This window comes from Kitasatospora sp. NPDC086009 (genome assembly GCF_044540385.1).
GTDB lineage: Bacteria > Actinomycetota > Actinomycetes > Streptomycetales > Streptomycetaceae > Kitasatospora.
In genome coordinates, this window is the sequence record NZ_JBITSA010000007.1 from 110,362 (window position 1) to 336,795 (window position 226,434).

The following is a 226,434-nucleotide window of genomic DNA, read 5'->3' on the forward strand; positions in this document are numbered from 1 at the left end:
GCGCAAAGCGCGCGCTTCCGGCGCCGGTCTCGTCCGTGTGCCAGTCCACGGGCCGAACGCGTGTACCCGGCCGGAGCTCCGAGTCGGCGCGGAAAGCGGCGCCGGTGTGCGGCTCGTGTGAAGATTCGGTGGGCGAGGTCGGCCCCGCGCGGGGCTCTGGGTACCGTCGGTGGCACGCCGGACCCGTCATGGTTGCCATGTTCAACTCGGGCCGCGGCAGGGGGATTTGGGATCGACCGGGGAGCGGGGGAGCTCCGGCCGGCGGGTCCCGTTCCCGGACCGGGCCCGCCCGGTCCGCGCGCAGCCGACCGAGGCACCGCCCCCTGACCGCACCCGCTCCGCCCCGACACCCATCGCCGCCGCCCGCCACGGCCGCCCGGCCCGCCCGGACGGCCGCCCGTACCGACGCCGCCCGCGCCGTACGCGCCGTGGAGGCCGCCGGGTGCCCCGCCGAGGTCGCGCCCGGTACGCCGACGCGGTGTGCGTCCACCGGCGCGCGACCCGTTCGCCCGCCAGGTCCGCCAGGTCCGCCACTTCCGCCAGGTCCGTCAGGTCCGTCCTCGCCGTCCGCCCGCCAGGTCCGCCCGCTCCGGCGTCCGACCGCCCGCCCGGCCCACCCGCCCCGGCGTCCGCCCGTCCGGACGCACCCAGCAGCGCGTCCGCCCGTCGGCGGGTGCGCGGAAGGAACGTACCCGTGCTCCGACCCGACTGCTGTCCCCTCGTCCGCCCCGGCACCGCCGCGGCGGTGACCCGATGAGCGCCTCGTCCGGCCGGTCCGGGAGTCCGCCGGGCCGTTCCGGCGAGGGCGCCCCGCCGGGCCGGGCCCGTCGCGGTCCCGTCCGTGCCGTGCGCGCCGTGCCCTGGCGCTTCGACCTGCCGGCCTCCCTGGTGGTCTTCCTGGTCGCCCTGCCGCTCTGCGTCGGCGTGGCCGTCGCCTCCGGGGTGCCCGCCGAGCTCGGCCTGGTCACCGGGATCGTCGGCGGCCTGGTGGTCGGTGCGCTGCCGGGCAGCAGCCTCCAGGTCAGCGGCCCGGCCGCCGGGCTCACCGTCCTGGTCTACGAGGCCGTGCAGGAGTACGGCGCCGGCGCGCTGGGCCTCCTGGTGCTCGCCACCGGCCTGCTCCAACTGGCCATGGGCGCCCTGCGGCTGGGCCGCTGGTTCCGTGCGATGTCCGCGTCCGTGGTCCACGGCATGCTGGCGGGCATCGGCCTGACCCTGCTGTTCGGCCAGCTCTACGCGCTCGCCGACCGCAGGGCGCCCTCGACCGGGCCCGAGAAGATCGCCGGCCTGCCGGCACTGCTGCGCGACGCCGTCACCGGTGTGGCGACGCCGACCGCGGTCGCCCTCGGCGTCGCCACCCTGCTGGTGCTGGCCTTCTGGAAGTACCTGCCCGCCCGGGTGGCCCGGACGGTGCCCGCACCGCTCGCCGCCGTCGGCCTCGCGGCCGCCGTCACGGCCTCCGCCGACCTGCCGGTCGCCCGGATCCGGGTCTCCGGCCTGCTGGACGTGGTCCGGCTGCCGGAGCGCGACGCGTTGGGCGGGCTGGCGAGCATGGCGGGCGTCGGTACCGTCCTCGCCTTCACCCTGATCGCCTCGGCCGAGACGCTGTTCAGTGCCGCCGCGGTGGACCGGATGCACCACGGCCCGCGGACCGACTACGACCGTGAGCTGACCGCGCAGGGCGTCGGCAACACGCTCTGCGGCCTGCTCGGGGCGCTCCCGATGACGGCGGTGATCGTCCGCAGCGCGACGAACGTCCAGGCCGGCGCCCGCACCAAGGCCTCCCGCGTCCTGCACGGGCTCTGGCTGCTGCTGTTCACCGCGCTGCTGCCGGGGGTACTCGGCCTGGTCCCGCTCACCGCGCTGGCCGCCGTGCTGGTTCACGCGGGCGCCAAGCTCGTCCCGGTCCGGCGGATCGTCGGGCTCTGCCGCGAACACCGCGGCGAGGCGGTGGTGCTCGCGGTGACGGCGGTCTCGATCATCACCACCGACCTGTTCGAGGGCGTGCTGATCGGGATCGGCCTGGCCGTGGTCAAGTCGGCCTGGCAGACCTCGCACCTGCAGATCGCGGTGGAGGAACTGCCGCCCCCGGAGGCCCCGGAGCCCGTTGCCGCCGCCGGCGGGGCCGTCGGCCCGGCGCTCACCTGGGCACCGCTGCGGGTCCGCCTGAGCGGCAACGCGACCTTCCTGCGGCTGCCCCGGCTGCTGGACGCCCTGGAGCGGCTGCCGGCGGACCGCCCGGTCGAGCTGGACTGGTCGGGGCTGCGCCACCTGGACCACGCCTGCACGGTGGCGCTCACCACCTGGGCCGAGCAGCACCGGGCCCGCAGCTCCGCGCCGCTGGCGGTCGAACCGCCGCTGCCGACGGTGGCCTGACGGGGCGTCCGGCCTGACGGGACGTCCGACCTGCCGGGCAGACCGGCTCGGCAGGGTGCCGGGTGGTCGGCCGGTCCGGCCGGGCCGGGCGGCTAGCCTGGTCGCGGCGCCGGGGCGCCCGACGGACCGGGCTCCGGGACAGCGCCGAGCCGGAGGAGGAGCAGAGCCGTGATCGCAGCGTTTTCGGTCACCCCGCTGGGGGTCGGCGAGGAGGTGGGGGAGGCGGTCGCCGCCGCCGTCCGGGTGGTCCGCGCGAGCGGGCTGCCGAACCGCACGGACGCGATGTTCACCAGCGTCGAGGGGGAGTGGGACGAGGTGATGCCGGTGATCCGGGCGGCGATCGAGGCCGTGAAGGCCTACAGCGGTCGGGTCAGCACCGTCATCAAGATCGACGACCGGGCCGGGGTCACGGACGGGCTCACCGCCAAGGTGGCCTCGGTGGAACGCCACCTCGCCGAGGGGTGAGCCCCGGCCGGCCCTGCGGTGAGGCCCGGCCCGCCGACCCGAGCGGGCCGGCGGGCCGGGCTTCGGTCAGCGTGCCGCGGTGGGCTGGGTGCTCTGCTCCGCCGGCGCGGAGCCGTAGGCCCGGTCGGCCGTCCACCGGGGGAGCAGCCGGTCCACCGCGAACGGTCCGGAGCCGAGCGCGGCTATCGCGAGGAACGCCCAGCAGAACAGCACCGAGGCCTCGCCGCCGTTCTGCAGCGGCAGCAGGGCGTGCTCCTGGTGGACGGTGAAGTACGCGTAGGCCATCGAGCCGGAGCAGAGCAGGGCGGCGGTCCGGGTGCCGAGTCCGGCCAGGACCAGGACACCGCCGACGAGCTGGATCAGTGCGGCCCACCAGCCGGGCCACTGGCCGACCGGGACGGAGCCGCCGCCCTTGGCGCCGCCGAAGACGCCGAAGAGCGAGGCGGCGCCGTGGCAGGCGAAGAGCAGCCCGACGACGACGCGAAAGACCGTCAGGACGAGGGGGCGGACGGTGTCGACCGCTTGCTGGGGAGTAGCCGGCATGGACGTCTCCTGGGGGGAGGGGGTGGGGGACGGGCGGCGGTAAGGGTAGCCTTATCTGGAATCGCCTGACAACACTCTGTCAAGTCCACCGTGTTCGAATTTGTTCACCGTCCGTCGTTCGCATGTCAACCGTCCGCTGTCGGCCCGCCCTTTGGCCCGGTGCGCCCGGTATCCGGTACTCGCCGTGGCGGTCGCTCTCTTCTTTCTTGACCGATCGGTCTGAATATGACTAGGGTTCAGACATGGCACGGACCAAGGAATTCGACCCCGACGCGGCGCTCCAGGCGGCCCTGGAGCTGTTCTGGCGGCGCGGCTACGAGGCCACCTCGATGGCGGAGCTGGTCGAGGAGCTCGGGATCGCCCGTGCCAGCATCTACGCCACCTTCGGCAGTAAGCACGAGCTCTACCTGCGGGCGCTGGAGCGCTACGGCGAGCAGCACAATCCGGTGCTGCTGGCCGAGCTCTCGCAGCCCGGCCCGGTGCTGCCGGCCGTCCGCGGCCTGGTCCGGCGCTTCGCGCGGGAGGCCGGCGAGGACGGCGCGGGTGGCCCCAGGCGCGGCTGTTTCGTCACCAACACCGCCGTCGAGCTCGCTCCGCACGACCCGGACGCGGCCCGGCGGGTGTCCGCCAGCCTCGACCACCTGGAGACGGTGCTCACGGCCGCGCTGGTCCGGGCCGAGGCGCAGCGGGAACTGCCCGAGGGGCGCGACCCCGTGGCGCTGGCGCGGATGCTGCTGGTGCTGATGCAGGGCATGCGGGTGATCGGCAAGGCCGGTGACGGCGAGGCCCGTCTGCGGGCCGCCGCCGAGCAGGCGCTCGGCCTGCTGGACTGAGCGCGCCGCCCGGGCCGGCGCCACGGCCCGGCCCGGGGGCTTCCGACGGCCTCGCGACCGGCGCACTGTGCTGTCCAAATTCTGGACCGAACGGTCATTATCAACTAGGGGGATTCGATGGCACAGGGGGTTTCGACACCCGCACGGGTGGACTCGCCGGTTTCTCGGCCCGCGCCCGCCCGCACCACCGCGCGGGCGCCTTCGCGGCCGGCTCCGTCGGCCCCGTCGCCGGCGTCACCGCGGTCGGGGTTCGCCCTGCTCGGTGCCGTGCAGGCGACGCTGATCTTCACGATCATGATCCTCTCCGTCCCGCTGCCCCTGGTGGGCCGGGAGTTCGGCCTCGGCCCGTCCGGCATCCTGCTGCTCAGCGCCGCGTACGGACTCTCCTTCAGCTCCCTGCTGCTGCTCGGCGGCAGGCTCGCCGACCGGCACGGCGGCCGCCGGATGCTGCGGGTCAGCCTCGTCCTGCTGGCCGTCGCCTCGGTGGCCGGCGCGCTCGCCCCCACCTTCGCCGTCCTGCTGGTGACGCGCTTCGCCCAGGGCGTCGGCGCCGCGCTCGCCGCTCCGGCGGCGGTCGCGGTGGTGCGGTCGCTCTTCCCCCGGTCCGCCGACTACGGCCGGGCGATGGCCACCTGGGGCGGCCTCTCGGCGCTCGGTGCCACCGGTGGCAGCCTGCTCTCCGGGGTGGTCACCGCCTGGGTCTCCTGGCGCTGGATGTTCGCCGTGCCGGTCCTGGTGGCGCTGGCCGGGCTCGCCCTCTCCGGTCGCCTGCTCCCTGCTGTCGAGCCGGCCCCCGGCGCACCCCCGGCGCTCGACCTGCGGGGTGCGGCGCTCGCCACCGCCGGTGTCTCCGCGGTCAGTTACGGCCTGGTCGGGTCCGGGGAGCACACCTGGGGCGAACCCGTGGTGCTCCTTCCGCTGGTGCTCGGCGCCGCCCTGCTGCTCGCCTTCGCCGCCGCCGAACGGCGCACCGCCGACCCGCTGCTGCCGCCCGGCTTCCTCGCCGACCGCCGCCGGGCCGCCGCCCTGGTCGCCGTCATGGCGACCGCCGCGGGCACCGCGCTGGTCTTCCTGATCCTCCCGTTCTACCTCCAACAGGTCCGCGGCTGGGGCGTGCTGGCCACCTCGGCGGCCTTCCTCCCGTACGCGGCGGTCCTGCTGGCCGCCGGCCGGCTGGCCGGACCGCTGATCGCCCGCCACGGACCGGCCGCCGTCACCGCCGGGGGCCTGGCGGTGGCCGCCGGAGGCCTGGCGCTGCTGGCCGGCGTCGGCCCCGCCACTCCCTTCGCCACCGGACTGCTGCCCGGCCTGCTCCTGCTGCCCGCCGGGGCCGGACCCGCCTTCGCCGGCTCGGCCGTCCTCGCCACCGGGGGCGTCCGGCCCGGGCGCGCCGGTCTCGCCGCGGGCGTCCTGAACACCGCGATGGAGCTGGGCCCCACCGCCGGCGTCGCCGCCCTGATGGCGCTCGCCGCCACCCGTCCCACCGCCGTCGGCGGCTACGCCGCCGCCTTCGCGGCGGCCGCCGCGGGCCTCGCGCTGACCGCCGCGGCGGTCACCCTGCTGGCCCGCTCCCGACCCGCACGACCCCCGTTCACCCACACCGAGGAGTACTCAGCATGACCACGCGCTTCGCCGACAAGTCCGTCCTGGTCACCGGCGGTGGCACCGGCATCGGCCGGGGCATCGCCCTCGCGTTCGCCCGGGAGGGGGCCCGCGTCGCGGTCGCCGGCCGCACCGAGGGCCCGCTGGCCGAGACCGTCCGGCTGATCGAGGAGGAGGGCGGCAAGGCCGTCGCCCTCGTCGGCGACGTCGCGGACGCCGCCGACGCCGCCCGGCTCGTCCGGGAGACCGTCGCCCGGCTCGGCGCCCTGGACATCGCCGTCAACAACGCCGGCATCCTGGGCGCGGTGGCACCGATCGCGGACCTCGCCGAGGAGGACTGGCAGCGGGTCGTCGACACCAATCTGACCGGCACCTGGCTCGCCATGAAGCACGAGATCGCCCACATGCGGACCCAGGGCGGCGGGGCCATCGTCAACATCGCCTCCAACCTCGGCGTCCACATGCGGCTCCCGGGCCTCGGCGCCTACGCGGTCACCAAGGCCGCCGTCAGCGCCCTGACCCGCAGCGCGGCCCGCGACCACATAGCCGAGGGCGTGCGGATCAACTCGGTCAGCCCCGGGCCGGTGGAGACCCCGATGTCCAGCCGCCCGGGCGAGAGCGCCGCCGACAAGGCGGACCGGATGAAGTCGGACGTCCCGGTCGGCCGGGCCGGCGCCGTCGAGGAGATCGCCGCCGCCGTCCTCCACCTCGCCTCGCCCGAGTCCGCCTACACCGTCGGCGCCGACCTCGTCCTCGACGGCGGCATCACGGCCTGACACCCGCCCCGCCTGACACCCGCCCCGCCTGACACCCGCCCCGCCTGACACCCGCCCCGCCTGACGCTCGCCCCCCGTGAACGGCCGACCGGTTACCGGTCGGCCGTTCACGTCCGTCCGGCCCCGCCCGGTGTGCCGTCCTAGGCGGACAGGGCTTCGCCGTCGTGCGGGAGGGCGCAGGCGGCGGCCAGGTCGTCGAGGGAGAGGTCGAGCGCGTAGGCCAGTGCCACGACCGTGAAGAAGGCCGGCGTGGGGGCACGGCCGGTCTCGATCTTGCGGAGGGTCTCCGAGGAGATCCCCGCCACCGCCGCGATCTCGACCATGCTGCGCGTGCCGCGGGCCGCGCGCAGCAGGGCGCCGAAGCGCTCGCCGCGTTCGCGTTCCCAGGGGGTCAGCGGAGTCCTCACCATGCGCTGATCCTAGACCCGACTGGACCGTGATAGATATACCGGTATAAGAATTGGGTAGAGATGCGGGAGGGCACGGCCATGGTGGAACTCAAGAACGACACGGCGCTGGCGGCGATGCGGGAGGCCGGGCGGGTGGTCGGCGAGGCGCTGGCCGCCGTCGAGCGGGCGGCCGCGGTGGGGGTGAGCCTGCTGGAGCTGGACGAGGTGGCCCGCGGGGTGCTGAGCGGGGCGGGCGCGGTGTCGCCGTTCCTCGGGTACCGGCCGTCCTTCGCGCCGGTGCCGTTCCCGGCGGTGATCTGCGCCTCCGTCAACGACGCCGTGGTGCACGGCATCCCGAACGGCTACCGGCTGCGCGACGGGGACCTGGTCAGCATCGACTGCGGGGCGGTGCTGAACGGCTGGGCGGGCGACGCCGCCGTCAGCTTCGTCGTCGGGACGCCCCGCGCGGAGGACGCCGCGCTGATCGACGCCACCCGGCGGGCGCTCGAAGCCGGGATCGCCGCTGCCGTGGTCGGCAACCGGACCGGTGACATCGGGCACGCGATCGCCGCGGTCGCGCGGCGGGCCCGCCGGGGGGTGCCGGAGGGGTTCGGCGGGCACGGCATCGGGCGCCGGATGCACGAGGAGCCGTCGGTGCCCAACGAGGGCCGCCCGGGCCGGGGTTACCCGCTCAAGCCGGGGCTGGTGCTCGCCATCGAACCGATGCTGACCGGCGGCGGCCGGTCCGACTACCTGACCGACGAGGACGGCTGGACCCTGCGGACCACCGACGGCAGCCGGGCCGCGCACTTCGAGCACACCGTGGCGATCACCGAGGAGGGACCGCGCATCCTGACCCTGCCGTAGCGCCCTCCCGGGGCCGTCGTCGCCACGCCCCGCTCAGCCGAGCAGCCGCAGGCGGGTCGCGGCCACACCGAGCCGGATGCTCTGCCCCCAGGTCAGCTCCAGCGCGTCCGTCTCGATGCCGTCGCCGAAGGCGACCAGCCGGTCCGACTCGACGGTCAGCACCAGCTGCCGGCCGCCGTCGAGCACCCCGTGCACCCGGCTGGTGCCGGTGGCGGGGGAGGGCCAGGCCTCCCGGACGAACCAGGCCAGCGCGGGCGCGGCGGCCTCCGGCAGGATCAGCGGGCCGCCGCGCTCCAGCCAGGCGGAGCGGCACCAGCCGGTGGCGCCCGTACCGGTGCCGACCAGCACGCCCGAGGAGGCCTGCGGCTCGGGCGGGGCGGACCGCGGGCGGTCGGCCGTGCTCGACGGGACGGACCGGTTCGAACTCCGGCCGGTCGTATCCCGGCCCCCGCCCCCGTCCGGCCCGCCCTCGCCCGGCTCGCCCTCGACCGCCAGCCGGTACCGCGCCGTCTGGTGCCCGGGCTGTCCGACGTACACCTCGTTGAGGGCCAGCAGCCGCTGGGTGTCGTCCGCGACCGCCTCGACCATGGTGCGCTCCTCCAGGTGCCGGGCGCCCGAGCGGGCGACGGCGGCCGGCAGCAGGGCGGGCAGCGCGTCGGCGCGGTGGCGGACCAGGACGCCGGGGTTGCGGCCGGGGTCGGCGTCCACGCCGATCACCGGCTGGCCGTCCAGGTACTTGGCGACGTTGGCGACCAGCCCGTCCTGGCCGACCACGACCACCACGTCCTCGGGCTCGAACAGGAAGCGCGGCAGGTCCGCCCGCTCGACCCGGCTGCGCCGCCACTCCAGCGGCACCGCGGCCGCCGCCCGGGCGAGCGCGTCGGCCTGCCGGCGGTGGCGCTCCTCGGTCTCGGCCATCGACCGGCCGCGGGCGGCCAGGAAGAACGAGGCCTGGCCGGGTGTGCCGTGGTGGGCCAGGAGCTCCTCGTACTCGGTGCGGCGGTGCACCAGGACGGCCCGGGGGGCGAGGGTCACTGGTCGCTCGCGCTCTGGGAGAGCCGGCTGAGCAGCCCGGTGAGCAGGTCCGGTGTGACGGTCATGTTCTCGATCCGGGGCAGGTGCTCGGCCAGCCGCATCAGGGCGAGTGCCCGCAGCACGGCCGGGTCGGCCTGCTGGTGGGCGGTGAGCCAGGCGGCCTCGGCGGCGGCCCGGGCCTCGCCCAGCGCCCGGGCGGCGTCCGCCTCGGCGGTGGCGAGCCTGGTCCGGCGCTCCGCCTCGGCCTCGGCGCGGACCCGGTCGGCGACCGCCTCGTCCTCGGCCTGGAGGCGCCGGTTCGCGCCCTGCTGGGTCAGCAACTGCTTCTCCCGCCGGGCCAGTTCGATTCGGTTGGCCAGCTCGTTCTCGGCGATGCCGCGCTCGTGCTCGACGGCGACCGCGCGCCGTTCGAAGGTGGCCCGGTCGGCCTCCTGCTGGACGAGTTCACGGGCGGGGGTGCGCAGCGCGCGCTCCACCTCGGGCTCGGGGCGCAGCGCGACCACCCGGACGGCGATCACGGCGAGCCCGGTCTCGGTGATCCGCGGTTCGGCGGCGAGCCCCTCGGCCATCCGGTCGCGGACGGCGCTGACGCCGTCGGCCAGCGCGGCCGCGAGCGGGGTGCGGGCGAGCAGGCCGAGCGCGTGCTGCTGGGCGGTCTCGGTGAGCAGGGTGGCGAGCTGGTCGAGCGGGGCGGCGCGCCAGGCGCCGCTGTCGGGGTCGAGGCCGAAGTCGACGCGGGCGGCGGCGACGGCGGGTTCGGTGATCCGGTAGGTGAGGGTGGCCTGGACGGTGACGTCCTGGAAGTCGGAGGTCCGGGCGTGGAACAGCATGGCCAGCTCGCGGTCGTCCACCGGCACCTCGGAGAGGGCGGCGGTGAGCGGCCGGAACCAGAACGCCAGGCCCGGGCCGTCGTGGACGACCTTGCCGCGGTTCAGGTGCCGGATGTGGGCGGTGGGGACGGCGCGCAGGTGGCGCAGTCCAAAGCGCTTGGTGATGTCGGCCATGGGAGGTTCCTTTCCCCTTTTCGTCACTCCGACGATATTCGGCGGCGGCTGATCTCGTCAAGATGACGAAAAGAAGGGAAGGCGCCCGGCCCGACTGTCGTGGGAGGATCGCCGGGTGCTGAGGACGCGAACGAAAACGCGGCGGGGTCCGGGCCGGGGGGCGGCCCGCGCCGCGGCGGCGCTGCTCGCGACCGCCCTGGCGACCGCCGCCGCCCTCGGGACCGCCGTGGTCGCCGCACCGCCGGCCCGCGCGGCCGACCGGCCCGGGCAGGCGTTCACCATCTCCGACCCGCGCATCACCGAGTCCAGCGGCCTCGCCGCCAGCCACGCCCACCCCGGCGTCTACTGGACGCACAACGACAGCGACGACGGCCCCTACGTCTACGCGGTGGACTCGCAGGGGCGCACCGTCGCCACCGTCACGCTGCGCGGCATCGAGCCGCGCGACGTGGAGGCGATCTCGATCGGCCCGGACGGCCGGATCTACGTCGGGGACATCGGCGACAACCTCGGCGGCAAGTGGCCCGAGGTCTGGATCTACGCCTTCGCCGAGCCCGCCGAACTGCGCGACCAGACCGTGGAGACGGTCCGCTACCGGGTGCGCTACGAGGACGGCCCGCGCGACGCCGAGGCGCTGATGGTCCATCCGGTCACCGGCCGGGCCTACATCGCCAGCAAGAAGCAGGGCGGCGGCGGCCTCTACCAGGGGCCGGAGAAGCTCTCCACCGCCGGGGTGAACACCTTCCGGAGGATGGTCGACGTCCCCTGGATCACCGACGGGGCGTTCTCCCCGGACGGCACCCGGCTCGTCCTGCGCGGCTACTTCGACGCCACCCTCTACCGCTGGAAGGACGGCGCGCCCGTCAAGCTCGGCCCGCTCTCCACGCCCTTCCAGCGCCAGGGCGAGTCGGTCACCTTCACGGTGGACGGCCGGGCGCTGCTCTACGGCACCGAGGGCAAGGACAGTCCGGTCTGGCGCTCGCCGCTCGACGACGACCAACTCCCGGACACCGTCCAGCCGCTGCCCTCGGCCGCGCCCTCCTCCGGTGCGGCCGCGCCGCCGTCCGGGTCGGCGGCCGCGGGCGGGGCCGACGGGTCGTCGTCCTCGTCGTCCTCGTCGTCCTCGTCCTCCTCGTCGTCCTCGTCCGAGGGGCCGTCGGACCGGACGCTCGGCGTCCTGTTCCTCCTCGCCGTGGTGGGGGCCGTGTTCGGCCTGCGGAAGAAGCGCCGCGGCGACTGAGGGGCGGAGCCGGCGGGTGTGTCCGGGTCCGGTTCCGGGCCCCGGGTGCGGCCGGCGAGACGGAATCACCGTGGACGAATGGTCCTTCGGGCTTCGGGGCGCCGGCGGGGCCGGGTGGCCGACCGGCCCCGCCGGGGTGAATCTGTCGCCGATTTGTGACAAAGCTTGGCCAACACCCGTCCCATGCAGGGTTTTCGTGGACGTAGTGTTCCGCCTATGTCACGGAAGAGTCGCCGTATCTCCTCCCCCGACCCGGGCGACACCTGGGTCCCGCGCACCCGGCGCCGCGAGAGTCCGCTCGCCATGGCGGGTCACGCGGTGAAGTTCCTCGGCTACAGCACGCTGGCCGGCGTCCTGCTGGCGGGCGTGGCCCTGCCGGCGGCCGGCGCGCTCGGGCTGACCGCCAAGAACACCGCGGACAACTTCGACAGCATCCCGGACGACTTCAAGACCCCGCCGCTCAGCCAGGCTTCGCAGATCTTCGACGCGAAGGGCGGCCTGATCGCCAAGGTGTACGAGCGCGACCGCACCGTCATACCCGCCGACCAGATGTCACCGCTGATACGGCAGGCCCAGGTGGACATCGAGGACGCGCGCTTCTACGAGCACGGCGCGGTCGACCTCAAGGGTGTGCTCCGGGCCGCCACCAAGAACGCCGAGAGCGGCACCACCGTCCAGGGCGCCTCGACGCTGACCCAGCAGTACGTGAAGAACGTCAACGTCGAGAAGGCCGGCGACGACCAGGCCGCCGTCCTGGAGGCCCAGCGCAAGACCCTCGGCCGCAAGATCCAGGAACTCAAGTACGCCATCAAGCTGGAGGAGGACCTGACCAAGGACCAGATCCTCACCAACTACCTGAACATCACTTTCTACGGCCACCAGGCGTACGGCATCCAGGCGGCCTCGCAGCGGTACTTCAGCAAGGACGCCAAGGACCTCACCGTCCCCGAGGCCGCGATGCTCGCGGGTCTGGTGCAGAACCCGTCCCAGTACGACCCCAAGCTGCACCCCGTCGCCGCCCAGAAGCGCCGCGACACCGTCATCGACAAGATGGTGGAGAACAAGCACCTCACCGCCGCGCAGGCCCGGGACGCCAAGGCGACCCCGCTGGGGCTGAAGTACAAGGACCCGCAGAACGGCTGCATCACCGCCAACGCCGGGATGGGCTTCTTCTGCGACTACGTCCGGCACGTGGTCAAGCAGGACCCGGTGTTCGGCAAGAGCGCCGCCGAGCGCAAGAAGCTGTGGGACCAGGGCGGCCTGAACATCTTCACCACCCTCGACCCGGACAAGCAGGCCGCCGCCCAGAACGCCGTCACCAAGAAGGTCTACGTGACGGACCCGGTCTCGGCGGCGATCACCATGGTCGAACCGGGCAGCGGCAAGATCCTGGCGATGGCCCAGACCCGCCCCTACGGCCTGGACCCGGACAAGAACCAGACCGTCGTCAACTACAACGCGGACGCGGGGATGGGCGGCGGCAACGGCTTCCAGCCGGGCTCCAACTTCAAGCCGATCGTCGCCGCCGCGGCGCTGGAGGCCGGCCTGCCGGCCACCCAGATCTACCCGGCGCCGAACCGGATGGACTGGCCGACGATGAAGACCTGCGACGGCACCTGGAAGAACCTGGAGAAGGGCAAGAAGGGCGGATCGATCCCCAACGAGTCCGAGAAGGAGTCCGGCCCGTACGACCTGAAGCAGGCGATGGCGCTCTCGGTCAACACCTACTTCGTCCAGATGGAGCAGGAGATCGGCCTCTGCGCGGTCAAGCAGATGGCCAACAAGCTGGGCGTGGCGACCAAGGCCAGCGGCGATCCGCTCCAGGAACTGCCCGCGCTGGGGCTCGGCACCCAGGAGGTGAGCCCGCTGGTGATGGCCAACGTCTACGCGACCTTCGCCGCCGAGGGCACCTACTGCGCGCCGCTCGCGATCAACCGGATCACCACGGTGGACGGCAAGGACGTCCCGGTCGTCCCCGCCAAGTGCGAGCGGGTGATGTCCGAGGACACCGCCGACGTCATCAACACCGTGCTGCTCGGGGTGACGGAGAAGGGCACCGCGCGCGAGCTCGGGCTGGACGGCGACCGGCAGATCGCGGGCAAGACCGGTACCACCGACGAGAAGAAGTCGGCCTGGTTCAGCGGCTACACCGCCAACCTGGCGGCCTCGGTCTGGCTCGGCGGCCCGGCCAAGGGCGTGCCGATGAAGAACATCCGGATCGGGGGCAAGTACTACCAGGAGATCTTCGGAGCCACCGGCCCGGGCCCGATCTGGCAGCTGGCGATGAACCAGGCGCTGAAGGGCATGCCGCGGGACACCTTCGACACCGTGTACATCCCGGACCCGCCCAAGCGTGATCCGAACCCGAGCGGGAGCCCGAGCGGCTCCGGCACGGCCTCGCCGGGCACCGCCCCGACCGGTGCGGGGGCGCCCGGCGGCCGGACGGCGGACCCGGGGCGGACGGCGGACCCGGGGCGGCCGCGCTCGACCCAGCCGACCCAGCCCGCCGAGCAGCACACCGAGCAGACCGGCCGGGGCGACGGCGACCGGCCGGACGGCTCGCAGAACGACGGCTGACCGGACCGGCCGACGGCGGTGCCCCGGACCGCCCTACGGTCCGGGGCACCGCCGGGTTCGGGGGCGGTCGGTCAGTGGACGCCGTTCGCGGCCCAGAAGTCCTGCCGGGCCAGCACGCTGGTGTCGGTCTGGTCGGTGAAGAAGCCGTCCACGCCCAGCTCGTAGAGGTGGCGCGCCCACCCGATGGCGTCGCCGTAGGCGTTCGGGTCGGTGCCGCGGCGGTAGTCCAGCGGGAGGAAGGCGTTCTCGTTGCGGACGGTGTACGGGTGCAGCAGCAGGTTGGCCGCGTGCGCGTCGCGGACCAGCGTGGTCGGCGGCAGGAGCTTGCCGCTCTCGTCCACCGGTGCGATCAGCTGGGTGGTCGGGCCGATGCCGTGGGCGAAGCCGGCCATCCAGCGCAGCCCCGCCGGGGTCACCAGGTCGGCCACCGTGCGCCGGTCCCCGGACAGCACGAAGTCGTACGGCTGGGTGGCCGCGGCGCCCAGCAGCTGGATCCGCGGGTTGTCGACCAGCTTGGCCAGCCGCTGCAGGCTGCTCGGCTCGAAGGACTGCAGGATCGCCCGCCCGCGCCGGCCGGCCAGGCCCGCGCGGCGCAGCTCGTCGGCGAGCCGCTCCTCCAGGGGCAGACCGATCGAGCGGAAGTAGCTCGGGTGCTTGGTCTCCGGGTAGAGCCAGACCTCGCGGCCGAGCTCGCGTCCGCGCTTCCTGGCGAAGTCCGCCAGCTCGCGGAAGGTGAGCACCGGCCACCGGCCGTCGTACAGGGTGTTGCGCTGGCGCTGCTGCGGGAGGCGCTCCTTGGCGCGCAGGGTGCGCAGCTCGGCGAGCGTGAAGTCCTCGGTGAACCAGCCGGTCTGCGGCAGGCCGTCGATGGTCTTGGTGGTCTTCCGGCCCGCGAACTCGGGGTGGTCGGCGACGTCCGTCGTCTCCACGATGTTGTTCTCGTGCCGGATCACCAGGTGGCCGTCCTTGGTGGGGACGAGGTCCGGCTCGATGACGTCCGCACCGAGCTCCAGGGCGAGCTCGTAGGAGCCGAGGGTCTCCTCGGGGCGGTAGCCGGGCGCGCCGCGGTGGCCGATGACCAGCGGGTGCGGCAGCCGGTCCAGTCCGGTACCGGTGCGGACCGGGGAGCGGGTGCCGGCCGCCGCCCCGGCGTCCGCGCGCCCCTCGGCGGCGTCCGGCTGCTCGTCGGCCGGGGCCGCGAACGCCTCGCCCGCGGTCGCCGCGAACGCGGCCGCACCGAGGCCGGCGGCGCCGGTCGCACGCAGGAACCGGCGGCGCGAGGAGGCCGTGCCGGGTGCGGAGGAATCTGTCGAGCTGCTGCCGTCGAGCGGACGGTTCGTCATGGAGGCTCCTGGCTCGCGCTGGGGGCGGGACGCTGATGGTCGTCGCCCGCAGACTAGGAGCAGCGGCGCCCGGCCGGGTGGCGTTCGGGCGAACTGCGGGCGAAGATCCGCCGTGCACCCGTCAGGAACGCACCCGAGGCGCACCCGGTGCGGGCCGGGTGCGCCTCGGACGGAGCGGGGGCCGGGTCAGCCGTTGACCTGGCAGAGGGCGTAGGACTTCTCCGCGTGCAGCATCGACTCCAGTTCCAGGTAGCCCTGGGTGCGGTAGCTGTAGTACGCGACGGTGTACTCGACATCACACCGGTTGGCGGCGGACAGCTGGCTGTTGGGCTGGTCGGCCACCGTCAGCGGACCGTGGGCCGAGAGGTCGACGCCGGCGGCCTGGGCGGCCCCGGCCCCGCCGGCCAGAACGGCGGCGACGGCGAGCGCGGCGACTGCGAGCGGGCGGGACAGGCGGTTCATCAACTGAGTGTCCTTCCAGAGGAGTCGGTGTGCCCCCGATTCTGCTCCGGAGGGTGATCACGGTCCTATCCCAGAACGGTGGGGGGAGCGCCCGGCTCCCCTCGCCTCCCGCCCCTCAGTCCTTGTTCAGAGCTCGGCGAGCAGCTTCCGGCCGTCCGGCCAGTCACCGAGCCCGGAGTCGGCGTTGAGATGTCCGTGGGCGCCGGGCTCCACGTACCGGGCGCCCCACGCCTCGGCGAAGGCGCGGGCACGCTCCGGCGTGACCCAGGGGTCGTCGGTGCTGGAGACCACCAGCGAGGGGAAGGGCAGGCGCTCCAGGGTCACCGGGCGGAAGCCCGCGAGCGCCGGGACGTCGGCGTTGTCGATGTCGGCGGGTGCGACCAGCAACGCACCCCGGACGGCGGCGGTCCGTCCGGCGGCGGCCGAGGCCGCCCAGCGGGCCACCGCGACGCACCCGAGGCTGTGTGCCACCAGGACCACCGGCCCGTCGGCCGCCGCGGTGGCGATCGCGGCATCGAGGGCGGCCACCCAGGCGTCCGGCTCCGGGAAGTCCCAGTCCTCCTGCTGGACGCGCCGGAAGGCCGCCGGGTCGGCCTCCTCCCACCGGGTCTGCCAGTGGGCGGGCCCGGAACCCTGGTAGCCGGGCAGGACGAGGTAGCTGGTGCGGTCCGACATCGTGCGGACTCCCTTCGGGGGCTGACCTGGGCACCAGGGAGTCTAGGGGCCGCCCGGGAAGGGGCGCGTAGGCCCTGGCGACGGCGCACACGGCTCGCCCATGGCGCGTGCCACGCATCACGCGCCGGGTGTGCGAGCGGTGTGCCCCGTTGCGTCGGCGCGGCCGGGTGCGGGAGGTTGTTCCCGGCCCACCCCGGCCGCCACCGGCGCGGGCCAGCACCATGTCTGACGACTGATCACATGGAGGGATGTCGGCAATGACATCGAAGGTCCTGCTCGTCACCGGTGATGCCGCGGAGTCGCTGGAGGTGTTCTACCCCTACCAGCGGCTGCTGGAGGAGGGCTACGAGGTCGACATCGCGGCGCCGACGAAGAAGCGGCTCCAGTTCGTGGTCCACGACTTCGTCGACGGCTACGACACCTACACGGAGAAGCCCGGCTACACCTGGCCCGCCGACCTCGCCGTCGCGGACGTGGACCCGGCCGAGTACGTCGCCCTGGTCATCCCCGGCGGCCGTGCCCCCGAGTACCTGCGGAACAACGCCGACGTGCAGCGGATCGTCCGGCACTTCTTCGACGCCGACAAGCCGGTGGCGCAGATCTGCCACGGCCCGCTGATCACGGCGGCCGCCGGCGTGCTCTCCGGCCGCCGCAGCGCCGCCTACCCGGCCCTGGAGCCCGACGTGGCCGCCGCGGGCGCCGAGTACGTCGACGGCGAGGCGGTCGTCGACGGCGTGGTCGTCTCGGCCCGCGCCTGGCCCGACCACCCCGCCTGGATCCGCGCCTTCATCGAGGTCCTCCGGGTCAAGGCCCCCCTGGCCTGACCCTGACGGGCCCGGGGGCACCCCTCCGCCCTGGGGTGGAGGGGTGCCCCTCAGTCCGTCGGGGTCCGGTTCCGCCGGTGGGTGGAGCGACACGCCGACGGAAGATCGGACCAGCGGTGGAGAGGCTCGGGACCTGGGTCGGACGTGTACGTCTCCCCGCGCTGTCAGAGTGTCAGTCGACAGGACCGGGGCGGATGTTGTGGAAGGTCCGCCCGTTCGGACACCGGAGGGCGGCGGCATGACGGGAACGACGAGGGATCGGGCGGGCCGGGCGGAGTGGACGGGCCCCGAAGGCGGGCGGGACCGGGGGCGGCGACGGCGGGGGCTGGCCGTACGGGCGATGGCGGTCGCGCTGGCCGGAGCCGGTCTGGTGGGTGCCCTCGCCCCCGTCGCGGGTGCCCAGGGCGCCGCGCCCGGGTCCGGCCGGCCGGTGGCCGACGGCGGCGCCGACCGGGTCGACCGGGCGGCGCTGGACGCGGCCGTGCGCGGGCCGGTGGCCCAGGGCGGCGCCTCCGCCGCACTGGGGCTGGTCGCCGAGCGCGGGCGCACGGTCTGGAAGGGCGCGGCCGGTACGGCCGACTTCGCCACCGGCGCCCCGGCCACCGCCGACGGCCGGTTCCGGATCGGCAGCGTCACCAAGACCTTCGTGGCGACGGTGGTCCTGCAGCTCGTGGCGGAGCACCGGGTCGGCCTGGACGACCCGGTGGAGAGCCGCCTGCCCGGCGTGGTGCCGAACGGCGGGCAGATCACCGTCCGCCAACTGCTGAACCACACCAGCGGCCTGTTCAACTACACCGAGGACCCGTCCTTCTCCTTCGACGAGGACCCCGCCGCCCTGCAGCAGTGGCTCGACGTCGGCCGCTGGCGCCCGTACGCGCCGGGGGAGCTCGTCGGCCTCGCCGCCCAGCACCCCCCGTACTTCGCCCCCGGGCAGGGCTGGCACTACTCCAACACCAACTACGTGGTGATCGGGATGCTGATCGAGCGCCTCACCGGCCGCGGCTGGGCCGACGAGGTCCAGCGCCGGATCATCCGCCCGCTCGGCCTGACCGGTACCTCGATGCCGCTCAACTCGCCCTTCGTCCCCGGCCCGCACGCCCACGGCTACTACAAGCTCGCCTCCGGACCGGCCGACGTCACCCTGCTCGACCCGAGCATGGCCGGTGCGTCGGGGGCCGGGATCTCCACCACCACCGACCTCGCCCGGTTCGTCTCCGCCCTGCTCGGCGGGCGGCTGCTCGCCCCGGCCCAACTCGCCGAGATGAAGCGGACCACCCCGCAGAGCGGTCCCGCCGAGTACGGCCTCGGCCTCCAGCGGACGTCGACGGCCTGCGGCGAGTACTGGGGCCACAGCGGCGGAATCCCGGGCTACACCACCCTGATGTACGGGGCCTCGGACGGCCGGCGACAGTTCACGGCCTCCGTCAACCCGTACGACCTTTCCGACCTCCCGGCGGCCAACGCCACCGTCGAAGCCCTGGTCGCCACCGGCCTCTGCGACACCCACCCGGCCACCCCGCCCACCCCGCCCACGGCGACCGGCACCGTCGCGGCCACCGGCGTGGTCCGGTGACGTCCCCGGCGCGATCACCGGGGTGCTGGGGGCGGTCCACGACCGGGGTGCCATCATGACCGGCACATGACGGTCGATTGTCGCCAGGAGGACGAGACATGGCAGAGCCGCTGATCGCCGCAGTCGGGGGCCGGGTGCCCGACATCGACCCGACCGCCTTCGTCGCACCCAACGCGGTCGTGGTCGGGTCGGTCACGGTCGGCGCCGGGGCGAGCGTCTGGTACGGCGCGGTGATCCGCGGCGACGCCGAGGCGATCACGGTCGGCGCGGGCAGCAACATCCAGGACAACTGCACGCTGCACGCGGACCTGGGCTTCCCGCTGGTGATCGGCGAGCGGATCTCGGTCGGCCACAACGCCGTCCTGCACGGCTGCGTGATCGAGGACGACGTGCTGGTCGGGATGAACTCCACGGTGCTGAACGGCGCCCGGATCGGGGCCGGTTCGCTGGTCGCGGCCGGGGCCGTGGTCCCGCAGGGCATGGAGGTGCCGGCGGGCTCCCTGGTCGCCGGGGTGCCGGCCAGGATCCGGCGCGAGCTGACCGAGGAGGAGCGGGCGGGCGTCACCTTCAACGGCGAGGGCTACCGCCTCCTGGCCGACGCCCACCGGAAGATCGAGCCGGTGGAGCGTCGGACGGCGTAGGCGGTCGAACGGGGCGGGGGCGCCCCGCCCGGCGCGCCCCCGCCCGGCGCGCCCCGCCCGGCCGGTCAGGTGCGGGCGCCTGCCTCGGCGGTGGGCAGGGGGTGACCGAGGGCCGGGACCGGTACCGGGGCGGCCGTCCCGGGGCGACGGCGGTCGGCGGCCCAGGCGATCACCGCGATCACCGCACCCGAGGCGGCGAGGCCCGAGCCGACCAGGGTCGGCGACGTCCAGCCGAGCCCGGCGTCCAGGGCCAGGCCGCCGAAGTACGCGCCCTGGGCGTTGGCCAGGTTGAACGCGCCCTGCACGGTCGCCGAGGCGAGGGTCGGGGCGTTGCGGGCCTTCTGCAGCACCAGGGTCTGCACGGCCGGGACGATCGCGAAGCCGAAGAGCCCGACCAGCACCACCGTCAGGGCGGCCGACCACTCGGTGCGGGCGGTCACCCCGAAGAGCGCCAGGGTGGCGGCGAGCAGCAGGAAGGCGGCGCAGACGGTCGGCCGCAGCGCGCGGTCGGCGGCGATGCCGCCCAGCACGTTGCCGATCGTCATGCCCACCCCGAACAGCGCCAGCACCAGCGTCACCGATCCGGTGGCGTAGCCGGAGACCTCGGTGAGCAGGGGGGTGATGTAGCTGTAGCAGGCGAAGAATCCCCCGCAGCCGAACACCACCGTGCCGAGGGCCAGCCAGAGCTGTCCGCTGCGGAACGCCCCCAGCTCGTGCCGGAGGCCGGACTGCGCGGGCGTGGGCAGCTGGGGCACCAGCCGCGCGATGGCGACGGTGCCGAGCGCGCCGATCGCGACCACCACCAGCATGGTGGCCCGCCAGCCGAGGTGCTGGCCGAGCAGGGTCGCGGCCGGGACCCCGATGATGTTGGCGACGGTCAGGCCCGAGAACATCACGGCGACCGCCCGGGCCCGCCGGTGCGGGGCGACCAGCTCGGCGGCCGCGACCGCCCCGGCGCCGAAGAACGCCCCGTGCGGCAGCCCGGTGATCAACCGGGCCGCCGCCAGCGACCAGAAGTCGGGCGCGATCGCGCAGAGCAGGTTGCCGGTCGCGAAGAGGCCGGCCAGGGCGACCAGCACGGGCTTGCGAGGCCGTCCGGCGGCGAGCGCGGTGAGCAGCGGTGCGCCGATCACCACGCCGATGGCGTAGGCGGAGATCAGCCACCCCGCCTGGGGGATGGAGACGTGGAGGTTCTCGGCGACCTGGGGCAGCAACCCCATGGCGGCGAATTCGGTGGTGCCGATGGCGAACGCGGTGACGGCCAGGGCGACCAGCGCGAGTGGCAAGAGGGACTCCGGGGTGACGCCCGGGCGGGAGCCGGGCAGGGGGTCCGGCACGGTCGTCGGGCCGGTGCAGACAGGTGACCGGGCGGGGCGACCCGGTGGGGGAGCGGGGGGAGCGGGGTGGGGGAGCGGCGCGGGGATGACGGGCAATTCGTCTGGGCGAAATCCTAATCCGATCGGATGACCCCACCAGGTGCCGCCCATGGCCGACCGGTGACACATGGGGGTCGCCAGCGGCGCCCCCGCGCGCGAGACTGGGGTCATGTGCCGCAGTATCAAGACGTTGAGACCGCCCGTGACGCCGGACGCCTCCGATGAGGACTTCCACGCGGCCGCCCTCCAGTACGTGCGGAAGGTGTCGGGGTTCCGCGCCCCGGCGGCGCACAACCAGGAGGCCTTCGACCGCGCCGTGGAAGCCGTCGCCGAGGCCACCGCCCGATTGCTCGACGAGTTGGAGGTCCGCGGCGCTCCCGCCCGGACCACGGGGGCCGCCGCCTGATCCGACGGCGGGAAGCCGCCGGCCAGCCCGGCGCAGACCTGTAGGGGCAGCATGGGCACCAGGGACAGCTGGGACCAGGTGGACCGAGGAGATCGGCGATGAACCCCGCGAACCGTTACGTACTGACTTTCCCGGGCACGCCCGGCACCCAGGCCCCGCAGGACGTCGTCGTGGTCTCCCGCACCAGTACGACCGGTCCCGGCGGCCACCCCGTCTACGAGGACGCCACCGGCATCGTCCGGGCCGAGATCAGCGACTCGGGCGAGGTCCGGATGCTCGCCAGCGGGGGGCACCAGTCCCCGCACTTCCCGGTGCACGCCGAACCACTGCCGTAGCGGGCAGCCCTCCGCCGCCGGCGCGCCCCACCGGACCGCGCCGGCGGCGGGCCGGGTCACGCCCGGCCGGTTGTCCCCTCGCGGCCTCGGGCAGAATCGGCTCATGACTACAGCGAGTTGGCAGGGCACGGTCGTCGCCGAGAGCGACGACACCACCGTGGTCGAGGGCAACCACTACTTCCCGGCCGAATCCGTGCGCGCGGAGTACCTGCGCCCGTCCGACACCACCACCGTCTGCGGCTGGAAGGGCACCGCCGAGTACTACACGCTGGACATCGGCGGCCAGCTCAACCCCGACGCGGCCTGGTACTACCGCGACCCGCTGCCGGACGCCGAGCACGTCCGCGGCAGGGTGGCCTTCTGGCGCGGGGTGGAGATCACCGAATAGCGCGTACCTCCGCGGTTCACCGGGTAACCGCAGAGCATGGCAATCTTCAGGAGACCGGGACGCTCCCGGCAGCCGGAGCCCGCCCCCGAACAGGTCGCCGAGGAACTGGCGGACCTCGTCGAACAACTGGAACGGCCCGCCCCCGGTGTCGAGGGCGGGCCCGCCGGGCAGCTCGCCGAGTACCGCGCGGAGCGCGACAAGCGCCGGGCCACGGCCCTGCTCGGGTCCGTCTCCCGGCGGCTCGGCAGCGGCGGCCTGGCCGCCGCGAAGGGTGCCGCCTACGGCGGCCGGGCCCTCGCCGACCAGCTGATGCAGGCCGCGCCGCGCATCCCGGTCCGGAGCCTGACCACTCTGCGCGCCCAGCACCCGGACGCGGCCGACCCCGAGCGGCTGGCCGACCTGCTGGTCAGCGGCGCCAGCCGCGCCTCCGGCGCGCTCGGCGCGGGCGTCGGGGCCGCGGCGATGCTGCCCGTGCCGCCGGCGATGGCGCTGGAGATCGCCGCCGAGACGCTCGCCGTGGCGGCCGTCGAGATCAAGCTGATCGCCGAACTGCACGAGGTGTACGGCCTCGCGGCCCAGGGCACGGCCACCCAGCGGGCCTCCGCCTACGTGGCGGCCTGGGCCAACCGCCGGGGCATCGACGCGACGCTGCTGGTGAAGCCGGCCGGGTTCGCCGCGATGGCGCTCGGCTCCGAGGTCCGTCAGCAGGTCCGCAAACGGCTCACCCGCAGTACGCTGCGCCGCCTGCCCTCGCTGATCCCCCTGCTGGTGGGGGCAGGCATCGGCGCCACCGTCAACCGGCGTGACACCCGCAAGCTCGCCAAGGAGGTCCGGGAGGACCTCAGGCACCGGCGGAGCACGGCGGACCGCGCGTACTGGGCCGCCGCGGCCCCGCCGCTGAAGGGCGAGCGGGGCGAGCCGCGGCCCTGAGCGACTCGCCTCGGGGAACGCCCCACGGGGGTGGCCCCGCTCCCGGGCACCCGGGAGCGGGGCCACCCCCGTGTGCGCCTCAGACGCCGGGCGCCTGCGGGGCGGAGGCCCCGCGCCCGGTCTTCACGGTGTTGACCATGGCCTGGTGGATCGCCCGCGCCGTGATCTCGTCCGTCGCCGGCACGGGGCTGCCGGCCACGGTGTACCAGTCCAGCGCCCCGGTGTACTGCACGGTCAGTCGGGCCTCGCCGTCCACCCACGTGGTGTGCACGGTGAGGTCGCCGGAGATCGGGCCGACCTCGGCGGTGGTGACTCCGCCCGGTCCGCTGATGATCGACTGAGTGGTCCAGGTGGCCCAGGACGCCCGCGGGTCCCCGGGCCTCCCGGTCGGCCGTTCGCCCTGCGCCGCCGATGCGCTCTGCTGCTGCTCGCTCATGCGCCCATCCTTCCCCGCCGGGCCGCCGCCGAGCGGGCAGCGACACCCGCGGTCGCGGAGGCCGCCCGTCCGGCGGGCGGCCTCGTGGAGATCCTTCGTCCTGGAAGGTCAGCTGTACGCCTCGGGCTCCTCCGGAGGTGCGCCCTCCGCCTGCGAGGTGTCCTGCGCGTGCTGGTTCTGCATCGAGGTGATGCCCTCCTCGGGGTCGGCCGCGCGGATGTCCTCCTCCCGATCGACGCTCACCTCGGACCGTGCGCTCATATCGGTCATCGCGGGCTCCGTCTCCTCGGCCGGCCGGGGTCGCCCGAGAGCACCACAGCCTGCCGTGGTGCGGGCCGGCCGCCGGGCCGGGCTCCTGCTTCGCCCCTCCAGCCTGCCTCGGTGCCCGCGCCGCGGCCAACCGAGCCCGGTAGCCCGTGCGCCGGGGCCGACCGGGCTCCGCGGTCGCGGCCGAGCGGATCGGCCGGACCGGACGGGTGCCCGCGTCACCCCTTCTGCCCGGCCGCGCCCGCGTCATGCCCGTTCCGGGGCGTGGATCCGCTCCGGTGGCGGGGCTCACCAGGCGATCGGCAGCGCCTTCAGGCCGTAGATGAACGCGTCCGAACGGAAGGTGAGCTCGCTCTCCGGCACGGCGAGCCGCAGCCCGGGCAGCCGGTGGAAGAGCGTGGCGAGGGCGATCTGGAGCTCCGCCCGGGCCAGCGGCTGGCCCAGGCACTGGTGCACGCCGAAGCCGAACGCGAGGTGGCGCCGGGCGTCCCGGTCCACGTCCAGCTCGTCGGCGGGGAGGTGGCCGGGGGCGCCGAAGAGCTCCTCGTCCCGGTTGGCGGTGGAGAGCATCGCGACCACCCCGTCGCCGGCCCGGATCCGGACGCCGCCCAGCTCGACGTCCTCCAGCGCCAGTCGGGGCAGCCCCATGTGGATGATGGTGAGGTGGCGCAGCAGCTCCTCGACCGCGCCGGGGACGGCCGCCGGGTCGGTCAGCCGCGCGGCCTGCCCGGGGTGGCGCAGCAGCAGGAGGGTGGAGAGCCCGATCATGTTGGCGGTGGTCTCGTGGCCGGCGACCAGCAGCAGCATGCCGGTGGCGGCGATCTCGCGGAGGCTGAGGTCGTCGCGGGCGGCGAGCCGGCTGAGGATGTCGTCGCCGGGGCGGCGCCGCTTCTGCGCGGCGAGGCCGCCGAGGTAGTCGAGCAGCTCGGTCTGGGCCCGGCGCACCTCGGCCTCCTCCACCGTGGTGCTGACCAGGACGCGGCTGAGCTCCTGGAACATCTGCCGGTCCTCGTACGGGACGCCCAGCAGCAGGCAGATCACCAGGGAGGGCACCGGCAGCGCGAAGTCGCCGACCAGGTCGGCGGGGGCACCGGAAGCGGTCATGCTGTCGAGGGCCTCGTCGACGATCTGCTGGACCTCGGGGCGCATCGCCTCGACCCGCTTGACCAGGAAGTCCCCGGTGACCATGCGGCGCAGCCGGGAGTGCTCGGGGTCGTCGAGGCGCAGGAAGTTGGGGTTGGCGGCGAGGATCGCCCGCCGGCCGGGGGTGAAGGACGGGAACTCCGGACGGCGGACGTCCGCGCTGAAACGGCGGTCGGAGAGCAGCGAGCGGACCTCGTGGTAGCCGGTCACCAGCCAGCAGGAGGAGCCGTCCAGCAGCGCGGCGCGGGTGACGGTGCCCGCGCGGGCGGCCTCGGTGTAGACGGGGGGCGGGCTGAACGGGCAGACGCCGTCGTGCGGGGCGGGCAGCAGCGGAGCGGGGGCGGGGGCGGTGGGCGTGCTCGTCAAGGTGGGGTCTCCTCGCGTGGCGGAGCGATGGGCGGCAGGGGCGGGCGGCAGCGGACGGGCGGCGGGCCCCGGGGGTGGACACGCGGGCCCGTCCGGCGGCCGGGAACCGGATGCCGGGTGACGTGGGGAAGACCGCCGTGGGCGGCGGCCGGTGGGGGCGCCGGACCGGTCGGGCCCGGCGGGTGGTCAAGGAGGACGACGGACGCTCAAGGAGGGCGGACGCTCAAGGAGGACGGACGCTCAAGGACGACGGCGGGCGGCCCGGGGCGGGCGGGAGCACCGGCCCGGCGGCGGGCCCTAACCGGCCGCGGGGCCCGTCTGCTCCCGGTCTCTCTCCGGAGCCTCCTCGGCGACGGTGATCGCGCCGCCCGGGCAGAGCTCGGAGGCCAGCCGCACATCGGCGAACCGCGCCGGCGGCAGAACGGTCAGACGGAGCCTCACCAGGCCGTCGTGGTCGTCCTGTTCGAAGACCTCCGGCGCCGTGACGACGCACTGGCCGGAGCTGCAGCAGCGGTCCTGGTCGATGCTCACCTGCATGTACGGACACCTCTCAGTGGTGTGGCACCGGATCGCCCGGGCCGGCCGCCCCCCGCCGTCCACGCCAACGTAGCCGTCGCTCTGTCGCACACGAAGGGTGCGTCGCCATACTCGTGCAGAATGGCCGATTCCACGCTCAACCCGAACAAAGCTCTGGCAAAGGCGGTTTGACCGACCGTCATCACCTCTCCGAGGCGGGTCCGGCCTCGCTGAGCCCCTCCGCCGCGGCGATCTCCCGGACGGTGGCCACGGTGTCCGCCTCGTCCGCGCTCTTGTCGGGCCGGTAGCGCAGCACCCGGGCGAACCGCAGGGCCAGCCCGGCGGGATAGCGGGGGCTGCGCTGGACGCCGTCGAAGGCGATCTCCACGACGAGTTCCGGCCGTACCCGCACGGTGTACGAGTCCCGTTCGACCTCCCGGGCGAGGAGTTCGGTGGTCTGGCGGGCGAGCGTCTCGTCGGTCAGGCCCTTGAAGGTCTTGCCGAGCATCACCCAGGGCCCGAGGCCGGGCTCGCCGGCGGCCCGGGCGCCGAGGTGCAGGTTGCTGAGGAAGCCGCGCCGCCGGCCGCTGCCCCACTCGGCGGCGAGCACCACGAGGTCCAGGGTGTGCCGGGGCTTGACCTTGATCCACCCGGCTCCGCGCCGGCCGGCCGCGTAGCCGGCCGCGGGGTCCTTGGCCAGTACGCCCTCGTGGCCCAGCGCCAGGGTGTCCCGGAAGAAGGCCAGGGCGGCCTCGCGGTCCGTCGTCCCGGTGCGCGCCACCCGCAGGGCGGCCGGCACCGACTCGTCGAGGGCCGCCCAGCGGTCCAGCCCCGGCCGGTCCACGAAGTCCACGCCGTCGCGGTGCAGCAGGTCGAAGAAGTAGGCGTTGAGCGGCACTTCGGCGCGCAGCCGGTCCGGGTCCTGCCGGGAGGCGGTCCGCGCGGCGGTCTCCTGGAACGGCCGGGGGCGGCCGTCGGGGCCGAGCGCGATCGCCTCGCCGTCCAGCACCGCCGAGCGCACCGGCAGGGCGAGGGCCGCCTCGACCACCTCGGGCACCCGGGCGGTGATGTCGTCCAGGCTCCGGGTGAACACCGCGACGTCCCGGCCGTCCCGGTGCACCTGGATCCGGATGCCGTCCAGCTTCCACTCCAGCGTGGCCGGGCCGATCCGGTCGAGCGCGGCGGCGACGTCCGGTGCCGAGGCGGCCAGCATCGGCCGGACCGGGCGGCCGACCTCCAGCCGGAACGCCTCCAGGGCGGGCACGCCGCCGGTCAGCGCGGCCTCGGCCACCGCGCGGGCCGAACCCCGGAACATCAGCGCCCGCCGCACCGCCGCCGCCGGGACGCCGGCGGCCTGGGCGACGGCGTCGGCCACCACCGCGTCCAGCGCGCCCTGGCGCAGCTCGCCCACCAGCACCGCCCGCAGGAACGCCTGCTCGACCTCGGTGGCCCGCCCGAACAGCTCGGCCAGCAGCCGCTGCCGCTCGGCCCTGGCGCCCGGGCCGTGCACCGCGGCGATGGTCTCCAGGGCCTGCTCGGTCTCCCGGACGCCCCAGGACGGCTCGGCGACGGCGGGCGGCAGGTCGCGCAGGGCCGCCGGTCCGATGCCGGTGCGCAACCGGTGGGCCTCTCCGGAGAGCAGGGCCACCGCCGCCGGGGCCTCGGCCGGGCCGAGCTCGCGCAGGCAGTCCGCCAGCAGCGTGGTCTTGGCCCGGCGGCCGGGCTCGCCCGCCACGGCGCGGGAGGTCAGGGCCAGGTGCCGGAGCAGCATGGGGCTCCTCGATGGGGGCTCGGCGCCAGTCGGACCCGAGAACCGGCCGGACCCGAGTGCCGGCCGGACCCGAGTGCCGGCCGGACCGAGAGCGGGTCGGACGCGGTATCGGGGCCGACCGGGACGCGGGAGGCGCGGATCGGACCGGCGAACGGATCGGGCGGGGAGGCTCCAGCATCCGCGACGCGGCCCGTTCCGGATCGCAGGACACGCCCCGGGCGCGGCCGGAGGGATTGCGCCACCGCGTAATGCGCCGGCCGGGGCTCTTGGCCGTACCGTCCAGTGGAAGGGATCCGACGGCCCGTCATGCTGCGGACGTCCGGGTCGGCGCTGCGGTGGAGGCGCCGCTCGCCCGGCTCAGGGCGATCGCCGCCGGGCGCGGCCGGCACGCCGTCCGCTGGAGCACCGCCGACGACGGCCACCGGGCCCGCGGCACGGACGGCCAGGTCCCCCCCCGGACCATGTTCGTGACCTACGCCATGGCGCCGGACGCCGCCGGCTGACAGGCTCCGGAAGCCTCGGTCTCCCCGGTCTCCTCGGTCTCCCCGGTCCGACCGGTCTCCCCGGTCCGACCGGTCTCCCCGGTCCGACCGGTCTCCCCGGTCCGACCGGTCTCCCCGGTCCGACCGGTCCCCCCGGTCCGACCGGTCCCCCCGGTCCGACCGGTCCGACCGGCCACCGGCCGGAGCATCGGAAATTCGTTCGTACTTTCTGTTATCGGCGCGCCGCCGGGGGGTCTCCCAGGTGTCGGCACCCGTACCGGCCGGCCCGAACAGGAAGTGTGCCCAGGTGAACAGCGAAGACAGGACGACGATCCTCCCCGCCGTCGGGGGCCCGGATGCCTCCGACGGCGGCCGCGCGGCACGGCGCGCGGCCGACCGCCACCGGGGGCGCGGCCGTCGGGGCCGCCGCCGTCGCAGCGTCGGCCCGGTGGTGGCGGTGGTCGCCGCGGTGGCCGGCACCGGGGTGATCGCCGCGCTGGCCGGCGCCGGGTACGGCTACTACCACGGGTCCGCCGACCGGGACGGGCAGTGGACGGTGGCCCTGGACCCGCAGATCGCGGCGGAGGCCGGGGACCACAACGGGATCCAGATCCCCGGGTCCGGTGTCATCGACCCGGCGCTGAAGCCCTCGCCCACCGACAGCACTTCCGCCGCCGACCCGGCCCACGCCGCCACCGCGACCCCGGCACCGTCCGACTCGGCCGCCGCGGGCCAGAGCCCCTCGGCCGGTGCCGCCGCGCCGACCGCGTCCGCCCCGGCCACGGCCTCGGCGACCGCCAAGCCGACCTCCACCGCGAGCGCCGGCACCGCCCCGAAGGCCTCGACGAGCGCGGCCGCGACGCCGCCCCGGACCACCGCGGCCCCCGCGAGCGGCGCCCCCGCGGGTGGTACCGCGGCCCAGTACGCCCAGCAGGTCGTGGACCTGGTCAACGCCCAGCGCGCCCAGAACGGGTGCGGACCGCTCACCGCCGACTCCCGGCTGGCCACCGCCGCCCAGGGCCACAGCGAGGACATGGCGGCCCGCAACTACTTCGACCACGCCAGCCCCGAGGGCCGGCACGCGGACTACCGGATCGAGGCGACCGGCTACCGCTGGAGCAGCTGGGGCGAGAACATCGCCCGCGGTCAGAAGGACCCGGCGGCCGTGATGGACGCCTGGATGAACAGCCCCGGCCACCGCGCCAACATCCTGAACTGCTCCTTCAAGCAGATCGGCGTCGGTGTGAAGACCGGCTCCGGCGGCCCCTGGTGGACCCAGGTCTTCGCCTCCCCGTCCTGATCTCCGGCCCCCGCTCGAACCCCCGTTTCCGAATCCGCGCGAATTGTTGTTATCTGAGCACTTCCCCGAGGTCTCCCAGGAGGCAACGGCGGACGGATGACGGCAAGACGGAGTGCGTACCCATGAACGTTGACGTGCAGAGCAGGACCGGGACGACCCTGGTGCTGGCGGCCCAGTCCGGCGACCGGCAGGCCCAGGAGGCGCTGGTCGCCGCCTGGTTGCCGCTGGTCTACAACGTCGCCGGCCGTGCGTTGAACGGCCACGCCGACGTCGACGATGTGGCCCAGGAGACCATGATCCGGGCGCTGGACGGCCTGGACGGGCTGCGCGACCCCGAGTCCTTCCGCTCCTGGCTGGTCGCGATCACCATGAACCAGGTCCGCCGGCGCTTCACCGGCCAGCAGCAGAGCACCGTCGGCGGCCTCGACGAGGCCTGGGAGCTCGCCGACCCGCGGGCCGACTTCACCGACCTCACCATCCTGCGGCTGGGGCTGTCCGGCCAGCGCCGCGAGGTCGCCGAGGCCACCCGCTGGCTGGACCCGGACGACCGGGAGCTGCTCGCGCTCTGGTGGCTGGAGGCCTGCGGCGAACTCAGCCGGGCCGAACTCGCCGAGGCGCTCGACCTGACGCCGCAGCACACGGCGGTCCGGGTCCAGCGGATGAAGAAGCAGCTGGAGGCGGGCCGGGTGGTGGTCCGCGCGCTCACCGCCTACCCGCGCTGCGCGGAGCTGGTCGAGCTGACGGCGGGCTGGGACGGCACCCCGGACTCGGTGTGGCGCAAGCGCATCGCCCGGCACATCCGGGGCTGCGCCGGCTGCGACGGGCTCGGCCGGGACCTCTTCCCCGCCGAGGGCCTGCTGGCCGGCCTGGCGCTGGTGCCGATCCCGCTGGACTCGCCCACGGGGCTGCAGCTCCAGGCCGCGGCCGCCGCGGCCGGCTCCACCCCGCCGCCGGGCTCCGCCGGCGGGCCGGGGGGCGGTGCCACGGGCTCCGGGGGAGCGTCCGGACCGGGGGGAGCGCAGGGCCGGTTCGGCCCGATCCGGCGTCGGACGGCCGTCGCGGGCGGTACGGCGGCGGTGCTGGCCGTCGCGACCCTCGCCCTGGTCTGGCCGCATCCGCGACCCGAGCACGCCGCGCCCGAACCGACCACCCCGAGCGCCGCGCCCGACACCCTGCCCGACAGCCTGCCGGTGCCCGCGATACCCGTGCAGTCCGTACCGGAACCGCCCGTCACCGAGACCCCGGCGGCCCCGCCGGCGCCGACCTCGACACCCACCGAGCCGCCGGTGGCCGTCACCGCGCCGCCGTCCCCGGTGACCGCGCGCCCGGCCACGCCGCCCAGCCCGGAGCGCCAGCTGGTCGACCTCGTCAACGCCGAGCGTGCCAAGGTCGGCTGCGCCCCGCTGCGGATCGACCCCAAGCTGCACGCGGCGGCGCAGAAGCACTCGGACGACATGGTGGCCCGGAGCTACTTCGACCACGTCAACCCCGACGGCGCCCGCGCGGACGCCCGGCTGTCGGCGGCCGGGTACCGCTGGTCCCAGTGGGGCGAGAACCTCGACCGGGGCCCGACCGCCCCCGCCACCGTGGTCTCCCGTTGGATGGACGGCGGGATCCACCAGTCGAACATGCTGGACTGCGGCTTCAAGGACGTGGGCATCGGCGTGACCACCGGGCCCGGCGGCCTCTACTGGACCCAGGACCTCGGCGCCCCGCTCGGCTGACCACCGAGCGCCGGTACCGCCGGGACGGCCGCTACCGCCCGGACTGGCGTCAGGACGGCAGGCCGATCAGGCCGTCCGCCTGACCGGTCACGTGACCGGTGGCCTCGCCGAGCACCCCGCCGGCGTCGCCGACCTGCCCCGGCAGGGCGGCGGGCGCGGCGTTCAGCGTGCCGCCCTGCTGGAGCGGGCCGGACAGGTCCCCCTGGCCGCCGATCGCGCCCGCGTGCGCGCTGGGAGCGGTGAGGGAGGCCACGACACCCACGGCGAGCGAGGCGACGGCGAGCAAGCTGCGCTTCTTCATGCCCCGCCCAACGACACTGCGCCACCCGGGTTACGGCCGGACCGCCGGCTTCACCCGTCCTCGTCACGCGGGCGGGGGCCGAGCCGGGCGAGCGCGGCGTCGATCGGTACCAGCCGGGGGTGCTCCGGGCCGAGCCGGGCGGCCAGCACCGCCCGTGCCCCGACGAACAGCCCGCGGGCCCGCGCGTCCTGTCCGGCGGCCGCCACCACCCGGCCCAGCCGTCACCGGTTCTCCGCCCACGCGGGGTGGTCGTGGCCGTGCACCCGCCGGTGCAGCTCCGCCGCCTCGGCCAGGGCCCGCCGCGCGCCGCCGTGCCGGCCGCGCGTCGCGAGCAGCATGCCGGACACGTGCAGCGCGGTGGCCGGCCGGTGCGCGCGGCAGCGCTCAGCGGAGGGTCTGGGCCCGCCGTACGACATAACTGCCCGACGATCAGAGGGTTCTGATCGCGTCTCAGCTGAGCGGCGGATCTTCCGTGGGCGGGGGCGGGCCTCCCGATGGGTCCGGTGCGCCCGGTCCCACCGTGGATACGGACACCTTTTCGGTGGCGCCGGGCATAGGAGCGGGTTTGGATGGGGAGGGGTGGAGAGGCAAATCCGGCAAAGCTGGCAAACCATAAGAGAATCTGATTCTGCCGAGCATGTCGAGGCAACCGCGACAAGAAGGGCATCCGATGCACGCAGCCGAGCTCACGCCTGCCGTCCTCGCCGAACTGCGCCGCCCCCGGCGCTACCCGGCCGTCTCCATCCTGCTGCCCACCCACCGAAGCGAGCCCGACAACGCCCAGGACCCGGTGCGCCTGCGCAATCTGATCGCGGAGGCCAAGAACCGGCTGCACGCGGACGAGGCCGTGTCCCGGGCGGACCGGCTGGACGTGGTGGAGCAGTTGGACCGGGCCCTGCGGGAGATCGACCTGGTGCACGCCGAGGACGGTCTGGCGATCTTCGTGGCGCCCGGTGAGCACCAGGTCTGGTCGCTGCCGCGGAGCGTCGCCGCCCGGGTGGTGTTCTCCGAGACCTTCCTGACCCGCAACCTCGTCTCCGCCTTCGCGGCCGGCGCGCCGTACTGGGTGCTGACGGTCGCCGCCGACCGGGTCGCGCTGTTCGGCGGTACGGCGGCGCGGCTGGCCGAGCACACGGCGGGCGCCTTCCCCCTGGACCAGGTCGGCCCGGACTGGGACGTCGAGCGCAAGGAGCGGATCGGCGACGTGCCGAGCACCTTCCGCGACGAGGAGACCAGGCGCTTCCTGCGGGACGCGGACACCGCGCTGGCCGCGGTCCTGGAGGCCGACGCGCGCCCGCTGTACGTGCTCGGCGAGGCCGCCGCGCTCGCCCTGCTGGACGAGGTCGGCACCGCCGTGAAGCGGGCCGCCGCCCAGGTGCCGCGCGGCGGCCTGGGGCACGCCTCGGCCGCCGCCGTCGCCGAGGCCGTCCGCCCCATCGTCGCGAAGCAGGAGCAGCAGGCCGTCGCCGAACTCCACGCGCGGCTCGACTCGGCCCAGAGCGTCAAGGCGCTGGCCGCCGGCATCGACGAGGTCTGGCAGAACGTGAACGAGGGCCGGGCGGCGCTGCTGGCGGTCGAGGAGGACTACTGGGAGCCGGTGCGGGTCACGGACAGCCACCTGGTGCCCACCACCGCCGACGAGCCGGACGTCCGCGACGACATGGTCGACGAGATCGTCGAGCGCGCCCTGGACACTGGCGCCAAGGTGCAGTTCGTCCCCTCCGGCGAGCTCGCCGGCCGCGACCGGATCGCCGCCGTGCTGCGCTACTGACCACCGTCCGCCCCGGGCCCGGTCGGTCACCCCGGCCGGGCCCGGGGCTGTCTGCCGCCCGCGACCCGCGGTCCCGCCGCCGTCGGAGGACGGATCTCCGGCCCGCCGCCGAGGACGTCGAGGGGGCGGCCGTCAGCGGGATCCTTCGCCCGGCGGCGGCGTTCCGGTCACCACCAGGGCCTGCCGGGCCGCCGCGGTGAGCCGCCCCGGTCGGGGGCCGGCCCGGCGGCCCGGCAGGCCCGCCGGGGCCGGTTCGCGGGGTGCCGGCGGCGCCGGGTGCACCGGGGCGGGGGCTCGGCCGCGTCCCGGGCCGCCGGGGGTCCGGGCCGCGGCGGCGCGGACGGGGCGGCCGCCGAGCCCGCGGTGGCGGGCGCGCAGCCCAGCAGGAGCAGCATCAGGCCGACGAGGGTGCGACGGGGCAGGGCCATGGTGGGACCGCCTTCGGGATGCGGGGTGGGCGGAGCGGGGCCGGGCGGGTTCAGTCGACCAGGCTGCCGTCGGCGACCCCCGAGGCGCCGCCGGTGATCCGGACGGAGTCGACGATCTTCTGGACCAGGCCCAGGGTCCGGGTGGACGCGTGGTTCAGGCAGGCGGTCAGCTCGACCACCGCCACCGCGTCGCCCAGGGCGATCGCCCGGTGCCCGGTGAGCTGGCTGGTGCCGCCGCGGAGGCTGCACTCCTTGTCGATCGTGGAGTCCTGCACGGCCATCGTGGTCCCCGTCCCCGCGATCTTCCCGAGGTAGGCCGGGTCCCTGAGCAGGGTCATGCTGACGAGTGCGCCGTCGGTCGCCAGGGCGGTGAGGGGCGTGCAGTAGCCCGGCTCGGGTGCGCACTCGGGCCCGGCCGCCAGCGGTTGGCTGGCCGTGTACCCGGTCGCGCGCAGCGGGTCGGGGGAGCGCACGACCAGGGTGGACCAGCCCGGCGGCACCCGGATGATCACACTGTTGAGTTCCGGGTACCGGACCGCCTGCCAGTCGTCCTCGGCGAGGGGCAGGGAGCTCGGGGAGACGCTCGGCGCCGGGCGCGCGCCCTCCGGTGGCAGGCTCGGCGACGGGGCCCCGTTCCCGGGTGCGTCGGCGGCCGGTCCGCCCGCCGAGGGGCGCAGGGCGGTGTGCGTCGGCGCGGGGGCGATGGCCGGGGCGGCGGCCAGCGCGGCGGCGAGCAGGCCCCCGGTCAGTCCGGCCCCGAGCCCGGCCGCCCGGCGCCGGCGGCGGTTGCGGGCGGCGAGTTCGCGGATCCGGTCCATCCGGTCGGCGGGCGCGGGCAGGTGCGGGGCGGCCCGCTGCAGCAGCACGCGCAGCTCGTCCTCCACCTCGGCGTCCGCCATCGAGAGGCCGTCGGGGGCGCCGAGCACGGGGTCGCCGAACCCGGGGTGTCCGGGCCGGCGGTCGGGGCGGTCGGGGTCAGACCAGGTCACGGCGTCCCCCCTCCAGCAGCAGCTCCCGGGTGGGCATCTTGCCGCGCAGGGCCTGCAGCGCCCGGTGCGTCTGGCTCTTGACCGTGCCCGTGGTACAGCCGAGTGCCTCGGCGGTCTCCTCGACGCTCAGGTCCTCGAAGTACCGCAGCACGACCACCGCGCGCTGCCGCGGTGGGAGCGCCCGGACGGCGGCGGCCACCACCTCGCCGACCACCAGCTCCTCGAACGGGTCCGAGGTCACGGGCTGCTCCGGCAGTTCGCCGTGCGGCAGTTCCCCGTGCCAGCGGCGCCGCCACCAGGAGACGTGCGAGTTCACCAGCACCCGCCGGACGTACGCCTCCGGCCGGTCGATCGCGATCTTCTCCCACCGGGGCCAGACCTTGGCGAGCGCCGTCTGCAGCAGGTCCTCGGCGAGGTACGGATCGCCGGTCAGCAGCCAGGCCATCCGCAGCAGGCGCGGGCTGCGGGCGGCGACGAACTCCTCGAAGTCCGGTGTCGCATCCCTCATCGTGCCGCCCCCGCCATGGTGCTCCCGTCGTTCCCGCCGTCATCGCCGGCCGTGGTGGCCGTGCCGTCGTCGTCCTACTCACGGCTGCTGAACGCGATGGGAGGTCGAACGGGTTGCCTGCCGGAAGGGCACATTTTCCAGCAGTGCGTCGCGGACCGGCGCCGCGGCCCCCGCCGGGCGTCACGGGCGGGGCCTCGGCATCGTCCGGAGCGGGCCGGCGGGGCCGGCCGGCGCGCGGACCTTGGACGGCCCGCGAGCCGGCCGGAACTCGGCCGGGCGGCGGGCGGGCCGTGTGACCACGATGCGCCCGCGGACCCCCGTCGTACAGGGCGCGCGATGGGCGCCCGAGCGCACCGGACCGGCGCGCTCCGGCGTACGGCGGGGCCGTGGCGACGGTGGCCGGCCGGGAGGCGGGGAGGGGCCCGCCGCACCGGGTGGGGCCGGCACCCCGGAGGGGAACCGGCTCAGAGCGTCCCGCTGCCGCGCGGCGCCGGGGCGGACCGGTCGGCCGCGCGGTCGGTCGGCGTGACCGGTGTGACGGTCCAGTCCGGGTGGCCCGGCATGGCCGGGGTCCGGTCGCCGTAGAGCCACTCGGTGAGGAAGGCGGTGAGGTCCTGGCCGGACACCTCCGAGGCGGTCCGGATGTAGTCCGCGGTGGTGGCCGTGCCGTCCCGGTGCCGGCGGAGGAACGTCCGCTCGATCCGGTCGAAGGCGGCCGCCCCGACCCGCTCGCGCAGGGCGAACAGCACCAGGGCCCCGCCGGTGTACCGCTGGCTGTCGAAGAGGTCGGCGGCGGTCGGCGAGGCGACCGGCCCGGAGTCACGGCGCCACTGGTCGCCCTTGGCGTACACGTCGCGCATCCGGTCGGTGAGGGTGGCGAAGCCGCCCGAGTCCGGCCAGCCGCGCTCGTAGCGGTACATCAGGCCGTAGAAGTCGGCGTGGCCCTCGTTCAGCCAGAGGTCCGCCCAGGTGCGCGGCGAGACGCTGTCGCCGAACCACGAGTGCACCAGCTCGTGCATCATGTGCGAGCCGATCAGGGGCTCGGGCTGGCGCAGGAAGTTCGGCTTGTAGAGGGTGAGGGTCTGCGTCTCCAGCCCGGTGAAGCCGAAGGCCGCCGGGTCGTCGGTGTTGGCGGGCAGCAGCCCGTACGTCTCGAACGGGAAGGCCCCGAGGTGCTGCTCGGCCCAGGCCAGCTGGCCCGGGGTGAGCGCGAGGGCGGGCTCCAGATCGGCGGCGCGCGCGGTCGGGACGACGTCCCGCAGCGGCAGCCCGCCCGGGCCGGTGCGCTCGCGCGCCGTGTAGTCGCCGACCGACACCTGCACCAGCTCGGTGGCCATCGGCTCGCGCGAGACGTACCGGCGGGTGGTCTGCCCGCCGTCGCGCCGCTCGGTCGTCGTGAGCCGGCCGTTGGCCACCCCGTACAGGGCGTCCGGCGCGGTGACGGCGACGGTGAAGCGGGCCTTGTCGCTCGGGTGGTCGTTGCACGGGAACACGGTGTGCGCGCCGTCCGGCTGACCGGCCACCGCGAAGCCGTCAGGGGTGGGGACCCAGCCGGTGTGCGGCAGCTTCGCGGCGGGGTCGGCCGAGTAGTCGACCGTCACCCGGAGCGTGGCGTCGCGGCGCACCGGACGGGCCGGGACGACGGTCAGCTTCTCCTCGTGCGCGCGGAACGCGGCCGGCCGGCCGTCGACCCGGACGGCGTGCACGTCCAGGCCGAGCGCGTCCAGCTCCAGGCTGGGCAGGGCGGTGAGCGCCCGCGCCGTCACCACGGCGGTGCCGTCGACCGTGCGGCTGTCGGGGCGGTAGCGGAGGTCGAGGTCGTAGCCCTGCACGTCGTAGCCGGCGTTCCCGAGCTGGGGGAAGACCGGGTCACCGACGCCGGCGGCCGGAGCGTCCGCCGCGGCCGCGCCGGGCGGCACCGCGGCGCCGAGCACCGCCGTCGCGAGTGCCAGGGCGATGACGAGGCTGGAGCGCGGCCTGGCCAGGGTGATCACCGCTTTCGTGTCGTGTCCCGGAGTGCGGCGGCGAGGTCCGCCGGTGCCGCAGGGCGACCTTTCGAGCACGGATCGTAGCGGATCGGTCGGACGGTCCGGGAGGCCGCGCGACACGCGGCATCCCCCGGACGGCCCACCGCGGTAGCCGAGTGGCTGCGGACTGTCATAGCGTTCGAAGTGCTCCGCCCCCTGACGGACGGGGCCACGGCCGTCGGAGTACCTGGCCAGGTCCGGCGGCCGTTCTTCATGCTCTCACCCCCGCCCGCCAGGCGACTCCTGGGCGGGGGCGGGAGCTGGGGACGGGAAACCGCCCCGCCGAGCCCCCTCGCCGCGAGCCGTCGCCCCGCGCGAGCCGCGGGGCGCGACGAATCTCCGGTGTGGATGCGCCGCCCGGGCTGGACTTCGGGGCCGCCGCGCGTGCTGCTCCCTGCAGCCCCCGCCCCGCCGGCCGGTGGGGCGCGACCGGCGTCAACCGCCTTACCCCTGCTGCTCGGTGAGGTCCTTGCCGTACCAGACCTCGGCGTACGCCCCGCTGGTGTACGCCGGGATCTCGTGGTACCCGTGCCGGGTGTAGAGCGCCCGGGCCTCAATGAGGTCGAGCCGGGTGTCGAGCACGACGCGCTCGGCGCCGAGCGCTCGGGCGCCCTCGTCCACGGCGGCGAGCAGGAGCCCGCCGCCGCCGGTGCCGCGGGCCGCGTGCCGGACGAAGACCCTGGTCAGCTCCACCGTGCGGTCGTCGAGCACCCGCAGGCCGGCGCAGGCCTGCGCGGCCCCGCCGAGGCGGCCGAGCAGGAAGAGGCCGGTCGGCTCCGCGAGGTCGTCGCTGGGGGAGTCGGCCAGGCCGGTCTCGATCTCCTCGGGCGTGCCGTCCCGGCCCAGGTGCAGCCGGTAGTACCGGTTGGCGACGTCGATGTAGTACGCGCGCAGCAGTTCCTGCGCCTCCTCGGAGTTCACATCGGCCCGTTCGATGGCCCAGCGGTCGTTCGTGCGGGGGGTGGTGGTGGTCATGCGCCGGATTATCGGCGTCGGACGGTGCCCGGCGCGAACGGTTATCCGGGCTGGACGGCCCGGTGACCTGCGCGGACCGGTGTTGCGCCGGGTGGGTGACGGTGGGATTGGCCGGTGGGCGTGGCGGGGGAGCAGTGCTCCATGGACACACCATCAGATCATCGTATTAATGGAGGGTTGAGGGGGAGTCGCCGAGCCGGAACCGGCCTCGTGGCGGTGGTCTGCCTGGCGGCGGTGATCGCCGGCTGCGCCGCGCCGACCGGACACCAGGCGCCGTCCTCGCGGGCCGGTCTGAGCGCCGCCGCCCCCGCCCCGGCCGACCCGGCCGCCACCTCCACCGCCGAGCGGGGCGGACCCCGGCCGCCGGCCGTGCCGCTGGCGCTGCCCGGCCTGGCCCGGGCGGAGGAGGAGACCAGCAGCGAGGCGGTGGCGCGCCGGGAGACGGCCGTCCGCGAGGCGCTGGAGACCGCGCGGCGCTGGGGGGTGGACCGGCTGCCGCTGCGGGCGCCGCGGCCACCGGTGTCCAAGCCGGAGCTGAAGCCGGTGCAGGGGGTGCGGCTCCAGGACGGGCGGCCGCCGGTGGTGTACCGCGTCCCGACCGACGAGAAGATCGTCTTCCTGACCGTCGACGACGGCGCGGAGAAGGACCCGGAGTTCTCCCGGATGGCGGCGGAGCTCGGAATCCCGCTCAGCACCTTCGTCGCCGACTACCTCGCGCGCGCCGACTACGGCTACTTCCGCGACCTCGCCGCCCAGGGCGACGCGGTGAACAACCACACCATCAACCACCGCAACCTCAAGGTGCTCGGCTACGACGTGCAGCGGGACGAGATCTGCCGCCAGCAGGACCAGCTGGAGGGGCAGATCGGCACCCGGCCCCGGCTGTTCCGGCCCCCGTACGGCGAGTACAACGACGACACCCTGCGGGCCGCCGCCTCCTGCGGCATCGAGGCGGTGCCGCTCTGGAACGAGGAGGCCTTCCCCGACCACATGGAGTACCGCTACGACGACCAGCGGCTGCACGCGGGGGACATCATCCTCACCCACTTCCGGGGCACCGACCTGTGGCCGGGCACCATGCCCGACCTGCTCCGCAAGGTCGTGAACGACGTCACCGCGCAGGGCTTCGCCCTCGCCCGGCTGGACGACTACCTGTAGCCGCCGCCGGGGAGCCGACGGCGGCCCCGGCCCGGCCCGGCCCGGGGGCCGGTCAGTCCACCGAGAGGGCGTCCAGGTACACCCAGGCGCCGTCGTACCGGACGAAGCGGCTGTGCTCGGTCAGGATCCCCTGGTCGCGGCCCTCGGTGTAGTGGGCGCGGAAGGCGACGGTGCCCTCGGCGTGGAAGCGGCCGCCGTCGGTGGTGGAGAGCACCTCCAGCCCGGTCCAGCGCAGCGTGGGATCGACGTCGATCGCGTCCGGCCGGGTGTCGGGGTGCCAGGAGCGGAGCAGGTACGCCTCGTCGTGGGCGGCGAAGGCGCTGAAGCGCGAGCGCATCAGCGCCTCGGCGGTCGGCGCGGCGGCCAGGCCCCGGTGGTAGCGGCCGCAGCAGTCGCCGTACGCGGCGGACAGGCCGCAGGGGCAGGGCGAGGAGGGCAGCAGGCGGGGTGCGGGGGTGGCGGCGCGGGGCGCGGAGCGGCGTCGGGACATGGCGTCCATTCTCACCCCTCGTGGGGCCGCCGCCGTCCCGCCCCTGCACCCGGGCGCCGGGCCGGGTGAAGGGGCGGGTGCCGGGCCGGGTGTCTGGACGGGGCCGGGCCGCCCCGATCCGCCGGAAGCCGGGCGAAGGGGCGGACCCGCTGCGGACATGTGCGTACCGCGTGAAGGCGGGCCGGATCGCGCGGTCGCGCGGCGGTGGTGCGGCCGGCCGCGTACGGCGGGCGCCGCCGAGGGGGTCGTGAGCCTTCGGGGGTGGTCGGCTGACGCTGCTTCAGGCACCGAAATGACGGGTTCAGGTCAAGACATCCGAGGTCGAAGGCCCTTTGCCGCCCCGGAGCTGATGCACCGTCGGCTACTGGGGAGACCGTATCGGCACCGCGCGCGGATGTCACGGGCTTCGGCAACCGGTAGGAATCGTCGACGAACCGTCACGTACTCGTACCGCTCCGTGGTGATGGGCAGGTGATCTTTCCGGCATATCGAACGAGTGATGGAGATGTGCTGGTCATCCGGAGACCGTTACCCCACCATCTCCGAGGGCACACCGCCCATTTCCAGCCGACCACAAGTCGGCGCAGGGCCATCCCTCAGGAGAGTTGATGAGTTCGACGGGACTTCCTCCACTGGCTCCACCGGACCCGACGGCCTCGCTGGCCGATCTGGTCGACGCACAGGTCGGCCGGACACCCGGGGCGACGGCGGTGATCGACGGCGACCGGCGGCTGACCTACCGCGAGCTGGCCGCCGCCGTCGACGCGATGGCCGGCCGCCTGGCCGCCGCAGGAGTACGCGCCGAAACCCTGGTGGCGGTCTGCCTGCCGCGCACGGTGGACCTCGTGATCGCCCTGCTGGCGGTCCTGCGGGCCGGTGGCGCCTACGTGCCGCTCGACCCGGCCTACCCGCGGGACCGGCTGGAGCTGGTGATCGGCGACGCGCAGGCGCCCGTGGTCCTCACCGACCGCGCCCACGAGCACCTGCTGGCCGGCGCCGGCGCGACCCTGCTGTACACCGACGCCGAGAGCCCCCGCGCACCGCTCGCCCCGGGCGGCGGCGCCGACTCCCTCGCCTACGTCCTCTACACCTCCGGCTCCACCGGCCGGCCCAAGGGCGTCGCGGTCACCCAGCGCGGCGTCAACGCGATGCTCCGCTGGGCCGCCCGGACCTACGGGCCGGCCGACGTCGCGGGCGTGCTGTTCGGCACCTCGGTCTGCTTCGACATCTCGGTCTACGAGCTGTTCTTCCCGCTCGCCGTCGGCGGCGCGGTCGTGGTGGCGGAGAACGTCCTCGCCCTGCCCGAGCTGCCGGCCCGCGACGAGGTGACCCTGGTCAACACCGTGCCGAGCGCCATGGCGGCGCTGCTGCGCGGTGGCGCCCTTCCCGGCGGCAGGGGCCTGCCGGGCGGCGTCCGCGTGGTCAACCTGGCGGGCGAGGCGCTGCCGCGCCGGCTGGCCGACCAGGTCTACGGCGAACCGCGGGTCGAGCGGGTCTACAACCTCTACGGGCCCACCGAGGACACCGTCTACTCCACCTGGTCGCTGGTCGACCGGGGCGGCAGTGAGGAGCCGCTGATCGGCCGCCCGCTGCCCGGTACCACCGGCCACGTGCTCGACGAGCGGCGGAGCGCCGTACCGGACGGCGGCATCGGTGAGCTGTACCTCTCCGGCGAGGGCCTCGCCCGCGGCTACCACGGCCGCCCGGACCTCACCGAGGAGCGCTTCGTCACCGTCGACGGCGAGCGCTGCTACCGCACCGGGGACCTGGTGCGCCGCCTGCCGGGCGGGGAGCTGGAGTACCACGGCCGGGTCGACCACCAGGTGAAGGTACGCGGCTTCCGCGTCGAGCTGGGCGAGATCGAGGCGGTGCTCGCGACCCACCCCGCCGTCGAGGCCGCCGCCGCCGTGGTCCAGCGGGACGAGGCCGGCGACTACCTCGCCGCCTTCGTCCAGCCCGGGCCCGGCGTCGCCGACCCCACCGCGGCCGAGCTGCGCGCGCACTGCGCCGCGGCGCTGCCCGGCTACATGGTGCCGCTGGCCGTCGGCGTGCTGGCGCGGCTGCCGCTGACCCCCAACGGCAAGACCGACCGCAGGGCGCTCCCGCCGGTCGCCCGGAGCCGGGGCGACCAGGAGCTGTTCGTCGCGCCCCGCACCCCGGTCGAGACCGGGATCGCCGAGCTCTGGCAGCAACTGCTCGGCGTCCCGCGGGTCGGCGTGCACGACGTCTTCCTCGACCTCGGCGGGCACTCGCTGCTCGCCGCCGGACTGCTCGCCCGGATCGAGCGCGCCTACGGCACCCGCGTCCCGCTGGCCGAGTTCTTCGCCGCGCCGACCGTCGCCGCGCTCGCCGTCGGGGTCGCCAAGGGGGGCGGCGGCCGTCCGTCCGTCGCCCCGCCCGTGCGGGAGGCCGCGCTGCCCGCCCGCCCCACCGGCTTCCAGCGCGAGCTCTGGCTGCACGAGTCGCTGGAGCCCGGCAGTCCGCTCTACAACGTGCCGCTGCGCTTCCGCGCCGTCGGCACCCTGGACCGGTCCGCCCTCGGCCGGGCGCTGAGCGAGGTGGTCCGCCGGCACGATGTGCTGCGCACCGCGTTCGCCGACCGCGACGGCGAGGTGACCGCGGAGATCCGCCCGCCGTACCCCGTCGACGTGCCGCTGCTCGACCTCGCCGGCGCCGGTGAGGAGGAGCTGGACGCCGCGCTGCGCGCCGAGGCCGCCCGGGCGCTGGACCTCGCCGGGGGGCAGCTGCTGCGCGCCCTCGCCCTGCGCACCGGGACCGACCGGCACGAGCTGCTGATCACCGTCCACCACGCCGCGATGGACGGCTGGGCCGCCGGGCTGCTGCTGGCCGAACTCGGCCGCGCCTACCAGGGCGGGGAACTCGCCGAGCCTCAGCTGCAGTTCTCCGACATCGCCCGCTGGGAGGAGCGCGCCCACGCGGCCGCCCGCGACGGTGCGCTGCGCTGGGGCGACGGGCTGTTCGGCCTCGACGCCGACCAGCACCTGCCCGGCGACCGCCCGCACCCCAACCCGTACGACACGGCCGGCCGCCGGATCGCCCGCCGGCTCGACGCCGAGCTGATCCGGGCCACCGAGCGCTGGGCCGCGCAGGAGGGCGCCAGCCTCTACATGGCCGTGCTGGCCGCGCTCGGCGGCGTGCTGCACCGCTACAGCGGCCGCACGGACCTCGCGGTGCTCAGCCCGTTCGCGGTCCGGCCGGTGCCCGAGCTGGAGCAGGTGCTCGGCTCGCTGATCAACACCGTCGCGCTCCGCTTCGACGCGGCCGGCACCGACACCTTCCGCGAACTGGTCGCGCGCGTGCGTCCGGTGGTGCTGGAGGCCGCCGAGCACAGCGGCTACCCGTTCCTGGAGCACGTCCGCCGGGTCGGCGGCTCCGCCGGGCTGACCGCCTCACCGATCGCCCAGGTCCTGCTCGCGGTCCAGAACCACCCGGTGGCCGGCCTCGAACTCCCCGGCCTCAGCCTGCAGTTCGTCGCCGAGGTGTGCAACAGCACGGCCAAGACCGACCTGTCGCTGTTCCTGGAGTTCCCGGCCGAGGGCCCGCTGCTCTCCGCCGAGTACCGCACCTCGCGCTACGACGAGCGGTCCGTCCGGGCCGCGCTGGACCACCTGGTGGCCCTGCTGGCCGCCGCCGTCGCCGAACCGGACCGCCCGCTCGGCGAGCTGGCGATGCTCCCGGCCACCGGGCCGGACGCCGTGGCGCCCGCCGAGGGCCCGGCGGCGGCGCTGCCCGACCTCCGTCTGCACGAGCTGGTCGCCGCCCAGGCCGCCCGCACCCCGGAGGCGGTGGCCGTCTCCGCCGACGACGGCGTCCTCGACTACGCCGGACTCGATGCCACCGCGGGCCGGCTGGCCCATCTGCTGGCCGGGCACGGGGCCGGCCCCGGCACCCTGGTGGCGGTCGCCGTCCGGCGCGGCCGGCTGCTGCCCGCCGCCCTGCTCGGCGTGCTGCGCAGCGGCGCCGCCTACCTGCCGCTCGACATCGACCAGCCGCTCGCCCGCAACCGGGCGGTGCTCGACGACGCCGGTGTCACCCTGCTGGTCGCCGAACGGTCCACCGCCGGGGACGCGCTGCTCGACGGGCGGACCGTCGTCCTGGTCGACGGCCCGCAGGCGGCCGCCGCACCGGAGCTGCCGGCCGTCCCGGTCGGGCCGGAGGACCGCGCCTACCTGCTCTACACCTCCGGCTCCACCGGCACGCCCAAGGGCGTGGCCGTCCCGCACCGCGCGATCGTCAACTTCCTCACCTCGATGGGCCGCGAACCCGGCCTCACCGCGAGCGACGTGATGGCCGCCGTCACCACCGTGACCTTCGACATCGCCGGCCTGGAGCTGTGGCTGCCCCTGGTCACCGGCGCCCGGGTGGAGATCGCCGACCGCGCCACCGCCACCGACGGCCGTGCGCTGGCCGACTGGCTGGAGCGGCGCGAGGTCACCCACCTCCAGGCGACCCCGGCCACCTGGCGGCTGCTGCTGGAGGCCGACTGGCCGGGCAGACCCGGGCTGACCGCGCTCTGCGGCGGCGAGGCGCTCACCGCAGACCTCGCCGAGGCCCTGCTGAAGCGCACCGGCGCGCTCTGGAACCTCTACGGCCCCACCGAGACCACCGTCTGGTCCACCATCCAGCGGGTCACGCCCGAACTCGTCGCCCACGGAGGAGCGGTGGCGCTCGGCGCGCCCGTCGCCAACACCCGGCTGCACCTGCTCGACACGGCCGGGCGGCCCGTCCCGGTCAACGGCATCGGCGAGCTCTGCATCGCCGGCGACGGTGTCGCGCTCGGCTACCACGGCCGCCCGAACCTCACCGCCGAGCGGTTCGTCCCCGAGCCCGGCCGCCCCGGGGGCGCGCCGATGTACCGCACCGGCGACCTCGCCTGCCGCCGCGCCGACGGCCGGCTGGAGTACCACGGCCGCACCGACGCCCAGGTCAAGCTGCGCGGCTTCCGGATCGAACTCGGCGAGATCGAGGCCGCGCTGACCGCCGTCCCCGGTGTCACCGCCGGCGCCGCCCGGCTGGTCGACGGCCCGGCCGGTCCCGTCCTCGCCGGGTACGCCGTCACCGACGGCACCGTCGGGGAGGACGCGCTGCGCACCGCGCTCGGCGCCCGGCTGCCCGACTACATGGTGCCCGCCGCGCTCGTCCTGCTCGACCGGCTGCCGCTGACCCCCAGCGGCAAGGTCGACCGGGCCGCGCTGCCGGTGCCGCCCTCCGGCGGTGCCGGCGCTCCGCCGGAGGGCGACTGCGAGGAACTGCTGGCCGACCTCTGGCAGGAGGTCCTCGGCGTCGAACGGGTCTCCCGGCACGACGACTTCTTCTCGCTCGGCGGCCACTCGCTGCTCGCCACCCGCATGGCCGCCCGGGTCCGCGACACCTTCGAGATCGACCTGCCGCTGCGCAGCGTCTTCGAGTCCCGCACGCTGGCCGCGATGGCCCGCCGCATAGAGGAGCGACTGCTCGACGAGATCGACGAGATCGACGGCATGGACGGCATGGACGCCGAGGACGGCATCGGCGCACTGACGGGGGAGACGGTATGAGCGACCAGCACACCACCGGCGACCGGCCGGACCGGGAGGCGAGACGCCAGGAGCTGCTCCGCCGTCGGCTCGCCGCGGCCAAGGCCGCGAAGGCCGCCCGGGACGCCGGCACCGCCGAGCCCGCCCGCCGGGGCATCGCGCCCCGCCCCGAGGGCACCCCGGCCCCGCTCTCCTCGGCCCAGCGCCGGATGTGGTTCCTCGCCCAGTACGAGCCGGACAGCGCGGCCTACCACATCCCGCTCGCCCTCCACCTCACCGGTGAGCCGGACACCGCCGCACTGGCCGCCGCGCTCACCGACGTCCTCGACCGGCACGAGGTGCTGCGCACCGTCTACCCGACCGTCGACGGCGAGGTCCGGCCGCGGCCGCTGACCGCTGCCCCGCTGATCCTCGCCACCGCCGACGTCCCCGCCGACGAGGTGGACGCCCGGCTGGAGGAGGACGCCCGCCGCCCGTTCGACCTCGCGGCGGACCTGCCGGTCCGGGCCACCCTGCTGCGCACCGCCGAGGGCGCGGTGCTGAGCCTGGTGCTGCACCACATCGCCGCCGACGGCTGGTCGATCGGCGTGTTCTTCGCCGACCTCGCCACCGCCTACGGCGCCCGCCGGGAGGGCCGCGCACCGGCCTTCGAGCCGCTGCCCCTCCAGTACGCCGACGTGGCGTACTGGCAGCAGACCGAGCTGGCCGACGAGCTGGCCCGCCAGCAGGCCTGGTGGCAGGAGCGCCTGCGCGGCGCCGCCGCCACCGTCACCGTGCCCACCGACCGCCCGCGTCCCGCGGTGGCCGGCACCGACGGCCGGCGGATCACCGTCGAGTTCGGCGCCGAGCGCACCCGCCGCATCCGGGCGCTCGCCGAGCAGACCGGTGGCACCGTCTACATGGTGCTGCTCGCCGCCCTGCAGACCGTGCTGTCCCGCTACACCGGCGCGCAGGACGTCGTGGTCGGCACGCCGGTCGCCGGGCGCACCCGCAGCGAGACGGAGCCGCTGGTCGGCTGCTTCGTCAACACCCTGGCGATGCGCACCGACCTCTCCGGCGACCCGAGCGTCCGGCAGTTGCTGGCGAGGGTCCGCGAAGGCACCCTGGGCGCCTTCGGCCACCAGGACCTGCCGTTCGAGCGGCTGGTCGACTCCCTCGGCCTGGAACGCGAACTCGCCCACACCCCGCTCTTCCAGGTCATGCTCAACGTCCACAACCAGGACCGGGCCGACCTCGACCTGCCCGGGCTGCGGGCCGACTGGCGGCCGATCGGCACCGACACCGCGAAGTTCGACCTCTCGGTCGCCGTCGTCGACCACGGCGGAGAGCTCTGCGCCGACCTGGTCTGGCGCGCCGAGCTGTACGACGAGCCGACCGTACGACGGGTCTTCGGCCATCTCAGCACCGTGCTCGACGCGATGGCCGAGGCCCCCGACCGGCCGCTCGCCGAGCTGCCGCTGCTCACCCCCTCCGAGCAGCGCCGGCTGGCCGAGTGGGACGGCGCCCCGCGCGACTGGGACCTCGGAGCCACCCTGCACGGCCTGGTCGAGGAGCAGGCCCGCCGCACCCCCGGCGCGCCCGCCGTCCGGGGCGCCGACGGCGTCCTCGACTACGCCGAACTGGACAACCGCGCCAACGCGTTGGCCCACCGGCTGCGCGCGCTCGGGGTCGGTCCGGACCGTCCGGTCGGGCTGCTGGTCGAGCGCTCGGCCGCGCTGGTCGTCGGCATGCTCGGCATCCTCAAGGCCGGCGGCGCCTACCTGCCGCTCGACCCGGTCTACCCGGACGAGCGGATCCGGGCGCTGCTGGCCGCCGCCGGGGCCGCCGCCGTGGTCACCACCGACGACCTGGCCGGCCGGGTGGCCGGCACCCCGGTCGTCGTCCCGGAGCCGCTGGACGCCCCGGTGGCGCCGTGCCCGGCCCCCGAGGCCGGGGCCGGCCCGGAGAACCTCTGCTATCTGATCTTCACCTCCGGCTCCACCGGGGCGCCCAAGGGCGTCGCCGTCGAGCACCGCAACGTCCGCAACTACCTGCACGGGCTGCGCGAGCGGATCGGCGGCGACCAGCGGGGCTGGGACTGGGCCCTGGTCTCCACCTTCGCCGCCGACCTCGGCACCACCAACGTGTTCGGCGCGCTCACCGGCGGCGGCTGCCTGCACCTGCTCACCCGTGACCAGGCGACCGATCCGGACGCCTTCGCGGCCTACACGGCCGTCCACCGGATCGACGCGATGAAGCTCGTCCCCAGCCACCTGGAGGGCCTCGCGGCCCACGGCGCCGGGCTCGCCGGGATCCTCCCCGGCCGGCTGCTGATCTGCGCCGGCGAGGCCCTGCGGCCCGACCTGGTGGCCCGGATCCGGGCCGCCCGCCCGGACCTGCTGCTGCACAACCACTACGGCCCGACCGAGACCACGGTGTCGATGCTCGGCGCCGCCGTCCCGGCCGACCTCGGGGACGCCGCCACCGCGCCGCTCGGCCTGCCGTTCGGCAACGTCGGTGCCCACGTCCTGGACGCCCGGCGGCGCCCGGTGCCGATCGGCGTCCCCGGCGAGCTGTACGTCTCCGGCGCCGGCGTGGCCCGCGGCTACCTCGGCCGGGACGACCTCACCGCCGAGCGGTTCGTCCGGGTCGACGGCCGCCGGAGCTACCGCACCGGAGACCTGGTCCGCCGCCGGGAGGACGGCGCCGTCGAGTTCCTCGGCCGGATCGACCACCAGGTGAAGATCCGCGGCTTCCGGGTCGAGATCGGCGAGGTGGAGGCCGAACTCACCGGCCGCCCCGAGGTGCGCGAGGCCGTGGTCGTGGCGCGCGGCGAGGGCGCCGCCCGCACCCTCGTCGGCTACCTGGTGCCCGCTGACCCGGCGGCCGCCCCCGACCCGGCCGCCCTGCGCGCCGCGCTGCGCACCCGGCTGCCGGACTACATGGTGCCCGCCGCCCTGGTCGTGCTGGACGCCCTGCCGCTGAACGCCAACGGCAAGGTCGACCGGGCCGCGCTGCCCGAGCCGGCCGCCGCCCGCCCGGCCGAGGGCGGGGGCGCGTTGTCCTCCGCCACCGAGCACGAGGTGGCCGCCGCCTACCGCACCGTGCTGGCCGTCGACGAACCCGGCCCGGCGGACGACTTCTTCGCGCTCGGCGGCGACTCCTTCTCCGCGGTGCACGCCGTCCGCCTGATCGGCCGGGGCCTCTCGGTGATCGACCTGTTCCAGCACCCCACCGTCCGCGAACTCGCCGCGCTGCTCGACGCCCGGGCCGCCGGCGCCGGGGACGAGGGACCGCGCACCCTGCTGCACCGGCTGACCCGCGGCACGGCGGCCGCCGAGGTGAGCGTGGTCTGCGTGCCGTACGGCGGCGGCAGTCCGATCACCTTCCAGCCGCTCGCGGACGCGCTGCCGGCCGGCCACCGGCTGTACGCCGTCGAGCTGCCCGGGCACGATCCGAGCAGGCCCGACGACGAGCTCGTCGAACTCGGCGCCCTGGCGGACCACCTGGTCGAGCAGATCACCGAGCGGATCGAGGGCCCGGTGCTGCTCTACGGCCACTGCCTCGGCGGTGCGCTCGCCACCGCGCTCGGCTCCCGGCTGGAGGCGGCCGGCGTCGACCTGCGCGGCGTCGCCCTCGGCGGGACCTTCCCGGCGGCCCGGCTGCCCGGCCGGTTCGCCGAGTGGATGGCCAAGCGGTTGCCCGGCGACCGGATGCTCTCCAACCGCTCCTACCTCGACTACCTGCGCGCCATGGGCGGCTTCACCGACGTCTACGACCAGGAGGAACAGGACTTCCTGGTACGGGCGTTGCGGCACGACGTCCGGCAGGCGGAGGACTTCTACACCCAGGCGTACGGGGACGCCCGCCCGGCCCGGATCGCGGCGCCGATCCTCTGCGTGGTGGGCGAGAAGGACCGCGCCACCCAGCTGTACGAGGAGCGGTACGCCGAGTGGGAGCACTTCGGCGAGGCTGTCGACCTGGCCGTCATCCCACGGGCCGGGCACTACTTCCTCAAGCACCAGGCCGGTGAACTCGCCCGGGTGCTGGCCGAGTTCACCGCCACCGGGGCGGTGGCCGAGCAGGTCGCGGCCAAGCGGCCGGCGGCCCGTGCCGAGCTCGGCACCTTCGCCAAGGTGGCGATCGGCCAGTTCGTCTCGATGATCGGCACCAGCCTCTCCACCTTCGCCCTCGGCGTCTGGGTCTACCAGCAGACCGGCTCGGCCTTCGACTTCGCGATGATCTCGGTGGTGGCGGTGCTGCCCGCCGTGCTGCTGCTGCCGATCGCGGGCGCGCTGGCCGACCGGATCGACCGCCGCAAGATCATGATCGTCACGGACACGGTGGCCGCGGCCGCGATGCTCTCGCTCGGTCTCCTGCTCTGGGCCGACCTCCTGGAGGTCTGGCACATCTATCTGGTGGCCTGCGTCGGGGCGGTCTGCTCGGCCTTCCAACGCCCGGCCTATCTGGCCGCGATCACCCAGCTGGTGCCCAAGCGCTACCTCGGACAGGCCAACGGCCTCGCCCAACTCGGCACCGGTGCGGGCGACATGATGGCCGTCCTGGCCGGCGGCGTGCTGGTCTCGCTGATCGGCCTGCACGGTGTGGTGCTCTTCGACATGGCGACCTTCCTGACCGGGGTCACCTGCCTGCTGCTGGTCCGCTTCCCGGACGCGCTGTTCGACCGGCAGGAGGAGCCGCTGCTGCGCGAGGTGGTCACCGGCTGGCGCTACATCGTGCGCCGGCACAGCCTGGTGGCGATGGTGGTCTTCTTCGTGGTCTTCAACTACCTGTTCGCCGTCGCGACGGTGCTGGTCACCCCGATGGTGCTGGCCGGCGGCTCGGCCGTGCAGCTGGGCGTGATCACCGCCGTCGGCGGCGTCGGCGCGCTGACGGGCGCGCTGGTGATGGCCCTGTGGGGCGGCACCAGGCGGCGCGCGGTCGGCATGATCGGCTTCACCTCGCTGGTCGGCGTGGCCGCCGTCGTCACCGGCTGCCGGCCGCAGGCGGCCATCACCGCCTGCGGGCTCTTCGGCCTCTGGGCGGCGTTGATGATCCTCAACTCGCACTGGGTGGCGCTGATCCAGACCAAGGTCGGGATGGAGCTCCAGGGCCGGGTGCTGGCCACCAACCAGATGCTCGCGATGTCGATGATGCCGCTCGGCTTCCTCACCGCGGGGCCGCTCTCCGACCACGTCTTCGAGCCGCTGATGCGGCCGGGCGGCGCGCTCGCCGACTCCGTCGGCCTGGTGCTCGGCACCGGCCCGGGGCGCGGCGCGGGCCTGCTGCTCGTCGTGGTCGGCGCCGTCCTGGCGGTCTGGGGCCTGCTCGGCCTCGCCTACCGGCCGCTGCGGCTGATCGAGGACCTGCTGCCGGACGCCCTGCCGGACGCCGAGATCGGTGACAAGGACGCCATCCAGGCCGAGGCGGACCGCCTGCTGGCGCTCACCGAGGCGGCCCGCGTGGCCGGTACCGCTGCCCCGGCCGGCCCGGGCGCCGTCGCCCCGGCGGGGGTACGGATTCCCCGGCCGGCCCGGGGCACCCCGGAGCCGGTCGAGGACGCGCCCGAGAAGCGCGTACCCGCCGGAGCCGGACCGGGCTCCCGGTAGCGGCGTGCCCCGTCCCCCCGCGACCGGGGGGACGGGGCACGGACCTCCCGGCGCGCTACCCGGCGCGCCTGATGGAGTAGTTGAACTCGGCCGTGCCGTAGGCCCGCATCAGGCGGAGCCAGAACGGCATCATCATCTCCATCGCCCGGGCGCCCGCGATGTCCCCGAGGTCGACGACCGACTCCGCCGGCCAGCCGAACTCGCCCAGCAGCGCGACCGTCTCGGCCTTCGCCCCCGCGTCGTTCCCGGCGACGAAGACGTTGTGCTCACCCGGGAGCCGCCCCGGGTCCACCATCAGCGGCGCGGTCAGGGTGTTGAGCGCCTTCACCACCCGGGCCTCCGGGAACTCCCGCTGGATCCGCTCGCCCACACTGTCGGTGTTCACCGGATCCAGCGTCACCTCGCCCTCGGCGGAGAAGACCAGCGGGTTGGAGATGTCCACCAGCAGCTTCCCTGCCAGCCGCTCGGCGCCCGCCGCCCGGAGCGCCTCCAGCGCGACCGTCCCGCCGGTGGCGTTCAGCACCACCGCGCCGAAGCCCGCCGCGTCGGCGAAGGTCCCGTGCCGCCCGTTCGGCCCCGCCTGCTCCGCCCAGGCGACGGCCGTCTCGTTGTCCTTGTTCCGGGAGCCCAGCGTCACCTCGTGGCCGAGCGCCACCAGTTTGTCCGCGAGCGTCCGCCCGACCGTCCCTGTGCCGATGACTGCGAACCGCACCGTGCCTCGCCCTCCGTCGTCGCGCGCCCCGTGACGCGTGCAGCGACGACGATAGATCACCGCGCCCCCGCCGTCGGGCGAATGACCGCCTTCGGCGGCGGCCGAGCCGCTCCGGGTGCGCCGACTGGACCACGCCCGCTGGTGGCCCTGCCGCCACCGCCGAAGCATGGGCGCCATGAACCGAACCAACAGACCGTACGCCCGGGCGGCCGCCCTGCTCACCGGCATCGCTCTGCTCGCCCCGGCAGCGGTCGCCCACGCGGACGTCACGACCGTCTCCGTCACCACCGAACGCACCGCCTGGGACCAGGCCGAACCGGGGCTCGCCCCCGGCGAGGTCGACGCCTCCGACTTCGGCATCCGCTTCAGCACCCCGCTCGACGGCCAGGTGTTCGCCCAGCCGCTGGTCATCGGCCCGACCGTGGTCGTCGCCACCGAGACCAACCACGTCTACGGCGTCGACGCGGCCACCGGGAGGGTCCGCTGGCACCGGACGACGGGCGCCCCCTGGCGCTCCGCCGCGATCGGCTGCTCCGACCCCGGTCCCAACGTCGGCACCACCTCCACCCCCGTGTACGACCCGGCCACCGGCACCGTCTACCTGACCGGCAAGGTCGACGACGGCCCGGACGACCGGCACCCGCACTACTACGTGCACGCCATGGACGCGCAGACCGGTGCCGAGCGCAGCGGCTGGCCGGTGACCGTCCAGGGGGACCCGGTGAACGCGCCCGGCAAGCCGTTCAACGCCTACCGCTCGCTCCAGCGGCCCGGACTGCTGCTCCTCGACGGGCGGCTCTACCTCGGCTTCGGCTCGCTCTGCGGCATCGGCGACTACATCGGCACCCTGGCCGGCCTCGACACCCGGACCCGCAAGCTCACCCTCTGGTCGACGGTGGCCGGCTCCGACACCCAGCGGGCCTCCATCTGGATGGCCGGCAGCGGGCCGGTCTCGGACAGACCCGGCCGGATCTTCCTCACCACCGCCAACGGCCAGGGCGCCGGCGCCTCACCCGCGCGGGGCCCCGGCTCCAGCCCGCCCGGCGGCCTCGGCGAGTCGGTGATCCGCTTCGCCGTCGACGACGACGGCGGCTTCACCCCGCGGGACTTCTTCAGCCCCAGCAACAACGCGACCCTCGACAAGCGGGACACCGACCTCGGCTCCGGTGGCCCGGTCGCCCTGCCCGCCGCCCACTTCGGCACCCCCGCCCACCCCCGCCTGCTGGTCCAGGTCGGCAAGGACGGCCGGATCTTCCTGCTCGACCGGGACGACCTCGGCGGCATGGGTCAGGGCCCCGGCGGCACCGACCGCGCCGTCGGCATCACCGGCCCGCACGGCGGCGTCTGGGGCCACCCGGCGGTCTGGGGCGGCGACGGCGGCTACGTCTACACCGTCGAGAACTACGGCAGGCTGCGCGCCCTCAAGTACTCCGTCACCGCGGCCGGCGACCCGCGGCTGACCAGCGCCGGCACGAGCGCCGAGGACTTCCTCAAGATGTCCGGCTCACCCGTCGTCACCTCCGACGGCACCCGGTCCGCCTCCGCCCTGGTCTGGGTGATCTGGTCCGGCACCGGCCAGTACGGCGAGGGCGGCGAACTGCGCGCCTACGACCCCGTCCCGGTCGACGGCACGCTGAAGCTGCGCCGCTCCTTCCCGATCGGCACGGTCAGCAAGTTCTCGGTGCCGGCCACCGACAAGGGCCGGATCTACGTCGGGACGAAGGACCACCGCCTGGTCGCCCTCGGCCGGCCCTCGGCCTTCGCCTGACGCTCAGGTGCCCGGGTTGATGGTGAAGATCGCGGCGACCACCGACAGCAGCGCCGCCATCGGTGCCGGCGCCGCCCAGAGCCGGACCGGCCGCAGCAGGTACGCCACCGGCCACTGCACCACGAGCAGGGGGCACCAGCACGTCCGCCGCCTGCCGGGCGAGTACCGGCTCGCCCCGCAGGCGGCGCCGGCGAGCGGCCGGGCGGTGGTCGTCACCCGTGCCGGCCGTCGGCCCCGCCGGGGCGCTCGGCCGGGCTCTGCCGGGGCCCGAAGGTGCTCTCCATGGTCCGGTTGGCGAGCGCCGGCGCCAGCGAGCCGAGGTTGAGCAGCAGGTCGAGGACGTCGTGCGCGTTGGCGGCGAGGCGCTGGGTCTGGTCGGCGGCGTCGCCGGTGGTGCTGCCGAGCAGACGGCTGCTGACGGCCTCGATCAGCTGGTGGGTGTTCTCCGAGACCCGGCGCACCAGGCGGTCGAACTCCTCCTGGTCGACGCGGTGTTCGCCGGTCAGCCGGTCGCCGGCGGCCTTGGCGTCGGTCAGCCCGGCGGACAGCTCGCGCTCCAGCACCGCGGCCGCCTCCATGACCGCCTGCGAGCCCTGCTCGCCCAACTCGTTGAACCGACCGGCATCGGGCATGGCTGACCTCCTGGTTCGGACCCCGGCGGGCCGGGGCAGGCCGGACCGGCGGTCGGGCAGAGCGCCGCCGTGATCGCTGATCGTACATGCCTGTGTGCGGAGCGTGTCCACCCGGTTTTCGGGGTGCGGGCGGGAGTGCTCGGGCGGGCCGCCGCTCTGGTCGTGCGGGCGTTCCGTGGGGCCGCCGTCGCACCGATCGGCCCAGCGCGGGCGGCCGGGCGGGCGCCCCGTGGTGCGGCCGGATCCGGCGAGTCGTCCCGCGGGCCACCATCGGTCACTGATAGTAGTTGCGTGGTTGCGGTGCGATCGACCGCCGGCTGCTGTCCTGGCCGGTGGGGCGTTCGGCCGACCCACTCGACTGGTGCGCGCCGCTGCCGCAGTGCTGCTCGCCGCGGTGCCCGGGTGCTGGACAAGGAGCGGTCATGGGTGGCAGAGAGCGCCCGCCGAGAGCGCGGACCCCTCGGCCGGGCAAGGGCGGCGGGCCGGCCCGGCCTCGGGTGGACGCACGGGTGGAGATCGCCCGGCTGGAGGGCTATCTGGCCTGGGAGGCCGAGGTGGCGGCGGCCGAGCGGGACGCCCAGGCGTTCGCGGGCCGGTTCCCCTGGCTGTCGCCCGCCGAACGGGAGGACCTCGAACGGGCCTACGCGGCCGACCGGTTGCGCTACGCCGAGGACGTCGTCGACCGGGCCGTGGAGCGGTGCCGCCAGCTGGCCGCGCGCTACCGCGGCGAGTGCCGGCGGATCTGCGCGCGCTGGGCGGCCGTCTGCCTCTCGGTGGCGCTCGCCGCGGCCCTGCTCGCGGTGGTGCCGGTCGCGCTGCGGGCCTGACCGGGGCGGCGGCCGCGCGCCGGAGCCCGCGGGGTGGCCGCACGCGACGGGCCCGCCACGCGCTGGACGGCGTGGCGGGCCCGGTCGTGCGGGGCGCGGGAGGTCAGTGGTGGCCGTGGCCGCTGGTGATCTCCTCGTGCTCCTGCGCGGTCGGCTTGGCGATCTGGCTGCCCCGGCCGAAGAAGCCGCGCGAGAGCTGGGCCCGGGTGCGGGTGAGCAGGCCGGCCCGGCGGACCACGCCGTTCTCGTCCACCTCGGCCGGCAGCTCCATCGGCTGCGGCTGCTCGTGCGAGGTGAGCGTGTACAGCCGCCCCTGCGGGAGCGGGGCGTGCACCTCGACGAACTCGCCGTGCTGCAGCCGGTTGATGACGCCGGTCTCGCGGCCGTGCAGCACCTTCTCCTTGTCGCGCCGCTGGAGGCCCAGGCACCAGCGCTTGGTGATCACGAAGACCACCACCGGGAGGACGAAGAAGCCGATCCGGACCGCGTTGGTGATGGCGTTGATCGACAGGTGGAAGTGGGTGGCGATGAGGTCGTTGCCGCCACCGATCAGCAGGATCACGTAGAGGCTGACCCAGGCGGCGCCGAAGCCGGTCCGCACGGGCGCGTTGCGCGGGCGGTCCGCGATGTGGTGCTCGCGCCGGTCGCCGGTGACCCAGGCCTCCAGGAACGGGTACGTCCAGATGGCGAAGAGCACCAGTGGGAAGATCATCAGAGGCACGAAGACGCCCATGTTGAGGGTGTGCCCCCAGAGGCCGATCTCCCAGCCCGGCATGATCCGGATCAGGCCCTCGGAGAAGCCCATGTACCAGTCGGGCTGGGCGTCCGTGGACACCTGGTCCGGCCGGTACGGGCCGTAGGCCCAGATCGGGTTGACGGTGGCGATCGCCGCCATCGCGCTGATGATGCCGAACACCAGGAAGAAGAAGCCGCCCGCCTTGGCCATGTAGACCGGCATCAGCGGCATGCCGACGACGTTCTCCTCCTTGCGGCCGGGGCCGGAGAACTGGGTGTGCTTGTGGTAGAAGACCAGGATCAGATGGGCCACCAGCAGGCCCAGCATGATCCCCGGGATCAGCAGGATGTGCACGGTGAACAGCCGGGGCACGATCACGAAGCCCGGGAACTGGCCGCCGTAGATGAAGAACTGCAGGTACGTGCCGACCAGCGGGACGGCCAGCACCGCGCCCTCCATGAACCGGATGCCGGTGCCGGAGAGCAGGTCGTCGGGCAGCGAGTAGCCCATGAAGCCGTCGAACATGCCGAGGAACAGCAGCAGTGCGCCGAAGATCCAGTTGATCTCGCGCGGCTTGCGGAACGCGCCGGTGAAGAAGACGCGCATCATGTGCACCAGCATCGCGGCGACGAACACGATCGCCGACCAGTGGTGGATCTGCCGGATCAGCAGACCGCCGCGGATGTCGAAGCTGATGTCGACCGTCGAGGCGTACGCCTCGGACATCCGGATGCCCCGGAGCGGGATGTACGAGCCCTCGTACGTCACCTCGGCCATCGACGGCTGGAAGAACAGGGTCAGCCAGACGCCGGTCAGGATGATGATGATGAAGGTGTACAAGCAGATCTCGCCGAGCATGAAGGACCAGTGGTCCGGGAAGATCTTGCGCAGGTTGGCCTTGGACAGGGCGTAGATGCCGAGCCGGCCGTCGGCCCAGTCGGCGAGGGCCTCGGCCTTGTTCGCGGGCGCCGAGCGCGTGCTGGTGACCGGTCCCGGGCGCGACTGGTGGTGGGCTCTCACGACGGGCTCCCCGGCGTCCGCTGCGTACCGTCCGGGGAGCCCGCCTGCGGAGCTGCCGGCCGGCGGAGTGATGTGATCATGGGACCTCTCGATACGGGGCCGCCGGGGTCGCCGGCGCGCGGATCCGCCGACCCGCTGGCCCCGTTGCTCAAAGTGATGGAGCGCTTACTCTGTCATGCTGTCGGCAGGGGGCCGACTGTGCACGTCCATCGGCCCGGACGGCCGCTCGTGTCGGCCCGTCCGGGGGTGTGCGTGCCGCTGACCGGCCGCTTTCGGGCCGGGAATGGTGCGCTCGGGTGCTGTTGCCGGGGAGCCGAACCGTTTCGGCGCGCGCCGTGCGCGGGGAGGGTGCGGTCCCCGGCCTACGCTGCGCCAATGGTGGATCACCGGGAACTCTACGAGGACGTGACAGCGGCCCTGGCCCGTGCCGGGTTCGACACCGAGCGGGGCCCCTCGGGGCCCTCGGGCCTGCGGATCGCGGAACTGCCCCAGGGCGTGCTGGTCGGCTGGTCGCCGGGCGCGGACCAGGACGCCGGGCAGGGCGCCGAGCCCGGCGGGGACGGCGCCGACGGGCCGGGCGACGCCGCGCCGCCGCCCGGCGAGGGCATCCGTACGGCGATGACCGGGGCGGTCGCCGCGGTGCTCCGGGAGTCCGGCTACCGGGTGGCCGAGGCCGGGCCGGGTGAGCTGCTGGTGACGGCCGGCCCCCGGGCGCGGGAGGAGGCGGTGCGGTCCGGCGGTGCGCCGGAGGCGGCCGCCGTGCCGGAGCAGTGGTGGGGCTGAGCGGGCGGGGCCCCGGCGGACCCGGGCCCCGGGTGGTGGGTGCCGTCCGCCGGTAGGCAGTCCGCCGGTAGGCACCCCCTACGAGCACGTTCCCGAACACCGTGGACCCGTCGGACGATCACGTCCGGCGGGTCCACGGCGTTCCGGGGGTGCGCCGCGGCCGCCCCTCCTGTACCACGTTCGGGCGCCGACGGGCCCGCGCGGTGATCCCGGCCGCCGCCGACGGAACGTCAGATCCTCAAGCCTTCCGTCCTGTTGATCTAAGTCTTGAACGCACGAAGCATTTTGCTCTGTTCTTGTCAAGAGTGCAGCGGTCAGGGGATCGGCGACCGGCCCTTTGGATTCGCGGATCGATTCTCACGTTCGCACCAGGTGGTGAACGTCGAAGCGAAACCATATGTCCGTTCTGTCATGTCCTGCCAGATTGATACTCGGAGGTTCCTCCAAGCTTCAATGACGAGTAGGCGTTCACGAAGATAACGAAAAGATCTGAATCGTGAGGGCTTGGATTTACTTATTGACGTCATATGCCGAAGACGGATTAACTCCTCCCACCCCGCCGCAGCGCTGCGGCACCGTCACGGAGGCACTCCCCACATGAACGCAACGATGCGTCGCGTCGTCATTGGCACCGCCGCGGTCTCGATGGCCCTTTCGATGGCCGCCTGCGGCAAGGCCGGCAGTGACAAGAAGGACTCCGCGAGCTCCGGGGACAGCAAGTCCATCGGCCTGCTGCTCCCCGAGAACGCCTCCTCCACCCGCTACGAGTCCTTCGACCGGCCGTTCATCGAGGCCAAGGTCAAGGCGCTCTGCTCGGACTGCAAGGTGCAGTACAGCAACGCCGAGGGCAGCGCCGCCAAGCAGAAGCAGCAGTTCGACACCCTGATCGCCCAGGGTGTGAAGGTGATCATCCTGGACGCCTTCGACGCCAAGTCCACCCAGTCCTGGGTGAAGGAGGCGGCCGGCAAGGGCGTCAAGGTCATCGCCTACGACCGGCTCGCCACCGGCCCGGTCTCGGCCTACGTCTCCTTCGACAACGAGAAGGTCGGCGAGCTGCAGGGCCAGGCGCTGGTCGACGCGCTCGGCGCCAAGGCGGCCGACGCCAACATCATCATGATCAACGGTGACGAGGCCGACCCCAACGCCGCGCAGTTCAAGTCGGGCGCGCACAAGGTGCTCGACGGCAAGGTCAAGAAGGTGGTCTACGAGCAGTCCGGCGAGTGGAAGCCCACCGTCGCCGGCCAGAAGACCGGTGCCGCCATCACCCAGCTGGGCAAGGACGGCTTCCAGGCCGTCTACTCCGCCAACGACGGCATGGCGGGCGCCATCATCACCCAGCTGAAGGCCGCGGGCGTCAGCGTCCCGGTCGGCGGTCAGGACGCCGGCCTCGACGCCGTCCAGCGGATCGTCGCCGGGGACCAGGCCTACACCATCTACAAGGCCTACAAGCCGCTCGCCGACAGCGCCGCCGAGCTGGCCGTGAACCTCCTGCAGGGCAAGGACCTCAAGGCCGCGGCGCCGTCCACGGTGGACAGCGACACGGACAAGGGCATCCCGGCCAAGCTGCTGGAGCCCAAGGTCGTCACCAAGGCCAACATCAACGACACCGTCATCGCCGACGGCCTGTACAAGGCCGCCGACATCTGCACCGCGGACTTCGCCGCCGCCTGCACCACCGCCGGCGTCAAGTAGCGCGCCCGCCGGGCTCGAAGGCCACGGCGCTCCCCGTACCGCCCGGGGAGCGCCGGCCCTCCTGCCCGCAGGAACCCCACCCCACCCCACGCACTACCCCGCAGGAGATGGTTCACGTGACAGGCGCACCCGTACTGGCGCTGCGCGCGGTCTCCAAGCGCTTCGGCGCTGTCCAGGCACTCACCGATGTCGACCTCGACGTCCACGCCGGCGAAGTCGTCGCGCTGGTCGGCGACAACGGCGCCGGCAAGTCCACCCTGGTCAAGACGATCGCAGGAGTTCACCCGATCGACGAGGGTGAGATCACCTGGGACGGGCGCCCGGTCCGGGTCACCCGCCCCCAGGAGGCCCAGGCACTCGGCATCGCCACCGTGTACCAGGACCTCGCGCTGTGCGACAACCTCGACGTCGTCGCCAACCTCTTCCTGGGCCGCGAGCTGCGCCGCTTCGGCACGCTGGACGAGGTCGCCATGGAGCGGCGCGCCAAGGAACTGCTGGACACGCTCTCGATCCGGATCCCCAGCGTGCGGATCCCGATCGCCGCGCTCTCCGGCGGCCAGCGCCAGGTCGTGGCGATCGCCCGCGCCCTCGTCGGCGACCCGAGGATCGTGATCCTCGACGAGCCGACCGCGGCCCTCGGCGTCGAGCAGACCGCGCAGGTCCTCGACCTGGTCGAGCGGCTGCGCCAGCGCGGCCTCGGTGTGATCCTGATCAGCCACAACATGGCGGACGTACGGGCGGTCGCCGACACCGTCGCCGTCCTGCGCCTGGGCCGCAACAACGGGGTCTTCCCGGTCGCCGGCACCTCGCCCGAGGAGATCATCTCCGCCATCACCGGCGCCACCGACAACGCCGTCACCCGGCGTCAGGCACGTATCGCGGAGGAAGCGAAGTGAGCACCAGCCAGACCACCCCCACCAACGCCCCGGCACCGGTGGCCGACCCGCGCCTGCTGGTCCGCCAGGGCGGCGTCGCGGGCTACGTGGAGGAGTTCCGCCGCAAGATCAAGAGCGGGGACCTCGGCTCGCTGCCCGTCGTCATCGGCCTGGTCCTGATCGCGGTCATCTTCCAGAGCGTCACCGGCCACTTCCTCCAGGCCGACAACCTGACCAACATCACCAAGTGGATCGCCGGTCCCGGCCTGATCGCCGTCGGTGTCGTCTTCGTCCTGCTGCTCGGCGAGATCGACCTCTCGCTGGGCTCCATCGCGGGCGTCACCTCGGCCATCACCTCCGTCCTGGCGGTCCGTCAGGGCCTCAACGAGGGCCTGGCGATCCTGCTCGCCCTCGTCGCGGCGGTGGCCATGGGCGCCCTGCACGGCTTCTTCTTCGCCAGGATCGGCGTCCCCGCCTTCGTCGTCACCCTGGCCGGCATGCTCGCCTGGAGCGGTCTGCAGGACTACGTCCTCGGCAAGCTCGGCACCGTCAACAACATCAACGACGGCGTCGTCGCCAACCTGGACACCTACTTCCTGGGCGACGGCGACATCGCCTTCGCCTGGCTGGCGGCCGTCCTCGCGATCGTGCTGTTCCTCGGCGGCCAGCTCCTGGACGCCCGCCGCCGCACCACCGCCGGACTGCCCGCCCGCACCACCGGCGAGATAGCGCTGCGCACCGGCGCCCTCGCGGTGCTCGCCCTGGCCGGCGCCTACACCCTCAACCAGGACAGCGGCCTGCCGCTGCCGCTGGTCATCCTGCTCGGCGTCGTCGTGCTGACCGACTTCGTGCTGCGCCGCACCTCGTACGGCCGGCAGATCTTCGCCGTCGGCGGTGGCATCGAGGCCGCCCGCCGCGCGGGCATCAACGTCGCCTGGGTCCGCATCTCGGTCTTCATGATCTCGGCCGGCCTGGCCGGTCTCGGCGGCCTGTTCATCGCCTCCCAGCAGGGCTCGGCGGACAAGACGCTGGGCAGCGGCAACGTGCTGATGAGCGCCATCGCGGCCGCCGTCATCGGTGGCACCAGCCTCTTCGGCGGGCGCGGCAAGACCTGGTCGGCGCTGCTCGGCATCCTGGTCATCCAGTCCATCACCACGGGCCTGGACATGGTGCACGCCGCCCAGGCGATCCAGTACATGATCACCGGCGCCGTGCTGCTGGCCGCCGTCGTCCTGGACTCGGTCTCCCGTCGCACGCAGAAGTCCTCGGGCCGCGGCTGACCACCGCCCCTCGAACGGCCCGGTACCCACCCCCACGGGTACCGGGCCTCCGGCGTTCCCGGGCCCGGGCGGGCGCCGGACGGGCCGGGGCGCGGGACGTTCGTCCCTCCCGTCCGGGTCGGCCGCCCCGCACCCTGGAAGTGGAGCGCTGGCCCGTGGAGGCCGGCAGCACGCACCGAGAGAGGGAAACGCGGCCTTCATGTCCGACGAGCTGATCGTGCACCGCATGGTGGACGCCTTCTTCACCCACTGCCACGACTGTGACGAGCCGCGCGACCCGAACTGCCACACCCGGGCGCACTGGCGCCTGTACCTGGACCTCGATCCGGAGACCGTCGGGCGGATCCGGCACTGGCTGCTGGACCCGGCGAACCCCACCGGCACCGTCGCCGACCGCGCCGTCCTGCTGAACTGGCTCGACACCCAGGAGGCGTGACCCGCCCGGCCGGGCCCATCCGCCCGGCCTGCTGACCTGGCCCGGTCCTCTTGCGCCGGGTCCTCTCGCGCCGGGTCCTCTTGCGTCGGGCGATCGTGCGGTGAAAGCCTTTCGTCCCAGCGGTCGCAGGCGTTCGCCCGGGGCCGTGGCGTACGCGGCAGTGGCCGCGCGCGGCGGGGTACCGGGGCAAGGAGTCGCATGACGGTTCACGAATCGGTGGTCGACGCGATCGGCGGGACGCCGCTGTTCCGGCTGGCCCGGCTCGGCGCCGGCCTCGCGACCCCCGTCTACGCCAAGGCCGAGTTCCTCAGCATCGGCGGGAGCGTGAAGGACCGCGCCGCGCTGTCGATGGTCCTGGCGGCCGAGCGGGACGGCCTGCTCCGGCCCGGTGGGACGATCATCGAGGCGACCTCCGGCAACACCGGGATCGGCCTCACCATCGTCGGCCGCCGGCGCGGCTACCGGGTGATCGCCTGCGTGGCCGACCGGGCCGCCGTCGAGAAGTCGGACATCCTGCGGGCGTACGGCGCCGAGGTGGTGCTCGCCCCGACCACGCTGCCGGCCGAGCACCCGGACCACCTGTTCAACGTGGTGCGCCGGCTCGCCGAGGAGATCCCCGGCGCCTGGCTGGCCAACCAGTACGACAACCCCGCCAACCCCGACGCGCACGTGCGGACCACCGGTCCGGAGCTCTGGGAGCAGACCGGGGGCCGGGTGACCCACTTCGTCGCGGGGGTCGGCACCGGCGGCACGATCAGCGGCACCGGCGCCTTCCTCAAGAAGGCCTCCGGCGGCGGCGTCACGGTGGTCGGCGCGGACCCGGAGTCCTCCCGCTACGGCGGTGGCGACGGCAGCCCCTACTTCGTCGACAGCATCGGCCACTTCCTGCACCCCGGCACGGCGGAGGACCGCTGGCCGGAGTCCTACCACCGCGAGGTCGTCGACCACGTCGAGCGGATCCCGGACCGCGAGTCCCTGCTGACCGCACGGCGGCTGGCCCGTGAGGAGGGACTGCTGGCCGGCCCCTCCTCGGGCACGGCGGTGGCCGCCGCGCTCCGGGTCGCGCGCGGACTCGGCCCCGACGACCTCGTCGTGGTGCTGCTGCCCGACTCCGGCCGGTCCTACCTCTCCAAGCTGTACAGCGACGACTGGCTGCGCCGGTGGGGGTTCCTGGAGGAGCCGCGGGGCGCCGACCACACCGGACCGACCGTCCGGTCCGTGCTGGACGGTCGGCCCGGCGGGCCGGTCACGGTCGCCGCGGACGCCTCGGTGGCCGACGCCCTGGCCGTGCTGCGCGAGGTGCCCGGCGGCGTCGCGCCGGTGGTGCTGGCCCGGCCGGAGCGCCCGTACGGGGTCAGCGCCACCGAGGTGCTCGGCTCCCTCTCCTCGGCGGCCGTCGAGCGAGCGGTCACCGAGGGCCGCGCCGCGCCGGACGGCCCGGTCACCGCCCTGCTGGGCCCCGCCCTGCCGACGGTCGGCGTCGGCCAGTCGCTCGCCGAGGCCCGGGAGTCGCTCGGACCCGGCCAGGACGCCGCGCTCGTCCTGGTCGACGGCCGGGCCGTCGCACTGGTGCGGCGCGACGAGCTGGCCGGCTGAGGCCCGGGGCACCCGGCCCCTCGCTCAGTCGATCCCGCCCCGGCGGATCACCTCCGCGTACCAGTGGGCGCTGGCCTTCGGGGTACGGGCGAGCGTGTCGTAGTCCACGTGGACGGCGCCGAAGCGCTTGGCGTAGCCGTAGGCCCACTCGAAGTTGTCGAGCAGCGACCAGAGGTAGTAGCCGCGCACGTCGGCGCCGGCTTCGAGGGCGTGGTGGACGGCGGCGAGGTGGGCGCGGATGTAGGCGATCCGCCGGGGGTCGTCGACGCTGCCGTCGGGGCCGACCACGTCCTCGAAGGCCGCGCCGTTCTCGGTCACGAGGAGCGGCAGCCCGTGCTCCCGGTGCAGCGCGGTCAGCAGCTCGGTCAGGCCGGTCGGGTCGATCGGCCACCCCATGGCGGTGAGTTCGCCGGGCGCGCGGTGGAAGGTGACGTCGTCGGCGCCCGGCCAGGGGGAGTGCGGGCTCGCGCCGTGGCCGTCGTGGCGGGCCGTCGCGGCCTCGCCGTCGCGGGCGGCGGAGACCACCGTCGGCGTGTAGTAGTTCAGCCCGAGCAGGTCGATGGGCCGGGAGATCTCGGCGAGGTCGCCGTCGCGCACCAGGTCCGCCCAGTCGACCAGGTGGGCGGTGTCGGCCAGCAGGTCGTCCGGGTAGGCGCCGGCGAACATCGGACCGGTGAAGATCCGGTTGCCCACCGCGTCGATCCGCCGGGCCGCGGCGAGGTCGTCGGAGTGGCCGGTGAGCGGGCGGACGGCGTGCAGGTTGAGCGAGACGGCGATCTCGGCGGTCGAGGGCAGGGCGGCGCGCAGGGCGCCGACGGCGAGGCCGTGCCCGAGGTTGAGGTGGTGGGCGGCGCGGAGCGCGTCAGCCGGGCTGGTGCGGCCGGGTGCGTGGACGCCGGAGCCGTAGCCGAGGAAGGCGCTGCACCAGGGTTCGTTGAGGGTCACCCAGGTGTCGATCCGGTCGCCCAGGGCCTGCGCCGCGAGGGCCGCGTACTCGGCGAAGCGCTCGGCGCTCTCGCGCACCGGCCAGCCGCCGGCGTCCTCCAGGTGCTGCGGGAGGTCCCAGTGGTAGAGGGTGGCGACCGGCCGGATGCCGTGCTCCGCGAGCTCGTCGGCCAGGGCCCGGTAGAAGTCCAGGCCGCTCTCCAGGGCGGGGCCGCGGCCGGTGGGCTGGATCCGTGGCCAGGAGAGCGAGAACCGGTAGGAGGTGAGGCCGAGCCGGGCCATCAGCCGGACGTCCTCGCGGAACCGGTGGTAGTGGTCGACCGCCACGTCGCCGGTCTGCCCGCCGGCGGTCCGGCCGGGGGTGTGGCTGAAGGTGTCCCAGATCGACGGCGTCCGGCCGCCCTCGGCGGCGGCGCCCTCGATCTGGTAGGCGGCGGTGGCGGCGCCCCAGCGGAAGCCGGGCGGGAAGGCCCGGGCGGGGGGTTCGGCCGCGGTGCGGGCGGCGGGGGTGGAGGCGGAGGTGCGGGCGGAGGTGCGGGCCGCGGGGACGGCATCGGTGCGGGCGGGCGGCACGGTGGAGGTCATGACGGGGATGCTCCCGGGAGGTGGTGGGCGGGGCGGGGGGCAGCGCTCGACGGCGGTTCAGCTCTTGACGGCGGCGTGGGGCGGGTTCAGCTCTTGACGGCGCCGGCGGTGATGCCCCCGACGATGTGCCGGCCCAGGACGGCGAAGAGCAGCAGCAGCGGCAGCGTGCCGACCAGGGCGCCGGTCATGATGACCGCCTGGTTGACTTCGTAGGCGCTGCCGCCGCCGATGGCGGACAACGCGACCTGGACGGTCGGGTTCTGCTGGGTCAGGACGACGAAGGGCCAGAAGAAGTCGTTCCAGGACTGCACGAAGACCAGCATTCCCAGCACGGCCATCGCCGGCCGGGCCACCGGCAGCACGACGTGCCAGACGATCCGCAGACTGTGCGCGCCGTCCACCCGGGCCGCCTCGATCAGCTCCACCGGCAGCGCCTCGGCGAGGTACTGCCGCATGAAGAACACCCCGAAGGCGGCCACCAGGGAGGGGAGTACGACGGCCTTCAGCTGGTTGCCCCAGCCCAGGTCGGTGATGATCCGGTAGAGCGGGATCACGCTGAGCTGCGGGGGGATGGTCATGGTGGCGACGACGACGGTCAGCAGGGCGCCCCGGCCGCGGAACGCCAGCTTGGCGAAGGCGAACCCGGCCAGGGTGGAGAACGCGACCGTGCTCAGTGCGACGCAGCCCGCCACGACCGTGGAGTTGAGCAGCGCCCGGCCGAGGTCGGCCTGCTCCCAGGCGGTGGTGATGTTGGTCCACAGCGATCCGCCGGGCAGCAGCGGCGGCGGTGCCTGGGCCACCCGCTCCCCGGTGGAGGAGGCGGCGACGAAGGTCCAGTACAGGGGGAACAGCGAGAGCACGGCGGCGGCCGCCAGGACGGCGTAGGTCAGCGGCCCGGCCTTGTCCTGCTCCCCGGCACCGGGCCGCAGCCGGCGCCGGACGGCGCGCAGCGCGCCCGCGAGACGGCCGGGGGCACGGTCGGCGGTGGACGGCCGCGCCGTCGGGGTGGGTTCGAGGGTGGTGGTCATCTCAGCGCCCCTGTCCGGCACGGCCCCGGCGGGCGAGCAGCAGTTGGACGGCGCCGATCAGCAGCAGGATCAGCAGCATCGTCCAGGCGACGGCCGACGCACGGCCCAACTGACGGCTCGGCCAGCCGAGTTCGTACATGTAGAGGCTCAAGGTCTGGAACTGGTGGGCCGATCCGCCGCTGACCCCGACACCGCCGCCGAAGAGCAGCGGCTCGCCGAACAGCTGGGTGGCCCCGATGGTCGAGACGATCACCGTGAACAGGATGGTGGGCCGGATGGACGGCACGGTGATCCGGGTGAACTGCTGCCAGCGGGAGGCGCCGTCCAGGCTCGCGGCCTCGTAGAGGTCCTTCGGGACGGCCTGCATCGCGGCCAGGTAGATCAGCGCGTTGTAGCCCGTCCAGCGCCAGGTGACGATGGTGGCGACGGCGATCTGGGCGGGCCAGGTGTCGGCGTACCAGTCCGTCCGGCCGACCCCCACCAGCGAGAGCAGCCAGTTGACCAACCCGTAGTCGGGGTTGAACAGTTGGACGAAGACCAGGGTCGCCGCCGCGATCGAGGTGGCGTACGGCGCCAGGACCGCCACCCGCAGGAAGCCGCGGCCGCGCAGCCGGTAGTTGAGCAGGTGCGCCAGCCCGAGCGCCATCAGCAGCTGCGGCACGGTGGACAGCACCCCGATGGTGAAGGTGTTGAGCAGCGCGGTGCGGAACTGCTCCGTGCCCCAGAGCCGGGTGTAGTTGCCCAGCCCGCGCCACTCCATCACCCCCGGGTCGAGCAGGTCGACCCGGTGCAGCGAGAGCCAGCCGGTCCACAGCAGGGGGAACAGGCCGAAGGCCGCGAAGCAGAGGAAGAAGGGCGCGATGTACGCGTAGGGCGAGGCCTTGAGGTCGAGTCGGTGCAGGCGCGAGCGCCAGCTGGGGGGCGGCGCGGCGGGGCCGGAGCGGCGCCCTGCGGGCGCGGGCCGGGGCGGGCCGCTGTCCGTCGCGGGCCGGTGGGTGGTGGCCACGGGGGAGTCCTTCCAGGGGTGGCGGGCCGGGCCGGTCCGGGCCGCGGACGGGCCCGGCACCGGAACGGCCGGAGGGGTGGCGCTCAGCCGTTGACCTTGTCGTCGATCAGCTTGGTGACGTTGGTCCAGGCCTTGGCCGGGTCGGTGCCGTGCTGCTCGATGTCGAGGATCCCGTTGTCCGTGATGACGGTCTTGACCGTGCCGTCCTGCTCACCGATCGGTGCCGGCGCGATGTTCTGTGCGGTGGCGGCGAAGATCTTCCCGGTCGGGGTGGTGCCGAAGTAGTCCAAGGTGGCGTTCTGGACGGCGGGTTGAGCCAGCGCCGCGGTGGTCGACGGCAGATTGCCGACCTTGGCGAAGACCTTGGCCTGCTGCTCGGGCGCGGTCAGCCAGGCGGCCAGCGCGGCGGCTTCCTTCTGGTGCTTGCCGGCCTTGGGCACCGTGAGGAAGGCGCCGCCCCAGTTGGAGGCCACCGGCGCCTGCGCGATGTCCCACTTGCCCTTGCCCTGGTCGCCGGAGTACTTGCTGATGATGCCGGTCATCCAGGACGGGCAGACCACGGTGGCGAACCGGGCGTTGCTGAAGGCGGTGTTCCAGTCGTCCTGGAACTGCCGCAGACCGGCGCTGATACCGGCGCGGGACGCGTCCACGGCGGTCGTCCAGGCCTTCTTCACCCCGGGGCTGTCCCGGTAGACGAGCTTGCCGGAGGCGTCCGAGTACTGCTGGGACTCCGCGGAGAGGGCCGCGTTGAAGAGGCCGCTCGCCGAGTCGGTGAAGAAGGTGCCCGCCGGGGCCTTGGCCTGGTACTGCTTACCGGCCTCGACGAACTTCGCCCAGTCCCCGCTCCACAGCTTGCCGACGGCCTCGCGGTCGGTCGGCAGTCCGGCCTGCTCGAAGAGGTCCTTGCGGTAGCAGACGGCCATCGGGCCGATGTCGGTGCCCAGGCCGATCAGGGCGCCCTTGGCGGTGGTGGCCTGCTTGGCCTTCCACGGCAGCCACGCGTCGGCCCGGACGCCCTCCGCCTTGGAGAGGTCGGTGAACTTGTCGCCGAGCGTGCCGGTGGCCTGCGCGATGTAGCCGACCTCGACGGCCTGGATGTCGTTGAGGCCGCTGCCGGAGGCCAGGTGGGTGGCCAGGGCGTCCCAGTACTTCTGACCGTCCTGGACGGTCTCGTACCGGATGGTGATCGAGGGGTGGGCGGCCATGTACTCGTCGTACAGGCCGGCTTCGCGGTAGCCGAAGGTGCCGAAGTCGCCGACGGAGAGCGTGACTTTGCCACCGCCGTCGGCGGCCGCGCCGGTGGCGGTATCGGCGTCGGAGCCGCCGGCGCAGCCGGTGAGCAGGAGGGCCGAGAGGGTCAGTGCGGTGGTGACGGGGACGGCCCGGCGGCGTGCGCGGGTGGTGGGACGCATGGGGGTTCTCCTCGGTGCCTGTGCGTGGTGGGTGTGGCGGGTGTCTGGTGGCCGGTGTCCGGTGCTCCCGGGTGGCCGGTGCTCCCGGGGGGCCGGGTGCGGGTTTGCTCGGGCTTCGGCTCGGGTCCTCTGGTTCCGGCTCGGACTTGGGTTCCGGCTCGGGCTCTGGTTCCGGCAGTACTCGGCGGACGCGTGCGTGGTGCCCGGCCGGGGTTGATCAGTCAGTGATCCGGCGGCTAATTCGGCTCACTGGCGGGCTTGTTGATCGAGCGTCGGACAGCCCCTCCGGCTCCGGTCGGGCGTCGGAGGCTGGCCCCGGTGGCGGCGGGCCGCTAGGGTGGGCGCACTGTCGTGGGAGCGCTCCCAAGCACTAGGGGAAGGTTGCTGGGTGATCGGGTCGGGTGTCAAGGCGGATCGCGCCATCCGTTGCGGGAACGTGTCCTGCGGCGGGCGGCCCACCGGGCCGGCACCTGCCCCCTCGCGCCCGCGCCGCGCCCCGGTGGAGGAGGATGGTCTCCGGGGCGCCCGCCCGGCGTTGGCGGCCCCCGTGGCGAGGTCTTGGAGAGGTGGACGATGGCACAGGCGGCGAGTGGGACGGCCGGCGCGTCGGGCAGTGGGTCACGGGGCTCGGCACGGCCGACCCTGGAGGAGGTGGCCGCCCTCGCCGGCGTGGGCCGCGGCACGGTCTCCCGGGTGGTCAACGGCTCGCCCCGGGTGAGCGACAAGGCCCGGGAGGCGGTCCAGGCCGCGATCGCCGAACTCGGCTACGTGCCGAACCGGGCGGCGCGGGCCCTGGTCACTTCCCGGACGGACGCCGTCGCCCTGGTCGTCCCGGAGGCGGAGACCAGGCTCTTCTCCGAGCCCTACTTCTCCGACATCATCAGCGGCGTCGCGGCCGAACTCAGCGAGACCGACATGCAGTTGCTGCTGATCCTGGTCCGCAACCAGCGCGAGCGCGACCGGCTGGCCGCGTACCTGTCGGCCCAGCGGGTGGACGGCGTGCTGCTCGTCGCGGTGCACCGGGACGACCCGCTGCCCGGCCTGCTGGAGAGCCTGGAGATCCCGTCGGTGCTGGCCGGCCGGCGCAACGACCACGAGGTCCTCAGCTATGTCCACGCCGACAACGCCGGCGGTGCGCGGATGGCCGTCCGGCACCTGCTGCGGCGCGGCTGCGGCCGGGTGGCCACCATCACCGGCCCGCTGGACATGGAGGTGGCGCTGGCCCGCCTGGACGGCTACCGCCGGGCCCTGGAGGAGGCCGGGCAGGCGTACGAGGAGGACCTCGTCGGTCTGGCCGACTTCACCGAGGAGGGCGGGCGGCAGGCGATGCGGGCGCTGCTGGAGCGGCGGCCCGACCTCGACGCGGTGTTCTGCGCCTCGGACGTGATGGCCGCCGGGGCCATGCAGGTGCTCCGGGCGGCCGGCCGGCGGATCCCGGACCAGGTCGCGGTGATCGGGTTCGACGACTCGATCGTGGCCCGGCACACCGAACCGGCGATGACCAGCGTCCGCCAGCCGATCGAGGAGATGGGGCGCACCATGGCCCGGCTGCTCCTGGAGGAGATCGCCGGGCGGCACCGGGGCAGCCGGCAGGTGGTGCTGGCGACCGAGCTGGTGGTCCGCGACTCGGCCTGACGGGGGCCTGCCCGCGGCCCCGGCGCGAGTACCGGCTTGGCGGGAGCCCCCTGTGTGGCGGGAACCCCCCTGTGTGGCGGGAACCCCTGACTGGCCGGAACGCTGGGGACAGCGCCGGTGCCGGCCCCGCCGTCGTGGCGGAGCCGGCACCGGGCCGGTCGGGCGTCAGCTCGTCGTGCAGCTCAGCGTCGGCGCGGTGTTGCCGCCGGAGTAACCGGCGCCGAACCCGAAGGCGGTGCTCGCGCCCGCCGCCAGCGCGCCGTTGTACGGGGCGTTGGTGACGGTCACACTCGTGCCGGACTGCGCGAGGACACCGTTCCAGAGGTTGCTCACCTGCTGGGTGCCGCCCCAGGTCCAGGTCACCTTCCAGTGCGTGGCGGCGGCCGTACCGGTGTTGGTGACGGTGACGTCGGCGTTGAAGCCGGTGCCCCAGTCGCTGCTGACCCGGTAGGCCGCGGTGCAACCGGAGCTCCCGCCGCCGCTGCCCGCGGCGGTGGTGACGGTGAGGGCCGCCGAGGCCGTCGAGGCGTTGCCCGCCGCGTCACGTGCCACCACGGTGTAGCGGTAGGCGGTCGAGGCGGTCAGCCCGCCGTCGGTGTACGTGGTGCCGCCGGCGCCCGTGGTGGACCCGACCGCCGTGCCGTTGCGGTAGACGTCGTACCCCGTGACCCCGACGTTGTCGGTCGAGGCCGTCCACGCCAGCGAGACGGTGGCGGCCGTGGTGGCGGTGGAGCGGAGCCCGGCCGGGGTGCTCGGCGGCGTGGTGTCGCCGGTGCCGCCGCCGGTCACCGGCGGGTAGGCGTTCTTCAGCAACTCCTGGAACTGGGCGGAGAACCAGGCCCCGGCCAGCGGCGCGCCCGGCAGGGCGCCGGAGAGGTGGAAGTTGTTGCGTGGGTTGCCGGTGTACGTCGGGTCGCACATCCGGTCGAAGCCCTTCCCCTCGTCGTTGGGGATGTACTGGCTGGCACCGTCCGACTCGCCCGGGGGCTTCACCCACACGTAGGCGTCGATGCCCGGCTCGGGTGCGGACCGCGGACGCTCGCCGAGGCCGGCGCCGCTCTGGTTGCACCAGTTGCCGGTCTGGAACCGCCGGTCGGTCCGGCCGCCGTCCACGTAGCTGTCGACGCTGGTCCGGGCGCCCGGGCCTGTCGGGCGGGCCGCGCCGCCCCAGCCGTTGCGCGAGGTGTCGATCAGCATGCCGACGGCCGGGTCGAACCCGGCGCTGACGGCCTTCTGCCGGAAGGCCTGGGCGTAGGAGAGCTCGTCGACGTAGCGGTTCCAGTCCACCCAGGCGCTCTGGCGGACCGAGGTGCCGTTCACCGAGTCGTCGACGGTGTAGTAGGGCTCCTTCAGGGCCGAGTAGTTGGCGGTGTTGACGATGAAGCCGTGCACGTTGGCGGTGGTGGAGCCGGCGGCCGTCGCGGCCTGGTGGAGGACGTCGACGGCTGGGCCGAGGTTGGAGTCCCAGCCGAGCCAGCCGTGGTGGCCGGCATCGACGTAGTTGTAGACGTTCGGGACGGCGCCCAGCTTGGCCAGTGCGTACCCGACGCCGTTCACGTAGTTGCCGTTGGCCTTCATGGTGTCGCACTGCGGGGTGGCGGTGGCGGTGCCGCCCGCGTTGGTGACCAGGTTCGGCAGCGAGTCGATCTCGACGGTGGTGACGATCCGCAGCCCGGCGTAGGCGGGATCGGCCAGCACGGCGGCGATCGGGTCGATGAACTCGGTCCGGTAGCGGCCGATCTCGGTCGGGCCGAGTTCGCCGTTGGAGGCGAGGGCGGCGCAGTCGCGGCCGGGGAGGTCGTAGACGACGAGCTGGACGACGAAGGGCTTGCCTGCCGCCTGCCGGACGGCGTTGTCGAGGTGTCCGCGCAGGCCCAGGTGGCCGGCGGTGCCGTTGATGGCGGCGATGCGGTCGAGCCAGACGGCGGTCGGCTGGCCCGCGACGGCGCTGCCGCCGGGTTCGGCGGCGGCGTTCGCGGCCCACTCGGGGTTCACGTAGACGCCCGCGCCGGCATAGGGGTTGTCGACCCGGGCGGCCGGCGTTGAGGCCTCCGCCGCAGCGGCTGAGGCGGAGGTGGCGGTGGCGACGGGCAGGAGGCTGGTGGCGCCGAGCGCCGCGACGGCGGCGAGGGCGCGCAGCCGGTGGAGCACGGGCCTGCGGCGGGTGCGTCCGCCGTTGTGGTGGCCGGAAGGCATGGGGGAGTCCTTTCGGGTGGGGGACCCAGGGGTAAGGGCGCCGGTCCGGGGCGCCGGGGTGGGATCGCTCCCATCAGAGGTGAGAGCGATCCCGGTGCAGGTTTCCGGCGGGTCGGCCGGGATAGTTGCCGAACTGCGGGAAGGCTCTCAATTCGGCTGCTGTGCGCGTGAGATGGAGTCAGACTCCGGCTCCCCGCTATCAACCCATGAACGCTCGGGGGCGTCAAGGCGTTCGACATAAATGCGTGGGAGCGCTCCCGCGCAGGGGTCCGTGGTGGGCCTCGGCGAGCGTCGGGTGGGTCTGGGGGGGCTGTCTGCGGTACGGCCTGGTGTCTGGTGCCTGGTGGTGGTGCCCGGTGGCTGGTGGTGCCGGGTGGGCGGAGGCCCTGCTGCCGTCAGGGCGTGACGGTGCACGTCGGCACCGGCGGGGAGGCGCCGAGCCGGCCGCTGCCCTGAAGGCCGAAGGTCGTCGAAGCGCCGGGCGCCAAGGCGCTGTTGTACGCCAGGCCGGTCGCGGTGACCGTGCTCGCCGACTGGGTGACGGCGGCGTTCCAGGTCCCGGTCGGCTGCCACCCGGCGGGCCGGTCCCAGGCGGCCGTCCAGGTGCTACCGGCCCGGCTCCCGGTGTTGGTGACCGTCACGGTCGCGGTGAACCCGGTGTCCCACTGGCTGTCCGTGTGCCAACCGGCCGTGCAGCCGGTGGTGTCGGGAGGCCCCGCGGTGGTCACGGTCGTCGCCCCGGAGGCGGCCGAGACGTTTCCGGCGGCGTCCCGGGCGGTGACGGTGTAGGTGTAGGCGGTCGCCGGGGTGAGGCCGGTGTCCGTGTACGTGGTGCCCGTGACCGTGCCCACCAGCGTGGCGCCCCGGTGGACGTCGTAGCCGGTGACGCCCGTGTCGTCCTGGGAGGCGGCCCAGCCGAGGGTGGCGGAGGTGGCGGTGACAGCGGTCGCCGTGAGGCCGGTGGGGGCCGTCGGCGACCGGGTGTCGCCGACCCCGCCGCCGGCGGCGAACCCCGGGGCCTTGACGGCGGTGAGGTAGCCGTCCTTCACCGTGTCCACCGTGGTCCAGTCGTCCTTGAGGATCCCGCCGGTGTCGCCCGAGTTCGGGTTCCAGGACCAGAACGTCCAGGAGAAGGCGTCCGCGCCCGCCTGCGCGGTGGACCGCAGGTACTGGGTGAGCGCGCTCAGCCAGGTCCGGTCGGCGGCCGCTTGCAGGGTGGAGCCGAACTCGCCGATCCACACCGGCGCGATGTTCTGTCGGAACAGGTAGCCCCAGTTGGAGTCCCACACCGCGGGCAGGTTGGCGGGGAACGCCGGGTCGTCGAACCACGGTTGGCGCGCCACGCTCGTGGCGTACTCGTGCGCGGAGTAGACGAGGCGGTTCGGCACGCCCAGCCGGACCGGGTAGGCCGCCGCACCGCGGAGGTTCCCGCCCCACCAGGTCGAACTGCCCTGGAAGCTCTGCACACCCTCGACGAGGACGAGCAGCGAGGGGTTGGCCCCCAGGACGGCCTCGCCGCCGCGCTCGGCCGCCAGGCGCCAGTCGAGCGCCGGGTCGCCGCAGCCCCAACAGGCCGGATCATGCGGCTCGTTGTGCAGGTCGATGCCGATGACGGTGGGGTTGCCGGCGTAGCGCGCGGCGATCGCCCGGAGGTCGGCGAGCCAGGTGCTCTCCGGGACGGCGCTCGTGTACCAGAGCGCCGACTGCCCGTCGGCGTCCGGGCGGTGGCGGTCGAGGATCACCTTGAGCCCGGCGGCTCCGGCCCGGTCGACGATCCGGTCCATCACCTGGAGCGAGGTCAGGCCCTGGAGGTCGGCGTTCATGCCGCCGGAGTGGTTGACACCGGTCGGTACGGAGCCCTGGAAGAGGTCGTCGCTGTAGGGCAGGCGGATGGTGTTGAAGCCGAGGGCGCGCATCTGGTCGATCATGCTGCCGTAGTCGCGGGCCCAGAGGCCGTGCGGAACGTGGTCGGCCGTTTCGAAGCCGAACCAGTTGACTCCGGCGATCCGGACGGGTCGGCCGGCCTCGTCGAGCAGTTGGCGCCCGCTGGTGTGCCAGTAGCCGGAGCCCGGGGTGGTGACGCCGGTTGCTCCCGTCGCTGCGGTCGCTCCGGGCATCGGGGCGCTGGTCGGGGTGGGGGCGGCCTGCGCGGGCGGGGCCGACAGGAGCACGGCCGCCGTGAGAGCGAGCGCTGTCACGATCCTGCGCAGGCGGCGTAGGGGGTGGGACACGTCGGTCTTCCTCTCCGAGGAGTGCGGCGGCGGTCCGGGCGGGCCTCCGCCGGTGGGCACCGGCCGGGGCGGGATGAGGAGTGCGGGAGCGCTCCCATCTTCGGGTGCGGGGAAGCTCCGATGTTCTCGGGGTGGGGCGGCCGGTGCGGTGTCGTCGCTGGGTGGTGCGTCGCGGACGGAGGTGCGGACATCATCCCCTGGGGCATGAGGCACCCACATCGCCGTCGATGCTCGGGACCGGGCGACGTTCATACTATGAAATCGACAACCCGCCGAGGGCGTCAAGGACGGCGTTGGCGTTCAACTCTTGTCGGCGGCCCGGCTGATGCCGTCCGACGGCGCGGCCGGACGGCGTTGCGGCGGTCCGATCGGTTGCCCGGTTGCCTGGTCGGAAGGCACCTTGTTCGGCCGTCGCTCGTCAGGGCTCGTGGCGTCGCGCGGCCTGCCGCTGTTGAGCGAGGCCGCCGACATCCTGCGGATGACCGACCACGTCGCAGACGTCGAGTACGGGCGGTGGGTGCTGATCGAGGATCCCGGAGCGCGACCGCCCAGGAGCAGGCATCCGGCCACGGTGATCCGCTACCGTGATCCGCCATGCGAACCCTTGACTCCGGCCGGACGGCGCTCGTCCTGGTCGACCTGATGGACCGGATCGTCGCCCTGCCGCTGGCCCCGCACGCGGGGACCGAGGTGCTCAGGGCGTCGCTGGAACTGGCGGCGGCCTTCCGGGCAGCGGGTGCCCCCGTCGTCGCCCTGCGCGTCGAGCGCCCGAGCGTCGCCGAGCAGCCGCCCGGCAGTGGGCTGGTCGCGGAGGTGGCGGCGACCGCCGATGCCGTATTGGTGAAGCGCACCATCGGCGGGTTCCAGGACACCGGGCTGCACGACCTGCTCCAGGGGCGCGGCGTGCACACGCTGGTGTTCGCCGGCATCGCGACCAACCTGGGCGTGGAGTCGACCGCTCGGGCAGCCGCCGACCACGGCTACCAGCTGGTGTTCGTCGAGGATGCGATGGCGGCCCTGACGGAGGCGGAGCACCGGTCGGCGGTCGACCTCGACCTGCCCCGCTTCGGCGAGGTGGTGGCGCGGGAAGCCGTCCGTCTCTCGTGACCGCCGGACGGCGGCAGACAGGTGCGCGGGGCGCTGGGCACGCATGGACGCCGACGGCTCGACCGCCGTCACCTCCAGCGTCGCCGACCCGTACGACCCCGCGCCGGCCCCGACATTGACCACGGCGCGCCCCACCCAGGGCGGCGGAGATCGCCTGCTCGATCCTCGGCATCCGGCCGCCGGTAGGTGGCGTACCCGCCGCCTACCGTGCCGTGGTCCGCACCATCGGCGCTGCCGTCCACCCCGCCGCCTGACCACCTGTGGATCCCCTGACCTGCGGAGATGAGCAGCGCCCCTGTTATTGTGCGCCAATGTCAACGATCAAACAGTTCCAAGTGGCCTTCGACTGCGCGGAGCCCGTGCGCCTCGCCGCCTTCTGGTGCGAGGTGCTGGGGTACGTCATGCCGGCGGTCCCGGAGGGCTTCGCCACGTGGGAGGAGTGCTTCCGCTCACTGCCGCCCGAGGATGCGATCTACTTCGCGTGCACTGATCCCGCGGGTGTGGCTCCGCGCCTGCTCTTCCAGCGAGTCCCCGAAGGCAAGGTCGTCAAGAACCGGGTGCATCTCGATGTGCGGGCCGGCACCGGGCTCGTGGGTGACGAGCGTCTGGCCACACTCGAGGCCGAATGCGCACGGCTGATGGCGCTCGGGGCGAAGCACGTGCTGACGCAGCGCGCCGATGGCGTCAACGAGTCGTGCATCACGATGCAGGACATCGAGGGCAACGAGTTCTGCCTCGCCTGATTTCTCCTCCGAGACTGCGAGGTAGGGAGCCCTCTCCCGGGAACCCTTCAGGTCGCGCATGCGGCGGGAGTCATCCCGTGAGAGCGAGGTTGCGCAGACGGGCAACGCCGTGCATCGCGTGGCGCACGCCGTCGTCTCTCAGGCGGCGGTCGCGCAGGATCTTTTAGGTCTTCATCCGGGCGAAGGCGTGCTCGACGCGGGCGCGGACCCGTTGGTGGTCGTGGTTGTGTTCGGCCTGCCAGTCGGTCAGTTCGTCGCCACGGAGGCGGCGGTGCGGGATGACGAGGCCGGTTCCGGGGTAGCCGCCGTCGGCGATCGTGGTTGTCCGGCCGACGGCGGCCTTGGCCCCGGATTCCTCCCATGCCCTGCAGTCGTTGCGGTTGCCGGGCAGGGGCCGACCGACGCGGTGCAGCTGCCTCACCAACTCGCCGACGGCATGCGGGCTCAGTCCGGCGAACGGGGCGGTCCAGGGCGGCTCAGACGCCGTGATAACACCAGCCACGGCCAAGGTCATCCCACGGGCAAGACCACCGACGGGACGACTCTCAGTGCCGCATCAGGCAACGTTCGCCCTGCTGAGGTACCGACAGAGGCCAGAGCGGCGCGGTTCCGAAGGCCGTAGAGATGGGTTCGGCGTCGGGATCGCTCTGCGGCAAAATGCCCGCCCCCCGATGCCGGAACGTGTCAGGATCCTCGAATGGAGATCCGTCGTGTCACTCAGGTCGAGGCGGTCGACGCCGCTGGACATCTCTTCGACACCGTCCCAGGGCGGGAGGCCACTGAACGGTTCCTGACGGACGAGCGCCATCACCTCCTCATCGCCTATGTGGACGACGTCCCGGCGGGGATCGTCACCGGTGTGGAGATGACCCATCCGGACAAGGGAACCGAGATGTTCCTGTACGAGCTGGGCGTGGACGAGTCCTTCCGCGGGCGTGGCGTCGGCCGGGCTCTGGTGTCGGCGCTCGCCGACCTGTCCCGTGAACGGGGCTGCTATGGCGTGTGGACCATCACGGACGAGGAGAACGCGGCAGCACTGGCCGCGTACCGCCGCGCCGGCGGCGTCCCGGAAACGGGACAGGTGGTCCTCACCTGGACATTCGATCAGCCGTAGACCGACGCAACGGATCCGCCTCCCGCACCGCATGGTTGGCGACCCGGCGTCCACGTACAGGTCCGCGAGATCGAAGATGACGAGGGCAGCCGGCTGCTGCGGATCGTCCACCGGGTCGCCGGGTGGTGGTGCCCTGGCGGCGGGCACAGATGGTGCTGCTGTCTGCCCCGCGTGTGCCTGTGGCGAAGCTCGCCGAGGTCACCTTCACCAGTACGGACCGGGTTCGCGACGTGATCCACCACTTCAACGCCGACGGCTTCGACTCACTCTTCCCGAAGCACAGGGGCGGGCGGCCACGGGCGTTCACCCTGCCCGAGCGCCGGGAGATCTTGGAGATCACCAAGTTCAAGCGTGATCCGCCGCTACATCGTCTGGCGGAACAAACACGCCGTCGACGAACGGCTAGCCGGCTCAGTGTGCTCCGGCGGCGTCTCTGCGGCCGCCACGAGTGCGTGCCGCCGAGGTCGTCCGTCAGTCCACCGTCCGTCAGTCCACCGGCCGTCAGTCCACCGTCCGGGCCGATTCCAGGGCTTCGCGCAGTCGGCCGCCCGAGGCGGCGAGCAGTCGGCGGGCGGTCGGCGCGTCCACTCCGGCGAGCACGACCAGGACGGCGTCCTTGGCCTCGCCGCCCGTCACGGCCAGCGCGCTCCGGACGGTCTCCTGGTCCGCGCCGGTGGCCGTGGCCACGATCCGGTGGGCCCGGTCGCGAAGCTTGGCATTGCCCGCCCGCACGTCGACCATCAGATTTCCGTAGGTCTTGCCGAGCCGAACCATGACGGCCGTCGAGAGCAGGTTGAGGACGAGCTTCTGTGCGGTGCCCGCCTTGAGCCGGGTGGATCCGGCCAGCACCTCCGGCCCCGTCACCACCTCGATGCCCAGCGCGGCCGCCGACACCAGGGCGGACCCCCGGTTGCAGGCCACGCCCACGGTCAGCGCCCCGGCGGCGCGGGCCTGTCGGATCGCGGCCACCGTGTACGGCGTACGGCCCGAGGCGGAGACGCCCACCACGCAGTCGGCGGCCGTCGGAGCGAGTGCTTCGAGGTCGGCGACGGCGAGGTCCGGCCGGTCCTCCGCGCCCTCGACGGCGCGGACCAGCGCTGCGGAGCCGCCCGCGATCAGGCCCACGACCTGGCCGGGGGCGGTGTTGAAGGTCGGCGGGCACTCGCTCGCGTCCAGCACTCCGAGCCGCCCGGCCGTTCCCGCCCCCACGTACACCAGTCGGCCGCCCCGGGCCATCCGGGCGGCGATCGCGTCGGCCGCGGCGGCGATCGGTTCCAGCTGCGTGGCCACGGCCTCGGCCACGGTGCGGTCCTCGTCGTTCATCAGGCGGAGGAGGTCGAGGGTCGTCATCCGGTCGATGCCGGACCAGTCGGGGCGTACGGCCTCGGTCACCGAACCGCCGATGGCGCCGTCGCCGCTGTCGGTCCCGCTGGTGCTGTCGGTGTCGTCGCCGCTGTCGCTGAGGGTGTCGCTGCCGGGGTCGTCGGTCGCACCGGTCGCCGTGCCGGGCTCCGGGTGCGGCGGGAGGTCGCTGTCCATGAGCGCTGTTTCCCCGGGTGGGCGTGCCGTGAACCAGGGTGGGCGGCGGGGCCGGTGCTCCGGGGTTCCGCTGCACGGACGGGTCGCGTCAGGGATCCGGGGCCGGGTGCTCCGGGGCCCGGTGCCAGGGCGCTCCGGGGTCAGGCCATCCAGAAGAAGACGGCCGTCATTCGCCGCTCCTCCAGCGGGATGCCGTAGTAGCCGGTGGCACTGTGGATCAGGTTGGCGCGGTACAGCAGGAGCCGGTTGTAGCGGTTGGGGACGCGGACGTCCTCGGTGAAGGCGTCACCCGGGACGCGGCGCGTGCCGAGCGCCTCGACGAGGTTGTTGTGCGGTGCGTCGACGAGGTTGCCGCCGAGGCGCCCGCCGGGGAACTGCTGGCGGTAGAAGCTGGTGCCGGCCTCCTTGGGGGCGCCGGGGCTGAGGTAGAGGACGGCCGCGTAGCGGCAGAGCGCGCGGGAGTCGGTGTGGGGGCGGGATTCCGACTCGCCGGCGCCGACCAGTTGGACGCAGTTGTGGTTGAGCGTTCCGCCGCCGGGCGTGCTCTGGACCCAGAGCTTGGCGGCACCTGTCGCCCTGCGGACCAGTGCCTCCACCCGGGCGAGCTCGGCGGGCTCCAGGCCGGGCATGGTGCGCAGTCCGGGCCAGGTCTCGGGCCGGTAGGGGTACCCCTCGGTCCAGTCGCCCCGGGCGAGGCACCGTTCACGGACCGCGTCCGGATCGGGCAGCACGTCGTCCAGCACCCAGTAGTCCCGGCCGGGGGTGGGCTTGCGGTAGGGCAGGACGGGCAGGGCTGTCCGCCCGATGGGCTGTGGGGGCATGCGCCGACCATAGGGTCGGGGCCCGCCAACGTTCTGCCGTGAACAAGTCAACCTTTCGTCAAGTGTCGGGACCTGCGCTTTTTCGGTGTGCCGGTGTGCCTGTACGACGAGCGGCCCGGTCGGGGGATGCCGTCGTTGGCGCGCCCGGTGTGTGGCGGCGCGTCAGTCGGTCGGCCGGACGGCGTACCCGTCGAGCGCGCTCCGCAGGTGATCGAAGGCCCGGACGGCGGACGGTCGGATGGCCGCCGATATCGCCTCGTGCTCCTCGCCGGCCAGGACGCGGTGGAAGACCTCGGTGAAGAGCGCGCGGCGGATCGCCGCCAGCAGGCCGGCCGCGAGTCTGGCGGTGAGGTCGCCCGGTGGGGAGTCGGTGGCCTCGGCGAGGGCCGCGGTGAGCGCGTTCTCGCTCTGCTCGTGGATCTCGCGCAGCCGGGCGAGCAGGGCGGGGCTCTCCGTGACGGTGCGGGCGAACGGCGGATCGGCGAAGCCGAGGGCCGGGTCGTGCCGGTCGATCGAGGCGAGGCAGGTGCGGCGCAGCGCCGCCAGCGCGGACTCGTCGGGCGCGCGCCCGGCGACCGCGTCGGCCTGGGCGGCGATCATCTCCCGGTGCAGGTCGAGGACGAGGTCCTCCTTGCGCGGGAAGTGGTTGGTGACGGTCATCTTGGCGACCCCGGCGGCCACCGCGACCTCGGCGATCGTCGTCCGGTCGAAGCCGTGCTCGATGAAGAGCCGCGTGGCGGCGTTCGAGATCGCCTCGCGGGTGCGGCGCTTGTTGAGCTCGCGCAGGTTGGGGGTGCCCTCGGTCATGGCGTGAGAGTAGCGCAGATTCACTGGGTCGGGTACAGAAATTAGGCTTGACCCAGTCAATGGGTCCGACCTAAGTTGGCTCCCGGCGGGCCACCGGACCGGACCGCTGCTCGATGCCACTCGGACCGAAGGAACCGCGCATGTTCACTCACCCCTCCGCACTCCGGCTGCTGACCGTGCACGCCCACCCCGACGACGAGTCCAGCAAGGGGGCGGCCACCCTCGCCCGCTACGCCGCCCAGGGGGTGGACGTCATGGTCGCGACGTGCACCGGCGGCGAGCGCGGCTCGGTGCTCAACCCGGCACTCGACCGGCCCGGGACCAGGGCCGAGTTGACCCGGATCCGGCGCGAGGAGATGGCCGCCGCACGCGGGATCCTCGGTGTCGGCCAGCGCTTCCTGGGCTTCACCGACTCCGGGCTACCTGGCCCCGGCGAGCCACTGCCCGACGGCTGCTTCGCGCTCCTGCCGCCCGCCGTCGCCGCCGAGCCGCTGATCACGCTGATCCGCGAGTTCCGCCCCCACGTCGTCGTCACCTACGACGAGACGGGCGGCTACCCGCACCCCGACCATGTGATGACCCATCGGGTCACCGTCGAGGCGGTCGAGGGCGCGGCCGACCCCGACCGCTCTCCGGAGGCGGGCGAGCCCTGGCAGGTGGCCAAGCTCTACTACCACCTGGCGCTGTCCCGGGCCTGGTTCCAGGCCATGCACGACGCGATGACGGCTCGCGGCGTCGACTCGGCCATGGGCGAGGTGCTGGCCGGCTGGCCCGACGCCCCGCCCGCCCTCGCCACCACCACCCGGATCCGCTGCGCCGAGCAGTTCGCCGTACGGGACGCCGCCCTGCTCGCGCACGCCACCCAGATACAGCCCGGCACCGGGTTCATGGCACACCCACGTGAGATCGAGCGCGAGGTCTGGCCGACGGAGGACTACCACCTGGCCCGGAGCCTGGTGGAGACGGTCCTCCCCGAATCCGACCTGTTCGCCGGTCTGCGCCCCGGAGAGGAGCACGGATGAGGAAGCTCAGAGGGTTGGGCGGAGGCCGGCACACCGGCGGTGGCACGGTGGCCGGACACTGCGGACACGCGGGCCCGGCCCGGAGTCGGGGGCCGCATCAGGGCCCGTGCCGGGGCCGACTCGCGGCCGGTCGCGGGTCAGCACTGCCCGTCGGCGAGGACGAAGTAGCCCGCCCCGGTCTCCTTCAGCGTGTGGATCGTGAAGGTGTTCCAGAGGCCCATGGCCTGCCCCGAGCCGAGGGCGTAGGTGAGGCCGCCGGCCTGGGTCGCACGGCCCGCCTTCACCTGGTCGTAGTTGCTGTCCGTGAAGCACTGCTGCGCGCCGCCGGGAGTGCTCGCCGTCACCGCCGCCGACCGGGCTCCCACGGCGCCCGCCGCGTCGACGGCGGCCACGGTGTAGGTGTACGAGGCCCCGGGGTTCAGGCCGCCGTCGGTGTACGAGGTGCCGGCCGGGGCGGCCACCCGCGTTCCGTTCCGGTACAGCACGTAGGACGCAGCGCCGGTGACGGCCTGCCAGCCGAGCGCGATCGAGTCCTGGCCGGTGGCGGTCGCGGTCAGGCCCGTCGGTGCGGGCAGCGAGGGCGTGGCCGGGCCGCCGCCGTCCAAGCCCCAGAACCGCGCGGTGTAGTAGCTGGAGCAGATCGTGTCGAGGAAGTAGGCGCCGCCGGCTCCGCACTGGTCCGCCCCCGGGCCCGGGTCGACCGCGAGTCCGTGACCCATCCCCGCGACGGAGTAGAGCGCCACGGCGGGCCGGCCGCTCGCGTCGTTGTAGACGGACTCGGTGGTGCCACCCGGCAGGTTCCGGGTGGCGGAGGCGCTCTGGCCGATGCCCCACACATCCGTCCACTGGTCCCGCAGCTCGGTGCCGTTCACGGGCCTGACGGTGGTGTCCGCGGTGCCCTGCCAGATCGCCACCCGGGGCCACGGCCCGCTGTGGCCCGGGTACGCCCGGCGGACTCGGTCGCCCCACTGGACCGGGGTGAGCCGCTGGTCGTTGTTCTGGCACCCGGAGGCGGCGGCCTGGGTGGTGGCGCAGTGCGCGGGCAGGCCGGAGTCGATCGCCCCGCCCGCGAACACGTCCGGGTAGTCGGCCAGCAGGTCGGCCGCCATACCGCCGCCGGCCGAGAGGCCCGTGACGAACACCCGGCGCCCGTCGGAGCCGTACAGGGCCCGGGCTTCGGTGACCATCTCGGACACCGATTCGGCCTCGCCCGCGCCCCGGCTGTCCTTGGCGGCGTCGAACCAGCTGAAGCAGGAGAGGGCGTTGTTGGCGCTGCCGGTCTGCGGGAACACCACCGCGAAGCCGTACCGGTCGGCCAGGGTGGTCCAGCCGGAGTTGCGGTAGTAGTCGGTGGCTGTCTGGGTGCAGCCGTGCAGCGCCACCACCAGCGGTGCGCCGGTCGGCAGGCCTGCCGGGGTGTAGGAGAACATCGCCAGGTTCCCGGGGTTGCCACCGAACCCGGTGACCTGTTGGAAGGTCCCGCCCGCCGTGGAAGCGGCAGGGGCGGCCACATGCGCGGCGGAAGTCGCGGAGGCCGCGGTACGGCCGGGGCCCGGGGTGGCGGCCGCGACGGCGGAGGCCGGTGCCGTGGAGGCGAGTGCCAGCGCCGCGAGCAGCGCAGCCGCGGCGCGGCGCGCGAGCCGCCGGCCCGCGCGGGCCGGACCGGCGACGGGCACGGCGCGGGCGGTCCCGGTCTCAGTGGTACCGGGTGCGCTGGATCCGGGCACGTCGGATCCGGGCACGCCGGATCCGGTCGGTGGGACGGGCGCGGTGGACGGGGCGGTCACGGCGGGCGCGGTCGACACGCGCACGGGCAGCAGAACCATGGACGACTCCTGGGTGGGGGCGGAGTTCGGTGGACTGCCGTGCAGCGTGCCGCGTCCGGCCATCGGGTGACATGTGACGGTCACCCGTTGTCGGCGCGCCCGTCATGGCCGGTGCCGCCATGGGCGGAGCCGCTCCGTAGTGCGAATCGCAGTTGAGCCGGACGGGCGGAGCGGGCAGGTTGGTCCCATGACCACGTATGGATTCCAGGGAGAGCAGACCGTGCCGGACGAGGCGTCGCACAGCCGTACCCACCACTGGCAGGCCGGACCGCCGGTCTCCGCGTTTCCGCACCTCACCGGGGAGGAGATCCTGCAGGAGATGATCGCGGGACGGATCCAGGCTCCGCCGATCGCCAGCACCCTGGGCTTCGGACTGGTCGAGGCCGGGCCGGGCACGGCGGTCTTCGAGGGCGAGGTCGGCGAGCATCTCTTCAACCCGATGAACACCGTGCACGGCGGCTACCTCGCCACCCTGCTCGACTCGGCGCTCGGCTGCGCCGTGATGAGCCGACTGCCCGCCGGCACGGCCTACACCACGACCCAGTTGAACGTGCACATGGTGCGCCCGGTGTTCGCCGACTCGGGGAAGCTGCGGTGCGAGGCCGTGGCGCTGCACGTCGGCCGTACCCTCGCGACGGCGGAGGCGCGGGTGGTCGGCGTGGAGGACGGCAAGCTGTACGCGCACGGGACGACCACCTGCGCGGTCCTGGCGCCGCGTCCGACGGCATGACACGGCGGCCCCCGGGCCGTTCCCCGGGTTCTGGCGGCCGGGGCCCGGAAGGACGGGGTGTCGGGTGCGTCAGAGCGCGGCGGCGAGCACTCCGCACAGCGCGAGGAAGCCGCAGATGCCGAAGTTGATCAGCTTGTGGGAGAGGAAGACGGCGGCGAACTCCCGGATCGTCGCGCTCGGCCAGTAGTACGCCGCGGTGGGGGAGCCGAAGACCTGCCCGGTCACACCCGCCTTACGGGCCGTCAGCGCGGCACGGAACGCGTGGAAGTTGTTGGTGACGATCACGCAGCGGTACCCGGGCTTGGCCTGCTCCATGATCGCCCTGGAGAAGAGCAGGTTCTCCTCCGTCGTGCGCGAGTGCTCCTCACGCACGAGGTGTGCCTCGGGGAAGCCGCGCTGCACGAGGTAGTCGGCCATCGCGTGGGACTCGGGCAGCTTCTCGTCCGGTCCCTGGCCGCCCGAGGTGATCAGCACCGGTGGGTTGCCGCGAGCGGCCTGCTTCTCGTACACCTCACGGCCCCGGTTCAGCCGGCTCGCCAGCAGCGGCGGCACCCGGTCGCCGCCGATCAGGCCGGAGCCGAGCACCACGACGAAGTCGACGTCCCGGCGGGGGCGGTGGCGGCCGTACAGGAAGGCGTAGCCCACGAAGCAGACGAACAGGAAGGAGATGTAACCGACCACCAGCACGGCGGTGCCGGCGAGGACCCCCAGCCGGTACGAGCGGGTCACCACGGCGGCGACGAGCAGGCTGATCACGGAGAGGATGCCGAGGCCCGCGAGCAGGGACAGCAGATTGGCCGGCCGTCTGCCCTCCTTGCGGACCATCGTCAGGCCGTTGGCGATCAGGAAGCCGACCAGCGCCAGCGTTCCGACCGCCGGCAGCAGGATGATGGCGACGGCTGCCACCTCGGCGACCAGTGTCGGGGCCTTGCGCAACTCGGCGAGCAGCGCCAGGGCGAGAAAGGAGACGGCTATGCCGAGCAGGACGGCGTTGCTGAATCGGCGTCGGTCACGGAGCACCCCGATCCCGCACAGGACGAAGAACAGGGCCGCGGGGGCATAGGCGATCATGCTCGTATCGTAGGGGCCCGATCGAGCGGCCGGGAGCGGCCCTTGGGCACACGGCCGACCGGGTCCGGGCGGCCCCCGGCCGGGCAACGGCCGGGCAACTCCGCCGTCTCGGTCTCGCCGCAGGTCCGACTCCCGGTCGGGCCGGCGGACCGTCTCGCCGCCGGCACGAGACGGCCGGAGCGAGCTGTCGTGGTCAGTTCCGGGCGGGTCCGGCGAACCGTTCGATGGCTGCGAACACCGCCTCGCCCATGGCGGGGCTCCCGGTGTGGCCGGAGTCCTGGATGACCGTCAACTCGGCGTCCGGCCAGGCCTTCGCCAGTTCCCAGGCGGTCTTCAGCGGCGATCCGAGGTCCAGCCGGCCGTGGATCAGAACGCCCGGGATCCCGGCCAGCCGTCCGGCGTCGCGCAGGAGTCGGCCGTCCTCCAGGAAGGCGTCGTGCGCGAAGTAGTGCGCGGTAATTCGGGTGAACGCCATCAGGGCGTCGTCCGGGCGGTCGGAGTAGGCGTTCGGTTTCCCCAGCGACTCGTGCGCGATCACCGCGTCCTCCCAGGTCGCCCAGTCCCGTGCGGCCTTGCGGCGGACGGCCTCGTCGGGGCTGTTCAGCAGCCGGCTGTACGCGGCCACCAGGTCGCCGTCCCGTTCGGCGGGCGGCAGCCCGTCGCGGAACGCCTCCCAGGGGCCCGGCAGCAGCCGGCCCACGCCGCGGTACAGCCAGTCGGTCTCCTCGGGGCGGGTCATGGTCACCCCGCAGATCACGATCTCCGAGACCCGCTCGGGGTGGGTCTGCGCGTAGGCGAGGATCAGGGTCGAGCCCCAGGACCCGCCGTACAGCAGCCACTTCTCGATGCCCAGGTGTTCGCGAAGCCGTTCCATGTCGGCGATCAGATGGGCGGTGGTGTTGTGTTCCAGACCGGTCGCCGGGTCGGCGGCGTGCGGCAGGCTCCGTCCGCACCCGCGCTGGTCGAACAGCACCAGGTGGTAGCGCTCGGGGTCGAAGCAGCGCCGGTTCTTCGGACTGTGGCCGGAGCCCGGCCCGCCGTGCACCACGACGGCCGGCTTGCCGGCGGGGTTGCCCGAGGCCTCCCAGTAGATTCGCTGGCCGTCGCCGACCTCCAGGAGTCCTTGCGCGTAGGGCTTGCCGATCGGGTACAGCTCGGGCACGGCGGGAGTCCTCCTGGGCGTGGCGTCGGCCGACCTCGGCGGCGGGCGGGGGCGGTCCCGTGGGACGGCTGCCGGTCGTCAGGGAGTCGGACGGTGTGGCACGGCGGTCGACGGCGGCGAGCCGTGGTGGACGGGCGGATGCCGTGAGGCTACCCGCCCGGCCCACCGCCCGTCGATCACCGGGCGGCGCCGGGCACGACGGGCACTCACAGCGGGCACCCACAGCGGGTGCTCACAACGGGCAGTCACCACCGGGCACTCACAACGGGCGGTCACCACCGGGCACTCACCGGCCGGTCGCCTCCACGGCCGCCTGGGCGGCACGGGCCAGCTCCCGGCGCGGCTGCCCCCGGTCCGCCGGCTGACCGGTCCGGACTGCGGGTGCCGGGATCGCGGGCAGGAAGGTCACCTCGGCCACCAGTCCACGGACCGACACCACCCGGGCGATCGAGGCGAGCAGGCCGTCCTCGCCGACGAAGGCCGGCGTGCTGGTCGCCCGCCCGTCCGAGAGCCGGTAGCGGACCGTCACCGGCTGCACGGGAGCACCGGACTGGACGGCGGCCTCGAAGAGCGCCGGGCGGAACCGGCCGCTCTCCCGCCCGCACCAGGTCGACCCCTCGGGGAAGACGACCACGGGCCGTCCCGCGCGCAGCAGTTCGGTGACCGCGGCGACCGTGCCGGGGAGGGTGCGCAGCCGGTCGCGGTCGAGGAAGACGGTGCCGCCCCAGGCCACCAGCGGGCCGAGCACCGGCCAGTGCCGGACTTCGGTCTTGGCCAGCGAGCGGCCGGGCCGGCCGGCCGCGATCAGCGGGATGTCCAGCCACGAGACGTGGTTGGCCACCACCAGCACCCCGCCGCCGCAGGCCGGGGGCGGCGCGATCCGGACGGTGACCCCGAGCGCGCCGAGCAGGGTGCGTGCCCAGAACCGGACCAGCGCGTCGCGCGGGCCCCCGGGCAGGGCCCGCGCCGACGGGGTGAGCGCGAGGCCCGCCACCAGCACGACCAGGAACGCGGCGAGGCGCAGGATCCGCCGGGGGAGCGCCACCACGGGGGCGGCCTCGGTCAGGCAGGTCTCCGGCGTGCAGGGGGCGGTCGGCAGCCAGACGCTCACGAGAGCGGCCCGGGCGCGGGTTCCGTACCGCCGGGCGCGGCCGGTCCGGTGGCCGGGGCCGCCGGAGCGAGCCCGGAGAGGAAGTGCCGCAGGTAGCGCGGATCGGTGCGCTCCAGGGACAGCAGCACGTAGAGGTCGGCGGTGGCGAAGTCCGGGTCGTGGGCTGGCGCGCCGCAGACCCAGGCGCCCAGCCGCAGGTACCCGCGGAGCAGTGCCGGCAGCGCGGCCCGCTCGGCGCGGGGCAGGCCGGTGGGGTCCCACGGCCGGTGCGGGGCGACCCGGTACTCCTCGGGGGCGAGGTGCTTGGCGCTGACGGTGTCCCAGACCCGCGCCGCCGTCGCGCCGCCGTCGTCCAGCGGGATCGAGCAGCAGCCGCCGACCCAGGTGTTGCCGGTGTCGGCGAGGTAGCGGGCGATGCCGCCCCACATCAGGTTGATGACCGCGCCGTTGCCCCGGTGGTCCGGGTGGATGCAGGAGCGGCCCAGCTCCACCAGGCCGTCGCGGAGCGGGGACAGGTTGCGCAGGTCGAACTCGCCGTCGGAGTAGAGCCGTCCGGCCCGTCGGGCGGCCGCCGGGCGCAGCAGCCGGTAGGTCCCCACCACGGGGCCGTCCTCGCCCTCGCGCACCAGCAGGTGGTCGCAGAACGCGTCGAACGGGTCGACGTCCAGCCCCGCCACCGGGCTGTGCAGCCGGGCACCGAGTTCGGCGGCGAAGACCTGGTGGCGGAGCAGCTGGGCGGCGCGCACGTCGGCCTCGTCGCGAGCGAGCGCGACGGTGTAGGCGGGCGCCGGCACCTTGCCGAGGAGGGCCGGTGCGGAGAGCGCCAGTGCGGAGAGCGCCGGGGCCGCGAGGGCGGGCACGGGAGCGGCCGGGGCGGGTACGGCCGGGGCGGGGACCGGTCGGACGGTGAGCGGCTGGACGACGGTCTGCTGCGCCGGCAGCGGGATGGGGAGTACCGAGGTGTGGCCGGGGGTGACGGCGGGCGGAGCGTACGTGGGGACGGTGGTCATGGCAGACCCTCCAGGGCGGCACGGACGACGGCGGCCACGGATCGCCGTGGCACCGGCCCGCACTCTCGGTCGTGGGGCGTGCGAACCGGTATCCGTATGTTTCTCCGTGTCGGCTGGCGTCCACGTTGCCGTTCGGCAGAGCTTGGATGTGCACCTGCTGAATGGGGCCACTCACTGTCTGCCGGACACCTGTTCGGTGTGCGGGCGCCACCGTATGCTCCGCTCCATGGGGTGGAAACCGGGCTCGGCGCGGCGGCGGGAGATCGCCGCGGAGCTGCGGGACATCCTGCGGGTGCAGGTCCAGCTCGCGGTCGTACTGCTCTTCCTCCACCTGCTCGCCAGGCTGGTCGGACTGGCCACCTCGCCCTGGTGGATGCTGGTGGTGGCGATGGCCGGCGCCCTGCAGATCACCTCCGACCGGTGCTGGGAGGAGGACCGCAGGCGGAGCACCCTCGCCTTCGCGATGGTGGTCGCCCCCGTGACGGGGGTCGTCCCGTTCCTGGCGGTCGGCGCCTTCCTCGGGTGGGAGAGCGGTGCGACGGACGCCGCGCTGGCGCCGTGCACGGTCGTCGGCACGCTGCTTGCGTCGCACGCGCTGCGCACGGCCCACCTCCTGCGCCTGGCCCGTCCGCCTGGTTCCCCGGCCGGAGCGCGGGCCCCCGACGCCGAAGCGCCGGAGCCCCGCGGCGGCGCGGCGTAGGCCCGCCGCGCCGCACCGGGCGCCCGTCACGGCGGGCCGGGGCCCCGCGGCGGCGACACACCCGGGCCGGGGGAGGCCCGACGCCTCAGAAGGCCTGCCAGCCGGCCGGGTCGACCCCGCCGGGCACGGCCTCGGCCGGACCGTAGGGCCGGCGGGTGAAGACGAAGGAGCCGACGTCCAGGTGGCTGACCGAGCCGTCGGCGGCGCGGACGACCCGCAGCGTCTCGCCCGCGTAGTAGTGGTCCAGCCCCGTCCAGGTGCCGTCCGGCTCGGCGCGGAACCGGGAGCTGCGGGTACCGCCGGTGAGCGGGGCCAGTTCGAGGACGCGGTCGGCCTTCAGCCGCAGGGTGTGGCCGGCGGCGCCCCAGTACCAGGGGCCGGTGAGCGCGAGCAGGTCCTCGTCGAGGGAGGACAGCGGGCGCCAGGGTTCGGGCAGCCGGGGTTCGTGCTGGGCGGTGAGGGAGATCAGCTCCGCCGCGACCCGCGGGGTGTCGCCGCCGCCGGTCGCGTTAGCGACCGCGATCGCCGCCAGACCGTCCGCCTCGCTGATCCAGAGACCGGCGGTGAAGCCCGGCATCGAACCGGTGTGGCCGTAGAGCACGCGGTCCTGGTGGCGCAGCAGTTGCAGCCCGAGCCCGTACCCGCCGGACCAGTTCTCGCCGCTCGGGCCGACGGCGGGTACGCGCATCTCGGCGAGGCTCTCGGCGGTCAGCACCTTCGGGTCGCCGGCGGTCAGGAAGGCGGCCCAGCGGGCCAGGTCGGCGACGGTCGACCAGAGCTGCCCGGCCGGTGCCATCAGCCCGGTCTCGGTCAGCGGTTCGGGCAGCATGACGTCGGCCCAGGGGTGGACGGCGAAGCCGCCGGCGTGCGGGTGCTCGGGCAGCAGGGTGGTGCGGTCCATCCCGAGCGGAGCCAGGACCTCGCGGTCCAGCACCTCGTGCCACGGCTCGCCGCGCAGGCGCTCGACCAGCGCGCCGAGCAGGGCGTAGCCGGGGTTGGAGTAGTGGTGGAGCCGCCCCGCCGGGTGCTTGCGCGGGTTGTCGCCCTCCAGGAGGTCGGCGAGCTCGGGGCGCAGCGTGCCGTCGGTCCGTTCCCACCAGGGCGCCGGGGTCTCGGAGGCGAGGCCGGCCGAGTGGGCGAGCAGTTGGGCGACGGTGGCGCCGTCGGCCGGGGTGCCGGGCAGGTGGCGCTCCAGCGGGTCGGCCAGGTCGAGCAGGCCCTCGTCGCGCAGCCGGAGCACCAGGACGGCGACGAAGGTCTTGGTGAGCGAGCCGATCCGGTACTGCACGTCGACGGTGGGCGCATGACCGTCGATCATGCTGCGCGCTCCGCTCCAGACCAGTCTGCCGTCCCGGACCACCGCGGCGACCAGGGAGGGCGTGCGGCCCTCGGCCTGTGCGACCGCGATCCGGTGCAGCAGCGCGCGGCGGGTCGTCGGGAGGAGCTCGTCGTACTGGTCGGTCATCTGATCCTCTGAATCATTCGGTGCAGGGGCTGAAACGCGGACCGGGGCCGGTGTCGACCGTCGCCGGATGCCGTCGGCGGGGCCGGACGGCTCCTTCAACCTACGTCGGTCGTCCACGGTCCTCCACCTCCTTTCCGGCTCCTTTCCGGGCCGGCCGGGGGAGTCCCGCCGAGGGCCCGCCGTGCCGCTCACGGCGGCCCGCCCCGATCCGGATCCGCCAACACGCGGCGGTGGTGACGATCAGTCGGTTACCGGTCGACGCGGAGTAGCCTCGGCTCGACCATGACAAGCCGGCTCGCACGGCACGGCCGCCTCCGGGGCCGGCCGGGGGCAGCCGGCCTCCGGCGATGGGATACCTGATGAGAGCCTGGCTACGGGCAGTCACTGCGGCTGCCCTCGTGACCTTTCTTGCCCTGCCCGCACTGAGCACCGAGGCGGCCGCGACCGACGACGGCCGCGGCCCGGACCACTCCGGCCGGTGCGCCCCCGGTGTCCCGGTCGGCCCCGGCGGCGACGCCTTCTACGAGCCCCCGTCCCCGCTGCCCGAGGGCCGGCACGGCGACCTGATCTGGGCCCGCGCCATCGAGGCGCCCGACCACGCCCGGGCCTGCCGGATCCTCTACCGCTCGACGCTGCACGACGGCACCCCGGTCGCCGTCTCCGGCCTGGTGGCCTGGCCGACCGATGTCGTCCCCCGCCGCGGCGACCGGAACGTCGTGGCGTGGGCCCACGGGACCGTCGGCGGGCCGCGCCAGTGCGCCCCGTCGGCCGCCCCGAACCCGGCCCGGGACCTCGTCGACTACTTCAGCTACCAGAGCCCCTTCTCGATCGACGTCGGAGTGCCCGCGCTGACCCAGTTCCTCGGCGCCGGCGACGTCGTGGTGGCGACCGACTACCAGGGCCTGGGGACGCCGGGCGTCCACCAGTACGTGGTCGGCGCGACCGAGACGCACAACGTGCTGGACTCCGTCACCGCGGTGCGGCAGATCCGCTCGGCCCGGGCGGGCCGGCGCACGGCCGTCCTGGGCTGGTCGCAGGGCGGCGGCGCGGGGCTGTTCGTCGGTCAGGACGCGCCCGGCTACAGTCCGGACCTCGACCTGGTCGGCGTGGCCGCGCTGGCGCCGGCCGCCGACCTCGGTCCGCAGTTCGCCGGTCTCGTGCCGCCCGGTCCGCGCAACGAGTCCTCGGAGGCCCACAACGCGGCGCTGCGGATCAACGTCTACCGGGGCTTCCTGGCGGCCTACCCCGAGCTGCGGGCCACCGACGTGCTGCAGCCGGCCGGACTCCAGGCGTTGGAGGGCGACGGGGTGGCCTGCATCGAGCACTTCGCCGACGTGATCCAGAACAACGTCGCGGACAACCACCAGCTGGACACGCTGTTCAAGCCGCTGCGCGATGTGCCGGAGGTCTGGAGCCGGCGCTTCTACGAGAACACCCCGGGCTACGCCGCCACGGTGGCACCGGTGCTGGTCATGCAGGGAACGGCGGACACCGTCATCAACCCGCACTCCACCGAGCAGTACATCAAGCGGGCCTGCGGGTTCAGCCGGCCGGTCGAATACTCGACCTACCAGGGCGCGACCCACAACACGATCCCGTTCGAGGCGCAGCAGGAGTACCTGACCTGGATCGCCGACCGCTTCGCCGGGAACGCGGCGCCGTCGAACTGCTGACGCGTCGGCGCCTGCCGCTCCCGACCTGAACACACGTTCCGGGGGAGGGGCCGGCGGCCGAAGGCCGCGCGGCCCGGGGTCCACCAGGCACCCGGGCCGCGCGGCCTTCGGCGTCCCCGGGCCGCGTCCCCGTTCGCTCTCCCGGCCCGTTCGCTCTCCCGGCCCGTTCGCTCTCCCGGCGCTCCCCGCGCTCCGGCCCGCTCTCGGCCCCGTTCACCCGTCGCTCGCCGTCCGCTCACCGTCCGCTCGCCGGACGGTACTTGACAGCATGAATTGGTCCAGTCCATTTTGGGCTCCTCCCCGCACCTCCACCCCCACACCCCCACTGGAGGTCCCCGGTGCTCAAGCGCACCCGACTGCCCGCCGTCGGCGCGGCAGCCCTGCTCGCGGCCGCCGCCGCGTTCACCGCCCCCACCGCCGCCCACGCGGCGAACCAACTCGGCAACCCCGGCTTCGAGACCGGCACCCTGTCCGGCTGGTCCTGCACCGGCGGACTCGGCTCGGTGGTCTCCACCCCCGTGCACGGCGGCGGCAAGGCGCTGGCGGGCGCCGCCTCCGCGAGCGACAACGCCAAGTGCACGCAGACCGTCGCCGTCCAGCCCAACACCACGTACTCGCTGTCCGGCTGGGTCCGCGGCAGCTATGTCTACCTCGGTGTCACCGGCGCCGGCTCCGCCTGGACCTCGGCCGCCGACTACACCCGGCTGAGCGTCTCCTTCACCACCGGCGCCACGCAGACCAGCGCGGAGGTCTATGTCAACGGCTGGTACGGCCAGGGCACCTACTACGCCGACGACCTGAGCCTGGACGGCCCAGGCGGCGGGACCCCGGGCGACACCCAGGCACCCACGTCCCCCGGCAACCTGCGCAGCACCGGCAAGTCCGCCACCGGCGTCACCCTCGCGTGGGACGCCGCCACCGACAACGTCGGCGTGACCGGCTACGACGTCTACCAGGGCGCCACCAAGGTCGCCACCACGACCGGCACCGGCGCGACCGTCGACGGGCTGACCGCCGCCACGGCGTACAGCTTCACCGTCAAGGCCCGCGACGCGGCCGGCAACACCTCCGGCTCCTCCGCCGCCCTCGTGGTCACCACCGACCCGGGCGGCGGCACCCCGACCGGGTTCAAGCAGGCCGCGCCCTACCTCTACAACGGCTGGGGCAACCCGCCGGCCCCCACGACCGTCATGAACGCCACCGGCGTGAAGTGGTTCACCCTGGCCTTCGTCCTCGCCCAGAACGGCTGCAACCCCACCTGGGACAGCCAGCGGCCGCTGCTGAACGGGGTCGACCAGGCCACCATCAAGGCCGTCCGCGCGGCCGGCGGCGACGTCGTCCCGTCCATCGGCGGGTGGAGCGGCAACAAGCTCGGCCCCAACTGCGCCACCACCGCCGATCTCGCCGGCGCCTACCAGAAGGTGATCGACGCCTACGGTCTGAAGGCGATCGACGTGGACATCGAGAACACCGACGAGTTCGAGAACACCGTCGTCCAGGACCGCATCCTCGGCGCGCTCAAGATCGTCAAGCAGAACAACCCCGGCCTGCGCACCATCCTGACCTTCGGTACCGGCACCACCGGCCCGACCTCGTACGGGAACCGGCTGATCGAGCAGGCCAAGGCGCTCGGCGCGGACATCGACGTGTTCACCATCATGCCGTTCGACTTCGGCAACGCCTCCACCGACATGTACGCCGCCACCGTGAGTGCGGCGGAGGGCCTGAAGGCCAAGCTCAAGTCCACCTTCGGCTGGGACGACGCCACCGCCTACGCGCACGTCGGCATCTCCGGCATGAACGGCCTCAGCGACAACAACGAGGTCACCACCGTCCAGAACTGGACCGCGATCCGCGACTGGGCCAACAGCCACCACATCGCCCGGCTGGCCTTCTGGTCGGTGAACCGCGACCGCGGCTGCGCGGGCGGCGGCCTGCAGGAGACCTGCTCCGGCATCGCCCAGAACGACTGGCAGTTCACCTCCATCACGGCCGGCTTCACGGGCTGACACCCGGCCGGCGGTCCGGCCCGGGCCCCCTCACCGCGAGGGGTCCGGGCCGGACCGTCAGTAGCCCGGTCGCGGTGGGCCGGTCGGCCCGCTCAGCCCCCGCAGCGGCGGGAGCTCCGGGCGGTCCAGCCACGCGGTGAACAGGGGCTCCAGCGAGTGATCGGCGTAGCGCCCCGCATGGGCGCGCAGGTCGGCGGTGCCGACGACGCCGTGCCGGTGGGCGGTGGCCCACTCCCGGAGCATCGGGAAGAACGCGGCGTCGCCGAGGGTGAGCCGGAGCGCGTGGACGGTCAGGCCGCCGCGCTGGTAGAGCCGGTCGTCGAACATCAGCTTCCGGCCCGGGTCGGCCAGCCTGAGGTCCTGGGGGAGGCCGGCCAGCACGGCGTGCGCGGCCGCCGCGTGCGTGGTGGCCGACGGGCCGCCGGCCCGCTCGGACCAGAGCCACTCCGCGTACTTGGCGAAGCCCTCGTTGAGCCAGATGTGGCTCCAGTCGGCGATCGACACGCTGTTGCCGAACCACTGGTGGGCCAGCTCGTGGGCGATCAGCCGCTCCCGCTCCCAGCCCCCGCCGAGGTGGTTGGTGCCGAAGGTGGCGACGCCCTGCGCCTCCACCGGGACGTCCAGCTCCTCGTCGGCGACGACCACCGTGTACTCGCCGAACGGGTAGGGGCCGAAGACCTCCTCGAAGTACGCGGTCATCCGCGGCTGCCGCCCGAAGTCCACCGCGAAGTCGCCGGCCACCCGCTCGGGCACGTACCCGGTCTGCCGGACGGCCGGGCGCTCGGCGAGCACGACCGGCCGGTACTGGCCGATCGAGACCGTCACCAGGTACGTCGAGGTCGGTGCGCTCTGCTCGTACACCCAGGTCGTGCTGGAGGCGTGCGTGGTGCGGGTGAGCAGCCGGCCGCCGACCACCACGGTGTACGCGGACGGTGTGGTCACCGCTATCTGGTAGGTCGCCTTGTCGGCGGGCCGGTCGTTGCACGGGAACCAGGACGGCGCGCCGACGGGCTGGCTGGCGACCAGCGCGCCGTCGGTCAGCTCCTCCCAGCCGAGGCCGCCCCACGGGCTGCGCACCGGCCGCGGGTTCCCGGTGTAGTGCACCTCGACCGTGAACGCGGCGCCGGCCGCGAGCGCCTTGACCGGCCGCACCCGCAGCTTGCCGGCCCGGTGGGTGTACCGGGCGGCCTTGCCGTCCACCAGGACCCGGCCGATCCGGAACTCGGCGAGGTCGAGCGCGAACTCGGGCAGCGCCGTCCCGGCGACCGCGCTCAGTCGCGCGGTGCCGCCCAGCCGGTTGGGCCCGGGGCGATAGTCCAGGGCGAGCTCGTAGCGGTGCACCCGGTAGCGGGTGTCCCCGCTGTTCGGGAAGTACGGGTCCGGGGCGGCGGCGCGGGCCGCCGAGGCGTGCTGGTGGTTCACCGGGCGGGGTTTCACCGGGTCGTGCGCTCCCTGCGAACTGGGGGACGTGGAGGTGGCGGGCGGGTCGGAGGGGGCGGCGGTCACGAGGTGGCCTGCCACACCTCGATCGGGTTGCCCAGCCACCGCGTGTCGGCGGGGACGGACTCGGCGCGCATCACCAGCGAGGCCGGGCCCAGGGTGCTGCGTGCGCCCACCGTACTGCCGGGCAGCACGATGCCGCCCGGGCCCAGGGTGGCGCCCTCGCGGAGGATGACAGTATCCATCCGCATGATCCGGTCGTGGAAGAGGTGGGTCTGCACCACGCAGCCCCGGTTGATGGTCACCCCGTCACCGAGGGTGACCAGGTCCGCCTCCGGCAGCCAGTAGCTCTCGCACCAGACACCCCGCCCGACCCGCGCGCCGAGCGCCCGCAGCCAGACGTTCAGGACCGGCGTGCCCGGGACCGCTCCCACCAGCCACGGCACCGCCAGGACCTCGACGAAGGTGTCCGCGAGCTCGTTGCGCCAGACGAAGCCGCTCCAGAGCGGGTGCTCGACCGCCCGGAACCGCCCGACCAGAAGCCACTTCGCGGCCACCGCGACCACGCAGGCCGCCCCGCCCGCCGCGAGCAGCACCAGCCCGGAGAGCAGCGCCGCCGCCACCGGGGACCAGTTCGCCGACAGCCAGGAGAGCGACGCGAGGGTCAGCGCACCGAGCGCGCCGGAGGCCAGCACCGGCAGCAGCCGGGCCACCTCCACCAGCCCGCGGGCCCAGAGCAGCCGGGCCGGCGGCTCGTAGGTGAGGCTCTGGTCGGCCTGGTCGGCCGAGCGCGGCAGCCGCATCGGCGGCATGCCCAGGTAGGAGCTGCCCTTCTTGGCCTTCTTCGGCGTCGCCGACAGCACACCCACCAGCCCGCGCGCCGGGACGGCCCGCCCGGGAGCGGTCATCCCCGAGTTGCCGAGGAACGCCCGCTCACCGACCTTCGCCTCACCGAGCCGCAGCCACCCGCCGCCCAGCTCGTACGGGGCGATCAGGGTGTCGTCCGCCAGGAACGCGCCGTCCCCGACCGTGGTCAGGCTCGGCAGCGCCAGCACGGTGGAGACCTCGGCGCCCCGGCCGACCTTCATCCCCAGCGCCCGCAGCCACAGCGGCGTGACCAGACCCGCGTACAGCGGGAACAGGATCTCGCGGGCCTGGTCCATCAGCTGGGTGACCGTCCAGGCCTGCCAGCCGATCCGGCCGTGCAGCGGGTGCACGCCCGGGGCCAGCCCGATGCTGAGCAGCCGCACGGCCGCGACCAGCTGCGCCGCGTACACCAGGCCGTAGGCCAGGGTGGCCGGGAGGAGGCCGAGCAGGGCGCCGCCGAGCGCGGCACCGAGGTCCTGGCCGGGCTGGACGAAGCGGGACAGCACCACGAGCCCGGCGAGGGCGGGCAGCACCGGCAACAGGCTGAGCGCTGTGCCGCTGGCGCCGAAGAGCGCCGCCCAGCGCGCCTGGCGGGCCGGCCGGTCCTTCGGCCAGGTCCGCTCGGCCCGGCCCAGCTTGGCGGCGGGCGCGCCGCCCCAGCGCTGGCCGGTCGGCACGTGCCCGGTGACGCTGGAACCGGCCACCACGTGCGACCGCTTGCCGACCCGGGCGCCGGGCAGCAGGGTCGAGCGGGTGCCGACCACGGCCCCCGAACCGACCTTGACCTGGCCGACCTCCAGCCGGTCGCCGTCCAGCCAGTAGCCGCAGAGGTCGACCTCGGCCTCGACGGCGCAGCCCCGGCCCAGCTTGAGCATCCCGGTGACCGGCGGCATCGAGTGCAGGTCCACCTCCGGGCCGACCTTGGCGCCGAGCGCCCGCGCGTAGCGGGTCAGCCAGGCTCCGGAGAGCGAGGTCGCGCCACTGACCTCGGCCAGCCGCTCGGCGGTCCAGAGCCGTAGATGGGCGCTGCCGCCGCGCGGGTAGCTGCCGGGCCGCAGGCCGCGCAGCAGCAGCCGGGCGCCGCCGGCCGCGATGGCGAGCCGGCCGGCCGGGGAGAACAGTGCCAGCGCGCCCGCGCCGACCACCCACCACGAGGCGGTCGGTGCCCAGGGGTAGTCGCCGAACCAGGCGAGCACATTGCCGAGGGTGAGCAGGGCGACCGTCCAGCGCAGGCCGACCACGGTGAAGAGCGGGATCAGCAGGAGCAGCTGGAGCAGCTTGGCCCTGGTCGGCACCAGGGCGACGGTGCGGGTCTCGCCGCTGTCCGCCACCGACCGCTCCAGATGGCGGGCGAGTTTGCGGAGCGTCGGCTGCTGGTAGATGTCCAGCACGGCGGCGCTCGGGTAGCGGGCGCGCAGCAGGGTGGTGAGCCGGGCGGCGGCCAGGCTGCCGCCGCCGATGGCGAAGAAGTCCTCGCGCGGGCCGCCGACCGGCACGCCGAGGATCTCGGTCCACTGCTCGGCCAGCCAGGCCTCGGTGCCGTAGAGCTGCTCGGTGGGCCCGGCGGTCTCCAGGTCGGGCAGCGGCCAGGGCAGCGCGTTGCGGTCGACCTTGCCGGACGTGCGGGTGGGCAGGGACTCCACGGAGGCCAGCAGGGGCACCAGAGCCGCGGGCAGCTCGGCGCGCAGCCGCTCGACCGAGGCCTCCCGGTCCCAGCCGTCCTTGGTGACCAGGTAGCCGACCAGCAGCTGGTTGCCGCCGCGGGCGGTCCGCACGGCGGCGGCCGCACCGGCGACGCCCGGCAGGGCCTGCAGCGCGGCGTCGACCTCGCCGAGTTCGATCCGGCGCCCGCCGAGCTTGATCTGCTCGTCGCTGCGGCCGAGGAAGAGCAGGCCCTCGGGGTCGGCCTCGACGAGGTCGCCGCTGCGGTAGGCGCGGTCCCAGCCGAGCGAGGGCAGCGGCGCGTACTTCTCGGCGTCCTTGACCGGGTCCAGGTAACGGGCCAGACCGACGCCGCCGATCACCAGCTGGCCGGTGCCGCCCGCGGCGACCGGCTCGCCGGCCTCGTCGACCACGGCGAGGTCCCAGCCGTCCAGCGGCAGGCCGATCCGGACCGGACCGTCGCCGGTGAGCAGCGCGGCGCAGGCCACCACGGTCGCCTCGGTCGGGCCGTAGGTGTTCCACACCTCGCGGCCCTCGGTGACCAGGCGCTGCACCAGCTCGGGCGGGCAGGCCTCGCCGCCGAAGATCAGCAGCCGGACCTCGTTCAGCGCCTCGGCGGGCCAGAGCGCGGCCAGCGTCGGGACGGTGGAGACGACGGTGATCTCCTGCTCGGCGAGCCACGGGCCGAGATCGGCGCCGCTGCGCACCTGCGAGCGAGGGACGGGCACCAGGCAGGCGCCGTAGCGCCAGGCCAGCCACATCTCCTCGCAGGAGGCGTCGAAGGCGACGGAGAGGCCGGCCATCACGCGGTCGCCCGGGCCGATCGGCTCCTCCTGGAGGAAGAGGGCGGCCTCGGCGTCGACGAACGCGGCGGCGTTGCGGTGGGTGACGGCGACGCCCTTCGGCCGGCCGGTCGAGCCGGAGGTGAAGATGATCCAGGCGTCGTCGGCGGGGGTCGGCCGGGTGTCCGCGGCGACGGCGGGCCGCGGGTCGCCGGTGAGGGTCAGGACGCGCTCGGCCCCGAGCACGCCGGCCACGGCGGCCTCCTCGAAGACGAGCTGGGCGCGCTCGTCCGGGTCCTCGGCGTCCACCGGGACGTAGGCGGCGCCCGCGGCCAGTACGGCGAGGATGGCGATGTAGAGGTCGTTGGTGCCGGAGGGGACGCGGACGCCGACCCGGTCACCGGGGCCGATCCCGGCGCCGTTCAGCCGGTGGCGCAGCTGCTCGACCTCGGCGGCGAGTGCCCGGTAGCCGAGGACGGTGTGCCCGTCGTCCAGGGCCGGCTCGTTGGGGTGGGCGCGGACGGCGGCGTCCAGGATGTCGACCAGGGTGCGCGGGGCCGGAGCCGGGCGACCGGGGAAGAGGGCCTGCGGGGCCCGCGCAGTCTGTTCTGTGTGGCTCGGTTCAGCGGTCATGGCTGCCGTGCGCTCCTCGTCCTCGCCCCTGGTTCCGACCGTGTCCGGCCCTTGGGGCGGTGGGACCACTCAGTCTATCGGGTGACCCCACTCCGGGGCCGGAGCGGACAACCTCACCGATGGTAGCCCCGTGTGATGAACGGCGTACTGCCCGACACTCTGCCCAACTGGCCTTGAACTGAATGAATCTGACGTTGCATCAGCTCATAAGTGGGCCTACTCGTGGTGGATGTGACGATCCATCAGTCACTTTGACAGATCGTCAGATCAGAATTTCGATGGTGAGCCACGCCACACGGATCGTGCTCCCTCCGGGTGACGAGGGCTGTCCCGGGGGCGTCGCGGGCACCTCCCACGGGGGTCGGGGACCGGTGCTCGGAAGGCGCCCTGGGCGGACCTCCGGACTCCCGGGGGCGTGCGAGCCGTCCCGCGTGAGAGCGCGGCCGGCGCCGCCGTCCGCGCCTTCATAGCCGGGCAGGGCAGGGCGTGGCGGATCCGGCGGGCCGGACGACGTCGACGGGTGACCGGGCCGACCCCGCCGACGACGGCCGGCAGGGTCGTCCAGTGGCCGAGCGCAGGGAATTCGCCCGCGCGAGGCGCATTCATCATATTGGCGTTCTTATTTCGCATCACATTCTCCGAGGGTCGTGCGGCCCGGGGTGCGAGGCCCGGGATCGAGCTGTCACCCCGGGGCCCGGGGTCGACGAGGGGACATTAACCGGCGCCACTGACAATGGCTCTGAATCGGGAGAGTTCGAAGGGGGATTGAAAAGGACGTACAGTCACACTAATTCGTACAGGTATTCACATGGGCGAATGCCCGTGCTAGCGTGCGGACGCCAGCTTCTCAGAATCGAGAAAGTGGGTCCTGGCATGAGTCAAGAATTCTCTCGCCGCGGGTTCCTGGGCAGTGCCGGAATGGCTGCCGCCGGGGTCTCCGCCGTTTCGTTGGGGGTCGGCGCGGCCGGCCCGGCCGCGGCCGAGTCGGCCGGCGCCCCCGGCGTCCTCGGCGGGCAGTCGGTGCTCCCGGGCGATCCGCGGTACCAGACGCTCAGTCAGGGCTTCAACCAGCGCTGGTCCAGCAGACCGGCCTACATCCGGCTGGTGGGGAGCGACGCGGACGCGGTGGCGGCGCTGAAGACCGCGCTCGACAAGGGGCTGCGGCCGACGATCCGGGGCGGCGGGCACTGCTACGAGGGGTTCGTCGACAACGACCGGGGCGTCATCCTCGACCTCAGCACTCTGCGCGGTGTCCGCGCGGCGCGGGACAAGTTCGGCGCCCCCACCTACTGCGTCGAGGGCGGCGCGACCAACTGGGACGTCTACACCAGCCTGTTCCGGACGTACGGCGTCACGCTGCCCGCGGGGTCGTGCTACTCGGTCGGGGCGGGCGGTCACGTCAGTGGCGGCGGGTACGGGCTGCTCTCCCGAAGAGACGGGCTGACCGTCGACCACCTCGTCCAGGTGGACGTGGTCACGGTCCGCGGCGGCACGGTGGAGCTGACCACGGCCCACCGGGACGACCCCGCGACCTCGCCGGAGAGCGACCTCTTCTGGGCGCACACCGGTGGGGGCGGCGGAAACTTCGGCGTCGTCCTGCGCTACCACTTCGCCCGCCTCCCCAAGCCGCCGCCACGGGTCTGGCTGAGCAGCGTGGCCTGGTCCTGGGCGGACCTGCTCAAGCACCCGGAGGACTTCCGCCGCCTGGTGGAGAACTTCGGATCCTTCTTCGCCCAGCACAGCGGTCCGAAGGAGACGGTCTACCGGGGCCTCTTCGCGATCCTCAAACTCACCCACCGGACGAACGGGAACGTCGTCCTGCTCAGCCAGTGGGACGAGGACGATCCGTCGCCGCTGGAGGAGTTCCTGGCCGCGATGGAGGCCGGGCTGACGAGCAGGGCCGTGGTCCAGAGCTACGCCGCCGGGGGCGTGCTCCTGCCGTATCCGGACAAGCGCCGACAGATGCCGTGGTTCCAGGCCACCATGACGCTGAACCCCTCCGGGGCCAATCAGCGCGGCAAGTACAAGTCCGCCTACCACCGGCGGCGCTTCACCCCCACACACATCGACGCCTTCTGGGAGTGGCTGACCAAAACCGTCCCCGGCGTGGATCTCACCCAGACGCTGGTCCAGATCGACTCCTACGGCTGCCGGATCAACGAGCACAAGCCCGCCGAAGCCGCGATCCCCCAGCGCGACTCCGTGATGAAGCTCCAGTACCAGACCTACTGGACCGACCCCGCGCAGGACGCCGCGCACCTGGCCTACCTCGGCGGGCTCTACCAAGCGGTCTACAAGGCCACCAACGGCATCCCGGAGATCGACACGGACACCGACGGCGCCTATGTGAACTACCCCGACGTCGACCTCGGAACGGCCGACCAGAAGCACCCGGCCTACCAGCGGCTCTACTACAAGCAGAACTACGCCCGACTGCAGAAGGCCAAGAAGACCTGGGATGCCGGGAACGTCTTCCACCACGCCCAGTCGATCACCTTGCCGTCCTGACCGCACACACAGAGCCATGTCGACCATCCGGAAAGTAGGTGATATCGGGGCGAATGGTGTGAGCAAAGAGGTCGACGTGGCTTTCTGCCCCGAGCGCGGGAGGGCGGCCGGACCTCCTCGCAGCGGCGGTGCGGGTTCGACGTGCCGTGGGCTGATCTCTCAGGTGTTCGCGTATCTGTGAGGGTGGACTCGGACTGATGCTGACTTCTGCTGGTCTAAGCCGATGGTGAGTCAGGTCTGATCGGCGTAGGCGGAAGCTGTTCGAGCAGGAGCGGTCGGAGAGGCCGGGCGAGGGCTGGAATCGCTCTGCGGCGCCTCTGCATGAGCATGTGCGGAAATGGCCTGGCTGCTGATCGGTACCCGGGCGGCCTGGTGTGCGGGCCCGGGAGCGAGCTGAAGGCGGAGGCGGCGGTTGGGATGGCCACCTCCATGCGAATCCTGGTCCTGGGTGGCAGTTGGTCGAGCACCGCCGAGACCCGGATTCCCGGGTCCGCGCCGGGCGGCAGCGGCGGTACCGTTCCGGCGAGGGCGCTGTGCGAAGCCGGTGTCCAGGCGCGGCAGGCGTGCGTCCACCACGGTGAAACCCTGTCGGCGGTGCTCGGCGCGCACCGATTCGAGCCAGGCGGCCAGGGCGGCCTCGGCAGCCCGGTAGGCAGCGGTTCCCGACAGCTGGCGCTCTACGATGACGCCGGTCAGCGCCCCGATCACACCGGTGGCGTCCATCACCAGCAGCCGCCATCCGCCGAACTCCACCGCCGAACTCCACCGCCGAACTCCACCGCCGAACTCCACCGCCGTCTCCTCCCAGGGCGAGCGACGCAGGCCGGCTGCGCGCGTGCGACCCGCACGCACCGGATTCCCCGCCGGGGTGGGTCACCGTTGGGCCAGCACCCGGGGAAGGCGCTCGGCGACCGCATTCGCGAGACGCTCGAACTCGGCCCGCAGGAACGGCGCCGCAAGGCGCGCCAGGCCGTGGAAGTGCAACGACGCGCGGTAGACCACCAGCGTTCGGCCCTCGGTTGCGCGGACCGTGATGTCGTCCGTGGCCGTGACGGTACGGTTGTGTCCGACGAATACCAGCCGGGCGGGCCCGTACTCCTCCAGGCGGTAGTCCAGGTCGGTTTGCCGCCCTCGGAACCGCGAGGTGTTGCGCCAGCGCGCACCTACCACGAGCGGACCGGGGTCCAGGCGCACGCAGGCCACGGTGCCCGGATCCCACTCCACTGTGTTGCCGAAGTCCGCCAGGTACCTCACCACCTCCCCGGCAGGGCGCCCGATCACCATGCTCCGTTCGACGCTGATCATCAGCTCGCCTTTCCGTCGTGGCCCGCCGCTTTGCGGGCTGCCGCTGTCTTGTTCGATGGCCGGGCCGGGTCCACCGTCACCGGTTCGATGATCATCCGTACCTCCCCTGCTGGCGTTCAGGCCTCGGATGGTGCGCTCCTGGCGGTGGGGCGGGGAACTCGCAGCGTTGCTGCACTGGAGATCGGCGGAGCTGCCGGGGACCGCTACCGCGGCCGTCTGCGAGCTGCTCCGTCGGGGCTTACGAGGCTGAGTGAAGCGCTGCGGGCCCCGCAGGTGTTGTCCTGCGGGGCCCAGGCGGCGGCTCGGGCCGGTCACCCGGTCTTGTCGCCCGGGTGGTCGAGCCACGCGCTCCGCCGACCCTTGGAGGAGACGGTGGGCGCCTCGCGTTCGTACCCGGCGAGTGCCAGCCCGAGCCCGAAGAACGTGGGCGCCCACTCGCCCACGAAGATGCCCCACCGGTCGGCGCGTTCAACGCCGGCCTGTTCGGCTTTCATCGAGGCGATCCAGCTCAGCAGGGACAGGCCGATGGATCCGAATGCCGCCGCGTAGGCGTGTTCGCTGGTGATTCCGGCTTCGTGGAGTCGTCGCACGATGGCCATGACTTCCCTCCGACATGCTCGAATCGGTCTTGGGCTTTCAGCCTGAGAGCAGGCTCGTTGGTCCGGTAGTCGCATCGTTGGTGCATCGTCCGCCCTCCCGCCGTCCGGCCCGGCGCGATCCCTTCCTGCGAGCAGCCGGCGCCATCAGCCGGCGCCATCAGCCGGCGCGCAGTAGTGCCAGGCGCCGGAGGACGAGCGCGAGCACGGGCGCGGACACGCCCGCGCCGGCTTCGGCAACGGGTGTGGTGGCAGCACCCGAGCCCGCCAACAGCGCGCAGGCGGCAGTCGGGGCGGCCAGGGCCGAGGCTGCGGCGGCCAGGAAACGGGGGCCGGTGCCACAGGCGCGTCCGCAGACCCGGGGGAACTGCGAGCAGACGCGCCAGCGCCGGATCCTCCCGCCGGAGGTGGGACTCGATGCCGTCGAGCAACCGCTGCTCGCGGCCGGTCAGGGGAGTGCGCATGGTGCGGCCACCTTTTGGTTCGCCGGTTGCGATACAGCATCCGTTCGCTGCGGCGTGGCGCCGGTCGCAGCGTTTGCGTGAACCGACTTGGTGGCGTGCCGAAGGCGTCAGGGGCGGGTCGGCATGGACTGCAGGAGTTCTCGGGCGGCCCAGGCCGGGCCGCGTGGGTGCGGGCGGGCGGGTAGGGCCTCGGTGGGTTGTGGTGGTGCGGCGAGGAAGGCGGCGACGGCGTGGCCGGCGGCGTCCGGGGTGAGGGTGTTGGGGTCCAGGCAGCGGCCGGCTCCGGCGCGTTCGGCGTCGTGGGCGATGGCGAACTGGTCGCTGGAGAACGGCAGGACCAGAGCGGGCACGCCGGCGTGCAGGCACTCCGTGAAGGAGTTGTTGCCGCCGTGGTGGACCATGGCGGAGGCGTGCGGGAGCAGTTCCTGTTGCGGGATCACCGGGGCGACGTGCAGCCGTTCCGGGTCGGCGTCGCGCAGTGCCGGGTCGGCCGCGACGGCGGCGACGCGGTCCCCGGCGGCCATGATCACCGAGGCCGGGGTGTGCCGGAGGATCCCGGCCGCGGTGGTGGTCAGGACGTCGTCGCGGGCGGACAGGAACGTGCCAAGGGCCAGCAGTACCAGCGGGCGCCCGTCCGTCGTCAACCGGGCGAGCACGGCCTGCCAGTGCTCGTCCAGCGGGTCCGGGCCGGCGTCGGACAGCAGGTGCCCGGCGTACAGGGCCCGGGGGCCGGCCGGGGCGGGCGGCAGCCACGGCAGACTCGGGTAGTTGAAGACGACGGCGTGCGGCGAGCACAGGGTGAACGCCCGCTCGGGCGCAGGTCGGCCCGGCGCCTGGCGGCGGACGACCGCCTGGAACGCGGCGGTGAACGCGGTGTCGTTCGCCGCCGCCGCGTCGCGCAGTCGCGCGAGGTCGGCGGCGGCCGGACGCAGGGTGTCCGGCCAGGCGTGGGGGAGCCCGAAGAAGGCATCGGGGGAGGCCGGCAGGTAGCTGGGGTGGCCGGGGCAGAAGGTGGCGTAGGGCAGGTCGAGGCAGTGCAGGGCGAGGGTCGCGGAGTAGGAGAGCTGATCGACGAGGTACCAGTCCGGGCGCAGGCGCCGGTCGAGGTCGGCGAGGCCGCGCAGGACGTCCTCGGGGTCGGGAAGCATGTCGGCGCGGCGGTGGCGGGCCTGGACGAGGAGGGTCGCGGTCGGGCCGTGGTGGGTGGCGTCGAGGAAGTCGCGCAGGCGAGCGGCCTCGGCCCGGCCCTGCCGGGTCGCTTCGGCGACGCCGGTGTTGGCGTTGCGGGTAACTGCCAGTTCGGCGAACCCGAGGCCGGCGCGGGTCGCGAGGTCGGCGAACGCGGGGGTGCAGGCGAAGTCGACGCGGGCGCCGTACCGCTTCAGCGCGGAGCCGAGTGCGGCCAGCGGCCGGGCGTGGGAGTGGAAGGGCGGGCTGATCACGACGACGCGGGCCATGCTGTCCTCCTTCGGGGTGTCGCCGCGCGAGCGGCCTTCGATGATGCCGGGAGCCTGGTGCCACGTCCGGGCGACCGGTGCTGCCCTGGGCGGAAGCTCGTGCCACCGATGCCGTCGATACCGGCCCGGACAGGGTACGTGGCGCCGGTCGCGGCCTGGGCCCAAACCGTTGTGCGGCCCGGCTCCGAAGGCGCCGTCGACCGGACAGCGGCACGGGAGGAAACGCGATGACCCACCACCTGACACCGGCCTTGGCAGCACCTCCGCGAAGCGGGCGCGCCGGCGCCGGGGCACTTGCCGCTTGGCGCAGGTGCCACTGGGCCGAGGACCTCAGCGCGGTACCCGGCCGCGACCTGCTCAGCCGACTGGCCCGGGCCGAGTACGGCGGGTCCTGCGGCCGCTCGGACGCGGCGCTGTCCGTCGCCGACCGGCGAACGGCGTGGCTTCGCCGGCTCGTCCGGCGAGAGAGCACGGTTCCGGCGTGGATCCTGGCCGCCGCCGGGGCGGCGCCGGATCTCCAGGTGTGGGAGCGGACCGCCCTCGCGGAAGCCTGGGAACGCAGCGCCCGCCTCGACGCAGGGGCGAGCGCCACCGCCGAGATCCGCCGCCGGCTGCTCGCCGACCCCAGCCCGGCGGAGACCGGATTCCTGCTGGACGTGGCGGACGCGAACGGGCTGCGACCGCTCTCATCCGTGGAAGCCCTCCAGCACCGGGCCCCTGGCCGCAGGGCGGCTCACGCGCTGTGGCGCTACCTGTCGGGGGTGCCCGGCGGCCACCGCCTGCTGCCTGACCCCGGTGAGGGCAGGGACGGCTACGAGCGGCTCCTGCTCGCCGCCTGCGCTGGGCGGGCCGACCCCGCGGACCCGTCCGGCCGGCGGTTCAGGGCGGCGTTCGCGGTCCTGGAAGAGCCCCCGCCGGGATCCCTGGTCGTCGCGCAATCGATGCTGCTGGGCCGACTGGAGGAACCCGGCGCCGGACTCAGCGGCGGCATGAGCGTGCTCCTCACCGGGCTGGGCCCGTCCCTGACTGCACAGAAGAGCGTCGCCCGGGTTCTCACCCTCACCACGGCCCGGCCCACGGAAGCCGACCGCTGCGACCTGGCCCAGCCATCGGGCCGATCCCATCTGCTGGTCCGGCTGCCCGTCGACTCGCCGCAGCCGCTGGATCCGCACACCGCCGTCGAGCACCAGGCGGCACTGGCCTGGTGGACCGCCCGGATCTTCGAACTCCCGGGCTACCGACCGGACATCACGCACGTCAGATTCGCCGACGACGCCTCACTCGCCGTCGCCCGCACCGCCCGCCGCCGCGGCGCGAAACTCGCGTTCACCGTCACCCCCGACCCCCACCGCACGATCGACGAACGGCACGCCGGCCTGCCACCGGAGCACACGGGCGACGCGGCCCGCGCGCTGCGCCTGGACCTGCACCGGATCTTCGTCGCCGACTGTCTCGTGGCGCGCGCCGACCTGCTGGTGGCCATGCCCGCGGCACCAGGAGGGCAGGAGCTCGCGGCGCACTTCCCCCAGCTGGCGGAGCGCCCGGTGCACATCCAGCCCGAGGGCATCGCCCCCTTTCATCCCGCCGCGGCCGACGGCGACACGGCACACGGCCTGCTGGCCCGCCTGTACGGCGGCGCGAGTGCGAGCGGCCTTGAAGCCGAGGACCGCGAACTGCCGCTTCTGCTCTGTGTTGGACGGCTCCACCCCGTCAAGCAGCAGGAGCACCTGGTGAAAGCCTGGGTCCTCGCGGGCCTGCACCACCGCACCACGCTGCTGCTGGTCGGAGGATCCCCCACGTTCCCGACCCCGGACGAAGCGGCGGTCCGCGCCCGGCTCGCTCAGCACCTGGCGACCGATCCCGTCGCCGAGCGGCGCGCCGCCCTGTGGCCCGCGCTGCCCAACCGGCAGGTGCGGCTGCTGGAGAGGGCGCTGGCGCAACGCGGGCCAGGAACCGTCCTGTATGTATGCCCCAGCGCCAAGGAGGAGTTCGGCCTGGCTGTACTGGAAGCCATGGAGGCGGGCCTTCCGGTGGCCGCCCCGCAGCGCGGCGGGGCCTCCCACTACCTGCACGACGGCGTCAACGGTCGGCTGCTGGCCACCCAATCGGTCGAGCGGCTCGCCGACGGCCTGCGCTCCCTGGTCTCCACCCCCGCGCCGGAACTGGCGGCGATGGCAGAAGCCGGAGCCGCGACGGTGCGCGAGCGGTTGAGCATCGACGCCATGGCCGCGTCCCTGGCCGACGCCTACCGGACCACGTGCGGCGCCAGCCGCCCCGCGGACCAGCCGCAGCGTGCGGAGGGAAGGAGCGGCGAGCGCGATGTCACGGGACGTAGTTGAGGTGATTCCACCTGGTCGGAGCGGCATGGGGCGCGGCACCCTCTGCCTGCCGCAGGACGGCATGGGGCCGTCCCGGAGCAGCCCCGGCCGCCAGGCTGCCGACGGGGCAACTGTTGCTCGGCGTGGGAGCCGCCGGCCACCGGATCGCCGAGACACTCTCGGCGGCTGCGGCCCCCGCGGTCGCTCAGCCGTGGCACGCGCTTCGCGCCGGGCCGCCACGTGTGCGGGGACCACCGGGCGACGCCCTCGGTCCAGGGCGCGCCGGCGTGGGGGAGGCGGGCGGCCCGGGAAGTGGCGGCGGACCTGGCCGCCTCACGGCGGTGACTGGCCGCGGATGTGTTCGGCGGCCAGGACTTCGGACAGGCCGGTCAGCCGGTGCAGGCCGGCGGCGGCCCGGGCGGTGCGGTGGTTGGCGGCGAGGAGGTCCTGGTGGCGGTGGACGAAGGCCCAGTAGCCGGTGGTGAAAGGGCAGGCGCGGTCGCCGAGGCGTTCGGTGGGCTGGTAGCGGCAGGGGCGGCAGTGGTTGCCCATGCGGTTCAGGTAGGCGCCGCCGGCCGCGTAGGGCTTGGTGGTGATCAGGCCGCCGTCGGCGAACTGGGACATGCCGACCACGTTGGCGGTCATCACCCAGTCGTAGCCGTCCACGAAGCAGCGGTGGAACCAGTCGGTCAACTCCCGTGGGTCCCAGCCGTGCTGGAGGGCCCAGTTGCCGAGCACCATGAGCCGGGGGATGTGGTGGACCCAGCCGTGGTCGCGGACCTCGGCGAGGACGTGGGACAGGCAGCGGGCGGTGACGGCATCGGCGTCCAGGTCGCGGAACCAGCTGGGAAGAGGTTCGTGGTGGCGGAGGCGGTTGGCGTCTCGGTATCCCTCGCCGAGGTGCCAGTAGAGCTGCCAGACGTACTCGCGCCAGCCGACGATCTGTCGTACGAAGCCCTCGGCACTGTTGAGCGGTACCCGGCCCGCCCGGTACGCGGTCTCGGCGGCACGCGCGCATTCGCGGGCGTCGAGCAGGCCGAGGTTGAGCGGGACGGACAGCGCGCTGTGGGCCAGCCACGGGTCGGCGAGGAGCATGGCATCCTCGTAGCGGCCGAAGTCGGCCAGGCGGTGGGCGACGAAGTGCGCGAGCGCCCGCTCGGCCTCCGGCCGGGTCGCGGCGAAGCGGCGCGGGCCGTCCCGGCCGACGAAGGCGACCTCCCCGGCGCGCTCCCAACGGTCCAGATCGGCCCGGACCTCCTCGTCGATGCCGTCCTCCTCGGGCTCGAACGGGGCCGGCAGCGGCAGGGCGGTAGCTCCCCTCGGCGGCGGTTCGCGGTTGTCCCGGTCGAGGTTCCAGCGGCCGCCGACCGGGCTGCCGTCGGGTTCAAGCAGCAGGTGCTCGGCGCGGCGCACCCGGTGGTAGAAGTCCTCCATGAGCAGCCGCCGCTCGCCGGGTTCGCCGGCCCAGCGGCGGAAGTCGGCGAAGGGGACCAGGAAGCCGCGTGGCGGCAGCACCCTGACCTGGTCGAGGTCGCGCACCAGGCCGAGGGCAGCGCGCGAGGTCGGGTGGCAGACGGTGGTCCGGCGACGGCCTACGGCCTTCGCCAGGCCCTCGCGGTAGGTGTCGGCCCGGACGTAGCGCACCCGGTCGCCGAGCGCCTCGGCGGCGTGGCGCATCGCTGACAGGATCAGATGCGCCTTGGCCCGGTGGAACCGCCGCCGGCGAAGCACCGAGCGGGCCTCGATCATGACCACCGGCGCGTCCGGGTCCGGGCCGCCCTCGCCCGGGGCGAGAAAGTGCGGCCCGAGCTGGTCGCCGAACAGCCAGTGCGGGCACGGGCCGCTCACACCGGCCGCCCGGGGAGTACCGGCGGCCGGGAGCCGCCGGGGAGGGCCGGCGCACTGTCCCGGTCGGCGGGTCGGGGGTGGCGCTGGCGCCAGTAGGGGTTGTCGAGGGGCAGCTTGCCGCTGACGCGGCCGTACATGCCGAAGGTGGCGATCACCAGGCCCATGGCGAAGCTGAAGAGCACGTTCTGGATGCGGAAGGCCAGGATGTTGGCGGGCGAGTCCAGCAGGACGAGGTTGACGAAGCCGCTGAGGACGAACAGCGCGCCGACGGTGATGTTGACCGTGGAGGCCGCGTTGCCGCCGATCAGCGCGCCGGCGATCAGTACCACGGCCGTCACCAGCGAGACCAGGCTGAGCAGGCCGTTGCTGGACAGGCCGGCGATCCGCTCGCCGCTGGTGCTGAAGAACGCCAGACCGTTCGTGAGCCCGAGGCAGCCGAAGACCAGTAGCGCCGCTCCGCACAGGCCGGCGCCCGCGCGGTAGATCTGCGAGAGGTGATCGTCGACCGGAAGTTCGTCGTGCAGCTTCATGGTCCGCTCCCGTTCCGAGTGAGTCCATGGCCGCCGTGCGGCCCGTGGCGAGCATTGGCCGCGGTAAGCTCCCGCCCCACTCGCACCGAAGGCGCAGCGTTTCACGGGATGTGCGGCAGAGTGCGCTGCACAAACGCTGCGACTGGGCTTTCCGGGGCGAATCGCTGCACCGTGACGGTGTGAAGACGCCAACGAGGACCGAGTGCGGCAGACGTTCCGTCGTTCGCCGCAGCCCGACGGCCGAGGAAATGCCCCAGCTCGTGGGCCGGGTCGCCCGGGGCGACGAGGCGGCCTTCGAGCTGCTGTACAGCGTGATCGCCGGGCCGGTTTACGGGGTCGTGCTACGGACCCTGCACAGCCCGGCGCACGCCGAGGAGGTGGCCCAGGAAGTCCTGCTGGAGGTGTGGCGCACCGCTGCCGCGTACCGGCCGGAGCGTGGCGCGGTCATGACCTGGGTGCTGGTCTGCGCGCACCGCCGGGCCGTTGACCGGGTGCGGGCCGTCCAGGCGTCCGCCGAGCGCGACCGGCGGGTCGGGCTCCGGGAGACCTGCCCCGGTGACCCCCCGGAGGAGCAGGCGCTGCGATCGCTCGAACGCCGACGGGTCCGGTCCGCGCTCCGGCAGCTGAGCGCGGCGCAACGCGAGGCCGTGGTGCTGGCCTACTACGGCGGGTACACGCAACGTGAGATCGCGCACCGGACCGGCGTGCCGCTGGGCACCGTCAAGACCCGCGTCCGCGACGGGCTCCTTCGGCTGCGCGCCGCGATCACGCCCGACGCCGACTCGGCTGGGCTGCTCCCCGCACCGGACCGCACGGCGGCGTGATGACCGGCGGTCCGGCCTCGAACCGGTGCGTGACCACCCGCACCCACCGGCCGTCCACTCTGCTCGCCGGACGCGGATCGAGGTGCGGTTCGCCGGGGTGCTGATCGCCTCCGCGGCCGAGGCGGCGCGTGTGCTGGAGACGAGCCACCCGCCGGTGCACTACCCCCCCGGATGACGTTGTCACCCAGTTCCTCACGTCCCGGGACGGTGTCAGCGTGTGCGAGTGGAAGGGGCGGGCCCGCTCCTGGGACGGCGGGTGGATCACCGACGCGCTCACCGGCCCGTTCGAAGGCCACCGGGTTCGGCCGGGGCGTGAGCACCCCGGCGGTACGGCCGCGGCCGCCGCCCGCAGCGGAGCGCAAAACGGTGCGATTGGGCACGACAAGTGGACAGGACGACCATTGAGCTCTGGACCCAGCGGCGCACCCGCCGCTGCCGACCGCCGCTTCGGCGGCACCCGAAAGTACAGCTCCCGTTACCCTCGCCGGACTTCCGACATCGGGAGGACTCCATGACCTCCGAGCAACGGAGCATCGCCGGCCAACGCGCTGCGCCCGCCAACCCTCCCACCGAGACACCCGGATCCGAGGCGTCGACGTGCTCGGGCATCTCGACGCGTGGACCGAGGTGATCATGCCCGCGCTGCGCGCCGCGGGCCGCAAGTGGGCGGCGGACGGCGAGCAGTACGTCGAGGTGGAGCACCTGCTCTCCTGGAACGTCTCCAGCGTGCTGCGGGGCGTGGCGGTGGGGACGGTGGCGATGCGGCCCGTGCCACCGGTGCTGCTGGCCGCCGCACCTGTGGAGCTGCACAGTCTGCCCCTGGAGGCCACGGCCGCGGCGCTGACCGAGCGCGGGCTGCCGTTTCGCATGCTGGGCGCGGCGGTGCCGCCGCGGGCGCTGCTCGACGCCGTCCAGCGGATCGGCCCCAGGGTCGTGATGATCTGGTCCCAGGACCGGCACACGGCGGACCTTGAGCTCCTCGGCCGTGCCGCAGCGAGCCTGTGGGGTCCGCGCGGCTCCCGCGGCGGGGCGGTCGTCGTCGCTGCCGGCCCGGGCTGGGTCCGCGGCAGGCTGCCGGACGGCACGGCCAGCCCCCGTACCCTCGCGGACGCCGTCGACCTGATCGAGCAGACAGTCACGGGCTGACCCCTCGACACCCCGTCGCCGGTGGGCGGTGCGGCCCGAATCATCGTGGGGCGGACCGCCCGGCTCCCGCTGCCTCCGGAGGTCAGCTGCGCGGCGGGGCCCTGGGTGAACGCGACGATCGCGGCCTTCGGCGTGGCGTAGTCCAGCAGGTGGGGGGTGGGCTTGTAGGCCTGGACGGAGGCGGGGGTGACGATAGTCGCGTGTGACGGAGATTGGCGGCCGTGGTGCGACCGGCGGTGTGCGCACAGTCATGGTCCCGCCGTCCAGGTAGTCGGGGTCCGGGCCGGGACCCAGGTGCACGTTCGTCCAGAGGGGAATGGGAATGCTGCTGTTCTTCACCGCCTCCGCATAGGCTCGGCGGCACCCGCGCGAGGCCCCGCTGTCCGGGACCGAGGCGCTGCGAAGTCACCGAAGACCAGCGTGCGCCGCACGGTGACCACGGTGTGACCACCGGCCCACGAAGGTGCGGCCGACCTGAGGTCCTCCCTCGGCCTGCGGCACATGGAGAACCAGTCGGTCGGCGGCGTGTGGGTTGGTAGGGCGGCGGCTCGGATGAGGCGGCCGCGGTGGTGGGCGGCGGTGTCGCGGACGAGCTGGGCGAAGCGTTCGCGGCCGCCGCGCTGGTGACGAGGTCTTCGTCGTCGGCTTCGCCGTACTCGCTGTGCAGGAGCCAGCAAGCGTGCCAGGGTGAAGCTCTCCCTCCGCAGCCAGCGGCGAAGCTGCTGGCGGGTACGTCGACCAGGGCCGCGCCCTCGTGTCCGCTGAGCGTGGTGCGAAGCAGCTTGCGGCCGTGAGAAGGCCTGCCGGGCGGCTGACCAGCCCTGAGCGAGAGGAACTCCCCCGGCTGCGTCGCCAGAACCTCGGGCAGCAGAGACCATCGAGATCTGTCACGTGGGTGGTCCATTCACGGCTCCCGCCGGGCAACGCCGTGCGCCGCCAAGCGGCAAGGGCTCGGCGGCGCACGATGGTTCGACCGGTCAGGCCGGAAGCGGGCGATTCAGAGGAAACAGGGGTCGTCGAGTGCGGGGCCGCCGCCCTGTCCGGGTACCCATTGGCCGCGGGCCGCGCGCCAGGCGCGCTGCTCGTCGGAGTCGGCCGCCGCCTCGGCCAGCCGCTCGGCCTGCCGGACACCGGACAGGCTCGGCGCCGGGGTGGCCTGGTAGCCGCCGAAGCGTGCCACCGGGCTCCACAGCGGGACCACGGCCGGCAGCTCGGGGGCGAGGCCCTCGTGCTCCTGGACGCCGTACACGATACGGCCGCCGACTACGGTGAGTACCGACTCGATGTGCGGGATGTCCGCCTCGGGGACGGTGAGGTAGTCCGCGCTAAGCACCGTGAGGTCGGCGTAACAGCCCACCCGAAGACGGCCCTTGACCTCTTCCTCGCCGGTGAGCCGGGCGCCGCCGAGGGTGTACAGCTCCAGTGCCTCCTCGCGGCTCAGCCGGTTGGCGGCCGGGCGGAGCGCGCGTCCACTGACGGCCCGTCCGGAGATCAGCCAGTGCAAAGCCACCCACGGGTTGTAGGAGGAGACCCGGGTGGCGTCGGTGCCGGCGGCCACCGTCAGGCCGCGTTCCAGCATCGCCCGCACCGGCGGGGCGTCGGCGGCCGCGGCCGCGCCGTAGCGCCGGACGAACGCCTCGCCCTGGAAGGACATCCGGTTCTGTACCGAGACGGCGCCGCCGAGCGCCGCGATCCGGTCCAGGCTCGCGGTGGAGACCGTCTCGGCGTGGTCGAAGAGCCAGCGGTTCCCACCGGGGAACAGGCCCTCGGCGGCCAGCCGCTCGAAGACCGCCAGATCGCGGCGGATCGTCTCGTCGTAGCTCGCGTGCAGCCGGAAGCCCCAGTCGTGCTCCATCAGCAGCCGCACCGCTTGCTCGAACCCGGCCTCGTACGGGCCGAGTTCGGGGCGCGGCTCGGAGAAGTTCTCGAAGTCGGCGGCCGCCCAGGTGAGGTTCTCCCCGGCTCCGTTGAGTCGCAGCCACTCGTCGCCGTCGCCGGGTCGGACGGTCTCCACCCAGCGCCGCAGGTCGTCCAGCTCCTGCCCGGCGGTCTGCGGGAAGAGGTGGTAGGCGATCCGGAGCGTCAGCTGGCCGTTCTTCGCCAGCTCCGTGACGGTGCCGTAGTTCTCCGGGAAGCTCTGGAAGCCGCCCGCCGCGTCGATGGCGGAGGTGAGCCCGAAGCGGTTGAGCTCGCGCAGGAAGTGCCGGGTGGAGGCGGCCTTGTCGGCCTCGTCCAGGGTCGGGGCCTTGGCCAGCGTGGAGTACAGCAGCAGGGCGCCCGGTGCGGCCAGCAGCATGCCGGTCGGCTCGCCGTCGTGAGCGCGCACGATCTGCCCGCCGACCGGGTCGGGGGTGTTCCGGGTGAAGCCCGCGGCCCGCAGTGCCGCCCGGTTGAGCAACGCCGACTGGTACAGGTGCAGCACGAACACCGGGGTGTCGGGGGCGGCGGCGTTGAGTTCGGCGAGGGTAGGCAGTCGACGCTCGGCGAACTGGTCGGCGGACCAGCCACCCACCACCCGGACCCACTGGCCCGGCGGGGTGCGCTCGGCCTGGGCGCGCAGCATGGCCAGCGCCTGGCGCAGCGTGGGCACGCCGTCCCAGCGCAGTTCCAGCACGTAGTTGAGGCCGCCCCGGATGACGTGCAGGTGCGAGTCATTGAGGCCGGGGACGGCGCGCCGGCCCAGCGCGTCGACCACGCGGGTGTGCGGGCCGACCTGCGGCAGGACGTCGGCGTCGTCGCCGACGGCGGTGATCAGTCCGGCGCGGATCGCGACCGCGCTCGCCCGGGGGCGCAAGGGGTCGCCGGTGTACACCTTGGCGTTGCGTACGACCAGGTCTGCGGTGTGCTCAGGGGAGTGGCCGGGGGCCGACGGGCCGGGACGGATCCCGGCGACGGGCATGCTCGACATACGATCTCGCTTTCGGGGAGCAGGGGAGCAGGGGAGGTGAGTGGGGGAGTGGGGAGCGGCCGGTCAGCCGCCGATGAAGGTCAGCAGTTCTTTGTTGACCTCGGTGGCGTGCGTCCAGATGAGACCGTGCGGGGCCCCTTCGAGCACCACCAGGCGGGCGCCCGCGATGGCCTTCGAGAGCGGGACGGCGGTCGAGCGCAGCGGCAGGGTGCGGTCGGCGTCGCCGTGGATGATCAGGACGGGGACGTCGATCTTCGGCAGGTCCGCACGGAAGTCGGTGAGCCAGGTCGGGACGCAGTCCGCGGTCGCCTTGGCGGAGGCCGAAACGCCGACGTTCCAGCTGTATTGGACGACCTGGTCGCTCACCCGGTCGCCGCCGAGCACGTCCACGTTGTAGAAGTCGGCGAGGAAGCCGGCGATGAAGGCGGGGCGGTCGGCGCGGATGGCGCCCCGGATCTTCTCGAAGACGATGCCGCCGACCCCGTCCGGGGTGTCATCGGCCTTCAGCAGGAACGGCGGCAGCACGCCGAGTAGCACGGCCCTGGAGACGCGCTCCGAGCCGTAGGTGCCGAGGTAGCGGGTAACCTCGCCGCTGCCCATGGAGAAGCCGACGAGCACCACATCGCGCAGGTCGAGCCGGGTGAGCACGGCGTCGAGGTCGGCCGCGAAGGTGTCGTGGTCGTAGCCGAAGGAGGGCTTGTCGGAGGCGCCGAAGCCGCGGCGGTCATAGGTGATCACGCGGTGTCCGGCGGCCAGCAGCGCGGCCTCCTGCTTCTCCCAGGACGCACCGTTGAGCGGCCAGCCGTGGATGAGCACGACCGGCCGGCCGGTGCCGTGGTCCTCGTAGTACAGGTTGATGACGCTTGAGTTCTCCTCGTCGACGGGGAGGAAAGGCATGGGTGCACTCCGTGCAGGTGTGGCCCTGCCGACAACGGAGGCCGGCATGATGGGGACTCGGTACGGACGAATCTAGGGAATCGGGGGGCGGCGGCTTTCCGCTGCGCGCACTGGGTCTGGCCCGTCCGGGCAGTTCCGGATCAGGCGCTTCGGCCGGTCGTGCTTCCGTCCGGCGGGGCGAGTGCGGTGGGGAACAGCCCAGGCCAGGCAGGGCAACGGCTGCGCGAACGCGGCTGGTCAGCGATTCGGCGCGGGCCCGGGCGGTCCTTGGAGCCTACGAATCCGCATTCCTGATACCGCTTGAAAGGATCTCCGCCAGCACCCGGTCGAGCTCGGATCGCGCCTTGTCGTTCCAGAGCTCCTCGGCGGACTGCGTCCTGGCCACCACGTCGCGCACATGGGCCGACGCCATCCTGACGACGCACCAGGACTGCCCCGAGATGAGTTCGACGTCCGTCTCGTCCTCGCCATGCGGCCGAACGCGTACGTCTCCCTCGCCCGTCGGCAGGATGAGTCCGGTGGCGAGCAGATCCCGGCCGAAGACCCAGGTCGCCGCCGGCGGATCGTCCTCGGCTGCGAAAAGGTCCATTCGAACTGCCAGCGCATCGTCCGGTGAATGCCTCATGCGCAGGGTCAGTTCATGCCATTCGTAGTCAGCTGTCATCAGTCTCGCGCTGATCGTCTTTTCTAGGGGGAGCTGCATTTTGATTCCTTTCGACTCCATGGAAATTACCGGTGTTCCGAATATCGTCGAGCCATCCCACGCACGCATTCTTGACCTCCGGTGCACGCGATTCGGAAAGGAACGTGGCGCGGACGAACCGAGGTTCGTCCGCGCCACGCCGTTGCGTTCCGGTCAGCTCGTCGCCCGCACCGCGTCCCTGATCAGATCGGCGACCTGCCTGGGCTCCGACAGGGCGACGGCGTGAGAGGCGTCCGGGAGCTCGACGACGACGGACCCGGCCCGCTCGGCGCCGTAGCGCTGGACCTCCGGGTTGATCGCGCGGTCGGCTCCGGCCACCAGGGCCCAGGACGGCTTGTCCTGCCAGGCGGCGGCGGAGGCCGCCTCGGTGAAGGCCGCGGCGGCGAGCGGGCGTTGGGCCGCCGCCAGGACCCCGGCGACATCCTGCGCCACGTCCGCGGCGAAGACGGCGGGGAAGGCCGCTTCGTCGATGGTGACCTCGACTGCGCAGTCGCCGTCGACGAGCGGGTAGGTCCACGTCTTCAAGTTGCCCGCCAGCGACGAGTCGGGGAAGCGTCTCTCCAGATCGCCGAGGCTCTCGCCTTCGTGGAGCACGTACGCCGCGATGTAGACGAGTCCGACGACGTTCGCCGCAGCGCCGGCCACGGTGATCAGTGCCCCGCCGTAGGAGTGGCCGACGAGCAGGACGGGGCCGGGGATCTGGGAGACGACGGACGTGAGGTAGGCGGCGTCGGAGGCGAGGCCGCGCAGGGGGTTCGGCGGTGCGATCACCGGGATGCCGCGGCTGCGCAGTTCCGAGATGACGCCTATCCAGGCCGCTGCGTCGCCGAAGGCGCCGTGCACGAGTACGACGGTGGGGGTCATGGCGGTTCTCTTCTCGGTGTCAGGCCGCGTGCGGGGCGTCAGTGACGGCCGAAGTCGCCAGGGACTGCCATTCGCTCGGGGTCATGCCGTACGCGCCCCTGAAGGTGCGGCTGAAGTGCGAAGGGCTGCTGAAGCCCCAGCGGTGCGCCACCGCTGCCACGGTGAACCGTCGGTTTGACCGGCCCAGCTCGACCCTGCAGGACTCCAGTCGGCGTCGCCGCACCCACTGGCTCACCGTGACGCCCTCGTTCTGGAAGAGCTTGTGCAGGTACCGGACGGAGATGTGGTTGGCGCGTGCGATCGATTCCGGTGAGAGGTCCGGGTCCATGAGGTGCTCTTCGATGAAGCACCGGATCCGGGACAGCATCTCGCCGCCTACCGTCGACGCCTCGGCCTCCTCGCCCTCCCTGCCGGTTTCGAGGAGCTCCATGAGCAGCACGGACAGGAGGTGGACGGCCGTGCGGGCGAGTCGGTCCCCGGGGCTGGGCCGGCGGAGATCGGCCTTTTCGGCGAGCGCGGACAGGAAGTCCGACACCAGAGCCCCCAGCCCGTCGCCACCACGCACGGGAACGCCCACCACCTGGTCCAGTTCCGATTCAGTGACTCCCAGGTAGCCGCGGGGCACCCGGAAGAAGACCATCTGGCAGTCGTCGCCGAACTGCAGGAGGCGGTGCCGGGCCGGGTCGCAGAAGACCAGGTCGCGGGGCTCCAGAACCGTTCTGACCCCTTCGCGGACGCTGGTCGCCGATCCGCGGACGTGCATGCCGAGGTAGAGGAAGGTCCCGTTCCCCTCGCTCGGTATTCCGGAACGGATCTCGACGAGCCATTCGGAAGCGGGCGCCGGCCGGATACCGGCCGGTTGCCGGACCTTCCTTTCAGGCGCGCGTGACATCACTGACTGAGGCATGAGAATTCCCAACCTTCGGTTCTTCGCGGGAGGGGGAGCCGTTCGCACGGCCGCCGGCGTGGACACGGAGGCCGGCCTAGGCCCTCGTGTCCGGTTCCTCGGCGAGGAACTTCTGCACCACCGCGTTGAACGCCGCGGGGTTCTCAAGGAACGGGAAGTGCGAACTCGCCACCTCGGACGGGAAGACGTGGAGTCGGGCGTCGGGAATCTGCTGGGCGATGAAGCGCTGCGAGTCGGGGTTGACATGACTCCCCTCGCAGCCGATCACCAGGGTCGGCACATCGATCCGGGGCAGGACGTCGCGCCAGTCCTGAGCGCAGTGGTCGAACAGCAGAGGTACGCCGGCGTAGGCAGGTGTCGAGGTGATCTCCTGCGCGACGAAGGCGAGGATCTCCGGGTCCGGGTCACCCGAGAACATGCCGCGCACGAAGTCGGCGCGCACCTTGTCACCCCCGGGGGCCGCGAGTGCGGCACCCAGTTCGAGCAGCTGCGACACGTCGAAGATGGCGCCGGACTGCTGCTGCTCCTGCCCGGTCGTCCAGGGCACGGCAGCGACGGCCGCCGGCTGGTCGACGGCGACGAGGCGCCGGATCCGTCCGGTGCCGTACTGGTCGATGAAGCTCCACCACACCGAGACGCCCATCGACCACCCCAGTGCGTCGAACCGCACCAGGCCGAGGTGGTCGACGAGTTCGAGTACGTCGCGGGAGAACCGAGCGATGCGGTAGCCGTGCTTCGGCTTGTCGGACAACCCGTGGCCCCGGAAGTCGACGGTGACCACACGACGCCCGGGAGACAGGTTCTCGACCTGGTGGCGGAACATCGCCTGCGTCTGGCCCCAGCCGTGAAGCATGACCAGGGGGATGCCCTCGCCACCGGTGTCCCGGTAGGCGATGCGTGTCCCGTCGGTGGTGATCAGTTCCATCATGACCTCTTCTTTTCCTGGTCACGGGCCTGTCGCCCGGCCCGCGCCGTCTCTCACATCTTCGATGACGGCCCTTCGTCACCACCACCGCGCGCTGTAGGAATCGGGTCGGAGATCCTTATCGCTTTGTCGAAGGGGCGAGGGCCGGTCAGGATCAGGCGGCCGTGTCGTCGCCCGTGGAGAGGAGTTCCTCGATCCTGAGCCCCAGGTGCAGCGTGAGCCGGTGACCACCGTCGTCGAGGTCGAGTCCGGTGATCTCCTGGATCTGGCGCAGGCGGTAGTAGAGCGATGTGCGGTGGAGGCGCAACGCCTCGGCGGTCCTGGGGATCGATCCGGCGTGTTCGAGGAAGCAGCGCAGGGTGTCCCGGAGCCGGTCGTCGCCGTGGGCCTCGTTCAGGGTGCGCAGCGACTCGGGCACGAGGGAGGCGTTCAGCGCGTGCTCGGGGAGCTGGAGGAGGACGGCGAACTCCCCGAGCAGGTCCCAGTCGCCGATGCTTCGGAGCGAGGGGATCCGGTGTGCCGCGCGGGCCGCGACGAGGGACTGCTCGTACGACCGCCAGGCGTGCTGCAGGCCCAGGTGCCGCCCGCCGACACCGATGACCGGCGACATCGACGGCTCCAGGAACGTGGCGAGTTCGTCGAGGACGCGGGCCGACTGGGTGGCGACCTCGGGCGGGGTGGGAGGCCGCTCACGCAGTTGGAGCAGGATCGCCCGGTCCTGGTCGACCGCGAGGACGCCGTGCGCCGAACGTGTCTGCCGGAAGCCCTCCAGAGCCCCCCACAGAGCGGCCTCGGGTTGCCGGCCGGGCTCCGTGCCGCGGCCCAGCTTGACCAAGGTGACCAGGACGTGTTCGGCCTTCCCGAGCAGCCCGAGTTCCACGGCCCGCCGACGCGCGGCGGTGCGGGTGACGACGTCGGTGTCGACGAGTTCCAGGACCAGGGCCTGCTCGTCGTCCCTCCGGCTGTCGGCGCCGAGCTGCTCGACGTACATCTGGGCCGCCATGAGGTCGGCTGCCCCCCCGATGGTTTCGGTCTCCGCGTCGCCGAGGGTCATCTCGGGCGCCACCACCATGAGCAGCCCCAGGAGGTGCCCGCGCTCGCGCAGCGGCACGACGTAACGGGGCAGGAGCCCGAGGTCGTCACGGCCCTCGATGAATCCGGGTCGGGCCCACTGGGTCACTCCTTGGGCGAGTACGTAGCGGATGGTGGCGTTGTCGGCACGGCCCTGGAGCAGCGTGCCGATGCGTACCGGGTCCTCGTCGCCGAAGTGGCGACTCGTGCAGACCACGCGGACCAGCGGATCATCGATCGCGACGGACCGGCCGAGCTGCTCTGCGAGTTCGTCGACGAGCGCTTGAAGTCCGGGGCTGCCAGGGCGGGCTCGCTGGAGCCTTGCGGTCATGCGCTGTTCCTCTCTCGACCAACTGTTCCCTGCGGAACGCTTCCTTTCCGCAGCTGTTGATCATTTTGAGGAGGCGACGACGTCGGCACATCGCACGAAAGGTCCATAGGTACGGCATCAGCAGGGGATGCGAAGCGATTACTCTCTGTTGTCGCGTCTCTCCACCAGCCGGGCCAGCTCCGCACGGGAGCCGATGTCGAGCTTGGTGTAGGCGCGGCGCAGGTGCGAACCCACCGTGTGGGGCGACAGGGAGAGCTCCTCGGCCACCTGCGGGTTCGTCAGGCCCTGGGCCACGAGACGTGCCACCCGGAGCTCCGACGCTGTCAGCTCGGGCCATTCATCGGCCGATCCGGCCGATGAGGGGCGTCGACGCACGCCGGCGGCCCGCAGGCGTCGGCGGACCCGCGCGACGTGCCGCTCGGCACCTGACTGGGTGTAGAGGGCGAGCGCCTTGTCCAGGTACGGCAGCGCCTCGGGCCTGCGGGTGGTCGCGAGCTTGCGTCCGACGTCCTCCAGCGCCGACGCCCGGGCGATCGGGCGTGAGCACCCCTCGTAGAGCCGGACGGCGTGCACGAGGTGCGCCAGATCGTTGTCGAGCAGCCCGCGGGCGTGCGCGGCACTGGCAGCGAGGATCGCGAAGTCCGGGTTGCGAGCGGCTCGCCGCTCGGCCACCTCGACGGCGGGGGCGGCCCGCTCGGATGCGCCGGCGCGCAGGGCCACGCGGACGAGGGCGGGAGTGTCCATCGGGTCGACCGGGCTCACCAGGGCCGACCGTTCCTCGGCGAGCGCCGCCAGCACCTCGTCGAGTTCCGCCAGGGCGTGGTCGGGCCGGCCGTCGAAGTCCGCCAGCAGTACCAGCATCCAGGCAGCGACGCTACGGGCGAGCGGTGCGCCCGTACCCCGCACGCGCCGCGCCTGCGCCGCGCACCGCTGGGCGGCTTCGCGGTCGTCGGTGTGAATCGCCACTCGCGTCAGCGTGTACAGGAGCATGAGCTCAGCGAGGTCTCCGCTGTCGAACGCACCCCTCATGTCGGCGGCGGCTTCCGCGTCGGCCCCGGCGTCCGCCAGCCGCCCGGCGTCCAGGAGTACCCGAGCGCGGTGCATCAGCCACAGGCGTGCCGCCGCCTGGCCCTGGTGGCGGGTGTCGTGGACCCCGGCCTCGGCGAGCGCGAGCGCCTCCGCGGTGCGGCCGGCCACGGTCAGCAGCAAGCACTGCCACAGCGCCTCCGGGACCCAGACGGAAGGGGCGATGCCCAGGCCGGCCGCCAGGGCTGCCGCCCGGCTCGCCCGGCGGAGCGCCTCGTTCCAGTCCATCCGGTAGAAGCACAGGGCCGAGTCGACCACCATCATGGTGGCCTGGGCGATGCCGTCCCGGGCCGCATCCGTGGCCTCCCGCGCCTCGGCAGCGGTCTGCTCCGCGCCCTCGGGGTCACCCGCCAGCGACAGGCCCAGGCACAACAGGGCGAGCAGCCGGGCTCGCAGTGCGGCCGGGATCCCGGGCAGTGCCGCCCCCGCACGGGCCTGGCGGACGGCCTCGGCGAAATCGAAGTGACTGGCGAGGCGCGCCATGGCGAGGCGTATCCGCGCCTCGTCGTCGGGCCTGAGATCACCGGCGGCCAGGGCCGAGGCCCCCAGGTCGTGCGCCTGGGCCGGCTGCCCCATCTGCCAGAGCAGCGGGAGCGTCTCGGCAACGACCCTCGGCCCCTGCGACGGGTCCTCCGTGGTGAGTTCCAGGGCCCTGAGGCTGAGCTCCGCCGCCGCTCCGGGCGCGGTGGCCGCGAGATCGGCCGCGGCGGAACGTAGCCGTTCGACGGCCGTTCGGTCGACGCCCACGGCCGGCGGCGCGTCGGGCCCGGCCGGGGACGCCGCACGCGCCGGCGGCACCTCGGCGGCATGGTTCCGCAGGGTTCGGCGCAGGGCGGGAGGGAGTCCGGCCTCCACAGCCTCACGGATCAGCTCGTGGCGGAACTCCAGACGGTCGCCCCTTTCGACGAGCAGACCGGAGTCGAGGGATTCCTGGACCGCGGTGATCAGCGTCGCAGGCGGTCTGCCGAGCAGCTCGGCCAGCAGCTCCACCGGGACGGGGCCTCCCGCCACGGCCGCCGTTTCGACGAGTTCGCGGACCGCGGTGGGAAGTCGGGCCAGCCGGTCCGCGACGGACGGCAGTTGCGTGAGGGGAAGGGGCCCGGCCGTGAGTCGTGCTGTGCCGTTCTCGATCGTCACCAGCCCCTCGTCCCGTACCGCGTCGAGCAGTTCCTTGAGCAACAGCGGCACCCCGTCGGCGCGGCGTGCGACACGCAGGACGTCCGGGCCGGGCACCGCACCCAGGACGTCCTCCGCGATCCGGGCGACCGCCGGGTCGCCGAGTGCGCCCAGGGCCAGTTCGTGCGCCCCCGCCTGCCGAATCCGGTCCAGTGTCGTGCGGACCCGGGCAGGCACGTTCCCCTGGCGCACGGCGACCAGCCACAGGATCGGGTGCGACGCGAGTGCGGCCGCGAGCGTGTGGAGGGTGAGGAGCGTCAGTTCGTCGCACCACTGGAGGTCGTCGAGGACGATGAGCAGCGGCCTGCTGCGAGCGGCCTCCCGCAGGCGGTCCCCCAGTTCCTGGAGCAGCCAGAACCGCTGGCCGGGCGTCGCGGCGAGGTCCCGTAGCCGGTCGGCACCCGCGAGCGGTTCGTCCCCCGCGAACAGCCCGTCCAGCAACGGGCCGAGCGGCACGAACTGTTCGTCGGGGTCGGCTCCGCCCTGGAACACCCTCCTCCCGCGCCGTTTCGCGGACGCCGACGCCTCCGCGAGCATCCGCGACCTGCCGATGCCCGCAGGGCCTTCGACGAGGACGATCCCGCCCGCCCCCCGGGCGAGGGCGTCGAGCCGCGCCTCGACGAACGCCAGTTCCTCAGCCCTGCCGCGGACCGGTTTCCCCCCACCCTCGACGTCCCGGAGGAAGGGCCATGTCGTCAATCGGTTCACACTCACTCCGCCGGCCGGGGCCGCACGGGACGGGGTTCGTCCAACGGCGGTACGGCGGATCAGTATGCGGCACGGCGGCTTCGCCCGGGCAGGCGGTGACCCGGACCGACCGGTCTCAGTCGAAGCGCAGGTCGGCGAGCTGCCGTTCGAGGGCGGTGACGTCGTCCTCGGGTTCGGCTCGGGCCGGGCGGTCGGCCAGGAGCGCGGCCAGCTCGCCGCCCGCCCGGCGGATGCGGCCGGGCAGCCCGTCGGCGTACTCGTCTCCTCCGGATCCCCAGTCCGCGGACGCCGCGTACACCGCGGTGGGGACGACGGTGGCGCGCAGATACGCGAAGAGCGGTCGCATGGCGTGCTCCAGGACGAGGGAGTGGCGAGCCGTACCCCCCGTGGCCGCGACCAGGACCGGTTTGCCCGCGAGGGCGTCCGGGGCGATCACGTCGAAGAAGGACTTGAACAGGCCGCTGTAGGAGGCCGTGAACACGGGGGTGACGACGATCAGGCCGTCGGCTCCGGTCACCGCGTCGATCGCGGCGGCCAGGCGCGGTGCCGGAAAGCCGGTCACGAGATGGTTGGCGACATCGCCGGCCAGTTCGCGCAGCTCCACGACCTCGGCCGACACGGTACGGCCCCGGACGGCGAGTTCGTCGCGGACCGACTCGGCCAGCCGGTCCGCGAGCAGGCGGGTGGAGGAAGGGGTGCTCAACCCCGCGGAAACGGCGACCAGCTTCACGCGGTGCTCACCTCCTGCGCGGTCGCGGCGGCCGTGACCCGCGCCGCGTGCGTCGGGGCGTCCGGCACATCGGCCGGGCGTCCGATCGCGAACTCCCTGCGCAGCACGGGCACGACCTCCTCGCCGAGGATGTCGAGCTGCTCCAGGACGGTCTTGAGGGGCAGACCCGCGTGATCCATCAGGAAGAGCTGGCGCTGGTAGTCGCCCACGCTCTCCCGGAAGGACAGGGTCCGTTCGACGACCTGCTGGGGAGAGCCCACGGTCAGCGGGGTCTGCTCGGTGAACTCCTCCAGCGACGGACCGTGCCCGTAGACCGGCGCGTTGTCGAAGTACGGACGGAACTCCCGGATCGCGTCCTGCGAGTTCTTGCGCATGAAGACCTGGCCGCCGAGCCCCACGATGGCGTCCTCCGGGCGACCGTGGCCGTGGTGGGCGTACCGGCGCCGGTACAGCTGGACCATGCGCCTGGTGTGGTCGGCCGGCCAGAAGATGTTGTTGTGGAAGAAGCCGTCACCGTAGAACGCGGCCTGTTCCGCGATCTCGGGCGACCTGATCGACCCGTGCCAGACGAACGGCGCGACGCCGTCCAGCGGCCGCGGTGTCGACGTGAAGGCCTGCAGGGGCGTGCGGAACCGGCCCTCCCAGTCCACCACGTCCTCACGCCACAACCGGCGCAGCAGCGCGTAGTTCTCCCTGGCGAGGTCGATGCCCTGGCGGATGTCCTGTCCGAACCAGGGATACACCGGTCCGGTGTTGCCGCGCCCCAGCATGAGGTCGACCCGGCCGTCGGCCAGGTGCTGGAGCATCGCGTAGTCCTCCGCGATCTTCACCGGGTCATTGGTGGTGATCAGAGTCGTGGCGGTGGACAGGATCAGCTTCTCGGTGCGGGCGGCGATGTGGCCGAGCAGTGTGGTCGGGGACGACGGGACGAACGGCGGGTTGTGGTGCTCGCCGGTCGCGAAGACGTCCAGACCGACCTCCTCGGCCTTGAGCGCGATGGCAACCATCGCCTTGATGCGCTCGTGCTCCGTCGGAACACGGCCGTCGGTGGGGTCGGGTGTCACGTCCCCGACGGTGAAGATACCGAACTGCATGATGCCTCTGCTCTCCTGAACCTGTCTGGATGCTGTGATCGCGGGCCCCGAAGCCGGAGGACGCCTGTCGTCCGGCTTCGGGGCCCGCGGCAGCCGGGCCGGTCGTCCGGCTGCCGCGGGCGGGCTCACCCCGTGTGAGCCGGCGGGAGCGGCCTCACTTCGCCAGGAACGTGAGGAGCGCGGCGTTGACCTCCTCCGCGTGGGTCCACAGCAGGCCGTGCGGGGCGCCGTCGATCTCGACGTAGTCGGCGGACGGGAGGGCCTTGTGGAAGGGACGCGCGGTACCTTCGGCGGGGAGGATGCGGTCGGCCGTGCCGTGCAGGATCAGGGCGGGGACATCGATGGCCGGGATGTCGGCACGGAAGTCGGTGTACCAGGTCGACGGCGCCGCCGAGGCCGCGAAGAAGCCGCCGCCGGCCGCGGTGTTCCAGCTGTTGCGGACGGCCTCCTCGCTGATGCGGCTGCCCAGGTTCTCGTCGAGGTTGTAGAAGTCGTTGAAGAAGGCGGTGTAGTACGCGTAACGGTCGGCCTTCACGTCGGCGACGATGCCGTCGAAGAACTCCTTCGGGGCGACGCCGTCCGGGTTGTCGTCGGTCTTGAGCAGGCACGGCTCCAGCGAGGCGAGGAAGGCGACCTTGGCGACGCGGGCGGATCCGTACGCGCAGACGTAGCGGGCGACCTCGCCCGTGCCCATGGAGAAGCCGACGAGGACGGCGTCGTTCAGGTCGAGGGTCTCCATCACAGTGTTCAGGTCGGCCGCGAAGGTGTCGTAGTCGTAGCCGTTCGTCGGCTGGGAGGACCGGCCGAAGCCGCGGCGGTCGTAGGTGATGACGCGGTAGCCGGCGTCGAGGAGCGCGGCGCTCTGGCGCTCCCAGGAGTGGCCGTCGAGGGGGAAGCCGTGGATGAGGACGACCGGCCGGCCGGTGCCGTGGTCCTCGTAGTAGAGCTCGACGGCGGTGGTGTTCTCCTGGCCAACGGTGATGTACGGCATGGCTGTGTGTTCCTCGCTCTGGGTCGGCTGGTCCGCGCGTCGTCGCGGCGCGGACTGCCGTCACGCTATGGCGGGGGAGACGCCACCGATTGTCGTGCGGCGCCCCGGGCCTTGCCCGCCGGCGCAGAGTCCGCGGACGGGGCGGGGCCGACCGGTTCGGCGTCGGCCTGCGCCAGTACCAGCCGGGTCAGGTGGACCCGTGAGTTCACCGAGAGCTTGCGGAAGATCGACGTCAGATGCGTGTTGACCGTGTGCGGAGACACGACCAGGGCGGCGGCGGCCGACCGGTTGGTGTGCCCCGCGGCGATGAGCCGGGCGACCTTGCGTTCCGAGGCGGTGAGCGCGTCCCACCCCTGGATGGGGCGGGGGCGGGCCGGGTGTCGACCGGAGCCCGTCATGGCCCGGTCCAGTTCCGCCCGGACCCTGTCGGCCTCGGAGCCGGCCCCCGCGTGGGCGTACGCCTCGTACGCCCTCGTCAGGGCGGGTATCGCGGCGGCGTCTCCGGTGGCCGACAGTGCGCGGCCGAGGTCGGCGGAGGCCGCCGCGAGGTGCAGCGGCCGGGGCCCGTTGAGGAGGATCCGGACGGACCGTTCCAGAAGGCCGGGATCGGCGTTCACCAGTGCCGCCGTGTGAGCGGCCGTCCCCTGTGCCGTCGGCACGGCGGTGTTGTGGGAGGCGTGGTCGGCCGCCTGGGCCGCGAGGTCCACGGCCAGGGCCCGGTCTCCGGCACGCAGGGCGATCTGTACGGCCTCGACGAACCGGGTGCGCAGAAGCCTCCAGCGGACGAAGGGGTGGTCCCGCTGGGCGGACCGCAGCCGTTCGGCCGCCGCCGCGTGATCGCCGTCGGCGTCGGCGAGGAGGGCCTCCAGGTACTGGTGGGCGGCGTGGTTCCCCGGGTTCGGCCGGCCGGCCACCGCCGCCCTGACGACCTCGACGTGTTCCTCCGCTGCTTCGCGGTCGCCCCGAAGCAGCGCCAGCCAGCCCCGGTGGACGCGAACGTTGACCAGGTTCGCGGGCACGTGGATGTCCGCTTCCAGCCGCTCGGTGGTGACGAGGTCGGCCTCCGCGTCGTCGAGCCGCCCGAGCCCCAGATTCACGCCGGCCTGGGCCCACATCAGCATCGCGGGCCGCAGCGGGTCGTCGCCCGCCGTCCGCAGCAGGTGCCGGGCCATGTCGAAATCGTCCATGTGGACGCGTGCGACGACCTCCTCGGGCAGGAACGCCGCGTCGAACGCGCTGAGCGCCGTGTGGTGGTCGACGGCGGACGCGCACTCGCCCGCGTTGAGGGCGATCTCGCCGAGGCCCCACAGCGCGATGACGCGGGCCTCCCGGTCGTGCGCGCGCTCCGCCTCGGCGAACGCCCGTTCCGCGGTCTTGCGAGCGTTGCCGAGGTCGCGGCCGCGGGACTGGGCGAGCGCGAGTCGCGCGGTCAGCCGGGCGCGCACCGCCGGGTCGGTGACGACGCCCAGGGCGGCCGTCGAGCGGCGGGTCAGCTCATGGATGTCGTCGAGGTGCCACAGCGTGTCCCCGAGGACCGACTGCAGACGGGCGAAGACGTCCAACGGGGGCTGCCGGGCCAGGAGGACGTCGCCGGTCTCCCGTGCCCGGGTGTACCGGCCCGCACGGGTGAGGGCGGTGACGGCCCGTTCACCCACGTCGAACTCCGCGGGATCGTGGGGCGGCACCAGTTCCATGGCGCGCACGGACAGATCGGCGGCGAGGTCGGGCATGACGGTGAGTACGTCCGAGGCGGCGCGGCCGAGCAGCCGGATCGCCTCCCGGTCACCCGGTTCGGCACTCTTGAGCAGGTGCGGGACAGCGTCGACCGAGGTGCGGCCCGTCGCGACGAGCCGACTCGCCGCCTCCCGGTGCAGCGCCCGCCGCGCGGAGGGCGCGAGGTCGGCATAGACCGCCTGCCGGAGCAGATCATGACGGAACACGAGGCGTTCGCCGTCGTCCTCGATGAGCCCGGCGCCGATCGCCTCGTGCAGTTCACCGATGAGGCCCGAGGCCGGCCTGCCGCACAGGGCCGCAGCGTCGGCGAGGTGGAAGGCGCGGCCCAGGACCGAGCCGATCCGCAGGAATTCGAGGGTGCTCGGTCGGAGTGCGGACAGCTTGCCGCGGACCCCGAGCACCAGCCGCTCCGGCGGCTCGGCCCCGTCCGCACCCGACGCCGCGATGCCGGTCAGCACCTCCGTCGCGAGGAACGGGTTACCGCCGGCCGAGTCGAGCAACCCGGTGACGCGATCCGGTACCGTCCCGCCGAGTACGTCCCGCGCCAACTCGGCGAGCGCCGCGCCGGACAGCGGCCGCAGCGCGAGCGTGGCCATCCGGGTGGCGCCCCCGCGCAGGTCCGGGTTCTCCCTCCCCGCGAGCAGCCAGAGAATCGGGGAGGCCAGCAGTCGTGCCGGCATGACGTTCAGTGCGAACCGGCTCAGCTGATCGGTCCACTGGACGTCGTCGATCGCGATCATCGTGGGCGCGTCCGTCGAGCGTTCCTCTAGCAGCCGGGCCAGCCGTTCGACCAGCCAGACGCGTTGGTCGTGGTGGCCCGCCAGGTGCGCGAAGTCCTCCGCGGCCAGCAGCGGCGGGTCGCCGTGCAGCAGGCCTGAGGCCAGCGAGGCCAGCGGTGCCAGCTCGTGCAGCTCCTCCGCGCGTCCCCGGCTGACGGCGAACCCGCTGGCGCGTGCGATCGAGACGGCCTCCTCCAGCAGGGCGGTCTTCCCGATCCCCGGCTCGCCCAGGAGCAGGGCGATCCCACTGCCCTCGCCGTCACGCACCGCCTCGACCATGGCCCGCAGCTGTTCCAGCTCGGCTTCCCGGCCGCGCAGACCCGGTCGGCTCAGCCGGGCGCCCGTGCTCGTCTCCTGCGGTGTCATCCCTTGACGGACCCCGCGAGCAGACCTCGGGCGACGTGCCGCCGGAAGAGGAGGAACACGAGCAGCGGGACGAACGCCGACACGAACGCCCCCGCGGTGAGCCGCTGCCACTCGTTGCCGCGCGTCCCGGCCATGGCCGCCAGTCCGACCGTCACCGGAGCGGTCTCGGCGGTCCCGCCCGACAACGTCATCGCCACCAGCAGGTCGTTCCACACCCAGATGAACTGGATGACCGCGAACGTCACCAGGACCGGGCGGGCCAGCGGCAGCACGATCCGCAGCAGCAGCGTCGCGTGTGACGCGCCGTCGACCCGGGCCGCTTCGACCAGGTCACGGGGCAGTCCGGCCAGGCAGTTGTGGAGGAGGAACACCGCGAACGGCAACGCGAAGACGGTGTGGGCGAACCACGCCTGGCTGAACCGAGCCGCTCCGGTGACGTTCCAGGCGGGCAGGAACAGCCATCCACGGGAGAAGAGCCGCAGCAGCGGGACGAGGACCATCTGGAGGGGCACGATCTGGAGTGCGAAGATGCCGACGACAAGCACGTCGCGCCCCTTGAAGTCGATCCACGCCAGGGCGTACGCGGCGAGGAACGCCAGCGTGAGCGGAAACAGCACCGAGGGCACGGTGATGACGATCGAGTTGACCAGGTGGTCGGCGAGCCGGCCCGACGCGTTCCCGGTGCCGAACAGCACCTCACGGTAGTTTGCGAGCGTGACGTGGGGCGAGCCGAACACGGTCCACCAGCCAGTCGTCTTGATCTCGGCCTCGGGACGGAACGAGGAGAGGAACAGACCGAGCGTCGGCACGGTCCACACGATCGCGATCACCACGGCGGCCAGCGAGAACACACGGGACGACAGACGCTCCCGGACACCGCTCACCCCGCGCACCCCGCTCACCTCACGCTCCGCTGCGCACGGACCTTGTAGGCCACGACAGGGGTGACGAGGAGGAAGAGCAGCACCGCGAGGGCCGCGCCGTGGCCGGTCCGGCCGTAGCGGAAGGACTGGTCGTACATCTCGTGGGCGATGACACCCGTGTCGAACTGCCCGGCGGTCATGGTTTTGACGATGTCGAACGCCTTGAAGGTGCTGATCACCTCGGTGAGGACGACGACGAGCAGCGTGGGTCTGATCGACGGCACGGTGATGTGCCGGAAGATCTGCCGCGGTGAGGCACCGTCCAGCCGGGCCGCCTCGGTGATCTCACCGGGAACCGCCGCGATCGCGCCCGCCAACAGGAAGGCCGCGAAGCCCGCCTGGCTCCACACCATCGCCACGATGAGGAACAGGATGTTCCAGGGGGAGTCCACGAGCCACTGTCTCGGCTCGCCGCCGAACGCCACGACGAGTTCGTTCAGCAGCCCGATCTGCTCCGCGCCGGCCGGCCGGTAGGCGTAGACGAACCTCCAGACCAGGCCGGCGCCGACGAACGAGATCGCCATCGGCAGCAGGACGAGGGACAGGGCGAGCGCCCGGAACCGCGACCGCACGACGGCCGCGGCGTAGAGGAGACCGATCCCCGTCACCAGCGAGGGCACGAGCACCACCCACGCCAGGGTGTTGCGGAGCGCGATCAGCGCCTCGGGGTCGGTGAACATCCACACGTAGTTGTCGACGCCGACCCAGGTGTCCCCTTCGTCTCCCATGAACGACAGGCCCAGGGTGTGCAGGCCGGGCAGCAGAAGGCCGACGGTGAGCAGCAGCAGGGCGGGGGCCAGCAGCAGGAAGGCCGCGCCGCGCCTGCGTACCGGCCCTCGGTGAAGTGCCAGGAGGATCAGGCCGACCACGGCCGAGAACGCGACGATGCCCTGGAGAAGGTGGGCCAGCTTGGGTTGCTGAGCGACGACGTCGAACGACATCAGTGGCTCGGCCAGGACCGTTCGATGGCCGCCGCCACCGATTCGGTGTCCTTGCCGCTGATCCAGTCGACGGCTCCCTTCCAGAACGTGCCCGCACCGACGGCCGCGGGCATCTGGTCGGAACCGTCGAACCTGAACTGCGTCCGGGGATCCTGGAGCAGCTGGATCGAGAGCTTGTCGATCGGGCCGGCGGCGTCGGCCGGATTCACTCCCTTGTTCGCGGAGACGAAGGGGCCCTTCTTCATCCGCGTGTTGGCGAAGTCGGCGCTCGCCAGGTATTCCCGGAAGGCTCGCACCTCGGGGCGGTCGGAGAATGCCGCGGCGAACGTCCCTCCGCCCAGGACGGGCTTGCTGGTTGTGTCCACCCCTGGAAGGAGGAAGGCGAACACGTCCCCGTCCGGTCCGATCCGGGTGCCCTTCGGCCAGTGCTCGGCGTAGAACGACGCCTGGCGGTGCATCGCGCAGTCGCCGGAGAGGATCGGCGTGCCGCCGTCCTGGTAGGAGATCGAGGCCATCGAGCGGGCCGGTCCGTAGCCGCCGTTGGCATAGCGGTCGTTCTTGAGGACGGATCCCACCGTGTCCATCGCCCGGATCACCCGCGGGTCGTTGAACGGAATCCGGTGGGAGACCCACTGGTCGTAGACGTCCGGCCCCTGCTGGCGGAGCAGGACGTCCTCGATCCAGTCCGTCACGGGCCAGCCGGTCGCCTCGCCGGATTCGAGGCCCGCACACCACGGCCTGACCCCCGATGCGGCGACCTTCTCCGTCACGTCCATCAGCTCGGCCCAGGTGTGGGGGACGGCGAGTCCCCTTTCCCGGAAGAACTTCGGCGAGTACCAGACGAACGACTTCACGTTCGCGACCAACGGAGTGCCGTAGAGGGTGCCGTTCACGGTCGCGTAGCTGTTCCAGTCCGCCGACCAGCCCTGCTCCGCCAGCGACACCAGCTCCGCGCTCGCGGGTTCGAGCTTCCCCGCGCGCGCGAACCGCTCCAGGAGTCCGGGCTGAGCGAAGAATGCCACGTCGGGGGCGTGGCCGCCCTCGACCCGAAGTTGGATCTGGGCCTCGAACTCCCCGTTTCCCTCGTACTGGACGTCGATCCCCGTGCATGCGGCGAACGCGGCCCAGGTCTCTTCGAACAGGTCTGCTTCCCGGTCCCGGCTGGACGCGTAGACGGTGACGTGGGTCGCGGGGTGCTTGCCGTACCGCGCGTACGGCCCGCAGTCCCCGGCCTCGCCGGACGAGGAGGCGCTGGGAGGGGCGACGCATGCGGCGGCCGTGACGACAATGGCGATGACGGCGAGCGCGAGCCTCGCGCCGAACCTCATGGGTGTGCTTCCTCCGTTCGCCCACCGAGTGTTCTCGGGGGCGAACCGAAGCTATCAGCGTTCGAACATAATCAACCAATCGTTCGAGGTCAGAGGCTTCTGTGCCGGTGCCGAGCCCACACCCGGGGGGTGGGCTCGGCACCGGCGGCCCGGGCGGGTCAGCGGGTGACGGACCGGGCCGCGTCCTGGATCAGCGCGGCCACGGCCTCGGGCCGGGCGAGCATGACCAGGTGCGAGGAGTCGACCTCGACGGTGGTCATGCCGGCTCGCTCGTAGCCGTAGCGCTCGACGTCGGGGTTGATGGTCCGGTCGGAGGTGGCGACCAGGCCCCACGACGGCTTGCTCTTCCAGGCCGCGACCGGGGCCGCCTCGGAGAAGGCCCGCGCGGCCAGGGGGCGCTGGGAGACGGCGAGCACCGCGGCGAGCCCGGGGTCGACGTCGGCGGCGAAGAGAGCGGGGAACCTCTCGACATCCACCGAGACGTCGGTGCCGGCCTCGGCGGATCCGATCGCGGGGAACGGCGTGAAGACGAGTGCGTCGGCGAGGCCGGAGTCGGGGAAGCGCCCCTGCAGCTCGCCCAGGCTCTCGCCCTCCTCCAGCGCGTATCCCGCCAGGTAGACCAGTGCCCGGACGTTCTCCTCCACGCCGGCGAGGGTGATGACGGCGCCACCGTAGGAGTGGCCGACCAGGATCACGGGGCCGTCGACGGCACGTATCACCGAGGCGATGTACGCGGCGTCCTCCACCAGGCTGCGGTTGGGCACGGCGGGAGCCACTGCCTTCAGGCCCGCGGCGGTCAGCTCCGGGATGACGCGAGCGAAGCTGGAGGCGTCGGCGAAAGCGCCGTGGACCAGCACGACGGTGGGCTCGGCGGATCGGGACATGGGGGAACTCCTGTTCGATCGTTGCTACCGCGTGGCCGCGGTGTTCATGGGTGCTGGATGTTCAGAGGGTTCGGCGCACGCCGGCCTGGCGTTCCAGGTTGCGGAGCTGGACCGCGAGGCCGCCCTCGACGGCGGCGTGGGCCGGCCCGCTGCGGCCGATGGGCAGGACCTCTTCGCTGCGCATGTCCTCCAGCATCAGGGCGAAGGCCGTGTACATCGCGACGAGCGCCACCACGAGGCCAAGGGCGCCGGACGTGCGGGTGAGCCATTCCGCGCCGGTGAGACCTGACAGACCGGTGGTCGCCCAGCGGGGCAGGGAGACCAGCAGGACGAGCCACAGCGCGCGCTTGGGCCGTGTCACGGCGGTCATCAGCACCCCGAAACACAGGAGCGCGAGGTTGAAGACGCCCAGCACGCGCAGAGCGTCGGGCGCGCCGCTGAACATGACGAGCCCGTAGGCCAGCCAACTGCCGGCGAAGACGCCCATCAGCGTCGCCGCGATGACGTCCCGGGCGCCGAACGCCAGGATGCTCACCAGGAGCTGCAGCGCGAAGGCCGGCAGCACGCACAGGGCGACGGCGCCGCGGGCGTCGGTCTCGAAGAGCCCGAGCTGCATGCACCCCGTCATCACGGAGGCGATCGCCACCGTGAAGAAGCCCAGCGGCATGGGTGAGGCGATGGGGCGGAGGTTGATCCGGGTCATCGACCGGAGATCGGGTTCGAAGCGGCGCTCCGGGGGAGCGTCCGGCCGGCTGTCCGGCTCGCCGCCGACCACGATGTCGTCGTACGTGTCCGCCATCAGCCCTGCACCAGAGGAGTGTCCACGAGGTGCTCGGCCAGGAACCACACCTGCGTCTCGCCGGTACGGATGACCTCGGAGACGAGCAGGTCGGTGCTGCCCTCGTCACCCTCCGCCGAGATCCGGGCGGCGGCGTCCCGCGCGTCGATCAGGATCCGCTCGTGCGCGTCGAGGAGCCTCGACAGCATGACGGGAACCTTCTCCACGCCGTTCGGCGGCCGCGGAATGGCCGTCAGTTCCGCGACATGGCGCGGGTCTGCGACCGCGACGCCGCCGAGGCTCTGGATCCGCTCGGCCAGCGCGTCCACGATGGCCAGTTGGGCCTCCGCGTGCTTGTCCAGCATCAGGTGGAGCGAGTAGAAGGTCGCCCCGCGCATGAGCCAGTGGTGCTTCTTGTAGAGGGAGTACAGGATCTGCGTGTCGGCGAGTACGCGGTTCAGCCGCTGGCAGGCGTACATACGGGTGTCGTGGCCGAGGCCGATCGGCAGCTGCTTCAACGTGCCGAACGCCTGGGTCTCGCCACCCTTCTGGTGCAGCAGCGGCTGACCGCCGCCGCGCGAGGGTGCGGTGGTGGCTGCGGTGCTGGCTGCGGTGGTCGCGGGGTCCATCGGGTAACTCCTGGTGTGGAAGGTGGGAGGGCCCGGCCGCCCGCGCGGGGGTCGCAGGGCGGCCGGACCCGGTCGGTCGCGGCTCGCGCTCAGCGGCCGCCGGGGGCGGCGGCCCGCGGCGGCGCCGGGGTCTGGCGGTGCAGTACGAGTCGGGTGAGCAGCCCGCTGCCGAGGCCGGCCACGAACGCGAGGCCGGCCCACCACAGCGGGTACGGGGTGAGGCCGAGGGCCGCGTCGAGGGACCATGCGCCGGGGCCGGTCGCGGCCAGGGCGACGGCGGCGCCGATGAGGACGAGCGGGTATTCGTACCCGTCGTTCTGCACCCACAGGCCGTGGCGCCACTTCACGGTGAGGGCGACCGTCATCACCCCGACGGCCCCGGTCGCGGCGAGCGGGGTAAGGAGGCCGGCGGCGAGCAGCAGACCCGATCCGATCTGGCCGCCGCCCGCCGCCAGAGCGGTGAGGGATCCGCCGCGGAAGCCGTCGGCACGGAACTCCTCGGTGCCGCCCTCAAGCCCCCTGCCGCCCAGGTGCGTGCTGATCTTCTGCACGCCGTGGCCGGCGACGAGCAAGCCCACCAGCAGACGCAGGATCAGAATGCCGGTATCCACGGAGATCAGCCGGCCGCGTGCGCGCCGATGACGCTCTGGGCGTACACGACGCCCAAGCCGTAGGCGCCGGCGTGGGCCTTGACGATCTCCATGACCGCGCCGTACGTCTCCTGACGCGCCCAGTCGCGCTGCAGTTCGAGGAGCACCTGCACCCAGGTCACCGGCACCGCGCCGGCGGCGATCATCCGCTGGAGCGCGTGCTCGTGGGCGGCCGGGCTGACGCCGCCGGAGGCGTCCGAGACGACGTACACCTCGTACCCCTGCTCCAGCGCGGAGAGCGCGGGCAGCACCAGGCAGACCTCGGTCCACAGACCGGCGAGGATGATCTTCTTGCGCCCGGTCGCCTTGACGGCGGCCACGAGGGCCTCGTCCTCCCAGGCGTTCATGGTCGTCCGGTCGATGATCTCGTGCTCGGGGAACACCTCGGCGAGCTGCGGCAGCAGAGGCCCGGAGAAGGACTCGGCGGCCACCGTGGTCAGGACGGCCGGAACATCGAAGGCCCGAGCCGCTTTGGCGAGGCCCACGGTGCTGTTGATGATCGCGGCTCGGTCACCGCTGCCGGTGCCGAAGAACATCTGCGGCTGGTGGTCCACGAAGAGCATGACCGCGTTGTCGGGCGTGAGGAGGTCCGAGCTCGGGGCAGCATGAACCTTGGTGATGTCGAACATGAGGGATCCTCTCGGAGCAATCGGTAGAGCGCCCACCGCGTTCGCGGCTTCGGCACACCCCGAAACTACGGTCGGATCGATCGCCCGGGTTTCCCGCTTGCGCCCAGGAGTTGGCACGCCAGCGCACTACCTGTCAGGCGCGTGGCGCAGGGGGGACCCGATCGATGGTGGCGCGGCGCCGGTCGGCCTTCCACTTGGGGGAGCCGGTAGCGGCCGAAGGCGGGGATCAGGCCCCTCGACGCAGTCCACGTAGCCGGCGTAGGTGGTCGGGGCGATCCCCTGCGGGATGTGTGTGTCCAGCGGCTCGACGAGTGCCGGCAGCACCACGATGCCCATGGGCCAACCGTGCGCGCTCGCGACAGCACCCGCGCCCTCGCGCGCCCTGCCGATCTCGAGGGCTGCGGCGACCGAGTCAGGGAGTGGTCTCGGTGACCTTCTCCGTCGCGTATGCCGGTTCGGACGGGCGGCAGAGGACGATGGCCGCGGTGTCGTGCGCTCTGCCCCTGAATGCCCCGGTCGCAGTGCACGCCTCGGCCTCGCGTGTTGCGCCGATGACCTGGCCGGGCCCGGATTCGGACAGCTCGACCATGAAGCGCGGCCAGCTCCAGCCGTACCGCTCGGGCAGGCGGGAAGCGCCTGCGGACAGGACGGCGACCTGCTGGATCTGCGACAGCGGGATGCTTGCCGTCAGGGCTTGGTCAGCGGCCTCGGGCTTCGCACCGGCCACCCAGAAACCACCGGTGCTGTTGTTGCGGTAGCCGCGTACGGCGTCCTCTGTGTACGAGCCCAGGTATGCCACCCGGTCGTCGACGATGACCTCGACCGCTCCGTTGATCCGGTGCAGCGCGACGGGTGAGTGGCCGAGCACGAGGACGTCCAGGCTGCCGTCCCGCTCGCGAACCACCGCGACGGTTGACGAGGGACTGTCCGCGTTTGTCATGTCGCAGGTCTGGCCGTGCCCGTCGACCAGCACAGTCAGGGCAGTGCGCAGGATCTCCCGGAGGCCGGCCGAGCTGTCCGTGAGCAGCTGCGCGCAGAGAAGTCCCGCCAACTGCTCGACGTACCAGGTGACATCGTGGGTGCAGCCCGTCGTGGCTCCCGTGGCGGTGGCGCCGTCCAGGACGAAGGCGAACCCTGGTCCGGTGACGACGGCAGCCTCGCTGACGCCGCCCGGCGTCGGGACGGTCGCGTGCGTGATCTCGAACGGCATCAGGAAATCCCCTGCTCGGGTGGGTCGGACTTGGGGGCTGACGTGCACTGCCGCGGGTGTCCGGCCGGGCGCGCTGGGCGGTTCGGGCCGCCGGGGCACGAGCGGGGCCGGCCTGTTCAAAAGCCAGGGACCGTCCGTACCCGCGTGTCGGGCAGGGAGGAGAAACGCCGGCCCGATACCTCAGAGCGGCAGGAGCGCGATGGCCGGTGTCGGCGACCACTCTGCGATGCTCCCGTGGCTTCGTGCCTGGGCCTGACGGTCGGTCGACATGCCACCCACCATCAGGGCGAGCCGAAGCCGGACCGCGTAGGCGCAGCGGGTGAGCGCTTGCGTCGTGTGCGCCGCGAACCTGCGCCGTGCAGAACGAGCGTGACGTGGCATCGCATTCGTGAAGGGATGGATGTGGGCGGAGCGGGACTGGCCGGGGGTGTTCGCGGGGAACAGCGCCCCTGAGTCGGCGGGTCGGTGCGAGCAGTGGTCGGGAGTGGGAATGCGAAGAACCCTTCTCGGGCGGCACGTCGCGAGGAAGCTCCGCAGTGCCGGGCAGCGGGAGTCGCAAGAGACGGGCCGAGGTGTGCGGCGCGGGCCGCGGACGGGACTGCGCGCGGCGCGTGATCGGCAGACGGCGCTCGATGTGGGCGGAGCGGCTCAGAACCGCGGCACCAGCCCTCGGGACAGATGCGGACGGGGTGCTCCGCGTCGTGCACACGTGCCCACCAGGCTGGAGCCAGGGGCCGGAGCGGCCCGGGATGCGCGTCGTGGCGCAATGCCGAGGGGCCCGCACCGGGCAACATGTACGCGGTGCGGACCCCTCGCTACCAGGCGGGTGCCGTGGCAGAAACTACAGCGGACGAATGTTCTCGGCCTGCGGGCCCTTCTGGCCCTGCGTGACGTCGAACTCGACCTTCTGGCCCTCGAGCAGCTCACGGAAGCCGTTGGCGTTGATGTTCGAGTAGTGGGCGAACACGTCAGGACCGCCACCCTCCTGCTCGATGAAGCCGAAGCCCTTTTCCGCGTTGAACCACTTCACAGTGCCATTAGCCATAAAGAAATCTCCTTCAAGGGGCTGTCCGAAACCCGCACAGCGCGGGATCCGAGTCACCGCGATGAGCACCCACCCGGGGAAGAGCCGGGAAACAAAAAGGCGCCTGCGATACATCAGCAGGCGCACACAAAGTTCATGGGACCACAACTGCAACTCGGAAGAGTCTAGCAGGCCCTGTGCCCCGGCGGTGGGGAGCCATCAGGACGTGTCGAGGGGTCCTTCGCGCGGCCCGTAGGACCCCGGCCGTGAAATCTACGGGTTGCTGATGGTCTGCCAGGCTTTGGTGCGCGCGGCTGCCGACGCCGCCCCGGACTCGGCCCGGATCGTGCCGGCCGCACCGTTGCCCCGGAAGCGGCCCGGCCGGCCCGGCGCCCCGCAGCGGCAGCCTGGGACGAAGCAGCCGAGTTCCTGGGCATCAAAGCCGGCGTAGAGCCTGAATCCGCTGGCGGCTCGGGCGGGCGGACGAGCCTGATCGCGTCCCAACGGTGGAGGGCGCGGACGGTGCCTCCCACCCAGGATGATGTGCTGCGGGGGTCGGCGGCCAGCATCACGGGCGGTCTCGGAGACACCAGCGACCGGGGCGGCGGCCACGAGGCATCTGAGGTGTGGGAGGCGAAGCCGGGTGGCGGTTCGGCCTGCCGTGGTTGTCAGCCGTGGGAGTAGCCGAGGCCGCCGATGGTCCGGCTACTGGCCTCCTCGATGGTGACGCGGTACATGCCGCTGGTGTGGGGCAGTGCGAAGTCGCCCTGAAGGATCTTCGCCCGGTGGAGATGCAGATGAGTGGGCCGGGCGGGCGGGCCGCCCGGGGGAGGGCATGAACCCGATAACAGGACACGGCTTTCCCGGGCCTCACGCGCCTGGGCAGCGGCAATGGCGGCAACGGACCTGTCGTCGGCCGCACGCCGGACGCTACGCGGCGGCGACCTGACGTGCCGGCCGGCTGCGCCGGGGTGAGGGACAGGTGGGAGCGGCCGTGGGGGTCGGGACGGTGCCCGGATCGTGTGGGCCGGCGGTGACGAGCAGGTCGTCGCCGAGGGCGGTGACGGTGACGTAACCGCCGCAGCCGCCCCGCCTCCACCAGCGGCGACACCCGCGCGGCCGTCGCGGGCCGCGCCGGCCAGGGCTCCCCCGGCCGCCGCCGGGCACCCCGCCGCGTCGCCCTCGCCGCCTAGAAATCAAGCGCGGGCCCGGACCGTCCGCGACATCGTCCTCGACCGGGCGCCGTTCGCCACCCCCGACATGTCCGCCGCCACCGCGGCAGCCGCCATGCGCGCCCGAGGCCTGGCCGTGTGGCCGGTCGTCGACCACGACGGCCACGCCATCGGCTTGCTTACCCTCTGAACCCGCCCGCCGGCAGTCTCCGCATCCGCCTGGGAACGCTTCGCCTCCGCTCTCGACCGTCCCCTCGCCCCCGGTAGCCCCCCCTCCTCCAGGCGGTGGACCCACCTGGACGGCGGGGCATCAGAGGATCCTGGAATCCTTCTGCGCGAAACGGGCCTCCGCGGGGTCGGGGCTCACCCGAAGCACGTGGTTCACTCCGGTACGCCGCAGCAGGGCCGCTACAGGACCGGTCGGGTTCAGCAGGTGGAGTTCTATACCCGTTTCGCGGGCTTTCAGGTGGGCGCGGATGAGCGCGTTGAGTCCGCAGGAGTCGCAGAACGCCACCCGGGACATGTCGATCGCCCTCGACACCGTCCGGCCGCACGGTGACCGCCCGCCGGCGCCGCGGTAGGCCCGGCGGGGGCCCGCCGCACTCCTGGATCAGAAGGCACGGACGGCGGCGTCACAGTACCGCCCACCTTCAGGTTGCGCGTGTCCACGGCTCGATCTGTTCCACTCAACACCACGATGTCCATGAGCCGACCGTGCGCGGTCGCGACCGCGTACGAGGCCGTACCCGGAGCAACCGGCGGTGGATCACGTCGGCTGCCCCGCTCGCTTCCAGCCGCCGGGGCACAGACCAGGGGGTCGCGTCTGGGCCCGTCTTTACTGGCTATGCCGTGCTGCCGGCTCCACGGTTCGGCCATCCAGCAGAGAGGCCGGCGCCGGGCCGGGCTGCCCGGGCACGGCCGGCCCCGGTTTTGGGCTCTCCCGGCCGCAGGACACTGCTCAGGGTGGCCATGGTTCGGCAGGCGAAGAGGTTGCGGTCCATGGAGCGGACGTCCGACCAATGGCGGGCGAAGATTCGCCGCAGCGCCTGCCGGTGCTGAGCATGACCTCGAACGCGTCGGTGAGCCGGTCGGCGTAGTGGTCCGAGCCGCGTCGCTTGAGCGCTGCGGACTGGTCCAGGAGCGTGGGCGAGGGGGCCACGCCGACGGACTGCAGGGCCGACTTCTCGGTGGCGTTGAGCCAGGAAGGCGTGCGGTCGGGGGTGGCCAGGGGCGCAACGCGCCGCCGTCGGGCGTAATGGAAGGACAGGCATTGGCGGACGCACTGGAGTGTCGAGGTTGATCAAGATCGTAGCGAGGTCCACGTGGTGTGAGAGGACAAGGGCGGGGAGCGGGGATGGGCGTTGAGCGGCGGTCTAACGCAGCGGGGCCGGACCGGTCGGAGGGGTTCGGCGAACGGCTGCTGGGCGCACTGCTCGATCAGGCCCACGAGCTTCCGCCCCGGCTGATCGCTCCTTCGGTCGCCGACGCGGTGAACGGGTTCGGCGGCCGTGACCCGGCGCTCCTGCTGCAGGACTACGGCCAACTGGTGCTGGTGCCGCTGCCAGGCCGGGGGCTGGCTCGCGGGGAGCCGGTGCTGATCGACGGTTCACCCGCTGGTGCGGCCTTCCTGCGCGGTGTCCCCGTCGAGGTACCGCAGACCGATGGCGTGCGGCTGTACCTGCCGTTGCTGGACGGCGGCGACGAGGTCGGGGTACTGGCTCTCACGCTGGACACTGTCGATGACGACGATCGGCGGCTCCTTCACCGGTTCGCCGCCCTGGTAGCGGATCTGCTGGTCACCAAGAGCGGCTACACCGACCGGATCTTCCAGGCCCGGCGTCTGGAACCGATGAGCGTGGCGGCGGAGATCCAGTGGTCTCTGCTGCCGCCGCTGTCGATGGCTGTTCCGCGGGTCGCCGTGGCGGGCATCCTCGAACCCGCCTACCAGGTGGCCGGTGACAGCTTCGACTACGCGCTCAACGACGACTTCCTGCACGTGGCCACGATCGACGCGATGGGTCATGGTCTGGACGCCGCCACCATGGCTACCGTCGCGATCGGCGCGTACCGGCACGCCCGGCGGGCCGACACCGGACTGGCCGAGATCTACGCGTTCATGGACCGGGCGATCGCCGAGCAGTTCGGACCCGACCACTTCGTCACCGCCCAGATGATGCGCCTGGACACCGTGACCGGCCGGCTGGAGTGGGTCAATGCCGGCCATCCAGCGCCGCTGCTGATCCGCGACCACGTCGTCGTCGAGCGGCTGGAGAGCGAGACCACGCTGCCGGTCGGGTTCGGCGGCGAGGAACCGGTGGTCAGCGAGCGGGTGCTGCGGCACGGTGACCGGGTCCTCTGCTTCACCGACGGCCTGGTCGAGGAGCGCGACACCGGCGGAGAGCAGTTCGGGGAGGAACAGCTCATCGACTGGGTCGACCGCGTCGAACGCTCGCAGCACGGGGTGCGGGCCGTGGTGCGGGCGCTCTCCCACATCCTGAAGGAGAAGCGGGGCGGGCGCACGAGTGACGACGCCACCCTGTTCCTGATCGAGTGGCGCGGAGACACCGCCGCCCCGCCGCCGCACTCCTGACCGGCCGGATCGGCCCGGTGGGGCGGAGTAGCGTGGGGGTATGGGGCAGCCCGAGCCGCCCCCTGCCGGGGAACGCTCCCGTTGGCAGGCGGGCCTGGCCGGTGCCGGCGGATAGGGGGCGAGCAGTGTTGGACGAACCCGGTGCCTCGCACCACGGCAGCTCCCGGACCGGACCGGTACGAGCGGGCGGCGAAACTGGGAACGGTGCTGTTGCGCCTGGGAACCACCCGCTCGCGCGCGGGCGAGCCCGAAGGCGCGCCTGGTGGGCGCGTTTCCGGGACCAGGGGTGTCGAGCTGCTCGGCCTGGCCGCCGCACTGGCCGAACGCAGGGTCTCGTGGTGAGCGTCGGAGAGGACGCGAACACCCGGGACGACGTCCCGGACCGGCTGGTCGTGGACGGCGAGCTGGTGCACATCGCCCAGCACCCGGTCGGCGACGGCACGGTGACCCCGCACGAGGCGACCACGACCCCTTCAGTCCGGTCGCCGTCCCCCAAAGGCGAGCCAGCAGGCGGCCCTGGCCGCGATGACGCGCACGGTCGACGCCGGCGGTGGCGACCCGGCACGGTAGTTCCTCATCGCCACCGGCATCGGCCTCCCAGCCACCAGCCGATGCGACCTGAGAGGACCGGCATCGCGGGCTGGGCTCCTCAGGCAGACAGGAAAGGTGGGACGGAAAGATGTCCGTCTACGTGAAACTCTCATCCGAGGCCAGGGCGCCGGCAGAGCCGTCGAAGGGGCCGTTGGACCTGCAGTACGAGGACGGGCCGGAAGACGGCGTCACCTTCGAGTACGACCTGCATCCGAGTGGTGCGCTTCGCATCCTTCGGGTCTTCCAGGACACGCCGCACCGGATCGACGCGTGCTTCGGGCCCGGGGCATGGCTCCAAGTCGCGGGCACCTATCTGCGAAGCGGCTCCGAGTACTGACGGCCATCCGCCTCCGGGCGAACCGTAGGACGCACTCCGCGACGGTCGTCCGACCGCTCAGCGGTTCGCGGACCGGCCGCCGCGCCGGAACCTGACGGCGGACAGGATCAGCGCGACGATCAGTGCGGCGATACCGACAGCAAGAGAGCAGGCTGTCGGCGGCAACGCCGACCAGCCCGAGCACAATCGCCATGATGATCAGGAACAGCAGAGTGCCACCTCGGTCTTCTTCAAGGTCCGTCCGGGGCCACCGGCGGTGGCCTCGGCGTGCACCCCCGTGTACGGGCGAGTAGGTCGGAGGCGAATCTGATGGAGGCTTCCTCGACGACTCGGTGCGCGGTCGGTGCCGGCCGCCGGTGTGCGACTGGCGCCACCGGCGGGCGGGCCACTGCGCGGGCGGAATCCACCGGTCGCGGTTGACCCGACCCGCCCATACTGTCGTTCCCGGGGCCCGGATCGTCGGCATGGGAGGCCAGGATGGGGTACTACCGCTGGGTTCTGGAGACCCAGGACGACGACGGCCAGTGGTCCCGGCAGGACAGCGCGCCCACACAGAACCCGCTGGAGTACGACGGGCCGCCCCAGCGAGCGGCCAACCACCTGCGGGACGTGTTCGTGCGCACGCTCTCCCAGCCTGCTCCCGGCCCCCAGGCGATCAGAATTCGCCTCTGGGAAGGGGCCGACGCTGTCGGCAAGCCCCAGGCGGAGACCGAGTGGTCACGCGAGTGACCAGCCCGGCCCTCGGCCCTGGTCGTACAGGGCGCCTCTCGGCTACGCGGGAACCGGCCAGGAGGCGGCCCGGCTCCGGGCGAGATCTGCTCGCCTGCCGGCCTCACCCACGCCGTCGGCGGGTGCGACAGCCGACGGCAGGAAGTCGGAACGGGCCTTCGGCTGTGCCGCACCGCCGCCCGTCCCGGCGGCGAGCAGGGCGCTCGCGGTCCTGGTGTTCGCGGGGTCGGCCGCCTCGGTCATCAGCCGGGCGGCATCGACGGCATCCGTTGGCGGGGGGACGACCAACAGGTTCAGGCGGCGCGGGGCGTAGGAGCAGACCGTGACCACGTGCTCGTCCTGTTCGAGGGTGAACCAGCCCGCGTGGACGGTGTGGCCCGCGACCGGGATCCGCCGGGGGACGACTGGCCACTGTGCGGGATTCACAGTGATCCGGGTGACCCGGCCCCACCGCTTGTCGATCTCGGCGGCCAGGGAGGGAAGTTCGCGAAGTAGGTCACGCGACCGGGGCCACCAGGCTCCGTCCAGCCGACCGGCCTGCGCGCCGCCGGGTGCCAGGGAGAGACGCAGGGTGGACTCGGGGGTGGTCGGCGTCGGCGCACAATCGAGGATCACAGTCATGATCAAGGGGCCTGTCTCCGAACCCGAGCGGGGCCCGGGTCCGGCATACCCGTTCGCCGGAGACGACGCCAGTGTCCGGTGCCGGCATACGAAGTGCCTTCGGTGATACCAAGGCTACTCCCCGTATCGTCCGAACCTCGCATGACCGTAAGGCCTGTTGCTGCGGCCCTCCCATCCGAGCGGCAGGGAACGGTGAAAGCCCGTGACGCCGAGCCTCAGGCCGACGTTGGCCCGGCGGTCGGAGGCGGCGGACGTGAGGTTCGATCTTGTGAGTGGGCGCTGTCGCGCTCCTTCCGGGCTCCCCCGAGGCTGACTCTTCATCGGTAGCAATGGAGGCTGGAGGTCGTCGTTGACAGGAAACATGCCGGATGTCAACGAGCTTGTGAGCGCGGTGTTTCGGGGCTGTCCGCCCTCGTCGTTGAGGGTGCGGCGGACGCTCGGCCGGGCCCGCAACACCTACCGTTACTACGACGTCCTCGGCGAGGTCGGCGGCCCCCTCTGGACCCCGGAGCGCGACATCCTCCAGCGGGTCCGGTGCTGCCTGCGCGCCCACCACCAGCAGTAGCAGGCCCAGAGCGTCGAGCGGCAGGTGAACAGCACCCGCCAGGTCTGGACCGCACTCGACGAAGCCATCGAGCAGTGCGGCTGGCCCGGCCGCATGCTCTACGCCCTCTACCCCGCGGCCATGGGCAACCGCCTGCGCCGCGCCACGTACCAGGCCGACGCGGCACTGAGCGAGCAGCAGGCTCAACGCGACATCCGCGAACTCGTCCGGGCCGGATGGCTCGCCGCGAAGGGCGAAGCCCAGGGCCGCTGCTACCTCGCCGGCCCAGAGCTCCCCGAGGACATCACACGCGGAGTCCGCGAGCCCCGGCCGCTGTGCGACCCCTGCGCGTGACCCGGCAGGCGCGGCGGTGAAGGTGCGGTTTCACCAGCTAGGCCTTTCCCACGCCCGCCACCGCCGGCGCTCGGTACTGCCATGTGGCCGGCGTGTTTCGGCGCAGCCCGGAGCTGTCACCGGGAGGCGGACGGCTTGGGCCACGCCGTTCCGTCTGCGGCGGCCGTGAGGATGTCTCCGAGGCGGAGCCAGGCGTTGGGGCCGGAGTTGCTGATCGGGCTGGCGGCGAATCGCTGCCAGGCTTGGTGGTCGTTGCCGAGCGCTGCTTCGACCAGGGCGATCACGGTGGGGTGCGTGCTGTTGTAGTGGTTGCCGCGTGCTTTTAGTGCTGTCCAGGCGGGCAGGGCGAGGATGGTCTCGCTGGGGCAGTCGGGTAGGGCGAGGATCTCCCGGGCCCACGCTTCGCGGTTGTTGGGATTGCCTCCGAGCCTGCGGCGAAGCTCATAGGTGAGTGTGTGGACGGCGTGGTGCGGGTCGGAGTGGCGGGCGAGGACAGAGGTGAATGCCGGTTCGCTGCGGTGGCCGTGCCAGGCAAAGGACAGCAGTGCCTTTTCCACGAGTTCGTCGTCGCCGGCGTGCCGGTCGAGGTACGCGTCGAGCACCTCCGCGGAGACGGCGGACAGGCTCCGCACCGTCACCTCTTCCGGATCGCCGAGGGCCGCGCGACGGGTCGCGGGCGGCTGCGGGCCGGGGTCGGCGACGATGCGCGTGATCGCGTCCAGGAGTTCGTCGAACTGCCGCCGGTCCTCCTGGGCCCTGTAGTCGTACGACTGGGGACCCGACCGGCCGCGGCGGGCGTCGCGGATCACCAGCCGGACGGCCGCTTCGACGGCGGGCATGAGTTCGGGCAGGTGGATCAGCATGGCGTGGACCCAGCGGAGGTCGGTGGCCTGACTGATCCCGTAGAACTCCTTCGGCTTCCAGGTCTGGAGGGCCTGCGCGGCGGTCTCGGCGAAATGCCCTCCCAGGTCCGCGAGTTCGTCCGCATGGCTTCGCCAGGTCCGGGGGTCGCCCCAGGCGGGCTTGGCTTCGGCGGGGTTGAGGATGAGGCGCCACCGTCCGTCGGCCGCGTGGCTCACCCAGGAGACGGCGGAGTCGGTGCCCCAGCCGGTGTCGAATCCGTCGTCCCGTAGGTGCAGGAACTCGATGTCCCTCCGATCGGTCTCGTCCAGGGCGGAGAGCTCGGCGGCGAAGTGCTGCCGGGCCTCCTCTTTCGAGGATCCGTTCTGGAGGAAGCCGCAGATCCGGGTCGCGAGCATGGCGGCGCCGAACCGGGAGAGGTCATCCAGTGCGATCTGCCTGAGGAGGTTCGGCTCGACCGTCCACGGCACGCTGCCGAGCAGTTGGTCGCGGATGACGCGGTTCGCCGTGCTGCCGGCGGTCCTGCCGATGAGCTGGGAGTGCCGGTCGGGGTGCTGTTCGAGTACGGCCGACCACATGCGCCCCCACGCGTCGAACGCTGCCCTGATCCGATCGGACCAGGCGCCCGAATCCTCGTCCTCCAGACGCGTGCGGTCGAGGCCGTCGGGCAGGAGAGCGACGGCGGCCTCGAACACGTCGTCGTGGAGGCGTCCCGTACGCAGGACCACCTGTGCGGGCGTGGGTTCCTTGAGTAGTTCGGGCGTCATGTGCGGTGGCCGCGATACCCGTCTGCGCAGTTCGTCGGCGACGGCCGCGCAGAGGTCGGCAGGCCCGTCAGCGGTGCCCAGGGATCCGAGCCGGCGATCGGAGCAGCGGCGCAACGCGTCGGCCCGCAGAGGCGGGCCGCAGTCGGGGTGGATGAGCGCGAGGACCACCAGCGAGGTTGAGTCGGTGAGGTACTCGTACTCGCTCTCGCTCTGCCGCAGCCCGTTCGCCACCGCGGCCTCCAACAGCCAGGAGGGCGCCGAATCCCGATACGGCTTGGCGAGAAGCGCGGCGAGGAGCGGTCCGCCCTGTTGGCTGTTGGCTACGCCATGGGCCTGCTCGGCAGCCATCCGGGCCGCCGCGGACCCGGGATCGGCGCCGGCCGCGAGGGTGGCCAGGAACTCGACAGGCAGCTGGGTCTCGTCGGCGGCCATTCCTTGCTTCCCTCTTCCCGGTGACTCGTCAGAGCCCATCCTGCTCCATCGGTCGGACAACCTGGGGACGAACGACTCCGAGGGGGCGTATCGGTTCCATGGAGGACAACTCCTGGGCGCCTCCGGTGCGGTGTCGGACAAAACCAGGGCCGGACCATGGAGTTGGTGGACAGGGCTCTGCGGGCAGCTGCCGGACGCCCCGGCAGCCTCCACGCCGTCGACGTCAACAGCGAGGTCACCACCGAGGAGCCGGACTTCGGCTCCTACGCCGGAGGCGAGGCCGCATACAGCCGCACCTACGGCGTGGGCGTTGTCCGAGCATGGACGAATACATCCTCGCCCCGGCCGCACGCGAGTCCACCCTCGAGCTCCCGCCCCGCCGAGTGCTCGCCTGGAGTGGAGCGAACAGCGCTTCTAGGCGCGACGCTTGGGGGGAACCGGGCCGGGGATGACGTCGAGATTAAGGTGCTCCTTGAAAAGGTGGACCAGGTTGGCTCCGTCGAGGAGCTCGAGTCGGCCGTGGTCCTGGGCGAACGCCTGGCTGGCTCTGCCGAACCACGAGGTGGTGACCAGGATGCCCTTCGCTGCCCGCTTGTGCTCGACGACGCCCGCCAGGGCCGAGACGGTCTCGAAGGGCACCACGTTACGGCTGCGCTTCGCCTGGATGACGCACAGCCCCTTCATCACTGGGTCGGTGTTCATCACGATGGCGTCCACTCCCTCGTCCTTGGACGGCTGTGTGTTCCACCCTTCCATGCCGATGGCTTCAAAGAGCTGGCGGACCAGGTGCTCGAACTCGAGGGGCGAAAGGTCGATCAGTACTGGTCGGCTGTCAAGGCCGGCAACCACGTCCATGCTGTCCATCAGCCTGAACTTCGACAGGTCGAACGTCACCAGCGGGCGCACCGGTTCCAGCTCGTAGGGGTTCGGGGAGACGAGAGCCCGAAGCCGCTGGAGACACAGTCGGGGTTCCACCTTGGTGAGAACGAGGGCCTCGAAGTCCTCCCTGCTCGCCTGCAGGGTGATCAGGCACGGATGGACACCGCGTCCCGTGGCACGGTCGATGGTGTCGACGTGGCAGTTGAGGGCGATGGACCGGATGACCCGGTCCGGGTCGGAGGCGAATACGTCATGCAGAGTGCGAAGCGCGCTCTGGGCGAGAACCGACGCGTACAGCTCCTTGCGCTCCTTCTCGGGCCGCGGCACAGGAACGATCTCGTCCCGCGTCTTTACGTACTTGAAGGAGCGGGCTGGCGGCACCACGTCCTCCAGCGGCAGGTCCAACTGCACAAGGAGATCACCGGTGTCGGCCTGGTAGGACACCTGGTGCCGCTTCGGGAATCCGAGGGGATAGACAGACGCGGCCAGCACCTGGTCGACGAACCATTCCACGGCCTCGACGTCTCCGGCCCGGTACGCCGCTTCCCGCTCCGTCAATGCGGCGTTGAACGCGTGGACCCGCTCGGCAGCTTCTCGGACCTTCGAGTCGTGTGCGGCCCGGCGCTCCGCGAGCTTGGCCACCCGCTTCTTGTCTCCTCGGGCGTGCTCGGCCAGTGCTTCGTCGAAACGGCGCCGGGCCTCCTCGACCGCAGCTTCGTGACGCGGGCTGGCGAATCCCAGCGAGGCCAGCAGGCCACGCCGAGCGGGCGGTTCGAAGTCCTCCCACCGTGGTGCGGTCACCGCACGGTCCAACCTGCCGGCCACGAACGCAGCAGGCGTGAACTGCTGGCGAAGCGCGCTGAATGACAACGGAGCTGCGTGTTGGACCGACCGGGTAAGAAGTGTCCGCAGCTTCTCGGCGTCGTCCTCCGCCACGCTCGTGAGGTCCACCGCCTCCTGGGCCCGCGCCACTGAATAGGCAGCACGCTGCTCCCGCTCAGCCTGCTTGGCACGGGCCTCCGCGGCCTTGCGCTCACGCTCCGCCTGCTGCTGGAGCCTGCGCTGCTCGGCTTCGGCCCGCCGTGCCTGCGCCGCATAGTCCGGCTGCCGCTTCGGACGCGCCGCCCCTCCCGCCACTGGCCCTCCTCATGCTCATACATCTTGTGCCGCTACCACCTTGCCCTAACCGACCCGGCGCCATACGGCAAAGTCGACTAAACGGCGATCCAACGACTGGTCTTCCAGCTGCCGTCGTATGCGCCGGATCTCAACCGGCAGGGCGACCTGCACCCGAGTGGAGCGCTGCGAATCCTGCGGGTCTTCACGAATACTCCGCACGTGGTCGAGGCGTCGGATGGCGCTCAGGCAGGACGACTCGGCGCAAGGCCCGCAGCTGATGCAAGCTGGCCATGGCCATCCGCCGCGCCGAGTAGGTAACCGCCTGGCCAGAGCAGCGAACGGCCGGACGCATCAGCGGCAACATGCGCCGGCCTCACCGCTACCGCCGTCGGCTCTTGCACGTGTTCTCCGCCAAGGTCGCAGCCCGTTGCTGTCCCAGCTCGAGGATGTTCTACGAATGCAAGCGGAGCGAGGGCAAGATCCACAAGCAGGCCGTCCTCGCACTCGCCCGCAGCCGCCTCAACGTTCTCTGGGCCCTCATACGGCGACCAGCGAACCTTCACTGCTGAGCCACCCCGACGCGACCTCGCAGAGGCACGACACAGCCACCCCACGTCACCAGGACGGTTGACAAGCACCATGGGGAAGCACTGAACGTGGCCTTGTGGTCGGCGGGGGCATTGCTGGCCGAACTGCGCGCTATGTGCGTGCGGGGGCAGGCCGTGTCACAGTGCCGCTTCCAGTAGTTGCTCCGTCCAGATTGTCTTGCCTGCGGTTGTGTACCGGCTCCCCCAACGGTGGGTCAGTCGCGCCACCGTGAACAGGCCGCGGCCGCCTTCGTCGGTCACCAGGGCCCGCCAAGATGTGGCTGGGTCTGGCTGGGGTCGGAGATTTCGCACGTCAGCAGATGCGACTTGATGAGGCGTAGCCCCACCGGTCCGCCCGCGTAGCGGATTGCGTTGGTGACGAGTTCGCTGACGATGAGTTGGGTGTTGAAGATCAGGTGGTCTAGCGCGAACAGCACCACCGCCAGCGCCAAACCGGGCAACGTAAGAGCGAACGCCATGACCCTCGACCCGTGACCCCCAGTTGCACGACGCTCCCCGCATCGTGTTCCGACCGACAAACGGTTCGCACCTGAACGGTAGTTCCCGGACGGGCGACGCGCAGGCCGGCCACCCCGCGTCAGCGGGCCGACAGGGCCGGGGACCGCCGTCCGTGAGCTCCTAAGAACTGCTAACAAAATGAGATGAAGGGCGGACTTCGTCCGGGAGAGGATCGCTCAGTCACGGCAGCTGTAGATCGTGACCTCTGCTCTTGGTGGTCATGTGGTGGCGGCTGCGGTGGTGTCGTTCCAGCGGCGGTGGCAGGCGGCGGCGCGGTGCTGATGGCGGCGGCGCCAACGTGACCAGTGCAGGACGAGTTCCAGGTCGCGTCGCACGCGTGCGAGGGGCCAGCAGTTCGTTCGCCCGATGCCCCGCCGCCGCCAAGCCCAGCCGGATCCTCGCCGAACACTGAGCCCCCACCACGACCAGGCACAGGCCCTCAGGTCATACGGACCGAGGTCGAAAAGGGGCCGCCGGCAGCCCGGCGACCCGCTTCCCAATGGCAGCGAGCTTGCTGCCGGTCTACCCGGCCCGCTGCTCCAGTTGCGTCCGCAGTAGGCGGTTCTCCTTCTCCAATGCGGCCAGCCGGTCCTGCAACTGGTCGAGGTGGGGCCGGAGTTCGGCCTCGGAGAAGCGCGGGGTGATGTGCTGGGGGCAGTTCCAGTTGAAGCCCTCGACGTGGATGGTCATCAGGCGTTCCACCCGGCCCCCGGTCCGGGTGGCGAGCAGGCGCCGGTCGAGCTCCGGATTCTCCTCCAGGTCCTGCACCGAGGCCCGGCCGAAGAGCTTCAGCCGGGCCTGGCGGGCGTAGTCCATGAAGAACAGCGCCACCCGGCCGTCCGCCCGGATGTTGCCGGTGCTGATGTACTGGCGGTTGCCGCGCACCTCGGCGAAGGCGATCGTCCGCTCGTCGACGACCTGGGCGAAGCCGGGCGGACCGCCGCGGAACTGGACGTACGGCCAGCCGGTCTCGCTGACGCTGGCCAGGTAGAACCCGTCGCGGGACTGGATGAAGTCGGTCTCGGCGTCCGTCAGCTCCTCGGGCTCGTCGCCGTGCGCGAGCTGGCGGATGGCCGACAACTCGCTTCCCTGTTCCCTCTGGACCAGGCGCACCTCGTCGGTGTACGCCAGGTGGGCGTAGCGGCCCATGCTGTGCTCCTTCTCGCCGGTGGGGCGGTTGGGTGGACGCGATGGCGCGGCGGTGCGGTGGCGGTCCGGATCACTGGGCCCGCCGGGTCAGCCGGTCGGGACGGCCGGTGGGGCGGTCGCCGGGGCGGCCGTGAGGATCGAGGTCAGGAGTCCGGGGAAACGGGCTTCGAGGTCGTCCCGGCGCAGCCGGCTGAGCCGACTGTTGCCGACCAGCCTGGTCGCCACGACACCGGCCTCGCGCAGGGTGCGCAGGTGGTGCGAGACGGTCGAGCGCTTGACGGGCAGGTCCAGCGACGTGCACGACTCCTCGGCGGAGGCGTCGAGCGCCCGGAGGATCTGCAGGCGCACCGGATCGGCCAGTGCCTGGAGCACGGTGCCGATGTCCACCGCCGCAAGGTCGGGCTGTGGCAGCCAAGTCTCCTCGATCGCGTGCATCCGCTCCACCCTGCTCGTCGGTGCGGCCGTGCACCGGTGCCGACGATACCCATCCGTCCGGGCCGCTCGGCAGGAGGCTCTCCGTGCTTCGATAGTAGTCGTCTTGTCCGATGGACATCGACCTTTCTGACGCCTTTCGGCCGCCGCGGGGGAGTTGCGAGGGACCGGCGTCGCCTCGGGGTCGTCGGCCGTCGAAGGCTTCAACGGAACTTCTCCGACGGGCATTTGGCCGGAACCCGACGGTCGGCCGCGCTGTCGGCACCAGTGGGGGAGGCCTCTGCCGTTACGATGCCGGTCGTAACAGACGCCGATCATCGAACCGGGAGTCGCACCGTGACCGACCCCGCCGACGCGTCCCCGGCGGCCCCCTGGGGACCCGCCGCGATGCTCCTGGCCCTCGGTACCTTCGCCGTGGGCACCGACGCCTTCGTCATCGCGGGCCTGCTCCCCGACATCGCCGGCTCACTGCACGTTGATGTCGCCGCGGCGGGCCAGCTGGTCAGTGTCTTCGCCCTCGCCTACGCGGTGCTCTCCCCGGTTCTGGCGGCGCTGACCGGCACCTGGTCACGGCGTACCGTGCTGGTCACGGCGCTGCTGGTGTTCGGGGTGGGCAACGTGGTGACGGCGGTCGCCCCCGGCTACGGGCTGGTGCTGGCCTCGCGGGTGATCGCGGCGGCCGGTGCGGCGATGTTCACCCCGAACGCGGGCGCCACGGCGGCGGCGCTCGCCGGTGAGCGCCACCGCGGCCGGGCGATCGCCATCGTGACCGTGGGCCTGACCGCCTCGCTCGCCCTCGGCGCGCCGCTGGGCACCGCTCTCGGCGACGCGATCGGCTGGCGGGCGACGATGTGGTTCGTCACCGCCCTGGCGGTCCCGGTCGCCGCCGTGATCGCGTTGCGACTGCCCGAGATCAGGCTCGGCACCGCGGCCGGGCTGCGCCGGCGCCTGTCCCCGCTCACCGATCGGCGGGTGGCCGGCGTGCTCGCCTGCACCCTGCTGGCCTTCGTCGGCGTCTACCTCCCCTACACGTACATCAGCTCCGTCTTCGCGCCGGCCGTCGGGGGACACGGGGCACGGGTGTCGCTGCTGCTGCTGCTGGTCTTCGGGGTGGCCGGCACCGCCGGGAACCTGATGGCCGGGCACCTCGCCGACCGGTACGGGCCGCGCAAGGTGGTGATCACCGCGACCCTGGGGCTCGCGGTCGTCTTCCTGGCGATGCTGGCGGGCCGGGGCTCGTTCGCGGCCGCGCTGGTGTCGGTGGCGTTCTGCGGGGTGGCCTCCTGGTCGCTGACCGCGCCGCAGCAGCAGCGGATCATCGCGCTCGCCCCGGCGGGCTCCGAGTCCCTCGTCGTCTCGCTCAACGCGGCCGTGCTGTACCTGGCGGTCTCGCTGTCCAGCGTCCTCGGGGCGATCGGTCTGAAGGCCTTCGGCTCCGCCGGGCACCTGCTCCCGGTCGCGGCGGCCTTCGCCGTGTCGGCGGCCGGCCTCGCCTGGGTCTCGGGCCGGGCGGACGGCCGCACGGCGCCCGCCGAGCCCCCTGCCGCGCCGGTGTCCTCGGCCGCGGAGTGAGGCCGCCGGGCAGCGGCGGGAGGCCGCCGCTGCCCGGCGCTGCCGCTGCTGCCGCTGCCGCCGCTGCCGACAGTGCCGACAGTGCCGACAGGGCCGACCGGCGAAGCCACCTCGTCGGCGTCGAATCGGCCTCCTTTGCGACCTCGTCACCGAAGAAGTACGCGGGCTTGACGCCGAAGAAGGCCGTGGGGGCCTCCGGGTGGTGCAGGGGCGGACTTTCGCGGGGCCGTTCCGCGGATAGGCGATGTGCACCGTCGAGATATCTCTGTCATAGAGGTGAATGGCCTTCGCCACCGCTTCGTTGCGGTACGGACCGCGATCCCGGGGGCGGGCGGTCGCGATAGAGGTGGTCGAGGCGCCTCCCGGGTGCGTCCGGGCAGGATGGTGCGTGTTCCTTCATGGCCTTCCAATCCTCACCAGCAGTCCCACGGGGAACACGTCGCACACGGACTCTGATTGGTTGACATGAAAGTGGCGCAAGGTAAGCTGACGTCCTGGCAACTGCTGTGGCCGCGAACCGTGTTGCGGCCCTCACCAGGGATAACGCGAGTTGCCGCCGTCGACTCCGCCCTGACGGCGATCACGGCCCGAGGAAAGCGCCGAACCTGCCTTCTGCCGACTCTCCTCACCGAAGAACTTCCACGCCTGCGTCAATCATTTGCGTCTCCGCTGCCCAGTGATCGGATAGGACGGGACAACTGGGATGGAAGAACAAGGCTTGACCAATAACACGGGATGGATCCAGATATTCGACCCCGCACCGAAGGCCGGGCTGCGCCTGGTCTGTTGCCCGCACGCCGGGGCCTCGGCGGGCACCTACCGCCGGCTCTCGGCCGCCCTTCCCGGCGGCGTCGAGGCGCTGTCGGTCCAGTACCCTGGGCGGCGCGGCGGGTCCGGGGAGCGCGGGATCGACGACATCGGCGCGCTGGCCGACCGGATCGGCACCGAACTGCTCGCCTTCGACGACCTGCCGTTGGCCGTGCTGGGCCACAGCATGGGCTCGGTCGTCGCCTTCGAGGTGACCCGCCGGCTGGAGGCGGCCGGGCGGGCGCCGGTGCGGCTGTTCGTCTCGGGCCGCCGCTCGCCGTCCGCCGGGCTCGGCCTGAACATCCCCCGGGGCGACGACGAGGTCCTGGACGAACTCCGGGAGCTGGGCGGGATCCCGGCGAGGCTGCTGGACCGCCCGAAGTACCGCGAGTCGATCCTGACCGTCATCCGCAACGACTACCGGGCCAACTCCCGTTACACCGCCCGGCCCGACACCACCGTGACCTGTCCGGTCACCTTCCTGTTCGCGGACGCCGACCCGTATCTCGACCTGGCGGCGGCGCTCGGCTGGAAGGGCCACACCACAGGGGAGTTCCGGCTCACCTCCTTCCCCGGTGGCCACTTCTTCCTCGATCAGCAGTTGGCCGCGGTGGTCGCGACGATCACCGCGGATCTGGGTGTCGGATCCACCGGACGAGCGGACGGAGACAGAGCGTGAAGCGGGGACTGTGCTCGATCGACGAGGAGCTGGCGGTCCGGGTCTACGAGCGGCTGCTGGTGGCCAAGGGGGTGACCCTCCCGGAGCTCGCCACCGACCTGGGCATCACGGCCGAGCGGGCGGAACAGGCGCTCTCCGCCCTGCGCTGCCTGAAGCTCGTCAGGTACTGCCAGGAGCAGGGGCGCTTCGTGGCGCGCAGCCCCGAGATCGCCCAACTGGAACTGCTCATGCCGCTGGAGCAGGCGATCCGCGAGAAGCGCCGTGAACTGACGGACTTCCAGGACACGCTGGGCTCGTTCGCCGACACCTACAGCAGCCTCCAGCGCACCCGGCTGCGAAGGGAGCCGGTGCTCAGCGGGCTGGACCGGGAGCAGACCGGGTTGCGGATGGCGGACGCCCTGCGCGACCGCCCGTCCGAGATCCTCGTCATGGAGCCGTTCGCCCCGGTCCAGGGGCAGGACTCGCACGTGCTGGGCCTGTCGGCGCTGCCGCCCGGGGTCCCGATTCAGGTCCTGTACCCGCACACCGCCCGCAGCAGCCTGGCCTCACGCGGCAGCCTGCGGACGCTGGCCGAGGCGAGCGCGCGGGTCCGCACCTCGACCCAGGCCTTCGAGCGCCTGGTCATCGTGGGCGGCGAGGTGGCCTTCCTGGCCGACCCCGGGGGCGACGACGCGGGCGTCACCGTCGTCTACGAGCAGGCCATCGTCGCCCGGCTGGTGCGCTCCTACGAGCACGCCTGGGCGTCCGGGACGGACATCGACTCGAACGTGGTCAGGTACGGCGAGACCCTGGACGAGGTCCGCTGCGCCATCCTGGAACTGCTCGCCTCGGGGCTCAAGGACGAGGTGGTGGCCCGGCGCATCGGCATGTCCTCGCGGACCTTCCGCCGTCACCTCGCCACCATCATGGACGAGTTGAACGCCGAGAGCCGGTTCCAGGCGGGCGCGGCCGCCGTCCAGGCCGGACTCCTGCCGGTCCGGGGCGCCGCCGGCTGACCGGTCCGGTGCCGTCGGTCCCGGCGGGCGTCGCCGCTTCGATATGGCCGTATGTGGCCACACCACATCAGGTCATTGCGGCGCCCGCCGGGACTTCCCTACCTTCGAAGAGTGCCGGAAAACGGCACGGCATTGGAGCGGCCGGTCACCGCGAGGCGGCCGGGGAAACTCGGAGGTCAACGCCAGCATGGTCAGCAAACTGATCGACCAGGACGGCCGGTTCCTGGAAATACTCGACCGTCTGACCACGAAGTCGATCGATGACTACTACAACCCCTACAAACTCTTCGAATGGCCGGACAGCCTGCCCGAGGAGATGTGGTGGATGAGCCCCGAACTCACCACCACCCACGGTACCGAGGCCGCCCGGCGGCTCACCGAAAAGGAGCTCCACGCACTGTCGCGGTACGAGAGCATCAACTTCTACAGTCTCAATGTGCACGGAATCCGGGAACTTCTCATCGAGGTCACCAAGCGGATTCACACCACCGGCTTCGAGACGCCCTCGGACTTCTTCCACCACTTCATCGGTGAGGAGAACGAGCACATGTGGTTCTTCGCCGAGTTCTGCCTGCGCTACGGCAGGAAGATCTACCGGCAGCCGGCCGGTGCGAACGCCGAGATCCCCCGCTCGAACGTGGAGAGCCTGCTGGTCTTCGCCCGGATCCTGATCTTCGAGGAGCTGGTGGACCACTTCAACTCCCGGATGGCGCTGGACGACCGCCTGCACGAGACGATCCGCGGGATCAACCGGATCCACCACCAGGACGAGTCGCGGCACATCGCCTTCGGCCGTGAACTGGTCACCGCGCTGGCCGCCGACGTCCGGCAGACCTCCACCGAGGAGGAGATGCGGGACATCGCCGGCTACATCCGGCGCTACATGACCTACAGCTTCGAGACGCTCTACAGCCCGCAGGTGTACCGGGACGCGGGCATCAAGGACCCGCACGGCCTGCGCCGGCAGCTCCTCGAATCCCCGCAGCGCGCCGAGTTCGAGCAGAGCGTCTACCGCAAGACCGCCAAGTACCTAGAGAAGACGGGGCTCATCTGATGGCCGGCACCGCCCCCCGAACCACCGGCCCCGCCGGCGGACTGGTCATCCTCGACCCGGACCAGACCGACCTGCTCCTCGAACTCGACCGGACGTTCGCCGGCTGGGGCCGCTCCGCCGGAGCCCGCGAAATCCTCCCGCCGCCGCTGTACCCGGTGTCGGACCTGGAGAAGTTCGACGTCTACGTCAACTTCCCGCACCTCGCACTCGTCGGTGCCGGACTCGACCTGGAGAGCGGCGAGAACAAGCCCGTCGACGGCCGGTTCGCGCCCGCCGCACTGCGCGGCGCACAGGTCGGCCTGCCCCACGCGACCTGCTACAGCGCCTTCCTGTACTACGAGAACTCCGTCGTGGCGGCGGACGCGCTGATCACCCTGGTCAACCGCTGCTTCCGCAACGAGGAGCGGTACGAGGGCCTGCGGCGGCTGCTCAGCTTCCAGATGCGCGAGGTCGTCGCACTCGGCTCGTACGAGCACACGCAGCAGGTCCTCGGGTCCTTCGCCGAGCGGATCGCCGCGTTCGCCGACGCGCTGTCCCTGCGGCTGGAGAAGGTGCCCGCCTTCGACCCGTTCTTCCGGGCCGACGGCGCCCGCGCCCTGCTCCAGAAGCTCAGCCCGGTCAAGTACGAGTTCCAGGTCGGCGACCTGGCCGTCTCCTCCGTCAACACGCACCGCAACTTCTTCGGCGAGCGCTGCGACATCCGCGGGCCGGAGAACGAGTTCGTCTTCACCAGCTGCGTGGCGTTCGGCCTGGAGCGGTGGCTCTCCGTCCTGGTCGACCTGCACCACGGCGACGCGGTCGAGGCCCTGGACGCGGTGCGGACCGCGGCCGGGCAGCTCGCCTGAGCCGCGGAGCCTCCGCGTAGATCCCGCACCGGGCCGCCTGGATCCCGCACCGGCCCGCGTGGGCCCGGCACGGGCAGCGTGGATCCCGTACGTCCCGAGCGCATCCCGCACGGCCCGAGCATGCCCGTATCGCCCTATCCCCCTATCCCCCTATCGCCCCAACACCCGAGGAGTGGCAATGGCTTCGGCAGGAATCGACCAGGTCCGCGAGTGGATCCTGGCCAGGCACCCGGACCGGGAATCCATCGAGCCCGACGAGAACCTCATCGAGAGCCGCCTCGTCGACTCGCTCTCCTTCGTGGAGCTGGTCTACACGATCGAGAGCGCCAGCGGCGTCGAGATCGACTTCGACAGCATCGACATGCAGGACCTCCAGACCCTCTCGTCGATCGAGAAGGCCTTCTTCACCCCGGCCCGACTCCCGTAGGAGGCCATCCCCATGGAAGCTGTCTCGTACACGGCCCAGTGGACCGCCGCGGCCCGCGCCGTCGAGTCCGAGCGCCCCGGCGACGCCCTGTTCCAGGACAGGTTCGCGCGCGATCTCGCGGCCCCGCGCGGCTTCGAGCTCCTCGACAAGTACGGCGGCGGCGGCCTGATCCCGTTCATCGCCATCCGCACCAAGTACCTCGACGACAGCATCGAGGCGCTGCTGGCGGACAGCGGCATCCGGCAGGTGGTCCTGGTCGCCGCCGGGATGGACACCCGGGCGTTCCGGCTGGCCTGGCCGCCCGGCAGCACGGTGTACGAGGTCGACCACGGCGGCCTCATCGACGAGAAGCGTGCCCGGCTGGCCGCGCTCGGGGCGGAGCCCACGGTGGAGCGCCGCGAGGTGTCGGCCGACCTCGCCACGGAGTGGCTGCCCGCGCTGCACCGCGCCGGCTTCGACCCGGGGCTGCCCACGCTCTGGGTCGCGGAAGGGCTGATGTTCTTCCTCACCGAGGAGCAGGCCTCCCACCTGCTCGGCGTGCTCGGCTCGGTCTCGGCCCCCGGCAGCCGGCTGGCCGTCGACTTCGCCAGCCGGGCGCTGCTGCGCAGCCCCTTCTCCAGGGCCTTCCTGGCCGGCCTGCGCGAGGACGGCACGCCCTGGCTCTTCGGCACCGACGAGCCGGAGGAGTTCCTGGCCGGTACCGGCTGGAAGGTCCGCGAGCTGCGCGAGCCCGGCGAGCCCGGCGCGGGCCAGGGGCGCTGGCCGTACGAGGTGCAGCCCCGCGACCGCCGGGGCGTGGCGCGCAGCTGGCTGGTCCGCGCCGAGTTCGCCGGCCGCTGAGGAGCGGGCGGATGAGGAGGGAGCAGAGGAGGAGCGGGCGGATGAGGAGGGAGCGGATGAGGAGCGGGCGGATGAGGGGAGTACCCGGATGGGTGGCGTGACCACACTGGAGAGGATCGAGTCGTTCCTCCCCGAACGGAGCGTGCGGATCGACGACCTCGCCGAGAGCCTGGGGCTGCGCCGCGCCGAAGTGGGCGTGTTCCGGAAGATCTACGGCCTCGACCGGCTGCGGTTCGATCCCGGGACCGGCCTCTTCGACCTGGTGCTTCCCGCGGCCCGCCGTGCTCTGGCGGCGCTTCCCGCAGGACGGCGGGTCGACTACGTCATCTACGCGCACACCATGCAGACGCTCGCCCCGCCGCACATCGACGCCGCCCGGGTCATCCGGGCGAAGCTGGGGCTGCACGACGCCGAGGCCTTCGCCCTCACCCAGCAGGCGTGCGTCAGCAGCCTCGGCGCCATCGACCTGGCCGGCGAGCTGCTGCGGGCCGAGGCGCCCGAGGGCGCGTACGCGCTGATGGTCACGGGGGAGCGGGCGTACTCCCCGAAGGTCCAGCTGATCCCGAACAGCGCGGTGATGGCGGACGCGGCCTCCGCCTGCCTGCTGACCGTCGGCGGCCCCGGCGACGAGGTGCGCTCGTATCTGACCCGCACCCTCGGCGCCTACGCGGCGGGCCTGGAGATGACCCAGCAGGAGATCAGCGCCTTCGGCCAGGACTACGCCACCGTGCTCGGCGAGGTGATCGAGGAGTCCGTCCGCCGGGCCGGCCTGAGCTTCGACGAGATCGACCTGGTCATCCCGCACAACGTCAACGCCGTCTCCTGGCGCCACACCATCCAGCGGATGGGCGCCGACCCGGACCGCTTCTTCCTGGACAACATCCCGCTCTACAGCCACTGCTTCGCCTCGGACGTGTTCCTCAACTACACCACCCTGCGCGAGCGGGGCCGGCTGGTCGACGGCGGCCACTACGTCCTGGTCTCGGTCGGCCTGGGCGCCACCTTCGGCGCCATGGTCATCACCCACCGCGAGGGAGGCACCCCATGACCGGCACCGCCTACACGGCGGACCTCAAGGAGGCGCTGACCGGCGACCGCGAAGCGCGGTTCGTCTGGCTCTGCAACTTCGAGGTGGAGAACCAGTGGGCGCGCGGCCACACCGGGCTCCCGGCGGCGCGGATCACCACCACCGCCGCGACCGTGCAGCGGATGGAGGAGCTCGGCGCCCTGCTCGCCGAGCCGACCGACCACCTGCTGCTCGACCGCCCGCTCGATCCCGGCTACCGCGCGTACGCGGAGAAGACCGGGCTCGGCGCGCCCACCGAACTGATCACCCGGGCGCCGGCCGGCGAGGACGGCACCAGCGGGGCCGTCCTCGACTCCCCGGAGCTGCTGGACCGGCTGCGGGTGCTCGCGGGCGGCGGCGCCTATCTGATGCCGATGGGCAACTCCCCCCTGGAGCAGGAGATCTGCCGGCGGACCGGGCTGCGCCCCGCGGTGCCCGGTCCGGGGACCTCGGCGCGGGTCAACAGCAAGATCTACAGCCGCCGGCTGACCGAGGAGCTCGGCCTGCGGGCGATCCCCGGCTTCACCTGCGAGACGGTGGGCGAGCTCCACCGGGCGCTCGGCGACTCGCTGGGCGACGGCGGGCCGGTGATCGTCAAGGACGCCTACGGCGTCTCCGGCAAGGGCCTGATCGTGCTCGACACCCGTAAGAAGGCCGACCGGCTGCTGCGCATGGTCGACCGCCGCGCGCGAAGCAGCGGGGACGACGCGATCCACGTCGTCGTCGAGCGGTTCCTGCCCAAGCGGTTCGATCTCAACTACCAGTTCACCATCGCCCGGGACGGGCGGGTGAGGTTCGACTTCGCGAAGGAGGCCCTGACCTCCGGCGGCGTCCACCTCGGGCACGTCATGCCCGCCGCGCTCTCGCCCGTCCAGCACGAGGGCCTCGTCGCAGCCGCCGAGCGGCTGGGTGCCCGGCTCTTCGAGGACGGCTTCTTCGGCGTGGTCGGCGTGGACGCGCTGCTCGGGCAGGACGATCTGGTGTACCCCGTCCTGGAGATCAACGCCCGTTTGAACATGTCCAGTTACCAGGGGCAGGTCACCGAGCGCTTCCTCGCCCCGGGCGGGGCCGCGCTGGCGAAGCACTACCCACTGCGGATCTCCGCCCCGGTCTCCTTCGACGAGGTGGCCCACGCCCTCGGGGACCTCGCCCGGCCGCCCGTCGACGGCAACGGGCTGGTCGTCACCTGTTTCGGCACGGTCAACGCGCAGGCCGGCACCTCCCTCCCGTTCGACGGCCGGCTCTACACCCTGCTCTTCGCCGCCGACCGGCACGGCCTCGGCGACCTCGACCGCCGGACCACCGAGGCGCTCCACCGTCTCGGCACCACCGAAAGGACGCCATGAACACCAGCGAACTGAGGGTGCAGGGGGTACCGGTCTCGCGGATCGCCGAGCAGTTCGGCACCCCGCTGTTCGTCTACGACGCCGAGGTGCTGCGCACCGTCTACCAGTCGCTGCGCGAGGGGCTCCACCCCGCGGTGGACGTCTTCCTCTCGCTCAAGGCCAACCCCAACGTCGCCGTCTGCGGCTACCTCGGCTCGCTCGGCGCCGGCGCCGAGATCTCCTCCCTGGTCGAGCTGATGACCGTCCAGCGGGCCGGCATCGCGCCGGAGAACGTGATCTTCCTGGGGCCGGGCAAGACCCGCGCCGAGCTGGAGGCGTGCGTCGCGGCGAACCTGCACGCCATTGTCTGCGAGTCGCTGGACGAGCTGCGCCTCCTGGAGGAGATCGCCGAACAGGCCGGGCGGGCGGAGGTGCCGGTCCTGCTCCGGGTCAACCCCGACTTCCACACCAAGGGCTCGGGCCTCGCCATGAGCGGCAAACCGCGCCAGTTCGGCATCGACGCGGAACTGCTGCGCCGCTCCCGCCCGGTGATCGACGCACTGCGCCGGGTCCGGGTCCGCGGCTTCCACGCCTACATGGGCACCCGGTTCCTGAACGCCGACGACCTGGTGCACAACACCCGGCAGATCCTGGTGATCGCCGAGGAGCTGTCGCAGACGCTCGGCATCCCGCTGGAGACCGTCGACTTCGGCGGCGGCTTCGGCGTCGCCTACTTCGACAACGAGAAGGACCTCGACCTGGGGGCCGTCCTCGCCGGCATCAACGAGGTCGTCGAGCCCTTCGTCCGGGCGCACCCCGGTTGCCGGCTGATCAACGAGCTCGGCCGCTACCTGACCGCGCACGCCGGTACCTACGTGGTGCGCGCGCTGTACGTGAAGGAGTCCCTCGGCGAACGCTTCGTGGTCGCCGACGGCGGCACCAACCACCACATGGCGGCGGTCGGCGTCGGCAGCTTCGTCAAGCGCAACTTCCCGATCCGCTCGCTGACCAGGTACCGGGACGAGCCCAGCGACACGTACACCGTCACCGGGCCGCTCTGCACGCCCAACGACGTCATCGGCAAGAAGGTCGCCCTGCCGCCGGTCGAGGCCGGCGACCTGCTGGGCGTCGAGCGCTCCGGCGCCTACGGGCCGACCGCCTCCCCCGGGCTCTTCCTCAGCCACGGATTCCCCGCCGAGGTCCTGGTCCACAACGGTGCCGCGCACCTGGTCCGGGAGCGGGACCGCCGCGAGGAGATCCTCGCCAAGCAGCACCTCGTCGACTTCGACTGACCGGTCGGCGGCCGTTCCCGGCAGCCCCAGCAGCCGCGGCAGCCGCGAAGTCCCCGACCGCGCGACCGTGACAGAGCCACCGACAGCCCCGACAACCCCGACAACCCCGACAACCCCGACAACCCCGCCAGCCCCGCCAGCCCCGACAACCCAGACAGCCCAGACAAGCCCAGACCGGCCCAGACAAGCCCAGACCGGCCCCGACAGCCCCGGCACAGAGGAGTGAACCGGAACATGGAACGTCAGAACGTGGTGTCCGCGGTGGAGGCCGCTCTCAGCGAGGTCCTGGAGCGGGCCGTCACCGGTATCACCGAGGACGCCCGGCTCTTCGAGGACCTGCACCTGGACTCCACCTCCGTCCTGGAACTGCTGATGGTTCTGGAGGACACGGTCGAGATCTCGGTGGACCCGGAAGCCCTGGACATGGACGACTTCAAGTCGGTGGGCACTCTCACCGACTACGTCCTGGCCCAGGCCGACGGGGCATGAGGGAGACCGCGATGTCCACGACCCTCCAGGGCGCCGGCGCGGTGGTCTCCCCGCCGCGCCGGCCGTACGACGAGGACCCGGCGACGCTCTCCTACTACCGCGACCTGGTCGAGCCCTTCGGCCTGGAGGTGGCGCCGGACCTGCTGCGCGCCGCGCCGAACGTCACCCACCGAGACCTGGTCGACCGGCTCGCGGCGATCGAGGGCGTCCGGGACAGCGCGCCCGACCTGGTGATCGTGGCGCAGGCACTGCCGGACGTGACGCCGTTCGTCGCCATCGCGCCCTACCTCGACCGGCTGCTCGGCGGCGGGTCCGCCAACAACCTCGGCATCGGCCAGCAGGGCCTGGCCGCACCGTTCACCGCGCTGCGGGTCGTCTCCGCCTTCCAGCGGGCCGGCCGGAGCCGCACGGCTGTGCTCGCCGTCCTCGAACAGACCACCCTGCCGACCCGGTTCCCCCTGGTCCACGACAACGGCCTGGTCGACTCCGGGGTGGTGCTGGTCCTCGGCACCACCGGCGGACCCCGGGTGGCGGGGGTCGAGACGATCCCCGCCACCGAGTCGCCCCTCGACCGCCTCGGGGAGCTCGCCGCCAAGGACCCGGCGGGCACGCTGGTGGTCACCGGGCCCTGGTTCGACCGGCGGGAGCTGGACCAGGACGGCCCCCGGCACCGGGTGGAGCCCGGCAGCTACTGCACCAGCGTCTGGCTGGCACTGGCCCGGAACTGGCGTTCCTGGCAGCACCGGTACGCCACGGTGTTGCTCTGCGACACCGACCCGCGCTCCGGCGAGAGCCACCTGGCCGTGCTGGCCTCGGACTCCGCCGGGACCGCGGCCTCCGGCGAGGGGGCGCTCTGATGCCGCCGGTCGACACCCCGCCCCGGACGGCGCCCGGCGGCGCCGGCACCGGTAGCGCCGGGGCCGCGGCGGCTCTGCGGGACTTCGCCGCCGCGCTCGACGCCTGCCACGAGCTGGCGGGCCCGGGCGCGCTGGTCAGCTCGGCCGGCGGCTGGGCCGTCGCCTCGGCCGGGCGCCTGCCGGAGGGCGCCCCGGTGCCGGGCGGCTTCGCCGCGCTCGCCGTGACCGGCCCCGGGGTGCCGTCGCCGGACCGGGCCCGGGAGCTGTTCGCCGACGGGCTGCTCCGGCTCCACCGGGAGCTGCTCCGCGGGCTGCTCGACGCCGTCGTGGTCCGGCTCAACGACCGCACCTCGGAGGGCGCCACCCTGCTCAACCGTCAGCTGGTGCGGAGCGCGGTGGCCGACGTCGCGCTGGCCCTCACCGAGGCGGCCGACCTGTTGGCGATCCCCGACCGCACCGCCGCGCGCCGCCACCGGATCCACCGCGGGCTGGTGGACGCGGGCCGCGTCGCGATCAAGCTGTACGGCGCGAGCGGCTTCGTGGCCGACGGCCCCGGCCGGCTGCTGTACCTCGCCGAACTGCTGGGCAACACCTACCTCCTGCCGGACCGCCGAGAACGAGACGAGGACGGGAATGAGTGAGCCGGACCCGCACCGGACAGCCGCGCTCAGGTCCCACATCCGCGAGTCCGCGGGAGAGCTGCGCGGGATCGGTCTGGAGATCGACCGCGACCCGGAGGCGATCGACCGCTGGCTGCACCTCCCCGTGGTGGACATCATGCGCAAGGCCACCGTCCCGGTGGAGTACCTGGAGCGGCCGCTGCGCATCGACGGACACACCTACGACATGAGCTCCTGTCTCGAACACTCGATTGCCATCGAGGAGTTGAGCTATGGAGACGCGGGCTTCATGCTCGCCTGCCCCGGCCCGCTGATGTCCGGCGTGGCGGTCGCCGCGCTGGGTGACGACAAGCAGCGGCAGGCCTACTACGAGCGGGTGGCGGCCCCCGGATCGACCTGGACCTTCTTCGGACTGACCGAGCCCGAGAAGGGGTCCGCCGCCGCCGAACTGGAGACGGCGCTCACCCCGGACGGGGACGGCTTCCGGCTGAACGGCGCCAAGCGCTACGTGGGCAACGCCGCCTTCGCGCAGCTGGGCGTGGTGTTCTGCCGCCGGGCACCGGGACCGCTCGGCATCGAGGCGGTGCTGCTGGACACCACGGCGCCTGGCCTGCGGGCCGAGCTGATCCCGACCGTCGGCCTGCGCGGCGCGCGGATCTCCGCGATCCGGTTCGAGGACGTCCGGGTGGAGCGCGAGCAGATCCTCGGCTACGAGACGCTCAAGCCCAGCCGGCGCGGGCTGGTCGGCGCCATCCGGACCTTGCAGCGGTTCCGTCCGGTGCTCGCCGGGACGGCGCTGGGGCTGGTCCGCGCGGTGCTGGACCACGTGCGGGAGGAGCGTCCGGGGCTCACCGGTACGGACCGGTTGCGGCTGGACGAGCTGGTGGACGCCCTCGCCGCGCTGCGGCACCGGAACTACGAGGTGGCCGCCGCGATCGACGCGGGCCGGACGGGAGCGGACCGGATCGCCGGGGTCAAGACGCGTGCCGCCGAGCTCGCCGAGCGCAGCACCCTGGCCGCCGCCGAACTGCTGGGCCCGGGCGCCCTGCTGGCGGATCCGCTGCTCGACAAGCTGTACCGGGACGCGCGGGCCTTCGAGTTCATGGAGGGCACCGGGCACATCCAGCGGCTGGCCGTCTTCCAGGGCGTGCTCAAGGGCACGTTCCTCCGGTGAGCCCGGTCCGGGCCGGCGTCGTCCGCGCCGTGCCCGCCGTCCGGGCCGGCGTCGTCCGGCCTCCTCGGCGGGGGGTGCGCTGACCGTGTGGATCGGTGTCGACGTCCTCCAGGAGGGCGAGCTGGCGGCGCTGCTCGGCCGGCCCTGGTTCCGGGTGTACGCCTACGCGCCGGCGGAGCTGGAGATCGCGGACTCCTACGGGGCGGAGCGGGCCCGGGAGTTCCTCACCGGCCGGTTCGCGGCCAAGGAGGCCGTGCTGAAGGTGATCGGCACGGGCTTCGGCGGGGGAGTGACCCCCCGGCAGGTGAGCGTCCTGCGCGCCGACGGCGGGGCGCCCATGGTCCGGCTCGGCGGCGAGGCCGCGCTGAGGGCCCGGGAGCGCGGCCTCGCCGCCATCGGGGTCTCGATCACGCACAAGCGGGGTCTGGTCATCGCCGCCGCCATCGGGACACCGGGCCGGGTCGCGGCGGACGCACCGCCGGTGGCCCGGGCCGGGCACCGGCCCTGACCGACGAACCGGACAGTCGAGAGAGGGGGAGAGCCCGTGCCACCACCGCCGCAGACGCCGCCCGCCCCGGGCCGGTGCGCCGCCCGCCCGACCGACGCGGGGGCCGCCGGGGCCGCGCCGGTCCTCCCGGGGCGGGGGCGGCGCTCAGTCGAGGAGCCGCTCCGCCATCCGGCGGGCCAGCAGGGCCGGTGCGGCGTTGCGCTCGCGCATCGCGGTGACGATGGCGCCGTCCATCAGCAGGGCGAACTGCGGCGCGAGTTCGGAGTGCCGGCTGTGCCCGGCGGCTTCGAGCAGGCGGTCGAGGAAGTCGGTCACCGCCTGTTTGTGCGCTGCCGCCAGCCGGTACACCTCGCTGGCGGGGTCGGACACCTCCGCCATGGCGTTGATGAACGCGCAGCCGTGGAAGTTGACGTCCGCCGCCCCCTCCGCGAGGGCGTCGAAGACCGCGAGCGGTCCGCCCCCGCGGGCGTCCACGGCGTCTTCGAGCCAGGCGCGCCAGCTCTCGTCCCGACGGGTCAGGACGGCCGCCACCAGGGCGTCCTTGCCGGTGAAGTGCCGGTAGAAGGACGCCCGGCCGACCCCGGAGACGGCCAGCAGTCTCTCCACGCCGACGGCGTGGATCCCCTCGGCGTAGAAGAGCTCCTCCGCGGTCTGGAGGAGGCGGTCGCGTGCATGGGTCGCCATGGGTCCACGGTAGCGGATCTTGACCCCAAACGGCACCGAGCGGTACCGTCCTCATAAACAGAACCGATCGGTACCGAATGAAGGAGGGCCCATGGCCCGGCTGACCGATTCCGGCACGGGAACAGCGCTGATGGCCGAGGACGACCCCGAGGCGGTATCGGCGAGGAGTGCGTGGCGAGCCGTCCTGATGCTCGGCTTCGGCACCTTCGCGCTCGGTACCGACGAGTTCGTGCTCGCCGGGGTGCTGCCCGAGTTCAGCAAGTCCCTGGACGTCTCGATCGCCACCGCCGGCCAGACCGTCACGGTGTTCGCGCTGACCTGCGCCGTGATGTCGCCGGTCCTCGGCACCCTGACCGCCGGCTGGCCCCGCCACCGGGTGCTCAAGCTCGCCGTCCTGCTCTACATGGCGGGCGTGATCGCGACCGGGCTCGCCCCGTCCTTCGCGGTCGTCCTGGTCGCGCAGATGATCGCCGCGGCGGGCGCCGGCCTCTACATCCCCGCGGCCAGCGTCACGGCCGCCAGTCTGGTCGAACCCGAACGCCGGGGCCGGGCCATCGCCGCGGTGACCACCGGGCTGACGGCGGCGACGGCCCTGGGCGCGCCGATCGGCACCGTGGTCGGCAGCGTCCTCGGCTGGCGGGCGACGATGTGGTTCATCACGGCGCTGACGGCGCTGGGCCTGATCGGCGTGCTGGCCCTGGTGCCCCGGGTGTCCGTGCCGGCCCCCGGCGGGCTGCGCCAGCGGCTCGCCCCGCTCGGCGACCGCCGGGTGGTCACCGTGCTCGCGACCACGCTGGTCGCCTTCACCGCCGCCTACATCGTCTACACCTACATGGCCGAGGTGTTCTCCGACGCGACCGGCGGCAGCGGCACCAGGCTGGCGGTCCTGATGTTCGCCTTCGGTCTGACCGGGACGGTCGGCAACTTCTACGCCGGCGCGCTGGTCGACCGGATCGGTGCCCGGCCGGTGGTGGGCGGCGCCATCGTGCTGCTGGCCCTCAGCCTCGTCGTCCTCCCGCTGACCACGGGCTCCTACCCGGCCGCGCTGGTCGTCATCGTGGCGTACGGTGTCGCGGCCTGGGCCATCACGGCCCCCCAGCAGACCCGTCTGATCACCCTCGAACCCGAGTCCGCGCCCCTGCTGATCTCGCTCAACGCGGCCTTCCTCTACCTCGCCATCGCCTTCTCCGGCGTCATCGGGGCGGTCGGCATGAGCTCGATCGGCGCGGACCGGATCAGCTTCATCGGAGCGGGGCTGGCGGTGGCCGCCCTCGGCCTGTCCGAGCTGGCGCACCGGTTGTCCTCGCGTACCCCGGCGGCGGAGCCGTCGAAGGTCGATACGTACCACTGAAACGCGCTCGATCACTCGACGAAAGGGATGTCCGAGATGTGTGGAATAGTCGGCTGGGTGGACTTCGGTCGCGACCTGACCAGGGAGGGAGCGACCGCGCAGGCCATGACGGACACCATGGCCTGCCGGGGGCCCGACGCCGAAGGCGTCTGGACCGCCCCGCACGCGATGCTCGGCCACCGCAGGCTCGCGGTGATCGACATCGAGGGCGGCGCCCAGCCGATGACCACCCCGGAGACCGGTCCGGACGGCCGGCCGCTCGTGGTCCTGAGCTACAGCGGCGAGGTCTACAACTTCCAGGAGATCCGCGAGGAACTGGTCCTGCTCGGCCACCGCTTCCTCACCCGGAGCGACACCGAGGTGGTGCTGCGCTCGTACCTCCAGTGGGGGAGCGAGTTCGTCCACCGCTTCAACGGCATGTTCGGCCTGGCGATCTGGGACACCCGGACGCAGGAACTGCTCCTGGTCCGCGACCGCCTCGGCGTCAAGCCGCTCTTCTACTACCCGATCGACGGCGGCGTGCTCTTCGGGTCCGAGCCCAAGGCCATCCTCGCCAACCCGCGGAGCACCGCGACGCTCGACCTGGACGGGCTGCGCGATGCCCTCGCCCTCGCCCGGGTGCCCGGCCGGACCCCGTTGAAGAACCTCTACGAGGTACGGCCGGGCCACATCCTGCGGGTCGGCCGCGACGGGCTGCGCGAGGAGCGCTACTGGTCGCTGGAGACCCGCCCGCACACCGACGACCTCGACACCACCGTCGCCACCGTCCGCGAGCTCATCGAGGACGCGGTGAGCCGGCAGATGGTCTCCGACGTACCGCTCTGCGCGCTGCTCTCCGGCGGCCTCGACTCCAGCGCCCTCACCGCGCTGGCCCAGCGCTCGCTCGACGCCAAGGACGGCAGCCGGGTCCGCACCTTCTCCGTCGACTTCGTCGGACTGGCCGGGGAGTTCAAGCCCGAGCAGTTCCGGGACGCGCCGGACGCCCCGTTCGCCGCCGAACTCGTCCGCCACGTCGGCACCGAGCACCGCGAGATCCTCCTCGACACCGCCCAGCTCGTCGACCCCGGCGTCCGCGACTCCGTGCTACGGGCCTGGGACCTGCCCTACGGCATCGGCGACCACGACCCCTCGCTCTACCTGCTGTTCAAGGCGGTCCGCGAGAGCTCGACCGTCGCCCTCTCCGGCGAGTCGGCCGACGAGGTCTTCGGCGGGTACCTCTGGTTCCACGACCCGGTGGCCTCGCAGGCCGACACCTTCCCGTGGCACGCCATCAACCGGGTCCCGGTGAGCGAGCAGGCGACCAGCTTCCTCGACCCCGGCCTGGTCAAGTCCCTCAACCTGGCCGAGTACGTCGCCGACGAGTACCGCACCGCCGTCGGCCAGGTCACCCACCTGCCCGGGGACAGCGACCTCGAACGCCGGATGCGCCTCGCCAGCCACCTCAACATCACCCGCTTCCTCCAGATGATGCTCGACCGCAAGGACCGGATGAGCATGGCGACCGGCCTGGAGGTCCGGGTGCCGTTCTGCGACCACCGGCTCGTCGAGTACGTCTACAACACGCCGTGGGCGTTCAAGACCTTCGACGGGCGGGAGAAGAGTCTGCTGCGCCACGCCACCAAGGACCTGCTGCCGCGGTCGATCGCACAGCGCCGAAAGGCCCCCTACCCCTCGACCCAGGACCTCGGCTACGACCGGGCCATCAACCGCGAACTCGCCCGGATCGCCGGCGACCGGGACGCCCCGGCGCGGCCGCTGCTGAACCTCGACGCCGTCCGGTCCCACCTCGCCGCGCCGGTCGAGAACGCCTACTCCATGATGCAGCGATCGGTGTTCACCGAGCCCCCGGTCCGGCTGGACGCATGGCTCAGGCTCCACGACGTCCGGCTCGACGACGGCCTCCTGACCGCGTGACCGCGTGACCGCGTGACGCGTGACCGTCTGACCGTCTGACCGCCCGACCGTCCGGCACCGGTACCCGGCCAGGGCGCCGGCGGGACCATCGGCGACCGTCGAGCCGTCCGTGAGAGCGGGTACTCGGGATACCGGGTACCCGCTCTCCCCGGTCTCTGGGCGGGTCGCGGTCCCCGGCGGTCCGCGAACGACGAACGCCTCGGGCAGAAGGGCCGGACAGGGATGCCACCAGGAACCGATCGCCGCCCAATTCGTGTTCTCTCACTCGGAATTGGCGCAGCGATGGTGTTGACTGAGACGATGATGCCGTTGTTGTTGGTGACCGACCACGGGTCCAAGGAGGGCAGCCGCGAGATCCTCGCCGACGCCATCGCCCGGGTGACGGGCCAGGGTCCGGTGCGGCTGGACGCACGGCTCCTGTACGACGACGGGCCCGTGACGGCAGGCCTTGAGCGGGCCGGAGGGCTCCTCACGGTCCGCCGGCCGGGCCGCGCCCCGGTGGCCGTCGAACCGGTGGTCGTGGTCTTCGAGATACCTCCCCACCGCAGACGCCACCTCGAAGGATTCCAGGACCTGCTGCGCCGGTTCGGAGCGCGGACGCTCGCGGCGGATCCCGAGGCGTGGCGGGTCGCGACGGACAAGTCCCTGATGGTCGAGCGGTTCAGCCGGGACTCCGTCGCGCAGATGGAGACTCTGCGAATGAACGGCTCCTGGCACGACATGCTGAGCGCGTTCCACCGCCTGGGCCGGGACGTGTGGGCACGGCCCGCACTCGGCATGGGCGGAGCGGACGTCTTCCACGTCACCGGCACCGAGCAGCTGAAGGCCGCCGCTGCCTTCTACCGGAGCACCGGGCAGGGCTGGCTCATCTCCCGCGATGCGGGGAACTTCACGGCCGACGGCCGCCGCAACCAGCACCGTGTGATCGTGCTGAACGGAAAGGTCGTCCACGCCTTCGAACGCCACCAGAGTGACCCGGACCGGCCGTGCAACGTCTCCCAGGGGGCCGGCACCACCGTGTTGGGCCCCGACCGGCTTCCCCCGAGGCTCGCCGAACTCGCGGTGGCCGCCACCGCGTCCGTCGGACTGCCCTTCGCCGGCGTCGACCTCGCCGCGCAGAGCGGCGGTGTCGTCTTCGAAGTGAACGTCCACCCTGCTTTCAACCCCGACCGGCCCGTGGAGACTGTCGCCATCCCCTACGTCCGTGCCCACCTGTCGGCAGACCCGGACCTGACGTCCAACGGTGCCGGCCGACGAGGCGACCGCCGACCGGCGTGAGCCCCGCCGCGTTGCCCGGTTCCCCTGCCGCTTCTCCGGCCGCGTGCGGCTCACCAACACCGCGGGCTCACCAACACCGCGGCTCCTCAACGTCGCGGCTCGCCGACACCGCCGGGCCCGCAGGCCGCGGCCGGCTGATCCGGTCACCCGCTGCGCAGCTTCCCCAGTCCCACCCGCATGTTGCGGATCGCCCCTTCGGCCTGGGAGCGCAGACCGCAGGCCTGGAGGAGCGCCGCGGCCTCGCGGCTGACGGTGATGCCCTCCTGCAGTTCTCCGAGGTCGACCAGGACCGCGCCGAGCATGAACAGGGCGGTGCCCTCGGTCTCGCGCGCTCCCAGGGCCCGAGCGAGATCGACCGCCCGCCGCCACACCGGGGTCGACTCGACGTAGTGACCGGCTCCCAGCAGGGCTTTGCCGAGCGAGACCTGGGCGGTGAGCTCGTTCCCGTGGTCGGCGGGGGGAGCCGCGAAGAGGGCGGCGGCCTGTCGGCAGGGGTCGACCGCCCGGGGCCACTGCTCGATCCGCAGATGCATCTCGCCCGCGTTCAGCCACGCTGTCGCGGCCGAGCGCGGGTTGCCCGAGGCCCGGTACGACGCGGCGGCCTCGGTGAAGGCTCCGGCCGCCCGCTCCTGCTGCCCGGCCTGGTGGAGCGCCGCGCCGAACTCGAACCAGGCCATCGCCCGGAGCGGGTCGCCGAGCTCCAGCGGCACCGTCGTGGCCCGGCCGGCGGCGGTGAGGCGCTCCTCGGCCCGGCCGGTCTCCCGCGACGCCATGGCCAGCAGGATCAGCGCCTTGACCTCCCCGGGCCGGTCGCCGATCGTCCGATGGACGGCCGCAGCCCGGTCCGCCACGTCGGCCACGGCGTCGAACCGCTGCGTCTCCTGGAGCGCGGAGCACTGATTGAGCAGGGCCGACCCCTCGCGCCAGAGCTCACCGAGGTCCCGCATCAGGTCGGCGCAGCGGCCGTTGACCGCCGCGGCCTCCTCGAAGCGTCGGCCGTCCGACAGCGCGGTGCCGAGACTGTGGAGCGCCGACCCCTCGCCCAGCCGGTCGCCGGCCGCCGCATAGAGATCGACGGCACGCCGGGCACCGCTGATCGCCTCGTCGGGACGGCCCGCCCGAATCCGGCTGTTGCTCAGCCGCACGAGTGCCGCGGCCTCGCCACGTGCGTCGCGATCGGCGCGGTGGGCGGCCGCCGCCTGCTCCAGTGCGGCGGTGGCCTCGTCCGGTCGGCCGAGCCGGGTGAGTGCGTCGTGCAGCTGACCGAGCGCCAGTCCTTCGCTGCCGTGTTGGCCCAACTCCCGCAGCAGTTCGACGGCAAGGCGCCCGGCGTCGACCGCTTCGGCGAACTCCTCCGCGTCCACCAGCGCGCCGGTGAGGCCGAGCAGGGCCCCGGCCTCGCTCGACCGGTCGGCCGTCCGCCGGCTCAGCCGCACGGCCCGCTCGAAGGCGTCGACGGCCTCCGCGTTGTCGTGAAGGGCGAAGCAGGCGACGCCGAGCCCGTAGCAGGCGTCCCGCTCGTACCGGCGGTCGCCGAGCTCCGCCCACATCCGCGCTGCCTCGCGCCACGGTGCGACGGCCTCCGACGGTCGCCCCGAGCGCTCCAGGGCCCGGCCCAGATTGTGCCAGGCCGCCGCCGGGTGGCGGGGATCGTCCGGCCTGGTCGGGCCGTTCAGCGCCGCCGCCGCCTCGCGGCACAGCGGGAGGGCTTCGTCGACCCGGCCCGCTTCCAGGAGGACGGCGCCGTACTGGGAGAGCGCCACGGCCTCCTGCTCCCGGTCGCCCGCCGCCCGGCAGCGGGCGAGCAGTCGCTCGGCGAGGGGGAGGGCCTGGTCCAGTTGCCCCGAACCGACCAGGTTGGCGCAGAGGGTGAGCGAGGCCTGCCTGGCCCGGCGGGGCTCTCCGGCGGCCTCGTAGAGCGCCACCGCACGTCGCAGCGCGGTGGTCGCCTCGGCGAGTCGCCCGCTCCGCGACAGCGCCGTCCCGAGGCTGTGCCGGGCGTCGACCTCTTCCAGGGGATCGCCGCTGTCGTCGTACTCCCGCCTGCCCGTGCGCTCGTAGAGGTCGGCGGCCCGCTCCAGGGCGACCACCGCCTCCTCGTTCCGGCCCAGTTGGAGGAGGGCCTCACCGCGGGTGTAGAAGGGGTGGCCGTGCTCCCGGCCGAGCTCCTCGTCGAGGGCGCAGGCGGCGTCGGCGGCCTCGACCGCCTCCCCGTACCGCCCGGCGCGCCGCAGGTGGTCCGCCAGGTTGCTGAGCGACACGGCCTCGAACTCCCGGAAGCCCAGCTCGCGGGAGGTCCCGAGGGCGCGCCGGCCGACGGACACGGCCTCCTCGTACCGCCGGGCCCGGGCCAGCGCCGTGCCCAGATTGAGCAGCGCGGCGGCCTCGGCGGCGCGTTCGTCCGTCCCGGCGTACAGCTCGACGGCCTGCCGGGCCACCTCGACGCGCTCCTCGGGCGCGCCGAAGGGCAGGGCGCTCAGGTTGAGGAGCATGTGCGCCTTGTCGCCGGGTGCCCCGGACTCGCCGTACAGGGCCGCCAACCGCCCTAGCAGGCCGGTGAGTTCCCAGGGTGCCGTGCTGCCGCCGGAGCCCAGTGCCTGATAGAGGTCGGCGGCTTCGCGCAGCACCGTGACGGCCTCGTCCCGTCGGCCGAGTTCGGCCAGCCGGTCGCCGTGCGCCTCCAGAGCCCGGCCCAGGCCGCGCCGGTGGATCGCGGGATCGACCTCGGCGAGTTCCCTCGCCAGGACCACGGCCTCCTCGGCCGCGGTCAGGGCAGGCCCGGAGGTCCGGTCGCCGTGTTCGGTCCGGCGGGGGAGCGTCGCGCTCAGGTGGACCAGGGAGGTCACCAGATGCGGCCGGTGCACGGCCGGATTGGCCTCGGCCAGGCGCCGGAACAGGCCGACCGCCTCCTGCGCCGCCTCGACGGCCCGCTCGCGGCGTCCGGCCTCCAGCCGCACCCGCCCCAGGCTGCCCAGCGCCCGTGCCAGATCCCCGAGGTGGTCGCCCGGCCGCACCGCGGCCAGCCCCCGCAGCACGGCGACCGCCTCCTCCGCCGCCTCCACGGCCTCGTCCCGGTGGCCCTGTCGCAGGCGCAGGGCGCCCAGGCCGCTGAGGGCCCGGGCCAGCTGGGCCGACTGTCGCTCGGGGTCCTCGGCCGCGAGTCGCCGGCGCAGGGCCGTCGCCTCCTCGGCGACGTCGAGGGCTTCGCGCGCCCGGCCGCAGTCGGCGAACCGTCCTCCGAGGTCCGTCAACGACCGGGCCAGGGCGGGGCGGTGGCCCGGGTCGTGCTCGGCCAGCTCGCGCAGGAGGGCGGTGGCGCCCTGGGACTGGGACAGCGCCTCGCTCCAGCGCCCGTGCCGGGCGAGGGCGTTGCCGAGTTCGGTCAGCGAGTCCGCCAGCCGGGCCCGGTGCCGGGGGTCGTTCCCGGCCTGCCACCGGTTGAGCCTGGCGGCCTCCTCCGCCGCCGCCAGGGCGGGCCCCCACTTGCCGGCGTTGGTCCGGCGCCTGCCCAACGTTCCGTACAGCCCGGCCCGTTCGGCCGGGTCCGTGCGGCCGTCCAGGCGGTGCGCGGTCAGCCGCTCGACCACGGCCAGGGCGCCGGCGTCCAGGTCGATGTGCTCGCCCTCGGGCAGCAGCGGCTCCACGCGCTCCAGCACCATGAGCAGCTCCGGGTCGATCGGGCGGCCGTGGGCGCCGTCGGCGCTGTCGGCGCCGATGGCGGAGAGGCCGCTCAGGGCCGCGCTGCCCGCTCGGAGCGCGAGGTCGGGCCGGTCCCGCAGCACGGGGTAGAGCACGGTGCCGCCCACATGCGGCCACCGGTCGGCCGCGGCGGCCAGGAAGGCGACGGCGCGGGGCGCGCAGAAGGCCGTGCGGTCGTCGGTGAGCAGCCGTGCGGGGACAGTGGTGGCCCAGGCGTCCGTGGGAAAGCCGGTGACGGGGTGGCCCGGCAGGAGCAGGGCGAGGAAGTCCTCGGCCAGCCGGTCGGGTAACAGCGGCTCCAGCGCGGTGCCGCGGTCGGACGGCGGGTAGCAGACGGCGTGGTCGGCCAGAGCCCGGTCGACGGGCACGCCGGGCATGACCCGCTCCAGGACGGTCACGGCTCGCGTGCGGGCGACCGGCCCGGAGAGGATCGCCGTGAACACCGTCCGCGCCATCACCTCGTCGGGCGTGCCGTAGTCCAGGCCCCGCCCGCTGTTCTCCTGGAGCTGGCTCCAGTTCTCGCGCTCGCGGTCCAGCAGGTAGGTGGTGAGGCCGATCATGTCCGTCGGTGGCGTGCGGCCGCAGGCCGCCGCGTCCACCGCGACGAGGGCGGCCATGTGCAGGGCCAGCGTCAGCCCGAAGTCGGCGTGACGCAGGTCCCGGGGCGGCCGGATCGGGGCCGGGGCGCCGAGTTCGGGGTAGTGGCGGACGAAGCAGTCCCTGGCCGCGTCGAACATCGCGCCCCGGAGCTGTCCGTCGTCGGCGAGCGGCCGCAGCAGCTGGTCGGAGGTGTGGATGCTCTCCCGCAGCCGGTCCAGCTTGCCCCGTAGCGCGGGCCACTGGCCCGCCGACCGGCCGATGAGCAGCACCCGCGCGGGGACCGGCTGCCGGAGCATCATGTTGTGGAACAGCCAGCTCAGGTCGGACAGCGGCCACCGGTCGGCGTAGTCGACCAGCACCAGCACCCCGGCGCTCCCGTCGAGACGCAGATCCTGGCTGCCGTCGGCCGGCGGATGGGTGTCCGTCCCGTGGACGGCCTCCGCGACCACCCAGCCCGCCCGCTCGGACTCCTCGGCCAGCCGCCCGGCCAGCCGGGTCTTGCCCTGGCCGCCTTCCCCGTGCAGCCACCGCACCGCGAACCTCGGTTCGGCGTCACGCCAGGCCAGCAGTTCCGCCATCTCGGTGTCGCGGCCGGTGAAGTCGACGACCTCGGCACGCGCGTCCAGCAGTCGGCTGGGCTGCGACCTGAGCCAGGCCGGGTCGGGACCGGCCGGGCGCCGGTGGCGCAGCAGCAGGTAGACCGGCGTACCGTCACCGAACACGTGGATGTCGGCGCCGACGGCACCGTAGGCGAAGCCGCCCTCGGCACGGATGTGTTGGACGTGCCGGGCCCCCTGGACCCGCTGGGCGGGCAGGGCATGTGGGGCCGGCCCGGGCGGTGTGGCCTGTTGTCGGTCGGGCGGGGCCCCGTCGGCGCGTCCCGTACGGGCGTCGCTCACGCCTCGGCCTGCCCGCCGTCCGCGGCAGCGCCGTCCGGGGGTGGCACCTCACGGGCGTGGGCGCCCTGGTAGTGGATGACGTTCCCGCCCTGCGCGCCGTAGACCGTGGCGTTGTCGCGGGCCACGATCGTCTGCACCCAGCCCCGGCGCTCCTCGGGCAGCGCATCGCGGAGCGCGGCGAGCAGGTCGCGCAACTCCGGCTCGACCTCGGGGCAGTCCCTGAGCAGACGGGCGAGCCTGCGCCGCCAGACGGGCGCGATGTCCTGGCGGACCTCGTCCTGCTCCTCCGGGGCCGCGTCGCGGACGAGCTCCTGGTCGGCGTCCAACTGTGTCTCCGCGCCCGCCTCGTGGTTCGGGCCCAGCCGTCCGAACATCGTGGCGATCCTCGCGCGGGCCACACCGAACGCACCCGTGGCCAGGGCACCGGCGAGAACGATGGCGCCCTCCTCGGCAAGACCTCCGAGTCCGTCGACCGTGGTCGGCAGATTGGTCATCATCGCCCCCTCCGTTGACTTCCGGTGCCGACAGCGTACAAGTGACGGATTATCAGCGGCGGGCGGTGGGGGCGGAACGAGCGGGGTGAGCGCGGTCACAGGGGTCCTGGCATCACCCTGGCCGAAGCCGTCCGTGCGTGGGCTGTCCCACCTCGGCGGAGCTCTTCGCCGAGCACCGAGGTTCGCGGTCGACCCACCGTCGGACATTCCGGTCGGCTGCCTTCGCGGTGCGGCCGGGGGTCTGTCGACCGCTCAGCAGACCCGGCCGCACCGGTCGGCTCGGCCGCTCCTGGCTGCCCGCGGCCGGCCGGTGCGGCGGGCAGGTCACCAGGCGGTGCAGGCTCCGCTCGTCCTGATCGCCTCGAAGTTCGCCTTGAAGGCGTCGTGGACGGCCGGGTCGTCGATCTTCAGTAGGGTCTCGTCGTGGGACCGCAGGTTCGGGTAGGTGTAGTTGTGGCTCCCGGTGAACACCAGCTTGCGGTTGGCGGCGCCCAGGTAGGTGCCCTCGATCAGCAGGTACTTGGAGTGGATGCCGATCGACCGGGTGGTGCCGTCGCCGTTCGGCGCGGTGCCCCAGCAGCGGGCGGCCAGGTCGAGCTTGCCGGCCAGCGCGTTCTTCACGGTGGTGCCGAGGTTGCCGCTCTCCCCGTTGTGCAGCAGCTCCACCTGGCAGCCGGCCTTCTTCAGCTCGACCAGCTTGTCGGCGACCTGGACCCGGGTGAAGGCGTACATGGCGATCCGGATCCGGGTGGCGCCGCCCGCGCAGTCCGTGTTGCCGAGCAGGGAGACGACGGTGTCGGTGGACGCGTCGTCGTTGTAGGCCGTCCCCGCGCTCTCCTGGCGGGGGAAGAAGTACGTCTTGTACGGGCCGGCCTGCTGGCTCAGGTAGTTCGTCGCCAGGCCGTTGCCGGAGGAGCCGTACGTCACGAGGTCCTGCCAGTACGTCCGGTAGGCGGCGTAGAGGCCGGAGCCGGCGTCGGGGATGGTGACGGCGTTGTTGAAGAGGTTCTTGCGCTGGCTGGTGGTGAGGTTCGCAGAGGTCTGGAACACCACGTTCTCGGTGCTGCCGACCTTGGAGAACAGGAAGAACTTGTTGTGGTTGATCGCGCCGTCGTCGTCGTCGTTCAGCGCCCGGTTGCCGATGCAACCGCGGGTGTCCGGACAGGCCAGCACCCAGGAGTCGGCGTTCTGGTCGGTGCCCAGGCCGGTCGGCGCGGCGAGCGTCGCGTACTCGGACCCGGTGGCCTTGGGCGGGTTGCTGCCGGGCTCGTAGGCCGGCACGGCGTCCCCGTCCACGACGAGCCTGACCTTCACGCCGCGCTGCTTGGCCGCGATCAGCGCGGCGCTGACACCGCCGTCGGTGAACAGGTACATCGAGCCGTTGATCTCGGCTCCGGCCGGCGTGCGCTTGATCAGGGAGATCAGCTGGTTGCGGATGGCGTCCTGGGAGGCGGCCGGCCCCGCCGGGTTGTTGAACGTGGCGGTGAGCGCCACCGGCGTGTCCTCGGCCGCTGCCATCGGGACCCCGAGCAGCGACGCGCCCACGACCAGCGCCGCCAGCCCCGCCGTCGTACGGACCTTCATCTGTATCCCCCTCTGTCGACACATCGATACAGGAGGTCACTGTACCGCCCATGATCATTAAGAGTGATCATGGGCCGGTCAACAGAGGGGCGAGGGGTGGGCGGTACGCCGGCGCGCCCCGCTGACCGCACCCGTCCGCGCAGGGGCGGGGGCAGCTGGTACCCCGGGCAGGGGCGGGCGGCAGCGGGTGCCCCGGTGCCGGCGCCGTGGCCGGGTGGCACGGAAATGCCGCGTCACGCCGAGGCCCCGAGGTGTTACCCTGCCTATGGCGATGCTGGAAGCCCACCCTCAGGGTGCGGGAACCAGGCGCCACTGCACACCGGAGTCCCCGCCGTAGCGGCCCGGATCCCGTCATACCAACCGCTTCTTCCGGCGGTCTCCTGCCCGACGCATCGCCGGCACCCGACCGGTGCCCGCCCGGCAGGCAGCCAACTTCCCGTGCCCGGCCCCTTCGTGTGCCCGGCCCCTTCGTGTACCCGGCCCCTTCGTGGCCGCGCCGGGGCCGCGTGTCCCGCCCGAGCACCGCCGCAGCCCGCTCCGGGCGCCCCGCCGGGCCGACCAGCTCGTCGCCGGTTCCTGCCGCCCCACCGGGGCCGCCCGGCGCCCCTCACCCTTCGCCATCATCCGACAGCACAGGAGTACCTTCTCGTGACCACCACCACCGAACCGTCGACCCCCGCGCCGCTGGACGGCCTGCTGAAGACCGACCTCCACCAACTCGCCTCCGCCCTGGGCGTTCCGGGCGCCGCTCGGCTACGCAAGGACGAACTCGTCGAGGCGATCATCGCCAGGCGCTCTCCCGGCCGGCCACCGGTGCCGGCGTCCGGTTCCCGGCCCGCGGCCACCGAACGCCGGGGCAGCCGGCCCGCGCAGCCGACCGCCGCCGCGGACAGCGACCTCGTACCGGTCGCCGGCGTGCTGGACATCCGCGAGGGGAAAGCCGTCCTGCGCACCTCCGGCTACCTCCCCGGGTCCACCGACGTGCACCTGCCCGCCAACCAGGTCCGCGCACTCGGCCTGCGGACCGGCGACGTGCTGACCGGCGCGACCGCCCCGCGCACGCCCGCCCCGCGCACGCCCGCCCCGCGCGGGGGCGGCACCGTCCGCCCGGCATCGACCCGCATCGACACCGTCAACGGCCGCACCGTCGACGGGGCCCGGCACCGGCCCGCGTTCCACGAACTGACGCCGCTGTACCCGCAGGAGCAGCTGCGTCTGGAGACCGGTCCGCGGGAGCTGATCGGCCGGGCCGTCGACCTGGTGGCCCCGATCGGCAAGGGCCAGCGCGGTCTGATCGTGGCACCTCCGAAGGCGGGCAAGACGATGGTCGTGCAGTCGATCGCGGCGGCGATCGCCCGGAACCACCCCGAGGCGCACCTGATGGTCGTCCTGGTCGACGAGCGTCCGGAGGAGGTCACCGACATGCGGCGCTCGGTCCGGGGCGAGGTCATCGCCTCGACCTTCGACCGGCCCGCCCGCGAGCACATCGCGCTCGCCGAACTCGCCGTCGAGCGCGCCAAGCGGCTGGTCGAACTCGGCCACGACGTCGTCGTGCTGCTCGACTCCCTCACCCGCCTCGCCCGCGCCCACAACTCCGCCGCCCCCGCCAACGGCCGCACCCTCACCGGCGGCATCGACGCCGCGGCCCTCCAGCTCCCGAAGAAGCTCTTCGGCGCGGCCCGCAACACCGAGAACGGCGGCTCACTCACCATCCTGGCCACCGCCCTGGTCGAGACCGGCTCCCGGATGGACGACCTGATCTTCGAGGAGTTCAAGAGCACCGGGAACATGGAACTCCGACTCGACCGCCGTCTCGCCGACAAGCGCGTCTTCCCGGCAGTCGACGTCAAGGCCTCCGGCACCCGCCGCGAGGAGCTCCTCCTCGGCCCCGCCCGCACGCCCGCGGCGTGGACCCTGCGCCGGGCGCTGAGCGCTCTCGACGTCCAGCAGGCCGCCGAGCTGCTCCTGGACCGGCTGAAGCGGACCGGCGGCAACGACGAACTCCTGCGCCAGGTGGCGATCGGCTCCCCGGCCCGCACGGTCTGAACCGAAGACACCCGCGGACCGCTGACGGCCTACTGCTGTCGAACACCCTCCACCACCACCGTGGTGCTGGGCGACGCCGAGGAGGGCGGTCGTCACCATGCCTGCGAGCGCCATGACGTAGGGCACGAACTCGCGGGCGTCCGCGTGGTCGGCGAGGCGGAATCTCAGGTCGTTCTCGTGCCAGGGGCTGTAGTGCCTGGCCTCGTCGTCGAGGAACGACCGGGCGAACTGAGCCGGGGTCCGGCGGTACCACACCGAGCGCGTGAAGGTGCTGTAGACGGTCTCCTTCGTCACCTCGGCGAAGCCGACCGGATCGCGCCGCGACCGGTCGAGCGTCAGGGTCAGCGTGTCGTAGGGGAGGACCCTGCCGTCGTAGTTCCAGAGTCTCCAGCCGCGATTGGCGGGCTCCGAGGGGACGACCGGCAGCTCGACGCCCGGTCGGGTGAGGCGCGGCGGCCGGTCGAGGGCCAGGTGCCAGCCGGACACGGACTGCCGGCTGCCCACGGTGAAGACCCGCATACCGGGTCGGCCGGCCGTGTCGAGGGCGGCGCCCAGCCGTTCGGCCGTGGACGTGATCTCCTGCTCCGCCGCCTCCCGGGTCCGGGTGTTCACCGTCGCGCTCAGCACGTCCCGCCACCATGCGGGGAACTGCCCGGGGCCGACGATCTCCTCCACCGAGCGGCGGGCCTGCCCCCACTCCACCCGGGTGCACCCGCGTCCGGCCAGTACGACGAGGAGCTTCGCCACCTCGCGCGCGGTCAGCGCCGCTTGCCCGGGCCGGCCGGCGTCCTGGGGAAGGACGAAGAGGGTCTGCTCCTCGTAGCGCCAGGTCCACGTCCGGAGGTCCGCCGCCCGGGCGAGTCGGTCCACCGCTGCTTCCACTGCCACAGAGCGGCAATGTGGGCCAGCCGTGCGGCCTCCGCGCGGTCCCGCTCGCGAGCGCGGACCGCTCGTTCCTCCTCCCGCTCCACCGCGACGCGTGCCTCGACCTCCTGACGCACCGGACGGTAGGCCAGGGTGGCGGCCGCCAGGTGGGCGGTGTACACCTCCTCGGCGCGGCCCAGGCGCACCGCCCCGCGCCGACGGGCTCCCGGAACCCTCCTGAGCGCGCCCCGGCGGGAAACCTCCGCCCAGACCTCCCTGAGCCGGGCGGAGGCCGAATCGACCGCGCGGACGTAGGCGGCGAGCGCGTCCTGCCAGCGGCGCACCTCGTCGTTCGTCACCGTCAGGCGCACCCGGCCGGTGGTGCGCCCCCCGACGGCCTCCCACGGGGGCACACCCGGGCGGCCGGGCAGCGGCTCGCCCTCGACGCCGTAGGCGACGACCTCGGTCGCCACCCGTTCGCTCCCGCGCCAGGTGTACCGCAGGACGGACCGCCGTTGCTCCGACACAGTCTGCTCCTTCCCCGCCCGGCCGAGCGCCGTCCCCGGCACGTACCCCGGCCTGAAGGTCGCTCAACTCCCCGGGCGGGGCGGCTTTTAGCACAGGTGGCGGTGGATCTGCCGGGATTCTCCGGTTCTTCGCCGAAGTCCGGCGGGTGCCCGCTTCGGCCGCTTATCGTCACCATCCTGTCGCCACGCGTGGTGGCGCAGCGGTTCGGTACGGCAGTGGTTTCGGTACGGCAGCGGTTCGGCACAGGGGAGGCCCGTCGATGGCCAGCGAGTTCCAGCAGCGCAAGCTCCGCAACGTCTTCGCCGCGTTCGACACGGACGGGGACGGCTGCCTGCGGCAGAGCGACTTCGGGGCCCTGGCGGAACGGTGGAGCCGACTGCCGGCCGTCCAGCGGGACGCGGGGCTGCGGGCCAGGGTCGAGGCGCTCATGACGGGCTGGTGGGACCACCTGCGCACGGTCGCCGACACCGACCACGACGGCACGGTCGGCATGGACGAGTTCCTGGCGCTCGTCGACCGGCTCCCCGCCCTGCGCGAGGTCGTCACGGCGACCGCCGACACCGTCTTCGACGCCGTGGACGAGAACGGGGACGGCCGCATCTCGCGCGCCGAGCACCGCAGTCTGGTCGACATCTGGCACGGCCGGAGCGTGGCGACCGACGACGTCTTCGAGCTGCTCGACCTGGACGGTGACGGGTACCTCAGCCGGGCCGAATTCGCACTCCTGTGGGCGCAGTTCTGGATCAGCGCCGACCCGGCGGAGCCCGGCAACGTGATGTGCGGCCGCATCCCGGAGCGGTGATGCCGCCGCCGAGCGGGCGGGCGGGCGTCACCCGCGGGGCCCGTCCGGGAGGACGGCGACGGCGAGCGGGAGGCGGCCGACCGTGCCGACCAGATCGTTCCCGACGTCCCTGACGCGATGGGTCTGCTCGACCCGGTGCGGCCGGCCACCTGGATCAGCGGCCCCTCCGCGACCAGCGGCATCGAACTCGACCGCGTCGGAGGCGTCCATGGCCCGCGCACCCTGCACGTCGTCGTGGGCCGAACGGCTGAACACGCTGTCCCAGCCGGCCAGCCGGCCAGCCGCGAGCACGGACAAACTGCGCGGGGGTACGGCGCAGGAGGCCGTCGACCTGGCCGCCAAGTGCGGCAGGTACAGCCCCGCCCTGTGGAACAGCACGGTGAACACCCTGTTCGCGGCGGCCGCCGTCAAGGTCGTCGGCGGGGGAGACGCGGCGCAGATCCTCGCCGACGCGGCCAGGCAGGCCCAGGCCGAGATCGACCGGCAGCGCGCCTGAGGAATGCCCGGTCCGCCGCCGTCCGGCGCCCCGCGCTCCCGTCCGGGGAAGCGTTTTCCCGGGGCGGGGGTGATTCCCGGCGACGGACCGGGTGTTCCGCGGTGAGGCCCTGGTGGCGGGGGGATTTCGGCCGCTCGGCGGTGCGGGCCGGGAATTGCAAGCCGCCGTACTTCGGAATGCGCTCCGCCTTGTCCGGGCCCGCGGGAATTCCGGTGCGGGGCGGATTCCGGCGGGTCCGGCTCCGGATTCGGGTATTCGCTCCGGCGGGGATTCCGGGCGCCGCCCCGGCGGTCGGGATGCGGCCGGTGCGGGGCGGGGGCAGGGTCGAGGTATGAGCGGAGTGATCGTACTGGTCGAGCTGGAGCCGTCCACGGAGGTGCTGGACGCGGGAGAGGTCGACGTGGGCGCCCGGATCCGCTGGGTGCACGCGGCCCCGGCCGACCCGGAGGTGCCGGAGGACCCGGGGCCGGTCACGTTCTGCGGGATCGGCACGGGCGACCTGGAGCGCGAGAGCTACCGGCCGTCCGGGCCGGGGCAGCCCTGGTACCCGCCGTCCCAGCGGACCCGTCGGTGCCGCGCCTGCGAGTCCGCGCTCAGGGTGCTCTGAGTTCAGGGTGCTCTGAAGTTCAGGACGCTCTGAGCTGGTGGACCGGGGCCGGCCGGGCAGCGGGCCGTGCCTCTCCGGGCACGGTCCGCTGCCCCGAAAGGGCCGACCCGCCGGGTCAGGGGGTGGGTTCGGTGATCCGGCCGTCGTGGAGTTCGATCACGTGGTCGGCGAGTTCCATGAGGGTGGGGTCGTGGGTGGCGACGAGGGCGGTGACGCCTTCGCTGCGCACGACGGCGCGCAGCAGTTCCATGATGGCGCGGCCGGTCTCGGAGTCGAGTTGGCCGGTGGGTTCGTCGGCGATGATGAGGTCGGGCTGGTTGGCCAGGGCCCGGGCGATGGCGACGCGTTGCTGCTGTCCGCCGGAGAGTTCGGCGGGGCGCTGGTTGGCGTGGTCGCTCAGGCCGACGAGGGCGAGGAGGGTGCGGGCGCGCTCCTCGCGCTGGGGGGTCGGGACGTTGCGCAGGCGCATCGGGATCCCGACGTTCTCGCTCGCGGTGAGGACGGGGATGAGGCCGAAGGACTGGAACACGAAGCCGATGCGGTCGCGGCGCAGGGCGAGCCGCTGGTTCTCGTCGAGGCCGGCGAGGTCGGTGCCGTCGAGGGTGATGGTGCCGCCGGTGGGGGTGTCGAGGCCGCCGACGAGGTTCAGGAGGGTGGTCTTCCCGGAGCCGGAACGGCCCTTGAGGGCGGTGAGTTCGCCGCGCCGTGCGGTGAAGGAGACGCCGCGCAGGGCGTGGACGGTGCGGTCGCCGGTGCCGAAGCTGTGGGTGAGGTCGGTGACGGTGACCATGTCGGTGGTGACGGTGGCGGCCGGTTGCTGCGTCATTGGGCGTCCCCCTGGGTGTTCCTCGACTGAAGTGAAGTACTGATGACGGGCGTTCAAGCTGAGGTGTGCATGGCATTTTGATCGGACGTTGAACCGCGTGCCACGGCCGGCCCGTTGTTCCTGTCTCGCCGGGTGGGGGTCCGATGTACTGCCAACGCGGAGAATTTGCTCACTAGTTACATGATTCGCGCAAGTCCCTTCCGTTTGAAGAGCGAATCTGACAGCATCGTCCGCTATCCGGTGATCAAGCGCCGGTGATCACCGTAGCGGTGCGTAACAGGCGTCCATCCCGTGGCTGGAGAGTGCCCGGACGGCGGCGCCGGGCGCGACCGGGATGTTCCGGGGGAGGCAACAGGATGCTCGGCTTCGTCGTGCGCCGTCTGCGCGGGCGGTTGCCGTTGGCCGGCGCCGTCCTGCTCACGGTGCTGATCACCACGGCGGTGCTCACCGCGCTGGTGGCCTTCAACCGCACCGTGGGGGAGGCGGGGCTGCGGCAGGCGCTCCAGGCACCCGGCCAGGCCGCCCGGACCACCGTTCTGGTCAAGGCCGAGCACGGCCAGGACAAGCGGGCCGCCGACGACGCCGCGGTCGCCGGCTACGCCGGCCGGCTCTTCGGCGGACTGCCCGTGCACCACGAGAGCCTGACCCGCAGCCGCTCCTACGGCCTCCCGGCCGCCGCCGCCACTGCCACCGCTCCCGCCGCCGGCCAGGCCGCCGCGAAGCAGACCGATCTCACCCTGCTCGCCACGCTCGACCACGACCGGGTCACCCTGGTGGCGGGCGCGTGGCCGGCGGCGGCCGCGGCCGGGCCGGTCCAGGCGGCCGTGCCACAGGCGGCGCTCGCGAGGCTGGGCCTGAGCGCCGGGGCGCTGCCCGCCGAGGTCCGGCTGGACGACCGCCTGAGCGGCGCGCCGCTCACCGTCCGGCTCACGGGCGTCTACCGCGCCACCGATCTCGCCGACCCGTACTGGCGGTTGGACCCGGTGGGCGGCCGCGAGATCCTGGTCGGCGGCTTCACCACCTACGGGCCGCTGCTGGTCGACGACAGCGCCTTCACCGCCGCCGGCGTCCCGCAGAACGGCCGGAGCTGGCTGCTCGGCGCCGACTTCTCCACCGTCCGCGCCGCCGAGGCCGCCGCCGTCCGGGACCGTGCCGCGGGCCTCGCCGCGGAGCTCGGCACCTCGGCCGGCCTCCAGGTCTCGACCGAACTGCCGCTGTTCCTCCAGGAACTGGACTCCAGCGCGCTGGTCGCCCGGTCCACCCTGCTGATCGGCGCGCTGCAACTGGTGGTGCTCGCCGCCGCGGTGCTCCTGCTGGTGGTACACCTGATGGCGGCCCGGCAGGTGGGGGAGAACGCCCTGCTCGCGGCGCGCGGTGCCTCGGGTGTGCGGCTGGGCGCGTTCTCGGCGGCGGAGTCGGTGCTGCTGGCGCTGCCGGCGGCGGTGCTGGCGCCGTTGCTGGTCCCGGTGCTGCTGCGGGCCCTGACCCGGTTCGGCGCGTTGTCCCGGGTACCGCTGGACACCGGTCTGAGCTGGACCTTGTGGCCGGTCGCGGGTGTGTGCGCGCTGGCCTGTGTGGTGCTCACGGCGGCTCCAGCGGTGTTCCGCGGCGCGGGTGGCGCGGTGCTGCGCCGGGCGGGGCGCCGGCAGGCGCTGGTGGCGGGCGCGGTGCGCTCGGGTGCCGACCTCGCGGTGGTGGCGCTGGCGGTGCTGGCCTACTTCCAGCTGGCGCGTTACAGCGGCGGGCTGTCGGCGGATTCCGACGGCAAGCTGGGCCTGGACCCGGTGCTGGTGGCGGCTCCGACGCTGCTGCTGTGCGCCGGCACCCTGCTGGTGCTGCGGCTGCTGCCGTTCGCCGCCCGGCTGGGCGGCAGGCTGGCGGCGCGGGGCCGGGGCCTGGCGCCGGCCCTGGCGGGGTGGCAGCTGGCACGCCGGCCCGGGCGCGCCGCGGGGCCGGTGCTGCTGCTGGTGCTGGCGGTGTCGACGGGGGTGCTGGCGCTGGGTCAGCATGCCAGCTGGTCGGGATCGCAGCGGGACCAGGCGGACTTCGTGTCGGCGGGCGGTCTGCGGATCTTCGGGTCGGCGACGGCGTCGATGGGGCAGGGCGGCCGGTACGGGGCGCTGCCGGGCGGTGAGCGGCTGGTTCCGGTGGTCCGGCAGGAGAGTTCGCTGCCGGGCGGTGCGGCGGGTCAGCTGCTGGCGCTGGACGCCGCCGGGTTCGCGGACCGGGTGCCGGTGCGGGCGGACCTGCTGGGCGGGCAGAGCGCCCGGGAGGTGTTCGCGCCGCTGGCCGGGCCGGCCCCGACCGGGGCGCAGGCCGGGCTCCCGCTGCCGGGCAGCCCCCGGCGCATCGACGTCGAGCTCACCAATGTGCCGGCCGCCCAGGCAGACGCGCGCCCCGAGGTCTGGCTGATGCTGCGCGACCGGTTCGGCGCCACCTTCCGGGCCCCGCTGGCCGGGGTCCCCGAGCAGGGCGGCGCGGTGGCCACCGCCGACCTCTCGGCGCTGACCGGCGCGCCGGTCGGCTCCGCCGCCGCGCCGCTCACGATGGCCGGGCTGGTCGTGGTGTTCGGCTCGGACCGCGTCGTCCCGCTCAGCGGCACGCTGACCGTCGGGCGGATCGGCCTCGCCGACAGTGCCACCGGACCGGCCACCCCCGTCGCCGCCCCGGCCGGCCTCGCCTGGACCACCGTCGCCGCCTCGGACGACGAGCTGTCCTCCTCCGCGGTCCTACCGGTGGCGGAGGGCGAGGGCGAGCGGCAGCTGCTCAAGCTCCACTACGAGAAGGGGCACGGCGGCAGGAACAGCGCGGAGGCCGTCGTCGCCCCCGCCGGCGCCCCGGCTCCGAAGGGGATCTCCGGGGTCGCCACCCGCGCCTATCTGACCGCGGTGGGAGCGGCGGTCGGCGACCTCGTCCAGGTGCCGTTCGCGAGCGTCACGCTTCAGGTCGAGGTGACGGGCGTGGTGGAGTCGCTGCCGGTGGTCGGGGACCGGGCGGTCGTCGTCGACCTGGCCACCGTCGCGCGGCAGATCGGCGCGGGCGGCCGGCAGCTGCCGGCCGTCTCCGAGTGGTGGCTGCCCGCCACCGGGCCGGGGGACGGGGTGCCGGCGGCGGCGGCCGCGAAGCTGCGCGCCGAACCCGGGGGGCAGCAGCTGGTGGTCCGCGACGAGGTGGCGGCTGAGCTGCTCGCGGACCCGATCGGTGCCGCGCCGCAGAACGCGCTCGCCGCGATCGCCCTGGTCAGCGCCGTGCTGGCGGCGATCGGCTTCGCCGCGGCGGCGGCGGCCTCGGCCCGCGAACGCGCGGGGGAGTTCACCGTGCTGCTCGCGCTCGGCACCCCGCGGCGCCGGCTGAGCCGGACGGTCGCCGCCGAGCAGGGCGTGCTGGTCGCGCTGGGCAGCGTGGTCGGGCTGGCCCTGGGCGCCCTGACCGTCCACCTGGTGGTGCCGCTGGTGGTGCTCACGCCGTCCGCCCACCGGCCGGTGCCCGAGGTGCTGGTCGACCTGCCGTGGGGCCCGGCCCTGCTGCTCGCGGCCGCGATCACGGCCGTTGCCCTGCTGTCGGCCTCCCTGAGTGGGCGCCGCCGCCGTCGAGACGTGGCCGCCCGGCTGCGGTACGTGGAGGAGATGTGACCACCCCGGCCGACACCGGTACCCCCCGCCCCGCGCCGAGGCCGGAGCACCGCCCCGCGCCCTGGGTGCGGACCAGACTGCGGACGGCGCCGCTGGCCGCCGCGCTGATGGCCGCGCTGGCCTTCGTCACCGTCCTGCTGGCCGCCGCCTTCCCGCGCGCCGTCGACCGGGGCACCGACGACGCGCTGCGCGAGTTCCTGCACGACCGAGGCCCGTCCTGGACCAGCCTGCTGGCCACCGGGCGCCACCAGTACGACGCCGCCGACCTGGACAGGGTGGCGGCGAAGCTCGCCTCCTACCCGAACGAGACCTTCCGGTTCGCGGCGAGCGGCCCGGTCTACGGAACGCGCAGCAACAAGTCGCGCCCGATGCTCAACACCGGGTACGCACGCCCCGACGAGGTGCCGCCCCAGCTCGACCTGGTCTCGCTGCACGGCCTCACCGACCGGGTCACCCTGGTGGCCGGCCAGTGGCCCGGCGCCGGCGGTGGCGACGGCCCGGTGCCGATCGCGATCAGCAAGGCCGCCGCCGACACCATCGGCATGCACCTCGGCGACCTCGTCGACGCCGGATCCTCGCTCACCGGCGAGCCGGTCCGGGCCGATGTGGTCGGCGTCTACGTGGCCAACGACCCCGACGACCCGTACTGGGTGGGCCTGCCGTGCCCCGAGCGCGCCTGTCGGGAGGCCACCGCCAAGGTCAAATGGCGCACCGGCGGTGTGGTCTCCCCCGACGCGACGGACCGGATCGCCCCGTGGGGCGGCGGCGCGACGGACTTCTGGCGGCTGCCGGTCGACACCGCCGCCCTGCGCGCCGACCAGCTGGACCGGACCAAGGAGGAGATCTCCTCCTACCTCGCCGGCTCCACGGCGCTGCGCCTCACCACGCTGACCGGCCGCGAGGACCTGCGGGTCGGCTCGGAGCTGCCCGAGCTGTTCGGGCAGGCGGTGGCGCGCCGGGACGCGGCGGCGCCGTTGGCGGCGGTCGGCCCGGCCGGGCTGGCCGGGGTGGCCGTGGTGGTGCTCTGCCTGGCGGCGGCCCTGGCCGGGGACCGGCGGCACGGTGAGCTGGCGCTGCTGCAGGCCCGCGGCGGTTCGCGGGGCGGGGTGGTACGGCGGTTGCTCGGCGAGGGCGCGGTGACCGTGGTGCCGGCCGCGGTGGTGGCGACCGGACTGGTGTGGTGGTGGCTGCCGACCCCCCGGTGGTGGGGATCGATGGTCGCGGCGCTGGTGGTGCTGCTGCTCGCGGCGCTGGGTCTGCCGGTCCGGGCGGCGCTGCTGTGGTCGGCGCGGCGTGCGCCGGGTGGCTGGCGCCGGCTGGTGGGTGAGCTGGTGGTCGGGGCGGTGACGGTCGCGGCGGTGCTGGAGGTCCGGCGCCGGGGTGTGGTGCCGCCCGGCGACGGGCTGGACCCGTTGCTGGTGGCGGCGCCGTTGCTGTTGGCGCTGACGGGTGGGCTGGTGCTGGCCCGGGTGCAGCCCGTGCTGGTGGGCCTGTTGGCGCGGGCGGCGGGCCGGGGTTCGGGGGTGGTCGGCTTCCTGGGCCTGGCGCGGGCCGCGCGGGGATCGGGCGGCCGGCCGCGTCCGTCGGTGCTGCCGGTGTTCGCGCTGATGCTGGCGGTCACGACGGCCGGCTTCGGCGCCACCGTGCTGGACGCCGTCGACCGTGGCCGGGCGCAGGCCGTCCGGAGCGCGGTCGGTGGCGACGCGGTCGTCGGGGCACCGACCGGTGCCGTGCTCCCGCCCGGCTTCCTCACGGCGGCCGGCGCGCTGCCCGGGGTGCGGACGGCCACCGCCGTGTGGTGGGACAACGACGTGTTCCTGCTGGGCAGCGACGCCGGGCCGATCCGGGTCAGCACCCTGGTCGTGGACCCGGGGACGTACGCCGAGCTGTCCCGGGCCGTCGGTCGCGGCGCCTTCGACCCGGCCGTCCTCACGGGTGACGACGGCGGGATCGACACCCCCGTACCGGCCCTGTTCAGCACCGAACTCGCGCGGAGGATCGGTGACGGGGGCTACCGGCTGCGGATGCCCAACGGGTGGGAGCTGCTCGCCAGGTCGGCCGGTACCCTCGACGGCACCCCGGCACTGGAGAGCTCCACCCGACGCTTCGTGGTGCTCCCGGCCGGCCCCTCGACCGCGCGCTTTCCCGAACTCAAGCGTGCCAACCTGTGGTTCGCCACCGGCGACATCGACGAGCGGCAGCTGAAGGGGCTGATGCGCGAGCTGGCACCGGTGCAGCTGCGCGACGGCTCCCCGGAGGGCGCCGCGGTGTCGGCCTCGGCCTCGGCGTCGACGCCCGGGCCGGCCGCCGCGCCTTCGCCGTCCGGGACCGCCCCGGCGGCCCAGGCACCGGCCGAGTCCGACGCCGACGCGGTGCCGACCGGGTACCTGGTCCGCACCAGTGCCACCCGCTCCGCCGAGCTGGCGAACGACCCGTTGCAGCACTCGGCGGCCCGGCTGTTCTGGGCGGCGGTGATCGGCGCTGCCGGGTTCGCGCTGCTCGCCGTCCTGCTGACGCTGCTCCGGGCGGCTCCGGAGCGGGCGGCCGTGCTGGCACGGCTGCGCACCATGGGGCTGCGGCCCCGGCAGGGGCTGGCGTTGATCGTGGCCGAGACGCTACCGCAGACCCTGGTCGCGGCCGTCGGCGGCGGCGTGGTGGCGTGGATCGCGGTCGCCCTGCTCGGTCCGGCGATCGACCTGTCCGCGTTGGTCGGCGCACCGGTTGCGACCGGGCTGCGGCCGGCGCTGCTGCCGGTGCTGTTCCAGGTCCTCGGTCTGGCGGCGCTGGTCACCGCGGGTGTGCTGGCCGAGGCGCTGATCTCCGGCCGGCGCCAGATCAGCACCGAACTGCGGGCGGGGGACCAGCGATGACCGGCACCCGGCCCGCGCGGCCACCGGCCGGCGGCGGGGCGTTCGGCAGCGGGGCGTTCGGCGGTGACGGGGCCCCCGGCCGGGCGTTCGGCAGGGGAACCAACGCGTGGCAATCGCGACCAGGAGCGCACCCAGGCGCAGCGGCGACAGGAGATCAGTGGTGAGCAGTGTGTCCGAGGGCGGGGCGGTCGTCGAGGGCCCGACGCTCGACGAGTTGCGGGAGCGGGCGCTGGCGGCCTCGGCGCCGCGGGTGGTCGCGGGGGACGCGGCGATCGTCTGCGAGCGCCTGGTGCGGATCTTCAGCGCCGAGGGCGTGGAGGTGCAGGCGCTCCAGGGCCTTGAGCTGACGATCCGTCAGGGTGACCTGGTGGCCCTGGTGGGCGCGTCGGGCAGCGGGAAGTCGACGCTGCTGACGATCCTGGCGGGGCTGGACGTGCCGACCGCGGGGACGGCCACCGTGGCGGGCTGCGACCTGCTGGAGATGTCGGCGCGGGAGCGGCTGCGGTACCGGCGCGAGGTGGTGGGGTTCATCTGGCAGCAGACCGCCCGCAACCTGCTGCCGTTCCTCACCGCGGCCGAGAACATCGCGCTGCCGATGCAGCTGCGGGGCCGCGGCGGCGGCGCGGCCCGCTCCCGGCAGCAGGCGGCCCGGGTCGCCGAGCTCCTGGAGGCGATGGACCTGGGCGACCTCGCGCACCGGCGCCCGGGTGAGCTCTCCGGCGGCCAGCAGCAGCGGGTGGCGATCGCCGTCGGCATGGCCAACAACCCGCCCGTCCTGCTCGCCGACGAGCCGACCGGTGAGCTCGACTCCGAGACCGCGGCGGGGATCTTCGAGACCTTCCGCACCGTCAACCGCGAGCTGGGTGCCACCGTCGTCATCGTCACCCACGACCCGATGGTCGCCGGTGAGGTGCGCCGTACGGTCGCGATCCGGGACGGCCGTACCAGCAGTGAGGTGCTGCGGCGGACGGTGACCGACGAGTACGGCGAGGAGTCGGTGAACGAGACCGAGTACGTGATGCTGGACCGGACCGGCCGGGTGCAGCTGCCGGTCAAGTTCCTGGAGGCGCTGGGGATGGAGCACCGGGTCGCGGTGGACCTGGGCGCCGACCACATCGCCGTCCGCCCGGACGACATCGCGGGCCACTGACGCGTCCGCCCGGCCGCACCCGCCGCCCGGCCGCACCCGCCGCCCGGCCGCACCCGACGCTCGGCCGCACCCGACGCTCGGCCGCACCCGCCGCCCGGCCCCGGGGCGGCGGGGCCGGGCGCGATGGGATACTGGACCGGACGTTCCGGGGCGAGAGGTACCGCATGAGCAGCCGCGTGAGAGTGCTGAGAAAGCAGAACCGGCTGAGCCTGGAGGCGCTGGCGGCCCAGGTCGGGGTGACCAAGAGCTACCTCTCCAAGGTGGAGCGGGGGCTCAGCGACCCCTCCATCTCGACCGCGCTCAAGCTGGCGCACGCGCTGAAGGTCGACGTCGGCCGCCTGTTCGCGGAGGACGTGGAGCCCGAGCTGATCACGGTGGTCCGGGCCGGCGAGCGGACGCCGATGGCCGACGGCACGGGCCCCGGCGCCCCGCACTACGAGGGCATCGCGACCGGTCTCAGCGGCAAGCGGATGGTGCCGTTCATGATGTACCCGCCGCTGGAGCTGGGCGACTCGCCCTTCAAGTCGCACGCGGGTGAGGAGTTCTTCTTCGTCCACGCCGGGGCGGTCGAGCTGGAGTTCCCCGAGCGGACGGTCCGGCTCGCCCCGGGGGACAGCGTCTACTTCAACTCGGCGCTGCCGCACCGCTGCCGGAGCACCGGTCCGGAGCCGGCCGCGATCCTCGTGGTGATCCACGACGACCCGGCCGGCCCGTCGGACCGGGTGCCCAGCCTGCCCTGACGCGTCGTCAGTCCAGTGCCGCGAGCAACTCGGCGAGGTGGGTGGTGCGTTCGTCGTCCAGCGGTAGCAGCGGCTGGCGCGGCACGCCGACGTCCAGCCCGCGCAGGGCCAGGCCGGCCTTCACGGTGGTGGGCAGGCCGCCCCGCAGGATGAACTGCAGGAGCGGCAGCTGGCGGTAGAAGGACCGCCGGGCGGCGTCCAGGTCGCCGACCCGCACCGCCCGGTGGAGTTCGAGCACCGCCTCGGGTATCAGGCAGGGCGCGGCGGTGCACCAGCCGGCGGCGCCGGCGGCGAACGCCTCCAGGGCCAGCGGGTTGCTGCCGTTGAAGAACGGCAGCTCGCCGCCGGTGAGCTGGCTGAGCCGGTGCATCCGCTGCACGTCGCCGCTGCTCTCCTTCACCATGGTGATGTTCTCGACCCGTTCGACCAGTGAGACCATCAGCTCGGGGGAGAGGTCGACGCCGCTGGTGGCCGGGTTGTTGTAGATCATCACGGGGACGGAGACGGCGCCCGCGACCTCGGTGAAGTGGCGGACGATCTCGCGTTCGTCCAGCTTCCAGTACGACAGCGGCAGGACCATCACGGCGTCGGCGCCGACCTGTTCGGCGAACCGGGCCCGGCGGACGGCCTTGCGGGTGGTGAGGTCCGCGATGCCCACCACGGTGGGCACCCGCCCGGCCACCGCCGCCATCGAGGCCTCGGCGGCGGTGAACCACTCCTGGTCGTCGAGGTAGGCGCTCTCCCCGGTCGAGCCGAGCGGGGCGACGGCGTGGCAGCCGGCCTCGACCAGCCGGTCGATCAGGGTGCCCAGGCGTGCGGTGTCGAGACCGCCGTCGGTGGGGGAGAACGGGGTCACCGGGTAGGCGATGATCCCTTCCAGGGTCGGACCCGCCATGTCAGCGACCGCCTTCCGGGGCGAGGGAGTCGAGCGCGTCGCCGTGGCCGGCCCGCAGGGCGCGGCGGGCGTAGTAGGCGAAGGACGCCTGGCCGCGCTTGGGGGTGGAGATCCAGTCGTGCGCCTCGCGGGCCAGCAGCTCGGGGATCTCCTGGATCCGTCCGGCGGCCGAGGCCAGCAGCTGGAGCCGGGCGGCTCGCTCGAACAGCACCGCGAGGACGCAGGACTCCTCGACGGTGCCGGTGGCCACCAGCTGTCCGTGGTGGGCGAGGAGCAGGGCGCGCTTGTCGCCGAGCGCGGCCGTGATGATCTCGCCCTCCTCGTTGCCGACCGGGATGCCGGGCCACTTCTCCAGGAACGCGCAGTCGTCGTAGAGCGGGCAGAGGTCCATGTGCGAGACGATCAGCGGCTTCTCCAGCATCGACAGCGCGGAGATGTGCAGCGGGTGGGTGTGGATGATGCACTCGACGTCCGGGCGGGCCCGGTAGACCCAGCTGTGGAAGCGGTTGGCGGGGTTGGCCATCCCCTCGCCCGCCAGGACGTTGAGGTCCTCGTCCACCAGCAGCAGGTTGGACTCGGTGATCTCGTCGAAGCCCAGGCCGAGCCGCTGGGTGTAGTAGGTGCCGGGTTCCTCGGCGCGGGCGGTGATCTGGCCGGCCAGGCCGGAGTCGTGTCCGGCGTCGAACAGGATCCGGCAGGTGAGCGCGAGCTTCTGCCGGGTGGTCCAGCCGTTGTCGGGGATGGCGCTCTGCATTCTGCGGTGGGCGAGGTCCACCAGCTCCGCCTTGGTGGCCGTGAGGGTCTCTGCCATCGGCTGTGCTTCTCCTTCGTAGGGGAACGCCCGGGCACGGCGCGGCCGTTGGACAGGCGTGGCCGCCGTGCCGCCCGCCGGGAGCGACGGGCGAGGACACATTGTTCACCCTAGGACACCTTGTGTCCTGGCGTCGACAGCGTGCCCGCTACGAGGGGCGAAGCAGCTACCCGCTACCCGCTTCCGCCCGCTCGACGCGACGTCAGATGCCGCCCCCGCAGCCGCCACAGCCTCCGCAGCCGCTCCCCCCGCAGCCGGAGGAGCCGCCGCACCCCGAGGACCCGCCGCAGGCGGACGCCCCGCACCCGTGCCCCGAGCCCGCGTCGCCGCCGGAGGCGCCGCACCATCCGCCGACACCGGCCCCGCCGTCGCCGCCCTGCCGGCCGGTGCCGGACGCCACCTGGCCCGGCACGGCCGCCTGCTGGGCGGCAGCGGCCACCAGGGCCGTCTGCAGCGCCTCGTCCTTCACCGACAGCACCCCGTTGACCGCGACCGCGCCCAGCGCCGTCAGGCCCGTGGCCAACAGGACCTCCGGAACGACGTACTCGCGGTTGAACTGGGTCGAGCGGCTGGTCGAGGCGCCGATCTCGCGGAGCTTGTGGCGCACCCAGCGCGGTACCCGGTCGCCTCCGGGGCGGACCAGTCGGACGATCACCGTCATCTGCACCGCGGCCCCCGTCACGATCAGCATGCCCGGCCAGTTCGGCCGGTGCGCGGAGCCGTCGAGGAGGACGACCGCGCCCGCGACGGCCGCCACCAGGAGCGGGCCGAGCGGTGCGGCCAGCAGCACCAGCCGGCTGCGGGCGTAGCGGCGCCGCAGCTTGCGGCTGATCAGCAGCCGATCCGCCTCCAGTCGGTCGCCGATGCTCTGGACGGCGGCGCTCCGGGCGACCTCGGCCCGCAGGGTGGCGAGTTCCGCGCGCCGCAGCGGGCCGGTGGCGTCGATCACGGCCTGCTCGACCGGGTCGTCCGCGGTGGTGCCGGTGCCGGTCAGGGTGACCTGGCCCGCCCGGGAGACCACCAGCCGTCCCCCGCCCTCCAGGGCGGCCAGGGCGGTGTCCACCACCCGGCCGGGGCCGCCGGCCAGGAAGGCCACGTCGAGCAGCGGCAGTTGCCGGTCGAGGCGGACCGCTCGCTCGACCGCGTGGTCCCTCGCGATCGCGCCACCCAGGCCGACGAGCCAGGCCGCGAGCGTCAGCCCGGCCGAGATCCAGAAGTACGCGTCCCACCCCATCGCTCGGCCCCCCTGCCGCGGCGCCGCGCGCGCCCATGGCTTGAGGGTCCCGCCAACTGGTCTGCCGAGCAAGGGGTTTGGAAGTGGCGAGGCGAGGTCAGCCGTCGTCGCCGATGCGTCGGATCAGCCCGCTGCGCTCGGCCTCGGAGCGGAGGTCCCGCTCCGGCTCGCCGCGCCTGCCGCGGTCGCCCCGGGCGGCGGCGGTGCAGAGCGCGAAGACGAGTACGGCGCTGGCCGCCACGGCGAGGATGCCGAGCGCGGTGAGGACGCGGAGCCAGGTCACGGCAGATGCCTCCGGTGGGCGGTGCGACGGGAGTTGTGCCGGGTATATCGGCAGGACGCGCCGTAGGATCGAGTGTCCACGGGCGGTTCCGTGGGACATCCGCCGCAGCACCGGGAGCACGCGCGGGCACTCGAAGCGTCGGCAGCGCGCGGTGCTCCTCGACACGCGCCCCCGGAGCCTTTGCGCGCCCCGTCGGCCGCCCGCGGCCCCTGACCCGGCCGCCGCGATCCCGTCAGCCGCCCGTGACCCGGCCGCCCGTGGCCCCGTCGTCCGCCCCCGGGGCCTCCCGTCCCTCCTCCGGTCCCGCCTGCGCCAGCAGGGTCCGCAGGGCGTCGAAGTCCGGCTTCCCGGTCGCGCTCAGCGGCAGCTCCGGCAGCACCAGGATCGTCGACGGATCACCGTGCGGACCGCCGCGCTCCCGCGCCCACCGGTGCAGCTGCCGCGCCGTCACCCCCGCCCCGGGCCGGGTGGTGACCGCGGCGTGCACCCGCTCCAGCCGGTCCGGGCCGGTGGTCGCGAACATCACCGCCTCCCGCACCGCCGGATGCGCCAGCAGAGGCCGCTCGACATCGCGCGGGAAGACGTTGTGCGCGTCCACGATCGCCATCGGCCCCAGCCGCCCGGCCACCGTCAGGTACCCGGCCGCGTCCAGGCTTCCCAGGTCCCCGGTGTGCAGCCAGCCGCCGCGCAGCACCCGGGCCGTCAGCGCCGGATCACGCCAGTAGCCGGACATCACCGTCGGCGTCCGCACGCAGATCTCCCCGGTCCGGCCGGCCGGCAGCGGCGCGCCCGCCTCGTCCACGATCCGGACCTCGGTGTCCGGGAGCGGCCGCCCGGCGGTGGTCAGCAGCCTCGGATCGAGGTGCTCGTCCGGGGTGAGCCGGGTGACCGGCCCGCACTCCGTCAGGCTGTACGTCTGGTGCAGCACCCGGCCGATCCGGCGGGTCGCCTCCGCCAGCCGTTCCGGGGCGGCCGGGGACCCGGTGTACGTCACCCGGCGCAGGCTGCCGGTGTCGGTCCGGGCGAGTGCGGGGTGGTCGAGCACCCGGTAGAGCAGGTGCGGCGGCAGGTACACCCGTGACACCCGGTACCGCTCGACGGCCGCCAGGACCGCCTCGGCCTCGAAGCCGTCCTGGAGCACCACCGTGCCGCCCGCCGCGAGGGCCAGGTCGGCCGTGGTGCCGCCGCCGTGGCACAGGGCCGTGCAGAGCAGGAAGGTGGACGCCGCCACCAGCTCCGGCCGGGGCGGCCGGGCGAAGCGGCGCAGCACCCCCTTCGGCCGGCCGGTCGAGCCGCCGGTGAACCGGATCGCCATCACGTCGTCCGGCCGCCAGCGGGGTGCCGGCGGGACGGGCGGGAGCGGCGCGGCCAGGGCGGTGAGGTCCGCCCCGACCGGGGTGGGGCCGAGGGCCAGCGGCAGCACGGCGGGGAGCGCCCCGGCGAGCTGGCGCGCGGCCGCGGTGAACCGCTCCGGGGCGAAGACGAAGGCGGCGGTCCGCGCCTCCTCGGCCATCGCGACCTGGTCCGCCACCGACCGGTCGGTGGGCAGCATCGCGACCCGGCAGCCGATCAGGTTCGCCGCCAGGCGCACCAGCACCGCCTCCGGCCGGTTCCCGGCCAGCACGGTGACGCCGTCGCCGCGCCTAAGACCGGCGGCGGCCAGCGCGTGGGCGAACCGGTGCACGTCGTCCAGGCACTCCTGCGCCGTCAGCGACGACTCCCCGTACCGCAGCGCGACCCGGGCCGGATCGCGGGCCAGCCCGTCGAGGACCAGCCCGGTGTGCGTGGCCGTCCCGGTGCCCGCCGCCGGCCCCGCCGGCCCCGCCGGCCCCGCCGGCCCCGCCGGCCCCGCCGGCCCCGCCGGCCCCGCCGTCCGCGCCGTCCGCGTCCTCGTCACGCGCCGTCTCCCGACTCCCGATACCCGCGTCCGATCTGACAGTCCATCACATCACCCCGCCGTCCGGCGGCCGGGCCGGGGGGTGCGGGCCGGGGGAGCGGCCCCGGGGGCCGGGCCGGGGACCGTGCGGTCCGGAGGGCGGTCGGTGTTGTTATCGTTCCAGGTCGGGCACCGACGGGGATGAGTGAGCACCATGGACAGGCCGACCACGCCGGGCGGGCGGACCGCGGTACGGCAGGGGGCGCAGACAGCGATGGAACCGCGGGGCCTGGTCGATCTCAGGGGCGCGGCCGGTGAGTCCTTCACCGTCCGCTACCCGCCGGGCGCGGTCGTGGTGGTCTCCGGACTCCCCGGCAGCGGCAAGAGCACCCTGCTGCGCCGCTGGTCGGACCGGAGCGGGGCGGCCGCCACCGTCGACCCCCGGGCCGTGCACGAGGCCTGCGCGGCGGTGATGCCGGCCGCCCTGCCGTACGCGGTCTACCGGCCGTGGGCCCGGATCGAGCACTTCCGCCTGCTGCGCGCCTCCGTCCGCCGGGGCGGTCCGCTGCTGGTGCACGACTGCGGCAGCCGGGCCTGGATGCGCCGCTGGCTGTCCGGCGTCGCCGCCCGTCAGGGCCGTGAACTGCACCTCGTCCTGCTGGACGTCGGCGCCGTCACCGCGCTCGCCGGTCAGCGGGAGCGCGGGCGCTGGGCCCCGCGCCGGGCCTTCGCCCGCCACCGCCGCGGCCTCGACCGGCTGCTGGCGGCCTTCACCCGGCACGCCGCGGGCGCGGCCGGCACGCCCACCCCGGAGGCCGCCTCGGTGTTGCTGCTGGACCGGGTCTCCCGGGAACGCGCGGAGGCCGTCCGCTTCGGCCCGGCCGAGCCGGCCCGGTAGCGCGGCTCCGCCGCGGCGACGGGCCGGTCGCGGGTGCCGGGTGGCCCGTGGTGCGCGGCGGGGCGGCAGGGGACACTGGGGAGGTAGCGCAGCAGCTGACCCGTCTTCAGGGAGGTCGTCCCGCATGGCCCGCAGTACCGCCACCGAGAGCCCGTGGTTCCGCCGGTTCCACTCCCACGACACGGCGCCCGCCCGGGTCGTCTGCTTCCCGCACGCGGGCGGGTCGGCGAGCTACTTCCTCGACTACGCGACCGCCCTCGCGCCGTACGCCGACGTGCTCGCCGTCCAGTACCCCGGCCGGCAGGACCGCTTCGGCGAGCCCGGGATCGACTCCGTCACCGGTCTCGCCGACCGGGTGTACGAGGCGCTGCTGCCCCGGACCGACCTGCCGCTGACCTTCTTCGGGCACAGCATGGGCGCGGCCGTCTGCTTCGAGGTGGCGCGCCGCTTCGAAGCGGACGGCGCGGCCGGCCCGGCCCACTTGTTCGTCTCCGGCAGCCGCGCGCCCTCCCGGCCCCGGGAGTCGGCGGTGTACCGGCTCCCGGACGACGAGCTGCTCGCCGAGGTGTCCGAGCTCGGCGGCACCGACGCACGGGTCCTCGCCGACCCGGAGCTGCGGGCCGTCATCCTGCCGGCGCTGCGCAGCGACTACACCGCGATCGAGACGTACCGGTGCGCGCCGGACGCCGTGGTGTCGCCGCCGGTGACCGCGCTGACCGGGGACGCGGACCCGCGGGTCTCGCTGGACGAGGCCGGCGGCTGGGCCCGCCACACCACCGGCGCCTTCGAGCTGGAGGTGTTCCCCGGCGGCCACTTTTACTTGGCCGAACAGCGGGACGCGGTGCTGGAGGTGGTGACCGCGCGGCTCCGGGGGTGAACGGCCGCGGGGGCGGGGGGAGTCGGGCTCGTGCACGAACGAGCCCGGCGGCGGGGGCGCCGGGCGACGCGGGCGCGGGCGGCGGCCCCGGGGCGACACCAAAAGTTGACACGCTTGTGACAAGCCGTCACGCGTAAAGCCTTCCCCAAGTGCTCACTGATCTGGCATGTTGCGTTCAAACTCCGTGCGAACCCCTCACGCACGGGCCGATCGGAGGACACACGTGTCACCCCTGATATCCCGGCGGCTCGGTCGCCCGGCCGCCGCGCTCGCCGTCCTCTCGGCCCTGGCGCTGGCCGTCCCCGGCGTGACGGCCACCGCCGCCCCCCTCGCGGCCGCCGCCCCCACGGCCGCCGGGGCGCCCGCCGCCGCCGGTGTGCCGACCGCCGCCGCGGCGCCCGCCGCCGCCACCGCCCCGCAGGTCGCCGCCGGCTGGGCCGCCGGGACGCGCGCCTACCTGGTGATCAGCGCACCCGCCGACACCGCGGCCGCCAGGAGCGCCGTCACCGCCAACGGTGGCACGGTCTTCGCGAGCTACGACGCGATCGGCGTGATCGTGGCCCACTCCACCTCGGCCGGTTTCGCGACCGCGGTGCGCGGCGCCGCCGGTGTCCAGCAGGTCGGCGCGACCCGCACCTCCGACGTGCCGGCCGACGCCTACAACCCCGCGCTGCCCGCCAACCCGGCCCAGGCGGCCACCACCCTCACCGAGTCGAACCGCTGGGACATGACCCAGATCAAGGCCGACCAGGCGTGGGCCGTCAGCACCGGCTCCGCCACCGTCAAGGTCGGCGTCCTCGACACCGGGGTGGACGACCAGCACCAGGACCTCGCGCCGAACTTCGACGCCGCCGACTCGGCCTCCTGCGCCTACGGCAAGGCGGACACCCGCACCGGCGCGTGGCGGGACGTCGACACCCACGGCACCCACGTCGCCGGCACCATAGCGGCGGCCAAGAACGGCAAGGGCGTCGTCGGCGTCGCCCCGGGCGTGAGGATAGCCTCGGTCCGGATAGCCGAACCGACCAGCACCCTCTTCTACGCCGAGAACACCGTCTGCGGCTTCGTCTGGGCCGGTGACCACGGCTTCAAGGTGACCAACAACAGCTACTACACCGACCCGTGGCAGTTCAACTGCCCGGACAACGTCGACCAGGCGGCCATCATCGAGGGCGTCAAGCGCGCCCAGGAGTACGCCGAGGGCAAGGGCTCGCTCCAGGTCGCCGCGGCCGGCAACTCCGACTACGACCTGGCCAACAAGACGACCGACAGCGAGAGCCCGAACGACTCGACGCCGGTCACCCGGACCATCAGCAACGCCTGCCTGGACATCCCGACCGAGCTCCCCGGCGTGGTCACCGTCGCCGCCATGGGCAGCGGCAGCGCCAAGGCCTCCTACTCCAACTTCGGCAAGGGCGTCATCGACGTCGCGGCCCCCGGCGGCGACGGCGCCAACGGCGTCTACTCGACCCTGCCCGGCGGCAAGTACGGGACCAAGAGCGGCACCTCGATGGCCTCCCCGCACGTCACCGGCGTGGCCGCGCTGATCGCCAGTGCCGACCCGACGCTCACCCCGGCCGGCATCCGGGCCCGCCTCGCCACCCAGGCCAACGACGTGGCCTGCCCCGGCTCGGACGGCCGCTGCACCGGCACCACCGCGAACAACGCCTTCTTCGGCGAGGGCCAGGTCGACGCGCTGAAGGCGGTCGGCGGCACCACCACGCCGCCGACCGGCACGTACTTCGAGAACCTGACCGACGCGGCGATCGCCGACAACGCCACGGTGGACAGCCCGATCGCCGTCACCGGCGTGACCGGCAACGCCCCCGCCGCCCTCAAGGTCGGCGTGGACATCAAGCACACCTACCGCGGTGACCTGGTGATCTCCCTGGTCGCCCCGAACGGCACGGTCTACCTGCTGGAGGACTTCGCGAACGGCGACAGTGCCGACAACGTCGCCAAGACGTACACCGTGAACGCCTCCGCGAGCGCGGCGAACGGCACCTGGAAGCTCCGGGTCAAGGACGGCGCCTCCGGCGACACCGGCACGATCGACGCCTGGAACCTCACCTTCTGATCCCGCGTCCGGTCCCGCCCGACAGCCCTGTGCTCCGCCGCCCACCGGGCGGCGGAGCACAGGCGTTCCGGGAGCCGCCGGCGCGCCCGTCAGAAGGCGACGATGCCCTCGCCGCCGACCCCCTGGGGCACGGTCTGCGAGCCCAGCGCGGTGAGCGAGCCGTCGGGGTCGATGGCGAACTCGTCCACGACGCCGTCGACCCCCGTCTGGGCGTAGAGGTAGCGCCCGTCCGAGGACACCGCCGCGTCGACGGTGCCGGGGTGGGTGGGCGTGTTGCCCAGCGCGGTCAACTGCCGCCCGTGGTCGGCCGTCCGGAAGCCGCTGAGGGTCGAGCTGCCCGCGTTCGAGGCGTACAGCAGGTCGCGGACGGCGACGATCCAGCAGGTCGCCGACTGGCCGGTGGCCGCGAAGGCCTGCTGCGAGGCGGTGCCGTCCGGGTGGACGGCGAAGGTCGCCACGGCGTTGGTGCCCGCCTCGGCCAGGTAGAGGCCGTGCCGGCCGTGGGGGACGAAGGCGAAGGGCACGGCGCCGGGCAGGTGCGTCACCACGGGGGAGTCGGCGGGGGTGCCGGAACGGTCGAGGCCGAACACCAGCAGGTTGCTGCCGTTGGCCTTGGTGGTGACCACCAGCTGGTCGCCCTCGCCGGTGAAGCCCACCTGGCCGGGGGTGTTGGTGAACTGGGGCGTGGCGTTCGGGTCGAGCCCCAGGCAGCGGTTCCAGTCGGCCCGCTCGTGCAGGCGGCCGTCGTGGACGGTGTAGCCCTGGACCGAGCCGCCGTCCAGGGCGTTGAGCACGAACACCGCGTCGTCGTGCACGGCGACGCTCACCGGGAAGCGTCCGCCGGAGCCGACCACCTGCCGCAGCGCGAGGCGGTCGCCGTCCACGGAGAAGACCGAGACGGTGTCGCTCCCGGCGTTCACGGCGTACAGCAGGGCGTGCTCCGGGTCGTAGGTGAGGGACCCCTGCGAGGCGAGGTGGTCGGCGACCGACCCGTCCAGCACGCCGCCGAGCCCCTGGGTGTCGTAGCTGCCCGCCGGGGTCAGCCGGCCGTCGTCCGCGCGCCGGTAGGCGATGATCCGGTTGCCCGCCGGGTCGTCGGTCTGGACGAAGACGGCGTGGTGGCCGCCTCGGGTGTGCGGGTCGGCCTCGGGGGTCGAGGCGGCGACGGACGGGGCACCGACGACGGCCGTCGCGAGCGCGGTCGCGACGGCCAGGGCGAGACGCGTGGTTCTCTGCACGGTGTACTGCCTCCTTGCGGATCGGGGTCGACGTCTCGCGGGAGGCCCCGCGTCTGCGGTCGAGCCGGAACCGGTCATCGTGGCCGCGAGCCGAGACGACGTGGACGAGGGCTGCGCCGGGCGTCCTCGCGAGGCGGACCGACGACGGTTCGCCCGCTGCTGCCCCGGGCACTGCCCTGCGCTGACAAGATAGGTGACGGTTTGTCGGAAACCACGGAATTGCCGGGTTCGGCCTCGCCGCGCCGCGGGACCACCGCGCGCGGCGGGTGGGGCGGGGCTTGTTCTTGAATGAGCGCTCAGGTATGTTTTCCCCATGCCCAGGCCACGTGAGTTCGACCCCGACGCCGTCCTCGACCAGGCGATGCGGCGGTTCTGGGAGCGCGGCTACCGGGCGACCTCCATCGAGGATCTGGTGAAGGCGACCGGGGTCAAGCCCGGCAGCATCTACAGCGCGTTCCCCGGGGGCAAGCACGCGCTCTTCGTGAAGTCGCTGGAGCGCTATTCGAAGCTGGTCGTCCCGCAGAAGCTCGGGGAGCTGGAGGCGCCGGGCGCCTCGGTGGCGCAGGTGCGCGGCTACTTCGACGGGCTGGTCCGCGACCTGCTCAGCCCCGAGGGGCGGCAGGGCTGCCTCCTGGTCAACACCGCCATCGAGAAGGCCGCGGAGGACGACGAGGCGGCGGCCGTCGTGCGCGGCCACCTGGCGCGCCTGGAGCGCTGCATGACCCACGCCCTGGAGAACGCCGTCCGCCGGGGCGAGGTCAGGAGCTCGCTCGACGCGGCCGGCAGCGCCAAGCTGCTGGTGGCGACCTGCCAGGGGCTGATGGTCGTCGGCAAGGCCAATCCCGACGCGGCGGTCCTGCGGGCCGTCGTCGACAACGCCTTCGTCGCGCTCTCCTGACGGGCGCGGCGTTCCCGGGCCACCGTACGCGGTGGCCCTCTCTTTCGGCCCCATAGTTGAATGACTACTCAAGAATGAGGTTCGGACATGAAGGCCATCGTCATCTCCGCCCACGGCGGCCCCGAGGTGCTCGCCGTCACCGAACTGCCCGACCCGGTACCCGCCGACGGCGAGGTCCTCGTCCGGGTCAAGGCGTTCGGTCTCAACCACGCCGAGGCGTACATGCGCAGCGGGGCCTGGGGCCCGGTGGCGGCCGTCCCCGGGATCGAGTGCGCCGGCCTCGTCGAGGCCGACCCCTCGGGCGAACTCCCCGTCGGCACGCGGGTGGTGGCGATCCTCGGCGGGATGGGGCGGACCCGCAACGGCAGCTACGCCGAACTGGTGACCGTCCCGGCCACCCATGTGGTGGCCGTGGAGTCCGGGCTATCCTGGGCCGATCTGGCCGCCGTGCCCGAGGTGTACGCCACGGCCCACAGCGCCCTGCACGGAAACCTCGCCCTCCGGCCGGGGGAGACGCTGCTGGTCCGGGGCGCGACCTCCTCGCTCGGGCAGGCCGCCGTCAACCTCGCCGTCCGGCTCGGCGCCGACGTGCTGGCCACCACGCGCAACCCGGATCACGGGCCCCTGCTCAAGGACCTCGGGGCCGTCGACGTGCTCATCGACGACGGAAACCTGGCCGCGGAGGTCGGCCGCCGGGGCCTCGTCGTCGACGCCCTGCTCGACATCGTCGGCAACAGCGTGCTGCGCGACTCGCTGGCCGCGGTCCGCCCCCGGGGCCGGGTCTGCCAGGTCGGCTTCCTCGGCGGCTTCGCACCGGTGGCCGACTTCGACCCGATGGCCGACCTGCCCGGTGCGGTCGGGCTCAGCTTCTTCGGCAGCGCCTTCGTCCTGGGCACACCGGCGTTCCCGCTCGCCGACGTGCCCCTGGAGGCGATCTGCGCCGAGGTCGAGGCGGGCGTCCTGAAGGCCCGCCCGACCCGGGTCTTCAGCTTCGGCGAGATCGTCGAGGCCCATCGGGTGATGGAGGCGGGGCAGGCCCTGGGGAAGATGGTCGTCGTCGTCGACTGACGCGGCCCCGGCCCGGAGCCGGGCCGGCCGCCACCGCGGGCCGGACGCACCCCCGAGGAGCTGACCCGCCGGCGGGTCCGGCGCCGGGGCGGCCCGCCACGCCGACGCGGCGCCTCAGCGGTCGACGGCCGATCGAACACGCCCCGGACAACGGGCGGGAGCCGCGGCCCGGTCGCGGTTCCCCGCGGCTTCACCCAGGGCAGAACGCCGTGCCCTTCCCACGGCGCCCGGGATCCCTAGGCTGAAGGTGTGAGCACTCCTACGCCGAACGAAGCCCGCGTCATCCCGCTGCGCCCGCCGGTCTCACCCGGCCCCGGTGCGGCCGCCCGCCCCCCGCAGCGGCCGGCGGGGGTCCCCCCGACCCCCGCGCCCCGGGAACCCCTGTGGCGCGACCTCGTCGGCGACGCGCTGCGGCGCGAGCGGCAGGCCCAGGAGCGGACGTTGAAGGACGTCGCGGAGGCGGCCCGGATCTCGGTGCCGTACCTGTCGGAGCTGGAGCGCGGACGGAAGGAGGCCTCCTCCGAGGTGCTCGCGGCCGCCGCCCGCTCCCTGGGCCTCGGCCTCGCCGACCTGCTCTCGCTCGCCCAGGACGAGCTGGCCCGGGGCGAGCTGGCCCGGGGCGGGCTGGCCCGGGCCGGGCGCGGCCGGGTGGCGCACGGCTCGGTGGGTCACGGCTCGGTGGGCCGGGGGCGGGTGTCGTCCCCGTCGCGCCACGACGGTCTCTGCCTCGCGGCCTGACCGCGACCGCGCGTCGCGCGGGCCGGCCCGGCGGCAAACGCCGCCGGGCCGGCCGCCATGCGCTCGCCGTCCGACCGGCCCGCGCCCACGACCCCGGGCGGGGTCAGACGAGCGCGTTCCGCCGGCTCAGTACCTCGTCGGCGAGCCCGTAGGAGACGGCCTCCTCGGCGCTGAGCACCTTGTCCCGGTCCATGTCCGCCCGCAGCGTCGCCACGTCGTGACGGGTGTGCCGGGCGAGGACCTCCTCGACCTGGGAGCGGATGCGGACCATCTCCTTGGCCGCGAGGCTGAGGTCGGAGACGGTCCCCTGCCGGCCGCCACTGGCCGGCTGGCCGAGCAGGACCCGTGCGTGCTGGAGCACGAACCGCCGTCCGGGGTCTCCGCCGGCCAGCAGCACCGCCGCCGTCGACGCGGCCTGCCCGACGCAGAACGTGGAGATCGGCGCCTGCACGAAGGTCATCGTGTCGTAGATCGCCATCAGTGAAGTGAACGACCCTCCCGGCGAGTTGAGGTAGAGCGAGATCTCGCGCTCCGGGTTCTCCGACTCCAGGTGCAGGAGCTGGGCGATGACGACGTTGGCGAAGCCGTCGTCGATCTCGGTGCCGAGGAAGATGATCCGCTCGTTCAGCAGCCGACTGAAGACGTCGTAGGACCGCTCGCCCTGTGCGGTGCGCTCGATGACGTAGGGAACCGTGTACGACCCCATGTCAGAGCCCCATCCGCGGCCGCGAGGAGGCCGGGCGGACGTCGGCGAGCGACTCCAGGACCCGGTCCACCATCCCGTACTCCCGGGCCTGTTCGGCCGTGAACCAGCGGTCCCGGTCGCCGTCCCGGGTGATCGTCTCCTCGCTCTGCCCGGTGTGCTCGGCGATGATCCGCTCGATGGCCTTCTTGGTGAACTGGAGGTTCTCCGCCTGGATCTCGATGTCCGCGGCGGTGCCGCCGATGCCCGCCGAGGGCTGGTGCATCATGATCCGCGCGTTCGGCAGCGCGAACCGCTTGCCGGGCGTCCCGACGGTGAGCAGGAACTGGCCCATGCTGGCGGCGAACCCCATCGCCAGGGTGGAGACGTCGTTCGGGATGAGCCGCATGGTGTCGTAGATGGCGAGGCCCGCGGTGACCGAGCCGCCGGGGCTGTTGATGTAGAGGCAGATGTCGGTGCGCGGGTCCTCCGCCGACAGCAGCAGCAGCTGGGCGCAGACCCGGTTGGCCGACACGTCGTCGACCTCCGTGCCGAGGAGGACGATCCGCTGGGCGAGCAGTTGGGCCGCGAGGTGGTCGTCGAAGCGGGTGGGCGGCCGGGAGCCCTCGTCCGCGCGGGGCGGGGCCGTGGTGAGGGGAGTCATCGGGATCTCCTTGTCGATGCGGGATGCCGTCGACCCCACTCTTGCCCCCGGAGGATCCCCGCAGGGCGATTCTCTGCCCGCCGCAGATTCGCCGAGGGCAGAGCCGACGGGACGGCCCGCGGTCGCCGGCCGGGTACCGCGCCCTCCCGCTCGCCTCCGGTCCACGGCGGCGTGCGGGCGCGGGGCGGGCGTGCGGCGGACGGCGGCCGCGCCGGCCGAGGGCGGAGCGGTCCCGGGCGCCCCGCAGCGCCGGGCGGGTGAATCGGGCGGCGCGTCGGACGGTGGCCGCGTGTTCCGGACCGGTTCCGAGGATGGTCGGACCCAAGGATGAACGGGTTGGCGGATCGTCGGGTACCGAGGGGGCACGGATGGGTGGCCACGGCGGTCGGCTCCTGCTCCTCCTCCTGCTGGCACTGCCGAGCCTGGCGGCGACACCTGCCGGGGACGGGGACTGCGCCGGGCTGGCGCTCGCCGTCCGGGTGAACACCGTGACCGTCACCGGACCGGCCGGCCCCGCCGTCCGGGGCGGCACGGCCGTGGTCAAGGAGTACCGGCTCACCAACGCCGGGGAGACCGGCCTGCGGGGGATCCGGGTGACCGACGCCGGCCGGCCGGTGCCCTGCCCCGAAGCCGGACCGCTGGCGGTCGGCGCCACCGTCGTCTGCACGCTCCGGCTCACCGCCGAGGCCGGTGTCCACGACACCACCGCCACCGCGCGCGGCCGGTCCGGACAATCCGACAGGGAGGTGGCGGCCACCGCCCCGTCCGGCTACACCGGCGTGGTCAGCGCGCTCGGCCTGGCGGTCGACGCCGCCCCCGGTGCGCCCGGATCCGGCACCGCCGACCTCCGCTACACGGTGGCCGACCTGGGTGACCGGCCGTTGTACGACCTGCGGCTGCGTGACGTGCTGGTGCCGGACGGGATCGACTGCGGCGACGGCCCGGCGGCGCCGGTGGCGCTCGGGCCCGGCCGGACGGTGCGGTGCGCGGCGGTGCTCCGGCGGCCGCCAAGCACGTACCGCAGCGCGGCCGAGGTGACGGGCTCGGACGGCATCACCACGGTCGGCCCGCGCGGTGAGCCGGTGCCGCCGCCGCTGCTGGTCGCGCGCGCCGGGACGGACGTCACGCTGGCCGCCGGACCGTCGGAGTACCCGCCGGAGAACCCGTCTGAGAACCCGCCGGAGAACCCGCCGGGCACCGCCCCCGGGCCCGTGGTCCCGCCCGGGACCACACCGGGCGGGACCACGGTGCCGGGGGCGCCGGCCGTACCGCCGCCCGGCACGACCCCACCGGGCGAGCCGGCCGCGGCGGATGCCCCCGCCGTGCCGCCGCCCGGGCCCGGAGCCGCGGTGTCGGCCCCGGCCGCCCCGGCCGCCCCGGCGGCTCCCGCTCCCGCCCCTGCTCCCGCTCCCGCCCCGGCCCCCGCCCCGGCCCGGGCTCCCGCGCCACCCCCCGAGCCGCCCGCCGTGCCTGCGGTGCCCGCCCTACCCGCCCTGCCCGCCGATGTCCCGGTGCCTGCGGCGCTCGCGGCGACCCCCGCGCCCTCCGCTCCGACCGTCCCCGCCCCCTCCCCGGAGCCGTCCCCTTCGCCCGCGGTCACCGGCAACCCCTCGGTGGAGGTCGCCACCCCCACCGCCGCCGCCACCCCGGTCGGCCCGCACCACGCCGCCGGGTCCGGTCGCACCCCGCGCCCGGGCGGGCGCTCGCCGGACGCCCTGCCGGTCGCCTCCGTCCTACTGGTCGTCCTGCTGCCCGCCGCCGCCGCGGTCGCGGCGCTCTCCCGCTTCCGCCGCTGAAACCCCGGGAACCACCGTGTCGAACCTGTTGCAGACACTCGCCGTCGTCCTGGGCGTCGCCCTGGTGGCCGCCGCCATCGTCCTGCTGAAGGGGCGCTTCTTCCCCGTCCCCGAGGACGCCGAGCCGCGCGAGGACGTCGCCGAGTACATCGCGATGATGGTCGGCGTCCTGTACGCGCTGGTGCTCGGCCTCTCGATGGTCTCGGTCTGGGAGATCCACAGCGGCGCCCTCAACCACTCCCAGGACGAGGCCGGTGCCCTCCACCAGACCTACCTGCTCGCCGACCTCCTGCCGCCGGACCGCCGCGACGCGCTGCGCACCACGGCCACCGCCTACGCCGTCCAGGTCGTGCACGCCGAGTGGCCGCGGATGGCGGCGCGCGAGCCGCTCGGCCCGGACGGCTGGGGGCTGCTGAACCAGCTGCGGACGGTCAGTCAGGCCTCCTCGCAGGACGACACGCCCACGCAGCAGAACGCCTCGCAGGAGATGCTCGCCGTCCTCACCACCCTCGACGACGCCCGCCGGGGCCGGGAGGCGTCGGCGATGAGCAGCCTCTCCACGGTGCTCTGGGTCGGGCTGGTCATCGGCGGCACACTCACGGTGGCGTTCATGTTCCTGTTCGGCATCAAGCGCAGTGCCACCCACGTGGTGATGGTGATGGGTCTGACCGGGCTGATCGCCTTCACCATCCTGCTGATCCAGCAGCTGGACGCGCCCTTCGACGGCTTCCTCGCCGTCACTCCGCAGGCCTTCACGCGGTACTTCCCGTTCGTCTGACCCGCACTCCGGCGACGCCGCCACGGCCCGGGCGCGCGCCGCACGGAGACCGGTCGTCCTCGTCGCCGGGGTCGTCAGGGGGCATGAGCGGGCTGCCGGGGCGGCGGACGAAACAGTTCTTCCGGGACCGATGAGTTCGGGCGGTGGCGGCGGTCAAACCTGGGAAAGCATCGCCCGCTACCCGAGGAGACCTGACATGTCCGACATCACCACCCTCACCGCCCCTGACGTGACGACCACCGCGAGGTCCGGCAGGGCCATGGCCGGTGTGGTCCTGGCCTTGCGGGTGCTGCTCGCCCTCTTCTTCGCCCTGGCCAGCGCGCTCCCGAAGCTGCTCGCACTGCCCGCCGCGACGGAGGTCTTCGACGCGATCGGTGCGGGCCACTGGTTCATGTACCTGACCGGGCTGGTGGAACTGGCCGGCGCGGTCGGCCTGCTGGTCCGCCGCCTGGCCGGGCCGGCCGCCATGGCGCTGATCGTCTTCCTGGCGTTCGCGTTCGTCACCCAGCTCACCGCGATGCACGGCGAGAACGCCGGGACGCCGTTCGTCTTCATGGTGCCGCTGGCCGTCATCGCCTGGAACCGGCGCGCCGGGACGGTCGGGCTGCTCGCCCGCCGGCCGTGACCGGCCGCCCGGTGGCCCGGGGCTCCCGCCGGGCCGTCACAGCTCGGTGAGTTCGCCCAGGCCCAGGGTGCGGAGCGTGAGGTCGGCCATGTGCCGGTGGCCGACGGCGTTGGGGTGCGCGGGGTCGTCGAGCCAGGCGATCGGGTCGCTGTCGGGGAAGTGGGCGAGCCAGTAGGCCTCGTGGTCGACCAGCAGGGCCCCGGTGTCCGCGGCGATCTCGCGCACCGCCTGGCAGTAGGCGGGCAGTTCGGCGCGGGCGGCGCGTCCGGCCCGGCTGACCACGAGGGGCGTGTGCAGCACGATCTGGGCACCGTCGGTCCTGGCGATGATCGCGCGCATCGACGCGTGGAACTCGGCGAGTCCGTCGAGCCCGGCGCGGGCGTCGTTGGTGCCCAGCGAGATGGACAGCACGTCGGGGGCGAACCGGCCGATGAGGTGGTCGTACGCGCCGAGGACGTCGGTGGCGCGCCAGGCGGACACCCCGGCGTTGACCACGATGTCGGTCAGCCGGTCGAGCTGCCAGCCGACGCGTTCGTGCACGTGCTCCACCCACCCGCGGGCGCCGTGCGTGTGCAGGACGGCCTGGGTGATGCTGTCGCCGGCCATCACCCAGGTCATCGGTCCGGTGGACAGTTCGACCATGTGATCATCCCCCTGTATTCGATGTACGGGCGGCGGCCCTCGGCCGGCGCCCCGAGAAGTTGATCATATGGGCTGGTGTTCCCGAGGGGTCCGGAGCCAGGGCAGCAGGGAGCAGGGCAGGAGGGCGCAGGGCAGCAGGGCAGGAGGGCGCAAGAGCAGCCGCCCGTCGCGGGCCCGAGGAGGCGCGTCCTTACCGGGCGGCGACGCCACTCACGCGGTCCGCCCGGCAGCCGTTCGCGGATCGTAAGGCCGTCCGCACGGGATCTCCGGGCGCCGGCTCCTACAGTGACGGCACAGTCAGGTGAGAGAGGTGTATTCAGTGACGGACGATCAGATCATCCTGCCCCGCGCGGATGTGGGGGTGATCGGCGGCTCCGGGCTCTACGAGCTGCTGGACGACATGGTCGAGGTGCGGACCCGTACCCCGTACGGCGAGCCGAGCGACGCGCTGTTCGTCGGCGAGGTGGCCGGCCGCCGGGTCGCCTTCCTGCCCCGGCACGGCCGCGGCCACCGCCTCCCGCCGCACCGGATCAACTACCGGGCCAACCTCTGGGCGCTGCGCTCGCTCGGCGTCCGCCAGGTGCTCGGGCCCTGCGCGGTGGGCGGGCTGCGGCCCGAGTACGGACCGGGGACGCTGCTGGTGCCGGACCAGTTCGTGGACCGGACCAGCGGCCGGGCGCAGACCTACTACGACGGACTGCCGCTGCCGGACGGCTCGGTGCCCGAGGTGGTGCACGTGTCGATGGCGGACCCGTACTGCCCGCAGGGGCGCCGGGCCACGCTCTCGGCGGCGGCCGGCGCCGCCTGGGAGCCCGTGGACGGCGGCACCCTGGTGGTGATCGAGGGCCCCCGCTTCTCGACCCGCGCCGAGTCCCGGTGGTTCACCGCCAACGGCTGGTCGGTGGTCGGGATGACCGGCCACCCGGAGGCCGTCCTGGCGCGCGAACTCGGCCTCTGCTACACCTCGGTGGCCCTGGTCACCGACCTCGACGCGGGGGTGGAGAGCGGCGAGGGGGTCACCCACGCGGAGGTGCTCGCCGTCTTCGCGCGCAACGTCGAGCGGCTGCGCACGGTGCTGTTCAAGACGATCGGCCTGCTGCCCACCGAGCGCGCCTGCCCGTGCGGTCACGCACTGGACGGCCTCACGACCGGTCTTCCCGGCGTACCGGGCGACTGACCGGCCGGGGCCGGCGCCACCGCCGGACGAGCCCGATCAGCAGGGCGAGTACGGCGGTGGCGGCCAGGACGGCGAGCCAGTTGCGCAGGTAGGGCAGCGGCAGCAGCGAGGAGTTGCCGTGGTCGTCGTCGGCGCGCAGCACGGCCGGGAGTCCGACGGCGGTCACGGCGGCGGCCACGACCAGCCAGCCGCGCAGCACCGGTCCGCGGGCCAGGTGGGCGCCGACCAGGCAGAGCAGCGGGAGCCAGACCCCGTCGTGCAGGACCAGCGCCCCGATCCCCCAGACCAGGACCTGCGCCGGGTCGGTGAGGTAGACGTCGGTCAGCAGGCCGTAGAGGCCGTAGCCGATCAGTGCGAGACCGGCGGCGAGGGCGGTGCCGCGGAGCCAGCCGGTCATCGGGACACCTCCAGCCGGGCGACCCACTTGGTCTGCAGCACGCCGGGGCGGTTCGGCGCGATGACGCGCGCGGGGAAGCCGTGGTCGGCGTCCAGCGTCTCGCCGTCGACCCGGAGGGCGAGCAGGGTGAGCGGGTCGTCGACGTACTGCGCGGGCATCTCCATCACCCGGTAGGGGCCCTCCTCCTCCAGCGAGGTGACCCGCACGGCGGAGCCGGCCGGCGCACCGGCCCGGGCCATCAGCTCGGCCACCCGGACGCCGCCCCAGCGGGCGCTCGCGCTCCAGCCCTCCACACAGGCGATCGGCAGGACCGCCTCGTGCTGGGGGAGCCGGGCCAATTCGTCGAGACCGATCTCGTACGGCCGGGGGCCGTCCACCCGCAGCCGCCAGCCGGCGGGCACCTCCACCGTCCCGGCCTGCGCGGCGGTGCGGTTCACCGGGAGCCCCTGCGGGCCCAGGTCGGGCCGGCGCGGCGCCAGCAGGTTCAGCGGGCGCAGCCAGGGCACGCTCTGCCCGGCCGTGGTGAGCGTCACCGCGCCGACCGCCGCGGCGACCGAGGTCAGGAAGGCGCGCCGCCCGGGAACGGTGAGCCGGGGCCGGCGCCAGTTCCGGGCGATCAGCGGCGCCTTGGCCGCGAGGTGGACCAGCAGGCCGCCGGTGGCCAGCCAGCCGACCCAGAAGTGGGTCTGCCGGAACGGGAACGGCCACGGGTACCACTGGAGGGTGTTCAGCAGGCCGGTGAACAGTTCCAGCAGCAGGGCGGCCACCAGGACGGCGATGCCCAGCCGCTCCAGCGCGTGCGCCACGCTCCGGGCCGGCGGCCACTCGAACAGCCGCGGGTAGACCGTCCAGAGCTTGGCCCCGAGCAGCGGGACGGCGGCGATCCCGCTGACGACGTGCAGCCCCTGGGTGACGCGGTAGCCGTTCACCGGGCGCGCGGGCAGCAGGCCCGCGAGCCGGCCCGTCGGGTCCTGGAGCAGGTGGCTGAGGAGACCGGTCAGGAAGCAGACCACCAGCGCGGCGCCCAGCCACCGGCCGAGGACGACGGCGGTGCGCGGCTCGTGCAGGGCCGAGCGGAAGACGCCGTCCCGGAACGGGCCGCGGCGCAGGGACGCGGGCGGCGGCGGGAGGGCGAGGCGGGGGCGGCGCCGGGCGCCGGGGTGCTTGGAATCCACGCCCTCATCGAAGCGCCACCGGGCCCCGCGCGGCGGGTACGACGTGCTTACGGAAGTCGAACGGGGGCCGCCGCGGCCGTTCGCGCCGCCGCCGCGGTGGCAGGGTGAGCGGGTGGCCACTCGGACCCTTCTGCCCTGCACGCTCGCCCTCGCCGCCCTGGTGGCGGCCCTGGCGACGACCGTGACCGGCGGCGGCACGCTCGCCGACCGCGGCCCGCTCCACGGCTGGTACGCCCTCGACGCGGGCCTGTTCGTGCTGGCGCTGCTGCTCCTGCGGCGGGTGCCGGCCCGCCGGGTGGCGCCGCTGGTGCTGGCCGGGAGCGTGGCGGTCGCCGCCGTCGGACTGCTCGCACCGCCGCGGACCAGTGACGACGCCTACCGGTACGTCTGGGACGGCCGGGTGCAGGCGGCCGGCATCTCCCCCTACGCGCACGCCCCGGACGACCCGGCGCTGGCCCGGCTGCGCGACCCGGGTCTGTTCCCGGTGACGGACGGCTGCAGGGGGTGGGACGAGCGGCGGACGGCGGCGGGCGACTGCACCCGGATCAACCGGCCCGCCGTGCGCACCATCTACCCGCCGGTCGCGCAGGCCTGGTTCCTCGCCGTGCATCCCTTCGGGGGCGGGGTGCGCGGGGTGCAGGTGGGCGGCGCGCTGCTGGCGGTCGCGACCACGGGCGCGCTGCTGGTGGTCGGGCGGGGCGGCCGGCGGGCGGCGCTCTGGGGGTGGTGCCCCGGCATCACCGTGTGGGCGGTCAACGACGCGCACGTCGACACCCTCGGCGCGCTGCTGATGACCGTCGGGCTGGGCTGCGTGGCCGGCCGCCGGCCCGGCACCGGGGGCGTGCTGCTCGGCGCCGCGGTCGCCACCAAGCTGCTGCCGGCCCTCGCCCTGCCCGGCGCACTGTCGGGGGCGCTGTCGGGGGCGCTCGCCCGCCGTCCGACCCGCGGGGACGTCGCCGTCCTCGGCGCGGCGCTCGGGGCGTTCGCGCTGGCGTACCTGCCCCATGTCGCCGTCTCGGGCCCGGCGGTGCTCGGGTACCTGCCGGGCTACCTGCGGGAGGAGGGCTACGAGCAGGGGCACCTGGACCGGTTCGGGCTGCTGCGGCTGGCGGTGCCCGACCGCTGGGCGCCGTGGGCGGCGGCCCTGGTGCTGGCGGCGGTGGTGTGGCGGGTGCTGCGGCACGGCGACCCCCGCCGCCCGTGGCGGGGCGCGCTGCCGGTGACCGGGACGGCCCTGCTGCTCGTCGCGCCGGCCTACCCCTGGTACGGCCTGCTGGTGGTGGCCCTGGTCGCGCTCGACGGCGGTTGGGAGTGGCTGGCCGTCCCGGCCGCCGGGCAGGTGCTCTACCTGGTCGGCGGCGGGCCGGCGCAGCAGGCCGCGTACGGGGCCGCGCTGGCCTGCGTGCTCGGGGTGCCGGCGGTGCGCGGGCTCCTGCGCGCCCGGCGGTGCGGGGCCGGGGAACGGGCCTCGGCGGGCGCGCGGGAGATGACGAAAGCCTGACGGCTCGGCGTCGGGGCTGGTCGCGGGTACGGGCCGGCTGTTCCAATCGAGCCGTGGACAGTAGAGCGAAGCGATCCCGGGGCACCCCGGTGGGCCGGCGGGTGGTGCTCGGCCTGGTCGGCCTCGGCGCCGCCGGCGTGGCGGCCGGACCCTTTCTCCAACGCGCCCAGGACGCCCTGGCCGGCCAGGACCCGACCGGGCTCACCGGCCTGCTGCCGGGCGGCGGCGGCTTCCGGTACTACTCCGTGGTGGCCTCGGTGCCCTCTCGGGGCCCCGACACCTACAGCCTCACGGTGGACGGCCTGGTGGAGCGCCCCGGCAGCTACCGGCTGGCCGACCTCCAGGCGATGCCGCAGCGCCGGATCGTGCGCGACGTGCAGTGCGTGACCGGCTGGCGGGTGCCGAACACCCCGTTCGAGGGCGTGCCGCTGGCACACCTGCTGGACGCCGCCGGCGTCTCGGCGGGCGCCCGGGCGGTCCGGTTCAGCTGCTTCGACGGCGAGTACACCGAGAGCCTCACCCTGGAGCAGGCCCGGCGGGACGACGTGGTGGTCGCGCTCAAGCTCCAGGACGCCCCGATCTCCCACTCCCACGGCGGGCCGGTGCGCCTGTACGTGGCGCCGATGTACTTCTACAAGTCGGCGAAGTGGCTGTCGGGCATCACCGTGACCGACACCGTGGAGCCCGGGTACTGGGAGCGCAACGGCTACGACGTCGACGCCTGGGTCGGCCGCTCGAACGGACGTGACGATGCCCCGACCGCCTGACCTCCTGCTCCGCTTCGCCCGCGCCGAGCGCTGGGTGCACCGCACCACCGCGGCCCTGATGCTGGTCTGCCTGGCCACCGCCGCCTGCCTCTACCTGGCGCCGCTGGCCGAACTGGTCGGCCGCCGGCGCCTGGTGGTCACCGTGCACGTCTGGTGCGGGCTGGCCCTGCCGGTACCGCTGCTGCTCGGGCTCGCCTTCCGGGCGGTGCGGGCGGACGTGTCGAGGCTGAGCCGCTTCCACCCGGTGGACTGGGTCTGGCTCCGGGCGACCCGGGCCCGCGCCTCGTACCGCCCGGCGGGGAAGTTCAACGCCGGGCAGAAGCTCTACGCCCAGTGGACGCTGGGCGCGATGCTGGTGATCCTCGGGACGGGCCTGCTGATGTGGCTCACCCACCTGGCGCCGACGGCCTGGCGGACCGGCGCGACCTTCGTCCACGACTGGCTCGCGGCGGCCATCGCCGTGGTGACCGCCGGGCACGTCTGGATGGCCGTCCGGGACCCCGAGGCCCGGCGCGGCATGCGGACCGGGCTGGTCGACCGGCGCTGGGCCGAGCGCGAGCACCCGCTGTGGTCGGAGGAGCGCCCGGCGGCGGACGCCGAAGCGGTGCCCGTCAGCGGGGACGGTCCGCCCTCCTGAAGGCGAGGAACCGGCGGCCGAGGGCGGACCAGCGCTCGGTCTCGACCAGCCCGGCGCGCCCGGCCCGGCGGGCGGTGGCCGCCGCGCCGCAGCGGGCCCAGGCGAACGGCGGACCGAGCCGCCCGTCGTAGCCCTCCACCCGGACGGTGATCCGTTCGTCGATCTCCCGCGGATCCACCTCGACCAGCAGCACGCCCCCCGGCGCGAGGAGTTCGGCGCCGCGGCGCAGCAGCAGCCCCGGGTCGCCGCCGATGCCGAGGTTGCCGTCGGCGAGGAGCGCCCCGCCCCAGCGGCCCTCGGCGGGCAGCCGGTCGAACACCGAGCGGCACAGGGCCGGGCCGCCGAGGCGCCGGGTGCGGTCCACCGCCGCTCCGGTGATGTCGACGCCGAGCGCCGGCACGCCCAGCTCCAGCAGGGCCGCGACCAGCCGGCCGGGTCCGCAGCCGAGGTCCACCACCGGCGCGGTCAGCCGGCGGCAGCGCTCCAGCAGCCCGTGGTCCGCCCCGGCGGCGGGTGCGCACCAGCGCTCGACGTCGAGCGGGATCCGGTGGCCGTCCTCGCCGCGCAGCCAGAGCGGGCCCCGCCCGGCGCGGACGGCCTCGGCGAACGGGTCGTCCACCCACGCTCCGGCGGCGACGGTCATCGCGTCACCTCCGAGGTGGTCCCGCGCGCGTCGTCGGCCTGCTCCGGGCCACCGGTCCCGAGCGCGTCGGCCGCCTCGATCGCGTCGGCGAGCCTCATCGCGCGCAGGCGGGCCGCGAAGCCGCCGTGCGGAGCCTCGGCGGCGACCAGCCGCGCGTCGGCGACGGTGTCCACGTCGGTGAGCACCGGGAGGTGGTGGACGGCGAGCCGCTCGGCCGTCAGCCGGTCGAGCAGGGCGCGCCCGGTCTCCGGCGTGGACATCGGCAGCCCCAGCAGCAGCCGCCGGGCCAGCTCCCCGGTCGGCCGGGCCAGCCCGAGCGCCCAGAACCCGCCGTCGGCGGCCGGCCCGTACCAGGCGTCGGCGCCCCCGCGCCGGGCCGGCGACAGCGGCTCCGCGAGCAGCGCCGCGTCCACCTGCGGGGTGTCCATGCCGACCAGCAGCGCCGGCGCCTCCGGGGCGGCCTCGGCGGCGTGCGTGAAGGCGGCCGCCAGCCGTTCGTCCAGCCCGCCGCCCCGCTGCGGCACGACCTGCCAGCCGGGCGGGAGCCAGCGCCCGGCCTCGCCGTCCAGCACGAGCAGCCGCCGCCCGGCCGGCACCCGGCCGAGGGTGGCCAGGGTGTCGGCGAGCGCGGCCTCGGCCAGCGCCGCGGCCTGCTCGGGTGTGCAGGGCGGGGTGAGCCGGGTCTTCACCCGCCCCGGGGCGGGCGACTTGGCGATCACCAGCAGGGTGGCCGGCGGCGCGGCCAGCACGGCCCGCATGTCGCGGACGGCCTGCCGGGTGCCGCGCACGGTGCCGGTGACCTTGGAGCGACCGGTGCGCGGCAGGTAGTCGACGGGTGTCTCGGCGATCCGCATGCCCGCCGCCGAGGCGGCGAGCACCATCTCCAGCGGGTAGCCGGAGCGGCGGTCGCCCAGCCCCAGGGCCAGCAGCCGCTCACGGCGGGCGGCCCGCATCGGCCCGAGGTCGTGCAGCGGCGCCCCCGTCCGGGCCCGCAGCCGGCGGGCCAGCACGGCGTTGGCCAGCCGGGCGTGCGGCGGCCAGGCCCCGGCGGCCGCCGGCATGCGTCGGCCCAGCACGAGGTCCGCCGAACCGGCCAGGACCGGCGCGGCCACCCGCGGCAGCTGGGCGGGGTCCAGCGAACCGTCACAGTCCAGGAAGCAGACCAGCTCGGCGGTGGCGGCGAGCAGTCCGGCGTGGCAGGCGGCGCCGAAGCCGCGCCGCGGCTCCTCGACGACGGTCGCGCCCAGCGAGCGCGCCAGGTCGGCGGAGCCGTCGCGGGAGCCGTTGTCGACGACGATCGCCCGCCAGCCCGAGGGGATCCGCCCCAGCACCCAGGGCAGCGCCGCGGCCTCGTCGAGACAGGGCAGGATCACATCGGCGGACGGCGGTCCGGCGGACGGTACGGGGGGAGTCGGAGAGATCACGTCGGCCACGCTAAGGGCGGCCGGCCCGGCGGCGGCCGAACCGCGCCCTTACGAAAGTCCGACGGCGGGCACCGCCCCGGCCGGCGGCGCCCGCGATCTTACGAAACCCGAACGTGCGCCGGTGCGACCCGTCCGGCCCCGCCCGCGGCTCGTATCCTCGGCGAGGTGAACGAGAGCCCCGCCTCCGGCGGACCACCCGACCCCGCCCGCATCCTGGTGATCGACGACGACCTCACCGTGGCCGAGGTCGTCGCCGGCTACCTCACCCGGGCCGGCCACCGGGTCGACCGGGCGAGCGACGGGAGCCAGGGCCTCGACCTGGCGCGCCGGCACCGCCCCGACCTGCTGGTCCTGGACCTCATGCTGCCCGGGATCGACGGCCTCGAACTGCTGCGCAGGCTGCGCGCCACCGAGGCCGGTGCCGACCTGCCGGTGGTCATGCTCACCGCCAGGGGCGACGAGGCGGACCGCATCCTCGGTCTGGAACTGGGCGCGGACGACTACGTCACCAAGCCGTTCAGCCCGCGTGAACTCGTGCTGCGGGTCCAGTCCGTGCTGCGCCGCTCCCGGGCCGCCGCGCCGGCCCTCACGGCCCCCGGGCCGCTGGTGTCCGGGGACATCACGCTCGACCCGCAGGCCCGCCGCGCGCACCGCAGGGGGTGCGAACTCCTCCTCACGCTTCGGGAGTTCGACCTGCTCGCGTTCCTCCTCCGGCACCCCCGGACGGTCTTCGCCCGGCAGGAGCTGATGCAGCGGGTCTGGGGCTGGGACTTCGGCGACCTGTCCACCGTCACCGTCCACGTCCGCCGGCTGCGCGAGAAGATCGAGGACGACCCCGCCGCACCGACCCTGATCACCACCGTCTGGGGCGTCGGCTACCGCTACGACCCGGTGACGGCGGACGCGCCAGGGGCGACGACGGAACACGGCACGGACCGCAAGGACGGCTCGGAGTGAAGGACCTGCTGCTGATCGCCCTGTTCGCGGGGCTCGGCGCCACCGGTGCCGGTCTGCTCGGCTGGGTGGCGGTGCGACTGCTGCGCCGCCGCTCGATGGCGCTCTCGCTCTTCTGCGTGGCCGTCGTCACCGTCCTCGCGGTCACCTCCGGGACGTTCGCCGTCGCCCAGGCGATGTTCCTCTCCGGACACGACCTCGGGGTGGTGATCACCGTCCTCGGGATGGCCTCCGTGGTCTCACTGCTCACGGCCGCGCTGCTCGGCCGCCAGGTGGTGGCCGGCAGCCGGGCGCTCACCGAAGCCGCCCGCACCGTCGGGAGCGACGCCGGCTTCACCGCGCCGGCGCACCCGCTCGGGCTCGAACTGGCCCAGCTCAGCGAGGAACTCGCCGCCACCAGCGCCCGGCTCGCCGAGTCGCGCGCCCGGGCGCAGGCGCTGGACGCCTCGCGGCGCGAGCTGATCGCCTGGATCTCCCACGACCTGCGCACCCCGCTGGCCGGGCTGCGCGCCATGGCCGAGGCGCTGGAGGACGGCGTGGCCGAAAGGCCGGAGCAGTACCTCAAGCGGATCCGCTCCGAGGTCGAGCGGCTCACCGGGATGGTCGACGACCTCTTCGAACTCTCCCGGATCCAGGCCGGCGCGCTGTCCCTGTCGCTCGCCCGGGTGTCGGTCTACGACCTGGTCGACGACGCGCTGGCCGGCGCCCACCCGCTGGCCCGGCAGCGCGGTGTCCGTCTGGAGGGCCGGCAGGTCGCCGCCGAGCCGGTCGAGGTGGACAGCGGTGAGATCACCCGGGTGCTCGGCAACCTGCTGGTCAACGCGATCCGCTCGACGCCCGAGGACGGTGTGGTCGCCGTCTCCGCCCGCCGCGAGGTGGACGAGGTGGTGCTCTCGGTCACCGACGGCTGCGGCGGCATCCCGGAGCAGGACCTCTCGCGGGTCTTCGAGACCGGCTGGCGCGGCAGCGCCGCCCGCACGCCGCGGCGCGATCGCGGTGAGGGCGGCGAGGGCGGGGACAGTGGCGCCGGGCTGGGGCTGGCCATCGTCCGCGGCATCGTCGAGGCGCATGCCGGCCGGGCCCAGGTGCACAACGTCACCGGGGGCTGCTGCTTCGAGATCGCGCTCCCGGCGGCGCGCGGCTGACCGCCCGGGCCGGGCCGTTCTCGGCGCCGTTCTCGGGGGCCCCGAACGGCCCGGTCGGGCCGTTCGGGGCAGGCCCGGGGCCGGTCCGGGGCAGACCCGGTCAGACCCGCAGGGGCGCCGCCGCGAACTCGGCCATGCCCGCCCGGAACGGCACCCGGGCCCGCCAGCCCAGCTCGGCCCGGAGCCGGGAGGAGTCGGCGGTGATGTGCCGGACGTCCCCGAGCCGGTACTGGCCGGTCACCACCGGCGCCGGGCCGCCGTGGGCGTCGGCCAGCGCCCGGGCCGTCTCGCCGACCGTGCGCACCTCGCCGCTGCCGACGTTGTACGCCCGGGTACTGCCCGGCGGGCGGTCGCCGACGGACCCCAGGGCCGCCAGATTGGCCGCCGCGACATCGTCGACATGGACGAAGTCCCGACGCTGGCCGCCGTCCTCGAAGACCCGGGGAGCCTCGCCCCGGGCGAGCGCGGAACGGAACAGCGAGGCCACCCCGGCGTACGGGGTGTTCCGCGGCATGCCCGGGCCGTAGACGTTGTGGTAGCGCAGCGCCAGCACCGACCCGCCGCTCGCGCGGGCCCAGGCGGCGGCCAGCTGCTCCTGGGCGAGCTTGGTGACGGCGTACACGTTGCGCGGGTCGCCCGGCGCGTCCTCGGTGACCAGGCCCGGCCGCAGCGCGGCGCCGCACACCGGGCACGGCGGTTCGAACCGGCCGGCGTCGAGATCCTCCGGCCGCCGCGGGCCGGGTGCCACCTCGCCGTGCGCCGGACACGTGTACCGGCCCTCGCCGTAGACCACCATCGACCCGGCCAGGACCAGGCTCCGCAGGCCGGCCCGGGCCATCGCGGAGAGCAGGACGGCGGTGCCGAGGTCGTTGCAGCCGACGTACTCGGGCGCGTCGTCGAGGTCGAGGCCGAGACCGACCATCGCCGCCTGGTGGCAGACCGCGTCCACCCCGGCCAGCGCCCGTTCCACCGTCGCCGCGTCGCGGACGTCACCGTGGCGGAACTCCACGCCGGCCGGCAGTTCGGGCGCGGCCCCCGACGGATGGACGGCGGGCAGCAACGCGTCCAGCACGCGGACCTCGTGACCCGCCGTGACCAGGGCTCGCGCGACGGCCGAACCGATGAACCCGGCGCCGCCGGTGACCAGAATCCTCATGCCCGGCGACGCTACCGGCCGGTGACGGCCGGGGGAGCGACGCAGGGCATCGCGTCATGCTTCGGTAAGCACCGGCCCGGGCCGTGCACCCGCCACCCGTGCTCCGCCGTGTGCGTCGCGCGGGGCGACGGCCGGCGGGCCGGCGCCGCCCCGGGTCCGAGGCCGTGCGCGCCCGGCCCCGGGCCTGTCGGTCCGGGCCGGGCGGACTCCGCTGGTCCACAATGCTGGCAGTCACCGATGCCGACGGGCGGTGCGCCCGGACGGGGGAGCCCCATGAAGAGCGCCGAACTGCTCGCCGATGCCTTCGGCCGGATCCACGAGGCCGTCCACGACGTGGTGGACGGCCTCACCGCCGAGGAGTTGGCCGAGCGCGTCGACCCGAAGGCCAACTCGATCGTCTGGCTGGTCTGGCACCTGACCCGCATTCAGGACGACCACATCGCCGATGCCGCCGGGACCGAACAGATCTGGACCGCCGACGGCTGGTTCGACCGCTTCGCCCTCGGCTTCCCCGCCGCCGCCACCGGCTACGGTCACCGCGCCCGCGATGTCGCGGCCGTCCGCGTGGACTCCCCGGAGCTGCTCACCGGCTACCACGACGCGGTGCACGAGCGGACGCTGTCCTTCGTCCGCGGTCTGACCGGCCCCGCGCTGGACCGGGTCGTGGACGAGGCCTGGAGCCCGCCCGTGACCCTGGGCGTGCGCCTGGTCAGCGTCATCTCCGACGACCTCCAGCACATCGGCCAGGCGGCCTTCGTCCGCGGCGTGCTCCGGCGGGGCTGACCCCGGGCGGCCGCCGTCAGGCCTCGTCGAAGCGGTCGCCGCCCCAGCCGGTGAGGGCCGCGGTGTCGTGGTCGACGGTGGCGAAGTGCACGCCCAGCGACTTCCGGGGTTCGAGCGCCTCCCCGGCGGGCGCGTTCTCCACCGGGTCGAGGACCGGCGAGGTGTCGTTCACGGGCTTCCTTCCGTCGACTTCTCCAACAGCGCCGGCCGGGGCGGCGGGGTGACCGGCGGTCGGCCGCGGGCGGCGCAGCGGGAGTACCCACCGCGCCCGGTTCCATCCGCCGGTGCCGCCGATGTCGCCCGAACGAGTCAATCCGGCGGCGCACGGTGCGTACGCCCCCTCTGGAGGACTGCATATACCGTCTATCGACATATCGCGTCCGGCGACTTATGGTTCTCGTGGTGATCGTCAGCCGCGCGGTCCGCGTGACCCGCGCGTCCTTCGACCTGCCGTCAACTCCGCGACGGCGAATAGTCCGTGGGCGACTGACGAGCCGTCATCGGCCGTGGCACGCGTAGGTGCCACGGGCATCCGTTCCGCTGTTCACGGGAGGACCGCAGTGCACCAACGCTCTCGCACGCCCAAGGCGCTCGGCGCCGGCCTGGCCGCCGTTCTGAGCCTCGGCCTCGCCGCACCGGCCGCGCTGGCCGTTCCGGCCGCGCCGGCCGCCGACACCGATCCCGTCCCCACGCTGGTGGACGGCCAGGAGACCGCCACCCCGCAACTGGTCACCGGCCTCCATGAGCCGGCGCCGGGCAGCCCGGCCGACGCCGCCCGGGCCCACCTCGCGGCGCACCCGGAGCGCTACCGGATCGACCCGGGGCAGCTCACCGAGGTCGCCGCCGAGCGCGGCGCCGACGGCCGGAGCACCGTCAGGTTCCAGCAGTACCACGGCGGTGTGCCCGTGCTGGGCGCGCAGTACCTGGTCCACCTGACCGGTGACGGCGTCGGTCAGCGGGTCGAGTCCGTCGGCGGCAAGTACTTCACCGGGCTCACCGCGCCGACGACGGCCACCGTCCCCGCCGCCGTGCTGCGCGACCTGGCGCTCGGCGAGATCAAGGACCCGGGCGCCCGGGCCGGCGCCACCGTGGAGGACCACGGCGCGGTGGTCGTGCCCGGTGGCACCGGCCGGCTGGCCCGGCACTTCACCGTGCGGGCCGCGGACCCGGCGGGCGGCGGGCAGGCCCGCGAGGTCTACGTGGACGCGAACCTCGGGGTGGTCGCCCTCGTCCACGACTCCCGCTCCTCGGCCCCCGCGGGCACCACGGGTACCGGCGCCGCCAAGGGCACCGCCACCGGGGCGGCGGCCGGGGTTGAGCCCGCCACCGGCACCGCGCCGGACTTCTTCGGCCGCCCGGTCAAGGTGGACATCGGCCGCCTCCCGGACGGGAGTTACCAGTTCAGCGACCTCACCCGGCCCGCCGCCGTCACCACCTACGACGCGGCCGGCGAGGGGGTCGGGCCGGGCCTGCCCACCGACCTCGCCGTGGTCCACGCGCCCGGTCCGGACTTCCCGGCCGCCACCGGCACCGTCGGCGCCACCGACGCGCACGTCAACGCCGGTATCGTCTACGACTTCTACCGCGACCGGCTCGGCCGGGACGGGCTGGACGGCAAGGCCGGACCGATCATCTCGGTGGTCAACGCGACCGCGTGGGGCGAGCCGCTCGCCAACGCGTCCTGGGACGGCAGCAAGATGGTCTACGGCGGTGGCAACGACAAGTTCCGCCCGTTCTCCGTCGCGCTCGACGTGGTCGGCCACGAGATGACCCACGGTGTCGTCGAGAACACCGCCGGGCTGCTGATGGCCGGCCAGACCGGCGCGATGGACGAGGCGCTGGCGGACTACTTCGGCAACGCCATCGAGGTCACCGCCCGGGGCATCCCGATGACCGACCCGAAGGCGGGCCTGCTCGGCGAGAACCTCTGCCGGACCGGTACCCCGGAGGCCTGCGCGGGGAGCCGGCGGCTGGACAACCACCGGACCACCGTCGACGACTACCTCGGCGTGCCGACCGACGTCGACAGCGGCGGGGTGCACCTCAACTCCACCATCTTCAGCGGCGCGCTCTGGGACATCCGGCGGACCCTGGACCCGCTCACCGCGGACCGGGTGATCTACCGGGCGCTCGCCGCCTACCTCACCCCGCTGGACGACTTCGTCGCGGGACGCAACGCCGTCCTCGCCGCCGGCCAGGACCTCGGGCTCAGCCGGGCCCAACTGCGGACGGTGGCCGGGGCGTTCGACGCCCACGGGATCCGGGCCGGCTGGCAGAGCCGGATCGGCACGGACAGCCGCACGCTGCTGCGCGGCATCACCGGGACGGGCGCCCCGGCGGTCGCGGCCGGCCGCTGGGTGATGGCGAGCGCCGAGCGGCCCGGTGCCACCGAGGCGCTGTACACGGGCCCGATCACCGGAGGCGGCGGCCCGACCCGGCTCAGCCCGGAGGACGGGCGCGCGCACGGCTACCCCGCCACGGACGGCACGTCCGCCGCGTGGATCTCGCTCGGCGGCCAGGGCCAGGACAGCTGGAAGATGGAGGTGCTGACCCGCTCGCTGGCCGGCGGCCCGGTCCGTACCCTCTACTCCTCCCCGTCGCGGCTCCCCGCCGACGTCCGGGTGTCCGGCGGCGACATCGCGTTCCGGGCGAGCGACCCGAGCGTCAACCTGAACCGGGTGTTCCTCTCCCACGACGGCGGACCGGCGGTGCCGCTGCCGCTGCCCGCCGGCCACGACGTGCTGAGCGTGACGCTCAAGGACGGCGTCCTCGGCTGGACCGAGCGCTGGGTGGGCGACCAGGGAACCGACGTCTACGCGCCGACCGTCTACTCGATCGCGCTCGGCAAGGTCACCGCCCAGTACGTGGTGCCGGCCTCGAAGGCGAAGGTCGGACCGGCCCTGCTCACGG

General features: G+C 73.7%; 190 protein-coding genes and 7 pseudogenes (1 of these 197 only partly in view). 96 read left to right on the forward strand and 101 right to left on the reverse strand.

Going from position 1 to position 226,434, the window contains the following annotated elements:
* The first annotated feature begins 753 nt into the window (after positions 1 to 753).
* Together ACIF6L_RS19265 and ACIF6L_RS19270 are read left to right on the forward strand one after the other, a co-directional pair.
* Positions 754 to 2,376, forward strand: a complete 1,623-nt coding sequence (locus ACIF6L_RS19265; RefSeq protein WP_396486374.1) for a SulP family inorganic anion transporter — start codon at positions 754 to 756, stop codon at positions 2,374 to 2,376.
* A gap of 168 nt (positions 2,377 to 2,544) precedes the next feature.
* On the forward strand, positions 2,545 to 2,841 hold the full coding sequence (locus ACIF6L_RS19270) for an MTH1187 family thiamine-binding protein (RefSeq protein ID WP_329485991.1): 297 nt from the start codon (positions 2,545 to 2,547) through the stop codon (positions 2,839 to 2,841).
* Positions 2,842 to 2,907: 66 nt separating this feature from the next.
* Here the strand turns inward: ACIF6L_RS19270 and ACIF6L_RS19275 are convergent, their stop codons facing one another.
* Positions 2,908 to 3,384 carry a DoxX family protein gene (locus ACIF6L_RS19275; protein ID WP_352295340.1) on the reverse strand — a complete coding sequence of 159 codons (477 nt, stop codon included), beginning with the start codon at positions 3,382 to 3,384 and terminating at the stop codon, positions 2,908 to 2,910.
* Positions 3,385 to 3,626: 242 nt separating this feature from the next.
* Here ACIF6L_RS19275 and ACIF6L_RS19280 point away from each other — a divergent pair, with 242 nt between their 5' ends.
* On the forward strand, positions 3,627 to 4,217 hold the full coding sequence (locus ACIF6L_RS19280) for a helix-turn-helix domain-containing protein (protein WP_352295342.1): 591 nt from the start codon (positions 3,627 to 3,629) through the stop codon (positions 4,215 to 4,217).
* A gap of 104 nt (positions 4,218 to 4,321) precedes the next feature.
* Here ACIF6L_RS19280 and ACIF6L_RS19285 read toward each other — a convergent pair whose 3' ends face one another.
* Positions 4,322 to 4,513 (reverse strand): hypothetical protein, encoded by a 192-nt coding sequence (locus tag ACIF6L_RS19285; RefSeq protein WP_359809873.1) that lies wholly within the window; start codon positions 4,511 to 4,513, stop codon positions 4,322 to 4,324.
* Between ACIF6L_RS19285 and ACIF6L_RS19290 the strand changes: the two genes are divergently transcribed.
* Complete coding sequence (locus ACIF6L_RS19290; protein ID WP_396486373.1) at positions 4,512 to 5,837, forward strand: MFS transporter; 1,326 nt, start codon at positions 4,512 to 4,514, stop codon at positions 5,835 to 5,837. The two genes, ACIF6L_RS19285 and ACIF6L_RS19290, sit on opposite strands and share 2 nt — an antisense overlap.
* Entirely contained in the window at positions 5,834 to 6,595 is a 762-nt protein-coding gene (locus ACIF6L_RS19295) for a glucose 1-dehydrogenase (protein WP_352295348.1), read from the forward strand. The genes ACIF6L_RS19290 and ACIF6L_RS19295 overlap by 4 nt, the downstream gene beginning before the upstream one ends.
* 140 nt (positions 6,596 to 6,735) lie before the next feature.
* On the opposite strand, the gene ACIF6L_RS19300 is transcribed toward ACIF6L_RS19295, so the two are convergent.
* The gene (locus ACIF6L_RS19300) at positions 6,736 to 7,005 is read right to left on the reverse strand and encodes a helix-turn-helix transcriptional regulator (protein ID WP_352295350.1); all 270 of its coding nucleotides are present in this window, start codon (positions 7,003 to 7,005) and stop codon (positions 6,736 to 6,738) included.
* Between the two features lie 78 nt (positions 7,006 to 7,083).
* Here ACIF6L_RS19300 and map point away from each other — a divergent pair, with 78 nt between their 5' ends.
* On the forward strand, positions 7,084 to 7,851 hold the full coding sequence (gene map / locus ACIF6L_RS19305; RefSeq protein WP_396486372.1) for a type I methionyl aminopeptidase: 768 nt from the start codon (positions 7,084 to 7,086) through the stop codon (positions 7,849 to 7,851).
* Between the two features lie 33 nt (positions 7,852 to 7,884).
* On the opposite strand, the gene ACIF6L_RS19310 is transcribed toward map, so the two are convergent.
* On the reverse strand, positions 7,885 to 8,886 hold the full coding sequence (locus tag ACIF6L_RS19310) for a hypothetical protein (protein ID WP_396486371.1): 1,002 nt from the start codon (positions 8,884 to 8,886) through the stop codon (positions 7,885 to 7,887).
* Positions 8,883 to 9,890, reverse strand: coding sequence for an SPFH domain-containing protein (locus ACIF6L_RS19315; protein ID WP_396486370.1), 1,008 nt, complete (start codon positions 9,888 to 9,890; stop codon positions 8,883 to 8,885). The genes ACIF6L_RS19310 and ACIF6L_RS19315 overlap by 4 nt, the downstream gene beginning before the upstream one ends.
* A gap of 115 nt (positions 9,891 to 10,005) precedes the next feature.
* On the opposite strand from ACIF6L_RS19315, the gene ACIF6L_RS19320 reads away from it, so the two are divergent.
* Together ACIF6L_RS19320 and ACIF6L_RS19325 are read left to right on the forward strand one after the other, a co-directional pair.
* Positions 10,006 to 11,130 (forward strand): hypothetical protein, encoded by a 1,125-nt coding sequence (locus tag ACIF6L_RS19320; protein WP_396486369.1) that lies wholly within the window; start codon positions 10,006 to 10,008, stop codon positions 11,128 to 11,130.
* A gap of 303 nt (positions 11,131 to 11,433) precedes the next feature.
* A complete protein-coding gene (locus ACIF6L_RS19325; protein WP_396486735.1) occupies positions 11,434 to 13,707 on the forward strand; it encodes a transglycosylase domain-containing protein in 2,274 nt (757 codons plus the stop codon).
* 71 nt (positions 13,708 to 13,778) lie between these two features.
* Here the strand turns inward: ACIF6L_RS19325 and ACIF6L_RS19330 are convergent, their stop codons facing one another.
* The 3 genes from ACIF6L_RS19330 to ACIF6L_RS19340 all read right to left on the reverse strand — a co-directional run bounded on the left by ACIF6L_RS19330 (position 13,779) and on the right by ACIF6L_RS19340 (position 16,187).
* Positions 13,779 to 15,050 (reverse strand): glycerophosphodiester phosphodiesterase, encoded by a 1,272-nt coding sequence (locus ACIF6L_RS19330; protein WP_359809881.1) that lies wholly within the window; start codon positions 15,048 to 15,050, stop codon positions 13,779 to 13,781.
* A gap of 186 nt (positions 15,051 to 15,236) precedes the next feature.
* On the reverse strand, positions 15,237 to 15,512 hold the full coding sequence (locus ACIF6L_RS19335; protein ID WP_396486368.1) for a hypothetical protein: 276 nt from the start codon (positions 15,510 to 15,512) through the stop codon (positions 15,237 to 15,239).
* Between the two features lie 126 nt (positions 15,513 to 15,638).
* Complete coding sequence (locus tag ACIF6L_RS19340) at positions 15,639 to 16,187, reverse strand: alpha/beta fold hydrolase (RefSeq protein WP_359839195.1); 549 nt, start codon at positions 16,185 to 16,187, stop codon at positions 15,639 to 15,641.
* Positions 16,188 to 16,444: 257 nt separating this feature from the next.
* Here ACIF6L_RS19340 and ACIF6L_RS19345 point away from each other — a divergent pair, with 257 nt between their 5' ends.
* The 3 genes from ACIF6L_RS19345 to ACIF6L_RS19355 all read left to right on the forward strand — a co-directional run bounded on the left by ACIF6L_RS19345 (position 16,445) and on the right by ACIF6L_RS19355 (position 19,225).
* Complete coding sequence (locus tag ACIF6L_RS19345) at positions 16,445 to 17,011, forward strand: DJ-1/PfpI family protein (RefSeq protein WP_329485978.1); 567 nt, start codon at positions 16,445 to 16,447, stop codon at positions 17,009 to 17,011.
* 340 nt (positions 17,012 to 17,351) lie between these two features.
* Complete coding sequence (locus ACIF6L_RS19350; RefSeq protein WP_396486367.1) at positions 17,352 to 18,584, forward strand: serine hydrolase domain-containing protein; 1,233 nt, start codon at positions 17,352 to 17,354, stop codon at positions 18,582 to 18,584.
* A gap of 98 nt (positions 18,585 to 18,682) precedes the next feature.
* The gene (locus ACIF6L_RS19355) at positions 18,683 to 19,225 is read left to right on the forward strand and encodes a gamma carbonic anhydrase family protein (protein ID WP_359809896.1); all 543 of its coding nucleotides are present in this window, start codon (positions 18,683 to 18,685) and stop codon (positions 19,223 to 19,225) included.
* 65 nt (positions 19,226 to 19,290) lie between these two features.
* Here ACIF6L_RS19355 and ACIF6L_RS19360 read toward each other — a convergent pair whose 3' ends face one another.
* Complete coding sequence (locus ACIF6L_RS19360) at positions 19,291 to 20,511, reverse strand: MFS transporter (RefSeq protein WP_396486366.1); 1,221 nt, start codon at positions 20,509 to 20,511, stop codon at positions 19,291 to 19,293.
* A gap of 259 nt (positions 20,512 to 20,770) precedes the next feature.
* On the opposite strand from ACIF6L_RS19360, the gene ACIF6L_RS19365 reads away from it, so the two are divergent.
* The 4 genes from ACIF6L_RS19365 (at position 20,771) to ACIF6L_RS19380 (ending at position 22,660) form a co-directional block, all read left to right on the forward strand.
* Positions 20,771 to 21,007: a DUF2277 domain-containing protein gene (locus ACIF6L_RS19365; protein WP_329485973.1), complete on the forward strand. Its 237-nt coding sequence runs from the start codon at positions 20,771 to 20,773 to the stop codon at positions 21,005 to 21,007.
* Between the two features lie 98 nt (positions 21,008 to 21,105).
* Entirely contained in the window at positions 21,106 to 21,342 is a 237-nt protein-coding gene (locus tag ACIF6L_RS19370; RefSeq protein ID WP_329485972.1) for a DUF6296 family protein, read from the forward strand.
* Between the two features lie 103 nt (positions 21,343 to 21,445).
* The gene (locus tag ACIF6L_RS19375; RefSeq protein WP_359809900.1) at positions 21,446 to 21,730 is read left to right on the forward strand and encodes a DUF427 domain-containing protein; all 285 of its coding nucleotides are present in this window, start codon (positions 21,446 to 21,448) and stop codon (positions 21,728 to 21,730) included.
* A gap of 36 nt (positions 21,731 to 21,766) precedes the next feature.
* Entirely contained in the window at positions 21,767 to 22,660 is an 894-nt protein-coding gene (locus ACIF6L_RS19380; RefSeq protein WP_396486365.1) for a hypothetical protein, read from the forward strand.
* Positions 22,661 to 22,739: 79 nt separating this feature from the next.
* Here ACIF6L_RS19380 and ACIF6L_RS19385 read toward each other — a convergent pair whose 3' ends face one another.
* From ACIF6L_RS19385 to ACIF6L_RS19405, 5 genes are all read right to left on the reverse strand, one after another.
* Entirely contained in the window at positions 22,740 to 23,096 is a 357-nt protein-coding gene (locus tag ACIF6L_RS19385) for a hypothetical protein (protein ID WP_396486364.1), read from the reverse strand.
* Positions 23,097 to 23,204: 108 nt separating this feature from the next.
* Complete coding sequence (locus ACIF6L_RS19390; protein ID WP_329485968.1) at positions 23,205 to 23,366, reverse strand: hypothetical protein; 162 nt, start codon at positions 23,364 to 23,366, stop codon at positions 23,205 to 23,207.
* A gap of 285 nt (positions 23,367 to 23,651) precedes the next feature.
* Positions 23,652 to 24,872 carry a cytochrome P450 gene (locus ACIF6L_RS19395; RefSeq protein WP_396486363.1) on the reverse strand — a complete coding sequence of 407 codons (1,221 nt, stop codon included), beginning with the start codon at positions 24,870 to 24,872 and terminating at the stop codon, positions 23,652 to 23,654.
* Positions 24,873 to 25,169: 297 nt separating this feature from the next.
* Positions 25,170 to 25,409, reverse strand: a complete 240-nt coding sequence (locus ACIF6L_RS19400) for a ferredoxin (RefSeq protein WP_352291960.1) — start codon at positions 25,407 to 25,409, stop codon at positions 25,170 to 25,172.
* A 181-nt stretch (positions 25,410 to 25,590) separates the two neighbouring features.
* A complete protein-coding gene (locus ACIF6L_RS19405; protein WP_396486362.1) occupies positions 25,591 to 27,159 on the reverse strand; it encodes an ATP-dependent DNA ligase in 1,569 nt (522 codons plus the stop codon).
* 335 nt (positions 27,160 to 27,494) lie between these two features.
* Between ACIF6L_RS19405 and ACIF6L_RS19410 the strand changes: the two genes are divergently transcribed.
* The 3 genes from ACIF6L_RS19410 (at position 27,495) to ACIF6L_RS19420 (ending at position 30,665) form a co-directional block, all read left to right on the forward strand.
* The gene (locus ACIF6L_RS19410) at positions 27,495 to 27,662 is read left to right on the forward strand and encodes a hypothetical protein (RefSeq protein WP_396486361.1); all 168 of its coding nucleotides are present in this window, start codon (positions 27,495 to 27,497) and stop codon (positions 27,660 to 27,662) included.
* Between the two features lie 286 nt (positions 27,663 to 27,948).
* Positions 27,949 to 28,941: a CAP domain-containing protein gene (locus tag ACIF6L_RS19415; protein WP_396486360.1), complete on the forward strand. Its 993-nt coding sequence runs from the start codon at positions 27,949 to 27,951 to the stop codon at positions 28,939 to 28,941.
* Positions 28,942 to 29,063: 122 nt separating this feature from the next.
* Positions 29,064 to 30,665 carry a sigma-70 family RNA polymerase sigma factor gene (locus ACIF6L_RS19420; protein ID WP_329485962.1) on the forward strand — a complete coding sequence of 534 codons (1,602 nt, stop codon included), beginning with the start codon at positions 29,064 to 29,066 and terminating at the stop codon, positions 30,663 to 30,665.
* A 49-nt stretch (positions 30,666 to 30,714) separates the two neighbouring features.
* Here ACIF6L_RS19420 and ACIF6L_RS19425 read toward each other — a convergent pair whose 3' ends face one another.
* From ACIF6L_RS19425 to ACIF6L_RS19435, 3 genes are read right to left on the reverse strand one after another with little or no spacing between them, the layout of a single operon-like run.
* The gene (locus tag ACIF6L_RS19425; protein WP_359804460.1) at positions 30,715 to 30,966 is read right to left on the reverse strand and encodes a hypothetical protein; all 252 of its coding nucleotides are present in this window, start codon (positions 30,964 to 30,966) and stop codon (positions 30,715 to 30,717) included.
* A 50-nt stretch (positions 30,967 to 31,016) separates the two neighbouring features.
* Positions 31,017 to 31,175 (reverse strand): hypothetical protein, encoded by a 159-nt coding sequence (locus ACIF6L_RS19430; protein ID WP_396486359.1) that lies wholly within the window; start codon positions 31,173 to 31,175, stop codon positions 31,017 to 31,019.
* 12 nt (positions 31,176 to 31,187) lie between these two features.
* Entirely contained in the window at positions 31,188 to 31,580 is a 393-nt protein-coding gene (locus ACIF6L_RS19435) for a tetratricopeptide repeat protein (RefSeq protein ID WP_396492546.1), read from the reverse strand.
* 56 nt (positions 31,581 to 31,636) lie between these two features.
* Here ACIF6L_RS19435 and ACIF6L_RS19440 point away from each other — a divergent pair, with 56 nt between their 5' ends.
* A complete protein-coding gene (locus ACIF6L_RS19440) occupies positions 31,637 to 32,737 on the forward strand; it encodes a chemotaxis protein (protein WP_396486357.1) in 1,101 nt (366 codons plus the stop codon).
* A 478-nt stretch (positions 32,738 to 33,215) separates the two neighbouring features.
* On the opposite strand, the gene ACIF6L_RS19445 is transcribed toward ACIF6L_RS19440, so the two are convergent.
* The 4 genes from ACIF6L_RS19445 to ACIF6L_RS19460 form a co-directional block, all read right to left on the reverse strand.
* Positions 33,216 to 34,154 carry a hypothetical protein gene (locus ACIF6L_RS19445; protein ID WP_396486356.1) on the reverse strand — a complete coding sequence of 313 codons (939 nt, stop codon included), beginning with the start codon at positions 34,152 to 34,154 and terminating at the stop codon, positions 33,216 to 33,218.
* Positions 34,141 to 34,662 (reverse strand): SigE family RNA polymerase sigma factor, encoded by a 522-nt coding sequence (locus ACIF6L_RS19450; RefSeq protein WP_396486355.1) that lies wholly within the window; start codon positions 34,660 to 34,662, stop codon positions 34,141 to 34,143. Before ACIF6L_RS19450 ends, ACIF6L_RS19445 begins: the two co-directional genes overlap by 14 nt.
* A gap of 464 nt (positions 34,663 to 35,126) precedes the next feature.
* Positions 35,127 to 36,647, reverse strand: coding sequence for a M1 family metallopeptidase (locus tag ACIF6L_RS19455; RefSeq protein ID WP_396486734.1), 1,521 nt, complete (start codon positions 36,645 to 36,647; stop codon positions 35,127 to 35,129).
* Positions 36,648 to 37,133: 486 nt separating this feature from the next.
* Positions 37,134 to 37,664 (reverse strand): GNAT family N-acetyltransferase, encoded by a 531-nt coding sequence (locus tag ACIF6L_RS19460; RefSeq protein WP_396486354.1) that lies wholly within the window; start codon positions 37,662 to 37,664, stop codon positions 37,134 to 37,136.
* A gap of 210 nt (positions 37,665 to 37,874) precedes the next feature.
* Between ACIF6L_RS19460 and ACIF6L_RS19465 the strand changes: the two genes are divergently transcribed.
* Positions 37,875 to 38,822 carry a polysaccharide deacetylase family protein gene (locus tag ACIF6L_RS19465; protein WP_396486353.1) on the forward strand — a complete coding sequence of 316 codons (948 nt, stop codon included), beginning with the start codon at positions 37,875 to 37,877 and terminating at the stop codon, positions 38,820 to 38,822.
* Between the two features lie 52 nt (positions 38,823 to 38,874).
* On the opposite strand, the gene ACIF6L_RS19470 is transcribed toward ACIF6L_RS19465, so the two are convergent.
* The gene (locus ACIF6L_RS19470) at positions 38,875 to 39,312 is read right to left on the reverse strand and encodes a YchJ family protein (protein ID WP_396486352.1); all 438 of its coding nucleotides are present in this window, start codon (positions 39,310 to 39,312) and stop codon (positions 38,875 to 38,877) included.
* Positions 39,313 to 39,920: 608 nt separating this feature from the next.
* Here ACIF6L_RS19470 and ACIF6L_RS19475 point away from each other — a divergent pair.
* Together ACIF6L_RS19475 and ACIF6L_RS19480 are read left to right on the forward strand one after the other, a co-directional pair.
* Positions 39,921 to 44,870, forward strand: a complete 4,950-nt coding sequence (locus ACIF6L_RS19475; RefSeq protein ID WP_396486351.1) for an amino acid adenylation domain-containing protein — start codon at positions 39,921 to 39,923, stop codon at positions 44,868 to 44,870.
* Positions 44,867 to 50,437: an amino acid adenylation domain-containing protein gene (locus tag ACIF6L_RS19480; RefSeq protein ID WP_396486350.1), complete on the forward strand. Its 5,571-nt coding sequence runs from the start codon at positions 44,867 to 44,869 to the stop codon at positions 50,435 to 50,437. The genes ACIF6L_RS19475 and ACIF6L_RS19480 overlap by 4 nt, the downstream gene beginning before the upstream one ends.
* Before the next feature lie 55 nt (positions 50,438 to 50,492).
* Here ACIF6L_RS19480 and ACIF6L_RS19485 read toward each other — a convergent pair whose 3' ends face one another.
* Positions 50,493 to 51,149: an NADPH-dependent F420 reductase gene (locus tag ACIF6L_RS19485; RefSeq protein WP_396486349.1), complete on the reverse strand. Its 657-nt coding sequence runs from the start codon at positions 51,147 to 51,149 to the stop codon at positions 50,493 to 50,495.
* 175 nt (positions 51,150 to 51,324) lie between these two features.
* Here ACIF6L_RS19485 and ACIF6L_RS19490 point away from each other — a divergent pair, with 175 nt between their 5' ends.
* The gene (locus ACIF6L_RS19490; RefSeq protein ID WP_396486348.1) at positions 51,325 to 52,917 is read left to right on the forward strand and encodes a PQQ-binding-like beta-propeller repeat protein; all 1,593 of its coding nucleotides are present in this window, start codon (positions 51,325 to 51,327) and stop codon (positions 52,915 to 52,917) included.
* Between the two features lie 3 nt (positions 52,918 to 52,920).
* Here the strand turns inward: ACIF6L_RS19490 and ACIF6L_RS19495 are convergent, their stop codons facing one another.
* A complete protein-coding gene (locus ACIF6L_RS19495; RefSeq protein WP_396486347.1) occupies positions 52,921 to 53,133 on the reverse strand; it encodes a hypothetical protein in 213 nt (70 codons plus the stop codon).
* Positions 53,130 to 53,549, reverse strand: a complete 420-nt coding sequence (locus ACIF6L_RS19500; protein WP_396486346.1) for a hypothetical protein — start codon at positions 53,547 to 53,549, stop codon at positions 53,130 to 53,132. The genes ACIF6L_RS19495 and ACIF6L_RS19500 overlap by 4 nt, the downstream gene beginning before the upstream one ends.
* A gap of 422 nt (positions 53,550 to 53,971) precedes the next feature.
* Between ACIF6L_RS19500 and ACIF6L_RS19505 the strand changes: the two genes are divergently transcribed.
* Positions 53,972 to 54,376: a cytochrome C oxidase subunit I gene (locus tag ACIF6L_RS19505; protein ID WP_359804477.1), complete on the forward strand. Its 405-nt coding sequence runs from the start codon at positions 53,972 to 53,974 to the stop codon at positions 54,374 to 54,376.
* Positions 54,377 to 54,479: 103 nt separating this feature from the next.
* On the opposite strand, the gene ACIF6L_RS19510 is transcribed toward ACIF6L_RS19505, so the two are convergent.
* The gene (locus ACIF6L_RS19510; RefSeq protein ID WP_359804478.1) at positions 54,480 to 56,132 is read right to left on the reverse strand and encodes a cytochrome bc complex cytochrome b subunit; all 1,653 of its coding nucleotides are present in this window, start codon (positions 56,130 to 56,132) and stop codon (positions 54,480 to 54,482) included.
* A gap of 375 nt (positions 56,133 to 56,507) precedes the next feature.
* On the opposite strand from ACIF6L_RS19510, the gene ACIF6L_RS19515 reads away from it, so the two are divergent.
* From ACIF6L_RS19515 to ACIF6L_RS19540, 6 genes are all read left to right on the forward strand, one after another.
* The gene (locus tag ACIF6L_RS19515; RefSeq protein ID WP_396486345.1) at positions 56,508 to 56,915 is read left to right on the forward strand and encodes a hypothetical protein; all 408 of its coding nucleotides are present in this window, start codon (positions 56,508 to 56,510) and stop codon (positions 56,913 to 56,915) included.
* A gap of 597 nt (positions 56,916 to 57,512) precedes the next feature.
* Positions 57,513 to 58,607 carry a substrate-binding domain-containing protein gene (locus tag ACIF6L_RS19520; protein ID WP_352292000.1) on the forward strand — a complete coding sequence of 365 codons (1,095 nt, stop codon included), beginning with the start codon at positions 57,513 to 57,515 and terminating at the stop codon, positions 58,605 to 58,607.
* A gap of 107 nt (positions 58,608 to 58,714) precedes the next feature.
* On the forward strand, positions 58,715 to 59,503 hold the full coding sequence (locus tag ACIF6L_RS19525) for an ATP-binding cassette domain-containing protein (RefSeq protein ID WP_329485943.1): 789 nt from the start codon (positions 58,715 to 58,717) through the stop codon (positions 59,501 to 59,503).
* Positions 59,500 to 60,762, forward strand: a complete 1,263-nt coding sequence (locus ACIF6L_RS19530; protein ID WP_329485941.1) for a sugar ABC transporter permease — start codon at positions 59,500 to 59,502, stop codon at positions 60,760 to 60,762. The genes ACIF6L_RS19525 and ACIF6L_RS19530 overlap by 4 nt, the downstream gene beginning before the upstream one ends.
* Positions 60,763 to 60,961: 199 nt before the next feature.
* Entirely contained in the window at positions 60,962 to 61,198 is a 237-nt protein-coding gene (locus tag ACIF6L_RS19535) for a hypothetical protein (protein ID WP_352292002.1), read from the forward strand.
* Between the two features lie 198 nt (positions 61,199 to 61,396).
* Entirely contained in the window at positions 61,397 to 62,794 is a 1,398-nt protein-coding gene (locus tag ACIF6L_RS19540) for a pyridoxal-phosphate dependent enzyme (RefSeq protein ID WP_396486344.1), read from the forward strand.
* Positions 62,795 to 62,818: 24 nt separating this feature from the next.
* Here the strand turns inward: ACIF6L_RS19540 and ACIF6L_RS19545 are convergent, their stop codons facing one another.
* The 4 genes from ACIF6L_RS19545 to ACIF6L_RS19560 all read right to left on the reverse strand — a co-directional run bounded on the left by ACIF6L_RS19545 (position 62,819) and on the right by ACIF6L_RS19560 (position 67,770).
* A complete protein-coding gene (locus tag ACIF6L_RS19545) occupies positions 62,819 to 64,324 on the reverse strand; it encodes a GH1 family beta-glucosidase (protein ID WP_396486343.1) in 1,506 nt (501 codons plus the stop codon).
* Positions 64,325 to 64,410: 86 nt separating this feature from the next.
* Complete coding sequence (locus ACIF6L_RS19550) at positions 64,411 to 65,352, reverse strand: carbohydrate ABC transporter permease (protein WP_396486342.1); 942 nt, start codon at positions 65,350 to 65,352, stop codon at positions 64,411 to 64,413.
* Position 65,353: 1 nt separating this feature from the next.
* Entirely contained in the window at positions 65,354 to 66,358 is a 1,005-nt protein-coding gene (locus ACIF6L_RS19555; protein ID WP_380383733.1) for a carbohydrate ABC transporter permease, read from the reverse strand.
* Positions 66,359 to 66,441: 83 nt separating this feature from the next.
* Positions 66,442 to 67,770 carry an ABC transporter substrate-binding protein gene (locus ACIF6L_RS19560; RefSeq protein ID WP_396486341.1) on the reverse strand — a complete coding sequence of 443 codons (1,329 nt, stop codon included), beginning with the start codon at positions 67,768 to 67,770 and terminating at the stop codon, positions 66,442 to 66,444.
* Between the two features lie 573 nt (positions 67,771 to 68,343).
* Here ACIF6L_RS19560 and ACIF6L_RS19565 point away from each other — a divergent pair.
* Positions 68,344 to 69,405, forward strand: a complete 1,062-nt coding sequence (locus ACIF6L_RS19565) for a LacI family DNA-binding transcriptional regulator (RefSeq protein WP_329485935.1) — start codon at positions 68,344 to 68,346, stop codon at positions 69,403 to 69,405.
* Positions 69,406 to 69,570: 165 nt separating this feature from the next.
* Here ACIF6L_RS19565 and ACIF6L_RS19570 read toward each other — a convergent pair whose 3' ends face one another.
* Positions 69,571 to 71,601: a glycoside hydrolase family 6 protein gene (locus tag ACIF6L_RS19570; RefSeq protein ID WP_396486340.1), complete on the reverse strand. Its 2,031-nt coding sequence runs from the start codon at positions 71,599 to 71,601 to the stop codon at positions 69,571 to 69,573.
* A 395-nt stretch (positions 71,602 to 71,996) separates the two neighbouring features.
* The gene (locus tag ACIF6L_RS19575) at positions 71,997 to 73,832 is read right to left on the reverse strand and encodes a cellulase family glycosylhydrolase (protein ID WP_396486339.1); all 1,836 of its coding nucleotides are present in this window, start codon (positions 73,830 to 73,832) and stop codon (positions 71,997 to 71,999) included.
* Between the two features lie 594 nt (positions 73,833 to 74,426).
* Here ACIF6L_RS19575 and ACIF6L_RS19580 point away from each other — a divergent pair.
* Positions 74,427 to 74,939, forward strand: a complete 513-nt coding sequence (locus ACIF6L_RS19580; protein WP_396486338.1) for an isochorismatase family protein — start codon at positions 74,427 to 74,429, stop codon at positions 74,937 to 74,939.
* A gap of 311 nt (positions 74,940 to 75,250) precedes the next feature.
* The gene (locus tag ACIF6L_RS19585; protein WP_329485931.1) at positions 75,251 to 75,682 is read left to right on the forward strand and encodes a VOC family protein; all 432 of its coding nucleotides are present in this window, start codon (positions 75,251 to 75,253) and stop codon (positions 75,680 to 75,682) included.
* Between the two features lie 70 nt (positions 75,683 to 75,752).
* On the opposite strand, the pseudogene ACIF6L_RS19590 reads toward ACIF6L_RS19585, so the two are convergent.
* Positions 75,753 to 76,196 (reverse strand): annotated as a pseudogene (locus ACIF6L_RS19590) (transposase).
* Positions 76,197 to 76,379: 183 nt separating this feature from the next.
* Between ACIF6L_RS19590 and ACIF6L_RS19595 the strand changes: the two are divergent.
* Both ACIF6L_RS19595 and ACIF6L_RS19600 read left to right on the forward strand, forming a co-directional pair.
* Positions 76,380 to 76,796: a GNAT family N-acetyltransferase gene (locus ACIF6L_RS19595; RefSeq protein ID WP_396486337.1), complete on the forward strand. Its 417-nt coding sequence runs from the start codon at positions 76,380 to 76,382 to the stop codon at positions 76,794 to 76,796.
* Between the two features lie 69 nt (positions 76,797 to 76,865).
* Positions 76,866 to 77,182: pseudogene (locus ACIF6L_RS19600) on the forward strand (helix-turn-helix domain-containing protein); the annotation flags it as partial.
* Between the two features lie 115 nt (positions 77,183 to 77,297).
* Here the strand turns inward: ACIF6L_RS19600 and murQ are convergent.
* The 3 genes from murQ to ACIF6L_RS19615 form a co-directional block, all read right to left on the reverse strand.
* Positions 77,298 to 78,335: an N-acetylmuramic acid 6-phosphate etherase gene (gene murQ / locus ACIF6L_RS19605; protein WP_396486336.1), complete on the reverse strand. Its 1,038-nt coding sequence runs from the start codon at positions 78,333 to 78,335 to the stop codon at positions 77,298 to 77,300.
* A 140-nt stretch (positions 78,336 to 78,475) separates the two neighbouring features.
* Complete coding sequence (locus ACIF6L_RS19610) at positions 78,476 to 79,156, reverse strand: DUF6445 family protein (protein ID WP_380383702.1); 681 nt, start codon at positions 79,154 to 79,156, stop codon at positions 78,476 to 78,478.
* Between the two features lie 162 nt (positions 79,157 to 79,318).
* Complete coding sequence (locus ACIF6L_RS19615) at positions 79,319 to 79,963, reverse strand: TetR/AcrR family transcriptional regulator (RefSeq protein ID WP_396486335.1); 645 nt, start codon at positions 79,961 to 79,963, stop codon at positions 79,319 to 79,321.
* A 140-nt stretch (positions 79,964 to 80,103) separates the two neighbouring features.
* Here ACIF6L_RS19615 and mca point away from each other — a divergent pair, with 140 nt between their 5' ends.
* Complete coding sequence (gene mca / locus ACIF6L_RS19620; RefSeq protein WP_396486334.1) at positions 80,104 to 80,985, forward strand: mycothiol conjugate amidase Mca; 882 nt, start codon at positions 80,104 to 80,106, stop codon at positions 80,983 to 80,985.
* A 137-nt stretch (positions 80,986 to 81,122) separates the two neighbouring features.
* Here mca and ACIF6L_RS19625 read toward each other — a convergent pair whose 3' ends face one another.
* Complete coding sequence (locus ACIF6L_RS19625; protein WP_396486333.1) at positions 81,123 to 82,811, reverse strand: PHB depolymerase family esterase; 1,689 nt, start codon at positions 82,809 to 82,811, stop codon at positions 81,123 to 81,125.
* A gap of 187 nt (positions 82,812 to 82,998) precedes the next feature.
* Here ACIF6L_RS19625 and ACIF6L_RS19630 point away from each other — a divergent pair, with 187 nt between their 5' ends.
* Positions 82,999 to 83,541, forward strand: coding sequence for a PaaI family thioesterase (locus ACIF6L_RS19630; protein WP_396486332.1), 543 nt, complete (start codon positions 82,999 to 83,001; stop codon positions 83,539 to 83,541).
* Positions 83,542 to 83,610: 69 nt separating this feature from the next.
* Here ACIF6L_RS19630 and ACIF6L_RS19635 read toward each other — a convergent pair whose 3' ends face one another.
* The 4 genes from ACIF6L_RS19635 to ACIF6L_RS19650 all read right to left on the reverse strand — a co-directional run bounded on the left by ACIF6L_RS19635 (position 83,611) and on the right by ACIF6L_RS19650 (position 87,895).
* On the reverse strand, positions 83,611 to 84,612 hold the full coding sequence (locus tag ACIF6L_RS19635) for a YdcF family protein (protein WP_329485923.1): 1,002 nt from the start codon (positions 84,610 to 84,612) through the stop codon (positions 83,611 to 83,613).
* Between the two features lie 193 nt (positions 84,613 to 84,805).
* Positions 84,806 to 85,774 (reverse strand): prolyl aminopeptidase, encoded by a 969-nt coding sequence (gene pip, locus ACIF6L_RS19640; RefSeq protein WP_359804497.1) that lies wholly within the window; start codon positions 85,772 to 85,774, stop codon positions 84,806 to 84,808.
* Positions 85,775 to 86,060: 286 nt separating this feature from the next.
* Positions 86,061 to 86,885, reverse strand: coding sequence for a lysophospholipid acyltransferase family protein (locus tag ACIF6L_RS19645; RefSeq protein WP_396486331.1), 825 nt, complete (start codon positions 86,883 to 86,885; stop codon positions 86,061 to 86,063).
* A complete protein-coding gene (locus tag ACIF6L_RS19650; RefSeq protein ID WP_396486330.1) occupies positions 86,882 to 87,895 on the reverse strand; it encodes a GNAT family N-acetyltransferase in 1,014 nt (337 codons plus the stop codon). Before ACIF6L_RS19650 ends, ACIF6L_RS19645 begins: the two co-directional genes overlap by 4 nt.
* 226 nt (positions 87,896 to 88,121) lie before the next feature.
* On the opposite strand from ACIF6L_RS19650, the gene ACIF6L_RS19655 reads away from it, so the two are divergent.
* Positions 88,122 to 88,595: a hypothetical protein gene (locus ACIF6L_RS19655; protein ID WP_396486329.1), complete on the forward strand. Its 474-nt coding sequence runs from the start codon at positions 88,122 to 88,124 to the stop codon at positions 88,593 to 88,595.
* 85 nt (positions 88,596 to 88,680) lie between these two features.
* Here ACIF6L_RS19655 and ACIF6L_RS19660 read toward each other — a convergent pair whose 3' ends face one another.
* Positions 88,681 to 90,060, reverse strand: coding sequence for a serine hydrolase domain-containing protein (locus ACIF6L_RS19660; protein ID WP_396486328.1), 1,380 nt, complete (start codon positions 90,058 to 90,060; stop codon positions 88,681 to 88,683).
* A 398-nt stretch (positions 90,061 to 90,458) separates the two neighbouring features.
* On the opposite strand from ACIF6L_RS19660, the gene ACIF6L_RS19665 reads away from it, so the two are divergent.
* Together ACIF6L_RS19665 and ACIF6L_RS19670 are read left to right on the forward strand one after the other, a co-directional pair.
* Complete coding sequence (locus ACIF6L_RS19665) at positions 90,459 to 91,733, forward strand: lipase family protein (protein WP_396486327.1); 1,275 nt, start codon at positions 90,459 to 90,461, stop codon at positions 91,731 to 91,733.
* A gap of 338 nt (positions 91,734 to 92,071) precedes the next feature.
* Positions 92,072 to 93,742, forward strand: a complete 1,671-nt coding sequence (locus ACIF6L_RS19670) for a carbohydrate binding domain-containing protein (RefSeq protein ID WP_396486326.1) — start codon at positions 92,072 to 92,074, stop codon at positions 93,740 to 93,742.
* 57 nt (positions 93,743 to 93,799) lie between these two features.
* Here ACIF6L_RS19670 and ACIF6L_RS19675 read toward each other — a convergent pair whose 3' ends face one another.
* Both ACIF6L_RS19675 and ACIF6L_RS19680 read right to left on the reverse strand, forming a co-directional pair.
* Entirely contained in the window at positions 93,800 to 95,179 is a 1,380-nt protein-coding gene (locus ACIF6L_RS19675) for a M1 family metallopeptidase (protein ID WP_396486325.1), read from the reverse strand.
* A 65-nt stretch (positions 95,180 to 95,244) separates the two neighbouring features.
* Complete coding sequence (locus tag ACIF6L_RS19680; protein WP_396486324.1) at positions 95,245 to 99,126, reverse strand: Pls/PosA family non-ribosomal peptide synthetase; 3,882 nt, start codon at positions 99,124 to 99,126, stop codon at positions 95,245 to 95,247.
* Between the two features lie 918 nt (positions 99,127 to 100,044).
* Between ACIF6L_RS19680 and ACIF6L_RS19685 the strand changes: the two genes are divergently transcribed.
* Positions 100,045 to 101,634, forward strand: coding sequence for an FAD-binding oxidoreductase (locus ACIF6L_RS19685; RefSeq protein ID WP_396486323.1), 1,590 nt, complete (start codon positions 100,045 to 100,047; stop codon positions 101,632 to 101,634).
* Between the two features lie 231 nt (positions 101,635 to 101,865).
* Here ACIF6L_RS19685 and ACIF6L_RS19690 read toward each other — a convergent pair whose 3' ends face one another.
* The 4 genes from ACIF6L_RS19690 to ACIF6L_RS19705 form a co-directional block, all read right to left on the reverse strand.
* Entirely contained in the window at positions 101,866 to 102,426 is a 561-nt protein-coding gene (locus tag ACIF6L_RS19690) for a hypothetical protein (RefSeq protein ID WP_396486322.1), read from the reverse strand.
* 81 nt (positions 102,427 to 102,507) lie between these two features.
* Positions 102,508 to 102,939, reverse strand: a complete 432-nt coding sequence (locus ACIF6L_RS19695) for an SRPBCC family protein (protein WP_396486321.1) — start codon at positions 102,937 to 102,939, stop codon at positions 102,508 to 102,510.
* Between the two features lie 311 nt (positions 102,940 to 103,250).
* Entirely contained in the window at positions 103,251 to 103,538 is a 288-nt protein-coding gene (locus ACIF6L_RS19700; protein ID WP_359804509.1) for a hypothetical protein, read from the reverse strand.
* 568 nt (positions 103,539 to 104,106) lie between these two features.
* The gene (locus ACIF6L_RS19705; protein ID WP_396486320.1) at positions 104,107 to 105,456 is read right to left on the reverse strand and encodes a nucleotide disphospho-sugar-binding domain-containing protein; all 1,350 of its coding nucleotides are present in this window, start codon (positions 105,454 to 105,456) and stop codon (positions 104,107 to 104,109) included.
* A gap of 227 nt (positions 105,457 to 105,683) precedes the next feature.
* Between ACIF6L_RS19705 and ACIF6L_RS19710 the strand changes: the two genes are divergently transcribed.
* Both ACIF6L_RS19710 and ACIF6L_RS19715 read left to right on the forward strand, forming a co-directional pair.
* A complete protein-coding gene (locus tag ACIF6L_RS19710) occupies positions 105,684 to 107,795 on the forward strand; it encodes a glycosyltransferase family 4 protein (RefSeq protein WP_396486319.1) in 2,112 nt (703 codons plus the stop codon).
* 165 nt (positions 107,796 to 107,960) lie between these two features.
* Positions 107,961 to 108,119, forward strand: a pseudogene (locus ACIF6L_RS19715) (amine oxidase); the annotation flags it as partial.
* On the opposite strand, the gene ACIF6L_RS19720 reads toward ACIF6L_RS19715, so the two are convergent.
* On the reverse strand, positions 108,108 to 109,622 hold the full coding sequence (locus ACIF6L_RS19720; RefSeq protein ID WP_396486318.1) for a cryptochrome/photolyase family protein: 1,515 nt from the start codon (positions 109,620 to 109,622) through the stop codon (positions 108,108 to 108,110). The pseudogene ACIF6L_RS19715 and the gene ACIF6L_RS19720 overlap by 12 nt on opposite strands.
* A complete protein-coding gene (locus tag ACIF6L_RS19725; protein WP_396486317.1) occupies positions 109,619 to 110,152 on the reverse strand; it encodes a DUF4383 domain-containing protein in 534 nt (177 codons plus the stop codon). Before ACIF6L_RS19725 ends, ACIF6L_RS19720 begins: the two co-directional genes overlap by 4 nt.
* A gap of 248 nt (positions 110,153 to 110,400) precedes the next feature.
* On the opposite strand from ACIF6L_RS19725, the gene ACIF6L_RS19730 reads away from it, so the two are divergent.
* Positions 110,401 to 110,976: a sigma-70 family RNA polymerase sigma factor gene (locus ACIF6L_RS19730; RefSeq protein ID WP_396486316.1), complete on the forward strand. Its 576-nt coding sequence runs from the start codon at positions 110,401 to 110,403 to the stop codon at positions 110,974 to 110,976.
* Between the two features lie 597 nt (positions 110,977 to 111,573).
* The gene (locus ACIF6L_RS19735; protein ID WP_396486315.1) at positions 111,574 to 112,122 is read left to right on the forward strand and encodes a transcriptional regulator; all 549 of its coding nucleotides are present in this window, start codon (positions 111,574 to 111,576) and stop codon (positions 112,120 to 112,122) included.
* A 997-nt stretch (positions 112,123 to 113,119) separates the two neighbouring features.
* Here ACIF6L_RS19735 and ACIF6L_RS19740 read toward each other — a convergent pair.
* The 22 genes from ACIF6L_RS19740 to ACIF6L_RS19845 form a co-directional block, all read right to left on the reverse strand.
* Entirely contained in the window at positions 113,120 to 115,030 is a 1,911-nt protein-coding gene (locus ACIF6L_RS19740; RefSeq protein WP_396486314.1) for an amidohydrolase, read from the reverse strand.
* A gap of 63 nt (positions 115,031 to 115,093) precedes the next feature.
* Positions 115,094 to 115,927: an alpha/beta fold hydrolase gene (locus tag ACIF6L_RS19745; protein WP_396486313.1), complete on the reverse strand. Its 834-nt coding sequence runs from the start codon at positions 115,925 to 115,927 to the stop codon at positions 115,094 to 115,096.
* A gap of 274 nt (positions 115,928 to 116,201) precedes the next feature.
* Positions 116,202 to 116,630, reverse strand: coding sequence for an SsgA family sporulation/cell division regulator (locus ACIF6L_RS19750; protein WP_396486312.1), 429 nt, complete (start codon positions 116,628 to 116,630; stop codon positions 116,202 to 116,204).
* Between the two features lie 153 nt (positions 116,631 to 116,783).
* The gene (locus ACIF6L_RS19755; protein WP_396486311.1) at positions 116,784 to 117,494 is read right to left on the reverse strand and encodes an alpha/beta fold hydrolase; all 711 of its coding nucleotides are present in this window, start codon (positions 117,492 to 117,494) and stop codon (positions 116,784 to 116,786) included.
* A 19-nt stretch (positions 117,495 to 117,513) separates the two neighbouring features.
* A complete protein-coding gene (locus ACIF6L_RS19760; protein WP_396486310.1) occupies positions 117,514 to 118,386 on the reverse strand; it encodes an AraC family transcriptional regulator in 873 nt (290 codons plus the stop codon).
* Between the two features lie 91 nt (positions 118,387 to 118,477).
* Complete coding sequence (locus tag ACIF6L_RS19765) at positions 118,478 to 119,329, reverse strand: alpha/beta fold hydrolase (RefSeq protein WP_396486309.1); 852 nt, start codon at positions 119,327 to 119,329, stop codon at positions 118,478 to 118,480.
* 151 nt (positions 119,330 to 119,480) lie between these two features.
* Positions 119,481 to 120,728: a PucR family transcriptional regulator gene (locus ACIF6L_RS19770; protein ID WP_396486308.1), complete on the reverse strand. Its 1,248-nt coding sequence runs from the start codon at positions 120,726 to 120,728 to the stop codon at positions 119,481 to 119,483.
* A 138-nt stretch (positions 120,729 to 120,866) separates the two neighbouring features.
* Positions 120,867 to 123,698, reverse strand: coding sequence for an ATP-binding protein (locus ACIF6L_RS19775; RefSeq protein WP_396486307.1), 2,832 nt, complete (start codon positions 123,696 to 123,698; stop codon positions 120,867 to 120,869).
* A 115-nt stretch (positions 123,699 to 123,813) separates the two neighbouring features.
* Positions 123,814 to 124,428 carry an FMN reductase gene (locus ACIF6L_RS19780; protein ID WP_396486306.1) on the reverse strand — a complete coding sequence of 205 codons (615 nt, stop codon included), beginning with the start codon at positions 124,426 to 124,428 and terminating at the stop codon, positions 123,814 to 123,816.
* The gene (locus ACIF6L_RS19785; protein WP_396486305.1) at positions 124,425 to 125,522 is read right to left on the reverse strand and encodes an LLM class flavin-dependent oxidoreductase; all 1,098 of its coding nucleotides are present in this window, start codon (positions 125,520 to 125,522) and stop codon (positions 124,425 to 124,427) included. Before ACIF6L_RS19785 ends, ACIF6L_RS19780 begins: the two co-directional genes overlap by 4 nt.
* A 154-nt stretch (positions 125,523 to 125,676) precedes the next feature.
* Positions 125,677 to 126,513, reverse strand: a complete 837-nt coding sequence (locus tag ACIF6L_RS19790) for an alpha/beta fold hydrolase (protein ID WP_396486304.1) — start codon at positions 126,511 to 126,513, stop codon at positions 125,677 to 125,679.
* A gap of 65 nt (positions 126,514 to 126,578) precedes the next feature.
* On the reverse strand, positions 126,579 to 129,392 hold the full coding sequence (locus ACIF6L_RS19795; RefSeq protein WP_396486303.1) for an ATP-binding protein: 2,814 nt from the start codon (positions 129,390 to 129,392) through the stop codon (positions 126,579 to 126,581).
* Complete coding sequence (locus ACIF6L_RS19800) at positions 129,389 to 130,294, reverse strand: carbohydrate ABC transporter permease (RefSeq protein WP_396486302.1); 906 nt, start codon at positions 130,292 to 130,294, stop codon at positions 129,389 to 129,391. The genes ACIF6L_RS19795 and ACIF6L_RS19800 overlap by 4 nt, the downstream gene beginning before the upstream one ends.
* Entirely contained in the window at positions 130,291 to 131,256 is a 966-nt protein-coding gene (locus ACIF6L_RS19805; protein WP_396486301.1) for a carbohydrate ABC transporter permease, read from the reverse strand. Before ACIF6L_RS19805 ends, ACIF6L_RS19800 begins: the two co-directional genes overlap by 4 nt.
* On the reverse strand, positions 131,256 to 132,584 hold the full coding sequence (locus ACIF6L_RS19810; protein WP_396486300.1) for an ABC transporter substrate-binding protein: 1,329 nt from the start codon (positions 132,582 to 132,584) through the stop codon (positions 131,256 to 131,258). The genes ACIF6L_RS19805 and ACIF6L_RS19810 overlap by 1 nt, the downstream gene beginning before the upstream one ends.
* A gap of 158 nt (positions 132,585 to 132,742) precedes the next feature.
* Positions 132,743 to 133,468, reverse strand: a complete 726-nt coding sequence (locus tag ACIF6L_RS19815; RefSeq protein ID WP_396486299.1) for an alpha/beta fold hydrolase — start codon at positions 133,466 to 133,468, stop codon at positions 132,743 to 132,745.
* A 61-nt stretch (positions 133,469 to 133,529) separates the two neighbouring features.
* Positions 133,530 to 134,267: an acetate uptake transporter family protein gene (locus tag ACIF6L_RS19820; protein ID WP_396486298.1), complete on the reverse strand. Its 738-nt coding sequence runs from the start codon at positions 134,265 to 134,267 to the stop codon at positions 133,530 to 133,532.
* Entirely contained in the window at positions 134,267 to 134,875 is a 609-nt protein-coding gene (locus tag ACIF6L_RS19825) for a Dps family protein (RefSeq protein WP_396486297.1), read from the reverse strand. Before ACIF6L_RS19825 ends, ACIF6L_RS19820 begins: the two co-directional genes overlap by 1 nt.
* A gap of 89 nt (positions 134,876 to 134,964) precedes the next feature.
* Positions 134,965 to 135,486: a DoxX family protein gene (locus ACIF6L_RS19830; protein WP_396486296.1), complete on the reverse strand. Its 522-nt coding sequence runs from the start codon at positions 135,484 to 135,486 to the stop codon at positions 134,965 to 134,967.
* A gap of 5 nt (positions 135,487 to 135,491) precedes the next feature.
* Positions 135,492 to 136,154: a hydrolase gene (locus ACIF6L_RS19835; RefSeq protein WP_396486295.1), complete on the reverse strand. Its 663-nt coding sequence runs from the start codon at positions 136,152 to 136,154 to the stop codon at positions 135,492 to 135,494.
* A gap of 412 nt (positions 136,155 to 136,566) precedes the next feature.
* Entirely contained in the window at positions 136,567 to 137,364 is a 798-nt protein-coding gene (locus ACIF6L_RS19840; protein ID WP_396486294.1) for a hypothetical protein, read from the reverse strand.
* Positions 137,365 to 138,205: 841 nt separating this feature from the next.
* Positions 138,206 to 138,409, reverse strand: coding sequence for a cold-shock protein (locus ACIF6L_RS19845; protein ID WP_030918248.1), 204 nt, complete (start codon positions 138,407 to 138,409; stop codon positions 138,206 to 138,208).
* A 999-nt stretch (positions 138,410 to 139,408) separates the two neighbouring features.
* Here ACIF6L_RS19845 and ACIF6L_RS19850 point away from each other — a divergent pair.
* A complete protein-coding gene (locus ACIF6L_RS19850) occupies positions 139,409 to 139,750 on the forward strand; it encodes a CBS domain-containing protein (RefSeq protein WP_396486293.1) in 342 nt (113 codons plus the stop codon).
* A 120-nt stretch (positions 139,751 to 139,870) separates the two neighbouring features.
* Here ACIF6L_RS19850 and ACIF6L_RS19855 read toward each other — a convergent pair whose 3' ends face one another.
* Complete coding sequence (locus tag ACIF6L_RS19855; protein ID WP_396486733.1) at positions 139,871 to 140,083, reverse strand: STAS domain-containing protein; 213 nt, start codon at positions 140,081 to 140,083, stop codon at positions 139,871 to 139,873.
* A gap of 831 nt (positions 140,084 to 140,914) precedes the next feature.
* Between ACIF6L_RS19855 and ACIF6L_RS19860 the strand changes: the two genes are divergently transcribed.
* From ACIF6L_RS19860 to ACIF6L_RS19870, 3 genes are all read left to right on the forward strand, one after another.
* Positions 140,915 to 142,150 (forward strand): PP2C family protein-serine/threonine phosphatase, encoded by a 1,236-nt coding sequence (locus ACIF6L_RS19860; RefSeq protein WP_396486292.1) that lies wholly within the window; start codon positions 140,915 to 140,917, stop codon positions 142,148 to 142,150.
* A gap of 679 nt (positions 142,151 to 142,829) precedes the next feature.
* Positions 142,830 to 143,078 carry a hypothetical protein gene (locus tag ACIF6L_RS19865; protein ID WP_396486291.1) on the forward strand — a complete coding sequence of 83 codons (249 nt, stop codon included), beginning with the start codon at positions 142,830 to 142,832 and terminating at the stop codon, positions 143,076 to 143,078.
* Between the two features lie 477 nt (positions 143,079 to 143,555).
* Positions 143,556 to 143,807: a hypothetical protein gene (locus ACIF6L_RS19870; protein ID WP_396486290.1), complete on the forward strand. Its 252-nt coding sequence runs from the start codon at positions 143,556 to 143,558 to the stop codon at positions 143,805 to 143,807.
* 42 nt (positions 143,808 to 143,849) lie between these two features.
* On the opposite strand, the gene ACIF6L_RS19875 is transcribed toward ACIF6L_RS19870, so the two are convergent.
* A complete protein-coding gene (locus ACIF6L_RS19875) occupies positions 143,850 to 144,428 on the reverse strand; it encodes a DUF5994 family protein (protein WP_396486732.1) in 579 nt (192 codons plus the stop codon).
* A gap of 361 nt (positions 144,429 to 144,789) precedes the next feature.
* Between ACIF6L_RS19875 and ACIF6L_RS19880 the strand changes: the two genes are divergently transcribed.
* Both ACIF6L_RS19880 and ACIF6L_RS19885 read left to right on the forward strand, forming a co-directional pair.
* Positions 144,790 to 144,993 carry a hypothetical protein gene (locus tag ACIF6L_RS19880; RefSeq protein ID WP_396486289.1) on the forward strand — a complete coding sequence of 68 codons (204 nt, stop codon included), beginning with the start codon at positions 144,790 to 144,792 and terminating at the stop codon, positions 144,991 to 144,993.
* Positions 144,994 to 145,017: 24 nt separating this feature from the next.
* Entirely contained in the window at positions 145,018 to 145,326 is a 309-nt protein-coding gene (locus ACIF6L_RS19885; protein ID WP_396486288.1) for a hypothetical protein, read from the forward strand.
* 116 nt (positions 145,327 to 145,442) lie between these two features.
* Here the strand turns inward: ACIF6L_RS19885 and ACIF6L_RS19890 are convergent, their stop codons facing one another.
* Positions 145,443 to 147,386, reverse strand: a complete 1,944-nt coding sequence (locus ACIF6L_RS19890) for a hypothetical protein (RefSeq protein ID WP_396486287.1) — start codon at positions 147,384 to 147,386, stop codon at positions 145,443 to 145,445.
* 414 nt (positions 147,387 to 147,800) lie between these two features.
* Complete coding sequence (locus ACIF6L_RS19895; protein ID WP_396486286.1) at positions 147,801 to 149,402, reverse strand: restriction endonuclease; 1,602 nt, start codon at positions 149,400 to 149,402, stop codon at positions 147,801 to 147,803.
* A 308-nt stretch (positions 149,403 to 149,710) separates the two neighbouring features.
* Here ACIF6L_RS19895 and ACIF6L_RS19900 point away from each other — a divergent pair.
* Positions 149,711 to 149,953: pseudogene (locus tag ACIF6L_RS19900) on the forward strand (IS110 family transposase); the annotation flags it as partial.
* Between the two features lie 156 nt (positions 149,954 to 150,109).
* Here ACIF6L_RS19900 and ACIF6L_RS19905 read toward each other — a convergent pair.
* The 3 genes and pseudogenes from ACIF6L_RS19905 to ACIF6L_RS19915 all read right to left on the reverse strand — a co-directional run.
* Positions 150,110 to 150,381 (reverse strand): annotated as a pseudogene (locus ACIF6L_RS19905) (ATP-binding protein); the annotation flags it as partial.
* A gap of 631 nt (positions 150,382 to 151,012) precedes the next feature.
* Entirely contained in the window at positions 151,013 to 151,639 is a 627-nt protein-coding gene (locus ACIF6L_RS19910) for a pyridoxamine 5'-phosphate oxidase family protein (RefSeq protein ID WP_359804521.1), read from the reverse strand.
* Positions 151,640 to 151,726: 87 nt separating this feature from the next.
* Positions 151,727 to 152,074 (reverse strand): metalloregulator ArsR/SmtB family transcription factor, encoded by a 348-nt coding sequence (locus tag ACIF6L_RS19915; protein ID WP_329485911.1) that lies wholly within the window; start codon positions 152,072 to 152,074, stop codon positions 151,727 to 151,729.
* Between the two features lie 333 nt (positions 152,075 to 152,407).
* Here ACIF6L_RS19915 and ACIF6L_RS19920 point away from each other — a divergent pair, with 333 nt between their 5' ends.
* The 15 genes from ACIF6L_RS19920 to ACIF6L_RS19990 all read left to right on the forward strand — a co-directional run bounded on the left by ACIF6L_RS19920 (position 152,408) and on the right by ACIF6L_RS19990 (position 166,621).
* Complete coding sequence (locus ACIF6L_RS19920) at positions 152,408 to 153,643, forward strand: MFS transporter (protein WP_396486285.1); 1,236 nt, start codon at positions 152,408 to 152,410, stop codon at positions 153,641 to 153,643.
* A gap of 718 nt (positions 153,644 to 154,361) precedes the next feature.
* The gene (locus ACIF6L_RS19925) at positions 154,362 to 155,129 is read left to right on the forward strand and encodes a thioesterase II family protein (protein ID WP_396486284.1); all 768 of its coding nucleotides are present in this window, start codon (positions 154,362 to 154,364) and stop codon (positions 155,127 to 155,129) included.
* Positions 155,126 to 156,124, forward strand: coding sequence for a LuxR C-terminal-related transcriptional regulator (locus ACIF6L_RS19930; protein ID WP_329485908.1), 999 nt, complete (start codon positions 155,126 to 155,128; stop codon positions 156,122 to 156,124). The genes ACIF6L_RS19925 and ACIF6L_RS19930 overlap by 4 nt, the downstream gene beginning before the upstream one ends.
* A 187-nt stretch (positions 156,125 to 156,311) precedes the next feature.
* Positions 156,312 to 157,178 carry a diiron oxygenase gene (locus ACIF6L_RS19935; RefSeq protein WP_396486283.1) on the forward strand — a complete coding sequence of 289 codons (867 nt, stop codon included), beginning with the start codon at positions 156,312 to 156,314 and terminating at the stop codon, positions 157,176 to 157,178.
* A complete protein-coding gene (locus ACIF6L_RS19940; protein WP_396486282.1) occupies positions 157,178 to 158,023 on the forward strand; it encodes a hypothetical protein in 846 nt (281 codons plus the stop codon). Before ACIF6L_RS19935 ends, ACIF6L_RS19940 begins: the two co-directional genes overlap by 1 nt.
* 178 nt (positions 158,024 to 158,201) lie before the next feature.
* Complete coding sequence (locus ACIF6L_RS19945; protein WP_329485905.1) at positions 158,202 to 158,450, forward strand: phosphopantetheine-binding protein; 249 nt, start codon at positions 158,202 to 158,204, stop codon at positions 158,448 to 158,450.
* 12 nt (positions 158,451 to 158,462) lie between these two features.
* Positions 158,463 to 159,290, forward strand: coding sequence for a class I SAM-dependent methyltransferase (locus ACIF6L_RS19950; protein ID WP_396486281.1), 828 nt, complete (start codon positions 158,463 to 158,465; stop codon positions 159,288 to 159,290).
* A gap of 88 nt (positions 159,291 to 159,378) precedes the next feature.
* Positions 159,379 to 160,338, forward strand: coding sequence for a 3-oxoacyl-[acyl-carrier-protein] synthase III C-terminal domain-containing protein (locus ACIF6L_RS19955; RefSeq protein ID WP_396486280.1), 960 nt, complete (start codon positions 159,379 to 159,381; stop codon positions 160,336 to 160,338).
* Positions 160,335 to 161,702: a hypothetical protein gene (locus ACIF6L_RS19960; RefSeq protein WP_396486279.1), complete on the forward strand. Its 1,368-nt coding sequence runs from the start codon at positions 160,335 to 160,337 to the stop codon at positions 161,700 to 161,702. Before ACIF6L_RS19955 ends, ACIF6L_RS19960 begins: the two co-directional genes overlap by 4 nt.
* Positions 161,699 to 162,973 carry a type III PLP-dependent enzyme gene (locus tag ACIF6L_RS19965; protein ID WP_329485901.1) on the forward strand — a complete coding sequence of 425 codons (1,275 nt, stop codon included), beginning with the start codon at positions 161,699 to 161,701 and terminating at the stop codon, positions 162,971 to 162,973. Before ACIF6L_RS19960 ends, ACIF6L_RS19965 begins: the two co-directional genes overlap by 4 nt.
* A gap of 234 nt (positions 162,974 to 163,207) precedes the next feature.
* Positions 163,208 to 163,462: a phosphopantetheine-binding protein gene (locus ACIF6L_RS19970; RefSeq protein ID WP_329485900.1), complete on the forward strand. Its 255-nt coding sequence runs from the start codon at positions 163,208 to 163,210 to the stop codon at positions 163,460 to 163,462.
* 11 nt (positions 163,463 to 163,473) lie between these two features.
* Positions 163,474 to 164,319 (forward strand): hypothetical protein, encoded by an 846-nt coding sequence (locus ACIF6L_RS19975; RefSeq protein ID WP_396486278.1) that lies wholly within the window; start codon positions 163,474 to 163,476, stop codon positions 164,317 to 164,319.
* The gene (locus ACIF6L_RS19980) at positions 164,319 to 164,960 is read left to right on the forward strand and encodes a hypothetical protein (protein WP_396486277.1); all 642 of its coding nucleotides are present in this window, start codon (positions 164,319 to 164,321) and stop codon (positions 164,958 to 164,960) included. Before ACIF6L_RS19975 ends, ACIF6L_RS19980 begins: the two co-directional genes overlap by 1 nt.
* On the forward strand, positions 164,953 to 166,113 hold the full coding sequence (locus tag ACIF6L_RS19985; protein ID WP_329485897.1) for an acyl-CoA dehydrogenase family protein: 1,161 nt from the start codon (positions 164,953 to 164,955) through the stop codon (positions 166,111 to 166,113). Before ACIF6L_RS19980 ends, ACIF6L_RS19985 begins: the two co-directional genes overlap by 8 nt.
* A gap of 85 nt (positions 166,114 to 166,198) precedes the next feature.
* Entirely contained in the window at positions 166,199 to 166,621 is a 423-nt protein-coding gene (locus ACIF6L_RS19990; RefSeq protein WP_396486276.1) for a holo-ACP synthase, read from the forward strand.
* A 144-nt stretch (positions 166,622 to 166,765) separates the two neighbouring features.
* On the opposite strand, the gene ACIF6L_RS19995 is transcribed toward ACIF6L_RS19990, so the two are convergent.
* Positions 166,766 to 167,305: a TetR family transcriptional regulator gene (locus ACIF6L_RS19995; protein WP_352294059.1), complete on the reverse strand. Its 540-nt coding sequence runs from the start codon at positions 167,303 to 167,305 to the stop codon at positions 166,766 to 166,768.
* Between the two features lie 91 nt (positions 167,306 to 167,396).
* Here ACIF6L_RS19995 and ACIF6L_RS20000 point away from each other — a divergent pair, with 91 nt between their 5' ends.
* The 3 genes from ACIF6L_RS20000 to ACIF6L_RS20010 all read left to right on the forward strand — a co-directional run bounded on the left by ACIF6L_RS20000 (position 167,397) and on the right by ACIF6L_RS20010 (position 171,848).
* Complete coding sequence (locus tag ACIF6L_RS20000) at positions 167,397 to 168,656, forward strand: MFS transporter (protein ID WP_396486275.1); 1,260 nt, start codon at positions 167,397 to 167,399, stop codon at positions 168,654 to 168,656.
* 36 nt (positions 168,657 to 168,692) lie between these two features.
* Complete coding sequence (gene asnB, locus ACIF6L_RS20005; RefSeq protein WP_396486274.1) at positions 168,693 to 170,570, forward strand: asparagine synthase (glutamine-hydrolyzing); 1,878 nt, start codon at positions 168,693 to 168,695, stop codon at positions 170,568 to 170,570.
* A 282-nt stretch (positions 170,571 to 170,852) separates the two neighbouring features.
* On the forward strand, positions 170,853 to 171,848 hold the full coding sequence (locus tag ACIF6L_RS20010; RefSeq protein WP_396486273.1) for a RimK family alpha-L-glutamate ligase: 996 nt from the start codon (positions 170,853 to 170,855) through the stop codon (positions 171,846 to 171,848).
* A 143-nt stretch (positions 171,849 to 171,991) separates the two neighbouring features.
* Here the strand turns inward: ACIF6L_RS20010 and ACIF6L_RS20015 are convergent, their stop codons facing one another.
* The 3 genes from ACIF6L_RS20015 to ACIF6L_RS20025 all read right to left on the reverse strand — a co-directional run bounded on the left by ACIF6L_RS20015 (position 171,992) and on the right by ACIF6L_RS20025 (position 179,124).
* A complete protein-coding gene (locus ACIF6L_RS20015) occupies positions 171,992 to 177,046 on the reverse strand; it encodes a tetratricopeptide repeat protein (RefSeq protein WP_396486272.1) in 5,055 nt (1,684 codons plus the stop codon).
* Complete coding sequence (locus ACIF6L_RS20020; protein WP_396486271.1) at positions 177,043 to 177,543, reverse strand: hypothetical protein; 501 nt, start codon at positions 177,541 to 177,543, stop codon at positions 177,043 to 177,045. The genes ACIF6L_RS20015 and ACIF6L_RS20020 overlap by 4 nt, the downstream gene beginning before the upstream one ends.
* 321 nt (positions 177,544 to 177,864) lie before the next feature.
* Entirely contained in the window at positions 177,865 to 179,124 is a 1,260-nt protein-coding gene (locus ACIF6L_RS20025) for a phosphatidylserine/phosphatidylglycerophosphate/cardiolipin synthase family protein (protein WP_396486270.1), read from the reverse strand.
* Positions 179,125 to 179,772: 648 nt separating this feature from the next.
* On the opposite strand from ACIF6L_RS20025, the gene rho reads away from it, so the two are divergent.
* Positions 179,773 to 181,170 (forward strand): transcription termination factor Rho, encoded by a 1,398-nt coding sequence (rho, locus tag ACIF6L_RS20030; RefSeq protein ID WP_396486269.1) that lies wholly within the window; start codon positions 179,773 to 179,775, stop codon positions 181,168 to 181,170.
* 758 nt (positions 181,171 to 181,928) lie between these two features.
* On the opposite strand, the gene ACIF6L_RS20035 is transcribed toward rho, so the two are convergent.
* Positions 181,929 to 182,561, reverse strand: a complete 633-nt coding sequence (locus ACIF6L_RS20035; protein ID WP_396486268.1) for a hypothetical protein — start codon at positions 182,559 to 182,561, stop codon at positions 181,929 to 181,931.
* 260 nt (positions 182,562 to 182,821) lie between these two features.
* Here ACIF6L_RS20035 and ACIF6L_RS20040 point away from each other — a divergent pair, with 260 nt between their 5' ends.
* The 4 genes and pseudogenes from ACIF6L_RS20040 to ACIF6L_RS20055 all read left to right on the forward strand — a co-directional run bounded on the left by ACIF6L_RS20040 (position 182,822) and on the right by ACIF6L_RS20055 (position 184,467).
* A complete protein-coding gene (locus ACIF6L_RS20040) occupies positions 182,822 to 183,364 on the forward strand; it encodes an EF-hand domain-containing protein (protein ID WP_396486267.1) in 543 nt (180 codons plus the stop codon).
* Between the two features lie 87 nt (positions 183,365 to 183,451).
* Positions 183,452 to 183,601: pseudogene (locus tag ACIF6L_RS20045) on the forward strand (LUD domain-containing protein); the annotation flags it as partial.
* Positions 183,573 to 183,860 (forward strand): hypothetical protein, encoded by a 288-nt coding sequence (locus ACIF6L_RS20050; protein WP_396486266.1) that lies wholly within the window; start codon positions 183,573 to 183,575, stop codon positions 183,858 to 183,860. The pseudogene ACIF6L_RS20045 and the gene ACIF6L_RS20050, both read left to right, overlap by 29 nt.
* A gap of 331 nt (positions 183,861 to 184,191) precedes the next feature.
* A complete protein-coding gene (locus ACIF6L_RS20055) occupies positions 184,192 to 184,467 on the forward strand; it encodes a hypothetical protein (RefSeq protein WP_396486265.1) in 276 nt (91 codons plus the stop codon).
* A gap of 115 nt (positions 184,468 to 184,582) precedes the next feature.
* On the opposite strand, the gene ACIF6L_RS20060 is transcribed toward ACIF6L_RS20055, so the two are convergent.
* Positions 184,583 to 185,293: an ABC transporter ATP-binding protein gene (locus tag ACIF6L_RS20060; RefSeq protein WP_329485883.1), complete on the reverse strand. Its 711-nt coding sequence runs from the start codon at positions 185,291 to 185,293 to the stop codon at positions 184,583 to 184,585.
* 356 nt (positions 185,294 to 185,649) lie between these two features.
* Between ACIF6L_RS20060 and ACIF6L_RS20065 the strand changes: the two genes are divergently transcribed.
* The 4 genes from ACIF6L_RS20065 (at position 185,650) to ACIF6L_RS20080 (ending at position 193,685) form a co-directional block, all read left to right on the forward strand.
* Positions 185,650 to 188,925 (forward strand): FtsX-like permease family protein, encoded by a 3,276-nt coding sequence (locus ACIF6L_RS20065; RefSeq protein ID WP_396486264.1) that lies wholly within the window; start codon positions 185,650 to 185,652, stop codon positions 188,923 to 188,925.
* A complete protein-coding gene (locus ACIF6L_RS20070) occupies positions 188,922 to 191,795 on the forward strand; it encodes a hypothetical protein (protein ID WP_396486263.1) in 2,874 nt (957 codons plus the stop codon). The genes ACIF6L_RS20065 and ACIF6L_RS20070 overlap by 4 nt, the downstream gene beginning before the upstream one ends.
* A 160-nt stretch (positions 191,796 to 191,955) precedes the next feature.
* Positions 191,956 to 192,945: an ABC transporter ATP-binding protein gene (locus ACIF6L_RS20075; RefSeq protein WP_396486262.1), complete on the forward strand. Its 990-nt coding sequence runs from the start codon at positions 191,956 to 191,958 to the stop codon at positions 192,943 to 192,945.
* 176 nt (positions 192,946 to 193,121) lie between these two features.
* The gene (locus tag ACIF6L_RS20080; protein WP_396486261.1) at positions 193,122 to 193,685 is read left to right on the forward strand and encodes a helix-turn-helix domain-containing protein; all 564 of its coding nucleotides are present in this window, start codon (positions 193,122 to 193,124) and stop codon (positions 193,683 to 193,685) included.
* A 7-nt stretch (positions 193,686 to 193,692) separates the two neighbouring features.
* Here the strand turns inward: ACIF6L_RS20080 and ACIF6L_RS20085 are convergent, their stop codons facing one another.
* The 5 genes from ACIF6L_RS20085 to ACIF6L_RS20105 all read right to left on the reverse strand — a co-directional run bounded on the left by ACIF6L_RS20085 (position 193,693) and on the right by ACIF6L_RS20105 (position 198,805).
* Positions 193,693 to 194,580, reverse strand: a complete 888-nt coding sequence (locus tag ACIF6L_RS20085) for a dihydrodipicolinate synthase family protein (protein ID WP_396486260.1) — start codon at positions 194,578 to 194,580, stop codon at positions 193,693 to 193,695.
* A gap of 1 nt (position 194,581) precedes the next feature.
* On the reverse strand, positions 194,582 to 195,391 hold the full coding sequence (locus ACIF6L_RS20090; protein WP_380387103.1) for an aldolase: 810 nt from the start codon (positions 195,389 to 195,391) through the stop codon (positions 194,582 to 194,584).
* Between the two features lie 202 nt (positions 195,392 to 195,593).
* Positions 195,594 to 196,625 (reverse strand): TIGR04222 domain-containing membrane protein, encoded by a 1,032-nt coding sequence (locus tag ACIF6L_RS20095; protein ID WP_396486259.1) that lies wholly within the window; start codon positions 196,623 to 196,625, stop codon positions 195,594 to 195,596.
* Between the two features lie 97 nt (positions 196,626 to 196,722).
* Positions 196,723 to 196,908: a hypothetical protein gene (locus ACIF6L_RS20100; RefSeq protein WP_359804548.1), complete on the reverse strand. Its 186-nt coding sequence runs from the start codon at positions 196,906 to 196,908 to the stop codon at positions 196,723 to 196,725.
* 232 nt (positions 196,909 to 197,140) lie between these two features.
* Positions 197,141 to 198,805 carry an AMP-binding protein gene (locus tag ACIF6L_RS20105; protein WP_396486258.1) on the reverse strand — a complete coding sequence of 555 codons (1,665 nt, stop codon included), beginning with the start codon at positions 198,803 to 198,805 and terminating at the stop codon, positions 197,141 to 197,143.
* A 193-nt stretch (positions 198,806 to 198,998) separates the two neighbouring features.
* Here ACIF6L_RS20105 and ACIF6L_RS20110 point away from each other — a divergent pair, with 193 nt between their 5' ends.
* The 3 genes from ACIF6L_RS20110 (at position 198,999) to ACIF6L_RS20120 (ending at position 202,636) form a co-directional block, all read left to right on the forward strand.
* A complete protein-coding gene (locus tag ACIF6L_RS20110; RefSeq protein ID WP_396486257.1) occupies positions 198,999 to 199,682 on the forward strand; it encodes an AAA family ATPase in 684 nt (227 codons plus the stop codon).
* A 124-nt stretch (positions 199,683 to 199,806) separates the two neighbouring features.
* The gene (locus tag ACIF6L_RS20115) at positions 199,807 to 200,559 is read left to right on the forward strand and encodes a thioesterase II family protein (protein ID WP_396486256.1); all 753 of its coding nucleotides are present in this window, start codon (positions 199,807 to 199,809) and stop codon (positions 200,557 to 200,559) included.
* 223 nt (positions 200,560 to 200,782) lie between these two features.
* A complete protein-coding gene (locus ACIF6L_RS20120) occupies positions 200,783 to 202,636 on the forward strand; it encodes a S8 family serine peptidase (RefSeq protein ID WP_396486255.1) in 1,854 nt (617 codons plus the stop codon).
* An 89-nt stretch (positions 202,637 to 202,725) separates the two neighbouring features.
* On the opposite strand, the gene ACIF6L_RS20125 is transcribed toward ACIF6L_RS20120, so the two are convergent.
* The gene (locus ACIF6L_RS20125) at positions 202,726 to 203,874 is read right to left on the reverse strand and encodes a lactonase family protein (protein WP_396486254.1); all 1,149 of its coding nucleotides are present in this window, start codon (positions 203,872 to 203,874) and stop codon (positions 202,726 to 202,728) included.
* A 313-nt stretch (positions 203,875 to 204,187) separates the two neighbouring features.
* Between ACIF6L_RS20125 and ACIF6L_RS20130 the strand changes: the two genes are divergently transcribed.
* From ACIF6L_RS20130 to ACIF6L_RS20140, 3 genes are all read left to right on the forward strand, one after another.
* Positions 204,188 to 204,772 (forward strand): TetR/AcrR family transcriptional regulator, encoded by a 585-nt coding sequence (locus ACIF6L_RS20130; protein ID WP_352294014.1) that lies wholly within the window; start codon positions 204,188 to 204,190, stop codon positions 204,770 to 204,772.
* A gap of 87 nt (positions 204,773 to 204,859) precedes the next feature.
* Positions 204,860 to 205,840, forward strand: a complete 981-nt coding sequence (locus tag ACIF6L_RS20135; protein WP_396486253.1) for a zinc-binding dehydrogenase — start codon at positions 204,860 to 204,862, stop codon at positions 205,838 to 205,840.
* Positions 205,841 to 206,089: 249 nt separating this feature from the next.
* Positions 206,090 to 206,578 carry a helix-turn-helix domain-containing protein gene (locus ACIF6L_RS20140; protein ID WP_396486252.1) on the forward strand — a complete coding sequence of 163 codons (489 nt, stop codon included), beginning with the start codon at positions 206,090 to 206,092 and terminating at the stop codon, positions 206,576 to 206,578.
* 103 nt (positions 206,579 to 206,681) lie between these two features.
* Here the strand turns inward: ACIF6L_RS20140 and ACIF6L_RS20145 are convergent, their stop codons facing one another.
* Both ACIF6L_RS20145 and ACIF6L_RS20150 read right to left on the reverse strand, forming a co-directional pair.
* Positions 206,682 to 207,284: an ATP-dependent Clp protease proteolytic subunit gene (locus tag ACIF6L_RS20145; RefSeq protein ID WP_352294008.1), complete on the reverse strand. Its 603-nt coding sequence runs from the start codon at positions 207,282 to 207,284 to the stop codon at positions 206,682 to 206,684.
* Position 207,285: 1 nt separating this feature from the next.
* Positions 207,286 to 207,924 (reverse strand): ATP-dependent Clp protease proteolytic subunit, encoded by a 639-nt coding sequence (locus tag ACIF6L_RS20150; RefSeq protein ID WP_352294006.1) that lies wholly within the window; start codon positions 207,922 to 207,924, stop codon positions 207,286 to 207,288.
* Between the two features lie 368 nt (positions 207,925 to 208,292).
* Here ACIF6L_RS20150 and ACIF6L_RS20155 point away from each other — a divergent pair, with 368 nt between their 5' ends.
* From ACIF6L_RS20155 to ACIF6L_RS20165, 3 genes are all read left to right on the forward strand, one after another.
* Positions 208,293 to 209,720: a hypothetical protein gene (locus ACIF6L_RS20155; RefSeq protein WP_396486251.1), complete on the forward strand. Its 1,428-nt coding sequence runs from the start codon at positions 208,293 to 208,295 to the stop codon at positions 209,718 to 209,720.
* 16 nt (positions 209,721 to 209,736) lie between these two features.
* Positions 209,737 to 210,498 carry a hypothetical protein gene (locus ACIF6L_RS20160; RefSeq protein WP_359804558.1) on the forward strand — a complete coding sequence of 254 codons (762 nt, stop codon included), beginning with the start codon at positions 209,737 to 209,739 and terminating at the stop codon, positions 210,496 to 210,498.
* A 196-nt stretch (positions 210,499 to 210,694) separates the two neighbouring features.
* Positions 210,695 to 211,123, forward strand: coding sequence for a DoxX family protein (locus ACIF6L_RS20165; protein WP_329485861.1), 429 nt, complete (start codon positions 210,695 to 210,697; stop codon positions 211,121 to 211,123).
* A 36-nt stretch (positions 211,124 to 211,159) separates the two neighbouring features.
* Here the strand turns inward: ACIF6L_RS20165 and ACIF6L_RS20170 are convergent, their stop codons facing one another.
* On the reverse strand, positions 211,160 to 211,765 hold the full coding sequence (locus ACIF6L_RS20170; RefSeq protein ID WP_396486250.1) for an SGNH/GDSL hydrolase family protein: 606 nt from the start codon (positions 211,763 to 211,765) through the stop codon (positions 211,160 to 211,162).
* Positions 211,766 to 212,084: 319 nt separating this feature from the next.
* Between ACIF6L_RS20170 and ACIF6L_RS20175 the strand changes: the two genes are divergently transcribed.
* Positions 212,085 to 212,942, forward strand: coding sequence for an S-methyl-5'-thioadenosine phosphorylase (locus ACIF6L_RS20175; RefSeq protein ID WP_329485859.1), 858 nt, complete (start codon positions 212,085 to 212,087; stop codon positions 212,940 to 212,942).
* Here the strand turns inward: ACIF6L_RS20175 and ACIF6L_RS20180 are convergent.
* Entirely contained in the window at positions 212,908 to 213,339 is a 432-nt protein-coding gene (locus ACIF6L_RS20180; RefSeq protein ID WP_359804561.1) for a hypothetical protein, read from the reverse strand. The two genes, ACIF6L_RS20175 and ACIF6L_RS20180, sit on opposite strands and share 35 nt — an antisense overlap.
* On the reverse strand, positions 213,336 to 214,514 hold the full coding sequence (locus ACIF6L_RS20185) for a molybdopterin-dependent oxidoreductase (protein WP_396486249.1): 1,179 nt from the start codon (positions 214,512 to 214,514) through the stop codon (positions 213,336 to 213,338). The genes ACIF6L_RS20180 and ACIF6L_RS20185 overlap by 4 nt, the downstream gene beginning before the upstream one ends.
* A gap of 112 nt (positions 214,515 to 214,626) precedes the next feature.
* Here ACIF6L_RS20185 and ACIF6L_RS20190 point away from each other — a divergent pair, with 112 nt between their 5' ends.
* Genes ACIF6L_RS20190 through ACIF6L_RS20200 form a run of 3 tightly spaced genes read left to right on the forward strand, consistent with a single transcriptional unit; the run spans position 214,627 to position 217,419 of the window.
* Positions 214,627 to 216,015, forward strand: a complete 1,389-nt coding sequence (locus ACIF6L_RS20190) for a hypothetical protein (RefSeq protein WP_396486248.1) — start codon at positions 214,627 to 214,629, stop codon at positions 216,013 to 216,015.
* 53 nt (positions 216,016 to 216,068) lie between these two features.
* A complete protein-coding gene (locus ACIF6L_RS20195) occupies positions 216,069 to 216,782 on the forward strand; it encodes a molybdopterin-dependent oxidoreductase (RefSeq protein WP_329485856.1) in 714 nt (237 codons plus the stop codon).
* Positions 216,766 to 217,419 (forward strand): cytochrome b/b6 domain-containing protein, encoded by a 654-nt coding sequence (locus ACIF6L_RS20200; protein ID WP_396486247.1) that lies wholly within the window; start codon positions 216,766 to 216,768, stop codon positions 217,417 to 217,419. Before ACIF6L_RS20195 ends, ACIF6L_RS20200 begins: the two co-directional genes overlap by 17 nt.
* On the opposite strand, the gene ACIF6L_RS20205 is transcribed toward ACIF6L_RS20200, so the two are convergent.
* The 3 genes and pseudogenes from ACIF6L_RS20205 to ACIF6L_RS20215 all read right to left on the reverse strand — a co-directional run.
* A complete protein-coding gene (locus tag ACIF6L_RS20205; RefSeq protein ID WP_396486246.1) occupies positions 217,394 to 218,062 on the reverse strand; it encodes a class I SAM-dependent methyltransferase in 669 nt (222 codons plus the stop codon). The genes ACIF6L_RS20200 and ACIF6L_RS20205 overlap by 26 nt on opposite strands.
* The gene (locus tag ACIF6L_RS20210; RefSeq protein WP_396492553.1) at positions 218,059 to 218,781 is read right to left on the reverse strand and encodes a DUF2064 domain-containing protein; all 723 of its coding nucleotides are present in this window, start codon (positions 218,779 to 218,781) and stop codon (positions 218,059 to 218,061) included. Before ACIF6L_RS20210 ends, ACIF6L_RS20205 begins: the two co-directional genes overlap by 4 nt.
* Positions 218,758 to 219,486 (reverse strand): annotated as a pseudogene (locus ACIF6L_RS20215) (glycosyltransferase family 2 protein); the annotation flags it as partial. The gene ACIF6L_RS20210 and the pseudogene ACIF6L_RS20215, both read right to left, overlap by 24 nt.
* 165 nt (positions 219,487 to 219,651) lie before the next feature.
* Here ACIF6L_RS20215 and ACIF6L_RS20220 point away from each other — a divergent pair.
* The gene (locus ACIF6L_RS20220; protein ID WP_396486245.1) at positions 219,652 to 220,443 is read left to right on the forward strand and encodes a response regulator transcription factor; all 792 of its coding nucleotides are present in this window, start codon (positions 219,652 to 219,654) and stop codon (positions 220,441 to 220,443) included.
* Positions 220,440 to 221,585, forward strand: coding sequence for a sensor histidine kinase (locus ACIF6L_RS20225; protein WP_396486244.1), 1,146 nt, complete (start codon positions 220,440 to 220,442; stop codon positions 221,583 to 221,585). Before ACIF6L_RS20220 ends, ACIF6L_RS20225 begins: the two co-directional genes overlap by 4 nt.
* Before the next feature lie 100 nt (positions 221,586 to 221,685).
* Here the strand turns inward: ACIF6L_RS20225 and ACIF6L_RS20230 are convergent, their stop codons facing one another.
* Entirely contained in the window at positions 221,686 to 222,741 is a 1,056-nt protein-coding gene (locus tag ACIF6L_RS20230; RefSeq protein WP_396486243.1) for an NAD-dependent epimerase/dehydratase family protein, read from the reverse strand.
* 273 nt (positions 222,742 to 223,014) lie between these two features.
* On the opposite strand from ACIF6L_RS20230, the gene ACIF6L_RS20235 reads away from it, so the two are divergent.
* Positions 223,015 to 223,524 carry a DinB family protein gene (locus ACIF6L_RS20235; protein WP_359804571.1) on the forward strand — a complete coding sequence of 170 codons (510 nt, stop codon included), beginning with the start codon at positions 223,015 to 223,017 and terminating at the stop codon, positions 223,522 to 223,524.
* Positions 223,525 to 223,540: 16 nt separating this feature from the next.
* Here ACIF6L_RS20235 and ACIF6L_RS20240 read toward each other — a convergent pair whose 3' ends face one another.
* On the reverse strand, positions 223,541 to 223,696 hold the full coding sequence (locus ACIF6L_RS20240; RefSeq protein ID WP_396486242.1) for a hypothetical protein: 156 nt from the start codon (positions 223,694 to 223,696) through the stop codon (positions 223,541 to 223,543).
* A gap of 388 nt (positions 223,697 to 224,084) precedes the next feature.
* On the opposite strand from ACIF6L_RS20240, the gene ACIF6L_RS20245 reads away from it, so the two are divergent.
* Positions 224,085 to 226,434, forward strand: the 5' portion of a protein-coding gene (locus ACIF6L_RS20245; RefSeq protein WP_396486241.1) for a M4 family metallopeptidase. Its footprint extends 383 nt past the window's final position; 2,350 of the gene's 2,733 nt are visible here — the first part of the coding sequence; it begins with the start codon at positions 224,085 to 224,087; its stop codon lies off the right edge, out of view.

Excerpts from the sequence above, each read along its gene's own strand:
- ACIF6L_RS19265 (WP_396486374.1), top strand. The coding sequence starts at position 754 with ATGAGCGCCTCGTCCGGCCGGTCCGGGAGTCCGCCGGGCCGTTCCGGC.
- ACIF6L_RS19275 (WP_352295340.1), bottom strand. The coding sequence starts at position 3,384 with ATGCCGGCTACTCCCCAGCAAGCGGTCGACACCGTCCGCCCCCTCGTC.
- ACIF6L_RS19280 (WP_352295342.1), top strand. The coding sequence starts at position 3,627 with ATGGCACGGACCAAGGAATTCGACCCCGACGCGGCGCTCCAGGCGGCC.
- ACIF6L_RS19290 (WP_396486373.1), top strand. The coding sequence starts at position 4,512 with ATGATCCTCTCCGTCCCGCTGCCCCTGGTGGGCCGGGAGTTCGGCCTC.
- ACIF6L_RS19285 (WP_359809873.1), bottom strand. The coding sequence starts at position 4,513 with ATGATCGTGAAGATCAGCGTCGCCTGCACGGCACCGAGCAGGGCGAAC.
- ACIF6L_RS19295 (WP_352295348.1), top strand. The coding sequence starts at position 5,834 with ATGACCACGCGCTTCGCCGACAAGTCCGTCCTGGTCACCGGCGGTGGC.
- ACIF6L_RS19300 (WP_352295350.1), bottom strand. The coding sequence starts at position 7,005 with ATGGTGAGGACTCCGCTGACCCCCTGGGAACGCGAACGCGGCGAGCGC.
- map (WP_396486372.1), top strand. The coding sequence starts at position 7,084 with ATGGTGGAACTCAAGAACGACACGGCGCTGGCGGCGATGCGGGAGGCC.
- ACIF6L_RS19315 (WP_396486370.1), bottom strand. The coding sequence starts at position 9,890 with ATGGCCGACATCACCAAGCGCTTTGGACTGCGCCACCTGCGCGCCGTC.
- ACIF6L_RS19325 (WP_396486735.1), top strand. The coding sequence starts at position 11,434 with ATGGCGGGTCACGCGGTGAAGTTCCTCGGCTACAGCACGCTGGCCGGC.
- ACIF6L_RS19330 (WP_359809881.1), bottom strand. The coding sequence starts at position 15,050 with ATGACGAACCGTCCGCTCGACGGCAGCAGCTCGACAGATTCCTCCGCA.
- ACIF6L_RS19335 (WP_396486368.1), bottom strand. The coding sequence starts at position 15,512 with ATGAACCGCCTGTCCCGCCCGCTCGCAGTCGCCGCGCTCGCCGTCGCC.
- ACIF6L_RS19340 (WP_359839195.1), bottom strand. The coding sequence starts at position 16,187 with ATGTCGGACCGCACCAGCTACCTCGTCCTGCCCGGCTACCAGGGTTCC.
- ACIF6L_RS19345 (WP_329485978.1), top strand. The coding sequence starts at position 16,445 with ATGACATCGAAGGTCCTGCTCGTCACCGGTGATGCCGCGGAGTCGCTG.
- ACIF6L_RS19350 (WP_396486367.1), top strand. The coding sequence starts at position 17,352 with ATGGCGGTCGCGCTGGCCGGAGCCGGTCTGGTGGGTGCCCTCGCCCCC.
- ACIF6L_RS19355 (WP_359809896.1), top strand. The coding sequence starts at position 18,683 with ATGGCAGAGCCGCTGATCGCCGCAGTCGGGGGCCGGGTGCCCGACATC.
- ACIF6L_RS19365 (WP_329485973.1), top strand. The coding sequence starts at position 20,771 with ATGTGCCGCAGTATCAAGACGTTGAGACCGCCCGTGACGCCGGACGCC.
- ACIF6L_RS19370 (WP_329485972.1), top strand. The coding sequence starts at position 21,106 with ATGAACCCCGCGAACCGTTACGTACTGACTTTCCCGGGCACGCCCGGC.
- ACIF6L_RS19375 (WP_359809900.1), top strand. The coding sequence starts at position 21,446 with ATGACTACAGCGAGTTGGCAGGGCACGGTCGTCGCCGAGAGCGACGAC.
- ACIF6L_RS19380 (WP_396486365.1), top strand. The coding sequence starts at position 21,767 with ATGGCAATCTTCAGGAGACCGGGACGCTCCCGGCAGCCGGAGCCCGCC.
- ACIF6L_RS19385 (WP_396486364.1), bottom strand. The coding sequence starts at position 23,096 with ATGAGCGAGCAGCAGCAGAGCGCATCGGCGGCGCAGGGCGAACGGCCG.
- ACIF6L_RS19390 (WP_329485968.1), bottom strand. The coding sequence starts at position 23,366 with ATGACCGATATGAGCGCACGGTCCGAGGTGAGCGTCGATCGGGAGGAG.
- ACIF6L_RS19400 (WP_352291960.1), bottom strand. The coding sequence starts at position 25,409 with ATGCAGGTGAGCATCGACCAGGACCGCTGCTGCAGCTCCGGCCAGTGC.
- ACIF6L_RS19405 (WP_396486362.1), bottom strand. The coding sequence starts at position 27,159 with ATGCTGCTCCGGCACCTGGCCCTGACCTCCCGCGCCGTGGCGGGCGAG.
- ACIF6L_RS19420 (WP_329485962.1), top strand. The coding sequence starts at position 29,064 with ATGAACGTTGACGTGCAGAGCAGGACCGGGACGACCCTGGTGCTGGCG.
- ACIF6L_RS19425 (WP_359804460.1), bottom strand. The coding sequence starts at position 30,966 with ATGAAGAAGCGCAGCTTGCTCGCCGTCGCCTCGCTCGCCGTGGGTGTC.
- ACIF6L_RS19435 (WP_396492546.1), bottom strand. The coding sequence starts at position 31,580 with ATGGTTTGCCAGCTTTGCCGGATTTGCCTCTCCACCCCTCCCCATCCA.
- ACIF6L_RS19440 (WP_396486357.1), top strand. The coding sequence starts at position 31,637 with ATGCACGCAGCCGAGCTCACGCCTGCCGTCCTCGCCGAACTGCGCCGC.
- ACIF6L_RS19450 (WP_396486355.1), bottom strand. The coding sequence starts at position 34,662 with ATGAGGGATGCGACACCGGACTTCGAGGAGTTCGTCGCCGCCCGCAGC.
- ACIF6L_RS19460 (WP_396486354.1), bottom strand. The coding sequence starts at position 37,664 with ATGACCACCACCACCCCCCGCACGAACGACCGCTGGGCCATCGAACGG.
- ACIF6L_RS19470 (WP_396486352.1), bottom strand. The coding sequence starts at position 39,312 with ATGTCCCGACGCCGCTCCGCGCCCCGCGCCGCCACCCCCGCACCCCGC.
- ACIF6L_RS19475 (WP_396486351.1), top strand. The coding sequence starts at position 39,921 with ATGAGTTCGACGGGACTTCCTCCACTGGCTCCACCGGACCCGACGGCC.
- ACIF6L_RS19480 (WP_396486350.1), top strand. The coding sequence starts at position 44,867 with ATGAGCGACCAGCACACCACCGGCGACCGGCCGGACCGGGAGGCGAGA.
- ACIF6L_RS19490 (WP_396486348.1), top strand. The coding sequence starts at position 51,325 with ATGAACCGAACCAACAGACCGTACGCCCGGGCGGCCGCCCTGCTCACC.
- ACIF6L_RS19500 (WP_396486346.1), bottom strand. The coding sequence starts at position 53,549 with ATGCCCGATGCCGGTCGGTTCAACGAGTTGGGCGAGCAGGGCTCGCAG.
- ACIF6L_RS19505 (WP_359804477.1), top strand. The coding sequence starts at position 53,972 with ATGGGTGGCAGAGAGCGCCCGCCGAGAGCGCGGACCCCTCGGCCGGGC.
- ACIF6L_RS19515 (WP_396486345.1), top strand. The coding sequence starts at position 56,508 with ATGGTGGATCACCGGGAACTCTACGAGGACGTGACAGCGGCCCTGGCC.
- ACIF6L_RS19520 (WP_352292000.1), top strand. The coding sequence starts at position 57,513 with ATGAACGCAACGATGCGTCGCGTCGTCATTGGCACCGCCGCGGTCTCG.
- ACIF6L_RS19525 (WP_329485943.1), top strand. The coding sequence starts at position 58,715 with ATGGTTCACGTGACAGGCGCACCCGTACTGGCGCTGCGCGCGGTCTCC.
- ACIF6L_RS19535 (WP_352292002.1), top strand. The coding sequence starts at position 60,962 with ATGTCCGACGAGCTGATCGTGCACCGCATGGTGGACGCCTTCTTCACC.
- ACIF6L_RS19540 (WP_396486344.1), top strand. The coding sequence starts at position 61,397 with ATGACGGTTCACGAATCGGTGGTCGACGCGATCGGCGGGACGCCGCTG.
- ACIF6L_RS19545 (WP_396486343.1), bottom strand. The coding sequence starts at position 64,324 with ATGACCTCCACCGTGCCGCCCGCCCGCACCGATGCCGTCCCCGCGGCC.
- ACIF6L_RS19550 (WP_396486342.1), bottom strand. The coding sequence starts at position 65,352 with ATGACCACCACCCTCGAACCCACCCCGACGGCGCGGCCGTCCACCGCC.
- ACIF6L_RS19560 (WP_396486341.1), bottom strand. The coding sequence starts at position 67,770 with ATGCGTCCCACCACCCGCGCACGCCGCCGGGCCGTCCCCGTCACCACC.
- ACIF6L_RS19565 (WP_329485935.1), top strand. The coding sequence starts at position 68,344 with ATGGCACAGGCGGCGAGTGGGACGGCCGGCGCGTCGGGCAGTGGGTCA.
- ACIF6L_RS19570 (WP_396486340.1), bottom strand. The coding sequence starts at position 71,601 with ATGCCTTCCGGCCACCACAACGGCGGACGCACCCGCCGCAGGCCCGTG.
- ACIF6L_RS19580 (WP_396486338.1), top strand. The coding sequence starts at position 74,427 with ATGCGAACCCTTGACTCCGGCCGGACGGCGCTCGTCCTGGTCGACCTG.
- ACIF6L_RS19585 (WP_329485931.1), top strand. The coding sequence starts at position 75,251 with ATGTCAACGATCAAACAGTTCCAAGTGGCCTTCGACTGCGCGGAGCCC.
- ACIF6L_RS19595 (WP_396486337.1), top strand. The coding sequence starts at position 76,380 with ATGGAGATCCGTCGTGTCACTCAGGTCGAGGCGGTCGACGCCGCTGGA.
- murQ (WP_396486336.1), bottom strand. The coding sequence starts at position 78,335 with ATGGACAGCGACCTCCCGCCGCACCCGGAGCCCGGCACGGCGACCGGT.
- ACIF6L_RS19610 (WP_380383702.1), bottom strand. The coding sequence starts at position 79,156 with ATGCCCCCACAGCCCATCGGGCGGACAGCCCTGCCCGTCCTGCCCTAC.
- ACIF6L_RS19615 (WP_396486335.1), bottom strand. The coding sequence starts at position 79,963 with ATGACCGAGGGCACCCCCAACCTGCGCGAGCTCAACAAGCGCCGCACC.
- mca (WP_396486334.1), top strand. The coding sequence starts at position 80,104 with ATGTTCACTCACCCCTCCGCACTCCGGCTGCTGACCGTGCACGCCCAC.
- ACIF6L_RS19625 (WP_396486333.1), bottom strand. The coding sequence starts at position 82,811 with ATGGTTCTGCTGCCCGTGCGCGTGTCGACCGCGCCCGCCGTGACCGCC.
- ACIF6L_RS19630 (WP_396486332.1), top strand. The coding sequence starts at position 82,999 with ATGACCACGTATGGATTCCAGGGAGAGCAGACCGTGCCGGACGAGGCG.
- ACIF6L_RS19635 (WP_329485923.1), bottom strand. The coding sequence starts at position 84,612 with ATGATCGCCTATGCCCCCGCGGCCCTGTTCTTCGTCCTGTGCGGGATC.
- ACIF6L_RS19650 (WP_396486330.1), bottom strand. The coding sequence starts at position 87,895 with ATGACCACCGTCCCCACGTACGCTCCGCCCGCCGTCACCCCCGGCCAC.
- ACIF6L_RS19655 (WP_396486329.1), top strand. The coding sequence starts at position 88,122 with ATGGGGTGGAAACCGGGCTCGGCGCGGCGGCGGGAGATCGCCGCGGAG.
- ACIF6L_RS19660 (WP_396486328.1), bottom strand. The coding sequence starts at position 90,060 with ATGACCGACCAGTACGACGAGCTCCTCCCGACGACCCGCCGCGCGCTG.
- ACIF6L_RS19680 (WP_396486324.1), bottom strand. The coding sequence starts at position 99,126 with ATGACCGCTGAACCGAGCCACACAGAACAGACTGCGCGGGCCCCGCAG.
- ACIF6L_RS19685 (WP_396486323.1), top strand. The coding sequence starts at position 100,045 with ATGGCTGCCGCCGGGGTCTCCGCCGTTTCGTTGGGGGTCGGCGCGGCC.
- ACIF6L_RS19695 (WP_396486321.1), bottom strand. The coding sequence starts at position 102,939 with ATGATCAGCGTCGAACGGAGCATGGTGATCGGGCGCCCTGCCGGGGAG.
- ACIF6L_RS19700 (WP_359804509.1), bottom strand. The coding sequence starts at position 103,538 with ATGGCCATCGTGCGACGACTCCACGAAGCCGGAATCACCAGCGAACAC.
- ACIF6L_RS19705 (WP_396486320.1), bottom strand. The coding sequence starts at position 105,456 with ATGGCCCGCGTCGTCGTGATCAGCCCGCCCTTCCACTCCCACGCCCGG.
- ACIF6L_RS19710 (WP_396486319.1), top strand. The coding sequence starts at position 105,684 with ATGACCCACCACCTGACACCGGCCTTGGCAGCACCTCCGCGAAGCGGG.
- ACIF6L_RS19725 (WP_396486317.1), bottom strand. The coding sequence starts at position 110,152 with ATGAAGCTGCACGACGAACTTCCGGTCGACGATCACCTCTCGCAGATC.
- ACIF6L_RS19730 (WP_396486316.1), top strand. The coding sequence starts at position 110,401 with ATGCCCCAGCTCGTGGGCCGGGTCGCCCGGGGCGACGAGGCGGCCTTC.
- ACIF6L_RS19740 (WP_396486314.1), bottom strand. The coding sequence starts at position 115,030 with ATGTCGAGCATGCCCGTCGCCGGGATCCGTCCCGGCCCGTCGGCCCCC.
- ACIF6L_RS19745 (WP_396486313.1), bottom strand. The coding sequence starts at position 115,927 with ATGCCTTTCCTCCCCGTCGACGAGGAGAACTCAAGCGTCATCAACCTG.
- ACIF6L_RS19750 (WP_396486312.1), bottom strand. The coding sequence starts at position 116,630 with ATGCAGCTCCCCCTAGAAAAGACGATCAGCGCGAGACTGATGACAGCT.
- ACIF6L_RS19755 (WP_396486311.1), bottom strand. The coding sequence starts at position 117,494 with ATGACCCCCACCGTCGTACTCGTGCACGGCGCCTTCGGCGACGCAGCG.
- ACIF6L_RS19760 (WP_396486310.1), bottom strand. The coding sequence starts at position 118,386 with ATGTCACGCGCGCCTGAAAGGAAGGTCCGGCAACCGGCCGGTATCCGG.
- ACIF6L_RS19765 (WP_396486309.1), bottom strand. The coding sequence starts at position 119,329 with ATGATGGAACTGATCACCACCGACGGGACACGCATCGCCTACCGGGAC.
- ACIF6L_RS19770 (WP_396486308.1), bottom strand. The coding sequence starts at position 120,728 with ATGACCGCAAGGCTCCAGCGAGCCCGCCCTGGCAGCCCCGGACTTCAA.
- ACIF6L_RS19785 (WP_396486305.1), bottom strand. The coding sequence starts at position 125,522 with ATGCAGTTCGGTATCTTCACCGTCGGGGACGTGACACCCGACCCCACC.
- ACIF6L_RS19790 (WP_396486304.1), bottom strand. The coding sequence starts at position 126,513 with ATGCCGTACATCACCGTTGGCCAGGAGAACACCACCGCCGTCGAGCTC.
- ACIF6L_RS19795 (WP_396486303.1), bottom strand. The coding sequence starts at position 129,392 with ATGACACCGCAGGAGACGAGCACGGGCGCCCGGCTGAGCCGACCGGGT.
- ACIF6L_RS19805 (WP_396486301.1), bottom strand. The coding sequence starts at position 131,256 with ATGTCGTTCGACGTCGTCGCTCAGCAACCCAAGCTGGCCCACCTTCTC.
- ACIF6L_RS19810 (WP_396486300.1), bottom strand. The coding sequence starts at position 132,584 with ATGAGGTTCGGCGCGAGGCTCGCGCTCGCCGTCATCGCCATTGTCGTC.
- ACIF6L_RS19815 (WP_396486299.1), bottom strand. The coding sequence starts at position 133,468 with ATGTCCCGATCCGCCGAGCCCACCGTCGTGCTGGTCCACGGCGCTTTC.
- ACIF6L_RS19820 (WP_396486298.1), bottom strand. The coding sequence starts at position 134,267 with ATGGCGGACACGTACGACGACATCGTGGTCGGCGGCGAGCCGGACAGC.
- ACIF6L_RS19825 (WP_396486297.1), bottom strand. The coding sequence starts at position 134,875 with ATGGACCCCGCGACCACCGCAGCCAGCACCGCAGCCACCACCGCACCC.
- ACIF6L_RS19835 (WP_396486295.1), bottom strand. The coding sequence starts at position 136,154 with ATGTTCGACATCACCAAGGTTCATGCTGCCCCGAGCTCGGACCTCCTC.
- ACIF6L_RS19840 (WP_396486294.1), bottom strand. The coding sequence starts at position 137,364 with ATGCCGTTCGAGATCACGCACGCGACCGTCCCGACGCCGGGCGGCGTC.
- ACIF6L_RS19845 (WP_030918248.1), bottom strand. The coding sequence starts at position 138,409 with ATGGCTAATGGCACTGTGAAGTGGTTCAACGCGGAAAAGGGCTTCGGC.
- ACIF6L_RS19855 (WP_396486733.1), bottom strand. The coding sequence starts at position 140,083 with ATGTCCCGGGTGGCGTTCTGCGACTCCTGCGGACTCAACGCGCTCATC.
- ACIF6L_RS19860 (WP_396486292.1), top strand. The coding sequence starts at position 140,915 with ATGGGCGTTGAGCGGCGGTCTAACGCAGCGGGGCCGGACCGGTCGGAG.
- ACIF6L_RS19865 (WP_396486291.1), top strand. The coding sequence starts at position 142,830 with ATGTCCGTCTACGTGAAACTCTCATCCGAGGCCAGGGCGCCGGCAGAG.
- ACIF6L_RS19870 (WP_396486290.1), top strand. The coding sequence starts at position 143,556 with ATGGGGTACTACCGCTGGGTTCTGGAGACCCAGGACGACGACGGCCAG.
- ACIF6L_RS19875 (WP_396486732.1), bottom strand. The coding sequence starts at position 144,428 with ATGACTGTGATCCTCGATTGTGCGCCGACGCCGACCACCCCCGAGTCC.
- ACIF6L_RS19880 (WP_396486289.1), top strand. The coding sequence starts at position 144,790 with ATGCCGGATGTCAACGAGCTTGTGAGCGCGGTGTTTCGGGGCTGTCCG.
- ACIF6L_RS19890 (WP_396486287.1), bottom strand. The coding sequence starts at position 147,386 with ATGGCCGCCGACGAGACCCAGCTGCCTGTCGAGTTCCTGGCCACCCTC.
- ACIF6L_RS19910 (WP_359804521.1), bottom strand. The coding sequence starts at position 151,639 with ATGGGCCGCTACGCCCACCTGGCGTACACCGACGAGGTGCGCCTGGTC.
- ACIF6L_RS19915 (WP_329485911.1), bottom strand. The coding sequence starts at position 152,074 with ATGCACGCGATCGAGGAGACTTGGCTGCCACAGCCCGACCTTGCGGCG.
- ACIF6L_RS19935 (WP_396486283.1), top strand. The coding sequence starts at position 156,312 with ATGGTCAGCAAACTGATCGACCAGGACGGCCGGTTCCTGGAAATACTC.
- ACIF6L_RS19940 (WP_396486282.1), top strand. The coding sequence starts at position 157,178 with ATGGCCGGCACCGCCCCCCGAACCACCGGCCCCGCCGGCGGACTGGTC.
- ACIF6L_RS19945 (WP_329485905.1), top strand. The coding sequence starts at position 158,202 with ATGGCTTCGGCAGGAATCGACCAGGTCCGCGAGTGGATCCTGGCCAGG.
- ACIF6L_RS19950 (WP_396486281.1), top strand. The coding sequence starts at position 158,463 with ATGGAAGCTGTCTCGTACACGGCCCAGTGGACCGCCGCGGCCCGCGCC.
- ACIF6L_RS19955 (WP_396486280.1), top strand. The coding sequence starts at position 159,379 with ATGGGTGGCGTGACCACACTGGAGAGGATCGAGTCGTTCCTCCCCGAA.
- ACIF6L_RS19960 (WP_396486279.1), top strand. The coding sequence starts at position 160,335 with ATGACCGGCACCGCCTACACGGCGGACCTCAAGGAGGCGCTGACCGGC.
- ACIF6L_RS19965 (WP_329485901.1), top strand. The coding sequence starts at position 161,699 with ATGAACACCAGCGAACTGAGGGTGCAGGGGGTACCGGTCTCGCGGATC.
- ACIF6L_RS19970 (WP_329485900.1), top strand. The coding sequence starts at position 163,208 with ATGGAACGTCAGAACGTGGTGTCCGCGGTGGAGGCCGCTCTCAGCGAG.
- ACIF6L_RS19975 (WP_396486278.1), top strand. The coding sequence starts at position 163,474 with ATGTCCACGACCCTCCAGGGCGCCGGCGCGGTGGTCTCCCCGCCGCGC.
- ACIF6L_RS19980 (WP_396486277.1), top strand. The coding sequence starts at position 164,319 with ATGCCGCCGGTCGACACCCCGCCCCGGACGGCGCCCGGCGGCGCCGGC.
- ACIF6L_RS19985 (WP_329485897.1), top strand. The coding sequence starts at position 164,953 with ATGAGTGAGCCGGACCCGCACCGGACAGCCGCGCTCAGGTCCCACATC.
- ACIF6L_RS19995 (WP_352294059.1), bottom strand. The coding sequence starts at position 167,305 with ATGGCGACCCATGCACGCGACCGCCTCCTCCAGACCGCGGAGGAGCTC.
- ACIF6L_RS20000 (WP_396486275.1), top strand. The coding sequence starts at position 167,397 with ATGGCCCGGCTGACCGATTCCGGCACGGGAACAGCGCTGATGGCCGAG.
- asnB (WP_396486274.1), top strand. The coding sequence starts at position 168,693 with ATGTGTGGAATAGTCGGCTGGGTGGACTTCGGTCGCGACCTGACCAGG.
- ACIF6L_RS20010 (WP_396486273.1), top strand. The coding sequence starts at position 170,853 with ATGGTGTTGACTGAGACGATGATGCCGTTGTTGTTGGTGACCGACCAC.
- ACIF6L_RS20020 (WP_396486271.1), bottom strand. The coding sequence starts at position 177,543 with ATGATGACCAATCTGCCGACCACGGTCGACGGACTCGGAGGTCTTGCC.
- ACIF6L_RS20025 (WP_396486270.1), bottom strand. The coding sequence starts at position 179,124 with ATGAAGGTCCGTACGACGGCGGGGCTGGCGGCGCTGGTCGTGGGCGCG.
- ACIF6L_RS20040 (WP_396486267.1), top strand. The coding sequence starts at position 182,822 with ATGGCCAGCGAGTTCCAGCAGCGCAAGCTCCGCAACGTCTTCGCCGCG.
- ACIF6L_RS20050 (WP_396486266.1), top strand. The coding sequence starts at position 183,573 with ATGGCCCGCGCACCCTGCACGTCGTCGTGGGCCGAACGGCTGAACACG.
- ACIF6L_RS20055 (WP_396486265.1), top strand. The coding sequence starts at position 184,192 with ATGAGCGGAGTGATCGTACTGGTCGAGCTGGAGCCGTCCACGGAGGTG.
- ACIF6L_RS20060 (WP_329485883.1), bottom strand. The coding sequence starts at position 185,293 with ATGACGCAGCAACCGGCCGCCACCGTCACCACCGACATGGTCACCGTC.
- ACIF6L_RS20065 (WP_396486264.1), top strand. The coding sequence starts at position 185,650 with ATGCTCGGCTTCGTCGTGCGCCGTCTGCGCGGGCGGTTGCCGTTGGCC.
- ACIF6L_RS20085 (WP_396486260.1), bottom strand. The coding sequence starts at position 194,580 with ATGGCGGGTCCGACCCTGGAAGGGATCATCGCCTACCCGGTGACCCCG.
- ACIF6L_RS20090 (WP_380387103.1), bottom strand. The coding sequence starts at position 195,391 with ATGGCAGAGACCCTCACGGCCACCAAGGCGGAGCTGGTGGACCTCGCC.
- ACIF6L_RS20095 (WP_396486259.1), bottom strand. The coding sequence starts at position 196,625 with ATGGGGTGGGACGCGTACTTCTGGATCTCGGCCGGGCTGACGCTCGCG.
- ACIF6L_RS20110 (WP_396486257.1), top strand. The coding sequence starts at position 198,999 with ATGGACAGGCCGACCACGCCGGGCGGGCGGACCGCGGTACGGCAGGGG.
- ACIF6L_RS20115 (WP_396486256.1), top strand. The coding sequence starts at position 199,807 with ATGGCCCGCAGTACCGCCACCGAGAGCCCGTGGTTCCGCCGGTTCCAC.
- ACIF6L_RS20130 (WP_352294014.1), top strand. The coding sequence starts at position 204,188 with ATGCCCAGGCCACGTGAGTTCGACCCCGACGCCGTCCTCGACCAGGCG.
- ACIF6L_RS20135 (WP_396486253.1), top strand. The coding sequence starts at position 204,860 with ATGAAGGCCATCGTCATCTCCGCCCACGGCGGCCCCGAGGTGCTCGCC.
- ACIF6L_RS20145 (WP_352294008.1), bottom strand. The coding sequence starts at position 207,284 with ATGGGGTCGTACACGGTTCCCTACGTCATCGAGCGCACCGCACAGGGC.
- ACIF6L_RS20150 (WP_352294006.1), bottom strand. The coding sequence starts at position 207,924 with ATGACTCCCCTCACCACGGCCCCGCCCCGCGCGGACGAGGGCTCCCGG.
- ACIF6L_RS20155 (WP_396486251.1), top strand. The coding sequence starts at position 208,293 with ATGGGTGGCCACGGCGGTCGGCTCCTGCTCCTCCTCCTGCTGGCACTG.
- ACIF6L_RS20165 (WP_329485861.1), top strand. The coding sequence starts at position 210,695 with ATGTCCGACATCACCACCCTCACCGCCCCTGACGTGACGACCACCGCG.
- ACIF6L_RS20170 (WP_396486250.1), bottom strand. The coding sequence starts at position 211,765 with ATGGTCGAACTGTCCACCGGACCGATGACCTGGGTGATGGCCGGCGAC.
- ACIF6L_RS20180 (WP_359804561.1), bottom strand. The coding sequence starts at position 213,339 with ATGACCGGCTGGCTCCGCGGCACCGCCCTCGCCGCCGGTCTCGCACTG.
- ACIF6L_RS20200 (WP_396486247.1), top strand. The coding sequence starts at position 216,766 with ATGCCCCGACCGCCTGACCTCCTGCTCCGCTTCGCCCGCGCCGAGCGC.
- ACIF6L_RS20205 (WP_396486246.1), bottom strand. The coding sequence starts at position 218,062 with ATGACCGTCGCCGCCGGAGCGTGGGTGGACGACCCGTTCGCCGAGGCC.
- ACIF6L_RS20230 (WP_396486243.1), bottom strand. The coding sequence starts at position 222,741 with ATGAGGATTCTGGTCACCGGCGGCGCCGGGTTCATCGGTTCGGCCGTC.
- ACIF6L_RS20235 (WP_359804571.1), top strand. The coding sequence starts at position 223,015 with ATGAAGAGCGCCGAACTGCTCGCCGATGCCTTCGGCCGGATCCACGAG.